Below are 229,580 nucleotides of genomic sequence, written 5' to 3' on the forward strand. Positions count from 1 at the left end.
TCCGCCGTTCCATGCAGGGCGCTCGGCGCTCTTGCACAAGCAGCCCGACGACATCTGGCGCATCGATCTGCAGCTCAACCCGGATGCCGATCCGGTCGCCGAGAAGCGGCCGGAGAATGTCCGGCCGCGGATCGAGCGTATGCTCGGGCATGACAAGTTCGATTTCGAGTGGATCTCGCTCTACAAGTTCCAGTGCCGGCGGATGGCCAAGTTCATCCATGGCCGGGTGATCTTCGCAGGCGATTCCGCGCACCAGGTCTCGCCGTTCGGCGCGCGCGGTGCCAATTCCGGGCTGGAGGACGCCGAAAACCTGGCGTGGAAGCTTGATCGCGTGCTGCGCGGGCGCTCGCCGGAAGGATTGCTGGAGAGCTATCACATCGAGCGCAGCGCGGCGGCGGACGAGAATATCCGCGAATCGACGCGCTCGACCGACTTCATGGCGCCGGCGACCCGGCAGGAGGCGCGGCTGCGCCAGGCGGTGCTGTCGCTCGCCAAGGAAACCGAATTCGGCAAGCGCATGGTCAATGGCGGCCGGCTGTCGGTGCCCTCGGTCTACGACACGCCGCTGTCGACGGAGGATCGCGACGAATGGCGCGGCGGGCCGCGGCCAGGGGCCTCCATGCCGGATGCGCCCGTTGTCGACCACGACGGCAAGTCCAGCTTCCTGACCGAAGCCTTCATCAAGCAAGGAACACGGTTCACGCTGCTGGCGTTTGGCAATGGAGCGGTCGCCGACGTCCCCGAGGGAATCGGCAGGATCCAGGTCGGCGGCGAGGGCGGCCTGGTCGATGCCCAGGGTCTTGCCGCCAAGCGCTACGACGCCGCGCCCGAGACCGCCTATCTGTTGCGGCCCGACGGCTATGTCGCGGCGCGTTTCCGCAAGGCACATCGGCCGGCGCTTGATGCGGCGCTGGCGCGCGCATCCGGCCTGAACTGAGGTATCGCCGATGACGCTGTTGACCAGCTCGAACTTCGCAAGGCCAGATGATGCCTTTCGCGCCATCGTCGAGGCGCATCGCGGCCTCACCGAGGCCCAGAGCGCCGATTTCGATGCCGCGCTGGTTCTGGTGCTCGCCAATCACGTCGGCGACATCGATGTGCTGCGCGAGGCGATCGCGCTTGCGAAGCGACGGACACTGGATGCGAGCCAGCAGCAGCAACAGCAACAACAATAGTCTCGACGTAAACGAACAGGATTGAACCGATGGCCAAAGGTTTTGCCTCGACCACCGACCTCGCGGAGAAGAAGGTCACCTTCTCCGAGATCGGAACCGATCTCTATGCCTTCACCGCCGAAGGCGATCCCAACACCGCCGTGATCGTCGGCGAAGACGGCTGCTTGGTGTTCGACGCGCAGGCGACGCCGGCGATGGCCAACAAGGTGATCGAGCGGGTCAAGACCGTCACCGACAAGCCGATCAAGTATGTCGTGCTGTCGCACTATCACGCCGTGCGTGTGCTCGGTGCGTCCGCCTATCACGCTCAGGGCATCGTCGCCTCGCAGGAGACCTATCGCCTGATCCAGGAGCGCGGCCAGCAGGACTGGGATTCCGAATATGGCCGCTTCCCGCGGCTGTTCCAGGATGCCGCGAGCATTCCCGGGCTGACCTGGCCGACGCTCACCTTCGAAGGCGAGATGTCGATCTATCTGGGAAAACGCGAGGTGCGGCTGATGCAACTCGGCGCCGGCCACACCTCCGGCGACATCGTCGCCTGGGTGCCCGATGCCGAGGTGATGTTCTCCGGCGATCTGATCGAGTACCACTCGGCCTGCTATTGCGGCGACGCGCATTTGCGCGAATGGCCGATGACGCTGAACGAGATCCGCGCCTTCAATCCGAAAGCGATCGCGCCCGGCCGCGGCGATGCGCTGACCGGCCTGTCCACCACGCGCGATGCGATCGCGATGACCCGCGACTTCGTCACTACGCTCTACGGAGCCGCCGAAAGCTCCGTCGCCAAAGGCCGCACGCTGAAGGAATCAATGGCCGCGACGCGCGAGGTGATGGATCCGAAATTCGCAAGCTTCGCGATTTACGAGCATTGCCTGCCGTTCAACGTCTCCCGCGCCTATGACGAGGCCTCGGGAATCGACGATCCCGTGATCTGGACCGACAAGCGCGACCAGGAAATGTGGGCCGCCCTGCAAGGAGGAGGATGACCATGAATATCAACACCTCGCCTGATCAGATCGTTCGCAGCACCGCGCAGGTGACGCCGGGCTACATGTCCGGCTTCGGCAACAGCTTTGAGACCGAGGCGCTGCCCGGCGCGCTGCCGATGGGGCGTAACTCGCCGCAGCGCTGCGCCTACGGGCTCTACGCCGAACAGCTCTCGGGCTCGCCGTTCACGGCGCCGCGCGGCACCAACGAGCGCTCCTGGCTCTATCGCATCCGTCCGTCGGTCAAGCATTCCGGCCGCTTTGCCAAGGTCGATGCCGGGCTGTGGCGCACCGCGCCGTGCCACGAATACGACATGCCGATCGCGCAACTCCGCTGGGACCCAGCGCCGATCCCCAAGCAGGACCAGACCTTCCTGCAGGGCGTGCAGACCATGACCACGGCGGGCGATGCCAACACGCAGGCCGGCATGGCCGCGCACGTCTATCTCATCACCCAATCGATGGTGGACCAGCATTTCTACAATGCCGACGGCGAGATGCTGTTCGTGCTCCAGCAGGGCAATCTGCGGCTCGTCACCGAATTCGGCCGCATCGATGCCGAGCCCGGCGAGATCGTGGTGATCCCGCGCGGCGTCAAGTTCCGCGTTGAAATTCCGAACGGGCCGGCACGCGGCTATCTCTGCGAAAACTACGGCGGCGCCTTCACGCTGCCGGAGCGCGGCCCGATCGGCGCCAACTGTCTTGCCAATTCGCGCGATTTCCTGACGCCGGTGGCGGCTTACGAAGACAAGGACACGCCGACCGAGCTCTACGTGAAATGGGGCGGCTCGTTGTTCAAGACCACGCTGCCGCATTCTCCGATCGACGTGGTCGCCTGGCACGGCAATTATGCACCGTACAAATATGACTTGCGCACCTTCTCGCCGGTCGGCGCGATCTCGTTCGATCATCCCGACCCCTCGATCTTCACGGTGCTGACCTCGCCGTCGGAGACCGCGGGCACTGCGAATATCGATTTCGTGATCTTCCCCGAGCGCTGGTTGGTGGCCGACAACACCTTCCGTCCGCCGTGGTATCACATGAACATCATGTCGGAGTTCATGGGCCTGATCTACGGCGTCTACGACGCCAAGCCGCAAGGCTTCGTGCCCGGCGGCATCAGTCTGCACAACTGCATGCTGCCGCACGGTCCCGACCGTGAAGCCTTCGAGCACGCCAGCAACAGTGAGCTGAAGCCGGTGAAGCTGACCGGCACCATGGCCTTCATGTTCGAAACCCGTTTTCCTCAGCGCGTGACCAAACATGCGGCGACGTCGTCGACGTTGCAGGACGATTATTCGGATTGCTGGAAGGGCCTGGAAAAGAAGTTCGATCCGAGCAAAAGGTAAAATTCACGTCGTCGTGGCCGGGCTTGACCCGGCCATCCATCTTTTCAAAGAGCGATGGATCGCCGGGTCAAGCCCGGCGATGACAAGCCAGTCACGGAGACGCATCTTGCCTCACCCCAACGATCCCAAACTCCGCTCCTTCATCGACGTCGCGCAGACCTCCGACTTCCCGATCCAGAATCTGCCTTACGGCGTGTTCTCGGCGAACGGATTGGCCCCGCGCGTCGGCGTCGCGATCGGCGACTATGTGCTCGATCTCTGGGAACTGGAGCAGGACTCGCGGCTCGATGTGGGACCGCTCGGCGTGTTCGCGCAACCGTCGCTCAACGCCTTCATGGCGCTGGGGCCGAAAGTGTGGTCGGCGACGCGGGCGCGGATCAGTGAGTTGTTGCGCTCCGATCATCCGGAGCTGCGCGACAACAGGGACTTGCGGGCGCGGGCGCTGGTGCCGATGGCCAATGTGAAGCTGCACATGCCGTTCACGGTCGCGGGCTACACCGATTTCTATTCGTCGAAGGAGCACGCCACCAATGTCGGCGTCATGTTCCGCGGCAAGGACAACGCGCTGCAGCCGAACTGGCTGCACATGCCGATCGGCTACAATGGCCGCGCCTCGACCGTGGTGGTGAGCGGCACCAAAGTGCGCCGGCCGCGCGGCCAGCTCAAGCCGCCGACCGCTGACGTGCCGAGCTTCGGCCCGTGCAAGCGGCTCGATTTCGAGCTGGAGATGGGCGTGGTCGTGGGGCAGGCGTCGCCGATGGGCCAGATGCTGACCGAGAGGCAGGCCGAGGAGATGATTTTCGGCTTCGTCATCCTCAACGACTGGAGCGCGCGCGACATCCAGCAGTGGGAGTATGTGCCGCTCGGGCCATTCCAGGCCAAGGCATTTGCGACCTCGATCAGCCCGTGGGTGGTGACGCGTGAGGCGCTGGAGCCGTTCCGCATGCAGGGCCCGGCGCAGCAGCCGGAGCCGCTCGCTTATCTGAAGCAGTCTCAGCCGAACAATTACGACATGCTGCTCGATGTCGCGCTGCGTGCCGGGTCGATGAACGAAGCGAAGACGATCTGCAGCACCAATTTCAAGTACATGTACTGGTCGTCGGTGCAGCAGCTCGTGCACCACGCCTCATCAGGCTGCGCCATGAATGTCGGCGATCTCCTAGGGTCCGGCACGATCTCCGGCCCCGAAAAGCATCAGCGCGGCAGCCTGCTCGAGATTAGCTGGAACGGCACCGAGCCGGTCGAGCTTGCCGGCGGCGTCAAGCGCTCGTTCCTCGAAGACGGCGACTCGCTCGTCATGCGCGGCTGGTGCCAGGGTGACGGCTATCGCGTCGGCTTCGGCGAAGTCGAGGGCACGATCATCGCGGCGGAGTAGTTCTTCGCGCATCTCCTTACTTCACCTCCCCTTGAAAAGGGGAGGTCGGTTTGCGCTGCAGCGCAAGCCGGGTGGGGATCTCCTCTCTCCACGAGCGCCGGCGTCCGCGGCTTGACCCCCACCCCGCCCTCCCCATTGCAGCAGGGCTATCGCATATGCCGCCTTGGATGGCTGCGCACGTACTCGGCCTCGTGGTTCGAGACGCGCCGCAAGCGGCGCTCCTCACCATGAGGGTCTACTATTGTGCCGCAAAACGAGACTTCATCCTGAGGAGCCCGCCAAAGGCGGGCGTCTCGAAGGATGGGCCACAGGGAGTTTTTTTCCAAATGCGATTGCCCTACCCCTTGCAGGGGGAGGGAACCAGAGAGCGGAGCCAAGCATCACCTTTCCTCTGGGCGAATATCCCTCAGGCGTTTCGAATGCGCCGCGACGTCGTCGAGGCTGTATTTCAGATGCACCCGCTTGTCTGATGGCGGTTGCTTCGCCGTACACACGCCCGGCCGCCACTCCGTCGCAGGCCGGATCGGCCGCGGCGCAAAGCCGCCGCCGCAGTTTGGGCAGACATTGCCGAGCTTGCTGTCGACACAATCCGCGCAGAAGGTGCATTCATACGAACAGATCCGCGCGTCGGTCGCGCTCGGCGGCAGGTCCTTGTCGCAATATTCGCAGTTCGGTCGCATCTGTAGCGCCATGGTCGCCTCTCTCGCCGGATGGTGAAGGGATGGTCGCAAATCAACGCGCAAAATCGAATGGCGTATTTCCCTCGATTTGCGTCATCCTACCCCTGCAACGCCGTCAGCGGCAGCTTTGAGCTCTCCTTCAGGCGGTCGAGTACGATCGAGGAGCGCACATGGGCGACGCTCTGGTGCGGCATCAGCACGTTGTTGACGATGTCGGACAGGCTCTTGAGGTCGCGCAGCATCACTTTCAGCACGTAGTCGGCATCGCCCGTCAGCGCATAGGCCTCCTGGATGTCGTCGACGCGGTTGACCAGCTCGCGAAACCGCTTGGCGTTGTCAGGCGAATGAGTCGCCAGGGTGATATGGATGAAGGCGATCAGGCCGAAGCCGAGCGCTTCGCTGGCAAGATCGGCGTGATAGCCGGCGATGACCTTCTCCTCCTCCAGCCGCATCCGCCGCCGCGAGCATTGCGAGGCTGATAGCCCGACGAGGTCGGCGAGCTGCTGGTTGGTCAGCCGGCCGTCGTCCTGCAAAGCAGCGAGCATTTTGAGGTCGAAGGCGTCAACTTCAGTCATGCGCAAAAACTCACTTCTGTGCACAGATCGTGCGCAGTCTAGCAAATCGAAGGTCATTTTGCACGCACCTTGCGCGACAAATGGCGGAAATTCGTCTCAGACAAATCAGGGAGATTCCGCTATGGGTCCGTTTCCGCACGACGCGCCGCCGGCCGAGATCAGCGCCGACAACCCGATGGGCACCGACGGATTCGAGTTCGTCGAATATGCTCATCCCAATCCGGACGAACTGCACGCGCTGTTCAGGCTGATGGGCTTCGTCGCCGTCGCCCGCCACAAGTCCAAGAACATCACGGTCTATCGCCAAGGCGATATCAACTACCTCGTCAACGAGCAGCCCGGCACCCACGGCTTCAACTTCGTCGCGGCGCACGGTCCGTGCGCGCCGTCGATGGCGTTCCGCGTGGTCGATGCCAGGCGGGCCTATGAGCACGCGCTCTCGCTCGGCGCCGAGCCGGCGAATGCGTCATCCGCGCAGAAGACGCTGGATGTGCCCGCGATCAAGGGCATCGGCGGCAGCCTGCTCTATTTCGTCGACCGCTACGGCGCCAAGGGTTCGGCCTATGATGCCGAGTTCGAATGGCTCGGCGCGGAGAATCCGCGGCCTGCGGGCTCGGGCCTTTACTACGTCGATCACCTCACCCACAACGTCCACCGCGGCCGCATGGATGTCTGGACCGGCTTCTACGCAAAGTTGTTCAACTTCCGTCAGATCCGCTTCTTCGACATCGAGGGCCGCGCGTCCGGCCTGTTCTCCCGCGCGCTCACCAGCCCGGACGGCAAGATCAGGATTCCGATCAACGAGGATGCCGGCGATTCCGGGCAGATCGAGGAATATCTCAACGTCTATCGCGGCGAGGGTATCCAGCATATCGCCTGCGGCGCGCGCGACATCCATTCGACGGTCGAGACGCTACGCGCAGCCGGCCTGCCCTTCATGCCGTCACCGCCCGACACTTATTTTGAGCGGATCGACAGCCGCCTGCCCAAGCATGGCGAGGATGTCGCGCGGCTGCAAAAGAACGGCATCTTGATCGACGGCGAGGGGGTGGTCGACGGGGGCCAGACCAAGGTGTTGCTGCAGATCTTCTCGGCCAACGCCATCGGGCCGATCTTCTTCGAGTTCATCCAGCGCAAGGGCGACGACGGTTTTGGCGAAGGCAATTTCAAGGCGCTGTTCGAATCGATCGAGGAAGACCAGATCCGCCGCGGTGTACTCAAGGTCGACCACGCGGCGTGAAGACGTTGTAGGGAGCCCCGCTCGCGGACAGCCATAGGTGTCGTCCCTGCGAAAGCAGGGACCCATACCGCGGAATCTATCGGGTGTGTCGCGTAGTAGTCCCGCGGAAAAAGCCCCGCGACACACGACGTCTCGTGGTTATGGGTCCCGGCTCGCGCTTCGCTTGGCCGGGACAACGGCGGGATTTATCTCTCCGCCCTCCACGCGCCCGTCACGTCCCCGATCGTCGCCACCTCCGGCTCTCTGATCGCAGACGGCGTGCGCGAGAAGCGCGGGGCCGGGGCGGGCTGGGTGACGCCGTGGCGCTCGACGAACACCTGGCGCGCCGCCATATGCGGATGCTTCGGCGCCTCCGCCATGGTCAGGACAGGCGCAAAGCAGATGTCGGTGCCTTCCATGATCTTGCACCAGTCGTCGCGCGTCTTGCTCTTGAACACCCTCGTCAGCTTCTCCTTCAGCGTGGGCCACGCCTTGCGATCCATCTGCGCGTCGAAATCGGCGTCGGTCAGGTCGGCATGCTTGCGCAACAGTGCGTAGAACTGCGGTTCGATCGAACCGATCGAGATGAAGTTGCCGCAGGAGCATTCGTAGACGCCGTAGAAGTGCGCGCCGCCGTCGAGGAAGTTCTGGTCGCGGCCGCCGCTCCAGCGACCCTGTGCGCTCATGTCGTAGAACATCGACATCAGCGATGCCGCGCCGTCGCACATCGCGGTATCAACCACCTGGCCCCTGCCGGACTTCTGCGCTTCCAGCAATGCGGCGAGCACGCCGACCACGAGATAGAGCGCGCCGCCGCCGAAATCGCCGACTAGGTTGAGCGGCGGCACCGGCTTCTCCTTAGGTCCGATCGCGGCCAGCGCGCCGGTGATCGAGATGTAGTTGATGTCGTGGCCGGCGGCGTGCGCCAACGGGCCTTCCTGACCCCAGCCGGTCATGCGGCCATAGACCAGCTTCGGATTGCGCGCCAGCACGACGTCGGGGCCGAGACCAAGGCGTTCCATCACGCCCGGACGAAAGCCTTCGATCAGGGCATCGGCATGGCTCAGCAGCTCGAGCACCTCTGCGATCGCAGCCTTGTTCTTCAGATCGAGCTCGATCACCTTGCGGCCACGGGTCGCGACCGCCTTCAGGTTCTTGCCGGCGCCGACGCGGTCGAGGGTGATGACCTCGGCGCCCATGTCGGCGAGCAGCATGCAGGCGAACGGGCCGGGGCCGATGCCGGCGAATTCGACGATGCGGAAGCCGGCGAGCGGGCCGGAGGTGCGGGCGGCAGTTTGGGAGGCGGATTTATCGAGCACGTTGGTGGTCCGTTGTTGCGGGATGTTATGAGCCGGCGGAAGTCTGTTGGTCGTGGCGGTCAGGATCGCTGAGCGTCACCCTGGCCGCGACAACTGGTGCTGGCAGGAAATTCGGAGGGGCATGCGTTCTCCCAGGCCGTCCGTGCGACGGCATTTTTAATTAGCTGATTAGCTAATTTGTCCCGCCGAATGCGCCAGATGGCAAGCGTCTTTTGCCCGAAGGGCGCCGGTAAAACGCAGAACGGCGCGCATCGCTGCGCGCCGTTCTGGACTTGTGTCTAGGCGCTATCAGCTCGCGGCGGTGACCGCGCGCTGTCCCATCACCTTGATCAGGTTGGCGCGATAGTCTGCCGAGCCGTGGATATCGGCGAGCAGCCCGCTCGACGGAATTTTGACGCTGTCGAGCGCACTCGGCGACCAATTCGCCTTCAGTGCGCCCTCGATCGCCGGGACCCGCATCACGCCGCTCTGCGATGCGCCCGTCGCCGCGGCGCGGACGTCGCCGGCCTTGGTCTGCGCGACGAACACGCCGGTCAGGGCAAAGCGCGAGGCCGGGTTCGGAAACTTCGCGTAGCCCGCCTTCGCCGGAATCGGGAACGAGACCGCGGTGATGATCTCGCCATCCTCAAGCGCCGTTGCGAACAGACCCTGGAAGAAGTCTTCCGCTGATATCGACCGCTTGTTGGTCTTGATCGTCGCGCCAAGCGCCAGCACCGCCGCCGGATAGTCCGCCGCCGGGTCGTTGTTGGCAAGCGAGCCGCCGATCGTGCCGCGATAGCGCACGGCGGGATCGCCGATCATCGACGCCAGATTGGCCAGCGCCGGGATCGCCTTCTTGACCGCGTCGCTTTGCGCCACATCGTAATGCGGCGTCGCGGCCTTGATGGTGACGGCGTCGCCCGACACCTCGATGCCGATCATCTCCTGCACCTTGGAGAGATCGATCACGTCGGACGGCGCGGCGAGACGCTGCTTCATCACGGGGAGCAGGGTCTGGCCGCCGGCAAGGAATTTTGGCTCCTTGCCCTTGGCGAAGGTTGCTGCGGCCTCAGCGACCGAGGAAGCGCGGTGATAGTTTGTCTCGTACATGGCTCTGCCTCCCTCAACCGTGAATGGCGCGCCAGACGCGATCGGGCGTCGCCGGCATTTCCAGCTTGTTGTTGCCGATGGCGTCCGTGATCGCGTTGATCACGGCAGCCGAGGCGCCGATCGCGCCGGCCTCGCCGCAGCCCTTGACGCCGAGCGGGTTGCCCGGACACAGCGTCGTGGTGTGGGAGAGCTGGAACGACGGCAGGTCGTCGGCGCGCGGCATGGTGTAGTCCATGAACGACGCGGTCACGAGCTGACCGTTGCCGTCATAGACCACGCCTTCGAGCAGGGCCTGGCCGATGCCTTGCGCCAGGCCGCCATGGACCTGACCTTCGACGATCATCGGGTTGATCAGCCGGCCGAAGTCGTCGGCCGCCACGAAGTTGACGAACGAGGTCTTGCCAGTGGTGGGATCGACCTCGAGCTCGCAGATATAGGCGCCGGCCGGGAAGGTGAAGTTGGTCGGGTCGTAGAACGCCGTCTCCTTCAGGCCGGGCTCCATGCCTTCCGGCAGGTTGTGCGCGGTGTAGGCCGCGAGCGCGACCATCGGCAGCGCGATCGACTTGTCGGTGCCGGCGACCTTGAACTCGCCGTTCTCGATCACGATGTCGCTTTCGGCGGCTTCGAGCGCGTGCGCCGCGATCTTCTTGGCCTTGGCTTCCACCTTCTCCATCGCCTTCACGATCGCGGTGCCGCCGACTGCGAGCGAGCGCGAGCCGTAGGTGCCCATGCCGAACTGCACCTTGTCGGTGTCGCCATGCACGATCGAGACCTGGCTGAGCGGCACGCCGAGACGCTCCGCGATGATCTGGCAGAACGTCGTCTCGTGGCCCTGGCCGTGGCTGTGCGAGCCGGTGAGGACCTCGATAGTGCCGACCGGGTTGACGCGGATCTCCGCGGACTCCCACAGGCCGACGCCGGCGCCGAGGCTACCGACCGCTTTCGATGGCGCGATGCCGCAGGCTTCGATGTAGCAGGAGATACCGATGCCGCGCAGTTTGCCGTCGGCCTTTGCCTTGGCCTTGCGGCCCGGGAAGCCGGCGTAATCGATCGCCTTCATCGCGGCGTCGATCGAAGCGTGGAAGTCGCCGACGTCATACGCCATGATCACGGGCGTCTGATACGGGAACTGGGTGATGAAGTTCTTCTTGCGCAGCTCGGCCGGGTCGACCTTCAACTGCCGCGCCGCCGTCTCCATCATCCGCTCGATCAGGTAGCTGGCCTCCGGGCGGCCAGCGCCGCGATAGGCGTCGACCGGCGTGGTGTTGGTGTAGACGCCCATCACCTCCGCATAGATCGCCGGGATCACGTACTGGCCCGACAGCAGCGTCGCATAGAGATAGGTCGGCACCGCCGAGGAGAACAGCGACATGTAGGCGCCGAAATTGGCGTGGGTCTTCACCCTGAGCCCAAGGATCTTGTTGTCCTTGTCGAACGCCATCTCAGCCTTCGAGACATGGTCGCGGCCGTGCGCGTCGGTGAGGAAGGCCTCGGAGCGGTCGCCGGTCCACTTCACCGGGCGACCCACCTTCTTCGACGCCCACAGTGCCACCATTTCTTCCGGATAGATGTAGATCTTCGAGCCGAAGCCGCCGCCGACGTCGGGTGCGATCACGCGCAGCTTGTTCTCCGGCGCGATGTTGTAGAACGCCGACAGCACCAGGCGGGCGACGTGCGGGTTCTGCGACGTGGTGTAGAGTGTATAGTGCTCGTCGGCCTGGTCGTAATGCGCGATCGCAGCGCGCGGCTCCATCGCGTTCGGCACCAGGCGGTTGTTGGTGAGCTCGAGCGTCACGACGTTGGCGGCCTTGCTGAAGGCCTCCTTCACCGCGGCTTCGTCGCCGAGATGCCAGTCATACACGACGTTGCCGGGAGCTTCGGGATGAAGCTGCGGCGCGCCCGGCTTGATCGCGGCCTTGATGTCGGGCACCGCCGGAAGCTCTTCGTAGTTGACGATAACGGCTTCGGCCGCGTCCCTGGCCTGGTTCTTGGTTTCGGCGATCACGACCGCGACCGCTTGTCCGACGAAGCGCACGGTCTCCGGCGCCATCGCCGGCCACGCGCCCATTTTCATCGGCGAGCCGTCCTTCGAGGTGATCGCCCAGCCGCAGATGAGGTTGCCGACCTTGTCGTCGACGAGCTGCTGACCGGTCAGCACTGCGATCACGCCGGGCATCTTCATGGCCTCGGCCGAATCGATGCCCTTGACCTTGGCATGCGCATGCGGGCTACGAATGAAGTGAGCATAGCTCATGCCCACCATCTTGATATCGTCGACGTAGCGTCCCTGTCCGGTTATGAACCGGCGATCTTCCTTGCGCACGACACGTGCGCCGATTCCTTCAACACCCATGGTCTAATCCTCCCGACCGGAGATTTCGATTTGCCGCCGTTTCCATCGAGACCGGCGGTGATGAGCCTGATCGCGCGTGGTCCGCGCGCTGCTATTCGGCGGCCTGCGCGACCTTCATGCGGCCGGCTGCGTCGAGCACCGCCTTGACGATGTTGTGGTAGCCGGTGCAGCGGCAGATATTGCCTTCGAGCTCGTGGCGGACCGTTTCCTCGTCGAGATTGCCGCCGTGGCGATGCACGATGTCGACCGCGGCCATGATCATGCCGGGGGTGCAGTAGCCGCACTGCAGGCCGTGATTGTCGCGAAAGGCCGCCTGCATCGGGTGCAACTCGTCGCCCTTGGCGAGACCCTCGATCGTGGTGACGTTCGAACCCGCAGCCTGGCCGGCCAGCATGGTGCAGGATTTCACCGCCCGTCCGTCGACATGGACAACGCAAGCACCGCACTGGCTGGTATCGCAGCCGACATGGGTGCCGGTCAGGTTCAGATTTTCGCGCAAGAGATGCACGAGGAGGGTCCGGTCCTCGACGTCGACCGAGACCGCCCTGCCGTTTACCGTCAATTTGACTGTAGACACGCGTTCCTCCCAAGTCTCAATTATTGGCCCAGTAGAGCACGCTTCATGGGGGGCGTAACCGCGATCAAAGTCGTAGTCGCGACCCTGTCATGAAGGGTGCCGGGCCTGTGCTTCGATCCTAGCAGGCCGCCTGTGGATGGGCAATTTACAAGCCCGCTCCGATGGTCCCACGCATATCTGACGCGCCCGCTTCCATGTCGCTTGCGATCGCCAACCTGACGATTGCTATGCGCCGTGAAGCGCCGCCGCGACGGCTACTACCTTCCGCCTATAACGACCAAAAAACGTTGCTGTCATTTTCATCGGCGATGCAGCGACGAAAGATCGCGCGTTCATGAATTGGTCAGAGAGCCGCGCCCGCGACGCACCCGTCGCGGCAACGAAACCATATTGGAGGAAACAGATGAAGCTGAGGAGCGGGACTTTCTTTGCCGGCGTGTCGCTGGCCGCCATGCTGATGGCGAGTGTCGGCGTGTCGAGGGCGAATGATTCCGTCGTGAAAGCGGCATCGGATGCCAACGGGTGGGCGATCGCAGGCCACGACTACGGCAACACGCGCTTCAGCCCCTTGAAGCAAATCAACACCGAGAACGTCGGCAAGCTGCAACTGGCCTATTCGATGTCGCTGGCCTCGCTCCGGTCCAACGAGTCCTCGCCGATCGTGATCGGCAAGACCCTCTACGTCTCGACCTCGTGGGGGCCGAAATATGTCTATGCGATCGATGCCGCGACCGGCGCGCGCAAATGGACCTATCAGCCCGATATCCCCGACGACGTACTTCAATACGCCTGCTGCGACGTCAACAATCGTGGCGTGTCCTACGCCGACGGCAAAATCTTCGTCGGCCGGCTCGACGGCAAGCTGACCGCGCTCGATGCCGAGACCGGCAAGGAACTCTGGACCTCGACGGTCGTCGACTACAAGCAGGGCTCGGTCATCACTTCGCCGCCGCTCGTGGTCCGCGACAAGGTTATCACCGGCTTCGGCGGTGGCGAATACGGCGTCCGCGGTGCGCTGCAGGCGTTCGACCTCAAGAGTGGCAAGCTGCTCTGGCAGACCTACACCGTGCCGGCGCCGGGCGAGCCCGGCAGCGACACCTGGAAGGGCGACACCGGCCTGCATGGCGGCGGCGCGGCCTGGCTGGTCGGCTCCTACGATGCCAAAACCGACACGGTCTATTGGGGCACCAGCAATCCGGGCCCCTGGAACACCGGGGTGCGCTCCACTGGCGACGGCAATTTCGGCAAGCTGACCAACCTGTACACGGCGTCCACGCTCGCGATCGATCCCAACACCGGAAAGATCAAGTGGCATATCCAAGGCACGCCAGCCGATGCCTGGGATTATGACGGTGTCAACGAGCTCGTGCTCGGTAACCTGAAGATCAAGGGCGCCGAAACGCCGGTGCTGATGAAGGCAGACCGCAACGGCTTCTTCTTCGTCGCCAACCGCGAAACCGGCAAGGTGATCTCGGCCGAGAAATACGTCTTCGCGAACTGGGCCAAGAAGTGGGACGTCAATACGATGCGGGCCGAAGAGGACCCGGACAAGCGGCCCGGCCCCGGCCATCCCGCCAAGGACATCTGCCCGAACCTGATCGGCGGCAAGAATTGGCAGCCGATGTCGTTCAACCCGCAGACCGGCCTCGTCTACATCCCGACCAACAATGTCTGCATGGACTGGTCGGTCAGTGACGTGAACTACAAGCGTGGCGTGTTCTACCTCGGCGCCGAATTCCCGACCAAGGCGGGCCCGGGTGGGTTCCTCGGCGAACTCGTGGCCTGGGATCCCGTCGCCAACAAGAAGGTGTGGGGTCTCAAGGAAGACCTGCCGTTCAATGGCGGCACGCTGACGACGGCCGGCAACTTGGTGTTTTCCGGCAATCTGCATGGCGACTTCCGCGCCATCGACGCCAAGAACGGCAAGGTGCTGTGGAGCAAGAACCTCGGCAGCGGCATCGGTGCCGGTCCGGTGACCTACTCGGTCGACGGCAAGCAGTATGTCGCGATCGTGGTCGGGCGCACGGCGTCGATCCCGGCCTTCCTCGGCGACATCGGCAAGAAGATGACAGCCGCGGCGCCCGAGGGCGGCTCGCTGTTCGTGTTCACTGTGCAGTAACGATCGTCGAGAACGGAGGCAGCATGTCCGTGTTCAGCATGACCCGAAACGAAGTGCGCAGACGTTCGCGTGACGCGCGATTGGGACAGGCGATCGGTGCCGTGCTGTTCTCTGCCATATTGATGGCGCCGGCCGTGTCGGCCGGCGCCGAAGAGACCAAGCCGCTGCGGCTCTGCGCCGATCCGACCAACCTGCCGTTCTCGAGCGATGATCCGGGCAAGCCCGGGCTGTATCTCGAGATCGGCCAGGCGGTGGCCGGGAAACTCGGCCGAGCCGTGAGCTACAACTGGTACAAGTCCTATTTCGGCAAGCGCACGGTTCGCGAAACGCTGCTCAGCAAGCAATGCGATGCCATGGTCGGCCTGCCGCTGGTCGACGATTTCATGGGGCCGGCGGTGATCTTCTCCAAGCCGATTGCTCATGAAGGCTACGCGCTGGTCGGCGCCAGGGATCGCAAGCTCGCCGGCATCGACGATCTCAAGGGTTTGCGGGTCGCGGTGCAATACGAATCGGTGCCACAGAACCTGCTCGCGTCGCGCGACGACATCCAGAAGATCACCGTGCTCAGCCCAGACGAGGGCATGGCGGCGCTCGCGGCAGGCAAGGTGGACGTCGCCTTCATCTGGGCGCCGGTGGCGGGCTGGCTCAACAAGACCACCTATGGCGACAAATACCAGGTCGTGTCGACCGAAGGCGACGGCCTGCTCTGGAAGACCGCGATCGGCTTTGCCAAGGCGTCCGACGCTCTGCGCAATGAGGTCGATGCCGTACTGCCGTCCCTACAGTCCGACATCGATGCCCTGTTCGCCAAATATGGCGTGCCGAACGGCACGCCGGTGAAGTTCGGCCAGGCAACAACGTTGTCCAGCGGAGCGAGCGAAGCCATCACCGTCGGGCAGGCGGCCGCTGCCGACAAGCCGGTCCAGACCGCAGCAGTCACCGGGGATATCAAGGCCGGGCGGGAAACCTTCAACGGCACCTGCGCGCATTGCCACGGCCCGGATGCAGTGCAAAGCGAACGGCGCATCGACCTTCGCCTCCTGAAGAAGCGCTACGGTGAAGATATGGAAGCGACCTTCTGGAAGACGGTCCATGAAGGCCGCCCGTCCAAGGGAATGCCGGCGTGGAAGGACGTTTTTAGCGACGACGAGCTCAAAAACGTATATGCCTATTTGCAGACACTGCAGGACTCCGGCTCGTCGAACTAAAGCGTTTTCGAGCGAAGTGGGCACTGGTTCGCGTGAAGAAGATGCGTCAAAGCTGGAACCCAGAGTTTCGGTTCTGATTCACCCAGAACCGAGAATGCTCCAGGGCGCGACGGCGGCGACATCCGTACGAGGCTCCTCATGATGGGTTTCCTGATCATCGACGATCACCCATTGTTCGGCGAAGCGCTTGGCAACGCCATTCGCATCTCGCATCCGGATGCTCGCATCTATGAGGCGACCTCGATCAAGGGCGCGCTTGGTATCCTTGCCAGTGAGCCGAACATCGACCTGGCGTTGCTCGATTTGCTGCTGCCCGACGTCGTCGGCTTTTCCGGGTTCCAGAAGATCCGCGACCGCTATCCGCGGCTTCCGATCGCCATCGTGTCGAGTGAGGAGGACAAGCATACGATCCGCGAGGCGCTGGAGATGGGCGCGGTCGGCTATCTGCCGAAGTCGACCTCGCTCGGCGAGCTGTCACAGGCGATCGCCCGGGTGCTGAGCGGCTCGGTTTCGGCGCCGCGAGATTTCGTCGCGGCCGGCGCGTTGGAGCAGTCAGAGACGGCGCGCACGTTGCAGGAACGGATTCGGAAATTGACGCCGCAACAGATACGGGTGCTGCACCTGATAACCCGCGGCTTGCAGAACCGCGAGATCGCCGCGGAGCTCAAGCTCGCGGAGTCCACGGTGAAGGCGCATGTGACCGAGATCCTGCGCAAGCTGAAGCTGTTCAGCCGTAACAAGGCGATCATTGAGCTCGGCAAGGTCCCGCTTCCGATGCCTGAAGCCTGCGCGGGTTCAAAGCCCGAGAAGACCCCTTAGGGTTGCTGCGCTGCAAGGCGAGGGCATCGAACGTTCTATAGGCTGCACCCCGGCTTTGAGATAACGTCGTGCTCGCAATGCCAGTCATGAGCGACCCGGGAGGAGACGGCGCAGCTTTGACCACAACCGCGCCCCTGGACGAACCGCCCGTCAGCAAGGCGGGTGCCCCTCGACTGCTCATTGTCGAGGATCACCCGCTGTTTCGTGCCGCCCTGGTCGGTGTCATCGGCGCCGAGTTTCCCGGCGCCGAAGTGCTGCAGGCGACGTCGATCGACGGCGCGCTGGATGTCATCGCTGCGCGCGACAGCCTTGATCTGATCCTGCTCGATCTGTCGATGCCTGGGACAACAGGGCTGCTGGGAGCCTATCGGGTACGTGCTGCCGCGCCGCGCAGTGCTCTTGTCATCGTATCGGCGCATGACGATTCCCGGATCATCGGCAGCGCGATCTCGCTCGGCATTTCCGGCTATATTCCGAAATCCACGCCGAAGGCCGAGCTGGCGCGTCTGTTGCGCGGCATCCTCGAAGGCGCGGTGTGCCTGCCGACGCGTTTCCGCGATGCCGCCGCTGCCCGGAAAGGCCAGGCCGACGCGCGGGAGCTGATCCAGCAGCTCAGCCAGTTCACCTCGCAGCAGCTACGGGTGCTCGACATGATCTGCCGCGGCCTGCAGAACAAGCACATCGCCTATCAGCTCGATATCTCGGTGACGACCGTGAAGGTGCACGTCTCGGAGATCCTACGCAAGCTCAACGTGCGCAGCCGCACCGAGGCGATCATCGCGTTGTCGAAGCTCGATTTCGGCAAGCACGATCACGCGCCGATCGCGGCCGCGCCGGCGCGTGACAGTCACTCATAGCCGTGCCGCCGGCTGCTCGGCGGCCAGCAGGAACGACAGCAGTGAGCGCATCTCGGCGGGCTTGATCGGCTTCTTCAACAGCTCGTGGCCGAAGGCCGAGACGTCGGAGGCCGCCTTGGCGGAGTAGTCGGCGGTGACGATGATCGCCGGAACGCCGGACTTGATTTCATTGCGGATCACGTCGACGGCCTCGATTCCGGTCTCGCCGTTGTCGAGGTGAAGATCCGCGATGATGGCGTCCGGAATTCCATCGAGCGCCCGGATGCGTTCGAGCGCTTCGGTCTTGGAGATCGTCACCGCGACGTCGCAACCCCATTTCTCCAGCAGGCTGGCGAGGCCCTCGGCGCTCGACAGGTCGTTTTCGATCAGCAGGATCTTGGCGCCCTCCATGCCGCCATATCGGTAATCGACGCTGGCCTGCTCGCGCGCAGGAATTGCGACGGGGTCGGCGGAGCGTGGGAGCGTGACCGAGAACACCGAGCCCTTGCCCGGGCGCGACGTCAGCCTGATATCATGGCCCAGCACGTCGGCAAAGCGGCGCACGATCGAGAGCCCGAGCCCGATGCCGGCCTTGTCGCCAGCGCTGGTCTCGCCGCGCTGAAACTCGACGAAGATCGCCTCGCGCTGCGTTTCCGGAATTCCAGGGCCGGTGTCGTGCACCTCAATGCAGATCTGGTCGCCGTTGTTACGGCAACCCATCAGCACGCTGCCGCGCTGGGTGTAGCGCAACGCATTGGCCAGCAGGTTCTGCAGGATCCGGCGCAGCATCAACGGGTCCGAGCGGACCGCGCCGGACGACGGCATGATCCGGAGCGCGAGGTTGCGCTTGGCCGCGACCGGGCTGAATTCCTGCTGCAACGGTTCAAACAGTGAGGCGATCGCGACCGGCCCGAACTCCGGCTTGAGCACGCCGGCATCGAGCTTGGAAATGTCGAGCAGCGTGCGCAGCATGTCCTCGAGCGTCGCCAGCGAACGGTCGATCTGGTCGGTCAGGGCGACACCCTTGGGCTCGGTCGCCATTTCGGTGAGTGCCGACAGCGTCAGCCGCGCCGCGTTCAGTGGTTGCAGCAGATCGTGAGTGACGGAGACCAGCACGGACGATTTCAACGAGCTCGCCGCCTCCGCCTGCTGCTTCGCCTGCAGCAGCCGGCCATTGGTCTTTTCCAGCGACTGCAGCACCTGCTTGAGCTGCTGGGTGCGGTCGCGAACCTGCTGGTCGAGCGCAATCGCCGTCTCGAACAGCGAGAACGCGTTGAGCTGCTGGTCGGTCGAACGTTCGACGCGCGACATCAGTGCCGCGTTGATCTTGCGCAGCTTCTCGGCTTCGCGCTCGAGCGCTGCAATGCGATTGGTGCCGGTATCCGTCATGGCGAAGCAACGGCCCGCTTGCCGATGGCGACGCCGGTCAGTGTCTGATTGACATGCATGGAGCGATACTGCTCGCCATAGGTCTGAAAGCCGATCACATTGTTGCGGCGGTAGAGCTCCGACATCTCGCGCGACAGTTGGTGCTGCTCGACGTCGAGCCGGCGCAGCACGCATTCGAAACCGATGAAGACCGAGACCTCGCCGAGGTCGTGGGCGATCTCCTCGAACGCGTCCCTCGTCGCATCGATCGGATCGCGCTCGCGCGCCACCGTCAGCACCATTCCCTCGTCGATGGCGCAGAAGAACTGCAACGACCCGTCCGCATTGGTACGCTGGATCGAGCGTGCGTAGTAGGCGCCGCCGACCCGGACCAGCAAGGGGTGAGCGGCGAAGGAAAACAGTTCGAGCTTGCTGTCGCTGAGGCCGACCGCGCGCGAATATTCCAGCGCCGCCGGCTCGGCATTGATCTCCTTCACGATCCGCCGCTCGATGTCGGCCTCGGTCACGACCATCTTGGTCGCGGTCGGCTCGAAGTGGTCGCATTTGAACAGGCGGAACGGCAGCCGGGTCCTGATCAGGATCACCACGGCAGCATCGGTGTAGGCTTTTCCGTTGTGGAAGACCCAGGACTTCTCGAAGCGCAAGCCGTCGCCGGCGGAGCCGCCGACGATCGGAATGTCCCCTAGCGAGGCGTAGATCGCCGACATGATGGTCTCTTCGCGCTGGCACATTCCGTCGATGAACAGTAGCCCGAACGACTCATCCGCAGGGTCGCATTGCTCGGTGCGTTGCGCGAACTCCTGTTGCAACTCGGTGCAGATCGAGCGGCCGCGATCGACCCGGAAGGTGGAAAGATCGAGCAGCGGGCGGGCCGCGATCACGAAGTCGGCCGCATCGAAGCCCATCGCGACCACGCTGTCCTCGTCCCAGCCGGCCGGTGAGAGCTCGCCGGCGGTCGTGCAGCCGAAGATCGGGATGTCCGGCATCCGGCGCGATAGCTCGGCGATGAAGATCTCGGGATCGTAGAATGGCGAGACGAACACCGTGATCATCGCGAGATTGGCACTTGCCAATTGGCGCGCGATCTCGTCCGCGGCCTCCCGCGGTCCGTCGGTCTTCGCCTGTGCCACGACAATACTGTCGGCGGCACCGTTGTGCTTCTCCGCCAAGGGCTCTCTCCCAGACCAGGTCATTTTATTTTTGTTGGCGCAGGTGCTCCCGCGCATATCGCCGCCGGTTCAGGCCGGACGCGATCGAGGTACCCTGGGGCACCGAAATGAAGGGGGAGACATCATTGGCCGGCTGAGCTGCCGGCACACCCGATTGGCGCAGGCGCTGATAGCGCCATCCGCGGCAATGACATGGGACGCCTCCCGATATGTTTGTCCCGATCGCGGGCAGCGGCCGGGACCTGCTTATAACGAGTCTAAATTAAAGGGACCGGCTTTCCCGTCAATCGCGAATGCGAGGGACCAAGGTCGTAGAGGCGCGCGGCCGGTCTGGAATGCCAGCGGTCTGTGTGCCGGCTGCCGCTATCGGAGGATCAGGTCTGGGGCCCGGCCTTGAGCTCCGCGGCCCCGTCGTCACCGAACACCGGGCCGGGGGTCAAGAAAACAGACCGCCCTCCGCCGATCCCTATATCCCGGGGCGCATTTGCGTTTACGCAGCTTTATTCATTGTGCCCTAGGTTGCGCGTTGGGTTCGGGGGGCGCGGCGCCCCCGGACGTCGCATGGTTTTCAGAATGAAGACGGGGGCTGGGATGCAGGGGCTCAAACGATCGCGTTCGATCAAATTTCCAACCCTCCGATTCCGCGCCAAGATCATGCTCGGCTTTGCCGTGACGCTGGCGATTTCCGCGGCCAGCATGGGCTTTGCCTATATGGGGTTCGAACGGGTCTCGGCCGGCGTCGCCTCCTACCGCCAGAGCGTCGCGGAAGCCGATCTTGCCCGCAACATCGACCGCGAGTTGATCTCCTACGGTTCGCTGGCGCGGTATTTCGTGGTCACTGGCAAGGAGGATGACGCGAAGGCGGCCCTCGCCGCCGAAGCCAGCCTGAAGGATGCCATCCTGGCCGCGATGAAGGGCACCACCAACCCGGCGCGGCTCGATCAGGTCACCAGGCTCGAGCGCGAGTTTCGCGCCTTCTCCAAAATCTTTGCCGACATCGTCAAGTTGAAGGACGAGAACGCGCGGATCGCGCAGAACAATCTCAATCGCAGCGCAAACTCGATGCGCTACAAGCTCGACGACCTCCCGAGCAATGCCGACGATTCCGAGCTGCAATCGATCCAGTTCGGTGCCAAGAAGGTCTCCGACCAGTTCCAGGCAGCGACCTCGCTCGCCAATATGTTCGTCGTCAATGCGGACAAGTCCGTTGCGACCAGCGCGATGGCGCGGCTGAAGTTCGTGGAGAACTCGCTGCACGCGCTTTCCTCGAAGAACGAGCGGATCAATCAGGGGCTGAAGGAGGTCGCCGGGCTGCTCGACGAGTACCGGCAATCGCTCGCCAAGTTGATCGAGAATTCGAAGTCGATCGATGAGCTGACGGTCGAGATGACGGAATCGGCCACCGCCATCAGCCATGGCTCGGCTGCGATGAAGTCCGATCTGCTCACCGACCAGAAGCGACTTGAGAACGAATCCCATGCCACGATCGGCGCGACCGAGCGGCTGATCCTGATGCTCGCCGCCGGCGGCTTCGTGCTGGGCCTCGCCTGGGCGTTCCTGCTCGGCAAGGGCATTTCGCGGCCGATCGCCGCGATGTGCGCCGCGATGCGCGAGCTCGCCGCCGGCAATTTCGATGTCGTGCTGCCCGGCCTTGGTCGCCGCGACGAGCTCGGCGAGATGGCGAGTGCGGTGGAGGAGTTCAAGGTTCAGGCTATCGCCAAGGCCGAGCGCGATGCCGCGAGCCAGGAAGCGCAGAACAAGGCGAGCGCGGCTGCGCGGCGCACCGAGTTGATCCGTTTCGCCGACGAATTCGAAGCCGCCGTCGGCGCGATCGTCTCCAACGTGTCGGCGTCCGCCGTGCAGCTCGAATCGGCAGCCGGCACGCTGACGCGGACCGCGGAGACCACACAGAATTTGTCCAGCCAGGTCGCCGGCGCCTCCGAGGAAGCGTCCAGCAATATGCAGTCGGTGGCCTCCGCCACCGAGGAGCTGTCCGCTTCCGTCGACGAGATCGGCCGCCGCGCCAAGGAGTCGAGCCAGATCGCCGATTCTGCCGTGCGCCAGGCCGAGCAGACCGATGCGCGGATCGGCAAGCTGTCGCGTGCCGCGCAGGAGATCGGTGACGTGGTCAAGCTGATCACGGCGATCGCCGAACAGACCAACCTATTGGCGCTGAACGCCACCATCGAGGCCGCGCGCGCCGGCGATGCCGGCCGCGGCTTCGCCGTGGTCGCATCCGAGGTGAAGTCGCTCGCAAGCCAGACCGCGCGGGCGACCGAGGACATCTCCAATCACATCTCGGGCATGCAGGCGGCAACGCAGGAATCGGTCGCCGCGATCAAGGAGATCGGCGGGACCATCTCCCAGATCTCCGGCATTGCCACCAACATCGCGAGCTCGGTCGAGCAGCAGAGCGCGGCGACGCAGGAGATCGCCCGCAGCGTGCAGAACGTCGCGCAGGGCACGCAGGAGGCCGCCGCCAGCGTCACCCAGGTCAATCGGGGCGCGACCGAGACCGGAGCAGCCTCCGAAGAGGTGTTGAACTCGGCCCGCTCGCTGTCGGTGGAGAGCACGCGGCTGCGCGAGGAGCTCGACCGCTTCATGGCGAACATCCGCGCGGCATGAACGCACCGCACGCGTTGCGGCGAAGGTGAGGCCGGCCGGGCTAATCGCGGCCGAACTGGTGCTTCAACTCGACCTTGGCGCGTTCGAGCCGCGCCCGCTGAGCCTGCGGCAGCCCCTTGCCGGCGCGGTTGATGTAGAAGGTCAGCATCGACAACGCGGACCGATAGGCGCCGCTCTTGCGCCGCTTGCTGTGTTCGGCCGACCGCTTCAGCGATGTCGCAATCTTCTTGGCGCTGGTCAGCTTGAACACGCCGCGCTTGAGGTCGAGCGCATCGCTCTCTCGCGTCACCCGCTGTGACCAGCGGTTGGACGCGGTCGTTCGTGTTGCGGTCTTGCGCCGTGCCGTGCCGGTCTTCCGCGTCGCGGACTTTCGCGGGGATTTTCGCGTAGTTCGCTTGTGTGTCGCCATGGTTGGCTCCTTGATCTTTTGCGGGCAACAATGGCCGCCTTGTTCCGTTCCTGTCGATCCGATCGGGAACCTTTGCGCGACGCGGGCGTTATCGCGCGTGGCGGGCATTCGGTTTGCCGCAATTCCGGGAATGAGAACCTTGGAGCGCTTCGTTCCAGGGTTTTTCCCATTAATCGGGCGCGATGACTCTGCAGCGGACACAGCTCAGCACTGCGACGACGGGCGAGGTGGCAACGCCGGCTGCGGAGAGCGATGACCGCATCATCGAGACCTCGATTCCGCTCCGGCTCGACAATCTGCACTGGAGCGGATTCCATACCCGCGTGGTGCTGGCGCTCGGCATCACCTGGATCCTCGACGGGCTCGAGGTGACGCTCGCTGGCGCCTTGTCTGGCGCGCTCAAGGACAGTCCGGCGATGCGGTTCTCCAACGCCGATGTCGGCTTTGCCAGCAGCGCCTATCTTGCCGGCGCGGTGCTCGGCGCGCTCGGGTTCGGCTGGCTGACCGACCGCATCGGGCGCAAGAAGCTGTTCTTCATCACCCTCGCGCTGTACCTCTCGGCGACCGCCGCGACCGCGCTGTCGTGGAATGTCGCGAGCTACGCGCTGTTTCGTTTTTTGACCGGTGCCGGCATCGGCGGCGAATACACCGCGATCAACTCGACCATTCAGGAACTGGTGCCGGCGCGCTATCGCGGCTGGACCGATCTCGTCATCAATGGCAGCTTCTGGATCGGCGCCGCGATCGGCGCGGCCAGCGCGATATTCCTGCTGGACCCCGCGGTGCTGGCGCCGGATCACGGCTGGCGGATCGCCTATTTCACCGGCGCTGTGCTTGGTCTCGTCGTGCTCTTCATGCGAATGTGGATCCCCGAGAGCCCGCGTTGGCTGATGATCCACGGCCGTCCTGACGAAGCGCACCGGATCGTCGACGGCATCGAGGCCTCTGTCCTCGGCCATACGCAGTCGAGCGGCGATTTCGACAAGATCAGGATCCGGATGCGCGATCACACGCCGTTACGCGAGGTCGCAACCACATTGTTCTCCACCTATCGGCAGCGTTCGCTGGTCGGGTTGGTGCTGATGGCCGCGCAGGCGTTCTTCTACAATGCGATCTTCTTCACCTTCGCCCTTGTTCTGACCGACTTCTTCGGCATCCCCGCCAATGATGTTGGTTGGTACATCCTGCCCTTTGCCGCCGGCAATTTCCTAGGGCCGCTGCTGCTCGGCCGCCTGTTCGATACCCTCGGCCGCCGCACCATGATCACGCTGACCTATGGCGTGTCGGGCGTGCTGCTGGCGCTGTCCGGCTATCTATTCTCGATCGGCGCGCTCAGCGCGCAGAGCCAGACCATCGCCTGGATGGTGATCTTCTTCTTTGCCTCGCCAGCCGCGAGCGCCGCTTACCTCACCGTCAGCGAGAACTTTCCGCTCGAGGTGCGCGCGCTCGCGATCGCCGCGTTCTATGCGATCGGAACCGGCATCGGCGGCGTGGTGGGGCCCGCGTTGTTCGGCGTGCTGATCGACACCGGATCGCGCAACAGTGTCTTTGCCGGCTACCTTTTGGGGGCGGCGCTCATGGTCGTGGCCGCAGCGGTCGCATGGCGTTACGCCGTCGCGGCCGAGCGAAAATCGCTCGAATCTGTTGCGCGACCGCTGGCAGTTGTGGAGTAGAATGACATGAAGCATGACGTAGCGGAAATGCCTTTGGATGACGACATCGCTCCTGACAGCACCGCGCCGGGCAGTTCGCCGGCGCCGGCGTCGTTGATTCCGCCGCTGACCGAGGCCGCGGTGCTGCTCGATATCGACGGCACCTTGCTCGATTTCGCACCGACGCCGCGTGAGGTGTGGGTGCCGCCGGATCTGGCGGAGACCATGAGGGACCTGCACAAGCGCACCGGCGGCGCGCTGGCGCTGGTCAGCGGCCGTTCGCTCAACGACATCGATCTGATCTTCGCGCCGGATCTGTTTCCCGCGATCGGCGGCCACGGTGCCGAGATGCGGCTGCAGCCGGACAGCGACGAAGCGGTCGCCGCGCATTCCCCGCCGCTGGACAAGGAGTTGAAGCGCCGCCTTGCCGCGATCGCCAAGCTCAGCCCCGGAATTCTGCTCGAGGACAAGGGTTACTCGCTGGCGCTGCACTACCGGCTCGCGCCGCATGCGGAGAAGGCGATCTACGAAGCGGTATCGCTGATCCGCGCCGATCTGCCGGATGCACCGATCGAGGTGCTGCCGGGCAAGAGCGTGTGCGAGATCAAGATGGCAGGCTTCACCAAGGCGAGCGGCGTGCGCGAACTGATGACGCACGAGCCGTTCAAGGGACGGCGCCCGTTCTTCATCGGCGACGACGTCACCGACGAGAGCGTGTTCGAGATCATGCCCGACTATCACGGCCTGGCCTTCTCTGTAGGCCGTCGCGCGGCCGGCATCGACGGGCATTTCGGCACACCGACCGACGTGCGCGAATTCCTCGCGCAATTGCTCAACCGGTGACGAAAGGCATGTGAGCCTGTCCTAAAGCGCGATGATCCCTGTTTGCGCATGATCTCCGTGCCAGCGCGGCGCGCTTGTCGCGAGGGAAGACCGTTGCACACTTTCCCGATCGCGCCTTCGAATCGAATGCGGTGCTTTTGCGTCGCGAGCTATGCCTCGCGCGCATTTTTCTTTTCGCGAGTTCCCGCGAGTTCCGTGCGTCTTCGCCAGAATTTGGTTTCATTTGGGAGATTCCTTGATGAGGAACCATCTTGATGAATGGTTGTTAATACGCGAGTTGACCAACAGGAGGGGACCTGGTGAACCTCGTCGTCGTTTCGAACCGCTTGGCGCGCGGAAAACCTAATGAACCCATGACGGGGGGGCTGGCAGCGGCATTATTGCCGGTGGTGGAAAAGACAGGGGCGATATGGGTTGGTTCCAGCGGCCGGGTCCGCGACGGGAGCCTGAAGGAACCATTTGCAGAGGTTGAAGCACTCGGCGCCGGTGCGCTGGCGATGCTCGATCTGCCGGCCGCGCATTACGGCGGCTACTACGAAGGCTTCGCCAATTCGGCGCTGTGGCCGGCCCTGCATTCGCGCGCCGATCTGATTCGCGCCTCGCGAGACGATTACACGAGCTATCGCGAAGTGAACGCGTTCATGGCGCGCGCGCTGTTGCGATTCCGCAAGCCCGATTCCGTGTTCTGGATCCAGGATTATCATTTCCTCGCGCTCGGTGCGGAATTGCGCGCGCTCGGCGTTGCACAGCCGATCGGCTTCTTCCTGCATACGCCGTGGCCGACGCGCGCCGTGATCTCCGGCGTACCGAACCATCGCGAGTTGGTCGAGGCGATGCTCGCCTATGACCTGATCGGTTTCCAGACCGAAGAGGATTGCGAGAACTTCCTCGCCTATGTGCAGGACGATCTCGATCTCGCGGTTCGCGATGGCGTGGTCACGTCGTCGTCCGGCCGCGCGCGCGCTGCGGTGTTCCCGATCGGCATCGATCCCGAGAGGTTCATGCAGCAGGCCGCCAAGGCGATGACGCATCCCGACGTGACGCGGCTGCGGCGCAGCCTCAACGGCGAGAAGCTCGCGATCGGCGTCGACCGGCTCGACTACTCCAAGGGCCTTGGCAATCGCATCAAGGCGTTCGACAAGATGTGGACGCTCTATCCGCACCTCAAGCGCTCGGTGTCGTTGCTGCAGATCGCAACCCCCTCGCGCGGCGCGATCGAAGCCTACGGCAATTTGCAGAGCGAGATCGCCAAGCTCGTCACCGACGTCAACGGCACCCATGGCGAGGTGGACTGGACGCCGATCCGCTATCTCAACAAGGGATTTAGCCAGGGCGTGCTGGCGGGGCTCTATCGCACCGCGCAGGTCGGCGTGGTGACGCCGCTGCAGGACGGCATGAACCTCGTCGCCAAGGAATATGTCGCGGCTCAAAGCCCGGCCGATCCTGGCGTGCTGGTGCTGTCGAAATTCGCCGGTGCCGCCAACGAGCTCGACGCCGCGCTCCTTGTCAATCCGCATGACATCGACGGCATGGCGCGCACGATCGCCTCGGCGCTGACGATGCCGCTGACCGAGCGGCGGGCGCGTTGGGAAGCGATGATGACGAAGCTCAACACGCATACCATCCAGCAATGGTTCGCCGACTTCATCGACGCGTTGCAGGCCACGCACGACACGGGCGACACCGTGCTGCCCGAGCCGCCAACCGTTTGGCCGCGCCGCGCATCAGATGTCGCGGCGCGGTATCACTGAGCGGCCGCCGTCGTCGGCAGGCCGCAATCACACTCGCTCACTCCGACGGAATGGAGCCCCCGTCGTTCCCGCGCAACAGCCTGGCTGTTGCAGCCCATTGGTGCGGAACGCGCGTCGCGAGGCATGCGTGTCGCGGCACGTGGTTGTCGTAATCCGGATAGCCGCGTTGTTACCGTCCTCGCCGGGACGGCGGCCAGCCTGATACAGATGTCAAACAGCCGGTCTTGCGCCGTCGTCACCCGCGAAGGCGGGTGACCCAGTATTCCAGAAACGCGAGTGCTTGAGCCGAGAGGCCGCGGCGTACTGGATGCCCGCATGCGCTGGCATGACCTAACTCGGTGATTGGCGTCAGGACGCATTGGCAAATGGTTCCCGCTCCGCCTGCGGGCGGACCGTGCTGGCAGGCTCGGAGCGATGGGATTACCCGTGAGTCGCGCGGGCCTCGGCGGTAATCTACTCCGGTCTCCCACAATCGAGGCTAAAACCTCGCCCATGGCGCCAGCTAAGGCACGGCCTCGAGACGAAATAATCCAGCAATCCCAGTAACTTGAGGAAATCTCGCAGCCGCGGCCCCACACTCCCTTGCAAAATCCGCCTCGTCCCTTCAAGAGAGGGCCTCCCGGAGAGATGGCCGAGTGGCTTAAGGCGCACGCTTGGAAAGCGTGTGTGCGGGAAACCGTACCGTGGGTTCGAATCCCACTCTCTCCGCCAGGTACTTCAAATAAGTAACTGGAAATATTAAAGAAATAGATTTGTAGTTCTATCCTTCCCCACCCGGTCCCCCACCCGCGATTTTTTTGTCACTGGGCCCCCTATTCGGGAAAGGCGTTCTTACTACGAACTTGCAAAAGGCCAATTTCGAGCCGGCTGGGCACTTCCATCGACCGTTCTCCCGTTCCCTCCACGGCCTGTTTTTGACGGTGCTGAACCGGGAAGGGCAAGCTTAATCCTGAGCTTAGCCTCGAATGATCCAGGAAGAAAAAAATTTTGTTCCTGGTATTGTTAGAATAATGTCCCTGGGATATTTCTGACCTCAGAGAGTTCCGTCTGAGGAGATACCCAATGTATGCCAAAGCCGGCGCGCTGCCCACTCCGTTGCAGACCCAGCAAGAGCTAGACTCGCTCGACACCCTGGTCGAGACCGGGGACGTCAATGAGTTCCCCTACAATGTGTTTATTGGGCACAACTTGGGGCATCGCGTTTTCACGATGTCGGTGCCGTTTCGGAAGTTCAAAGATATTTCGGATGTAGCGAATGATCGTGAAGCGGGGCCTGTTGCGCAACGATCACTGGACCCCACTCATGCTAAGAAGCTGGCGGCCTACATGGTGAAGGGTCTCGTTTCAGCAGCCAAACTGAAGCGCCAAGTGACCGACAAGCCGGCGCTTCCGGCCTTCGACCAGATTCTGCACGCGCTGGGCGAACAGCCCTACTTCTCGATACAGCCGCTGGTTTGTAACATCCGAAACATTCCCCTGGGGGGAACGGGTGCCGGTGGTATCCGCGGTGTTCGGCTTGAGACGATTAGCGGCGAGACGGCGGCATTCAAGGTCTACCTATCGGAACGTCACACCCTCTGGGTTGTGGACGGGCAACACAGGCGCAAGGGGGCTGATCTAGCGATGGAGTTCCTCGAAGCGGTCAGGAGCACCGGCCGTTACCCGGCGAAGTCTGCTGTCTTGTTCCCTGCCAAGGGGGCAGAGGTATCCGAAGACGAAATTGTGGTTTGGAACGAAGCGTACGACGCAGCCAGATCGTATGCGACCCTTTCAGTCGAAGTCCATCTTGGGCTGGACATTATGCAAGAGCGGCAGCTCTTCCACGATCTGAACCGTCTTGGAAAGAAAGTAGATCCCTCTCTTGCTCTGCAATTCGACAGCTCCAACCCGATCACTGCGTTCATCAAGAACCGCTTGGCGGGCGATCTAGCGATTCAGATTTCCGACCGAGAGCCGAAAGATTGGTCGGAAGATACTGGCGGCCTTACATTGAAAGACGTAGTCGCCATTAACGCCATCGCGTTCATGAACAAGGGCAACATTTCCGGTGCAACACCGGCAGTGATCGAGCCGAGAGAGTCGCAGGTGTTGCGCCTCTGGGAGCGGATCATCGAAATCCCGCACTTTGGAAGCGACCGGGCAAAGGAGCACACCGTAGCGGCTCAGCCTGTGGTGTTAAAAGCCTTGGCCAAGATCACGTACGATTTGAACTTCAGCAACCGGAGGCCTGAAGCGGCTGACGAACTGTTCGATCAGTTTCTCGACGGTCTGAATACCATCGATTTTTCGCATAGGAATCCGATGTGGAATTATTACGGAATGAGTGTTGAGGACCGCGAGAAGGCCGGTCTTGCCGATTTAGCGCGGTACTTGCCGCCCGATGATGGCGCCAACAGAGACATCGGAAGTGAGCAAAGTGGCTTCATGCGCTTCGGAGCCAAGCACAACGATATCTTCCCGCTTTTGGCAGACATGATTCGTTGGAAGTTGCAATTGCCCAGTCGGTTTTGAAAGTCGCCGGTTGTGGGGCCCCGGCGTCGCCCGAGGCCCCAATTCCCTCAAAAGTAACAGACGGCTCTCCTGGCTCAGCTAGATATGTATTAATTGAAGGATTTGATAATGACGGCTCAACAGGACGTTTCAGCTATCCGCGTTGATGATCAAGCCTTTCTGGTCAGCAGTACCATCGAGCGTTGCCCAAAGGTGATGATGATCCGAGAACTCACAAAGAACGCGATCGAAGCCGCGGCGCAAGCTCCGTCAGATGACCGCCGAGTTGAGTTTTCAGTTACGACCGTCCAGGGCGCACCCAAGCTGACGATTTGGAACACGGGCCCAGGTATGGATGACGAGGAGTTGTCCAGGATGACGAACCTCGCAGCATCAATTGGCAAACAGAAGGGGCTGGACAAAAACTTTGGTATGGGTGCCAAGGTTGCTTCGCTTCCGTCGAATCGGCATGGGATCCGCTATCGATCTTGCAAGGCCGGAGTCGTCCATGAGGTGATCTTATGCGAACGAAATGGGATCTATGGTCGTCTCCGCAGGCGCGACACGATGGGCGAGGATCTAGGTGATGTGATTGACGTCACCGAACAAGTCCGCGCGGCGGGTGTTCGAGCGCTGACAGCCGACTGGACAGAGGTAGTTCTGCTAGGAAATCGATCGGATCAGGACACCGTAACGGATCCCTATGATGGCGATCCTAAGCAGCCGAAGTTTTGGCTCGCTACTTATTTGTACCACCGATTCTACAGGCTGCCGGATGCACTTGAAGTTCGTCTAGATGAGGGCACTCACGCTCGAGGACCCGGTTCTCGCCGGTTCGAGACCATCCCCGCCAGGGAATCCAAGAAGGCATTTTCCCGGGCGGAGACAGTCAAACTAGCGAACGGCCTGAAAATTCACTACATTTATGACGAGCCGTTCAAGGACACCTCGCACAATAAATCGATCAGCGGATCCATCGCGTCGGCTGTGAGCACCGCTGCTGTCGTTTTCCACGACGAGATGTATTCGGTGTTGACGGGACGCAGCTGGACTATTGAAGCTCCCACATTTGGGATTCCCTTCGGCGCGAAACACATTTCGGTTCATATCGAGCTTCCGGATGATGCCCGCGTGCGTCCCGAAGGCTACCGCCAGTTCCTCAGGTATATCGATGGTGAACAGAATCAGGTTGAAGCCTCGGACTTCGCAGTCGAGGTTTTAGAGAATCGTCCTCAATGGTTGATCGATTTAATACATTCGCTGGCTCCTAATTCCGGGGATTCCAACGACGAAATTCGAAATCGCCTGCAAGAGCTGCTGAACAAACTCAGGGTGAAAACCATAAGCCCTCGGGTCGTTCCCGAGGGGGATATCTTTGTCAATCCCGGGACTGGCGGCGCGATGGCTCCGAGGCACCTCGATGGTGAGTCGGTCGGGCGTGACGGAAGGCAACACAATGCCGATCTGACGATTGTGCAGTCAGGAGCGCATCTCGCACGAATGGCTCAGAACATGGAGCGTGCGCCCGCCCTGATACCCCTTGACGACGAAGAAGAGATAGAGGCGAAAAACATCAAGGGCCGTGCGGCTAGATACTACGCGAAAACAGGTGAGTTGTTCATAAACATGCGCTACCCGGCGGTCGATATCATGCGCGAGCAGTTAGAGCGAGAATACGCCCACGCTGGTGATGTAGACATTATGAAGCGGCTGGCGCTTTCCCACTCTCGAAACTCAATGATTCAGAGGGTGGGTCTCGCGGTGGTATTTGCATTGGCGAAACGATTGAACAAGGAGTGGGACGAAGAAGCGATGGGAAAGGCGCTCGAACCGGAGAGCCTCAGTCTCGCCGCCGACAACCACTTCGATTCTCTTCAGGATGCGCGTCGGGCGATCGGTACAACGCTGAAAATTAAGCGCACCGGATCCGAGCTGGACGCGGCCGTAGCATAAGTCAGGTCATTTTTAGAGATGTAACATGGGATGGGACCCTACAGTTTGGACCGGAGACGCTCGTCGCGTGCTCTACAAGCGCTTGGTGGACCTTTTCGGTCCCTATAGCGAGTGGACAAAGAAGTCCTCGCCTGGACGAGAGAGGGACGACGATTTTTGGGAGTTTTGTGAGAAGTTTGCAGCCGCAGTCGGAGCCAAATCCGGCAAGGCAGTCCAGCACCAGATACGGTTTGCGCTACCTGAGACAGAACGCGGCAGCACCTGGGGCCGCCATGCGCAGACCGCAATTCTGAACAAGGCAGCTGCTCTGGAAGCGGGCTTTATTGAAGACAAACACTTGCCAGATCTGGTTGCAGTAGGGCGGCTCAAGTCCAATTTGTGACTTGAGCGGAGGCAGGAATGACGCCGACCGGGCGGCATTCCGTTTCGCCAGGGCCTCGGATTTTTATTCGAAGGTACCCCCGCCATTTGGGGCCCCGCACCTCCTACTTGCGAGCAGCAAAAGAGGTGGCTTTACCAAGTGTCGATCATCTCGCCGTCGTCTTGCACGCCCCTAGGAGGCCGCTTGCGCAAGATACGGGCGAAGCTGCTTGCTTACCGTTTCAAACTCAGCTTCATTCAGAAGCTGATTTCTGCGTACTCCCACAGTTACGATCTCGGCATCGTTCTCCGACACTCCTATTGCCTCCTCGACTCCGAGGATCAGCTGAGCACCCTCTGGCCGTTTCTTGACGAGGAACGAAATGATGGCAGGCAAGTGCTGCGTGTCCTGGCCTTGCTGGTTCGGCGCATCAATCACGATGGGGCAGAACACCATTGAGCTATATTGCTGGGCTGTACGTAAGAATGCGTAATTGTAAGCAGCGAGTCCCCTCGGACCCTCGCTGCCGCGCGCGTGAGGTGTTGATGACATCGGATTGGATCGTAGCTCTCCAATGCGGACGTCTAGCTGCTGTGCAAAACTCACGAAGTGGCTGGCGAAGTGGTCTCTGATAGTCCGTGACCGCTTACGATCGAGCAGCCCGCGCATTGTTGCAGCGATTTCATCAATTTTTGAGTTGAGTCCGCCAATCTCGGCCTCCACATCCTTAACCCGCTCACGAAGAACGCGGGTCGCAGCGTTTCGCCCTTCCGCCGCGACAACTTCGCCAAACGTGAGATCGTTCTTTCGTGTCGCCAACACGGCTCGAACCCTTGTAGCTGCAATGTCGATTGCTTGGATGTCAAGTCGAGCAGCCTCGATCAGCTTATCAAGCTTCTCCTGCTCTTGTCGTGCGTGGTTCAGCACACCAACCAAGGCTTCGGCGTCGGCGGCGATCTTGAAACGAGTGGCAATGTCATTCGTGTAGTGCTCGCCACACGTCGGACACTCGACGTCAACGGGATGGCCAAAGGCGCTCTTGAACACCTCATCAGTTTCGCTGAGCGCGGCACGAGTAACCTCAGCCTGTGTGACCCAAAGCGCCCGAGCGTCGATCAATTCTGAGAGCTTTGCCCGGTGGGAATTTTGCGCATCGAGCAATCGTGCGCTCTCGGCGAGTAACGCAGCAGTCTCGGCTTGAAAGTCATCAATATTGAAATATACCGAGGCGTCCGGTTCAACGGACCGCAGCTCCTCGACCGCAGCAACGACACCGTCCCTCCGCACCTCGGTTTCTCGCAACACCGTCGCCAAGCGATCCTTTTCAGCTTGAGCTGCATAGTATTCGTTTGGCTTCAGGCCGGAGTGGTAGTCCGCTAGAGTGGCGGCCGACCGAGGCAAGTACATGTTACGGAAAGGCTCCCAAGCAGTGGCCCAACTTCGGTCCTGATCCATGTAGAAGGGCGCGAAGGCATACGCGGGAGGTGGAATGAGAACCTGTTCTCGTTGATCGATCATAAGCAAGCGGAAGTCGAGCAGCTCCGCCCAGAACGGTGCCAAACCCTGAGTGACAGATGACGTTTGAAGGACTTTGCTGCCCGCCTCGTCAAAGACAGTGTAAGTGCCGGCAAATTTCATAATCGTTTGCGGGCGCCCATCAACTTCGAAGTCTACCGCCGAGACGACATTCGCGCTTCTCCAAGCTTGGTCGATCCGGTGCGGCTCAGCGCCGAACGTATCATAGAGGCTCTTCAGCAGAGCCGACTTGCCGAACCCGTTGCCCGCCTTCACGGTCGCCCCGTCGTGAAACTCCATCGTGAACGCCCGCTTCTCCTCTTGCGATAGAAGAGAAATTCTTTTGAACTTCATTGTGCGCACGCCGCTTCCCCCCAAGATTCAGCAGCAATCGCCGCAACCCAAAATCGCGCTGTTCATCCATTGAAGCTCTCGTACAGCTCGACCAATATCGCCGCTTCGATAATTGCCGGCTCGTATTTGGAAACTAGCGAAGGGGGCAAACCAATTCTGACGAGATCGGTAGCGGTGAGCAAATTATCACAACTGCCAACACCCGCCGAGACTTGTTGAAAGGCCTTGTAGACCTCTGCCGCGAGTGCTTCAGCTTGGCGCGTCCGCATCGAGCGGTCGCGGAGATAGGTGACAACAGCCGTTTGGCTTTTAATCCGCTCCATTGGAGTTCTGCCGGCAGCCTTCAATTCATCATCAACCATCGTCCAGGCATCGAGGATTCCTCGCCGCTTCTCAGCGGCCGCCAAGATTTGGTCCAGTTCATCGCAACCTAGTGACTTATGTGTGAAGACGTCGGACAGGTTCAAGCAAACGGTCGTGTCGTTCGCGCGTCCGGTGATGTCCTGTATCAGCGTCCGATAGAGAGCTGCAACGACAACGCCTTGCTTGTTTTCAACTGCATCGACCAACATTCCCTTCAGAACAAGATCGTACCCAGTCACGGGAACGACCGTGCGCTCAAAGCTCAGCACGGCATCCTCTGCCGGAGAACGAGGCGATGGAAAGTCGGCTTCAAGGGCGGCAGTAAATCGCGTCTTATCTTCGGACCCCAGGGTGCCGTAGAGAATTTTAGTGTGATCAAACCCAGTCTTAGTTCCGTCAGCGAGCGTCAGGCCAAACGACGCATTTGTGAGAAACACGCACCCAGCCACGGACGACCCAAATGTCTGGGTGTGATAATACATCTTACCGACGATACTTTTAGGCACCTCATTTTCCAACTTGCAGAGGCTTGCCGCGGTCCAGCTCCCCTGTTGCTTCCCTTTGATCTGGAAGAACTCAATCTGATTGGGGCAATTCGACGGGACGAGGATGGCGAGATCATCGAAGTGGTCGAATACGGCGCGATAATCGACGCCAGACTTGCGAAGTTCGAGCATCTTCGCCAACGAGACGTGTGCCTGAAAGGCGTAGCGAGAACCGGTTCGCGACCCCGCCTTCTCACGCGGCTTCGCTGTGACGAGCGTAGTCACCAGTGCAGTCATAGGTCCCCCCGGCCTTCGGTTCATTAGACGCTAGGCCCGAGACTTGTGCAACCATCACGAGCCGTTGGGACCGGCGTTGCGGCTCCGCTCCCTGTAATTTGGCTGCGGGAGCCGTTGATTGCGATCAGGCCATGGCTGCTCCGAGGATCAGGTCAGAGAACAATTTGCGCTTTCCATGAGCCGGGGTTGAAATTGCCCACCGTTGTAAAAGAGCATTTTCATTTTCAGCGACACCTCGCCAGATCGGTCAAGTCATATAAGTTGTTGTTTTTACTTTGGTATTGGCCCTTTTCCACGACTGGCGTGTCACGGCGAAAATCCCTGTTTTTTCTTGCAAGTTGCTCCTAACTGTCTGCAAGTATTGACATTTCAATCTTTACACTGTAAAGATTGTGCGTCGGCCGCTTCCTTACGGACGATATCACCCCACCCGCGGTCCGCTTCGCCGGCCCCCCGACCCTAGAGACCCAAGTGCAGGAAATTGATCTCGACTTACTAAGAACCGAACGGACGATCACGATCGGAACTGTTTTTCCCGAATCCATGGCCAACGCCATCGAAGAGCATGCCAAAGCTGAGCTGATCTCGCGATCGTCCTGGCTGCGTCGCGTCGTGCTTGCCGAACTCCGGAAGGCTAACGCATGAGCGAAGTCATCCCCGGCCGCACCAACACGGCGACCGCCCTTCGCGACCTCCTTGACCTTCACGGGCTCAAGCTGACCCAGGAGGGCGAAGACGCCCTCGTTGACCACTTTGCTGACCGACTTGTCCTCAACCGCGTTTTGGGCGGAGGCCATGCCTTGAAGTATCTGGATCAGGATGGATCGGAAGCAGACCTGACCGCCTACTTGGCCGGTCTGTATCAACGCCCTGAAACCAGCAGGTTTTTTGGCAGCTCAGGCAGGCCGATCAGGCTGCCACAGGGCGCCTCGCTGCTCACTCAGAACCCTTATTCGAAGCGACACTGGAATGTAACGAAGCAGATGCTGCTTCATCGCGACGATCCGCAGTACGCGGAGCAGCTGGAACGGTATGCGGCCGCTGAACGGGAGGTCCAGCAGGATAGCGGAGATCCGACCAATCCGTTCAGCCGGGCCGGTTACAACCTCACCCAGCAAATGCTGCTGGAAAGGAACGATCCAGAGCGCGCGGCTGCGCTGCGTCGGGAAGCGGAAGGAGTTTGAGATGAACCGGAACACATCCGCCTTCACCGCCAAGGGATGGTCGCATCGGCAAGAGCGGGCGAAGATCGTCCGCGATAGCCAGAAGGCGTCAGACGAGGTGAGGGCGGCTCGCTCCGCCTTGCTTGCTCGAAGAGACCTTGAACGGCAGCAGCAGGAGGCGCTGGTTCGAGTGGAGGAGGCACGCCGGCGAGCCGAGGCATTCGATCCGGCGAGCTATAATACTGCCCTAGCTGAAGCGGTTCGCGAGGCTGAGGAGCTTGCCACTGCGCTGGCCGCACCGCCGATTGCCTCCCCGTCGAAGAAGGCTAAGTAGCCTCGGTTTAGGTAGCCGCTGGAGAGTTGTCGATCGTGATACCAGGATAATTGCCCTGTTCACGATCGACGCCCTGTGCGAACCCTCGGCTCGCTGGAGTATTCTGAGGGGCTTAGCCTAAACCTTGAGGTGGAGGTGCTACAGATACCCATAGAGAAGTGTACCATAGAGGATAGCCTACCAAGCACGGTAGGCGTCTCTCACCTCTGCTTCCTAGCCTCTCCCCAACGGTATTCAACCGCCTTGCCCGGCTTCGGCTTCGTGAGCGGCACGATCCAGCCGGTTCGCACCGCCTTACGACGAACACGCCGGAACTGCTCGCGAGGCCACCCAAATTTCTCTCTCAATCCGTCCGCTACCAAGAACCTGGCATCCGGTCCGTTTTGCGCCTGCAACCAAGCTATCAACGCGGTGAAGTAGGGGTCTTGAACCATCTCATCGAGTGACGCCGCGCTCAGCCAAGCCCCATGGCGTCCGATGCGGTTGGTGCCGTCCATCGTGTACTTCCAGGCCGACCTCGCGACGTTGACCACCTCGTCGTCATCGAGAGGAGGGACGCAGGAGTCTTCGTTGAACGTCCTCGCCACATCGAGCAGGTCATCGAACGTATCGCAACTGTGTGCATCACGCATGCAGTGCCGCCAAAGCACCTTGTTGCGTTCGCCCTCGCGTGCGGGCCTGCGGTGCGCCTGATCTCCAGGCCACCAGGCGTTCTGCATGAACGGCAGGTTGGGCAGATCGTCCAGCGTGCCCTGAACGATCTCATAGGCCATGCGCTTGCCTTCTGAGGGCGGCGCAACGACATACCCGTCACCCAGTTGATCTATCGGAAGCTCGCTTCCCCATGGTCGGACTTGGCGCTTCTCTCCCCCATGGCGGTACCAAGCTTGGAAGTTTCCCGAGCCGGTGCGGACCACGAACGGGGTCTCGCCGTGGCGCGCCAAGGCATCGCCAAGGACATGTTCGTCCTTGCAATCGACGTCCAGGACCGTCAGGCCGGTCATACGGCCGCAGGCCAGCCCGAACGCACTCGCATCGGCGAATTGCTTCACAAGTTTTTCGCTGCTCAAACTTCCGACCTTCATGTATCCACGGATCGCCGGTCGCTTATCGTTGCCGATGACCTTGACCGGGAACGTCGGAAGCCCACGGGCGGCATATTCCGGCTGCCACTTCGCAAAAAGGCCCATCGCCATGGCTTATGGCTCCCGGGTGAAGCCATTGGCGACGAGGGTTTGGATTTCTTCGGCCCTCCAGGCGGTGATGCGCGGCCCTAACTTCACGGGCTGGGGGAAGCGGCCGGACTTCACGCCGGCCCACCAGGTTGACTTACTAACGGGGATGGGACCAGCCGGGGCGAGGACTGCCGAAAGGCGCAGGAGCCGGTCAGTCGAAGAGGGCGAGTTCAAGGGACACCTCAATGCTCTGATGAGAAGGAGGTGCCTTATTGATCAGGCGCGGATCGCCTTGGACGAACTCGGATAACCGCTATCCGATTTCGGAGAACCGCCGCCGCTCCACAAGCCGATTTCGGATTGGCGCTGTCTGAAATCGCACAACGACCCAGGGCGTCGTGAGACAGCTTGGCCTCACCATCGAAAAAGGAGTTGGACTTGACGGAGAACTTTGATTGGACGGCCAACGACGAGCTGGTTTCGGTGCGAAAGCAGAATGCGATCGCTGTTTATCTCTCCACGACCGGGACCGTCGTTGTTCGACAGCAGGGGGATGAACCGGGTTCCGATAGGTGCATCCACCTAGCTGCGCACCTTGTGCCGGACCTCATCGACCGGCTGGAAGACGTTTTCTGTTCGGCTGTTTCGGCTGGCTAAGCCTCTTATTGGCCGCCGCCGTCGTAATCCGGAGGCGGCCAATCTAGTTCTTGCATGGCCGTTCTCAGACGACTCAAGACCGTTTCCTGGGTCACCGTAGGAATTTGGTGGCGCTCTAAGTCGGTGACAATATCTCTCGTGGCCGTGTTTCTCGAATTCCTGGGATTGAAGGTATAACCTGCAACTGCCATTCCCAGCACAAGCTTGAGGAGGGACTGCCGCTCCCGGGCATTCGGAGCGGGATCGGCTTCGAGCCTTTGCTTTTGCGCTTCTAGCTCGGCTATTCGAGCGAGAAGAGCTTCTCGGGTCAACGCTGCTTCGGGCAGAGTTTGTACATTGGAATACGAGCCCCTGATGCACTCTTTCAGCGCAGGGTTGATCCACACGCCCATGTGTTCCGCCCAAGGCAGCAGGTCCGGAGGCGAAATCCTATCCGGAGAGCCAGGAAGCAATTCGGTTCCGCAGTGACGCTCGATTAGCGTGCGCGTCCGGTGAACAAACTTTTGAGCGGAAGGTATGTCGATCGGCTCGCTCGGATCACACTGGTGAATCAAGGCAGATGATTCGAATGCCGTCCAGAACGGCATCTTGCACCAAACTCTGTAAATACCCTCGACGAGGTCGTCCTCTTCTTCTTCGTACCACTCTTGTGACATCTGCTAGGGCGTGCCTTCCATCTTTTTGCACCGGGTCAAGACGCTGGCGGGAAGCCACCCATAGTCGGTGCTACCGTCTTTGCTATGCATCACGAACCACCAGTCCTGATACTTGTCGCGAAACGCAACCTTGTCGCCCTTATCGACTGACATGTAGCGCGGCTCGGTCGGGCCGTCGGGCCGGTTCGCAAGCTCGGTGTCCTTCGAGACTGTGCACTCGGTGTAGAATGCGCTGGCTGGCCCGGTCAACGCCAAGACAGCGACAGTGGCGACAATATGCTTCATCATTCCTTCTGGTCCTCGATGGTGAGTCCTTCGGCGGCTTTGACCCGCTTCTGTTACGTTTCAGCTTTGATGCCGGCCTCGTGCTCGCGTCGGACGCGCCGGGTACCCGCTTTCGAGCGAATGGGCCGCTCAAGGACACCGTGTTTCCGTGTAGCAGTCACATTGTCCCGTTGCGGTTTAGGATCGCAGAACGTCTGCCAAGCTTCCATGAGCTTGCGACGCTTCTCCAGGGCATCGCCACGTCTGTATGCACGTTCCGCCTTGTCTCCGACTATGTGCGCAAGCGCCGCTTCCGCCACCTCTCGTGGGAACGCGGTAGCATCGCCGGCCCAGTCCCGAAACGAACTGCGGAACCCATGGGGTGTTGCGTCCACTTCCATGCGCTCTAGCACCGCTTCCAATGAGGTCTCAGACAGCCGCTTACCTCGCTTCCCACCTGGAAAGACGAACGGGCTCTCGTCAGTCTGGAGCCGTTTCATCTGCTTCAGGATTTGAAGTGCCCGGCTGGTGAGCGGAACACGGTGTTCGCGACCGCCCTTCATTCGGGGACCCGGGACGACCCAGAGTCGGTCGTGGAGCGATAGTTCGGGCCAGACGAGACCAAACACTTCGCCGGAGCGTGCCGCGCTCAGAATTGCAAACTCCAGTGCTCTCGGCGCTACGCCCTCCATCTCCCGTAGCCGCTGCATGAAGGCGGGGACCTTCTGGAACGGGAGCGCCTTGTGGTGCCCTCGCGTTAACATCGGTCGCCTTGGTAGGATGGCGTCGAGATGTCCGCGCCACTGTGCTGGGTTCTCTCCAGAACGCATGCCCCGCGCCTTTGCGAAGCTCAGGACGCGCTCAATCCTTCCCCGCAGTCTGGAGGCCGTCTCCGGTTTCGAACGCCAGAGCGGCTCCAGAACGGCGAGGACGTCGTCCGTCGTTATCTCTGCTACCGGCTTCGACCTGATCTGTTGGCAATAGGTCGTCAAGGTCATCGTCCATTGCGCTCGGTGCTTGTCGTTCCGCCACGACGGAGACATGCTTTCGATCAGAGCATCAGCCGCCTCGCCGAACGTCGCTTGTGATTGTTGAGCCTCGCGGGCCGCCAGGGGATCGCGTCCTTCAAGGACGAGCTGGCGAGCATTGGCAGCCTTCTCTCGGGCCTTGAGCAACGGCACATCTCGCAGCGGCCCCAAGCCCATCTCGCGGCGTCGGCCTGCTGTCTTCCACATGAACACCCAGGACGCCGCACCGCTGGGGCTGATGCTGAGATACAACCCGCCGCCATCCGAATGACGACCCGGCTTTGTGAGAGTAGCGACCTTGCGGGCGCTCAGCTTGTTGACGAGTTTGGCCATTCGTTCCCCACCTTGTTCCCCACCCGAGAGCCTTGATTTCACGCGATTCGGTTGGACGACAATGGATGAAGAATGTCGTAAAGTGCTTGAAATACAGTGTCTAGCGAAACCTAGCTGGACTAGGTTGGACCTTAGTATGGCGGACACTCTCTCCGCCAGCGGCCTTCGCGCATATGCGCTTCCCGATCTCATGATCTCGCTCGCAGGGCCTGATTGGCTCGTTCGGCAGCATGCTGCAATACAGGCAAGAACCGCTTCTGCAGGTCTTCGATCGACGCGCGATTTGTCGGAGCGACGACCTTCATGGCGGCAACGATCGCCCCGTGCCGGTCAAAAAGGGGAACCGCGACGGACCGCACTCCTTCTTCGAACTCCTGATCGCCTAAGGCCCAGCCGCGCTGCCGCGCGAGCAAAATGGCCTTCTTGAGTCGCGCCGGGTCGATAATGGTGTTTGCGGTGCGTTTGGCCAGCTTCGCTTTCCGTAACAATCCGTCGAGGGCAATCGGATCCAATCCTCCCAACACGATATGCCCGAGAGACGACGCGTGAGCCGGGATTCTCGATCCGACGCTCAATGCGGCATTCACCACACGTCGTGCCTGGACGCGTGCCACATAGATCACGTCCGGCCACTCCAGCACGCCAACAGTGCACGACTCGTTCAGCTCGTTCACGACTTCTTCCACGAACGGCTCAACCGTTTCCCACATATTTTGGGAGGCGAGATAAGCGAAGCCAAGATCCAAGACCTTGGGACGCAGGGTGAATGATTTTCCGTCAAAGCTCGCGTAGCCGAGATCGCTTAACGTCAGGAGAAAGCGCTGAGCGACTCCTCGACTCAAGCCGGTGCGGCGAGCCGCATCGCTGATCGTCAACGAAGAATGGTCACGATCGAAGGCTCGTATGATCTCGAGCCCTCTTTCGAGGCTCTGGATGAAGTATCCCGGCTGTTTGCCAGCCTTTTCGGGTCTGTGCTTCGTGGAGGGCTTTGCCATTTTGTCCGGATACCGGACGGATGAACGCGAGTCAACGTCGTCCGATAATCGGACGAGCGTCCGTTATCGTTGACATGCGCCGCCGTGCGTGTCATTGGTCAGGCCATGATCAGCAAGTTGATTGCAGCTACCGAACGCGCGGCGGCAGATGAGCCCATCAAATTTGATCGATCATCGTGCGATGAACTGGGAAATCTAGTCGCCAAGCACTGGTTGGCGCGAAAACCGCTCCCGCTAATCGATCCGAGTCTCTCGATGGATACGGCAGTATGCGCGAGAGACCGGTTTTTGAGTATCATCCGACCGCTCGTGGGAGCTCCCGTCGGATACAAGATTGCGGCGATAACGCCGCCGGCCCAAAGAGACCTTGGAATTAGGGACCCATTGGAAGGTATCTATCTCGCTGGAATGCTCAGCTCCGCAACCGGTTCGCCAGTATCCGTTCACTACGGATGCCGACCAATTGTGGAAGCGAAGCTGCTGGTTGCCGTTAGGGATGAGGGGATCAACGAAGCGGTTACCGTTGAGGATGCCGCTAGGCACATTGCATGCATAATTCCAGGCATTGAACTGGGAGACTCTCTCGCAGACCCTCGGCAGAAGCTCACCGCACCAATACTGATTCTCTACAATGTAGGCGCCCGGGCTGTGCTGACCGGGCTGCCCATTGCTTTCGATGGTTCGCCGAGGGCCGTGGAAGCTTTGAACTCGATCGTCGTTACAACCACAGACGGTAGTACGGGCAAGCTCATCGACCGGCAGTCCGGCAGGGACATGATGGAAGGTCCGCTGAACGCTGTTCTCTGGATCGTCAGGGATCAGAACAGCCGCGGAGTCAGGCTCCGTCCTGGTGATCGGCTCGGACTGGGAGCCCTGTCGAGAGTGCGTCCCTATGCTGGTCTGAGGCTGGCGACGCGCTGGGAAGGCATCGCGGCGGAACCAGTCGTTGTCGTCGCGTCGTTTGAGTGACTTCGCTTGTCGAAACCGGCAACCTCCGAATACATCCGCGGCTCGCTTTACGGCCTTGCGGCCGTCAGCATCTGGGCATCATGGGTCGTGGCTGTGCGGTTTGGGATCAGGACGAATCTCACACCCTGGGACATCACGGCAATTCGCTTCGGTGTTGCTGGATTGATCTTGCTGCCGTATCTGCTGAAGAAGGGTCTTGCCGTCGATCGCCTCGGGTGGCTGGGATTGGCAGCGATTCTGCTCGGTGGTGGGGCGCCGATGGTACTGCTTTCCTATGGCGGTTTGGTATTCGCGCCGGCCGCACATGCGGCATCGCTGTATACCGCCCTCATACCCCTCTATGTTGCGATCCTGGCCGCTGTCGTACTTGGGGAGGCCTTCACCGTTGCGAAGCGGATTGGGCTCGTCCTGATCGTGGCGGGTGTCCTCGGCATCGTCTGGGGCGCAGGCGCCACGATCGGATCGCGGCAGAACATCGGACACACCATGTTCGTCTGTGCAGGCATGTTGTGGGCCTGCTACACCGTGGCCATGCGGAAAGCGGGTTTGGAAGGTCTCCGCGCCGCCGCTGTTGCCGCGGTCGGATCATTGATCACTTATGTGCCGGTGTATGCCATCATTTTCGGGACGGGTCTGTTCGACGCACCTTGGCTTGACCTTTCTCTGCAGGCGTTTGTCCATGGTGTTCTGGTCGCCGTGATTTCGCTTTTGCTTTACGGACGCGCAATCAACCTTCTCGGTGCATCGAGCGGCTCAGCGTTCGCGGCACTCGCGCCCGCGATAACCGCGATCTTGGCTATTCCGGTTCTCGGCGAATGGCCCGCAACGGGCGACTGGATCGCGATGCTTCTGATTTCGGGCGGAGTTTCCATTGCAAGTGGAGGCGTGCTCGCGGCCCGCCGGCGCATGCAAAGCAACGTGACGGCCACCGCTCCATACCCGATTGAATGAAAGCTTTGGACACGAACCTCCCTGAGGTCGGACCGGAGCGCCGCCCGAATGGACTTTCCTCGGAAGCGAAACTCCATTTCGGCCCGTAGCTCAGACAGTGGTTTTTGGTCTAGGAAGGTCGAAAATTCCTTATCTTTCAACCGGGATTGACTGATACTCTCTCCGCCATATCATTGATTCTAATAACAGTTCTCGGTTTTGCCGCCTCCGGATCGAATCCGATGCGCGTCGCAAAACGCAATATCGGGGCGAGCAAACAGACCCTCTGAGAGGGGGGCCGATATCATTTGTCCGATGAGGAGCGCCCAGGCCAGCAACCTATTGCGGGTCGATTGCGGAGAGGGCGCTCACCACGCCGACATGGTGCCTCGAGCAGCGGCCGAAACTCTCGCTCCGTCGGAGATCAACAATTAGCTCCGCCTTCTGGCGACCCGAAGCATCGGACGGCCAATCGTCGCGAGTGGCCTGACCCGCACGAAGCCGCCAAGACTTTGCCGTCGCAAGCCTAATCAGGGACGCCAACTGCGCAGCGTTCGAATCCATCTTCGCCATGCGACTGCCCTGGGCACTGTCCGGGTGAAACTGGGCCGATTCCTGAAACCTGATCCTTGCGGGAACGTTTAGTTGCCATGACCTCTCGGAACGCCTTCCTTGATGCACTCGCATGCTCGCGGCGGTCATCCGAACTGGACCACGTCGATGACCTCTTCGGCTTTCTGATCGGAAGCTGGGACATCGACGCGATGCTTCACGGTGCGGATGGGCAAGTGCGCCGCACGCACGGTGAGGTCCACGCATCATGGGTGCTGGAAGGACGCGCCATCCAGGACCTCTTCATATTTCCTCGACCGGCCGACCGGACATCGGGCGGGGCAGGACCAGGAGACCGATACGCCACGACGATACGAACGTACGATCGCGAACGCGCCGCCTGGCGCGTCCTATTCATCAATCCGGCAGCGGTCGCGACAAATGCAGAGCTCATCGCGCGTCGAGATGGCAAAGCCATCGCGATGGAAGGACATCTCGCGGATCGCACTCCGATTCGGTGGCGCTACGACGACGTGACCGAGAAATCGTTCCACTACTCGGCTCACCGGCTCAGTGGTGATGGCCGAACCTGGCAAATGTATTTGGAGATCCTCGGAAGGCGCGTCGGTTAGTGCGAGAGAAAGCAGCGCGGCTGGACAAGGACCGGCCGTGTTCAATGCGGCTGAGCGGGGACCGTAGTGGAGAAAAGTGATGACGCCATTGCAGTCATGCGGCGAAGACACTCGACGGCACGTGGGACGCCAAAATCTCAGTCGCCGTAACCTTTTCAAGGCTGGCGCTGTCGCGGTGGCCGGGCCGGCGATCGCCGCCGAGGCAATCGCGGCGCCGCAGTCCGCCAGCCCATCAGATCTGCCGTCGAAATCGATCAAGGCCGCAGCGTTCAATCAGAACGTCGTGGACGTCGGCTCCGGCCCCGCGGTGCTGATGCTTCACGGCTTTCCCAATGACTCGACCGATTGGCGCCATCAGATTCCCGAGTTGGTCAAGGCGGGCTACCGGGTGATCGCGCCTGACCTTCTCGGCCTCGGACAATCCGACAAACCACTCGCGCCGGAGAATTACACCACCGCCAAAGATGCCGAACGGGCGCTGGCCCTGCTGGCGTCGCTGGGCATCGAACGAGCGCGGATCGTGGGGCACGATCGCGGCGGCGGAGCTGCATGGTACATCACGGCGCATCATCCCGATCGCGTCGAGCAGCTCGTCGCGCTCACCGTCGGCCACCCGAACGGCGGGCGAAATCCGACAATCGAGCAAATGGAAAAGAGCTGGTACATGCTTCTGTTCCAGTTTCCTGAAGCCGAGGAGATGCTGAAGAAGGACAACTGGCGGCTATTCCGCAACTGGATGCGAAATCATCCCGACACTGACAGATGGATCGCGGGCTTGGCGCCCGACGGTGCGCTGACTGCGGGCCTTGGATGGTATCGCGCGAACCGCCGGCCCGGCGCGCCACCTGCGCCGCCCCTGCCTGACGTCACCGTTCCGGCTCTGGGGCTTTGGACCGTGGAGGATCACTATCTTCTGCCCGACTACATGCTGGAGACGTATCGTTATATGCGAGCCCCTTGGCGGACCGAGCGCATCGATGGCGCGTCGCATTTCATGATGCTCGATCAACCGCAACGCGTCACGAAGCTTATCCTGGAGTTTTTCGGGGAAGCGAACACCAAATAAGAGAGGGGAACATCACGATGGCTGTCCCGGACCTGAGAGGATGTGTGGGATCAGCGCTTTGCGGTCGCAAGCTCAAACAGGCTCGGCAACCTGCGGAGTGTTTGTGAGCTCCCCTCGATCTTGGCCGCTCCGCTTGCGACGGCCTCGTCGAGTGGCAGATGTCGTCCCAAGATCTGGAGCAGAATGTCGAACTGCGCCTCGATTGCGGCGATGCCTGAGCTTTGGCCTTTGGCAATGCGGGTTCCTTCGGAGCCGCCCTCGATGATGAATCCGGCGCTTCCACCCGGATACGGAATACGCAAGCCGATCCGGCATTGCGGCACAGCCGTGCGGCGCGCGATGGCTTCGAGGGCGAGCAACACCCAGTCGGGCTCGAAGGCTTCGCCCTTGCGCATGGGAAAGAGAAAGCGCCCGCCCCAGCGGATCAACTCGCGAATCGCGGGCTGGATCGCGCGGCCGGTTTCGGTGAGCTCATAGACCTGGGCGTTGAAAGGGGCCGGCAGGACCGCACGCTGCACAACACCCGCCTCGATCAAGGCGTTGAGCCGATCCGTCAATAGCGCTGGACTGACGTCGCCGAGCCGCTCGCGAAGATCGCCGAAGCGCATCGGCGCGAGCAACAGCTCACGGATGATCAGCAGCGTCCAGCGCTCACCGACGATCTCGGCTGCGCGCGCTAGCGCACAAAACTGATTGTAGCGGGTTCCGCTCATTCAGATGACATGACCGCTCCATTCGGACGGGTCAACCGGTTGATCGCGGCGTTCCACTGGTCTTCAGTGCATTTCGATCGCTTCGGCGACTTCGATCGTGCCGATCTCGAGGAAGGGACAGGCTTGCGCGATCTCGAGTGCCGCGTCCATGTCGTCGGCGAGCACGATGGAAAATCCGGTCAGATGGTTCGGCCCGCGTTCTGACACGCCGTCCATGGTTACGAGCTTTCCCTGCCCCAGCGGCGTGCCAGGGTTGGCCATGCGGTGGCCCAGCCCATCGACCCAGGCCTTCCATTTGGCCATCTGCGCAGCCCGCGTTTCCGCGGTCGCCGCTTGCTTGCCGCCGAGATAGGCGATGACATATTTCGGCATCTCGCTCTTCCTCTTACCTTCGGTGGGCAAGCGCGATCAGCGGCCCGACGATTGCGAACTGCAGCACTGTAAATCCTGTCTCCAGCAGCATGTAGGTCGGGACAGAGCTCATCATGTTCTTCGCGGCGACGGCGAGTGTCGTGAAGGACCACGACAACGCCGCAAGCGCGAATCCGTACGAAAGCCCGGGTTTGAAGATGGCGCTACCGCGCCCGGGAAGCAGCCGCGGATAGGCCCAGGAGAAAATGACGCCCTGAATGACCATCGAGGCGAAGCCGAACGGAATGATGGGATCGGGGCGATAGATGTCCAGCGCGTCGTAGGCCGGCGCGAACAACACCAAGTGCCAGACATAGGCAATCGGGAATGTCGGAACGAGGTAGGCTGCAACGCCCAGCCAGAAGTTGCTCCTGGACACGACACCGCCGCCGGCTTCAGTTATCGCCATCATCTCCTCCTTCGATTAGAGCGCGTTCAGACCTTTCCGGACTTCGCTCTAGTTGCCGATTGGTGCCTCGACAAAGGCGGGCAGATGCGAAGGCACGACATCCCAGGCCGGGGCACGGGCGGCCCACACCGCAAGCTGAGGCGTGTACAACGAGGTGTCGTCGAGCGCGGATGCGCGCAGGAAGATCAAATTTGGCATGCCGGCGGTCAGCGAATAAATGCCCGAGCCGCAGGTCGGGCAGAACGCGCGGACGATGTCGTTGCCGCTGTCGGCCTTGGACGTAAATTCTCGCGCACCCGGCGTGATCCGGATCGCGCCGACGGCAAATCCCATCATCGCGGCGTGACCGGCTCCGCTGGTTCGCCGGCAATCCGTGCAGTAACACGCCACCTGAAACCGCGGCTCGGAGTCCCCTTCGAACCGAATCGCGCCGTACAGGCACCCGCCCGTGACGCGCATGGCGCTTCTCCGTCGATTACTATAAATACGATAGTATCAACTTCATATTTTGAAGTAAAGCGCATTTGCGATGGGCTGACGGTTTCTCGTCGTCATGGACCGAGCCCGGCGTAACCTGGAGCAGATCCGGAACAGTGTGCAGCGGCTTTCCCTCGCGACAAATGCAGAACGTGTTTGCGCTGAGATCTGCTCAAGCAAGGAGCTAAAGCGCGATGACGATTCTGCTCAATCCGATCGCGCTCTAGCCACGAGGCTTGGCTCGCCGGTGCAATTGCCGCAGCGACAGCGCGTGCAGCAGGACGGAGCTTGGCACCACGAAAGCAGGGGTCAGCACATCCGGGTAGACGCCGGCGCCGATGCTCGGCACATCCGGAACGAAGAGCTGGAAGGGACCGGGCGAGGTGATCGCGCCCATGGCAATCGCGACCGCGAAATCAGCGAGGCCGAAGATATTCCAAGTGATCGCAGCTCTGCGGCCTCGAGCCGTACCGGTCGCTACCGCGATGGCAACCGGTAGGGCGAACAGACCGGTCAGGATGTCGCCGGTGCCCGCCGGCCACGCGAGCAAGCCGGGCAGGGCTCCCCGCAGTCCGGCAACGAGCGCCCAGCTCCCGAAGACGCGGTAGAGCTGAACGGCGACGAGCCACGTCGCCGGCATGGCATCGAGCACCTGTCCCATACGCTTCGACAACAAGAGCAGCGGGACGCCGATGACCATCGGCAGCCACACCGCCAACAGAAATATTGGCGGTGTGGCGCCCGCGCGGAGGGCGCCATTGATCGCGCCACTCCAGGCGACGGCGAACCAGAGCGTGTAGGGGATCATGACCGTCAGCCAGGTCGTGCGACGCTGGTCCGGCGTCAGCTCGGTGCCTTCGAGGCCAAGCCACAGGCCGACCGCGATAAGCCCGTGCGCTGCCAACTGGTGCACCGTGGTCGGAACACCGCTGGTCTGGATGATCGGCTGCCAGTAGATCAATGCGATCCACAGTGCCGTCGCCGGCGCAAGCCACAGCAGACTGCGCCATTCCTGGGGTGCGGAGCCGGTGTCGGCGTGAACGACCGAGACTGTCATGTTGTCGTCTCCTCGTGCATTGGCGAGCGCGGCCTCTACGAGCCGCTACGTGCAACCGACGATACAGCAGCTTCAGCGGGCGACTATTCGTGCTAATGTTGATGGGGTATGAAGCGGAACTTCACAGTCAGGCACGGGCTGCCCGGCCCGATCGAGGCCCTTCTAAGCGTGGTCCAATGCCGAAGCTTTCGCAAAGCACTCGCAGACCTTCGACTCCTCAGCGATTAGCCTAGCGGTCGCGCCGCTCCATAGAGCGCGCCGACGGCACATCCGGAGCAGCCCGGGTTTGGGTTTGAGAGCTGACGTCTCGCGCGACGAGGCCCTTCCGGCCTCGGAGACTCGGAACCAGCCGGCTGGCACGAGCTTATTACGGTTCGCCACGAGATCAGACGCGGCGACCCAGGCGGACCGGCGTTGCCAACGATGGACGCGAGCCTGACCTGCGGCAACCGTCCTTCTCGAGCATCCAATGGTTGGATTCACACGGCCGCCCTGCGATGCGGGGCTGATCCAGGCGACAGTCTACTTTGACGCGGACCCGTCGCAACTCCGCAAGCGGCTGACGCTGGCGGCGACCATAGTCGGGTCGAGCATGGCGTTTCTCGACAGCTCGGTCGTGAACATCGCGCTGCCCGCAATCCAGCACAAGCTCCATTCGGATGCGGCAGCAACACAGTGGATCGTCAACGCCTATATGCTGCTGCTGAGCGCGCTCGTGCTGATCGGGGGCTCCGCGGCCGATCTCTATGGTCGACGCCGGATTTTTGTTCTGGGCATCGCTGTCTTCGCGGCGGCGTCCATCGCTTGCGGGCTCTCGCCAAATATTGAAACGCTTATCGTCAGCCGCGCCGTCCAAGGTGTTGGCGCCGCGTTGTTGACGCCGTCCAGTCTCGCCATGTTAGGCGCGACTTTCGACGAGCACGAGCGCAGCCAGGCCATCGGAATCTGGGCAGGCGCAGGTGCACTCATGTTGGCGGCAGGTCCGCCGCTGGGCGGCTGGCTGGTCGATCAAGTCTCATGGCGGGCGATCTTCCTGTTGAACGTTCCACTCGCGCTTGCGGCGACTGGGCTTGCGCTTCGCTTCGCTTGCGAGAGCAGCGATCCCCACGCAAAGCAACTCGACTGGAGCGGCGCCGTCACCGTCGCGATTGGCCTCGCAGCGATCACGTGGGGTCTCAGTGCCATTCCGGCGGCGGGCGTTCGCGACAAGACGGTGCTCGCCGCCCTCGGAGCGGGAACCGGGTTCGTTGCCTTGTTCGTCGCGATCGAGGCCCGGCTCCACGAATGGGCGATGATGCCGCTGGGGCTCTACCGATCGCGGAATTTTTCCACAACCAATGCGCTGACGCTGTTGCTCTACTTCGCACTCGGCGGCGCGCTCTACTATCTGCCGTTCGGGTTGATCCGACTCGGGGGCTACTCCGCGACACAGGCTGGATCGGCATTGCTGCCGTTTGCGCTGATCATGGGGTTCGGCGCATCGTTCGCGGGCTCGCTCACCGACCGTTTAGGCCCGCGACTATTGCTCACGATCGGTCCCATCATTGCGGGCTGCGGTTTGGCTTTGCTTGCTGTTGTCGATCTCAGGCAACCGTTTTGGGTCGGCGTGCTTCCGTCGATCGTCCTGCTGGGCGTCGGCATGTCGATCACCGTTCCGCCGCTAACATCGACGGTGATGGCTGCTGCCGGCAAAGTCCACGCCGGCATTGCTTCGGGCGTCAACAATGCAGTCGCGCGGATTGCTGGTCTGCTCGCGGTCGCAGCGCTCGGGGCGGTATTGTTTGCAAGCTTTTCGCATGATCTTGTTGGGACAACGCCCTCGCAGGCCAACGAAGCCATGAATGCCGTGATGTCAGGGCAGTCCGGCGTTCAGGAACAGGCGGCTGCCGCATTCGAGCGCGCGCTGCGTACGGTCATGCTCGTCACCGCGGCTTGCGCCGCACTTGCCGGCCTGATCGGTTGGCTGGGAATCGAGCCGAACGGCGCGGATGGAAGCTGAGATGCTTCAATGAAGCTTTCGATAGCCCGTCCGCGGAGCAGATGCGCCAACTAGTGCAGGCTCTTCACGTCGATGACAAAGCCGCTCTTCGGCGCGGCTGGAATGCGCGACAGATCGACTGTGAGGTCCTGCTCCGGCAGCTCGTATTCGATCTTGCGCACCAGCGTGCACATCAGCGATGTCATCACGGCAATCGTCAGCCATTCCCCCGCGCAGCGATGGCCGACAAAATCGCCCCCGCCTTGCGGGATCATCGTGAACGCATTGCCACGCCAGCCGATAAAGCGCTCCGGACGAAACGCTTCGGGATCGTCCCATGCCCGGGGGTCGCGATTGGTGCCGTAGAGATCCAGCGCGAAGCGGTCGCCTTTGCCGAACCGGTAGTCGCGCCAGCCGAAGTCTTCGCGGGCGATTCCTGCGACCACCGGAAAGAACGGGGTTAGCCGGCGCACCTCCTGCACGAACGGCTCCAGAAAAGCGTCGTCGCAGCGGAGTTGTGCGTGAGCCGCCGAATGCTGATGTAGCGCGAGTGCGGCGAAGGTCATGAAACGTGAGATCGCGACGATCGGGCGCAGGACGTTGAGCAGTTCAACAGCGCAGATTTCGGGCGCGAGCAACTGGCCATCCGGCTCGCGGTGTGATGCGATGATTTCGAGCCCGCTGCCTCCGCGCGGCGCGAGCGATCCGGCCCGAACCCGTTCGACCTGGTGCCGCAGAAGCTGCTCTGAATGCCAGCGCCTGATCCGCGCGGTCCAGTTTGCCGGGCCGATCGTTCCGGCATTGTCGATCATTGCACCGAGCTCGCCGGTCAGCCTTTGTAGCTCGGAGCGTTCCAGCCGGATGTCGATCCAGCGGCAGGCAGCATCGCACAGCACGCCGCGCAAGGCCTGATCGAGGTTGATGACGCCGCCATTCTGGCTTCGCTGGTCGGCGGCGGCATCGAGCAACACTTCGGAAGCGAGCTGGGCGAAGAGCCGCAGGCGCTCCGGCGTCATCAAGGACAGAAACATCTGCTTGCGCTGAGCGTGTGCCTCCGCGTCCAGCACCGCGACGCTGCCTTCATCCTGCAGCAGTTTCAAGGTCGAGCTTGGAAGGGCGCCCTGCCGCGTAAATCGATCCGGCTCATAGAACATCCGTGCGGCATCCTCGCCAAAAACGCAGTTGTACGTCTTGCCGAGCAGCTTCGCCTGAAAGATGTCGGTGTGAAATTGCCGATGCCGATGGCGGAAAAACTCATACCCCTCTCGGTAGAAGGCCAGGGAGCTATCCAGGGCATTGTCTTGCGCGATTTGCGGCATCCCGCCTCCTCGTCCCGCCTCCTCTTCGCCAATGGAGCAAAACGCGCTTCAGGTCGCGGTGGTTTCTAGCCATTCAGCGACGACTATCAGACGATCGAGAGCGTGCCTGATCTGATCCTGGGTAGCCTGCCGAACGCGCCTTCGAGCGAGGTGGCTGGTTCCATCGCCAAGCGATGATGCAGCGGAGTTGCTTGGCCACCGCCAACGGTTGACGGCATCCCGCGTCGCGATCAGCGCGGCTGCGTCCACGCCAAAGGGTAGCCGGAAAAGGAACTGAAATACCCTATCGGCGTTCGGCTCGATTGGCACCGAACCGGAGAGGGCCTGTCCGATGCGCAAGACACGAGCCGGTCTTCATCTCATGGCGATTGCGGCCGCTTTGATCTCGGCGGGCGGCGTTTTATCCGCGCTCGCGCAACAGTTGCCCGGAGCGGATGAAATCGACTCCGCGGTCACATCGACCGTCCCCACTGGTCTTCCGGTCGGCTTTCAAGGCAAATTTCATGACGGCTTTGCCCAAGCCAATGGTGTGCGACTGCACTACGTAATCGGCGGGCCCGACAATGCTCCGCTTCTGGTGCTGCTGCATGGCTGGCCGCAGACCTGGTACACTTGGCGCAAAGTGATGCCGCCGCTTGCTCAAGCAGGCTTCCGGGTGGTGGCGATCGACTACCGCGGCGCCGGCGAGTCGGACAAGCCCGCCGGAGGGTACGACAAGGCGACGATGGCGGCGGATATTCGCGCGCTCGTCCACGAACTCGGGGCAGGCCCTGTGAACCTCGTCGGCCGCGATATCGGCGTGATGATCGCCTATGCCTACGCGTCCCAATGGCCGGACGAAGTCAAGACGCTCACGATGCTCGACGTCCCGCTCCCCGCGACGAGCGCATGGAACGAAGCAAAGTCAAAGGCTGATCCCGACATATGGCATTTTGGGCTATTCCAGCAGCGCGATATTGCCGAGATGCTCGTCGCAGGACACGAATATCCCTTCATTCGCGACTTCTACAAGAAGCGGGCCTTTCGGCCGATCGCCGACGAGGACATTGCCGTCTATGCAAGAGCCTACGCGGCGCCTGGAGGTTTGCGCGCTGGATTTGAACTTTACCGCGCGTTTCCGGAAGACGAACGCCGCTTCGTACAGTTCGAAAGCCACAAATTGCCGATGCCGGTGCTTGCCCTCGCCGGCGACAAGAGCAATGGCATGGTTGAAGTGACAATGGCGAAACAGGTTGCCAGCGATGTCCGCGGCGGTGTTGCGCCCGACACCGGTCACTGGCTGCCGGACGAGAACCCGGAGTTTTTAACCGCCCGGCTTCTGACGTTTCTGCAGGGATCGAGCCGTACCCAGGGACAATCCAACCGGTAATATCGCGAACGTGCTTCCGCCTCAAAAAGGCCACTGCGCCGATCCAAAAACCGTTACGCTAACAATGCGTCGGGAATGATCAACGGTTGCAACGGCGGGAGCAGAGCTGAGCGGCGCTTCGCTGACCGCAGCGATGCGCCTGTCGTCAAAGATGCGTCTTCCGGCAGGAGTGGAACGTGGCTGCCAGCGATCTGATCTATGATGTCGGCGTGAATGACGGCGCCGACTCCGCCTATTATCTCTCGCGGGGATACCGAGTGCTCGGCATCGAGGCGAGTCCGGTGCTTGCTGAAAAGCTGAGGGAGAAGTTCGAGCCGGAGATACGAGACGGTCGCTACACTCTGTTGGAGGTCGGAGTGGCGGATGACGATGGTACAGCAGAGTTCTGGATGTCTGACGTCACCGAGTGGTCATCATTCAACAAGAGTGTGGCGTCGCGCGGGGGGACGCCGCATCGTGCCGTGCAGATCGCAACCAGAAGATTCTCGTCGATCGTCGCGGAATTCGGAGTTCCGTTTTATTGCAAGGTGGATATCGAAGGTAATGATCGGTGTTGCGTGAGAGGTTTGACCTCGGACACGGCGCCTCCTTACCTGTCGATCGAAATGTCACACAAGGATGGTGGCGTTGATCTCAATCTGCTCGACGCGCTGGGATATCGGCACTTCAAGATCATCAGCCAGGTGACGCGCGCTCAGCCGGTTCCGTCGTTGATGAAGATTGACGGGTTGCTGTCGGGATTTCCCAAGAAGGCCTTAAGAGCAGCGATCAAGCGGACCTTGGGTGTGCGGTCCTTCCAGGGTCGGAAATTTCCTTTGGGCTCATCCGGTCCATTTGCTGAGGGCACTCCCGGCCGCTGGCGCCCGGTTGGCGAAGTGAAGGAGCTTTGGGCATTCCTGAGGGATTTCGACGAACGCGCGGGCAAGAACCGTCTTGGCGAGTGGTTTGATTTTCACGCCAAGCGGTAAACGTCGTCTCTCGCGGTTGAGGACGTGACCGGGGCGGTGCCCGCGCGACATGCCGGCCGCAACGGCGACCTCCATGCTGCCGCCTATCCCTGCCGCCTCGCCGCACGTGCCGTGTCGCGCATGCGCCGATAGTCGCCCGGCATGAACATCGCAAACGTTTCCCTAACGCGCGCGGCGGGCGTCATCGCGGAAGGCGTCGCATGAACTGCATTTGTGGTTAAGCGAAATTCGCCGATGTCCGGCCAGCGGAGCGCGATCACCCCGGCGGGAGACATCAGGTCGTGATCGTGGCCGAAGCAGGCATCGTAAACAAACAACGAAGCAAGCACCAAGGATGCTGGAATAAGCGAATATCGAACGATGAGCATAATGATTTGCGCCTTCCTGGCTGTCTCAATCGACATTGACCAGGCCGCGCTGAACCACGCGTTTAATGCTCGGATCGATCTTTCAACACCGTTCCCGGCGCGTGAATTGGGTTCCAGCTTCTCGACGTGAGCCGTAAACCTCTCGCTCACCAACGCTGTAAAGCTCGCGACAACCAGCTTCTCTCACCTGATGGCAATGAGTCTCTGTCATGTTGAGGCAAAGACGAGAACAAGAGGGAAGCGCATGTTCGTCGCACTCAGGATCATGATGTTGATCGCTATTGCCTATGCCGGCTCTGCCGTCGCCGGAATGCAGTTTGCGCCGCTGCCGAGCTCTGCGGTTGCGTCCCAGCCATAGGGCCGACCCTCGTGCTCGCGCTGGCGGTTTGGCGCGATCCCGCTACTCCGCCGCATCCTTCATCCGACTACGCGTCTCTTCGCGCGGCTTGCCCTGTATCCTGTCCGACAGGAAATTGGAGAGGCGATCGAGATAGAGATAGACGACGGGCGTCGTGAACAGCGTCAGCGCCTGGCTGACCAGAAGGCCGCCAACCATGGCGTAGCCCAGCGGCTGACGAATCTCGGCGCCGGTTCCGGTGCCGAGCATCAGCGGCACGCCACCGAGCAGGGCTGCCATCGTCGTCATCATGATCGGACGAAAGCGGAGCAGCGCGGCTTCGCGGATCGATTGCCGCGGCGTCAGATGCCGTTCACGCTCTGCGGCGATCGCGAAGTCCACCATCATGATGCCGTTCTTCTTGACGATGCCGATCAAGAGGATGATTCCGATCAGCGCGATCAGGCTGAAATCGAAGCCGAACGCCATCAGGATCGCGATCGCGCCGACGCCGGCGGACGGCAGCGTGGAGAGAATGGTCAGCGGATGGATGTAGCTCTCGTAGAGCACGCCGAGGATCAGATACACCACGATCAGCGCCGCGACGATCAGCATCGGCACCGTGCTGAGCGATTGCTGGAACGCCTGCGCGGTGCCCTGGAAGCTCGTCGCCAGCGTGCCCGGCACGCCCATCTCCGCCACGGCACTTTGCACCGCATTGGTGGCTTGTCCCAGCGCCACGTCCGGGGCGAGGTTGAAGCTGATTGTCACAGCCGGAAACTGTCCCTGATGGGCGATCGCGAGCGGCCGCACCGGAACATCGGTCCATTTGCAGAACACGGACAGCGGCACCTGGTCGCCGGTCGACGGTGACTTGACGTAGATCTTGTCGAGCGTGTCGATCTTGCCCTGCAGCTCCGGCGTGATCTCCAGGATCACGTGATAGCTGTTCACCTGCGTGAAATACTGTGCGACCTGGCGCTGTCCGAAGGCGTCATAAAGCGTATCGTCGATCAATTGCGGCTGGATGCCGAAACGCGACGCGATGTCGCGATTGATCGTGAGCTGGAGCGTGGTGCCTTCGGTCTGCTGGTCGGTGGCGACGTCGCGCAGTTGCGGCAGCGTCTTCATCTTTGCCAGGATCTTCGGCGCCCATTCGTTCAGCTCGTCGAGATTGGCGTCCTGCAGGGTATACTCGAACTGCGTTCGCGTCGCCCGGCCGCCCAGCCGCACGTCCTGGGAGGCCTGCATGAACAGCCGCGCGCCGATCACCGTGTCGAGCTTGGGGCGCAGCCGCGCGATGATCTGCTGCGCGTCGACATTGCGCTCCTCGCGCGGCTTCAGGGTGATGTACATGCGGCCCGAGTTCAGCGCCGTGCCGCCGCCGCCGATGAACATCGCAATCGAGGAGACCGCGGGATCGGCCTGGACGATCTGGCTGAGCTCTTCCTGCCGCCGCTTCATCTCGGCAAACGAGATATCCTGCGGCATCTCGGAGACCGCGGTGAGGAAGCCATTGTCCTGCTGCGGAAAGAACCCCTTGGGAATGATGACGAAGAGGTAGACGGAGAGCGCCACCGTCGCGAAGAAGACGCAAAGCGTGATGAAGCTGTGGCGCAGTGCGCGGTCGAGGCCGCGCTCATAGGTGTGGAGCAGGCGGTTGAACATCCGCTCGCTCCACTGATAGAAGCGGCCATGCCTGACCTCGTGATCGGCGCGCAGGAAGCGCGAGGCCATCATCGGCGTCAATGACAGCGAGACCACGAGCGACACGAAGATCGCCATCGACAGCGTGACCGCGAATTCGCGGAACAGTCGTCCGATGATGCCGCCCATCAGCAAGAGCGGGATCAGCACCGCGATCAGCGAGACGCTGATCGAGACGATGGTGAAGCCGATCTCTGCGGCGCCCTTGTAGGCGGCGGCCATCGGCTGCTCGCCTTTCTCGACGTAGCGCGTGATGTTTTCCAGCATCACGATCGCATCGTCCACCACGAAGCCGACCGCGATCGTCAGCGCCATCAGCGAAAGGTTGTCCAGAGAGTAGCCGAACACCCACATCAGCGAACAGGCGCCGAGCAGCGCCAGCGGCACGGTGATGCTCGGAATGATGGTCGCCCAGAAGCTGCGCAGGAAAATGAAGATCACCATCACGACCAGCGCAATGGTGATCAGAAGCGTGATCTGCACATCCTCCACCGCGGCCCGGATCGTCAGCGTGCGGTCGCTGATGATCTTGATCTTGATGGTCGGCGGGATCGAGGCGATCAGCCGTGGCAACTGCGCCTTGATGCGGTCGACGGTGTCGATCACGTTGGCGCCGGGCTGCTTGAAGATGACGAGGAACACGCCGCGCTGGCCGTCGGCCCAGGCCGCGGTCTTCATGTCCTCCGGGCCTGCCACCGCCCGGCCGACGTCGCGGACCCGCAACGGCGCGCCGTTGCGATAGGCGATGATGACGTCGTTCCAGTCTTTCGCCTGCATCAACTGGTCGTTGGCGTAGATCGTGAATGCATGGCGCTCGCCGTCGATATTGCCCTTCGGGCTGTCGGTGGTCGCGATCGCGACCTGGGCGCGAACATCCTCCAGCGACAGGCCCTTGGCGACCAGCTTCGCCGGATCCACCTGGATGCGGATCGAAGGCTTCTGCTGGCCGCCGACAAAGACCTGGGCGACGCCGGAGATCTGGCTGATCTGCTGCGCGAGCTGGGCGTCGGTGCGGTCACTCACGGTGGTCAGCGGCAGCGTGTCCGAGGTGGCCGACAGGATCATGATGGGTGAATCCGCCGGGTTGACCTTGCGATAGGTCGGCGGCGACGGCAGGTTCTTGGGCAACTGTCCGCTGGCGGCGTTGATCGCGGCCTGAACGTCGCCGGCCGCCGCGTCGATCTTGCGCTCGAGGTCGAACTGGATGGTGACCGAGGTCGAGCCGAGCGAGCTCGTCGACGTCATCTGCGCGATGCCGGGAATCTGCGCGAACTGGCGCTCCAGCGGCTGGGCGACGGAGGAGGCCATCGTCTCCGGGCTGCCGCCCGGCAGGCTCGCGGAAACCTGAATGGTCGGAAAGTCGACCTGCGGCAGCGGCGCAACCGGCAACAGCGGATACGCGACCAGTCCCACGAACAGGATGCCCGCCATCAGCAGCGAGGTGCCGATCGGATAGCGAATGAACAGAGAAGAGATGCTGTTCTGCATGCCCTGAAACCATCGGGTGGCCAGCGCATCTTCTCCGCCAAACAATGGCAGCCGCGCTCTCGTGCGAGCGCGAATGTGCGTTTCTCTGAGGACCGTGAATGTGTTTTTGCGTCCCCGGGACCTTCGATGGTCCCGAGGACGGCGTTGTTATCTCTGAGCTTAGTCAGTTTGCGGGCCGGTGCGAACGGAAAGCCGGGGACGCGAATTAGACCTTTGTCCAACGTGCATCTTCGCGGGCGCGAAATGATGCGCACGGGGGCGAATGAGTCGCGTCTTAAGGTTCAGGAGCGCGTCGTGGATTGCCGCGATCGAATCCTGCCGGCGTCAGCTATGACGAATTCGCCGAGCTGCTTCGTTTGCTCGATCGGGTGTCCAGGCCAATTCTTGCAGATATCGGAATCCGGCTACTCCCGCCCGCGTCTCAAGCCCGCTCGGCCCTGACCGCGTTGCATCCATAGCAACGAAAAATGCGAATGGCCTCGTGCTTCGCCGTCCTCGGCAGAGCGGCCAGCAAGGTCATGTGATTTCCGCAGGCCTCGCACGAATACGTCGCGGCCTCCGGAGATGGTTTGGCATCCACCGGCACAACGCACTCCAACCCCTTTTGTCCCGAAGCGGAGTGTGCGCCGCGCAATGGGGCGTAAGCATGATCGTGGTTCCCGTAAGAGTACGGAGACGTGCCGAATTGGTGGCGCCAGTGGCGTTTGCGTCGTCGTCGCTGCGGTGCGGGACGGCGCCGGCTGATTCGCAACCAATCGAGACGGCTTCCGTCCAAACCACCGCTCTCGAAGTCCCGGTCGTGCCGGCCTTCACCCGCTCGGGGGACACGCCCGGTGCAAATCCGTGAAAACCCTGACGGTATTAACCTTTGATTAACCATGCCGGCCGATTGTTAACCATTCGAAAAGACAACCGAGTCAGGGGCGATGGACGCTACTCAACAGCCAGCACGTCAGCAGGTTCGCATGCGCGGCCGTTCCTACGTCGCGTTCGTGTTCACCCCTGTCGTGCCGATCGTGTCCTGGCTGGAGGAGATCGACCAGACGCTGGCCCGCTCGCCCGGCTTTTTCACCGGCAAGCCGGTGGTGCTCGATCTCGCGTCCGTGGACCTCAGCGCCGCCGCGATCGCCCACCTTGTCGGTAGCCTCGATCAACGCAACATCCGCGTGCTCGGCATCGAAGGCGTCGACGAATCAAAGCTCGACGCCAATTTGCCGCCACTTCTGACTGGCGGCCGGGCCTGCGCCATCACCCATGTCGACCCGCCGCCGCAGGCGAAAGCCAAGGCCAAGCCCAAGTCGCCGTCGCTGCTGCTCGAAAACCCGGTCCGCTCCGGTCAATCGATATTTGCCGAGGGTGACGTCACGGTGCTCGGCTCGGTCGGCTCCGGCGCCGAGATCGTGGCCGGAGGCTCGATTCATGTCTACGGCACGCTGCGTGGTCGCGCGATGGCCGGGATCAACGGCAACTCGTCGGCGCGGATCTTCTGCCAAAGGATCGAGGCCGAGCTGCTCGCCATCGACGGCTACTACCAGACCGCGGAACAGATCTCTGACAGCTTGCGCAACCGGCCCGCCCAGGCGTGGCTCGAGGGCGAAATGCTGCGAATCACAGCTTTGAACTGATCGACCAGAAGGAGAAGAGAATGGCCAAAGTCTTGGTCGTGACGTCCGGCAAAGGCGGGGTCGGAAAGACCACATCCACCGCCGCACTTGGTGCTGCGCTCGCGCAAATGGGACAGAACGTCGTGGTCATCGACTTCGACGTCGGCTTGCGCAACCTCGACCTAGTGATGGGCGCGGAGCGCCGGGTCGTGTTCGACCTCATCAACGTCGTGCAGGGCGTCGCGAAGCTCCCGCAGGCGCTGATTCGCGACAAGCGGCTCGAGAACCTCTGGCTGCTGCCGGCATCGCAGACCCGCGACAAGGACGCGCTGACGGAGGAGGGGGTCAAGCGGGTGATCGCAGACCTCAGGACCAAGTTCGACTGGATCCTGTGCGACAGCCCGGCCGGCATCGAGCGCGGCGCCACGCTGGCGATGCGCTACGCCGACGAGGCCATCATCGTCACCAATCCGGAAGTGTCCTCGGTGCGCGACTCCGACCGCATCATCGGCATGCTGGATTCCAAAACGGTGCGCGCCGAGCGCGGCGAGCGGGTCGAGAAGCATCTGCTGGTCACCCGCTACGACGCCGCACGCGCCGCGCGCGGCGAGATGCTGTCGATCGACGATATTCTGGAAATCCTGGCGACGCCGCTGCTCGGCATCGTACCGGAAAGCCAGGATGTGCTGAAGGCTTCCAATGTCGGAAGCCCGGTGACGTTGAACAACGCAAACAGCGCGCCGGCGCGGGCGTATATCGATGCCGTGCGCCGCCTGATGGGCGAGACGGTGACGATGACGGTGCCGGTCGAGCGCAAGGGACTGATGGATCGGTTGCTGCGACGGAGGGCTGCATGATGAACCTGATGCGGCTTTTTGGCGGCCGCGCCGGCTCCGCGCCTGTGGCGCGGGAGCGGCTGCAAATCCTGCTCGCGCATGAGCGCGGCCGGACCGGTGGTCCCGACCTTCTCGAAGTTCTCCGCGCCGAAATCCTCGGCGTGGTGTCCAAGCATGTCGATCTCGACCCCGACAAGGTCGTGGTCAAGATGGACAGGGGCAAGTTCGTGTCGATGCTCGAGGTCGATATCGAGGTGCCCAACGGCGTGCAACGATCAATGATGGTGGCGGCCACATGACAGCGGACAGCAACAGTCACATTGCCTGGCAGCGCGCGCAGCTCAGGAAGCATCGCGCGGCCCTGAAAGCGCTCGAAGTCGATCAGCTCAAGGATCCCACCTGCGGCACCGATCGCCGGATGCAAAAGACGATCGCCGAGCTGGAGCGCAAGATCTGGGAGTCGGGCCGCTGCATCGCCGAATATGAGCGCCGGACCCGGCGTCCGCTGGCAACCGATCGCGGCAGCCTCGCCAGCGTGAGCTGGACGCACTGGAGCACCAGCCCGGTGAATGCCCGGCCGCACCGGCATCGGGCGTAAGGCGCGACGAATCTAGAATTCATCATTGCGACCCGTCGGCTCGCAATGACGCGCTGGTACGATGCACGTCACCGTCTGCCGGTGATGCAGCCGGCCACGGTCATCTACAGCAGAAACGACAGCGCGATCTCGCACTGCTCCTCGACCTTGAGCGTGAGCAGCTCGTCGGCGCGGGTGCGGCCGAGATTGACCGCGGCAATCGGCACCCCGCGCTGCTCCGCCATGCGGACGAAGCGGTAGCCGGAGTAAACCATCAGCGAGGAGCCGACGATCAGCATGGCGTCGGCCTGTTCGAGATGCGCTTGCGCTGAAGCAACGACGTCGCGCGGCACGTTTTCGCCGAAGAACACCACGTCGGGCTTGAGCACGCCGCCGCACGCCTCGCATGGCGGCACGTTGAAGGACGAAAAGTCTTCGTGGTCGAGATCGGCATCGCCGTCCGGCGCGTCGGCGGCATCGAACGCAAGCCACGCCGAATTGAGCCGCGCCAGTTCGCCCTGGAATTGCTCACGCGGCATCGTCGCGGCGCAGCCGAGGCAGCGGACCACGTCGAGACGGCCGTGCAGGTCGATCACGCGCTGGCTGCCGGCGGCCTGATGCAGCCGGTCGACATTCTGGGTGAGCAGCAATTCGCATCTACCTTGTTCTTCCAGTCTTGCCAGCGCGCGATGCGCGCCGTTCGGCGCGGCACGGCCGAAGCGCCGCCAGCCGACCATGCTGCGCGCCCAATATCGCTGTCGCGTGCCGGCCTCGCCGAGAAATGCCTGGATCGTGACCGGCCGCGTCCGCTTCCAGTTGCCATTGCTGTCGCGATAGTCGGGAATGCCGGAATTGGTGCTACAGCCGGCCCCGGTGAGGATAAACAGGCGCTGGTGGCGCGCGACGAATTGTTCCAGGACGTGCTGCTGCATGCGCGCACATCTAGTGGCTCCGGCACCGCTGCGCCAGACCGGAAAGGCGAAGCCGGCTCCGGCAGATCGCCGCCGCTCGCAGGCCGCGCGGTTGATCCATGAATGCTCAAAGCCCGAGCAATTTCTCGGCGTTGCCATGCGCGATCAGCGCACGGTCGGCAGCAGAAACCGGAATCTGCTCGAGGAATGCGCGCGCCCTGGCCATCGAGGCGTAGGGATAGTCGGCCGAGAACATGATGCGGCTGACGCCGATCTCGAGCAGCAGATCGAGGAACGTCGGCGGAAAATTAAACCCGGCGAAGGTGTAGTGCAGATTGTCGCGCAGATAGGCGCTGACGGGGCGCTTAAGCTTCGTCAGCTCGACCGGCATCACGTCGACCCGTTGCATGAAGAACGGCAAGCCTTCGCCCATGTGGCCGATCACGATCTGAAGCTTGGGGAAGCGGTCGAACACGCCGCCCAGCACCATGCGCAGCACGTGCACGGCGGTCTCGATGTGCCAGCCGAAGCCGGGGCCGGCGAGCATCTCGGTGACGAGTGGCGCAAAGCCGCCGAATGAGGCGTCGATCACCTGCTTGGGCGGTCTGGTCGGATGCAGATAGATTGGTGCGCCCAGCGATTCGGCAGCCTCCAGCACCGGCCAGAAGAATTTGTCGTCGAGATAGCGTCCGCGCTGATGGCCATTGATGACGGCGCCCGCGAAGCTCTCCTTGCCGAGGCGGCGTTCGAACTCCCTGGCCGCGTCGTCGGGTGCCGCGATCGGCAGCGCGGCGAAGCCGGACAATCTCGCCGGATGCGTTGCGATCGCTTCGGCCAGCGCGTCATTGGTGTCGCGCGCGAGCGCCACCGCATCACTCGTGTCTAGTTGCTCGAGTCCCGGCGCCGTCAGCGAGAGCACCTGCATGTCGATACCGGCAGCGTCCATCTGGGCGATGCGGCCTTCGCCGAGGTCACAAAGGTCGCGCATCAGTTGCTCGGCGCGGCTGCCGATCTGGCGCGCCTGCTCCTTGAGCTCGCGGCCCGGACCATTGAGAAAGTCCGGCGTGGCGAAATGCTCTTCAAGCGTGATGGTGCGCATGATCTTGCTGCTCCGCTGCCGCCGGATGTCATCGTGACCGGGGTCTCGCCGGTTGCCTGAATCCTCGTGACGAATATTGGCGATTTTCCGGGCGCGCTCTTCACGACAGCTCGACGCCATCAGCGCAACCCAAGGGCTGTCGCATATGCCGCCTTGGGCGGCCGCGCACGTACTCGGCCTCGTGGTTCGAGACGCGCCGCAAGCGGCGCTCCTCACCATGAGGGTCTACTGTTGTGCCGCAGAACGAGACCTCATCCTGAGGAGCCCGCCAAAGGCGGGCGTCTCGAAGGATGGCCGCAGGGCCCTTTTCTCCCAAATGCAATTGCCCTACGCGCAACCCGTTGCGGCATCGCAAGCCATGGTGGGGCGTCAGCCGAGAGCGTCTCGCATCACCGCGACGGCATCACAAAAACCTGGCCGGGGTAGATCAAGTTGGGATTGCGGATGTGCATCTTGTTTGCACGGTAGATGCCGACGTAGCGCGGGCCTGCGCCGAGGGCGCGCTGACTGATGCGCCACAGGCTGTCGCCACGGGACACGGTGGTCGTTGTGGTCTTCGGCGCGGCCCCCGATGATGGCGAAGGTTTGTCCCGGGTCAGGGCCGCGTCGACGGCTGCCAGTCGCGGCTGCGGGGCGACGGGCGCTGCCGCCTGGCTCGATGCCGGGAATCGATTCGGCACGGCACTGGTCGCCTCGACGACCGCCTTGGCGGCGGCAGGTTCGGATGTCGGAGATGTGGGCGGAGCCTGGGTCGGCCTATCCGGGCTCATCAGCGCAACGGTCGGCCGCTCGCTCGGTGCGGGCGCGATCGCGACCGGCACGCTGTGCCGGGATACGACCTCCTGGCCGTCGGCTTGCCGGACGCGCAAGGTCAGGTCGTAATTCCCCGGCGGCAGCGCGGGCGGGATCATGGCGAATTGGCCGGCTTGATCGGCGACCACCCGATCGTGCGGCTCGCCATTGCGCAATAACTCCACGGTGGCGCCCGGTGCGGCGCGACCGGCGATCACGGCCTCGCCGTTCGGCTCGACGCGAACGATGTCGAATGCGGGTAACGGGTCGCTGCCCGGCGTTGGAGGCGCAAGCGCGGCCGAAAGCTTGTCTGCCTCCGACTGTGCCGCAGCGGCGTCGGCTGCGCCGTGGTCGCGCGCGCTCGGCGCCGGCGGTGCGGCTGCCGGGCTTTTTGCATCGAGAGCCGCCGTATTGGCCGGCAGCTCCCGGAAGGAGTTGGGGATGGAGAACATCAATGCCGCGCCACCGCCCACTACGAGTGCGATGAACGGCACAATCATTCGGCTGATCGACACGGCGGCCATCGTTCACGTCCGTTGGCGAACTCGCGCGGCTGTCGACGGGCGCAGCGGTTCGAACTCCCGGCAAAGACTGCTCCGATTTGGTCAGTCCATCAAGCTCTACTGAATGGGTAGACCTTCGGTCAGTCCAATTGACGCATTGCGGCACAGGCGCCGCGCCGGCGGTCGCTCAGAACTCCAGCACGGCGTTGTCCACCACCTCCTTCATCACGAAGAAGGTGCGGGTCTGCCGCACGCCGGGCAGTGCGATCAGTTGGTCGCCGTGGATGCGGTTGAAGTCCTCCATGTCGCCGACGCGGATCTTGAGGAAATAATCGAAGTCGCCGGCGACGAGATGGCAGTCGAGCACGCATTTCAGTTTCGCCACCGCCTGCTCGAAGCTCGCAAAGCTCTCCGGCGTCGAGCGGTCGAGCACCACGCCGACCATCACCAGCGTCCCCTTGCCGACCTTGCGCGGGGCGACCATGGCGCGGACGCTGCTGACGAAGCCTTCGTCGAACAGCGCCTGGGTGCGGCGGTGACAGGTGGCGGGGCTGACCCCGACCTGGTCGGCCAGCTCGGCATTGCTGAGCCGGCCGTTCTTCTGCAGCAATCTCAACATCTTGAGGTCGATACGGTCGAGTCGGGCGGGCATGGAAGAATCTTTCAGATAGAGCCGATTTGGCGAGAGGAAAGATAACAGTGACCGACGCAGATGCAACTTCACTGGAAAACTCGGTCCGAGTTAGGGAGCACCTTTCGCATCCGGGGTGATAGGTGTTTCGCCGTTTCGAGACATCAACGGGGATGCCAGCATGCTGGAAAAATTCGCGCGCTATCCGCTCACCTTCGGGCCGACCCATATCGAGAAGCTCGATCGCCTCTCCAAACATCTCGGCGGCAAGGTTGAGCTCTATGCCAAACGCGAGGACTGCAACTCGGGCCTCGCCTTCGGCGGCAACAAGCTGCGCAAGCTCGAATACATCATTCCCGATGCGATCGCCTCCAACGCCGACACGCTGGTCTCGATCGGCGGCGTGCAGTCCAACCACACCCGCATGGTCGCGGCGGTAGCCGCGAAACTCGGCATGAAGTGCCGGCTGGTGCAGGAAAGCTGGGTGCCGCACGAGGACGCCGTCTATGACCGGGTCGGCAACATCCTGCTCTCGCGCGTGATGGGCGCCGACGTCCGCCTGGTCGACGAAGGGTTCGACATCGGGATCCGCAAGAGCTGGGAGCAGGCGATCGAGGAGGTGAAGGCCGCGGGCGGCAAGCCCTATGCAATTCCGGCCGGGGCGTCCGTGCACAAATTCGGCGGGCTCGGCTATGTCGGCTTTGCCGAAGAGGTGCGCGCGCAGGAGGAGGAGCTCGGCTTCAAGTTCGACTACATCGTTGTCTGCACGGTGACCGGCTCGACCCATGCCGGCATGCTGGTCGGCTTTGCCGCGGACGGACGCGCGCGCAACGTGATCGGCATCGACGGCTCGTTCACGCCGGATCAGACCAAGGCGCAGGTGCTGTCGATCGCGCAGAACACCGCGAAGCTGGTCGAGCTCGGTCGCGATATCGTCGAGGACGATGTCGTGCTGATCGAGGATTACGCCTATCCGGCCTATGGCGTGCCGTCGGAGGCGACCAAGGAGGCGATCCGTCTCAGCGCGCGGCTCGAAGGCATGATCACCGATCCTGTCTACGAGGGAAAGTCGATGCAGGGCATGATCGATCTCGTGCAGAAGGGCTTCTTCCCGGCCGGATCGAAGGTGCTCTACGCTCATTTGGGCGGCGCGCCGGCGATCAACGGCTATGCCTACGCATTCAGAAACGGTTGAGGGGACGACCTTCATAGCCTGGACGACGCGAAAGACGGGAGACGGAGGCGCAGGCGGAGACCCGGATTGCGCTGCACTCCCTCCGGACGACACTATGTAAGGTTGGCGTCAGGTTTGCCCGGTAGCTTGGTTCCGCCGGGCGAGTCGGGAGACATCAGGTGTGGTTGATGAATGCGTTCGGCCGGGCCATTGCCGCCCTGGCCGCCGGCATCATCGCGGTCGGGCATTGGTTCTGGGCCTGCAACGGCCATCCGTGCCTGCTGCATGGCAGGGTATGGGAGTTCGAGCTCTATGCCGGCATCTTCCTGATCGGGGTCGGCGTGCATGCGCTGGCCTCCTGGTACTGGTTCGATCATCTCAGGAGTCCAAATTAGGCTGCGTCATCGGCTCGGGAGCCGAACGAGGGCCCCGTATGACCATGTGTCTGGCTTGACATCGATCGAACAAAATAGGAACCTGCCGCTGTAACCAGAGGATGTGGCGATCGCCTTATCCGCGGCGGTGCGGCGCTGAGCGCCGGGCCCAGCAATGGGTTCTCACTACCTGCGGGTGAATCTTCACGCCCCTCCTGTGGTCGGCGCTGGGCTGGGGGAGTGGTGTAGATGAGAGGTGCGATCTGGACGGTCGTCGCGGCCGCGTGGCTGATTGTATTCGCGACACCGTCGCACGCGCGTGGTCCGTATGGATCGATCAGCGTCGGCAACTGGAAGGGCGGCGCCTATACCAACGACCAGAGCGGCGCGTTCACCCATTGCGCTGCGGGCAGCTCCTATCAGAGCGGCATCTATTTCATGGTCTCGATTGGCGCGAACGGGAGCTGGCGGCTGGGCTTTTCGCATGAAAGCTGGCGGCTGACGCCGGGTGAAGCCTTCCCGCTCGCGCTGACCTTCGACGGCCAACCGGCGTTCAACGTCTACGGCATGCCCATAGGGGCTCAGCTCGTGAGTGTCGAGCTGCCGGTGAACTCGGCGCTGGTCAACCAGTTCCGCAAGGCGCGGCAGATGACGGCGTTCGCGCAGGGGCAGTTGTTTCAGTTCAACCTGAATCAAACCGCACAGTTGCTGCCCGCACTGCTCAATTGCGTGATGTCGGTCAAGAAGAACGGCGTCGCCAACGCCGGCGAGTTCGCGGTCACCGCAAAGCCCGCGGCTGCGCCGCCGCAGGCCGCGTCGGCCCCGCCGCCCAAGCAGGGCAAGTCCGGGACGCAGACCGGAACTGGTTTCGTGGTCAGCAGCAACGGTCATGTCGTGACCAATCATCACGTCATCGACGGTTGCGGCGAGATCACCGGCAATCTGAGCGGCGAGGCGCCGGTCAAGCTGCGGCTGGTGTCCAGCGACGAGACCAATGATCTGGCGCTGCTGCAAGCGCCAAGCCCGTTCAAGGACGTCGCGAGCATTCGGCAAAACGCCATCCAGGTCGGCAACGGCGTGGTGGCGATCGGCTTCCCCTATCGCGGATTGCTGACCTCGGATTTCACCGTGACCACGGGCATCGTCAGTTCGCTGAGCGGCATCGTCAACGACACCCGGTTTCTGCAGATCAGCGCCGCGGTGCAGCCGGGCAACAGCGGCGGACCGCTGTTCGATCTCACCGGCGCCGTGGTCGGGGTGGTGGCCGCCAAGCTCGATGCGGTCAAAGTCGCGCGGGCAACCGGGACCATCCCGGAGAACATCAACTTCGCGATCAAGACCGGCGCGCTGCGGGATTTCCTCGACAACAGCGCGGTGGCGTACCGCACCGCCGAGTGGCGCGACGAAATGAAGAAGGAAACGGCCGAGATCGCCAAGAACGCGCGCGGCTATACGCTGTTGATCACCTGCACGGTGAACGAACAAAGCGCGAGCGCGAAGCGGCCGGGTAATTGAAGCCTGTCCCTCTCCCCGCCCCGCAAGCGGGGCGAGGCCAGCGTCGGGACACGCACGGATCAGCCCGGGCGCCTCAGCGTATGCAGCGTGATCTCGGCCGGGCAGTTGAGTCGCACCGGTGCCAGGCTGGTGCCGACGCCCACCGATGTGTATCCGGCGAGTTTGTCGAAGCGCCAGGCGCCGGCGCCCATCCGGCGCGGCAGCCGCGCTTCCAGCTTGATCGCAATGCCGCCGGGCAGGCACAACTGGCCGCCATGGGTGTGGCCGCTCAGCATGAGATCGAAGCCGGCCTTTGCCGCTGCACGATATGATTCCGGCGTATGCGCGAGCAGGAGCGAGAACGCTTCGCGCGGGATCGCCGCCGCGGCCTTTGCAATGTCGTCGGTGCGATAGAAATGGGCATCGTCGATCCCGGCGAGATGGATCGTCTCGCCACCGCGCTCGATCGCCTCGGATTCATTGAACAGCATCCGGATGCCCATCGCTTCCAGCGCCGGGGTCATCCGGATGCTGTCGTGATTGCCGAGGATGCCGTAGAGCGGCTGCTCGATCCGCGCGCAGAGATCCTGCATCGCGGCGAGGCTGGCACCGATCGGACCGAACGTCCTGCCGCGATAGTCGCCGGTCAGCACGCAGATGTCGCAGGCGACGTCGCGCACGATGTCCATCAGGTGCCGCATCGCCCCGAGGCTGATGTCGGCGTGGAGATCGCTGAGTTGAAGGATGGTGAAGCCGTCAAAGGCCGCCGGCAGGCGTGCCGAGATCACGAGGTTACGCCGCACGTCCACCCGGTCGGCATTGCGTCGCGCGCGGCCATAGAGGCCGGTGGCTTTGAGCGCGGCCTCCACCAACCTGGGGGCGCGCTTCCAGTTCTCGACATTGACCAGCAGCGTGCCCTGGCCGAACACCTGTGCCTCGTGCCTGGTCTCGACCGCCAGCCGGCGCGCGACATGGTCGGCGCCGATCCGATCGATCAGTCCCTGCAAGTCGGTGTCGATCATCGCCCTCGGTCTGGACCCACGGGGAAACGCGGCAGGTCGGCGTGATGCTACCACGCCGGCGCAGGCAAATCGTCGGGATCCCTCAAACCACCGGCACGCGCCGTGCGGCCACAGCAGCCGGCGAGATCACCTCGATGTCGAGCGGCACCTGCCAGCGTTCGGTGAAGCGCACCTGGGGCGCGGTGTTGCTACCCTGCGCGCCCCGCAGCACGAAGCCGTCATAGCCCGAATTCATCACCTCGTTGCACTTCTGCACATAGACCGGGAAGCCGCCGATATAGGGCATGAACACGCGCGGACGGCCGGGGATGTTGGCGCCGACATACCAGGAGCTGCAGGTCGAGCGCAGCGAGACCGTCGAGACGTCATTGACATGGGCAACCCAGGCGTCCTCGTTGTCGCGGAGCGGCTCGATCGTCCCGGCGCCGACATCGCGCATATGGCCGAGGCAATCCGCCAGCCAGTCGACATGCTGCTCGATCGCCTGGATCATGCTCGCCAGCACCGACGGACTGCCGGGCCCGGTGATCATGAACAGGTTCGGGAATCCTTCCGAGGCGAGGCCGAGATAGGCGCGCGGACCGGCTCGCCATTTCTCGGCGAGGGTCCGGCCGCCGCGGCCGGTGATGGCGATCTTGTCGAACGAGCCGGTCATTGCGGCAAAGCCGGTCGCCGAGACGATCGCGTCGACCTTGTATTCGGTGCCGTCGACCACGATGGCATCGCGCGTGAAGCGCTCGATCGGCGTCTTCGACACGTCGACCAGCTTTACATGCGGCAGATTGTAGGTCTCGAAATAGTTGGTGTCGACGCAGAGCCGCTTGCAGCCGAACACATTCTGCGGGCACAGCAACTCGGCGGTCGCTGGGTCCTTGACGATCCCGCGGATCTTGTTCCGCGCGAAATCGGCGATGGTGTCGTTGGCGGCCTTCTCGAACAGGAGATCGCCGAACGCGCCCAGGAACGGCAGGCCGCCGCGCTGCCAGGCTTCCTCATATTGCCGTTCACGCTCCGCCGCGCTCGCCTGCAATGCGGGCTGGGCGTTGAACGGGAAATAGAAGCCGGTCGGGCGCGCGCGGGCCTTGGCGCGCAATTCAGGATAATGCGCCTTGGCCTCCTTGAGATACTCCGCCGACAGCGCCTCGTTCCAGGCCGGCACCGACCAGGTCGCGGTGCGCTGGAACACGGTGAGCTGGGAAGCCTGCTGCGCAATGATCGGGATCGACTGGATCGCCGACGAGCCTGTGCCGATGACGCCGACGCGCAAGCCGGTGAAATCGACGCCCTCATGCGGCCATTCGCCGGTGTGGTAGATCGGCCCGCGAAAATCGCTCATTCCGGCGAACGCTGGCCGGTTCGGCGCCGACAGGCAGCCGACCGCCATGATGCAGAATCGTGCCGTGACCCTGTCGCCGCGATCGGTCTCGACCGTCCATGTGCTCGCGGCCTCGTCGAAGGTTGCCGCGGTCACGCGGGTGTCGAACACGATCTGGCTGCGCAGGTCGAAACGGTCGGCAACGTGGTTGGCGTAGGCGAGGATCTCGGGCTGCGGCGAATATTTCTCCGACCAGCTCCATTCCTGGTCGAGTTCCTCGGAGAACGAGAAGGAGTATTGCATGCTCTCGACATCGCAGCGCGCGCCGGGATAGCGATTCCAGTACCAGGTGCCGCCGACGCCGCCCCCGGCCTCATACACGCGCGCGGTGAAGCCGAGCCCGCGCAGCCGATGCAACATGTACATGCCGGCGAAGCCCGCGCCGACGACGATGGCATCGAACGTTCCAGTTTCGGCAGGGCGCGCATTGCCGCGCGCGGCGCTCTCCTGAGCCATGGCCGTCTCTTCCCTGTGCTTCATTTGCCTTGGCTGCGCCTGTTGGACGCGGCGGCCGAAAGATTAGGGCTGATGCGGCGCGGCCCGCAAGCAAGCGTGTTGCCGCGCAGCGAATGGCACCTATGCCGCGACGGCGAGCGCTGCGGTATCGGGGCGCTGCCACGCAGGGCTTGCGTGGCGACCGGAACAACCCTCAGCCCTGGTTGGCCTTCACCAGCCTGATCAGGTCGTTGCCGTAATGCTCGAGCTTCTTGTCGCCGATCCCGGCGATGTTGCGGAGATCGCTCAGCGTATCCGGCCGCATCGCGGCGATGCCGTCGATGGTCGAGTCGTGCAGCACGACATAGGCCGGCACGCCGCGTTGTCGCGCAATCTCCGCGCGCCAGGCGCGGAGTGCCGCATGCAGCTCGGGGTTGGCGGCGGCGCCCTTGCCGTCGGCCGCGGGCCCAAGCTCGCCGCGCCGCGACTTGCCGCGGATCGCGCGGTTGCGCGATCCTTCCGGCTGCTCGCGCAGCATCACCGCGGTCTCGCCCTTCAGCACGCCGCGCGCACTCTCGGTCAGCTTCAACGCGCCATAGGCGTCGCTGTCGGCGCGCAGATGGCCCATCGCCACGAGCTGGCGCAGCACCGCGCGCCATTGCTTCTCGTTGAGCTCGCGGCCGATGCCGAACACCGACAATTGGTCGTGATTGAACTGCTTGACGCGCTCAGTCAGCCGGCCGACCAGCACGTCGATCAGGTGCATGGCGCCGAAACGCTGCCCGGTCCGGTAGACGCAGGACAACAGCTTCTGCGCCAGCACCTTTCCGTCGCGCATGCGCGGCGGCGTCAGGCAGTTGTCGCAATTGTCGCAGCTCTCGCCGGTGCGCGTCTCGCCGAAGTAGCCGAGCAGGCGCTGCCGGCGGCAATGCGCGGTTTCGGCGAGCGCCACCAGCGCATCGAGCTTGCCGATCGAGACGCGCTTGAAGGCGTCGGAGCCGTTGGACTCGTCAATCATGCGACGCTGTTGCACGATGTCGGACAGGCCGTAAGCCATCCATGCAGTCGACGGCTTGCCGTCACGGCCGGCGCGGCCGGTCTCCTGGTAGTAGGCCTCGACGCTCTTGGGCAGGTCGAGATGCGCGACGAAGCGCACGTCCGGCTTGTCGATGCCCATGCCGAACGCAATCGTGGCGACGATCACGACGCCGTCCTCGTTGATGAAGCGATCCTGGTGCCGGGCGCGCATGGCAGCATCCAGCCCGGCATGATAGGGCAGCGCCGGAATGCCGCCGGCGCTCAGCGACGCCGCGACGTCCTCGACCTTGGCGCGCGACAGGCAATAGACCACGCCGGCCTCGCCGGCGTGCCGGTCCTTGATGAAATTCTTCAGTTGCGTGATCGCATTCTGCTTGTCGACGATCTCGTAGCGGATATTGGGGCGATCGAAGCTCGCGACGAATTGCGGCGCATCCGCAAGCGACAGCCGTTCGGCGATCTCCTTGCGCGTCAGCGCATCCGCGGTCGCTGTCAACGCAATGCGCGGGATATCGGGAAAGCGCTCGGCGAGCGCCGAGAGGCCGATATATTCGGGCCGGAAGTCGTGGCCCCATTGCGAGACGCAATGCGCCTCGTCGATCGCGAACAGCGCGATCTGTGCCTGGCCGAGCAGATTGAGGCAGCGCTGTGTCAGCAGCCGTTCGGGTGCGACATAGAGCAGGTCGAGATCGCCCGCGATCAGCCGCCGCTCGACCTCGGAGGCTTCCTCGTAAGTCAGCGTCGAGTTCAGCACCGCGGCATTGACGCCGGCCTCGGTGAGGCCCGCGACCTGGTCGCGCATCAGGGCAATCAGCGGCGACACCACGATGCCGCAGCCGTCGCGCAGCAGCGAGGGTAGCTGGTAGCACAGCGACTTGCCGCCGCCGGTCGGCATCAGCACCAGGCAATTGCCGCCGTCGGTGACGTGGCGGATGATCTTTTCCTGCGCGCCGCGAAAGCCCTGTAGCCCAAACACGGAATTGAGCACGGACAGCGCATCGCGGGGCTCGGCGGGTGCGCGATCGAGGGCTGGCTGGGCTGTCATGGTCCGAGGGTCAAGAGGCGGTGATCGAAGGCGTGGGCGCCGAACGATCCCGGAGGAGATATGTTAATACACGCGCCAACCATAAACTCGATTCAGGCATGGCCGGTCAATCGCGGATCGTCGCAGGCGTCATTGTTGTCGTGCTGGTTGTCGCGGCCGCAGGCTTCGCCGCGGCCTGGCGGCCCTCGATCGCGGCCGTTACGCCGCCGCGCCCGGATACGTTCGATCCTGAAATCGTCAAGCGCGGCCGTGATCTCGCTTTGATCGGCAACTGCAACACCTGCCACACCGTGCACGGGTCGGCGAATTACGCTGGTGGCGTTCCGGTTCCCACATCGTTCGGAACCGTGTTTTCGTCCAACATCACGCCCGACGCCGAGACCGGCATCGGGGGGTGGTCGGAAGAGGCTTTCGTCCGTGCGATGGGATCAGGCGTCAGCCGTGACGGCCACCATCTCTATCCGACTTTCCCCTATGATCATTTCACGCATGTTTCCGATGCGGACGACCGGGCGCTCTACGCGTTCCTGATGACCCGGGAGCCGGTTCGTGCTTCGCCGCCGAAGAACGAGCTGTCCTTTCCTTTCAACTATCGGCCGCTGATCGCCGGATGGAAGCTGCTGTACCTTCGCAACGCCGAGGTTCGCGCCGATGCATCGAAGAGTGCGGAATGGAACCGCGGCGCCTACCTGGTCGAAGGACTCGCGCATTGCGGCGCCTGCCACACGCCGCGCAACGCGCTCGGTGCCGAGCGCGTCAACGCGCAGTTTGCCGGTGGCGAGGTCGACAATTGGCACGCCTATGCGCTGAACGATGCGTCGCATGCGCCGGTGCGCTGGGACGCCGACGCGCTGTACGCCTATTTGCGCCGCGGCTGGCACGCCGACCACGGCACCGCGCGCGGGCCGATGGCCGAAGTCGTCAGCAATCTCTCGTCGGTCGCCGACAGCGACGTGCGCGCCATCGCCGTCTACATGGCCGACATCTCGGGCGCGCCGACACCGGATCGAACGCGTCCTGCCGGCGATGTGGTGGCGCAATCGTCGTCGGCGGAAGCGACGCAGGCCAATGCCAGAGGTGCTGCGATCTATGCCGCGGCCTGCGCCTCATGCCACGAGGGCAGCCGGCCGCTGCCCTATGGCGGCGTCAGTCTCGCGCTCTCAACGGCGATCGCGAGCCCCGATCCGCGCAACTTGATCAACATCGTGTTGTCGGGCGTTCCGGCCGTCGAGGGCGAAGCGAGCCCGATCATGCCGGGCTTTGCCGCCAACATGGATGACGCGCAGATGGTCGCCTTGCTGAGCTATCTGCGCGCCCGCTTCGGCAAGCAGCCGGCGTGGGACGATCTCGACGGGACCGTGCGCGATGCGCGCGCGAGCCAGACCGCGTCGCTTGCGCCACGCGACGCGCCGGCCGACCCCAAACCGGGAGGCAAGCCATGATGACGTTGAAGGTCAATGGCGCGGATCACCAGGTCGATGCCGACCCGGATACGCCGCTGCTTTACGTGTTGCGCGACGATCTCGGGCTCAACGCGGCCAAGTTCGGCTGCGGGCTCGGGCAATGTGGCTCCTGCACCGTGATCGTCGATGGCAAGGCGGTGCTGTCCTGCGTCACGCCGCTGGTTCTGCTCGAGGGCAAGCAGGTGACGACGCTCGAAGGGCTCGGCACGGTGGCCGCGCCGGCGCCGATCCAGCGGGCCTTCATGGAAGAGCAGGCGGCACAATGCGGCTACTGCATCGCCGGGATGATGATGCGCGCACAGGCGCTGCTGCTGCGCAACCCGAAGCCGTCAGATGCACAGATCCGCGCCGAGCTGGAGCCGAATCTCTGCCGCTGCGGCACCCATATGCGCATCCTGCGTGCCGTGCATCGCGCAATCAGCCTGATGGATACGGCTGATGCCACCAGCGACAGGAGCCGGCGATGAGCGCGCCCGTGGTCCTCGATCGTCGCAGCGTGCTGGCCGGCGGTGGCGCGCTGATCATCAGCTTTGCGCTCCGCCCCGCGATGGCGCAGGAACAGAAGGCGGGTGAAGGGCCGAAGCTGCCGGGCAGCCTCGCGACCTCACCCTATCTGGATTCCTGGATTCGCATTGATGCCGACGGCCGTATCACTGTTTTCACCGGCAAGGCCGAGCTTGGTCAGGGCTTCAAGACCGCGTTCCAGCAGATCGCGGCCGAGCAGCTCGACATCCCCTTCGATGCGTTGACGGTCATCACCGCCGACACCAAGCTCACGGCGAACGAGGGCTACACCGCCGGCAGCCACTCGATGCAGGACAGCGGCACGGCGATCCTGAACGCTGCCGCGCAGGCGCGCGCGCTGCTGATCGCAGAGGCCGCAAAACGCTTCGGGCTTTCGGCTGACGGGTTGCGCACGGAGAATGCGGCGGTCGTCGCGCCCGACGGCCGGCGCCTGAGCTATGGCGAGCTTGTTGCCGCTGACATCCTGCACGTCCGGGCCGAGCCGGCGTCGCGTCTGAAGGATCCGGCGAGCTTCAAGGTGATGGGCCAACCGGTGCCGCGGGTCGATATTCCGGCCAAGGTCACCGGCGGCGCGGCCTATGTGCAGGACATGCGGCTTTCCGGCATGGTACATGCGCGCGTGGTGCGACCGCCGAGTTACGGCGCCCAACTGACCGAATGCGACACCTCCGCAATCGAGAAGATGCCCGGCGTGGTCCGGGTGGTGCGCGACGGCAGCTTCCTCGCCGTGGTGGCGGAGAAGGAGTTTTTGGCCGTCAAGGCGATGCAGGCGCTGGCAGGCGCAGCGAAGTGGCAGGAGACGGCAAAGCTCCCGGACCAGAACGATATGGCGAGCGTGCTGACGGCGCTGCCGTCGCAGGATTCCGTGATCCTGCAGCGCCACGATCCCTCGGTCACGGGCACGAAGGCGCTTCAAGCCACCTACACGCGGCCCTATCAGTCGCACGGCTCGATCGGGCCATCCTGCGCGGTCGCGCAGTTCGTCGATGGCGCCATGACGGTGTGGACGCACACGCAGGGCGTCTATCCCGACCGGCAGGCGATCGCCGAGATGCTCGGCCTGCCGCAGGACAGCGTGCGCTTGATCCACACCGAAGGCTCCGGCTGCTACGGCCACAACGGCGCCGACGATGCCGCGGCCGATGCCGCCCTGATCGCCCGGGCGATCCCGGGGCGTCCGGTGCGGCTGCAGTGGATGCGCGAGCAGGAACATGGCTGGGAGCCGTATGGTCCGGCGATGGTGACCAAGCTGAGCGCCTCGCTTGATGCGAGCGGCAAGATCGCCGACTGGAATTTCGCGGTGTGGAGCAACACGCATTCGATGCGGCCGGGCGGCGCCGGCGCGCTGCTCGCGGCCCAGCACATGGCGCGAGCCTTCGCGGTGCCGGCGCCGAAGCCGTTGCCGCTGCCGGAAGGCGGCGGCGATCGCAATGCGATCCCGCTCTACAATTTCCCGAACGCGCATGTGGTCCATCACTTTATCCCGTCGATGCCGCTGCGAATTTCCGCGATGCGCGCGCTCGGCGCCTATCACAATGTGTTCTCGCTGGAGAGCTTCATGGATGAAATGGCCGGCCTCGCCGGAGCGGACCCGGTCGAATTCCGCCTGAAGCATCTCGACGACCCGCGCGGCCGCGAGGTGATCGAGAAGGCGGCCGAGGGGTTCGGCTGGAAACCTGGCCAGACGGCGCCGCCGAATCGCGGCTACGGCTTTGCGTTCGCGCGCTACAAGAATCTCGCAGCCTACTGCGCCATCGCCTCCGAGGTGGAGGTGGATCGCGAGACCGGCCGTGCGCGGCTGGTACGCGCGGTCGCCGCCGTCGATGCCGGGCAGGTGGTCAATCCGGACGGGCTCACCAATCAGATCGAAGGCGCCATCGTGCAGTCCGCGAGCTGGACGCTGTATGAAAGCGTCAGCTTCGACGCGACCAGGATCACCAGTATCGACTGGCAGACCTATCCGATCCTGCGCTTCAGTGCGGTACCGGACCGCATCGACGTCCACATCATCAACCGCCCCGGCCAGCCGTTCCTCGGCAGCGGCGAGACCGGGCAGGGGCCGACGGCCGCGTCGCTTGCCAACGCGATTGCCCATGCGACGGGTAAGCGGCTGCGCGACCTGCCGCTCAGCCGCAAGCGCATCAAGGACGCGATCGACGCGTAGCCGTCAAGCGATCGGAGCGGGTGACGCGGGCGGCGGCGTCAGTGGTTCGACCTGGTAGGTCTTCGGCAGGTTGATCGGCCGATAGGTTGCATCCTTCTCGATGCGCTCCAGCACCGAAGCATGGATGGTCGCCCCTTCCGGAATCGGCCGCGGCTCGCCGCGCGGCAAGTAGAAGCCAAGGAAGGATCTTCGTTCCGGCCATTCCTTCCACTTGTCGCGTTTCGGAATCCATTCAAGAATCTCCCAGGCTGCCGTCAGCGAGTTGTGCAACGGTGCCGTCGCGCTCGGCGACACATAGTCGTGCTTGTGTGGCGGCAGAGGTCGGCCCCAAGCGAGATGATCGATCAGCGCCTGGTCCATGACGAGCCCGGCGCCCTTGGCTTGCTCCAGCATCCATATCAGCGGAAACTTCGACGGTCCGCTCTGATCTTCCGGATAGCCGCCGCCGATGTCGGAGTGGACGCCGGCGAACCAGACCTGATGGATGTCCTGGTCCACTTCCGTTGCCGGATCGAATGGATTCGCGCGGTATTTCTGCGGATCGATCCAGCGGTTGAGGCGAAACATGCGTCGCCGCTCGTCGATTGAGATCGCCTGGCGAAACCGCTTGACGCTCGAATTGGTGCGGGTGAACAGCAGCGTCTGCAGGTCGAACAGGAAGTTGTCCTGCCGCGGCACGATGATCGAGGCCACCGTGTCCCAGACCCCGACGAATTCGATGTCGATGGTGCGCCCGCCGGCGATCTGGCTGAAATGCCAGGCCTCCTTCAAGGGCCCCGGGTCGAAGGTGCCATCGGACTTCTGGCTGTCCGAGCTCGCCTTCTTGTAGGAGCTGAACGCGTAGCCGGCGAGACCGAGCTGATCGACCGGCAGCAGTCCCATCACATGGACGAAGGCCGCCAGCACCCGCACCGTGTAGGCGCCGCGGCTGAAGCCGAACAGCCAGACCCGATCGCCGGGCTCCCAGGTCCTGCACAAAAAGACGTAGGCACCGAGCGTGTCCTCGTCGAGACCGGCACCGGTGGCAAGCCCGAGCACGCCGCGCACCTGCTGCTTGAAGCGGCCCCAGGTGCTCTGCAGGCCGATCGTGCCGAGACCGGGATGATAGTAGACCCGCTGTCGGTCGGTCTTCTCGGTGACGCGAAACAGCTTCAGCACGTTGGAAATATTGGCGCCGATCTCGTTGCCGGTGCCGTCGCAACAAATCACAACATCCTTCGGCATCCGTAGCCCCTGCGGTCGCCGTGAAGTCTCGCGCCTATGTAAGTCAGGATCGGATCGGGGTTCAATCCTTAATTGAAGATCGCCGTGCTACACGGGCGGAACGTTGCTCTGCCGAAGCCCAAAGCTCCGTCACCTGGCCGGCGCTCGGTCTAGAGCATGATGAGATTAGCTTGATCTGAAACAGCGGCGGAGGCCCACCTCTCCCCGACGGGAGAGGTCGACCGAAGCTGCCGCGAGCCGATTCAAACTCATCGCGCTTTGGGCGTTCTCAGGCCTATTGATACGTCGCAACGATGTCGGAAACGGCGCGTTCGAGCTGCTTGGCGGTGGAGCATTGGCGCACCACGCTGCAGAAGGTTGCATAGCGCGGCATCTCCGAGTCGCCGAAGCCCCAGGTCATGCGGCCCTCGGGATTGAGCCACACCAGTCGCTTGGAGCGCTCGCCGATGCGGCGCAGGATGTCGGCGCGTGGGTCGAGATTGTTGCTGCGGGCGTCGCCGAGCACGATCACGGTGGTCTGCGGCGTCACCGTGCTCATCCACTCGTCCTCGAAATCGGCGAATGAATTGCCGTAGTCGGACGACCCGAAGCCGACCTTGGCCATGATCTCCTTCATCGCTTCTTCCGGCGACTTGGTTTCGAGAATGCGGCTGACCTCGATCAGGTGCCCGGAGAAAGCGAACGAACGGACGTCGTCGACCACCTCGTGCAGGCTGTGGATCAACAGCAGAAAGAAGTCCGAGACCCGCGCCACCGAGCCGGAGACGTCGCACAGCGCCACGATCTTGGGCCGGTCGCGGTGCTTGCGTTTCCAGGCGGTGAGGAAGGGAACGCCGCCCCAGGCCGCGTTCCGCCGCAGCGTGCGGCGGACGTCGAGATGGCCGCGACGCTGGCGCTTGCGCGGCTTCGAATAGCGCTCGCGCAGGCGGCGCGCGATCTGGCGGATCAGCGCGCGCATCTGCTCGACCTGACGCGGCTCGATCCGCGCCAGCGGCGCGTTGCGCAGGATCTCGTTGCGCAGGTTCTCCGCCTCCTCGCGGCCGTAGAGCAGGAGTGCCTGCGAGACGGCATCGCGTACGGTGCCGCGCAGGCCGTTGAGCGCCTCCTGCAGCCGCTCGGCGAGTGCGGGATTGCTCGCGGTCAATTCGTCGATGTCGTCGCGCAGGCGCTGGATGCCCATCGCATCGAGGATGCGGGTCTGGAAGATGCCGCGCTGGGTGAAATAGCGGATGTCGGGCAGCGATGCCGCGCCGGAGGCGTTGACAACGGCGGTCGAGATCGCGCTGCGGTCCTGCGACAGCAGCATCTGCGCCAGCGGCCCGATGTTCTCGTTCTCCGTGCCACCGCTGATGTCGCCATGGGCGTCGGCCGACGGATGCGCGCCGGACGTGTCCGCGTCGTCGGACTTCTGTTGCTCAGAGGCGTCCCGCTGCGGTTCGGGCTGGCTGAAGAACAGGTCGAAGCAGTCGCCAAGCGCGCGCTTCTCGTCCTGGGTCTTGGCGAGCGTCAGCAGGAAAGTGTCGCGCAGGACCGCGCGGTCGGCAAAGCCGACCTTGGCCACCGCGCGCATCGCATCGATGCTTTCGGCAGGCGAAACCCGGACCCCGGCTCCTCGCGCCGCACGAAAGAAGCGATGCAGGTTCTCGCGCATCTTGCCTAGCTGAACACGCCTTGCCGCGACGCCTTGGCGATGAAGGTCGAGATCTGGGGCGTCGCGGCCTCGATGTCGGCCTCGTATTTCAGGAGCACGTTGAGGGTGTCCTTGACGATCTCATGATTGAGCTCGTTCGCCTCCAGCAGCACCAGCACGCGCGCCCAGTCGATCGCCTCGCTGACCGAGGGCAGCTTCTTCAGGTCGAGGCTGCGGATCTCATGAATGAAGCCGACCATCTGCTTGCGCAGCGTCTGCGAGATGCCGGGCACGCGGCTCTCGACGATGCGCTCCTCCAGCTTCTGCTCGGGGAAGCCGATATGCAGGTGCAGGCAGCGCCGCTTCAAGGCGTCGCCAAGATCGCGCTCGCTGTTCGAGGTCAGGATCACGGTTGGCGGCGCGACCGCCGACACCGTGCCGAGCTCGGGGATGGTGACCTGGAAGTCCGAGAGGATTTCCAGCAGCAGCGATTCGAACTCCGCGTCGGACTTGTCGATCTCGTCGATCAGCAGCACGCAGCCGGCGGGCTGCTCCAGCGCCTGCAACAGCGGGCGCGGCTCGACGAACTCCTTGGAGAAGAACACGTCGCCGAAGGTGTGGAGCTGGTCGAGGGCTGCGTGCAATGTCTGCGCGCCGCCGAGCACTTCGCCGAGCTTGTCCTTCAGGATCTGGGTGTAGAGCAGTTGCTTGGCGTACTTCCACTCGTACAGCGCCTTGGCCTCGTCGAGGCCCTCATAGCATTGCAGGCGGATCATCTTCATGCCGCGCCAGGCGGCGATCGCTTTGGCCAGCTCGGTCTTGCCGACGCCGGCGGGACCCTCGACCAGGATCGGCTTCTCGATCTGCTGCGACAGATAGACGGCGGTCGCGATCTGCCGGCTTGCAATATAGCCTTGCGCGGCGAGGCCGCTTTCCACGGCCTCGATCGAGGCGGTGGGCCTGGTGTCAGCCACGAGGATCAGCTCCGGATTTGCCTTGAACTCGGAGCTGTTCTGCCCCCGTTACGGGCAAAGCACAAGGCTCGTCTGGCCCGCAACGGTGCCGCGTTGGCGCATGGTTCCGGCGTATTCCGCCGAGCGCAATACGGTCTTGAGCCTTGTCCGAAAGGTCGTGCCAGACCAGGAAGCCGACGATTGGACGCCGCCGGCTGAATGCGCAGTGAATGCGTGCCCTACCTCAGCGTGAGGCCGGTCGCGGCCTCGAGCTCGCCGATCGCCTGCACCGCATTCACCACCTTGATCGTCGTCATGCCCATCTCCCGTGCCGGCTTCAGGTTGACGCCGAGGTCGTCGAGATAGACGCAGTTCTTCGGATTCACCTGCAACGTCTCCACCATCATCCCGTAGATGCGCGGATCGGGCTTGCGCAGGCCGATCTTCGCGGACTCGATCACGTGGTCGAACAGCGCCATCACCTCGGCGACGTAGAGCGTCCGCCCGCTGTGGCTGCCGATCGCGTTCGACGGCAGATTGTTGGTGATGCATCCGGTCTTGAACTTCGCCTTGATGCGCTTCAACGCTTCGACCATCTCGGGGCGCAGGTCGCCGGAGAGCAGCGGCAACACGTCCCTGCCGCGCACCTCGGCGCCGAGTGCCTTTGATTCCACGGCGAACAGCCTATCAAAGGTCTCGACATCGATCTCGGCGCGCTCGAACTTGGCCCAGGCGTTCTCGAGGTGATTGGCAGCGTTGGTGCGGCGGATGATGTCGATCGGCAACCCGCGCTCGGTCTCGTAGCGCGCGAAGGCCTCGAACGGCGAGGTGGTTAAGACGCCGCCGAAATCCCAGATCACTGCTTCAATCATCGCTTTCCTGCCCAATGTTGCATTGCTTGGGGCAGCGGCTAACACGGATCGGGGATCGGGACCAGCCCGACCCGGCTTGGCGATGAGGACGGCTCAGGCTATTGCTGCGGCATGAAAGTCCGTCGCTTGATTCTCGCGGCCGTGGTGTCGCTGGTGTCCGCTCCCGCGTTCGCGATAGTCGGGGGCGGCGCACCGTCGACCGATGGCGTCGCACGCGCCGTCCTCACCATCGTCGGCTCACGGGGCAATTTCTGCACCGGTGCCTTGATCGCGCCGAAGGTCGTGCTCACCGCGGCGCATTGCGTGCAGCCCGGCGCCGACTACAAGATCGTCGAGTATGGCCCGGACCGGCAGCCGAAACTGCAGGATGTCAAGACGGTCGCGATCCATCCGGGATTTCGGATGCAGGCGATGCTCAATCATGTCGCGACCGCCGACGTCGCATTGCTGCAGCTCGCGGCGCCGGTGGCCGGCAAGGCGCCGGCCGCGCTCGGCATGCCCAACATCCCGATCCAAGTCGGCGGCCGCTTCACCATCGCAGGCGTCGGCGTCACTGTGCGCGGCGACGGCAAGAGCGGCGGCATCATCCGTGTCGCCGGGCTGATCGCAAGCGGCAAGCCCGGCACGCTGCAGATCCGCCTGGTCGATCCGGTCGGGCAGGGCATGCGCGACGGGCTCGGGGCCTGCACCGGCGATTCCGGCGCGCCGGTGTTCGAGGACAAGCAAGGCGGGCCCGCGATCGTCGGCGTGGTGAGCTGGTCGACCGGGCCGAACGGCGCCGCCGGCTGTGGCGGCATCACCGGCGTCACGCCGCTGACGATCTATCGCGACTGGGTGATGCAGACCGCGCGGCAGTGGGGGGCGTCGTTTTAAGTTACCTCGCCCCGCCTACGGGGAGAGGTCGGCGCGCAGCGCCGGGTGAGGGGGGACTCTCCGCGAATTGCGCTTGCGGATTGAGCCCCTCACCCCAACCCTCTCCCCGTAAGAACGGGCAGAGGGAGAGAAGACGTCAATGCTCCGCCGCCTTCTTCGCCGCGGCGTTGTTCAGCACGATCAGGCCGTCGACGGCGACGCCGAGCTTGGCATTGATCAGGAAGGGATTGACGTCGATCGAGGCGATCCGGCCGTCGGCGTCCGCCATCAGATTGGAGAGCCCGACCAGCGCCTTCACCGCCGACGCTTCGTGCAGCGCCGGCTTGCCGCGATAGCCCTTCAGCTTGATGCCGGCCTTGGTCTTCGCGATCAGCTCTTTCGCTTCGGCCGCATCGAGCGGTGCGCCGGCGAGCGCGACGTCCTTCATCAGCTCGATATCGACGCCGCCTGTGCCGAACAGCACCACGGGCCCCATTTCGGCATCGAGCGAGGCGCCGACCACGAGCTCGACGTCGGCCTTGACCTGCTGCGCGATCAGGATGCCTTCGAGCTTCGGCTTGCCCTTGAGCTTCTTGACCCGCGCCGTGATGTCGTTGAAGGCCTGCTTCACCTCGGCTGCGCTGTTGAGGTTGAGCACCACGCCGCCGACGTCCGACTTGTGCAGGATGTCGGGGCTGACCACCTTCGCGACCACCGGAAAGCCGATCGTCTTGGCGATCTTCACCGCCTCCGCCGCGGTCTGCGCGACGTCTTCCTTCGAGATCGGAATGCCATAGGCCTTGAGCAGCTTCTTCGAGGCGACCTCGTCGAGCGCGGCGGCGCCGTCGGCGGCCTTCAGCGTCTTCTCCAGCAAAGCGCGCGCCGCAGGCTTCGAGCTCGACACGATGTCCGGCACCTCCTTGCGCAGGCCGGCATAGTCGATCAGCGACTTGATGGCGCCGACGGCGCGGTCGAGGCCCTGCAGCACCGCGATATTGGGCAGGCTCTTTCGCAGCCCCTTGGTGAAGTCGGTGAAGCCGATCGACATCGCGCTGATGTAGATCACGGGCTTGTTGGCCTGGCCCGCCATCTCATTGACGATGCGCAAATTGCGCTCGCGCAATTCGTGCGGCGCCTTCGGCAGCTCGGCATCGATGATGACGATATCGGTGTCGGGATCGTCGATCATGATCTTGATCGACTTCATGTAGACGGACGGATCGACCACCGCGGCGAAGCCGGCATCCAGCGGGTTGCCGACGATGCTGCCGGGGCCGAGCATCCTGGCAAGCTGTTCCGACGCGTGCGGGCTCAGGGCTGCGAAATTCAAGCCGGCGGAATAGAACGCGTCGATCAAGAGGCCGCGCTTGCCGCCAGACAGCGACACCGCCGCCAGGCGATTGCCTTTCGGCGGATCGGCATGGACGAAGCACTCCGTGGTCTCGATCAACTCGTCGAGCCCGCGCACGCGGATCACGCCTTCGCGGGTCGAGATCGCATCGAAGGTCTCGATCGACCCGGCGAGCGCGCCGGTATGCGCCATCGCGGCGGCCCGGCCGCCTTCGGACGCGCCGAGCTTGAGCGCGATCACCGGCTTGCCCGCCGCGCGCGCCGCCTTGCAGGCGTCGCGGAACACCTTCGTATTCCGGACGCCTTCGAGATAGACCACGATGACGCGGATGCTCGGATCGGCGGCGAAATAGGCCATCAGGTCGGGCGTCTCCAGCCCGGATTCGTTGCCCGTCGTGACCATGTAGCCGACGCCGACGCCGCGATCCTCCAGCGCCTGGCGGATCGCCATCACGATCGCGCCGGACTGGCCCGCGACGGCGACGGGTCCTTGCGCCATGGTGACGATGCGGTCGTCGATATTGGTGAACAGGTTCTCGCCGGCGCTTAAGTTGCCGAGGCAATTCGGGCCGGTGACGGCAAGCCCGGTCTCCTTGATCGCCTGCTTCAGCTCGACCGCAAGCCGCTGGCTCTCCTCGTCCTGCAATTCGCTGAAGCCCGATGTGACGATGGTCGCCGATCGCGCGCCGGCGGCGGCCGCGTCGCGGATCACTTGCACGGCAAAGCGCGCCGGCACCAGCACCAGCACGTGGTCGGGCTTTTCGGGCAGGCTCGCAAAGTCTTTGTAGCAGGTGACGCCCCAGATCGTTTCGCGCTTGGCGTTGATCGGGAACAGGCCGCCGGCATACTTGTATTTGATCAGGTTGTTCCAGATCCGCTCGGCGTAGTTGCCGGGCTTGTCGGTGGCGCCGACCAGCACGATGTTGCGCGGGTGCAGCATCGCGTGAATGCTCTTGACGATGTCGCTGGCATCAAAGGGCGGCGTCCATTTGGAGGAGGGATGAGACGCGGTGCTTGCGAGAGCTTCCATGGAGCCTGCCCTTATCCTTGTCTTTGTTGTCTTTGTTTCCTCTGGCCGACGGTCGATCGCCGTTGGTCCCGATTGTCATTGTTTTTATGGCGCAGGAAAGAGGGGCGTGACAACTCACGCCGGCGCACATCAGGGCATCGCATCGCGATATCCCGGCAGGCGCAAAATTCATGGACTGGATCAGGAACCCGGTTCGATCAGGGTGGCGTGCAGCAGATAGCGTTCCGGGCTTGATGTCAGCGCGTCGAACGGCCAGCAGGTCGACAGCACCAGCTCATACTGATCCGTCAGGGGATCAATCCCGGATTGATCGAAGCGGACGACGGCGCTGCGATCGGCCCGATAGCGGAAAGTCCTGCCGTCGCTTCGCGTGACATCGATCTCGTCACCAACAGCGACATCCTTCAGGAAGCGAAAATGGGTGTCGCGATGCGCGGAGTACACTGCGACGCCGCGCTCGCCGGCATCGACTGTCTGCTCGAGGTGGCCGGGACCGAAGGCCAGCGCCTGACCGCTGCTGCCGGCCAGCGCGATCGCGGAGGCATGCAGGCGCTTCACCTCGATCCGGGCGACCGGCCAGGTATCGGCCCAACTCCACGGCTTCACGGGATGTCCGGTGGCGATGGTTGTTTCGAATGCGCGCTCCAGCAGCACCTGCGCGAGCAGCGCCTTGGCATGGATGTAGGCGCCCTGGACAAACAGGATCAGGCCGATGAGAGCGAAGACGAGGGAAGGGATGAAGCGGGGCATCCGTGAAGCTCCTCGTCATTGCTTCGCTCGCAATGACGGCTGGAGAGAACAACTGCGCGCGCGGCCCTTGGGGACGGGTGGGAGGCCGCGCGCGCTCTTGAAAGAGGAGGTCGGGGGCACCTCCTCCTTTCATCCGACATCAGTTGGGCGACATCTGACGCCGGTTGAACACCAGCATGAGCAGGCTGACCGTGAGCAGGATCACGCCCGCGATCATTTTCAGCTCGGCATCGGTTGCGGTCTTCGGGAGCTGGATCGTCGGTGCTGCGGTGACCACCGGCACCGGCCGCTTCAGCGCCGCAACCTGCACCTTGCCATCGCCTGCATCGGCGCGGCGTTCGGTCGGGGCGAGCGGAGCGTGCGGACGCTCGCCGAACACCTTGGCGAAGTCCCAGCCGGCGGGCAGGTTGAGCGGCAGCTCGGCGAGCTTCAGCGGCTCATCCTCGGGACGGCTCGGTGTCTTGTCGACGGCGACGAGGCTGGTGAGCCTTGTCACGAGTTGATGCTCCAGCGCGAGCGCCAGGATCGTCTTGTCGGCGTCCTCGGGACTCACCTGGTGCGTGGTGCGCGCGACCTCGGCATCGGCAATCTTGCGGCGCGCCCACAGTTTCGAGAGGCCCTTGCCTTCGGCGGCGTTCGCGAGCGGCAGCGTGACGCTCCAGGGGCGGTCGCCAATGCGGCCCTTGATCTCGACCGAGCCGGCGAGCCTGTCGAGCCTCGCGGCAAGCACCAGCGGCTCGTCTCGATAGACGTCCGGGATCGCCGAAGGCGTCAGATCGGCTGTCGCGTCGGAGAACTTTGCAGAGAGGTTGGTCACCGCCGGGTTCTCCAGCTTGGCGAACAGGCTGCGCATGCGCTCCTCGACCTGCTCGACCGAACCGATATGGGTGAAGGTGCCGCGGCCGAGCTCGGCGGCGCGCGTCATCAGATAGGTGTTGGGCGCCGAGCCGATCCCGACCATGAACACCCGCGAGCGGCCGCGCAGCGCGCTGATGGTCTCGAACAATTGCTGCTCGTTGCCGACGGCGCCGTCGGTCAGGAACACGACCTGGCGGACGTAGTGGGCATCGTCATGGTTGGTGTCGGATAGCGCCGCGCGCATCGCCGGCAGCATCTCCGTGCCGCCGCGGGCCTGCAACGCGCTGACAAACGACGTCGCGTTGGCGATGTTGCCGCTCGTTGCCGCAACAGGCGTCGGAAACAGCACATCCATGGTGTCGTCGAAGCGGATCACGTTGAAGCGGTCGGTCGGCTGCAAACGGCCGAGCGCATACAGCAGGCTCGCCTTGGCCTGGATGATCGAGGTGCCGCCCATCGAGCCGGAATTGTCGATCACGAAGATCACCTCGCGCGGCAGCGGCTTCTCTCTCGCCTGCTCCACCGAAGGCGGGGTGACGAAGGCGAGCAGGTAATCGGAATTGCCGACATGCTCGCGGAACAGCCCGACCGACGGCGCCGTTTCGGCGGCCGGCTTCCAGGTCAGCTCGAAGTCGCGATCCGCGGGCACCGGGCCTTCGGCAAGCTTGATGATGCGCGTGGCGCTGTCGGGGCTCTCGATGTTGACTTTGTGAAAGGCACTCTTCACCTCGCCGAGCGGAAAGCCCGCCTGCAAATGCACCGTGATGTTGGTCGGATTGATCGGGGCACTCTCGGCGGGATCGAGCACCGGCGGCGAGATGCGGCCGCGATCAGGGACGGGATCGGTCACCGTGCTGCCCCAGCCGCCGCCGTCGGCGCGGAGATCGACGCTCTGCACGACGGGTTGTGGATTGTAGCGCGGCCCGACCACCATCGGCACCCGCAGCGAGAACTCGTTGCCGTTCTGCTGCACCGGCTCCTGATATTCGATCTGCACCAGCACGGTCTCGCCGGGGCCGATATTGGCGACCGAGTTGGTGAAGATGTTCGGCCGCTCCTGTTCGGTGAGCGCGGCTTTCTGGCCGTTCTGTTTGGCCTGCTCGTAGATGGCGCGGGCCTGCTGCCGCTCCTTGATGTCGCCGACCACGACGTGGTTGCCGACCACCATCTTCAGCGTGTCGACGGCACCGCCGGCCGGCAGCGGATAGACATAGGTCGCCTCCATCCAGTGCCGCGTCGGGTTGCGAAAGAGCTGGGTGACGCGGGCGCGCACCGTCGGGCCCGACACCGTGAGATCGACATCGACGCCGAGCCGCATTGCCTCGGCATAGCCGTCGTCGGTCTTGAGCAGCAGCGAGCCGGAGCGTGCATCGGCCGGCCGCAACACGGCCTGCCGCGGCTGTTCCGCCGACCACACCGGATCGAAGCTCAGGAACAGCGCCGCGAAGCCGATCACCAGCGCGGCCACGCCTTCCACCAGGAAGAACAGCAGGATGCGCATCCGGCGCGACAGCCGCATCTGCCGGCTGCTCTCACTTACATCGCAAATCGTCATTTTCATCACTCCCGAGCGAGGTGTTCGCTGCCTCGCAATCATGGAGAGCGGGCGTTTTGGCGCGAGCAGAATGATCGGCAATGATTGGCCGCAGTCCGGCGCGGTCAGCCAGCGGTCGCGACGGGTTTGTGCGGTTTTGTGATGGATTGTCCGGTCTGCTAGACTGGTCCGATCGATGAGGAAATCGAAGGGAATTCGATGCCGACGCCGGACAAGCAGCTTTCCGCCGAGCAGAGCCGGCAGGTGGCGGAGACGATTCGGGAAGAAATCGCGCGCCGCCGCATCTCGCGGCAGACGCTGGCCGAAGAGGCGAAGCTCAGCCTCTCCACGCTGGAAAAGGTGCTCGGCGGCCGCCGCCCGTTCACGCTCGCGACCACCGTGCGGCTGGAACAGGCGCTCGGCGTATCCCTGCGCAAGCTGCCAGCGGCCAGTGCTCCGGCCCCCATCGTCGAAGCGAATGGCGAGATCGCGCCGGATGCGTTGGGAGCCTACGCGCGCCGTGCGGTCACCTGGATCGAGGGCGTCTACGTCACGGTGCGCCCGTCTTTCGGCGAGAAGGATGCCGTCTATGCCTATCGCACCGAGATCGCCTGGGACGCCGCGGTGTCATCGCTGACCTTCCGCGAGGGCGAGCGCCTCGATGCCACCTACACGCAGTTCGGCGAGGTCGCCGTTCCCAACCAGTCGGGCTTCATCTATCTCGTCACCAACCGGCACGGCCAGCATCGACTGATCACGGTGTCGCGTCCGCGCATCACCGGCGAGATGTACGGCATCATCACCACATTGCTTGCCGGCCGCGGTTCGCTGCTGACGCCGATCGCGGCGCCGATCGCGTTCCTGCCGGCGAAGAACGTGCCCCATCCGAGCGTCGGCCGAGTGTCGGCCGGCGATCCGAATTACGACGTCTATCGCGAGCATCTGCGGCGCACGATCGATGAGCCATTTGCGATCTTCATGCCGGGATAAAGTATCGAGCCAGCGACGGCGAGCCTAGAGCATGATGAGTTTGGGTTGAATTGACTCGCGGCGGCTTCGGTTGACCTCTCCTCGTCGGGGAGAGGTCGGATTGCATCGTCAGATGCAATCCGGGTGAGGGCCTTTGCGCTCTCGATAGACCGTAACCCCTCACCCGATTTGCTGCGCAAATCGACCTCTCCCAAGGGAGAGGTGACCTCCGCCGCTGTTTCAGATCAAGCCAATCCCATCATGTGCTAAAGCGCGATGGGAGGTGAAGCACCGCCCCGCTCCAGCTTAACCTAATCTCATCACGCTTTAGCACTACAGTTGTCATTCCCCGCGAATGCGGGGAATCCAGTACGCCGAGGCCCCTCGAATGGGGCCTTGACGTCTCTGGAATACTGGATCGTCCGCTTGCCGCCTTCGCTAAAGCTCCGGCGGGCCCAAAGCTTTCACCCCGGCGAAGCCTTGGCGAAGACGGGTCGCGGACGAAGACACCGAGATGAAATGCGACTGTAGTGTTAGGCCGGCCGCGGGCTCGGCGGTGCGACGATCCCGGCGAGCAGCACGGCCAGGATACCGGTCAGAAAAATGCCGTCGAACGTGCCGGCCCCGCCGATCGAGGCGATCGGCGCGCCAAGGCTGCCGATCTTGCCGAGGTTCAGGAGGTCGGCGCCGAGCAGTGTTCCCATCGAGCCACCAATATAGGCGAGGGGCGCAGCATATTCGCGGGACAGCAGCAAAGCGAGGATTGCGGTCGCGATGACGGGAACGAACACGGGAACGGCGATTCCGATTCCCTGCACGGGCGTCGCGCTGACATGCACGATGAACGCAATGACCGCAACGGCGATCGCGGCCCTGAGCCAGAGCTGGTAGCGAAGCACGAGATAGGTGGACATCACGGTGGGAATCACCGCGCCGCCGACATTCACGGCGAGGATCGTGCTGGGCGAGGCGACGAAAGGCACGACGTAGCGCATGCCGAAGAAGTCGACGATCTCGCCGGATCGCACCGGCGGGCCGGGCAGCACCGTGATCGGAATGTTGAAATAGCTGCCGATCAACGAACCGAACAGCAGCAACAATGCGACCCCTGGACCGACGCCGAGACGCATATAGGCGTATCTGAGGATACGAAGCTGGATCAGGATCACCAGCGCCACGGCCACCAACACCAGGATCGAGAAGAACCCAGGCGTCAGCGGCAAATACTGAACGTTCGAATCCATCGGCCTCGCTGGTTGGTCTTGACTTTCTCTGTGTTCTTAGTTGGGAACTCCAAGAGCGGATCACAAGGACAGGTCAGAGTCCCGTCATCCTGAGGAGGCGCGCCGCGCCGTCTCGAAGGATGGACGGCCCCGATGCGTCGACCGGGAAAGAGCCGGGCCGTCGACCCTTCGAGACGGCCGCTGCGCGGCCTCCTCAGGGTGACGGTGAGAGAGCGTCGCTGCGTGGCCATGGCGGCCTAGCTCCAAGCCGCGGCATTGAGTTCGACAAGAACAACGAAGCCGCCCGGATAGGCGGCTTCGCGACACTCTGACGTTTGGTCGTTGACCGAATGGCCCCTAGCCGCCGGCCTCCGCGCTGATGATGTCGCCGAACAGCTCCCACTGCCCGTTCTTGAACCGCATCATCTTGAGCTGCTCGATCGGGGCGAAGTCGGTGGCGCTGGTGTTGACCCTGATGCCGGGGATCAGCGTGTCCGGCGTGAAGTCCTTCAGGCTCGCGGCCTGCTTCATCACGTTCTCCCGCGTGAGATTGTCGCCGCACTGCTTCAGCACCTGCACCATGGTCTGCGCCGCGGCATAGCCATAGACCAGATTGGCATCGGAGATGTTGGCGCCCGGCATGTACTTCTCGATGAAGGCCATGAACTTCTTCATGCCCGCATCATCCTTCCATTGCGGGTCGGAGGCGTCCTTCAGATAGCCGGCCGACAGCACGCCTTCGGATGCTTCGAGGCCGGCGGGCTTCATCACCGCACCGATCGAGATCGAGACGTCGGTCATCACCTGCATCGGCCTCCACTGCAACTCGGCGATCTTCTTGATCGCCTGCGCGGCGAATTTCGGCGTCGAGATGTTGACGAACACGTCGGCGCCGGTCTCCTTCAGCTTGACGATGTGGGAATCGATCGACGGTTCGGTGGTCTCGTAGCTTTCCTCGGCGACGATCTTGGCGGACGACTTGCCGAGGACCTCCTTGAGGCCGGCGAGGTAGTCCTTGCCGAAATCGTCATTGGCATAGAAGATCGCGATCTTGGCGTCCGGCTTGGCCTGGAGGATGTACTTCCCGAAGATCCGCGCCTCGACGCGATAGCTCGGCTGGAAGCCCATGGTCCACGGGAATTCCTTCGGATCGTTCCACTTGCTGGCGCCGGTGGCGAGGAAGAGCTGCGGCACCTTCTTGGCGTTGTGATACTTCTGCACCGCGGTCTGGGTCGGCGTGCCCAGCGCATTGAACACCAGGAACACCTCGTCGCTTTCGATCAGCTTGCGGATCTGCTCTACCGTCTTCGGCGGCGAGTAGCCGTCGTCATAGGAGATCCAGTTGATCTTGCGGCCGTTGATGCCGCCCTGATCGTTGATCATCTTGAAATAGGCTTCCTCGGTCTTGCCGATGATGCCGTAGGCGGAAGCTGGACCGCTATAGGCCTCGACATTGCCGATCTTGATCTCGGTGTCGGAGGCGCCGGTGTCGTATTTCTTTTGTGCGAAAGCGGCCTGGGTCGAGAGCAGGCAGAGCGTCGTAGCAGCCGCAAGCAGCGACAGTTTCTTGGTTATCATAAAGGCATTTTCCTCGATTTGATTTTGGTTGGGGACTTACGCAACTCGCCCGCAGCCGGTCCCGATCGACGGTTACGGGGCAACTCGTTTGCGGGATCACGCCGCCGTGTCGGTCGGCTTCGGCTGGCTGAAGTGCTGCCGGAGCGTGGGCTTATGAATTTTGCCCGTCGCATTGCGCGGCAGAGCGTCAATGAACTCGATCAGCCGCGGGCATTTGAAGCGCGCCAGATTGGCTTGGCAATGGGCGTGAACCTCGGCCGGTGTCAGCGAATGGCCAGGCTTCACGGCGATGATCGCCATGCCGACTTCGCCCCATTGCTCGTTCGGGATGCCGATCACCGCGGCTTCGGCCACGGCCGACAATTGATGCAGCACGCTCTCGACCTCGGCCGGATAGACGTTCTCGCCGCCGGAGATGTACATGTCCTTCCAGCGATCGACGATGTAGTAGAAGCCATCCTCATCCATCCGCGTGGCGTCGCCGGTATGCAGCCAGCCGTCAGTGAAGGAAGAGGCGTTGGCGTCCGGTCTGTTCCAGTAGCCCGGCGTGATGTTCGGCCCCTTGACCCAGAGTTCACCGAGCTCACCGACTGCTGCGTCGGCGCCGTCGGGCCGCACGATCCTGACCTCGGTATGCAGCACCGGCTTGCCGGACGAGCCGGCCTTGCGCGCGGCATCCTCGCGGTCGAGCACCATCACGGCCGGCGAGGTCTCGGTCATGCCGTAGCCTTGCTGCAACGCGACGCCGCGCGCTTCCCAGGTCTTCAGGAGCGGCACCGGCATCGGCGCGCCGCCGACCCCGCCGACGACCAGGCGGTTGAAGTCCGCGGTCGCGAAGGCCGGATGCTGAGCCATGAACTGGTAGATCGAGGGCACGCCGAAGAACACGTTGATGCCCTGCGCGGGATCGCTGATCAGCCTGAGTGCCTCACCTGGATCGAACACGCGCATGATCAGCACGGTGCCGCCGGCATGCAGCACCGGGTTGGTATAGCAGTTCAGCCCGCCGGTGTGGAACAGCGGCAGCACCGTGAGCAGCACGGACGACGGCGAGATATAGGCCGGGCCGCCGAGATTGACGCAATTCCAGAACGTCATCCCGTGCGTGATGATCGCACCCTTGGGCTGGCCCGTGGTGCCGGAGGTGTACATGATGGTCGAGATGTCATCGAGCATCACCTCCTCGAACCGCGCGAGCGGTGTGGCTTCTGCGATGCCGGCCTCATACGACCCGCTTGGTCCGAGCCGCAGCGTCGACGCCACATTGCAGAGCTTGGCCACCGCAAGCGCGGTCTCGGCGAGATCGTCGTCGTGGATCATCACCTTCGGCGAGGCGTCGCCAACGATATAGTGCAACTCGGGAACGGTGAGGCGGGTGTTGAGCGGAAGGAAGATCGCGCCGATCCGGAAGCAGGCGAACTGCACCTCCAGCGTATCGGTGGTGTTCAGCGCGAGCACCGCGACACGGTCGCCGCGGCCGACCTTGAGTTCGTCGCGCAAATGGCCGGCCAGGCGCGAGATGCGCATGTCGAGCTCGGCATAGCCAAAGCGGCGTCCGCTGGCGAGATCGACGATCGCGACCTTGTCCGGCGTCCGCCGGCAATGATACGCGATCCAGTCGTAGTAACGAACCGGCACGTTTCCCTCCTCCCGGAACGGCAGTCTTGCGCCGCCTGTTCCTGGCCCGATTGATGGCATGGATCGGCAGTGGAGGGGGCTTGGCCGGATACTGTCTTGCGTTTAGTGGCTGGGGATGGCCAGGCTGGCCTCGGCCGTGCCGGGACAGCCACTCGACGCAAGTTAGCGATAAGAAATCCGGACATCGTCGGCTGCGAGAATCAACGGAGCGCGCGGATGGCAAACCCGTTCTACACCAGCGAGCACGAGGCCTTTCGCGAGGTGATGCGCCGCTTCGTGGCGAAGGAGATCGAGCCTTTCGCCCATCAATGGGACGAGGCGGGTGAGTTTCCCCGTGAGCTCTATGCCAAGGCGTCCGAGATCGGGCTGCTCGGCCTCGGCTTTCCGGAGGAATATGGCGGGATCGCCGCCGATCAGTTCATGAAGATCGTGGCCTCGCAGGAGCTGGCGCGGGCCGGCGCCGGCGGCGTCAGCGCGAGCCTGATGAGCCACACCATCGGCTCGCCGCCGATCGCGCGTGCCGCGCGGCCCGAGGTGAAGGCGCGGGTGCTGCCCGAGGTGCTGGCGGGCCGGAAGATCTCCGCACTCGCAATCACCGAGCCGAGCGGCGGCTCCGATGTCGCCAATTTGCGCACCAGGGCGCGGCGCGAGGGCGATCATTACATCGTCAGCGGCGAGAAAACGTTCATCACCTCGGGGATGCGTGCCGACTATCTGACGGTCGCGGTGCGCACCGGCGGCGAGGGCGCCGGCGGCGTCAGCCTGCTCTTGATCGAGGGCGATACGCCGGGTCTCTCCCGCACCAAGCTGAAGAAGATGGGGTGGTGGGCCTCCGACACCGCGACCTTGCATTTCGACGCATGCCGCGTGCCGGTGGAGAACCTGATCGGCGAGGAGGGCCAGGGCTTCAAGATCATCATGCAGAACTTCAACAGCGAGCGCATGGGCATGGCGGCGAGCTGCACGGCCTTTGCCCGCGTCTGCCTCGACGAGGCGATCGCCTACGCCAAGGAACGCAAGACCTTCGGCAAGCCGATCGCCCAGCACCAGGTGATCCGTCACAAGATCGTCGACATGGCGCAGAGGGTCGCGGCCTCGCAGGCGATGCTGGAGATGCTGGCATGGCGGCTCGGCCAGGGCGAAAGCCCGGTCGCGGAGATCTGCATGATGAAGAACCAGGCGACGCAGACCATGGCTTACTGCGCCTCCGAGGCGGTGCAGATCTTCGGCGGCGCCGGCTTCATGCGCGGCGCCAAGGTCGAGCGCATCTACCGCGAGGTCAAGGTCAATGCCGTCGGCGGCGGCACCGAGGAGATCATGAAGGATCTGGCCTCGAGGCAGATGGGATTGTGATCCTTGCGGCCGTGGAACTGCGAGCGAGCGGCTTCCTCCCTGAAAGGCAGCTCTTTCGGCCGCCACCGGCTACTTTGCATGGGGTTGTTTTCGATATTTTTCAGCGCGCCCTGCGCTTTCGGGGGAGCGCGCCTAGGAATGACGCAGGAGAGAGCGTATCACCTCCGGCCATGGACATCCTGAAACGCCAGCCGCCGCGCGCTGTGCACAGCCACTCAGCGCAAGTCCGCCGCGGCGATGCCGGCTTGCGGGGATGAAGCAAAGGGGAAATGCCTGATGATCACGCTGTACCACTGCGACGCCGCGCGCTCGTTCCGTCCGCTGTGGATGCTGGAGGAACTCGGGCTGCCCTATGAGTTGAAGATGCTGCCGTTCCCGCCGCGTGTGTTCGCCAAGGACTATCTCGGCATCAATCCGCTCGGCACCATACCGTTCATGATCGACGGTGAGACCAGGATGACGGAATCCTCCGGCATCTGCCATTACCTCGGCACCAAATATGGACCCTCGCCGCTGATCGTCGGCATCGACGAGCCGGCCTATGGCGCCTTTCTGAACTGGATGTATTTCTCCGACGCCACGCTCACCTTCCCGCAGACGCTGGTGCTGCGCTACAGCCAGCTTGAGCCGGAGGAGCGGCGCAGTCCGCAGGTCTCAGGCGACTATGCAAAATGGTTCCTCGGGCGCCTGCGTGCGGTCGAGGCTGCTGTGGCGAATTCCGAATTCCTCTGCGCGGGACGCTTCACCGCCGCCGATATCGCCAACGGCTATGCACTCAGGCTCGCCAGCAATATCGGGCTATCAAAGGATTTCGGGCCGAATGTCGCGGCCTACTGGGCCCGGCTGCAGCAGCGCGACGGCTACAAAAGGGCGGTGGCTGCGGAGCAAAAAGCCGGGCTGGAACAGAACGTTGCACCAAGGGTGCGGCCGTGATCCTCACCCCGTCATTGCGAGGAGCCAACGGGTCGCGCGAATGCGCGCCCGATGACAGGCTCCGCGACGAAGCAATCCATACCTCTTCTGCCGCGAGATGGATTGCTTCGCATCGACAGCAATGACGACAGCTTTTATTGGCTCCGTTTCCGGAATTATCTCCTCCAGTGACAGCCCTCGAATTTGCGCTATGGTAGCCGCCATCGCAGTGGCCAAAAGAGCCGCGCGAGGAGGAACCCACCATGGACGCCACCGTGCACGCAAAACACCAAGACTCCGGTCACCGGATGCTGATTACGCCGGAGCGGGTGTTCTACGCCGGGCTGCTCGGCCGTCCGCGCGAGCGCTGCCCGGGCGCATTCTATGTTTATGTCGCGATCCGCGACGGCCTGCATTTGTCGACCAGTGATGGCCGCCAGTTCCATGGCGAGCTCGCCGTGACCATGCCGAACCTGCGCCACACCATCACCAGCGAATACCGCTCCGCGATCGCCGTGGTGATCGAGCCGGAAAGCGTACCCGACGGGACCCTCGAAGCCGTCGCCCGTCGGCTGCAAGGGCCGGACTCCGGCCTGTTCGCGAGTCGTATCCGCGCTGCCTATGCGACTCTCGCCGAGATGCAACATCGCGATGCGATCTCGAACGCCGAGTTCGATACCATGTGCTTCGGCGACGCGCTGCCGCAGCGCGTGCTCGACCCGCGCGTCGTGCGGGCGATCACCCGCATCGGGCAGTTTTCCGGTGAGCCGGTGACCGCGGCGGGCTGTGCGACTGAGGCCGGATTGTCGCCGTCGCGTTTCCTGCATCTCTTCAAGGAGGAGACCGGAATCTCATTCCGCTCCTTCCGCGCCTGGAAGCGCGCGCGGCACCTGCTGCACTTCGCCAACCAGGACATCAACCTCGCGCATCTCGCACAGGACATCGGCTACCCCGATAGCACCCATTTCAGCCACTCGATCCGCCGCTTCTACGGCCTGAAGCCGCGCGCGATCTTCTCCGGCTCGCGCGATCTCGCGATCTATCGGACCGGACAGGCGGTGAACGAACCGGTGTTGACTTAGAATGTCGTCCCGGCCTTCGCCGGGACGACGCTAGAGATTCGCCCCCTCGATCACCTCGCCGAACCGCAGCCATCCGTCGCCCTCGATCCGCTGCAACTGGAGCTGCCGCAGCGGGTGGTGGTTGGTCGGGCTGGTGTTGACGCGGATGCCGGGCAGCAGCGTCGGCACCTCGATATCCTTCAGGCTGTTCGCCTGCGCCATGATGTTGTCGCGGCTGAAGTTGCCCCTGCATTGCTCGAGCACGATCTTGAGCACCTGCGCCACCGTGTAGGCATAGAGGTTATAGCCTTCCTTCGGATTGCCGTCGGGAAAGCACTTCGCCATGAACGCGAGGAAATCCTTCACGCCGGGGTCATTGGCCCAGGCCGGATCGGCGACGTCCTTCACATAGGCCGACGAAATCGTGCCCTGCGCCTTGTCGAGGCCGACCGGTGCGATGGTCGACGAGATCGAGGCGGCGCCGCTGGCGATGAAGTGCATCGGCTTCCAGCCGAGCTCGTGGATCTTGCGGATCGACTGCGCGGCGAATTTCGCTGTCGTGCCCGAGATCAGCACATCGGGATTGGTGCCGCGTAAGCTGACGATCTGGGAATCGATCGTGGGATCGGTGACCTCGTGCGAGGCCACGATGGTCGAGCTTGCGAAACGCTCACCCAGCACGTCCTTGGCACCGGCGACGAAATCCTTGCCAAGATCGTCGTTCTGATAGAGCACCGCGAATTTCGCGTCCTTGTTGCGGCTCAGTGCATATTTGACGAACACCTGTGCCTCGGTGCGAGCGCTCGGCGCAAAGCCCATGGTCCAGGGATAGGTCTTGTAGTCGCCCCACTTGTCGCCGTTCACCGACAGGAACAGATGCGGGACCTTGGCGGCGTTGATGTATTTGACGACAGCCGAATTCGGCGCGGTGCCGAGCATGTTGAACAGGAAGGCGACATTGTCGCTTTCGATCAGGCGGCGCACCTGCTCGACCGTCTTGGCCGGATTGAACGCGTCGTCGTAATAGATGTACTTGATCTGGCGGCCGGCGATGCCGCCCTGCTCGTTCAGCATCCTGAAATAGGCTTCCTGACAGCGCGCCTGCACGCCGAGCGCCGACACAGGTCCGCTGAGTGACGTCGTGCTGCCGATCCTGATCTCCGTCGCGGTGACGCCCGGCGTGTCGTCGGCGAAGGAGGGGCGGAGGCCGGTGAATGCGGTGAGGCCGGCGCCTGCCGCGCCTGCGAGCCATGTGCGCCGGTTGATCGAGACCATGACGTCCTCCCCGCGATGCCGGCTTGTCGTGCCGGGCTTTTGCTCGCCGCAAAGCTAACGCGCTGCGCTGCTGTCCGTCTTGTGTTGACCGGCTGGTGACGTGTCGCCGCGCGAGAGCATCGGATTAGCCAGTCAACGCAAGAAGGCGCGGAGACAAATTTCTCATCATGAGGAAATCAGCAGCGCGCGTGCGCTGCAACCTGGACAAGCGACATCATGAGCGACAAGGCCGTCATCACCTGCGCCCTGAACGGCGTGCTGACCGATCCGAAGCAGCATAACGTTCCGGTGACACCGGAACAGATGGCGCGCGAGGCGAAGGCCGCGTTCAACGCCGGCGCCAGCATCATGCACATCCATCTGCGCCAGCAAGAGCCGAACAAGGGCCACCTGCCGTCGTGGGAGGTTGGTGTCAGCAAGGAGATCCAGCAGGCGATTCGCGAGGCCTGCCCCGGCGTGATTATCAATCACACCACCGGCACCTCGGGTCCCAACTATCAAGGCGCGCTCAACTGCGTGCGCGAGACCCGGCCCGAGATCGCGGCCTGCAACGCGGGCTCGTTGAACTATCTGAAGGTGAAGGCCGACAACACCTGGGCCTGGCCGCCGATGATGTTCGACAACGCGGTCGAGAAGGTGCAGGATTATCTCGATGTGATGAAGGAGGTCGGCACGATCCCCGAATTCGAGTGCTTCGATGTCGGCATCGTGCGCTGTGTCGGCATGTATCGGCAGACCGGCATGTATTCCGGTCCGCTCGAATACAATTTCGTGATGGGCGTCGCCTCGGGCATGCCGGCCGATCCGGAGTTGCTGCCGATCCTTCTCAAGCTGAAGGCGCCGGAGGCGCATTGGCAGGTCACCGCGATCGGCCGCGGCGAGATCTGGCCGCTGCACCAGCGCGCCGCCGATCTCGGCGGCCACCTGCGTAGCGGGCTGGAGGACACGTTCTATCTCGGCGACGGCACCAAGGTGACGTCGAACGGACAACTCGTCGAGGCGCTCGCGGCCTGCGCCCGGCGCGCCGGCCGCGAGATCGCAAGTCCGGCCGAAGCGCGGCAGATTTTTGGGGTCAGGCACTAGCTCCAGGCTATCGCCATTGCCAGCGCAGCGAAGCAATCCGTCTTGCCGTCGGAAGAAAAGAGTGGATTGCTTAGTCGCGTCGCAATGGCCGGAGCAAGAGGCACCACGGAGCAAGCCGAATGGCCATCATTGAGAACACCATCGCGCCCGGCAGTGCCGCCTTCCAGGCCAACCGCGACGGCATGCTGGCGTTGATCGCGCGGATGCGTTCGCTGGAGGAGCGGACGCGCACCGCCTCTGCCGCAGCAAAGGAGCGCTTCCACAAGCGCGGCCAACTCCTGCCGCGCGAGCGCGTTGCGCTGGTGCTCGATCCCGGCTCAGCCTTCCTCGAACTGTCGACACTCGCCGGCTACATGTTCGACGTATCAGATGCCGACAAGAGCGTGCCGGGTGGCGGGCTGATCGCCGGCATCGGCTTCGTCTCCGGCATCCGCTGCATGGTCAGCGCCAATGATGCCGGCATCGATGCCGGTGCGTTGCAGCCCTATGGCCTCGACAAGACGCTGCGGGTGCAGGAGCTCGCGCTGGAGAACAAGTTGCCCTATGTGCAGCTCGTCGAGAGCGCGGGCGCCAATCTGCTGCGCTACCGGGTCGAGGATTTCGTCCGCGGCGGCAACATCTTCCGCAATCTGGCGCGGCTGTCGGCGGCGGGGCTTCCGGTCATCACCGTCACGCATGGCTCGTCGACGGCCGGCGGCGCCTATCAGACCGGTCTGTCCGACTACATCGTGATGGTGCGCGGCCGTACCCGCGCGTTCCTCGCCGGGCCGCCCTTGCTCAAGGCCGCTACCGGGGAGATCGCGACTGAGGAAGAGCTCGGCGGCGCCGAGATGCACACCTCGATCTCGGGCCTCGGCGACTACCTCGCCGAAGACGACCGCGATGCACTTCGCATCGCGCGCGACATCATGGCCAAGCTGCCATGGGACCGTCCGAAGCCGGAACCAGCCGCGGTCAAGCCGCCGCGCTATGAGGCGGAAGAGCTGCTCGGCATCATGCCGATGGATCACAAGCGTCCCGTCGACATGCGCCAGGCGATCGCCCGCTTCATCGACGATTCCGACTTCACCGAGTTCGGTGCCAATTATGGCCCTGCGACAGTCTGCGGCCACGCCCGAATCGAGGGCCACGCCATCGGGATCATCACCAACAACGGTCCGCTCGATGTGCCCGGCGCCAACAAGGCGACGCATTTTATCCAGGCCTGCTGCCAGTCGCGCACGCCGATCCTCTATATGAACAACACGACCGGCTACATGGTCGGCAAGGCCTATGAAGAGGCCGGCATGATCAAGCACGGCTCGAAGATGATCCAGGCCGTGACCTCGGCGACGGTGCCGCAGATCACGCTCTATTGCGGTGCCTCCTTCGGCGCCGGCAACTACGGCATGTGTGGCCGCGGCTTCCATCCGCGCTTCTGCTTCTCCTGGCCGAATGCCAAGACGGCAGTGATGGGCGGCGAGCAGGCCGCCGAGACCATGGCGATCGTCACCGAAGCGGCCGCCGCGCGGCGCGGCAAGCCGATCGAGAAGGAGAAGCTCGACGCGATGAAGGCGCAGATCACGGGTGTTTTCGATAGCCAGATGGACGTGTTCTCGACCAGCGCCCGCGTGCTCGACGACGGTGTGATCGATCCCCGCGATACAAGGGGCGTGCTCGCCGAGGTGCTTTCGATCTGCCGCGAGGCGGAGGCGCGCAACCCGCAGCGCATGCAGTTCTCGGTGGCGCGGCCATGAGCGGTGCAGCAGTGAAGCGGACGCCGTTCTTCAAGATTCTGATCGCCAATCGTGGCGAGATCGCGCTGCGCATCATGCGCACCGCGCGACGGCTCGGCTACGGCGTGGTTGCGGTCTATTCGGATGCCGATCGCGACGCGCTGCATGTGCGCGAGGCCGATCAGGCGGTGCGAATCGGCGAGGCGCTGCCAGCGCAGTCCTATCTGAAGGTCGATGCGATCATCGCCGCGGCGAAGGCGAGTGGCGCCAGTGCCGTGCATCCAGGTTACGGCTTCCTTGCCGAAAACGAAGAGTTCGCGCGGGCCTGCCGCGACGCCGGGCTCGTCTTCATCGGCCCGTCGCCCGAGGCGATCCGCGCCATGGGCAACAAGGCCGGCGCCAAGGCGATCATGCGAGAGGCCGGCGTGCCCTGCGTGCCGGGCTATCAGGGTGCCGACCAGAGCGACGGCGTCATGCTGGCGGAAGCCAAGGCGATCGGCTTCCCTGTCATGATCAAGGCGGTCGCCGGCGGCGGCGGTCGCGGCATGCGGCTGGTTGCGGATGCCGCGGCATTCGCGGATGCGCTGCGCAGCGCGCGCTCGGAGGCGCAGGGTGCGTTCGGCGATCCGACCGTCATCCTGGAACGTGCGATCGTCGGCCCGCGTCACATCGAAATCCAGGTGTTCGGCGACCGCCATGGCAACGCGATCCATCTCGGCGAGCGTGATTGCTCGGTGCAGCGGCGGCACCAGAAGCTGATCGAGGAGGCGCCGTCGCCGGCGGTGACGCCGGAGCTGCGCGCGCGAATGGGCGCGGTCGCCGTGCAGGCGGTGAAGGCGATCGGCTATGAAGGCGCGGGCACGCTGGAGTTCCTGCTCGATCGCGATGGCAATTTCTACTTCATGGAGATGAACACGCGGCTGCAGGTCGAGCACCCCGTGACCGAGGCGATCACAGGGCTCGATCTAGTCGAGCTGCAGCTTCGCATCGCGCGTGGCGAGCCGCTCGGCCTGAAGCAGGAGGACATCACCTTTTCCGGCCATGCCATCGAGGTGCGGCTCTGCTCGGAGGACGCCGGGCACGATTTCATGCCGCAATCCGGCACGATGGCGCTGTGGCAGGTGCCGGGCGATGCCCGCGTCGAGCACGCGCTGCAGTCGGGCGCCGAGATCCCGCCGTTCTATGATTCGATGATTGCGAAGATCGTAAGCCACGGCGAGACTCGCGACGAGGCGCGGAGCAAGCTGATCTGTGCGCTGGAGCAGGTCGCGGCGTTCGGCGTCACCACCAATCAGGGCTTCCTGATCGATTGCCTGCGCCATCCGGTCTTTGCCAGGGGCGAGGCGACCACGGCCTTCATCAGCCAGAACCGCGACACGCTGCTGGCGCCGCGCGCCGACCAGGGCAGCGATATCGCGCTTGCGGCGTTGCTGCTCTACGTCACCAACCCGCACGCGCCGCCCTGGCAGCGCGGCCGGTCGCTCGCCGCGACCTTTCCGCTCGGCTTGCGGATTGATCTCGGCCACGGCGTGCAGGAGGTCGAGATCGTGCGCGAGCGTGACGGCAGCTACATCGCGATTCGCAATGGTGATCGCTTCGGTTTCGAGATCGATGAGCTCGGACCGGACAGCATCCGGTACCGCCGCAACGGATTGATGGAGCAGGCCAGGTTCCTGCGCGATGGCGATCGGCTCTTTATCCTGCATCGCGGCGTTACATTGTCGGTCCGCGACCTCACGCTGGCGCCGCCGGAGAGCGCGGCGGCCGCCGGCGGTGACGGCAAGGTCCGCGCCGCCATGAACGGCCGTGTCGTGTCGGTGCTGGTGAAAGCCGGCGACAAGGTCGCCGCCGGCCAGCCGGTGATGACGCTGGAGGCGATGAAGATGGAGCACGTGCACACCGCCGGCGTTGCGGGCACGGTGTCGTCGATCGACGTCGCCGAGGGCGAGCAGGTGACGACAGGGAAGATTGTGGTGGAGATAGAGGCGGCGGAGGCGGCGGCATAAAGACCGTCGTCCCGGCGAAGGCCGGGACCCATACTCTGCGGCTGGCGTTGTGAACGGGACTCGTCGTTCCAGCCGTATGTCGCAGTTAACATCGGTGAATATGGGTCCCTGCTTTCGCAGGGACGACACCGAGTTTATGAATCAATCCGTCCCGTCCCGTCATTGAGCCAGCACGCCACCTGGTGGCCGGTGCCGGCCTCCTTCAACGCCGGACGCTCGGTCTTGCAGCGGTCGATGGCGAAGCGGCAGCGGGTGTGGAAGGCGCAGCCGGAGGGCGGGTTGATCGGGCTCGGCACGTCGCCTTCGATCATGGGCGCCAGCCGCTTGGACTTGGGATCGGCGATCGGCACCGAGGCAAGCAATGCCTGGGTGTAGGGATGGCGCGGGTTGGCGAACAATTCGTGCTTGTCCGATATCTCGACGATGCGGCCGAGATACATCACCGCGACGCGATGGCTGATATGGGCGACCACCGCAAGATCGTGGGCGATGAAGAGGTAGGAGAAGTTCTGCTTGCGTTGCAGGTCGGTCAGAAGATTGATCACCTGTGCCTGGATCGAGACGTCAAGGGCGGAGACCGGCTCGTCGCAAACGATCAGGCGCGGACCGAGCGAGAGCGCCCGCGCGATGCAGATGCGCTGGCGCTGGCCGCCGGAGAACTGATGCGGGAAGTTCTTCATCTGGTCGGGGCGCAAGCCCACCTGCTGGAACAATTCCGCGACGCGTTCCTGCTTTTTCTTTCCTGTCGCGATGCCATGCACGGTCAGGGGCTCGCCGACGATGTCGCCTGCCGTCATGCGCGGGTTGAGGGACGCAAACGGATCCTGGAACACGATCTGCATCGAGCGGCGATACGGCCGCAGCGCGGTCTTGCTGAGCGGCGCGATATCCTCGCCATCGAGCTTGATCGCACCGCCGGTCGGCTCGATCAGCCGCAGCACGGTGCGCGCTACGGTGGACTTGCCGCAGCCGGATTCGCCGACCAGGCCGAGCGTCTCGCCCGCGCCAAGCGAGAAGCTGACGCCGTCGACCGCATGCACGGTGCCGATTTGCCGGCGCAGCACGCCGCCGCGCACCGCGTAGTGCTTGACGAGATCGGTGACCTCCAGGAGCGGACGCTGCTCGGTCATGATGCCTCCGCCATCTCGCCGGCGCGCCAGCATGCCGCCCAGTGATTGGGCCTCGTCTCCTCGAGCGGCGGATAGGCCTGGCGGCAGCGATCGATCGCGAGCTTGCAGCGCGGCGCGAAGGCGCAGCCGGGCGGTAGCTTGGTCAGCGACGGCACCATGCCGGGGATTTCGGTCAGCCGCGCCTCGGTCTTTGCGCCGAGCCCGATCACCGCCGGCATCGAGGCCATCAGTCCTCGCGTATAGGGATGCAGCGGTGTCTCGAACAGCGCCTCGACGGTCGCTTCCTCGACCTTCTTGCCGGCATACATCACGATCACGCGCTGCGCGGTCTGCGCGACGACGCCGAGATCATGCGTGATCAGGATCAAGCCTGTGCCGAGCCGCTTCTGCAGATCGACGATCAGGGCCAGGATCTGGGCCTGGATGGTGACGTCGAGCGCGGTGGTCGGCTCGTCCGCGATCAGCAGCGCCGGCCGGCAGGCCAGCGCCATCGCGATCATCGCGCGCTGGCGCATGCCGCCGGAGAGCTGGTGTGGATATTCCTGCGCGCGGCGCTCCGGCTCGGGAATACGCACCAGCCGCAGCATGTCGACGGCCTGCTTCCAGGCCTCCTTGTGGCTCGCTTTCTGATGCAGGCGCACCGCCTCGATGATCTGGTCGCCGATCCGCATCACCGGGTTGAGCGAGGTCATCGGCTCCTGGAAGATCATGGAGATGCGATTGCCCCTGATGTCGCGCATCGCGGCCTCATCGAGGGTCAAGAGGTCGGTGCCTTCCAGCGTCACCGAGCCGCCGATGATGCGGCCGGGCGGATCCGGCACCAGGCGCATGATCGACAGCGCGCTGACGCTCTTGCCGCAACCGGATTCGCCGACGATCGCCAAGGTCTCGCCGCGGCCGACCGAGAACGAGACGTCGTCGACCGCGCGGAACAGCCCGGAATTGGTGAAGAACACCGTCTGCAGGTTCTTTACTTCGAGAACCGTCTCTGTCGCCATTGGCTCGCTCATCAGCCGCGCTGCCTCGGATCGAGAATGTCGCGCAACGCATCGCCGAACAGATTGGTGCCGAACACCGCAAGGCTGATCGCAATGCCCGGGAAGATCACGAGCCATGGCGCGGTGCGGACATATTCGGCGGCGGATTCCGACAGCATGCGGCCCCAGGATGGATAGGGCTCGGGAATCCCGAGCCCGAGGAATGACAGCGATGCCTCGGTGAGGATGGTCGAGCCGAGCTGGGCGGTGGCGAGCACGATCAGCGGGGCGATGGTGTTCGGCAGCACGTGCCGCAGCGCGATCCGCATCTCGCTCATGCCGATCGACTTGGCGGCTTCGACGAAGGGCTGCTCGCGCAGCGCCAGCGTGTTGGCGCGGATCACGCGGGCGACGGTCGGGATCAGCGGAATCGCGATCGCCAGGATCACGTTCGGCAGTGACGGGCCGAGCGCCGCGGTCATGACCAGCGCAAGCACCAGGAGCGGCAGCGATTGCAGGATGTCGGTGACGCGCTGGAACACCAGATCGACCCAGCCGGAGAGGTAGCCGGAGGCAAGGCCAACCATTACACCGAGCGAAGCGCCCAGCGCCGTCGATCCGATGCCGACCGCAAGCGAGATCCGCGCGCCGTGGATGATGCGGCTCCAGACGTCGCGGCCGAAGGAGTCGGTGCCGAACCAGTGCAGCGCGGAGGGCGCGGCGAGGCGATGGGCGGAATCGACGCTGAGCGGGTCGTAGCGGGAGATTACGTCGGCGAAGAGCGCCATCCACACGAACATCAGCATGATGGCGAGACCGATCGTGCCGAGCATATAACGTTGCGCGAGGAAGACCAGCCGGCGCCAGCCGCCGGTGGCGTTGGCGCCGGCGCGTCGCAATTCGGCTTCAAAGTTGATCGTCGCCACGTTGTCTCTCTAGTTGAGCATGATCTTTTCGGAAAACCGGTTCCCACTTTTCCGGATCATGCTAGTCCCCGAACCGGATGCGCGGGTCGATCGCGGCATAGAGCATATCGACGATGAAATTCACCATCACGACGACGACGGCGATCAGCATCACCAGGTTCTGCACGATCGGATAATCTCGCCAGCGCAGCGCCTCGACCAGGAAGCGGGCGATGCCGGGGATGTTGAATACGGTCTCGGTGACGATCAGGCCGCCGATCAGGAACGCGGCCTCGATGCCGATCACGGTGATGACCGGCAGCACCGCGTTCTTCAGCGCGTGATGGTAGTTGACGGAGGCTTCCGAGGCGCCCTTGGCACGGGCGGTGCGGATGTAATCCTGGCGCAGGATCTCCAGCATCGAGGAGCGGGTGATGCGCATGGTCAGCGCCGCGCTGCGGAAGCCGACCGCCATCGCCGGTACGGCGTAGATGGTGAACGCCTCGACCCAGGTCCTCGGGTTCGGATTGAAGATCGGCATGGTGCCGAACATCGAGACCGAGGCCATCAGGATCAACAGACCGAGCCAGAACGCCGGCAGCGACAGGCCGCTCAGGCTGACGACGCGCAGGGTGTAGTCGAGCCGAGAACCCTGATGTACGGCGCTGATCACGCCGAGCGGAATGCCGATCGCGGCGGAGAACAGCAGCGCCAGCCCTGCGAGCCGCGCCGTGATCGGAATCCGGGGCAGGATCTCCTCAAGCGCCGGCTTCTCCGAGACATAGGAATAGCCGAGGTCGCCATGCAGCAGGCCGCCGATCCAGTGCAGATATTGGATCACGATCGGCTGGCTCAGCCCGAGCTCGTGCTCGATATTGGCCTTGTCGGCGGGATCAACGAAGCCCGCGGCGTCGAACAGGATGTCGACGATATTGCCGGGCACCACCCGCAGCAGCACGAAGATGATCACCGAGATCCCGAACAGGGTCACGAGCATCAGGAACAGGCGCCGGACGATATAGGCAAACACCCTTGGATCTCTCCTTTAGTTGCCGACGCGTTACAAGATGACGTTTGCTTGAATTGACACGGACGAGGTCTCCACGTCTCCCCAGCGGCGGCAGGGCAACCGCATATGGCGTCTGCGGAGGTTGTCCGCGGGCTCCCTTCGCCTCTCCCGCTTGCGGGGGAGGCCGACGCGTGGGCAGCGCGCGGCGGGTGGGGGCTCTTTCCACGAGATGATTCGGGGAGAGAACCCCCACCCCAACCCTCCCCCGCAAGCGAGAGAGGGAGCCGACTGCCGATGCCGTTGCGACTCGAATCTCATATGCGATTGCCGCTGCGAGCGGGGAGAGCTCGGCGCGACACTTCCCAATGGGAGAGGTGCAATGCATCGCACGCTAGGCCGACAAATTCTCATCTCGCCTGTGCTTTGCCTCACTTGTCGAGCCAGACGTCTTCGTAACGATAGCCGTTGTAGGAGCTGTTGGACATGACCGTGATATTCTTCACATAAGGCTGCCAGCAGGTGCCGGTGCGCGCGTGGAAGATGATCGGACGCGCGACGTCCTCCTGCAGCTTCTTGTCGATTTCCCAGACCAGCTTCTTGCGCTTGTTGATGTCGGTCTCGGCCGACTGCTGGTCGAACAGCTTCTCGATGTCCTTGTTGCAGTAGTTGGTGTAGTTCCGCTCCGAGCCGCAGGCGTAGTTCTCGTAGAAGGATTGATCGGGATCGTCGACGGCATTGCCGGTCAGGTTGAGTCCGAGCGTGTAATCCTTGCGCGCGACTTTCGGGAACCACTGCGCGGTGTCGACGACGTCGAGCTCGGCATCGATATAGATGCTCTTGAGCTGGTCGATCAGAATGATGGCCGGATCGCGATAGACCGCGATGTTGCGCGTCGACACCTTGATCTGCAGGTGCTTGTCCGGGCCATAGCCCGCCTTCTGCATCAGCTTGCGCGCTTCCTCGCGATTCTTCTCGATGTCGGGGCCGTAGCCTGGGATCGATTCCAGCATCTCCTTCGGCATCGCCCACAGCCCGGCCGGGGCCGGCTCCATGGTGCCGCCGATGTCGCCCTGGCCCTCGAACATGATCTGGATGAAGGCCTTGCGGTCGAGCGCCAGCGCCAGCGCGCGGCGGACGTCGATATTGTCGAACGGCGGCGCGCTGGAATTGACGATGATGTTGGTGGAGACGTTGTTCGGTTCCACCACGCAGACCGCATTCGGCGCCTGCGACTTGACGTCCTTGAGCAGCGGAATCGACACCTCGGTCGGGAACGTCATGTCGAACTTGCCGGAGACGAAGCCGAGGATCGCGGTCGAGCGGTTCGGGATGATGGTGAACTCGATGCCGTCGAGATAGGGCAGGCCCTTCTTGAAGTAATCGGGGTTCTTGACGAGCTTGATCGACTCGTTGGCCTTGAACTCGACGAACTTGAACGGCCCGGTTCCGATCGGCTTGGTGCGCATCTCCGCCGGCGACACGTGGCAGGGATAGATCGGCGTGTAGCCGGAGGCGAGCAGCGACAGCAGCGCCGGCTGCGGCCGCTTCAGGTTGAACGAGGCCTCATAGTCGCTGTTGGTGGTGACGTCGTTGACCTGCTCGTACCAGGCCTTGCGCGGGTTCTGCCGGAACTTGTGCGGCGATTTGCCCATCAGCATGTCGAAGGTGCATTTGACGTCGGCCGAGGTGAACGGCTTGCCGTCGTGCCACTTCACGTCCTTGCGCAGCTTGAAGGTCAGCGTCTTGTTGTCGCTGCTCCAGGCCCAGCTTTCCGCGAGCTCGGGCCGGATGGTGTCGACGCTGTTCTGGGCGATGTGCTGATCGAAGATGACGAGATTGCTGAAGATCGGCATGAACGGCACGTTGACCGAATAGGTCGCGCCCTCGTGGATCGAGGCGCTGCCGGGGCTGTCGCGGTGATAGATCCTGAGAGTGCCGCCCGATTTCGGCTCGCCGGCATGTGACACGCCGCTGATCGCCAGAACAGACAACACCGCGACGGCCAGCGCTTGCACGCTCCGCATGGTCCCCTCCACAAATTTCGGTCTCAATGGCCGATTGGCATTGACGATACCATGGTGAGGCTATCGGGCAACCGGCGAGGGACGTGTGGGAATTGGCAATTCGGATGACGCCCTGACATTAAAATTTCCATGGACCGGGAATACTGGCGCCGACGCACCGCGTTTGCGGCTTGTTTGGCCATGCAGCGGCGAATTTCCTTTCGGTTCCTGCGCCGGGCATCGCTGTGCATTGAATGATGTCGCATGCGATCAGCGACAGTTTGTCGCCGATCCGAATCATCAACACCGGTCACGGTACCGTCACCAATCTCATTCTTGTCCTCACTCCGCCGCCTGCGACGTCGGCAGGCGCATACCGGGCACGCCGTCGGCATCGGTTGCCGAGATCGTGGTGCGGATCATCAGGCGGCCCTCATGAGCCGGCCATGGACGGCCGCGATGCATGGTGGCGCGGTTGTCCCACATCACGACGTCGCCTTGCTTCCATTGATGCAGATAGCTGACGCCGGGCGCAGTCGCGGCTTCGGTCAATTGCTCGATCAGCGCCTTGCCGGCTTCGGCATCCATGCCCTCGACGCCATAGGCATGGGAGGCGATATAGAGCGCGCCGCGGCCGTTGACAGGATTGCGCCAGACCATGCGCCAGCACACCGGCGGCAGCGCATCGACCTCCTCGGATGTTGCGAGGCCCGCGGCCACCTTGCCGCGCGAATGCGCATAGGAGTGCCAGGCGAACGAGTTTTCCAGCCGCTTGGCGAGATCCTTGTCGAGCCGCTCGAAGGCGAGGCGGGTGGAGACGAATTCGGTCTCGCCGCCATGCTCGGGAATGATGCGCGCCGAGAGGATCGACGTCAGCGCCGGCACGCGCTTGAAGGAAGAATCGGTGTGCCAGAGCTGGTTGGCTTTGGCACGGAGCTGTTGCCGGTGATCCGCCGGCACCACCTTGCCGTCAGGGCCGAAGGTCGAGAGGATCACGAAATGCGAGCCGGTGCCCATCGAGCCGACCTTGGTCACCTCGGGCGGGCCGAAGCGGCGCGAGAACGCGAGCTGGATGTCGTCATCGACCTCCTGGCCGCGGAACACCAGCACCGAATGTTCCTCGAACGCCGCGCGCACCGCCGCATAGGCGGCATCGCTGGTTGCGACATCGGCAAGCGTGACGCCGCGCAGTTCGGCGCCGAAGCCGGCCTCCAGAGGGATCACATCCATCGGCACATCCTCCTTTTTGTTGTTATGGCGAGCCTAGGGGAAAGGCCGGGGCCCGACAATGCGCGCGCCGGTCGGGTCTGGTTTGCAGCGAGCTTGGTGGGTTGCGGCCTGCAATGCCTCCGGCGAAACGGAGCCCGGCGTCTCACCCCAGCGCGATCAATCCGTGCCGCGTGCGACGGTCGGCGATCTCGATGCGATGGGTGATGAATGCGAACAACGCCCAGCTCGAATGGAACGCAACGCCGGCCAGCACCACGACGGGGCCGGGAATCGGGCCGATCGCGGCGCGATCCCAGATCTCGCTCATCGCGGTCAGCGGCGAGGGGTGGATCGCCAGCTTGCCGTAATAGGCGATGGCCTGGATCGCGAAGATCCAGCCGTAGGTCCGTCGCAGCCGCCGTCCGATCGCACGGGCATAGCTGATGTGGTAGCTGGGATTGCGGTAATCGTTGGCCAGCAACTCGGTCCAGCCCGAGTTCGGCGAGGGACCTTCGCCCCGGATCATCGGCGCATAGAAATCGGTTTCGAGCAGCCGCGCGCGGGCGCGCCAGACGTTGAAGTAGCGGTAGCGGCGCGCCTCGAACAGCAGGAAGACGGTGACGAGCAGGCCGACCAGCACCATCGGCAGCGGCGATGCCTCCGTGCTGCTGTAGGTCGCCGACAGCGCGATGCCGGTGGTGACCACGGCCCAGTTGGTCGAGCTGTCAAGGCGGGTGCGCCAGACCGTGCTGCGGTAGACCTCGCCGCGATAGAGGTGGGCGAGCGCGCCGATCTCGGCGGCGGTGAATTCGAGCCTTCCGGCCTGTAACGGCTCCGGCTCGCGCGGTTGGGGCGACGTCATGGCGGCCTCCGGCGAAGCTGGCTTGTGATCACAGAGCATAGCGCGAAATCCGCGCGACGGGCGAGTCCGTTGCGCGCCGCCGCGTGCCCAATCGCACGGCGCGCATCAGCCGCCTCGCTTCGGTCACACGATCCGCGAGGTCTTGTTGCCCCAATAGCGGTCGCGCAGCAGGCGCTTGTACAGCTTGCCGGTCGGCAGCCGCGGCAGCTCGGCCTCGAAATCGACTGAGCGCGGCACCTTCTGCCGCGACAGCGATTGGGCGCAGAACGCGATCAGCTCCTCCGCCAAGTCTGGTCCGGGCGCGACGCCCTCGATCGGCTGCACCACCGCCTTCACCTCCTCGCCGAGGTCGACATTGGGCACCCCGAACACGGCGGCGTCGGCGACCTTGGGATGGGTGATCAAGAGGTTCTCGCATTCCTGCGGATAGATATTCACGCCTCCGGAGATGATCATGAAGGTGGCGCGGTCGGTGAGATAAAGGAAGTTGTCGTCGTCGACATAGCCGACGTCGCCGACCGTGCTCATGCTGCCGTCCGCCGACCGTGCTTCGCTGGTCTTGGCGGGGTCGTTGAAATATTCGAACGGCGTCGCGGTCTTGAACCACACCGTGCCGGCGGTGCCCTTCGGGCAGGACTTCATGTTCTCGTCGAGGATGTGCAGGTCGCCGAGCAGCACCTTGCCCACGGTGCCGCGATGCGCCAGCCACTCTTCGCTGTTGCAGGCGGTGAAGCCGAGCCCCTCGGTCGCGCCGTAATATTCGTGGATGATCGGGCCCCACCATTTGATCATGTCGTCCTTGACCAGCGCCGGGCAGGGCGCGGCGGCATGGATCGCGACCTCCAGCGATGACAGATCGTAACGGTTGCGGACCTCCTCGGGCAGTTTCAGCATCCGCGAGAACATGGTCGGCACGAGCTGGCTGTGGGTGATGCCCCATTTTTCGACCAGCGCGAGGTAGCGCTCGGGATCGAAGCTCTCCATGATGACGGCGGTGCCGCCCATGCGGATGGTGAGATTGACCGCCGCCTGCGGCGCCGAATGATAGAGCGGCGCCGGCGACAGGTAGACCATGCCTTCGCGGTAGTGCCAGAGCTTGATCAGGAAATCGAACAGCGGCAGGTTCTCGGACGGCGGCTGCTCCGGCAGCGGCCGCAGGATGCCCTTCGGCCGGCCGGTGGTGCCGGAGGAATAGAGCATCGCGGTTCCCGCATATTCGTCCGCGATCGGTGTGATCGGCAGGCCGGCCGTGGCCTTCTGCAAGCCGACGATGCGCTCGCTTTCGCTCTCGCCATCGACGACGATGCAGAGCTCGACCTGCGGACATTCCCTCAGCGCCTCTCGCGCGACCTCGAGCTTCAGCTTCGAGGTGATCAGGATGCGCGACTGGCTGTTGGTGAGGATGTAGGCGAGCTCACCCGCGGTGAGGAAGGAATTGACGCAGGTGAAGTAGAGGCCGGAGCGTTCGCCCGCGCCGCAGGCCTCGAGGTAGCGGTTGTTGTTCTCCATGAAGATCGAGTAGTGGTCGAGCCGCCTCAAGCCGCGGTTGCGGAACAGGTGCGCGAGCCGGTTGCTGCGCGCCTCCAGCTCGCGATAGGTGACGGTCTCGCCAGTCCCGGCCATGATGAAGGCGGGTTGCAGCGGGCGCAGGTAAGCATGCTTGCCGGTGTACATCGAACTCCCAATCCCCCGTCGTGCTCTACATTCTGACGCGTTCTCGTCACTCCAGCTTTCGCGAAAACGCGCTAGCGCTAGGCGGCCATCACCAGGATCTCGCGGACCTGGGACGCATCGTCGATCTTGCGGGGATTGCGCGGTACCCAGGGTGTTCGCATCGCCTGTGCGGCGATGTTGTCGAAATGCTCCGGACCGACGTGAACCTCGCGTAGGCTGCGCGGCATGCCAAGGTCGCGGATGAAGCGGTCGAGCACGTCGCCGGCGTCCTCGCCGGGATGGCCCATGGTGGCCGCGACCAGCGCCTGGCGGTCGGCGTTGTCGCGCTTGTTCCAGCGCATGACGGCCGGCAGCATCACGCAGGACGTGTAGCCGTGCGGCACGTCGTGCACGGCGCCGAGCACGTAGCCGATGCCGTGGCTCGCGCCCATCGGCACGCCGGAGGCGAGCGGGCCGGTCGACAGCCAGGTGCCGATCTGGCAATCCATCCGCGCCTCGATGTCCCGCGGATTAGCCTTCACCCGCGGCAGACCGCGGGCCAGCATCTCGAGGCCCTTGATCGCCTGCGCATCGCCGTAGGGATGGGCCTCGCGCGAGCAGATGCCTTCGACGCAATGGTCGACCGCGCGGACGCCGGTCGAGAGGAACAGCCAGTCCGGCGTGTGCACCGATAGTTCCGGATCGAGGATGGTGGCGCGCGGCATCACCAGCGGATGGCTCAGCATCTCCTTTTGCCGCTTGGCCTCATTCGTGACGCCGGCGATCGAGGAGTACTCGCCGCCGGCGATCGTGGTCGGCACGCTGATCTGGCGCACGGCCGGGGCCTTCATCTCCGGCGAAACGCCGCGGCGGGTGCGGATCCCGTCGATGCCGTCCGACGTGGTGACATCGTTGGCAAGGCAAAGCTGCACCGCCTTGGCGCCGTCGGTGATCGAGCCGCCGCCGACGGTAACGATCAGGTCGGCCTTCGCGGCGCGCGCCTGTTCGGTTGCTGCGATCACGGCGGAGCGCGGCGTGTGCGCCGGCATCTTGTCGAAGACGCCGACGCAGCGCGGTCCCAGCGCGTTCCGGATCCTCTCGATCTCGTCGGTTTCGCGGTGCAGCGTGCCGGATACCATCAGAAAGGCGCGCCGCGCGCCAAGCCGGTCCAACTGCTCGACGATGGCCTCGCGGGCCGGGCGCCCGAACACCACCTCGTCCATGGCGCCGAATACGACACGGCCTCGATGCACGCGCCTCTCCTCCCTGGAAGGGCCGCCTCTGATGGCGGCTGTTGGCGGCAGGTTAGCGGACGAAATTGAGATCGTCATCAGGGACGGCAGGTGGTGTCATCCGGTCTGACGGGGCGATCTCCGTCGTCGTCCCTGCGAAAGCAGCGACCCATAACCACGAGATTGTGTTGGCGAGGGAGCTGTGGCCCGGCGCCGCACTACAGCGAACATGTGTGGCTATCGGTCCCGGCTTAAAGGCCGGGACGACAGCGAGCATGCGGAGCCGTCTCTGCGTCACATGCCCTGCCCATTCGGCTAGTGTCGCAAAGCGTTCAGAATACGCCACTATTTTGCTTGATCCGGCCGCCATCTTGAACAGACTGGGGAGCAGTCACATCTGAGGCGTCCGCCGCGACGACGTAGCGGCAATCTACTTTCGTCGAATCACAGCAATTTCATTTGCGACGTTCGAGTCCTTGGGGAGACGGAATTGAGTGCGACTGACAGAGCGGAGCGTCGAGCTCCGACGACCGGCCGTGAGCGCCGTTTGTTTCAACGCGCGGCACGGCGCAACCTTGCGCCGATCGGCTTGCTGCTCGCGCTGACGCTCGGCGGCTGCGATGACAAGGCGCAATCGAAGGCGGCCGCGCCGCCGCCGCCACCGGTGACGGTCGCACAGCCGGTCAAGCGCACCGTCACCGACTGGGACGAGTTCACCGGCCGCTTCGAGGCGATGGAGGAAGTTCAGGTCCGCGCCCGCGTCGGCGGCTTCGTCAACAGCGTCGAGTTCAAGGACGGCGCGATCGTCCATGCCGGCGATCTGCTCTACACCATCGACCCGCGTCCGTTCGAGGCGGTGGCGCTGCAGGCAGAGGGGCAGCTTGCGGATGCGCGCGCCAAGGCGGAGCTTGCCAAGCGCGAACTCGACCGTGGACTGAACCTGGTCCAGACCAACGCAGTTTCCGAACAGGTCGTCGATCAGCGCCGTCAAGCCTTGCAGGCGGCGCACGCCGCCGAGACGCAGGCCGAAGGCGCGCTGAAGGCCGCGCAGCTCAACATCGAATTCACTCACGTGCTGGCGCCGATCACCGGCCGCGTCAGCCGCCATCTGGTGACACCCGGCAACCTCGTGCAGGGCAGCGAGGGCGGCGCGACGCTGCTCACCTCGATCGTGTCGCTCGATCCGATCTACATCTATTTCGACGTCGACGAGGCGACCTATCAGCGCAACAGCAAGCTTTGGTTCGAAGGCAGGCGGCCGAGCTCGCGCGATACGCCGAACCCGGTGCAGGTGGCGCTGACCGGCGAGACCAAGCCCTCGCACGAGGGCAAGATGGACTTCCTCGACAACCGCCTCGACGTCTCGACCGCGACGCTGCGCAGCCGCGCCATCATCCCGAACAAGGATCTCTCGATCCTGCCCGGCCAGTTCGGCCGTGTCCGGATCATCGGTTCGTCGCCCTACGAGGCGTTGCTGATTCCCGATGCTGCGGTCGTCACCGACCAGTCACGCAAGATCGTGTTCGTGGTCAAGGACGACGACACGGTGGAGGCAAGGCCGGTCGTGCTCGGGCCGCTCGATGAAGGCCTGCGGGTGATCCGCGAGGGCCTCAAGGCGGAAGATCGCGTCATCGTCGACGGCATCCAGCGCGCCCGCGTCGGCGCCAAGGTGACCCCGCAGATCGCAAAAGCGGCTGATGGTGCCAAGCTCCCGGCAGGGACCAAGCCCCCGGCAGGTGCGAAGCCATGAATCTCGGCAGGCTTTCTATCAATCAGCCCATCCTCGCGATGGTGCTGTCGATCGTGCTCCTGATCGTGGGCGCGATCGCCTATACCACCCTGCCGGTCTCGGAATATCCGCAGGTGGTGCCGCCGACCGTCACGGTGACCACGCAGTATCCCGGCGCTTCCGCGCAGACCGTCTCTGACACCGTCGCTGCCCCGATCGAGCAGGAGATCAACGGCGTCGAGGACATGCTGTACATGTACAGCCAGGCGACCTCGAACGGCCAGCTTACCATCACCGTCACCTTCAAGCTCGGTACCGATCTCGACAAGGCCCAGGTGCTGGTGCAGAACCGCGTCGCGATCGCGCAACCGCGCCTGCCCGAGGAAGTGCAGCGCAACGGTGTCGTCACCCGCAAGAACTCGCCGGATATCTTGCTCGTCGTGTTCATGCTGTCGCCGGACGACACGTTCGACCAGCTCTACATCTCGAACTATGCGCTGTTGCAGGTGCGCGACCAACTGTTGCGGCTCGACGGTGTCGGCGACATCCAGATGTTCGGCGCTCGCGACTATTCGATGCGGCTGTGGCTGGACCCCGACAAGATTGCCAATCTCGGCATGACCGCGAGCGACGTCATCGCGGCGGTCCGGGCCCAGAACCTGCAGATCGCCGGCGGACAGATTGCGGAGCCGCCGATCGCGGACCGCGCCTTCTCGCCCAACCTCGCCTTCACCGGCCGCCTTAAGGACATCTCGCAATTCGAGAACATCGTGGTCAAGGCCGGCAATGACGGCCGCACGGTGCGGCTGCGCGACGTCGCCCGCGTCGAACTCGGCGCGCTGGCCTATACGACCAACAGCTTCCTCCTGAAGAAATCCGCGGTGGCGCTGCTGGTGACGCAGCGGCCGGGCTCCAATGCGCTGGCGACCGCCAAGCACATCTACGACACCATGGCGCAGCTCAAGACGAGCTTCCCCAAGGGCCTCGACTACAACATCGGCTACAACCCGACCGAGTTCATCGCCCAGTCGGTGCACGAGCTGATCAAGACCATCTACGAGGCGATGATCCTGGTGGTCGTTGTGGTGCTGGTGTTCCTGCAGGGCTGGCGGCCCTCGGTCATCCCGATCATCGCGATCCCGGTGTCGCTGGTCGGCACCTTCGCGGCGATGGCCGCGCTCGGCTTTGGCATCAACAACCTGACGCTGTTTGGCCTCGTGCTCGCGGTCGGCATCGTGGTCGACGACGCGATCGTGGTGGTCGAGAATGTCGAGAGGCATCTCGAGCACGGCTTGAGCCGGCGCGATGCGGCGCTCAAGACCATGGAGGAGGTCGGCGGCGCGCTGGTCTCGATCGCGCTCGTGCTGTGCGCGGTGTTCGTGCCGACCGCCTTCCTCGGCGGCATCTCGGGACAGTTCTTCCAGCAGTTCGCGGTGACGATCGCGGTCGCGACCGCGATCTCCTGCTTCTGTTCGCTGACGCTGTCACCGGCGCTGGCCTCGCAGATCCTGGTTCCGCACGAGGAGAAGCGGCCGGCGGCGCGCTGGAACGTGATCGCACGCGGCTGGTCGGCCTTCACCGGCGTCTTCAATCGCGTGTTCGACCGGCTGTCGCATGGCTATGCGGCGGCGGCGGCCTTCGTGATCCGGCACTCGGTGGTGATGCTGCTGGTCTATCTGGCGCTGATCGGCAGCGCCGGATGGCTGCTCGCGACCACGCCGCAAGGCTTCATCCCGGCGCAGGACCGCGGCTACGTCATCGTCTCCGTGCAACTGCCAGGCGCGGCATCGCTCCAGCGCACCACGGAGATCGTGCGCGAGATCGAGCGCATTGCGCTCGAGGTGCCCGGCATCGTCCGCGTGCCGTCCTTCGCCGGCTTCTCCGGCGCGACGCGAACCCAGGCGAGCAACGCCGCGGCGCTGTTCCCGGTGTTTGACGAACCGGAAGAGCGGGCCAAGAAGGGAGAAACCGCGACCAAGATCACCAATGAGCTGCGCAAGCGCCTCGCCTCGATCCAGGGCGCGTTCATCATCGTGATCCCGCCGCCCGCGGTGCCCGGCATCGGCACCGGCGGCGGCTTCACGATGCGCATCCAGGACCGCCAGGGCAGGGGCGCGCAACTGCTCGCCTCGGCCACCGATGAGCTCGTCGGCGCCGCGCGCAAGGCGCCGGGGCTGACATCGGTGTTCTCGCCCTTCACCGCCAACACGCCCCAGGTGTTCGTCGATATCGACCGCGTCAAGGCGCAGAAGCTCGGCGTTCCCATCGCCAACGTCACCGACACGATCGAGACCTATTTCGGCTCGACCTATGTCAACGACTTCAACCTGTTCGGGCGCACCTATCACGTCACCGCGCAGGCCGATCTGCCGTTCCGCAAGGAGACCGCCGATCTTTCAAGGCTGCGCACCCGCAATGCCAATGGCGACATGGTGATGCTCGGCAGCGTGGTGGACTTCAAGGACATCTCGGGTCCCGACCGTGTCGCACGCTACAACCTCTATCCGTCCTCCGAATTGCAGGGCGACACCTTGCCCGGCACCAGCTCGGCGACCGCGATCGACATCATGAAGAAGCTCGCGGCCGAGACGCTGCCGTCGGGCTTCTCATACGAGTGGACCGACCTGTCCTACCAGCAGGTCAACGGCGCCAGTGCCGGGCTCTACGTGTTCCCGATCTGCGTGCTGTTCGTCTACCTGGTGCTGGCCGCGCAATATGGCAGTTGGACGCTGCCCTTTGCCGTGATCCTGATCGTGCCGATGTGCCTGTTCGCGGCCACCATCGGTGTGCGGATCATGGGCCAGGACGTCAACATCCTGACCCAGATCGGCTTCGTGGTGCTGGTGGGATTGGCGGCCAAGAACGCGATCCTGATCGTCGAGTTCGCGCGCGACATCGAGCTCGAAGGCCGGCCGCGGCTGGAGGCGGTGATCGAGGCGTGCCGCCTGCGTCTGCGGCCGATCCTGATGACGTCGTTCGCCTTCATCCTCGGCGTGCTGCCGCTGGTGGTCTCGACCGGCTCGGGCTCGGAGATGCGCCAGGCGGTCGGTGTCGCCGTGTTCTTCGGCATGCTCGGCGTCACGCTGTTCGGCCTGATCTTCACCCCGATCTTCTACATGGTGGTGCGAAACCTCGCGGAAGGGAAGAACGAGGGCAAGCCGGTGGCGAAGGCCGCATCCGCGGCGGGCTAGGTACGATCACCCCGTCGTCATTCCGGGGCGCCGCGAAGCGGCGAACCCGGAATCCATTCTTCCGCAGCAACATGTGGCCCTTGTCATTCCGGGTTCGCGCCGCGCGTCCTCAGGCGTGCAATTGCGCACCGGGGAATGACAAGGGGCCATACTATTGGCTGAACCGAAAGAGATGGGCAGCCGCCGGGTTATAAAATAAGGTTGCGCCGATTTTTCCTGATAGAAGCTGCTGGGAGACCATAAAAATGAAATCGGGATTTCTGGCCGCGGTCGCGGTATGCGGTCTGATGATTGCGGCGCCGGCATCGGCGCAGGGCGTCAAGATCGGCATCCTGAACGATCAGTCCGGCGTCTATGCCGACTATGGCGGCAAATATTCGCTCGAGGCGGCACGGATGGCGGTCGAGGATTTCGGCGGCGAGGTGCTGGGCCAGAAGATCGAGATCGTCACCGCCGACCATCAAAACAAGCCCGACCTCGCGACCGCGATCGCCCGGCGCTGGTACGAGGTCGAGAACGTCGACATGATCACGGAGCTCACCACCTCGTCTGTGGCGCTCGCGGTGCAGGAGCTGTCGAAGGAAAAGAAGAAGATCGACATCGTGGTCGGCGCGGCGACCTCGCGCATCACCGGCGATGCCTGCACGCCGTACGGCTTCCATTGGGCTTATGACACCCGCGCACTCGCCGTCGGCACCGGCGGCGCATTGACGGAAGCGGGCGGCGACACCTGGTTCTTCCTGACCGCCGACTACGCTTTCGGCTATGCGCTGGAAAAGGACACCAGCGACATCGTCACCTCAAAGGGCGGCAAGGTGGTCGGCTCGGTTCGCGTGCCGCTCAACTCGTCGGACTTCTCGTCCTTCCTGCTGCAGGCGCAGAGCTCGAAGGCCAAGATCATCGGGCTCGCCAATGCCGGCCTCGACACCACCAACTCGATCAAGCAGGCCGCCGAATTCGGCATCGTCAGGGGCGGCCAAAAGCTGGCCGGCCTACTGATGACGCTGTCGGAGGTGCACGGCCTCGGGCTCGAGGCAGCCCAGGGCCTAGTCCTCACCGAAGGGTTCTACTGGGATCACGACGACGCCTCGCGCGTCTTCAGCGAGCGCTTCTTCAAGCGCACCGGTCACATGCCGAGCATGATCCATGCCGGCACCTATTCGGCGACGCTGAGCTATTTGAAGGCCGTGAAGGCGGCCGGCACCAAGGACTCCGACGCGGTTGCCCAAAAGCTGAAGGAGTTGCCGGTCGACGACGCCTTCGCCAAGGGCAAGGTCCTGGCGAACGGCCGCATGGTCCACGACATGTATCTGTTCGAGGTCAAGAAGCCCTCGGAATCGAAGAAGCCGTGGGACTACTACAAGCAGATCGCCGTGGTGCCCGGCGACAAGGCATTCTTCACCGCCAAGGACAGCGGCTGTCCGCTGACGAAGTGACGCGTCGCTGACGTGACACGCAGCTTGTGAAACGACGTGGCTGTCGTCCCGGCGTTCGCCGGGACGACAGCGGAATGTGTGGCGTCAGCCGTGAATCACACGCCACACCGCGCCGCCGAACGCGCCGACCCATAGAATGATCGCTGAGAGCGCCTGGATGGCGAATCCGGGGGTGCGCTTGGCCACCGCCTCGCGATAGCCGATGAAGTACACGATGCGGCCGATCACCCAGATCGCGCCGATCGCCGCGGCGGCGGCATCGCCGACATAGATTGCAAACAGCCAGAGCGACGGCAGGAAGATCGGCAGCCATTCCAGCGTGTTCATCTGGATGCGGTAGATGCGCTCGAAATCCGGATTGCCCGTGATCGCCGGCAGCTTGACGCCATAGCGAACGCGGGCGCGTGCGACCTGGGTGGCAAAGAAGAAGTGCAGCGCAACGGCAAGGCAGGTGACGATGGCTGTGTAGTGGTACATGTCGGGCATTTCCTCTCATTCCGTCGGCCCCATAGCATGACGCGGCAGCGGGGGACTGTGTGACAGCGGAATCCATTTTTCGCTTCGACGGTCGCGAGAGCGTCATTTTCGGAAAGCCGCGCCGCAACCGCCGACCCTAGTAGCCGGTCATCTCGAGATAGCCTAGCCCGGCGTGACTGCCTGCAAAGCGGATCGGTCCCTCCCAATAGGGAAAGCTGGTTCCCATCCAGCTCGTCGGATTGAGCGGCGTGGTGTCGATGGCAAGGCCGTGCGCGGGAAGGCTGACGCGCCACGAGGTCGGCAGCGTGCGGCCGCCGATCTCGGTCGTCGCGGTTGGTGTGATGCTGTTGCCGGCGGCGGCGATTTCCGCGGAGCGTCCGTCAGACGTGATCCAGTTGCCGAACAGGTTTTCGCGGCCGTCCTTGTGCCGCAGCCGGTACAGCATCAGCTTTTCGTTGCCGGGCAAATGCAGCGAGAACCAGTCCCAGCCAGTCTGGTCGGAGGCCAATGGCTGGCTGCTCCATTCGCGGTCCATCCAGGCCTGCCCGGTGACGTCGATCGGCTTGCCGTCGATGGTAATGGAGCCTGATACGGTGAAGAACGGCTGGCTGTAATAGTAGGAAGCTTGCCCGCGATCCGATTTCCGGCTGTAGCCGTGGTCGCCCTGCAGCACCAGCGGCCGGTCGGCCTGGAGCCGCAGCGCGTAGCTGAAATCGGTGGCCGCAGCCTTCACTTCGAGCGGCGCCACGGTCTGCGCGTCGAAGCTATCGATGCCGCGCATCTGCCAGGCGTCGATCCAGGCCTGAAACGGCATCGCCTCGACACCGGCCTGCCCGACACCGCCGCGCGCAAAGCTCTCACCGAAGCGATGCGTCGTGGCGCTGGTCACCGCCACGTGGCCCATCCAGAGCTGCTGGTTGGCCCAGCCCTCGACCGGTCCGCCCGGCTTCATGGCCTGGCGAAACAGGGTCCACTGCACGCCATAGGCCGCGCCGCTCGTATCCAACAGGTTCGCGGTCACGTACCACCACTCGATCCGGAACTCCGGATGCGGTCCGTGGTCGGCGGGGAATCTGAACTGCTTGCCCGGCGTGACCGCGGCAAATCCATCAGCGCTCTCGCCGAGTCCGGCAAATCCCTGCGCCAGGCTCTTGCCGCCAAGGCCGAGCGCCAGCGCGCCGCCGGCAAAGGCGCGGCGCGTGACGGCGCGGTTAGCGATGACTCTATGTCGAATGAATCGGCGCATCCGCAATCTCGCTTCGCCTCTCCCGCTTGCGGGGGAGGCCGTATCGCATCGAAGATGCGATACGGGTGGGGGCTCTCTCCACAATATCACTCGTGGTGAGACCCCCACCCTGACCCTCCCCCGCAAGCGGGAGAGGGAACATAGCCTCCTCGCGGCCGCAACCTGCTCTCATCCGATCTCAGCGCTCATTGACGAAGATCCTGATCAGGCTCGCCGGCTGCATGCGCGCCAGTCTAGCGACGGGGAGCGCCGCGGCACAGAGCGCTGCAGCCAGCGCCACCGCGAGCAGTTCGACGAGTTGCAGCGGGAACACGTGGAACGGCAGCCGCCAGCCGAACGCCTTGACGTTGACGATCGCGAGCAGGCACCAGGCCACCAACAGACCGAGCGGCAGCGCGAATAGCGCGGTGATCAGCGCCACCGCCATGGTCTTCAACAGTTCGAGCGCCGCGAGCCGTCGCCGCGTCAGGCCGATCGCCCACAGCGGGGCGAGCTGCGGCAGCCGCGAATTGGCAAGCGTGAGCAGGCTGGTCAACAGCGCGACGCCGGCAACGCCGAGCGTGAAGGCGTTGAGTGCCGCGGTGACCGAGAAGGTGCGATCGAAGATCCGTTTTGATTCCGCCTTCATCGTCGCCTGGTCGGCGACGTTGCGGTCGTCGAGGCCGAACGTCTGCTGTAGTGCTGCGATCAGCGGCGCGATCTTGCCCGGCGCGACGCGCAGGCCGATGCGGGTCATCGGTATCTGCGGGAAGTGCCGGGTCAGCGCGGCGAAGTTGACTGCGATCTGACCCTTGGGATTGCCGTAGTCGGCATAGATGCCGACGATCTCGAGCGGCCAGTCGCCGCCGGGGGTGGGCACCGAGATCCGCTGGCCGATCGCCAGCCTCATCCGCCGCGATAGCTGCTCGCTGACGAGGCAGGCGTCGCCGGGACGCAATCGGATCCAGGCATTCGCCGTGCTCTCGAGCAGCGGCCAGTTGTCGCGATAGATCGCGTGGTCGGGCAGGCCGAGCACCTCGATCGGGGCGCCGCCGAACTGGGTGTCGGCGCGGCCGCCGGGCAGGATCGCCTCGACCTCGGGGCGGTCGCGGAGCCAGGCCTTGATCTTGGTCGCCTGCGCATCGCTCGCGGCATTGATGTAGACGTCCGCCGCGAGCCGGCCGTCGAGCCACATCAGGAAGGTGCGGCTGAAGCTCTCCACCATGGTGCCGACGCCGACATTGACCGCGAGCGCGAGCAGCAGCGCCATCAAGGCCAGCGACAGTCCCGACAATTGCTGGCGGCTGTCGGCCCAGAACCAGATGCCGACCGGGCGCCGCGCGCTGCGCTCGCCAAGCGAGAGCGCGATCTCGAGGATCATCGGCAGGATCAGCGCCGCGCCGAGCATCAGCGCTGCGAGCACGGCAAAGCCCGCGAGCAGGGAATCGCCGAACCAGATCAGGCCGCCGGCCACCGCGAACACCGCGATCGCCGCCGCGCTCTGGATCATGAGCCATCGTCGCTGCGCCTGCCGCCAGGCCTGCGGCTGCGCCGACGCAAGCACCGGCATCCGGATCGCCTTGGTCAGGCTCGCGGCCGCCGCGGCCAGCGCGCCGAGAATGCTGATCGCGATGCCGGCGAGCCACCAAACCGGCTTCAGCGAAAGCTGCCCCGGGATCTGCGCGCCATAGAGCCCGCGCAAGGAGGCGGCGACGTCGGGCAGCAGCGCGGCTGCGATGAAATAGCCGCAGACCAGACCGATCAGGCCGGCAACCAGCGCCAGCGACACCAGCTCGACGACCAGCACGGTGTTGAGCAGCCGCGCGGACACGCCGCAGGCGCGCAGCGTGCGCAGCATCGGCAGCCGCTGCTCGAAGGCGAGCCCGATCGCGGAGTTGACGATGAACAGGCCGACGAAGAACGACAGCAGACCGAAGGCGGTGAGATTGAGGTGGAAGCTGTCGGTCAGCCGTTCGAGATCGGTCTCCGCGTTTGGCTCGATCAGCTTGAGCTTGTCGCCGGTGATGCTCTCCAGCGCCGCGTGTGGCATCGTGAACTTGCCGACCAACAGCCGCGAGACCTGATCCGGCATTTTCAGGATCTCTTGCGCGATTCCGATATCGACGACCAGCACGCCGGGCGCGAGCTCCGGCTGCACGCGTAACGGCGGCAAGCTCACGCCGTTCGCCTGCGGCCGCACGCCCTCGGTGAGGCCGAGGTCGCGCAACGTCTCCGGCGCGACCAGCATCTCGCCGGGCGGGGTGACGAACGATTGCAGGCTGGCCTTGCCGACGGCCGGCGCATTGCCGACCTCGGCAGGCAGGGTCACCGGCTCGACGCCGAGCAGGCGATAGCTGCGCCCATCGATCTGGACGCGGCCCTCCAGCATCGGCGATACCGGCCAGCCAGCGCGGCGCAGGTCGACGAACAGCTTTTGCGGGAATGTCGGAGTGTCCTTGCCGATCAGGGTTGCAGTGCGCGAGCCGCCGAAGGTCGCTGCGGCGCGGTCATAGGCGTTGCGCGCCTGCTGGTTCAGCGCCTGCACGCCACTCCATAGTGCGGTCGCTGCAATTAGCCCGATCAGCAAGGTCGCGAGCTGCATCGGATGCCGTCGCCAGTGGCTGAGCAGCACGGCGAGGATCCACAGCGCGCGGGAGCCTTTTCCATTCCGATTGTATCGGAACGGGGCTCCAGATTCTTGCCTTGACGCGTTTTCTTCACGCGAACCGGTACCCGCTTCGCTTGAAAACGCTCTGATCATGCGATCACCCCGGCGTGCAGGGTGACCTGGCGGTCCAGCGTCGCGGCGAGCCGCGCGCTGTGGGTGACCATCAGGAAGCCGCAGCCGGTGCGACCAACGAGATCGCGCGCCAGCGCGAGCACTTCGTCGGCCGTGTCCTCGTCGAGATTGCCGGTCGGCTCGTCGGCGAGCAGCAACAGCGGCTTGGGTGCCAGCGCCCGGCCAATCGCGACGCGCTGCTGCTGACCGCCGGACAATTGTTCCGGATAACGCCTGAGCAGGGATTTCAGGCCGAGGCGCTCGACCAGCTCCTCCTGCCATGCCGCGTCGTGGCGCCCGGCGATGCGCGACTGGAACACGAGATTGTCGGCAACCGTCAGGCTCGGGATCAGGTTGAATTGCTGGAACACGAGTCCGAGCCGGTCACGGCGCAGCTCGGCGCGGCCGGCATCGCTGAGCTCGGAGACCAGCGTGTCGGCAAGCCTGATCTCGCCGCTGTCAGCGGCATCGAGTCCCGCGATCAGATGCAGCAGCGTGCTCTTGCCGCTGCCGGATTCTCCCGTCAACGCGACGCTCTCGCCGGTGGCCACGGCGAGATCGACCCCGCGCAGCACGGCGACGTTCTCGCTGGTCGTGCGATAGCTCTTGGTCAGTCCGGTGACGCGGAGCAGCCCGGTGGTCTTTTGGGGCGGAGCGATGGCCGTGCCTCATTGCGGCTTCTGGTACTTCAGGACGAACTCGTCGATCGGCACCGAGGCCTTGAAGACGGGCATGTTCCTGGGGTCTTCGGCATGATGCAGGAAATCGCCCTCGGCGACCAGCTTGAAGCCGGCGGCTTCGATCTCTTGCTTCAACGTACCCTCCTCGATCCGGTGCAGCGTCTTGCCGACGCTGGCACCGTCGCCCGGCTTGGCCGAATGATCCGCGATCACGAGGAAGCCGCCGGGCTTGAGCGCGGCGAACATCTTCTTGTTCATCACGGCGCGATCGACCGGCATGTAGGTCATGTCGTGATAGGAAAAGAAGAAGGTGATCATGTCGAGGTTCGACACCTCGGGCGGGATCGGGTCGTCATAGTTGCGCACGACATGCACGACGTTTTTCATCGCCGGCTTCTGGGCGCGGGTGTCAAATTTGTCCTTCACATGCTGCGCGATGACGTCGGCTGAGTCCTGCGCGTAGATCTTGCCGGTCGGGCCGACGGTGCGCGCCAGCAATTCGGTGCTGTAGCCCGCGCTCGCCTCCATGTCGAGGATCGTCATGCCGGACTTGACCCCGGCGAAGGCGAGCATCTTGGCGGGCTGCCGGCGCTGATCGGTCAGGCGGTCCGTATCCGTGCGATCGGGCGCGGCGACAATCGCAGCGTAATCCGGGCTTGCGGCATTTTCCGCGTGGACAGCTTGCGCAATGAGCAGTGCGACAGCCGCGAGCGCGGTGTTGGCGGCGGTGCGGCGGAGGATCGATCTGTTCATGGCATGACCTCGGGTTGGTTGTGGCGAGCATAGCAGCCGCCCCATGACAGATCACCGGCGCAATCGGGCGACGACGCGATCGTGATCGATGTCCGGACGTGAGACACCTGGTCCGTTGGTCGTCGTGTCGCGCAGGCCGCGGCTCCGAGGAAATGCGGTGTTGCGTTGTCCGGCGAGGCGTGGCTAGCATCTCCGGCAGAGGCCGATCTTACGAAGCCGACAAACGAAATCACGGGGAGCCAGACATGACGACGCAACCGACGCCCAAGGGGATATCAAAGGATACGCCCAAGGGCGCCTGGAGAATCACCTTCCTTCTGTTCCTGTTCATGGTGGTGAACTTTGCGGACAAGATCGTAGTCGGGCTTGCCGGCGTGCCGATCAAGACCGACATGGGCCTCACCCAGGAGCAGTTCGGCACCCTCGGGTCATCCTTCTTTCTGCTGTTCTCGATCTCGGCGATCGTGGTCGGCTTCATCGTCAACCGTGCTCCGACGCGCTGGGTGCTGCTCATCCTGGCCGTGATCTGGGCCCTGGCGCAGTTTCCGATGATCGGGACCGTCAGCTTCGCGACGCTGGTGATCTGCCGCATCATCCTCGGCGCCGGCGAGGGGCCGGCCTTCTCGGTCGCCGCTCACGCCATCTACAAATGGTTTCCGGATGAGAAGCGCACACTGCCGACTGCGATCCTGTCGCAAGGCTCGGCGTTCGGCGTGATCCTCGCGGTGCCGGCGCTGAACTGGATCATCGTCAATCACAGTTGGCATCACGCCTTCGGCGCGCTCGGCATCGTCGGCCTGCTGTGGGCTGTTGCCTGGTTCGCGCTCGGCAAGGAGGGGCCGTTGGTGTCGACCGCCGCGGTGGCCGCCAACGAGCCGCGGATTTCCTACTGGAAGCTGCTGACGTCGCGCACCTTCGTCGGCTGCGTCATCGCCACCTTCGGCGCCTATTGGGCACTGTCGCTCGGGCTCACCTGGTTCACCTCCTTCATCATCGAGGGGCTCGGCTTCTCGCAGCAGCAGGCCGGCTTCATCTCGATCCTGCCCTGGATCTTCGGCGCGACGATCGTGATCCTCACCGGGTGGATCTCGCAGTTAATGCTGGCGCGCGGCTTCACCACCCGCGGGGCGCGCGGCGTGCTGGGTTCGGTGCCGTTGGTCGTCGGCGGCTGCATCCTCGCCTTGCTGCCCCATGTCGCGCCCGGCGCGCTGATGATCGCGCTTCTGGTTGTCGGCTCCGGTCTGTGCGGGTCGATCTACGTGGTTTGCCCGCCGATGCTCGGCGAGTTCACGCCGGTGTCACAGCGCGGCGCGATCATCGCGATCTACGGCGCGCTGTACACGATCTCGGGTATCCTGGCGCCGATGGTGATGGGCAACGTGATCCAGCACTCCGGCGCGGCGCTGGCCGGCTACATGACGGGCTTCACCATCAATGCCGCGATCATGGCCGGCTCCGGCGTGCTCGGGCTGCTTCTGTTGTGGCCGAACACCGAGCGCGCCCGGCTCACGGGCTCGTCTCAGCCGGCCGGCGCGATCAAGGGCGCGGTGTCGCCGACGTGAAGGGGCGCGTGCGTCCTTCGCAAACGTGCCAGGAATTCGTCTTCTCCTTCCCCCTGAAAGGGGGAAGGTCGGGATGGGGGGCAGCCGCAGGCGACGCTTGCATGTGGAGAGAGCAGATCCCCACCCGCTTTGCTCTGGCGAGCAAAGCGACCTCCCCTTTTTAAGGGGAGGTCAGGGCTACGCGCTGATCTCCGCTGCGATCAATTCAAACCCTGCGCGCCGCGCACGAGCTTGCCGGGGCGGACGCCGGTGGCCTTGCCGTCGCGGCGCGTGATGACGCCGGAGACGATGGTGGCGTCGTAGCCGTCGACCTGCTGCATCAGGCGGCGGCCGCCGACCGGCAGGTCGTAATGCACCTTCGGCGGGTGCAGATGCAGCCGGTCGTAGTCGATCACGTTGACGTCGGCCTTGAAGCCGGGCGCGATCACGCCGCGGTCGGTGAGGCCGACCGACAGCGCGGTCTTGCGCGACTGCGCCGCGACCACGAATGGGATCGAGAGCTTCTCGCCGCGGCTGCGGTCTCTCGTCCAGTGCGTCAGGAGATAGGTCGGGAAGCTGGCGTCGCAGATGATGCCGCAATGCGCACCGCCATCGGAGAGGCCGGGCACAGCGCTGGGTTCGCGAAGCATCTCATGCACGGCATCGAGATTGCCGTCGGCATAGTTCAGGAACGGCACATACAGCATGCCACGGCCTTCGTCCGTCAGCATCGCGTCATAGGCGAGCTCTTCCGGCTGCCGGCCCTGGCGGCGCGCCTGCGGGCCGAGCGCGTTTTCCGGTGGCTGCTCATAGTCCGGGGGATTACCCAACAGATACATCTTGTCGTAGTTCGGCCGGAAGAACAGCGGATCGTCGGTCGCCGTCGCGCTTTCGCTCAGGATCGCCGCGCGCACCTCGGGCCGGCGCAGATGCGTGAGCCGCTCGGCCAGCGGCAGCTTGGCGATCTCGCGGTAGCTTGGATGGGTCTGGAACGGGTTGCGCGACAATTCCAGCCCGAGCAGCAGGCCGACAGGCCGCGCGGCGATCTGGGTGGTGATCGACAGGCCGCGGGCGGCGGCTTCATTGATGGTGTCCATCGTCTGCCGCCAGCGTCGCGGCGCCTTGTCGGCCTGGGCGACAGAGAACGAGATCGGGCATCTGGTCTTTTCAGCGACCCGCAGCATCATCGGCAGGTCTTCGTGAACCGTGCTCTGGTCGAGCACGAATTGCAGCACGCTGCGGCCGACGCCGTGCATCGCGCCGGCGATCGCGGTCAATTCATCCTCGCCCGCCTTCAGCGTCGGCGTGTAGTCACCGGTCGAGGTGCGGTGGTTGAGCGTGCGCGAGGTCGAGAAGCCGAGCGCGCCTGCGCGCACCGCATCGCCGGCAAGCGCCGCCATCGCCTTGTTGTCCTCAGCCGTTGCGGGATCACGGCGCGCGCCGCGCTCGCCCATCACGTAGACGCGCAGCGCCGCATGCGGAAGCTGCGCGCCGATGTCCATGTCGAAATTGCGCTTCGACAGCCAGTTCATGTAGTCGGGGAAGCTCTCCCATTCCCAGGGAATGCCGGCGCTCAGCACCGGCTCGGGAATATCCTCGACACCTTCCATCAACTGGATCAGCCTGGTGTGATCGCTCGGCCGGCACGGCGCGAAGCCGACGCCGCAATTGCCCATGATCGCGGTGGTGACGCCGTTCTGCGACGACGGCGTGATGTCCTGGCTCCAGGTCACCTGACCATCGTAATGGGTGTGGACATCGACGAAACCGGGCGTCACCAGCTTGCCCTTGGCGTCGATCTCCTCCTTGCCCTTGGCCTGCACCTTGCCGACTTCGGCGATGCGGCCGCCGGTGATGGCGACATCGGCCTCGTAGAGATCGCCGCCCTTGCCGTCGGCGATGGTCCCGCCGCGGATCACGAGGTCAGGGGTCGAGGTCATGGCATTTCATCCCGTGGCTGTTTTTGATTAGCCGGCATCATGGGTGACCCCCCGATGCTGTCAACCGCTGCCGATGAAGCTCTGGGATGCGCTGGCGGGGTTTTGCCAGCGAAGATCGCGCGAGACCGTGCGACGGAAATTTGTTCCGCGGCGGCAGCGGACGCCCTCCGCCGCGGACGCTGGTGCAGACCTATCGTGCGCCGAAGAAGGCCGTCTTCTGGGTCTCTTCCGCCTGCAGCCTGGCGCGCACCCGCATCAAATCCTTCCAGCCGATGTAGCCGACAAGGCGTTGATCCTCGCGCGAGATCACCGGCAGGTGCGAGACGTTGACCTGCATCAGGCGGTCGGCGAGCCGATCAAGATATTCATCGGGATAGGCGACGCTGATCTTGCTTCCCGCCAGGAGCTGCTTGAGCGTCGCGGTGCGATGCTTGCCGGCGCGGCGCCAGCGCAGCACGGATGGCGGGTCGATCACCCCGAGCACGTGATGGTTGGCATCGACGACGGGAAAGCTCGGGTGTCCGGTCTTCGGATTGGTCAGGAAGGCAGCGGCGCCGTGCAGGGTCATCGTGTCCGAGACGGTCTCGACTGCGCTGGTCATCACGTCGCGAACACGTGTCAGCGCGAAGGGATCGACGCGATACTCGCGCACCAGATGATGGCCGCGCCGCGCCACCTTCTCGGTCAGGATCGACCGCCGCATCAGCAGCACCGTCACGCCATGGGCGGTGCCGCAGGCCGCGATCAGCGGCAGCAGCACATGAGTGTTGCCGGTGAGCTCGACGGCGAAGAAGGTCGCGGTCAGGGGCGAGCGCATCGTGCCGCCCATCGTCGCCGCCATCGCCAGCAGCGCCCAGAAGCCGGGGCTCGCGGCAGGCAGATAGCCGCTCAGCACGGTGCCCATCGCGCCGCCCATGATGAGCAGCGGCGCCAGCACGCCGCCCGACGTGCCCGAGCCGAGCGCGACCGACCAGATGATGGCCTTCACCACGAGCAGCAGCAACGCGCCCTTCAGCACCACGTCGCCGTGCAGCATGGCGGCGAGGTTGTCGTAGCCGACACCGAGCGCCTGCGGCTCGATCAGGCCGCCGAGGCCGACGACCAGGCCGCCGATCATCGGCCACCACATCCAGTGGATCGGCAGCTTCAGGAAGAAATCCTCGCAGCCGTAGACGAGCTGGGTGAGCACGCCCGACAAGAGCCCGGCGAGAATACCAATGAGTATCCAGGCGCCGAGCTGGATCACCGAAATGTCGACGCTGCCGGTGAACGGGAACAGCGGTGCGGGCATGTGGAGGAACGTGCGTCCGACCGCTGCCACCACGGCGGCGACGGTGACCGGAATGAAGCTGCGCGGCGTCCATTCGAACAGCAGGAGTTCGACCGCGAGCATGATGGCGGCGATCGGCGTGCCGAACACGGTGGTCATGCCGGCGGCGGCGCCTGCCACCAGCAGGGTCTTGCGCTCGTTGTCGCTCACGGGAAGCATCTGCGCGATCAGCGAGCCGATCGCGCCGCCGGTCATGATGATCGGGCCCTCGGCGCCGAACGGGCCGCCGGTGCCGATCGACACCGCCGAGGACAACGGTTTCAGGACCGCCACCTTGGGGTCGAGCCGGGAACGACCGAGCAGAATGGCCTCGATCGCCTCGGGAATGCCGTGTCCGCGGATCTTCTCGCTGCCGTAACGCGCCATCAGGCCGATGATGAGCGCGCCCGCGACCGGCACCAGCACAGCCCAAAGGCCTAGCGGCGAGTCCTGTAGCTTCAGGTCGGCGAAGCTGAACTGGCCAAAATAGGCGATATTGGTGGCAAGCCTGATCAGTTGCAGCAGCCCGACGCCGGCGATCACGCCGGCACAGGCAACAACGACGGCGATGGCCGAGATCACCACGACGCGCGGGTCGGTGGTGAAGTCACCGAGACGGTGAGCGGTCTTGGCGGGGACGGTCGACTTGGCGGAAAGAACGCTCATGGACGGCGGAAGGCTCGGATCAGTTTGACAATGGGCGGCCTCATATCGCATTGCGATATAATTACAAGCGGGAGAAATGGAATGGCAGCGTCGAAAAATCCGCCGAAATCGGCTGCCCGGACCCGAAGGCGGGTTCCGAGCCAGGCCGATTACGAGGCGCTGTCGCAATTCCGCTACCTGATCCGGTGCTTTCTGGAATTCAGCCAGGAGGCGGCGAAGGCCGAGGGGCTGACGCCGCGGCAGCATCAGGCCTTGCTGGCGATCAGGGGCTATCCGGGCGGCGGACCGGTCGCGATCGGTGATCTGGCCGAACGGCTGCGGCTCCGTCACCACACCACGGTCGAGCTTGTCGACCGGCTTTCCGAGGCGGGGCTGGTCGAGCGCGTGCTCGATCCGGCCGATCAGCGGCGGGTGCTATTGAAGCTCACCGGCCTGGCGGCCGAGCACCTCGCCAAGCTGTCCGCGGCTCACCTGGACGAGCTGTCGCGGATCGAGCCGCTCTTGAAGCAGGTGCTGTCGCGGCAATCGGAGTGAATGCGTTTCGCGCGCGAGTAGCCCGACGCGGCGCGATCAGGTCGCGTCCTAGCACTACAGTTGCATTTCATCTCGGTGTCATCGTCCGCGAAAGCGGACGATCCAGTATTCCAGAGATGTCAACGCTCCGTCCGAGGGGGCTCGGCGTACTGGATTCCCCGCATTCGCGGGGAATGACGACTGTAGTGCTAGACTCCTCGTCTTAGTTGCCTCGCGCCTCAGGCGCGCGGGCTCGTCGCCTCGGCGGGATATTCCGCAGCTTGCGGCTTGCGCTCGGTGACCAGCGCCAGCAGCACCGTCAGCACCATGAACACCACGGAGGCGCCGAACACCCAGTGCGGCAGGTGCTGGTCCATGATCCAGCCGAACAGCAGCGGGCTCACGATGCCGCCGAAGTTGAAGCCGGTGGAGACGATGCCGAAGGCGCGACCCGCGGCGCCTGATGGTGCGGCGTTGCGCACCATCATGTCGCGGGACGGCGCAATCACGCCGCCGAGGAATCCGGCAAGGCCCATCGCCAGCGTCAGCAGCGCCGAGGGCATGTTCACCAGCGCGATCAGCAGCACCAGCGCGGCATTGACCGCGAAGCAGGCCGCGGCGACCTGGCTGTGGCGGTGGGTCCAGTCGGCGAGGTAGCCACCCGCAAGCACGCCCGCGGCGCTGGCGCCGAGGAATGCGGTCAGCGCGACATTGGCGGTCGAGAACGATGCGCCATAGCCGCCCATCAGCGCGACCACGCCGAAATTGTTGATGCCTGATGTCGACAGGCTGAGCAGCGTGAAGAAGACGGTGAGCACGATCAGCGCCGGCGTGATCACGCTGACTTGCGGCGCGGCGTCGTCCTTGGTCTTGTTCGCGCCTGCGTCGGGGATGCCGAGCACGATCAGAAACAGCGCCACCAGCGGACCGACCGCGCCGGCGACGATCAAGGCGCCGAGCCCGCCGATCGATGCGACCAGCGCAGCCATGATCGCCGGCGCCACCGCGCCGCCGAGGAAGCCGGCAAACGTATGGATCGAGAACGCCCGGCCCATCCGCGCCTCGTCCATATGTGCCGAGAGGATGGCGTAGTCGGCGGGATGATAGACGCTGTTGGCGAGGCCGAGCAGCACGGCGCAGACGATCAGCGCGGCATAGCTGAGGTGCAGGCCGAGCCCGATCAGCGCGCAGCCGCCGACGGTCAGCCCGATCAGCAGGATCTTGCGCGCCCCGATATGGTCGGCGAGATAGCCGATCGGCGCCTGGGTCAGACCGGACACCACCGCGAACACGGTCAGCGCGAAGCCGAGCTCGACATAGCCGACGCCAAGTTGTTCCTTCAGGAACGGAAACAGCATCGGCAGCACGAAGATATGGAAATGGCTGACCCAGTGAGCGACCGAGATGCCCGTCAGCGTGCGGAGCGCGCTGTCGGCCTTCGCTTGCTGCGGTGCGGCCAGAACGTCGACCATCTCAAACAAAATCCCATTGTGTGCCTGCTCGGCAGGGCCGGGTGAAAATAGACATTGACCGATAATTGTCCATGAACGCTGCTGCATGGCTGCCCCCGGGGAGCAGGCGCCGCATCGACACATGCGGCATTAAAAGGCGGCGACAAAGTGCGGCGGTACGGCGATGATCGGACATGATCGACGCCAGAAAGCCGCTCCGGGTGCTCGTGTCAGAGGGGTCCAGCACCTCTGGCCGCGAGGCGGTCACGATCCTGGGCGCGGCCGGCCATCACGTCGAGGTCTGCGACCCCTCGCGCTGGTGCCTGGCGCGCTACTCCCGCTTTGTCCGCAAATTCCATCACTGTCCCGGCCTGCGCACCGATCCGGCCGGTTTCCTGCGCTTCGTCGAGCATTTGTTGGCATCGCAGCATTTCGACGTGCTGCTGCCGACCCATGAGCAGGGCTTCCTGTTCGCGCGGGCCGAGGCCCGACTAAAGCCGCGCGTGGGGTTCGCGCTGCCGGACTTCGCCAGCTACCGCGCGGTGCACAGCAAGGCGGGTTTCAGCCGGCTGCTCGATCGGCTCGGCCTGCCGCAGCCGCCGACCCGGATCGTGACCTCGCTCGACGAATTGCGCGAGGCGACGCGGTTTCCGTCCGTGGTCAAGACCTCGATCGGCACCGCGAGCCGCGGCGTCTGGATCGTGCGTGATGCGGGCGATCTCAATCTTGCGCTCTACGATCTCCAAGCGAGCGGGGACATTGGCGGCGAACTATTGGTGCAGGACCTCGTCACCGGTACCACCGAGAAGGCGCAGTCGGTGTTTTGCCGCGGCGAGCTGCTCGGCTTCCATGCCTATCGGCAGGTCACCGCCGGCGTCGGCGGTGGCGAGGCGGTCAAGGAGAGCGTCAGCCGGCCGGCGATCCGCGGCTATCTTGAGGCGATCGGGGCGCATCTGAATTGGCACGGCGCGCTCTCGGTCGATGTCATCATGCCGCTCGATAGCCCCACTCCGCTTCTGATCGACTGCAATCCGCGGCTGGTCGAGCCGATGAATGCGTATCGCGCCGGCACCGATCTGGTCGATCTGCTGCTGCGCCTGTCGCTCGGCGAGACGCCGGCGCCGCTTGCCGAGAGCCGGGCCGGCGTGCGGACGCATCTTGCGCTGCAGGCGCTGCTCGGCAGTGCCTCACGCGACGGCACGCGGCGCGACGTCATCAGGGAATGCGGCCGCATCGCCGCGGGCAAGGACCCGTATCAGGGCAGCACCGAAGAGCTGACGCCGATGCGACTCGATTGGCCCGGCGCCGTACCGCTGGCGATGACAGTTGCGTTGTTACTGGTCTCGCCGCAGCTCGCGTCGTCGCTGGCGCGGGGCGGCTTCGGCGCGCATCTGCTCGACGCGGCGAGCATCCGAACGATCGAGAGTGAGGGATTTTGCTAGGTCTATCCTCGTCGTCCCGGCCTTCGCCGGGACAACGTCTGGATGGATGTGGACCGGCCTACAACGGCTCATCATCATTGCCGTGGCGGTCGAGCTTCGGCGTGGCGATGTCGCCGTCCTCGTAATATTCGTCGTCGTGCGGCGATGGGGACGGCGGAGGCTTTTTGGGCGGCTCGCTGGCCTTGGTCGGTGCCTTGCTCTTCTTTCCCGCTTTGCCCATGCATGTCCTCTGCGCAATCGATGGTCGCTGGAAATTCTACCCCAGTTGGCAGACGCTTGAAATGCGAGGAGAGGGCGCGACGGGACCGAGGGCCAGCCGCGCCGGAGCAGGTCAGAACGTCGCTCCGGCCCGCACCACGTAGGTCCGGCCCGGCAGCGGATAGGCCGAGAAGCGGCCCGCGGTGAACGAACTCGTAATGGCGTAGTCGTAGTAAAGCGCGTTGAACAGGTTGTTCACGCTGACCGACCAGAAGAAGCGGTCGTATTGTCCGCTGAGCTTGATGTCGGCGGTCGCATTGCCGGGAATACGGCTCTGGGCGTTGGCCTGGTCGTTGTCCATGATGCGCGAGCTCCAGGCGCGCAACGTAGCGTCGAACACGAGGTAGTTCTGCCAGATGTTCCAGGTGACGCCGACATTGCCGGTATAGCGGGAGACCAGCGGCACGTCGTTGCCGGCCCACATGCCTTCGCGGAAGACGGCGCGGGTGTAGGCCATGCCGCCGCGCAGCGTCACGGTGTCGCTGACGCGCAGCGAGGCGTTGGTCTCGCTGCCGTAGCGGCGGGTCGGATCGAGGTTGACGTTGTAGAACAGCACCGGGTTGAAGTGGATCTCGTTGTCGAGATCCATCAGGTAGACGCTGGTCTGCACCTGGAAGCGGTTGGTCCTGACGCGGACGCCGCTCTCGACGTCTTGCGAGGTCTGGGTCTTGAGCTGGAAGTTCTGCGGGATCGGCGCGAACGTCACCGGGTCGAACGACGGGCCCGAGGCGACGCGTTCGTCGACATCGGGCGTGCGGAACGCGCGCGCAGCGCGTCCAAATACCGAGAAGACGTCGGTGAAGCGATGCTCGACGCCGGCATGTAGCGCATATTGCGTTTCATTGCTGTTGAGCGGAGAAGCCTGGATGTCAGAGCCGGGGAACGTGCCCGGCGCCGTGGGATCGTAACGGTCTGCTGCATTCACGGCGGTGCTCTGCACGCGCGCGCCATAGGAGAAATCAGTCGTCGGCAACAGGCCGATGATATGCTGCCAGTAGCCGGCAAGCGTCCGCTGCGAGATGTCGTAGGTGTGGATCGGCGCGTATCCTTGGAATTGGCTGCGCGCTTCCCGGAACGTCGAATCATAATAGTCGATGCCGGTCAGGATCGTGGACGGCAGCCCGAGCACCGCGTTCTTGATGCTGAGGCGTGGCGTGATCGACCACGTTTGCAGCGCGGCGTCATTGTAGGTCGAGGCAAAGCTCGGAGTCGGCACCGTGCCGAAGAAGCCGCTCTGCGTGTCCCGCTGCCGCCAGCCGCCGTCGACGATCAGGTCGACGCCGTTCAACAGGGTCTTGGTGAAGCCGGTGGTAACGCTGGCGGTCTGCTGATTGGCGTAGTCGTAGGGCGTGGCGGCGCCCCTGCGGTCGGTCAGCAGCTCATTGACGCCGATCGACGGATCCACGATCCGGCCGCCGGGAAGGCCGAGCTTCTGGTCGCTGCCGGTGACGGTCAGGAACGCGGTGAGGTCCGGCGTGGTGTAGCTGATGTTGCCGATACCGTTGCGCTGGTCGAGCGCATTGTTGACGCGATACCCGTCGGACTTGATGCCATTGCCGTAGAACGATGTCGACCACGGACCGGAATTCACCGCGGCCGAGACCGCGGCCATGCGCTGGTTGAACGAGCCGAAGCCGGTTTCAGCCTTGATGGAGACCGGCGGCCCGCCGACGGCGGTCTTGGTGACGATATTGACGACGCCGCCGACTGCGTTGTCGCCATAGAGCACGGCGCCGCTGTTGCCTCGCGTGATCTCGATGCGCTCGATCGAATCGATCGGGATCGTGGTGAGATCGAACCCGGCCTTGTCGATGTCGTTGAGACGGCGGCCGTTCAGCAGGAACAATGTATTGTCGGAGGCGAAGGCGCCGAAGCCGCGCAGGTCGACCGAGGTCTTGGCGCCGTTCGGGCCGCCATAGAGCGATTGCAACTGCACGCCCGGCACCTGCGCGAGGATCTCGGGCAGTGTCTGCACCGGCGAATGGGCGATGTCGTCGGCCGTGATCACGGTCGACGATGCGCCGACGATGCCCGCGGACCCGACACTGGCGGTCCCGGATCCCGTGCCCGTTGGCGGAGCGTTCGATCCGCTTCCGCTTCCCGTGTTGTCGGTCGGCGCATTGCCCGGGGCCGGGCGGTGCGGCGTCTGGGTCGTATCAGAGTTGGTCGGCCTGGCGCGCGTCACGTTCTGGTCGCCGGGCTTGGTGACCTCGATCGGGGGAAGCACGTCCGCGGCCGGCGCCTGCTGCGCCAGTGCGGCTGTGGCGCTGAGCGCCGGCGCTGATATTGTCGAGGCGAGCAAGAGCGCGCGGCGCAGTCGCGTTGAAGGGAAGGGCAACATCGGCGAGACCTGGGCAACGTCAGTGGCACGTCACCGCGAACCCGGTCTCACCCCTTGCACGACGGCACGTCAGGTGAAGCCAATGCCTGTACTCCCCGACCGGCATCGTCGCGTGTGACCACGGCTGACGGCAGGTCTCCTGGCTCGCGGGTCGTTACCCTTCGTCGCCTTCCCAGGACCGAGATTCCCAGTGGCCTGTGACGAAGGATTCACCGCCTACAGTTGCGGGGGCAGCCGCGGCCTTGGGGCAGTTTCCCCGTACCGCATTCCCTTTTCATCCCATGAAAGAACCGTCATGGTCACTAGGGTTCGGTCGGCGGCCAAAGTCAATCCCGGCGGAACCAGGGCAGCAGCCGGACGGCTATGGTTTTCATCGAGTGTCGCTTGTCTGCCACGGCGATCGCTGTAAGAGCATGATCCGATGAGTGTGCAGGATTTTGCCTTGGCGGCCGAGGTCGCAGCGCGGCGCCGTCTGGGCGCGACCGTAGCGCTCACGGCGCTCGTGGTCTTGCTCATGCTGATCTCGCTCGGCATCGGGCCGGTGCGGTTGTCACCACTCACCGTGATCGCGGCGCTGTTCGGCGGCGGCAGCGATGTGGCGCAGGTGATCGTGCGCGAGATCCGCCTGCCGCGAACCATCCTGGCGTTTGCGATCGGCGGCATTCTGGGATTGTCCGGCGCGGCGCTGCAGGGGCTGCTGCGCAATCCGCTGGCCTCGCCGTCGCTGTTCGGCGCGCCGCAGGCGGCCGCCTTCGGCGCGGTGCTGGTGATTGCGCTCGGGTTGGCCGACGTGCGCTCGTTCGCGCTGCCGATTGCTGCGATCATCGCGGCGTTCGGCTCGGTGTTCGCCCTGCTTGCGATCGCCGGCCGCAATGCCGGGCTGTTGATCCTGATCCTGTCGGGGCTCGCGATCTCCAGCTTCGCAGGCGCCGCGACGGCGCTGGTGATGAATCTGTCGAGCAATCCGTTCGTGGCGCTGGAGATCGCGTTCTGGCTGCTCGGCTCGCTGGAGGACCGCAGCTTCCAGCATGTCATGATTGCATTGCCCTTCATCGTGGCCGGCGCCGTCATCCTGCTCAGCCAGGCAAGCAGCTTCCGCGCGCTGACGCTGGGCGAGGAGGCCGCGCAGAGCCTCGGGGTCGATGTCGCGCGGTTGCGGCTGTTCGTCATCTCGGGCGTCGCGCTCGGCGTCGGCGGCGCGGTCGCGGTGACAGGGACCATCGGTTTCATCGGCCTGGTCGCGCCGCATCTGATGCGGCCGGTGATCGGCCACGACCCGGCGCGGCTCCTGGTGCCGAGCGCGCTCGCGGGCTCGGCGCTGCTGCTGGCGGCCGATATCGCGGTGCGCATCATCCCGTCGACTTCCGACATCAAGGTCGGCGTGCTGACCTCGATCATCGGCGTGCCGTTCTTCCTCTATCTGATCATGCGCGAACGCCGCGTGCTCGGTGGAGGCGTGGCATGACCCTGCTGTCCGCAACCCATCTCAACGCTTCGCTGGGCAGCCGCCATGTGCTGCACGATATCTCGCTGTCGTTGTCGTCTGGGCATCTGGTGGCGCTGGTTGGTCCGAACGGCGCCGGCAAGACCACGCTGCTTCGTGCGCTGGCCGGGCTGATCCCTTCCCGCGGCGACATCAGGATCGGCGGCGATGCGCTGTCGTCGCTGTCGTTGCGCGAACGCTCCAGGCGGTTTGCCTATCTGCCGCAGGGGCACATGGTGCACTGGCCGCTGCCGGCCCGCGACATCGTCGCGCTCGGCCGTTATCCGCACGGCGCGACCGATCCCGCCCGGCTGTCGCCCGACGATATGGCGGCGGTGCTGCGGGCGATGCAGGCGGTCGATGTCACTGCGTTCGGCGACCGCCGCGTCACCGAGCTCTCCGGCGGTGAGCGCAGCCGCGTTGCGCTGGCCCGTGTGCTCGCGGTGGAGGCGCCCGTGATCCTGGCCGACGAGCCGACCGCGTCGCTCGATCCGCGCCATCAGATCGACGTGATGCAGCGGCTGCGCGGCGTCGCTGATGCGGGCGTGCTGGTCGTCGTGGTGACGCATGACCTCGGCCTGGCCGCGCGCTTTGCGGATCACGTGCTGGTGCTCTCGGAGGGACGATTGGCGTCGCAGGGCGCGCCTGTCGAAGCACTGTCGGAAGCGGTGATGGCGGAGGTGTTCCGGATCAGCGCCTATCGCGCCGAGTATCAGCGCGAGGCGGTGATCGTGCCTTGGGCGGACGTGTGATGTGCGGGTCCGTCTACAGGCAGCGCCGAAGTATCCGCGAGCTCGCTTCACCTCTCCCGCTTGCGGGGGAGGTCGCATCGTATCGCCAGATACGATGCGGGTGGGGGCTTTCTCCACGATATGATTTGCAGCGATACCCCCACCCCAACCCTCCCCCGCAAGCGGGAGAGGGGGCGCAGTTTTCTCGCGGCGGCCACCTCACTTCCAGATATCTCATCGCGATACTCTCGATGCTGTTGTGGGCAATCTCACCCAGCGCCTCGCTCGCCACCGGGCCACGCGTCGTCTCCATGAACGTCTGTAGCGACCAGCTCGTGCTGTCGCTGGCCGATCCGGATCAGATCCTCGGTCTCAGCCCGTTTGCGCGCGATGCCTGGCAATCATGGGCGGCCGACGCGGCGCGGCGCTATCCTGTGCTGTCTGGCGGGGCCGAGGATGTGCTGGTGCTGAAGCCGGATGTTGTCGTCGTCAGCCGGTTCGACAAGCGCGAGACGCGCGATCTGCTGAAGGCCAATGGCCTTCATCTCGTCGAGTTCACCGTGCCGCGCACGCTCGACGAGGTGAAGGCGCAAATCCGACAGATGGGCGATGTCGTGCAGCATGCGGATCGCGCCAGCGCCGAAATCGCACGGCTCGATGCCGCGATCGCTCGCGCGCGGGCCGCGGTGACCGCGCATCATTATCGCGTGCTGCCGCTGGAGCGACGCGGCTGGGTATCGGGAGAGAACAGCCTGGTCAGTGCATTGTTGACTGAGGTCGGACTGGTCAACGTTGCCGGCGAGCTCGGTTTTGAGGCCGGCGGATTTGCCTCGCTGGAGGCGATCGTGAAGCTGCGGCCGGACTTTATCCTGGTGTCGGAAGCCGGCGATCGCGCCGAGGACGAGGGCCGTGCCTTCCTGCTGCATCCCGCGCTTGAGCGCTTCTATCCGCCGGGCAAGCGCATCGTGTTGCCCGAGCGGCTTACCGTATGCGGCGGCGTGATGCTCGCCGACGCGCTGGATCGGTTGACTGCGGAATTGAAGCGGGTGACGCGTTGATTCTGTAGCCCGGATGGAGCGAAGCGAAATCCGGGGCCGCACTGGTGGCCACAGATCAACCTGTCCCGGATTTCGCTGCGCTCCATCCGGGCTACGGGATCACCCGTGCATCACCGGGCCGCCGGCTTTCTTCCAGGCGTCGATGCCGCCTTCGATGTGGGCGGTGTTCGCAAGTCCCGCTTTCTTCGCGGCGGCCACCGCCATCGCCGAGCGTTCGCCGAAGGCGCAGAAGAACACGACACGGCGGCCGGTGGCGGCCGCGACCTCGCGCAGCATCCCGCCGGGCCGCAGGTTCTCGCAGATCCCGGGGTAGGGCGCGTGCATCGCGCCGGGAAGGGTGCCATGCTTGGCTCGCTCGCCATTCTCGCGCAGATCGACCAGCAAAATGTCGGTCCGGCCGAGGCTCGCGATGGCGTCGCGCGCGGTCAGTGCAAGCCCCTGTTTGGCGAGCTCGTCCTGGTGCAGGCCGACATGCATGTTGGCGGGCACCGCGACGTCCATCATCTTCGGATTCGGCAGATGGAGGTTGTTCATCAGCTCGACATAGTCGTCGACCGACTTCACCTGCAGGCGGGGATTGTAGCGCTTCTCCTCGCCGATAGTGGACACGGTGTCGCCCTTGTAGTCGTGCGCGGGGAACACCATCGTCTCGTCGGGCAGCTTCAAGAGGCGATTGAAGATCGAGTCGTATTGCTCCCGCGCGCTGCCGTTCTGGAAATCGGTGCGGCCGGTGCCGCGGATCAGCAGCGTGTCGCCGGTGAAGACGCGGTCGCCCATCAGGTAGCTATAGGAATCGTCGGTGTGGCCAGGCGTGTACATCGCCTCGAGGCAGAGGCCCTCGATCGTGACCTTGTCGCCGTCGGAGACGCGCATCGACACCACGTCGGCCTTGCTCTGCTCGCCCATGATGGTGATGCACTGGGTGCGGTCCCGCAGCTCGGCGAGACCGGTGACGTGGTCGGCGTGCAGGTGGGTGTCGACGGCCTTGACCAGCCGCAGGTCGAGTTCCTGCAGCAGCTTGCAGTAGCGGTCGGCTTTTTCCAGCACCGGATCCAGGATCAGCGCCTCGCCGCCGGCGCGGCTGGCGAGCAGATAGCTATAGGTGCCGGACACGCTGTCGAACAACTGGCGAAAGATCATAACGGCTTACCCATTCTCCAGGTCGAGTCTCAGAGAGGAGATTATTCCAAAGATAGGGTGCGTTCAAAGCAAATCCATCCCCATCCGGAAACCTGCGGCAAAGCGTATGGAGCCTGTCAGCGCGCGTTCGCGCGACCTGTCGGCTCGCAATGACGGCTTCAGGGACGAACCAGCGTGTATCCGTTCTCGGTCAGCCGCAGGATCTGCGCGACGCCGACCTGCACCGGCGTCGCGACGGGGAGGTAGTCCGGCCGCTTGCCGGTCTCGCGCTCGATCGTATCGACGGTGTTGAGGCAGATATCGACCCGCACGCCCTGCGCGACCAGGCTCTCGACCAGCTTGCGGTTCGGATTGTCGGGCCTCAGCAGGTCGATGCCGGGGCCGAAGGCGACGATCTCGATCGCGATCTTGTCGGGATCGTAGCGTTTCATCAGGTTGTTGGCGACGCTGATCACGAGGCCCTGCTTCTTCGGATCGTTGTCGGAGAGCTGCAGCACGATCTTGTGCTCGGCAAACGGCTTGTCCTGCAGCGGCGGCTCCTGCTGAGCGTGCACAACCGGTGCCGCAAGGGCGATCAGCGCGAGGCAAAGCATCGTGGTGATCGCCCGCCGCATCATTGTCCCTTCCTGGCAAGACCCGGATTGTCGTCGACCCCCTTCAGCGTCACGCCCGGCGCGTCGCGGTTCGGCGGCCGGCCGGCGCGCAGGTGTTTTGCGACGACATCCCAGATCGGTGGGCCCTTCTGCTCGTTGACCGAGGCCCAGCCCGCCACCTTGTAGCTCTTGCGGGCTTCGAGATGCTTGCCGTTGGCGAGCTTCAGCTCGGAGATGCGCTTGCCGACGGCTTCCGTCGGCGCGCAGGTGTAGGCGAGGCCGCCGACGCGGACCATGTCGCCGCCTTGCTGATGATAGGGATCGGCGTTGAACAAATTGTCGCAGATGTCTTCCAGCACGTCCTTGATCTGGCTGCCGGTCATGGTCGAGACGTAGGTCTCCGGATAGGTGATCGCGGTTTCCGACAGCACGTCTTCCATGGTCAGCGGCTGGCCGGCGAGCATGGTGAGGCCCCAGCGGAAGCCCGGCGACAGCGCGATCTCGGCATTGAGCTCGTTCAACATCGCATCGCAGATCAATTGATCGACGGTGCCGGAGAAATTGCCGCGGCGGTACAGCAGGCGGTCGGCGGCGGCGAGCTTGTCGCCCCATTCGCCGACATACGGCTCGCGCACCCGGTCGATCAACCCCTGCATCGCAGGGTCCGGCTTCAACAGCTCCGAGAACACCGGCAGCAGCCGGTAGCGCACATTGGCGACCTTGCCCTTGGCGAGGTCGAGATCGAGCACGCCGAGGAACTTGCCGTTCGAGCCGGCATTGGTGACCAGCGTGATGCCGCCGGCATTGGTCACCGTGATCGGCAACGGGATCGCGTCATGGGTGTGGCCGCCGAGAATGACGTCAATGCCGGTGACGCGGCTCGCAAGCTTGAGGTCGACATCCATGCCGTTGTGCGACAGCAGGATCACCGCCTCGACCTTGTCGTTGCTGCGATGAAAGTCGACGAGTTTCTGCAATTCCTCTTCGCGGATGCCGAAGGTCCAGTCCGGCGTGAAGCGCCTGGGATGGGCGATCGGTACATAGGGAAATGCTTGGCCGATGATCGCGACGCGGTGGCCGCCGATCTCCCTGACCACAGACGGTTTGAAGACGCGCCCCGAGGCCGGGTCGAATGCCTTGGCGTCGTTGAAGGCGGCGTCCTCGGTCAGGAACACGTTCTGCGCCAGGAACTCGCCCTTGAAGCGGGAGAGATTGTCGCGCAGCGTCTGCTCGCCATAGGTGAATTCCCAATGGCCGGTCATCGCCTCGATGCCGAGCAGGTTGGCAGCCTCGACCATGTCGGCGCCCTTCACGGCGTTGGCGAGCCCGGTGCCCTGCCAGAGGTCGCCGCCGTCGAGCAGGATCGAACGGCCATGGCCGACATCGGCACGCAGCTTGTCGATCAGCGTCTTCAGATGCGCAAAACCGCCGAGCCTGCCGAAGCGGCCAGCCGCCTTCTCGAACTCGACGCAGGTGAAGGCATAGGCATCGGCGCTGTCGGGCCGGATGCCGAAGCGGTCGAGAAAAGCCTTGCCGACCAGATGCGGCGGCTGGCCGGCCATCGCGCCGACGCCGATGTTGACGCTGGGCTCGCGTAAGAACACCGGCCTGAGCTGGGCGTGCGTATCCGTCATGTGCAGGATGCGCGCATTGCCGAAGCGCTCGAGATCGTAGACGCTGGCCGTGTCGGCACTGCGCGCAAGGCGCGGCGCCAGGCCGGCCGTCAGCGTGGCGGCGGCCGAAGCTTTCAGGAAATCCCGGCGGCGGATGATCATGATTGTCTCCGCCCGACCTTCTTTACCTCTCCCCGTCGGGGAGAGGTCGGCACGCAGCGCCGGGTGAGGGGGCGCGGACCCCACGGGAGAGTGTAACCCCTCACCCGCGCCTTTGGCGCGACCTCTCCCAATGGGAGAGGTGCGGCACCGTCGATGCGGAATGAGTTTGTTGTCATCTCAACATACGTCAGCGAATTTCTAAGTCCTTCCAGCGTTCCTTCTCGCTGGTGGCCTGGAAGATCGAGGCCTTTGCCAGTGCTTCCGCTTCCTTGGCCTGCGTGACCGCGGTGTCGAAGTCGCCGGCATCGGCGGCCTTTTTTGCCGCTGCCAGCGTCGCGGCGGTGGTGGTCCACTGGTTGCGCAGGCTGCCTGCTTCCGTGTTGGCGGCTTCGGCTGCGGCATAGGCTGCCTTGTAGTCGGCCTCGGATGCAGCGAAGGCGCTCGCGCCGTTTGCAATCAGCAGCAGGACTGCGAGGATCGTCGTCGTTCTCATGGCCGCGCTCCCGGTCCCGAGATCGGCAGGCCGTTGCTGACATAGGACAGATAGTATTCGAGGTTGCGATACTCGTCGTCCTGCGGGTTGAGCGGCACCGCGCGGGTCTGGCTGTTGCAGGTGGTGAAGCGGCGGCTGGTCGTGCCCATGCCGCTCCATTCCGAGCGGTAGATCGGCATCGCGTTCAGGATGCCAAGCGCCGGCGCCAGCACCTCGGCGCGGATCCGCTCGCCCGGGCTCTGCACATGGCAGGTCGCGCAGGAGAAATTGAGCTGGCCGCGGCGGGTGTAGAAATATTCCTTGCCCTTCTGATAGGCCTCGAGCGCGCGCGGATCGTTCGGGATCTTGATGTCCATCGGCTTGCCGCGCGAGGTGAAGGCCATGTAGGCGGTAAGCGCCGCCATGTCGTCCTTCACATAGGACAGCGGCGCCTCGCCATTGGCCTCGCGGCACCGGTTGAGCGCGAGCTCAAGCGTGACGACCTTGCCTTCCTGCTCGTCGAAATAGGGATAGTTCTGACGGATGCCGATGCCCTTGTTCGGGAAGCAGTCGGCGTAGCTCTTGCCGTTCTTGAACGGCTTCGAAAACATCTCCTTGCCGGCTTCGAGCGAGAACTCGTAGGGCGGAAACTGTTCCTTCTCTTCCCACTGCTTGTGCAGGTCCTCATTCATCGAATAGGGACCGTTGACGAAATCCTCGAGCTTCAGCTTGGGGAATTTGGTGGTGAAGTATTTCTGGAAGGCGGCCTTGTCGGCCGCGGGATCGACCGTGTCCGCCGCGTGCGCCGACGCCGCCAGCACGCCCAGCGTCAGCGCCGCGGATGCGACAAGAAGGGCAAGGCGCCGCGTCATTGAATCTTCGCCGTGATGCTGTCGGTCGCGCCCTTGTTGTCGACCCAGCCGATCTTCAGATCGTCGCCCTTGTTGCCGCCCTTGAAGGAGAACTTGACATAGGGATCCTTGGAGACGCCGCCGCCCCAGTCGGCGATGAACACCGGCTTGCCGTCATGCTCGAAGGTGAGCTGCTGGATGAAATGCGGCGGAATGATCTCGCCCTTGGCGTCCTTGACGAAGCCGGAATCCATCGGATGCTGGATCAGCGCCTGCACTTCGGTGGTCTCACCGTTTGACGTGGCGCGCACGCGAATGCTCGATGCCATCGGATTATTCCTTTATGGTTTGCGCATGATCTTGTCGGAAAACCGGTTCGCACTTTGCACTAACGTGGCCCTCCGGGTCCGGATCATGCGTGATCAGCCGCCGCAGCCGCCGACGGTGACCTTGACCTCCTTGGTGGCGCTGTAGAGCTTGCCGCCGGCCTCGACGATCACGGTCACATTGCTGGTCTTCGCCATCTTGATGCGGTTGGCGACGCTCGGCAGCGTGCCTGCCGGAATCCGGTAGGAGGCGATCAGCGCGATCGGGTTCTCGCTGACCAGGAACGAGATCGAGCTGACGTCGGCGAGCGTCGTGGTGGCCGAGATCGGCACCACCGCGCCGTTCTCGGCGATCTCAGGCGCGTCCATCTTCACCTTGTCGGACGGTTCGGCGGTCTTGCCATAGAGCGCCTTGATCGCGTCGGCCTCGTTCTTCTGCTTGAACGCCTCCGTGGGATAGGGGTCGTTGGCGGCTGCGAGCGCCTGCCGTCCGCCGAACGGGATGACGCCGAGCCCGATCAGCGCGGCGACACCAGCGCCCTTCAGCACCAGGCGCCGCGTCCCGGAAAATTCGTTGGTCGTGATGCTCATCCCAAAAATACTCCTCAAACGATCGTCGTAGCGTCACAACGTCTGCAGGAAATCCACCACCGCGCTGATCTCCTTCTCGCTCAAGATCCGGTTTCGTCCGAACGGAGGCATCACGGTCAGCGGGTTGCGCTTGGTCTCGTCTGATACGATCGCTATCAGCTCGTCGCGGCTGTATTTCTTGTTGAGCCCGGTCAGCTCGGGGCCGATCGTGCCGGGCAGATCGCCGCCCTTGATCACATGGCAGGTCAAACAGTTACCCTTGCCGCGATCGAAGGCGAGCTTCTGGCCCTCGGCGGCGGACTGGGCCTGTGCGGGAGCAGCGACTGCCGCGCCCGCCAGCAGTGCCAGCACGAGGGCAGGCTTGGAGAAGTTGGCGATCAAGGGTGTTTCCCGGGCTTCAATCTCGATAATCCGATCGCAATATAGAGAGTGGAAAGCACAAAGGCGATCGGCTGGCAACTCGGAGAATGGGCGCGTTGCGGCGGGGTTAATATCTTGCGGAGGAGATCAGCTCCGTCACCCCCTGAGGTGCGAGCGGAGCGAGCCTCGAGGGGCGGACGGGCCGACCGTGGCCGTGCATTCTTCCAGGCTCGCTCCGCTCGCATCTCAGAATGACGGTCAGAGCGCATGCTCAGCGGGTTCCGCTTTTTGCGGGTGTTACGTGCACGGTTTACGGTTGGGTGACTTGAGGGAGAAGCGCGGTGGCAGGCTATGTCGCGGAGTTCGGCAAGAATGGCCGGCCGGTGGAGGCGGACGGGCGGCTCGATGCGGCGGCGTTCCATCGCAACCATCAGCCGATCTGGGCCGTCCTGAAGGATTATCTCGCCGGCCAATCCGGCGACGTGCTGGAAGCCGGCAGCGGTACCGGCCAGCATGTCGTCTATTTCGCGGGCCAGGCGCCCGACATCACCTGGTGGCCGAGCGATCTTCATGCCGCGCATCTGCGTAGCATCGAGGCTTGGCGCGCGGATGCCGGCCTTGCCAACATCCAGCCGCCGCAGCCGATCGACCTGTCCGATCCGGCCTGGTCGCCGGCGCCATCGGCAGCCAAAGGCCCGGACAAGCTGCTCGCGATCTTCTGTGCCAACGTGATCCACATTGCGCCCTGGCGCGTCGCCGAGGGGCTGTTCGCCGGCGCCGCCAGGCATCTGCGCACTGGCGGAAAACTGTTCCTCTATGGTCCGTTCAAGCGCGGCGGCAAGCACACCGCGCTCAGCAATGCGGTGTTCGACACCTCCTTGCGTGAGCGCGACGCGGAATGGGGCGTGCGCGATATCGTTGATCTCGAGAAGCTGGCCGAGAGCGTCGGGCTGAAGCTGGCCGGCTCGTTCGACATGCCGGCCAACAACATGATTCTGGTGTTCGCGCGAGACTAGAGCATGGTCCGGAAAGGCGCAGAGCGCGGTGACGATTCAGCCCAATCTCATGGCGCTTCAGCGCGCGGCGCTCATCGGTCACCGTCGATTCAGCCGGTCCCTGCACGTCAGGAGCACGCAGCCGCAGGCCGCGCGCGCGGATGATGCGAGCTCGGATCGCGGTCGGTCCCTTGCTCGATAATGTGTCATTTGACACACTGGTGTGTGTCAAGTAGCATACCTCCACCACGGAGGCCAGAATGAAGAGGCGGCTTTATCCGGCCGTGCTGGAGCGCGGCCCGCGAGGCGCGTTCGGCGCCTGGTTTCCCGATTTTCCGGGTTGCGTGGCCGGAGGCAGATCGCAGGAAGAGGCGATCGAACGCGCCGAGCACGCGCTGGCTCAGGCGGTGGACGGCTGGGTCGAGCAGGGGCGCGCGCTGCCGGAGCCGACGCCGATCGAGCGCATCGTCCCGCCCAAGGGCTCCGACGTCGCCGCGTTCTTCATGGTCGGCGTCGATCCGCCCGATCCATCCGAGCGCGTCAACGTCTATCTGCCGAAGAGCCTGATCGCGCGGATCGACAAGCGCGCCGCCGAGCTCGGCATGAGCCGTTCCAGCTATTTCGGCTTCGCGAGCTCGCTGGCACTCGAATGGCCCGGCGGATTTCCGCGTGGCGCCCCCATCACACCGCGCTCCAAGGTGCACAAGACCGGTGCACTGCGCGCGGAGAGGCGACCGAGCAAGAAGCGGACGTGATAGGTGATTGATCACCGAACGACAAGCTTTCTCGCCGTCACCCTGAGGAGGCCGCGTAGCGGCCGTCTCGAAGGGCGACGGCCCGGCTTTCTCCGCGAGGGGTTCGTCACTCGCTGAATAGCGGGGCCGTGCATCCTTCGAGCCGCGGCTCCTCAGGATGACGGGACTGATGGACCTGTCGGCCTGTAATCGCGCGACATGAGAGTGGGGCCAACCTTCGTGCGTCTCCCGCATGGCCTACGTCTGTTTGCGTCGGTTGATCGTCGTCGACGTGCTCTCCATAGTGCCCGCGATTGGAGGCTCCCGCCGGGGCTTCAGCGCGGGAATGCCGATGATCGATGTGACAGTTTTGGAGGAGGCGGCCGACGACGCGCGGGCGCGCGGCAACGTTTTGCGGCTCGCCGCAGCGCAGGCGCTGACCGGCGCTAATTCGGCCGTGATCTTCGCCACCGGCTCGATCGTCGGCGCCACGCTGGCACCGAGCGTCTCGCTCGCGACCGTGCCGCTCTCGATGTATGTGCTCGGGCTTGCCGCCGGCACGCTGCCGACCGGCGCGATCTCGCGCGCTTATGGCCGCCGTATCGCCTTCATCATCGGCACCGGCTGCGGCACGCTCACCGGCTTGCTCGGTGCCTGGGCCATCTTGCATTCGTCGTTCTGGCTGTTCTGCGCCGCGACCTTCCTCGGCGGTCTCTACGGCGCGGTGGCGCAGTCCTATCGCTTCGCCGCGGCCGACGGCGCGAGCGCCGCGTTCCGGCCCAAAGCGGTGTCGTGGGTGATGGCCGGCGGCGTGTTCGCCGGCGTGCTCGGGCCGCAGCTCGTGCAATGGACCATGGACGTGTGGCCGCCCTATCTGTTCGCCTTCTCCTTCGTGATGCAGGCGCTGGTCGCGCTGGTTGCAATGGCAGTGCTGTCCGGCGTCGACGCGCCGAAGCCCGCGGTGGCGGATTTGCATGGCGGCCGTCCGCTGCTTGAGATCGCCAAGCAGCCGCGTTTCATCGCCGCCGCGCTGTGCGGCGCGATTGCCTATCCGATGATGAACCTCGTGATGACCTCGGCGCCGCTCGCCATGAAGATGTGCGGGCTCACGGTGAGCGATTCCAATTTCGGCATTCAATGGCACATCGTGGCGATGTACGGACCGAGCTTCTTCACCGGCTCTCTGATCGCGCGATTCGGTGCGCCCGTGATCGTGGCGCTCGGCCTCGTTCTCGAAGCGGTGGCCGCGATGATCGGGCTGTCCGGCATCACCGCGCCGCACTTCTGGGCCACGCTGATCGTGCTCGGGCTCGGCTGGAATTTCGCTTTCGTCGGCGCTTCCGCGCTGGTGCTGGAAACGCACTGGCCGCAGGAACGCAACAAGGTCCAGGCCTTCAACGATTTCCTCGTCTTCGGCATGATGGCGATCGGCTCGTTCTCGTCCGGCCAGTTGCTCGCGCATTACGGCTGGAATGCCGTCAACATGGTGGTCTTCCCGCCGGTGATGCTCGGGCTCGCCGTACTGTTGCTCGCCTCGGTTGCGAAGCGCCGGGCGCGATTGCGGGCGGGAGACGAGATACTGGACCCCGGCGTTTCGGCATGAGCGGAAATGTGCGTCGTGGCTTCCCGTGGGAAGTTCCCTGCTGCCAATTGCTGACACTTCGATCCGAATCGAAGTGATTGCCTCGCATGGCTATTTACATCGTCACAACCGGCGATTCCCTGTCATGACGATGTGAGAAGCAAGAGCAACAAGATGGACGCATCCTCATACGCCCCGCCCGATGAAACTTCGCTGCGCTACGAGGGCTGGCGCATCGTCGTCGTCTGCTTTCTGCTTGCGACCTTCGGCTGGGGTCTCGGCTTCTACGGTCAGAGCGTCTATGTCGCCGAGCTACAACGGCTGCACGGCTGGCCGGCGTCACTGATCTCCTCGGGCACCACGTTCTTCTATTTGTTCGGCGCGGCGCTCGTTGCCTTCGTCAGCGAGGCGATCAAGGCGTTCGGTCCACGCAAATGCCTGATCGCGGGCACGCTTGCGATGGCCGCCGCGTCAGTTGCGATTGGCGAGGTGCGCGAGCCCTGGCAGCTCTATCTCGCGGACGCCTTGCTCGCCTTCGGTTGGGCCGGCACCAGCCTCGCCATCATCACCAATACGCTCGGCCTGTGGTTCGACAAGAAACGCGGCATGGCGATCAGCCTCGCGCTCAACGGCGCGAGCTTCGGCGGCATCGTCGGCGTACCGCTGCTGGTGGCGGGAATCGGCGCGTTCGGCTTTTCCGGCGCAATGATCGCAGCCAGCGCGCTGCTCATCGTCGTGATGGTGCCGGTGACCTTGATCTTCGTCGGCCAGCCCCCGGCGCACCTCCACGCGGCCACCTTGGCCGCCGCAGACGCGCCGTCGGCCACGCAACTCCGTGCCCGGGCGCTGCGCGATATCAACTTCCTGTCGATCTCGGTCGCATTCGCGCTGGTGTTGTTTGCCCAGGTCGGCTTCATCGTCCACCTGATCGCGTTCCTGGATCAGACGATCGGGCGCGAGCGCGCCACGATCGCGATCGCGCTGTTGACCGCGATGGCGGTGGTCGGCCGCGTCTCATTCTCCTTCGTGATCGACCGGCTGAACCAGCGGCTGGCATCGGCGCTGTCCTTCGCCAGCCAGGCCGTCGCACTGCTCGTCATCATCAATCTGCACAACGATGTCGCACAGATCGCGGCCTGCGGGCTGTTCGGTTTCTCCGTCGGCAACCTGATCACGCTGCCGTCGCTGATCATTCAGCGCGAGTTCGATCCGCGCGCGTTCGGTGTGCTGGTCAGCCTGCTCACGGCCATCAACCAGGTGACTTATTCCTTCGGCCCGGGCGTGATCGGATTGCTGCACGACCTTTCCGGCAGCTACACATTGCCGTTCTATGGCTGCATCGCTGTCGAGCTGATCGCGGCTGTTGTGATCATGATGAAGAGGACTTAGCTCCGGATGGAGCGAAGCGAATTTCCACCTCCCCTTGAAAAGGGGAGGTCGCTTTGCTCGCCAGAGCAACGCGGGTGGGGATCTGCTCCCTCCGCATGCAGCGTCGCTCGCGGCTGACCCCCATCCCGACCTTCCCCCTTTTTTGGGGTAGGGCAATCGCATTTGGGAGAAAAGCGCCCTGCGGCCATCCTTCGAGACGCCGCTCCGCGGCTCCTCAGGATGAGGTCTTGTTTTGCGGCACAATAGTAGATCCTCATGGTGAGGAGCGCCGCTTGCGGCGCGTCTCGAACCACGAGGCCGAGTATGTACGAAGCCGCCCAAGGCGGCATATGCGATAGACCTGCCTTTGAGGGGGCTACGATCGCTGTCGTGATTTCCGGACCTTCTTCTCGCCGATCTTGCCGGCCGCCGCGACACGCAGCAGGCGCCGGAAGGTCGGGCATTCCATGTGGCTCGGCGCGGGGCAGGCGGCGGCGTGGCGCAGGCCGTCGCGCATGGCGTTCAGCTTGCGAATGGTCCGGTCGAGCTCCTCCGCCTTGGCTGCCAGCTTGCGGCGATCGATCCGTGGCCGGCCATCCGGCGCAAACATTGTCCTGATGTCGTCGAGCGAGAAGCCGGCGGCGCGGCCGAGCGCGATCAGCGCCAGCCGATCCAGCACGGCCGGGTCGAACAGGCGGCGAAGTCCCCGCCGTCCATGCGAGGCGATCAGCCCCTTCTCCTCATAGAAGCGCAGGGTCGAGGCGCGCACCCCCGACATTTGCGCGAGTTCTGCGATATCGATGTCCCTCACGGCCTTGACCTCAAGTTAACTTGAACTGGCAGAGTGCAGCCATCCGCTTGCTCCAGGCAAGCATCACGACAGGCAATAGTGCAAGCAGAGGAAGAAAATCATGAGTGACGCGCCGCAGGCGGACGATGAGCAGGCGAGATTGTGGAACGGTCCCTCCGGACGCGGCTGGGTCGAGACCCGCGACGTGCTGGAGCGGATGTTCAAGCCGTTCGAGGATCTGCTCGTCGCCGCGGTGGCCGATGCCTCGGCCGGGGATGTGCTCGACGTAGGCTGCGGCACCGGCGCGACGACGTTCGCCGTCGCGCAGGCGCTCGGTTCGGAGGGGCGCTGCACCGGCATCGACATTTCGGAACCGATGGTCGCAGCGGCGCGCGCCCGCGCGGCGCAGGAGGGACGACCTGCGAACTTCATCTGCGCCGACGCGCAAACCCATGCCTTTGCGCCCGCAAGCTTCGACATGATCATCTCGCGCCTCGGCGTGATGTTTTTTGCGGATCCGGTGAGGGCCTTCGCGAATCTGCGCAGCGCGGGGCGGCCTGGCGCCGCACTTCGCTTCATCGCCTGGCGAGGGATGGCAGACAATCCGTTCATGACGACGGTCGAGCGGGCGGCGAAGCCGTTGCTGCCGAACCTTCCTGCGCGTCGGTTGGATGCGCCGGGCCAGTTCGCTTTCGCGGACCGGTATCGGATCGAAGCCATTCTGATGGCGAGCGGCTGGCAGGAGCTCGCGATCCGGCCCCTCGACATCGTCTGCGGTTTCCCGGCATCGGAGCTTGGACGTTATGTCAGTTGGCTCGGCCCGGTCGGTCTGATGCTGCAGGGAATGGCCGATCCGGTCCGCGCGCAGGTGATCGACACCGTGCGCGGCGCCTTCGATCGCTACATCGATGGAACCCAGGTTCGTTTCACCGCGGCCTGCTGGATGGTCGCCGCGCGGGCGCCGATGGACGTGGCGTATGGCTGACGCGGTGGAGTATTTGACCAGCGCGGTGTTGATCGGAACCGGCGCCACCGCGGTAATGGATATCTGGGCGGTGATTCGCGCGCGGCTGCTCGGTATCCGATCTCTGGACTATGCGCTGGTCGGCCGCTGGTTCGGTCATCTCGCGCACGGGCGCGTCTGTCACCACCGGATCGCCGCCTCAGCCGCGATCGCCGGCGAGCGATCAATTGGATGGATCGCGCATTATCTGATCGGGATCGGCTTTGCGGGCCTGCTGCTCGCGATCGTCGGTCTCGATTGGGTGCGTGTTCCGACGCTTGCCCCGGCGCTGATCGTCGGAATTGCCAGTGTGGCCGCGCCGTTCCTGGTGATGCAGCCGGCCATGGGCGCCGGCATCGCCGCGAGCCGGACGCCTGATCCGACCGCCGCGCGGCTGCACAGCCTCGTGACGCACGCGGTGTTCGGCGCCGGACTCTACATCGCGGCCTGGCTGGCGCGTCCGTTGTTGCCGCCGTAGCCCCGGATGGAGCGAAAGCGTAATCCGAACCCCCTTTCACCTCCCCTTGAAAAGGGGAGGTCGCTTTGCTCGCCAGGGCAAAGCGGGTGGGGATCTGCTCTCTCCTCAAACAGCATCGTTCGCGGCTGACCCCCATCCCGACCTTCCCCCTTTCAGGGGGAAGGGGAAGCCGGCCACGAAGCTAGATCGCGCGCTGCTTCAGGAGATCCTCGAGGTCGAGCCGCCTGGTGAACATCGCGAGCTTGCCGTCGGCCGTGCGCGGCCATTCGGCCTCGGGCCGGTCCCAGTAGAGCTCGACGCCGTTCTCGTCGGGATCGCGCAGGTACAGTGCCTGGCTGACGCCGTGATCGCTGGCGCCGTCGAGTGCAATGCCGGCGGTGAGCACGCGATGTAGCGCGTCGGCGAGCGCCGCGCGGGTCGGATAGAGGATGGCGGTGTGGAACAGGCCGGTGGTTCCGGGTGGCGGCGGATGGCCGCCCTTGCTCTCCCAGGTGTTGAGGCCGATGTGGTGGTGATAGCCGCCGGCCGAGATGAAGGCGGCGCCGGAGCCCATGCGCTGCTGCAGCTCGAAGCCGAGCACGCCGCAATAGAAGCCGAGCGCGCGATCGAGATCGGCGACTTTGAGGTGGACATGCCCGATCCGGGTGCCCGCGATGATGGGAGGGGTCTGCGACACGTTCTGGCTCCGCTGGCGTGCGGCTTCCCGGCCGCGGGAAGCCTGTCAGTTTGATATAATCAGAATCTGCGGATCGAAGAGCGGTCGATCCGGAAACCCAAGGTTTCCGGAAGCGTCTCAGTTGCGGGCGGAAGACTTACGCCAGCTCCGACAGTTCGCCGCCGGGCACCTCGAACTCGAACGTGTTCAGCGTCATCGACACCATGGTGTAGTAGCCGCACAACCCGATGATCTCGACCACGCCGCGCAGGGTCAGCAGTTCGACCGCCTCGTCGTACAGCGGCTTGGCCACGCCGTGGCCCTCGTGCAGCGACTTGGCGAGCTCGTAGATCATCTTGGCCTTGGGATCATCGAAGGTCGGGACGCGCCGCACCCGGATGTCTTCGATGATCTTCGGATCGAGGCCGCCCTTCAGCGCCAGGCGCTTGTGCGCATACCACTCGTAATGCGCGGTCCAGTGCCGGGCGGTGACCAGGATCGCGATCTCCGACAGCTTTGCCGGAAACACCGTGTCGAAACGCAGCACCTCGCCCAGGCGCGTGGCATGCCGCGCCATCTCCGGGCTGTTGAGCCACGCCATCATCGGCGCCGGCGGGGCCCCGCGCTTGCCGGCGATCGACTCGTCATAGGTTTCCTTTTGGGCGGCGTTCATTTCGCCAGGCGAAAGGAGCTTGAGCCGCATGTCCGTTTCCTCTTGTTTTTCAATCGTTACCCCATCTCGCGCATACACCCGATCGGGCGGAGTGACCAGCGACAGCAGAGCATGGCGCGCTCGCAAGACATATTGAATTCCATGGGGCGCTGGCTAAGGTCGATTTCAATTCGTCGATTTTGACCGGAAACGCACAATGGCTGACCTCGAGAAATTCCGCAGTGAGACCCGCGCCTGGCTGGAGCAGAATTGTCCGCCGGAGATGCGCAAGCCGATGACGTCGGATGGCGATACGTTCTGGGGCGGCCGTAACGCCAAGTTCTCCTCCGAAGCGCAGCGCGTCTGGTTCGAGCGCATGCGCGACAAGGGCTGGACCGTGCCGCACTGGCCGAAGGAGTATGGCGGCGGCGGCCTCGACGGCGAGGAAGCCAAGATCGTCCGCCAGGAGATGGCGGCAATCGGCGCGCGACAGCCGCTCACCTCATTCGGCATCTCCATGCTCGGGCCGGCGCTGCTGAAATACGGCACCGAGGAACAGAAGAAGGAGCATCTGCCTGACATCACCGCGGGCCTGATCCGCTGGTGCCAGGGCTATTCCGAACCGAACGCCGGTTCCGATCTCGCCTCGCTGCAGACCCGCGCCGAGAGCGACGGCGACGACTACATCATCAACGGCCAGAAGATCTGGACCTCCTACGCCAACCATGCCGACTGGATCTTCTGCCTGGTCCGCACCGATCCGGCGGCGAAGAAGCATGACGGCATCAGCTTCATCCTGTTCGACATGACGTCGAAGGGGGTTTCGACCAAGCCGATCCTCTTGATCTCGGGCTATTCGCCGTTCTGCGAAACCTTCTTCGACAATGTGCGGGTGCCGAAGTCGCACGTCGTGGGGCAGGTCAATCGCGGCTGGGACGTCGCCAAGTATCTGCTGCAGCACGAGCGCGCGATGATCTCGGGCATGGGCGAGCGCGGCGTCGGCCGGCCGCTCGGCCAGATCGCGGCGGACTCCGTCGGTGCGGACGCGCAAGGCAAGCTCGACGATGCGCAGTTGCGCAGCCAGATCGCGACCTTCGAGGTCGACGAGGCTGCGCTCGCCGCGGCCGCCGAACGCGCGGTCGATCTCGCCAAGGCCGGGCAGTCGCATCCGGCGTTCTCGTCGGCGATGAAATATTATGGCACCGAGCTCAACAAGCGCCGCTACGAGATCCTGATGTCGGCGGGCGGCATCGACGCGCTGGAATGGGAGAGCGAGCGCTCCAGGGGCGGCGCCCGGCCGCGCGCCTGGCTGCGCACCAAGGCCAACTCGATCGAGGGCGGCACCAGCGAGGTGATGCTTGGCATCGTCGCCAAGCGCATCCTCGATTTGCCGGGCGCGTGATTGCAAATTCCTCATCCTGAGGAGCGCGGAACGCGCGTCTCGAAGGATGAGGCCCCGATATCGGCCTCATGGTTCGAGACGGCGCCAGAGCGCCTCCTCACCATGAGGGGCAACAGTGAAAATCAATCGAAGATATCCAGAGCGGAATCCACCAATGGCCCTCGTCCTCACCGAAGAACAATCCATGCTGCGCGACAGCGCGCGCGGTCTCATCAGCGACAAGGCGCCGGTGTCGCATCTGCGCAGCTTGCGCGACTCCAAGGATGCTACCGGCTTCTCGCGCGAGCTCTGGAAGACCTTTGCCGAGATGGGCTTCTCCGGCCTCTTGGTGCCGGAAAAATTCGGCGGCAGCGGGCTCGGCTGCGTCGAGGCCGGCATCGTGATGGAGGAGATCGGCCGCAGCTTGATGCCCTCGCCGTTCCTGGCGACGTCAGTGGTGGCGGCATCGGCGCTGTCGCGCGGCGGCAGCGAGGCGCAGAAGGCGCAGCACCTGCCGAAGATTTCCGCCGGCTCATTGCTCGCTGCGCTTGCCGTCGATGAGGGCGCCAAGCATCGCCCGCTGCACACCAAGCTGCAGGCGGCGCGGTCCGGCAACGGCTTCAAGCTCTCGGGCGACAAGGCGTTCGTGGTCGACGGCCACACCGCTGATCTGCTGATCGTCGCGGCGCGCACGGCGGGCAGCGCCGGTGACAAGAACGGGCTGACGCTGTTCCTGGTCGATCCGAAGGCGAAGGGCCTCGCGGTCGAACGGACCGCGATGGTCGACTCGCACAATGCGGCGCGCCTCGTGTTCGACAATGTCGAGGTCAATGCCGACAGCGTGCTCGGCGAGGTCGACCAAGGGTTTGGGCTGCTCGAGGGCGTGCTCAATGTCGGCCGCGGCGCGGTCGCGTCCGAAATGGTCGGCCTGAGCGAAGAGGTGTTCGGCCGCACCGTGGCCTATCTCAAGGAGCGCAAGCAGTTCGGCAAGGCGATCGGTGAATTCCAGGCGCTGCAGCACCGGGCTGCTCAACTTTATATCGAGATCGAGATCACCCGCGCCGCTGTCCTGAAGGCGCTGCAGGCGCTCGATGCCGACATCGACAAGGCCGGCACCGCGGTCGCGGTTGCCAAGGCGCGCGCCGGCACCACGGCGACGCAGGCCGTACAGGAGGGCGTGCAGATGCATGGCGGCATGGGCATGACCGACCAGTTCGACATCGGCTTCTTCATGAAGCGCGCCCGGGTCTGCCAGGAGCTGTTCGGCGACAGCAACTTCCACACCGACCAACTCGCACGGGCGAAGGGGTATTGAGGGCAGGTAGTGTCTCGCCGCACACTACACTGTCATCGCCCGGCTTGACCGGGCGACCCAGTATTCCAGAGGCGATGGTCTTTGAACGGATAGGCCGCGGCGTACTGGATCACCCGCCTTCGCGGGTGATGACAATTGAGGCTGTGGGAGAGCTCGTCCGCTAAACTGCCGTCACCGGATCGGCGGCGCGTACTGGACGCCGCCGGCGTTCCAGAGCTGGTTCATGCCACGCGGGATCTTCAGCTTGGATCCGGCGCAAAGCGTGGCCACGCATCACGCTGTCGTCGCCCGGCTTGACCGGGCGACCCAGTATTCCAGAGGCAGTCGTGTTTGAACGGATAGGCCGCGGCGTACTGGATCACCCGCTTTCGCGGGTGATGACAGTTGAGGCTGTGGGAGAGCTCGTCCGCTAAACTGCCGTCACCGAATCGGCGGCGCGTACTGGACGCCGCCGGCGTTCCAGAGCTGGTTCATGCCACGCGGAATCTTCAGCTTGGAGCCGCTGCCGACGTTGCGGTCGTAGACCTCGCCGTAGTTGCCGACGTGGCGGATGATGCGTACGGCCCAGTCCTTGGTCAGGCCGAGATCCTCGCCATAGCTGCCCTCGGTCCCGACCAGCCGCATCACCTCGGGCTTCTTCGACTTCAACGCCTCGTCGATGTTCTTGGAGGTGACGCCGAGCTCCTCGGCGTTGATCATGGCGTACAGCGTCCACTTCACGATCATCATCCAGTCGTCGTCGCGCAACCGCACCACCGGCGCCAGCGGCTCCTTCGAGATGATGTCGGCCAGGATGACCTGATCGTTCGGCTTGGAAAGGTTAAGCCGGAGCGCGTAGAGTTGCGAGGCGTCCGACGTCAGGGTGTCGCACTGGCCGGAGTCATAGGCCTTCACGACGTCGTCCAGCTTGTCGAACTTCATCTCCGTGTACTTCATGTTGTTGGCACGGAAGTAGTCGGCAAGATTGAGCTGCGTCGTGGTGTTGGACTGCACGCAGACCTTGCTGCCGTCCAGGTTAAGCGCGGAATCGATGTTGCGTGCGCGCGGGATCATGAAGCCCTGGCCGTCATAGTAGGCGACGGCGGGGAAATAGAGGTCGTAATTGGTCTCGCGCGACATGCTCCAGGTCGAATTGCGCGAGAGGATGTCGACCTTGCGGTCCTGCAACTCCTTGAAGCGTTCGCTGGCGTCGAGCGGAACGAACTTCGCCTTCGACGGGTCGTCGAAGATGGCCGACGCCACCGCACGGCAGAAGTCGACATCGAAGCCGGTCCAGTTGCCCTTGTCGTCGGGAATCGAGAAGCCCGGCAGGCCCTTGTTGACGCCGCACAGCACCTCGCCGCGGCGCTGCGTACGCTTCAGCGTGCGCGTGTCGTAGCGCTCATAGGTGATGGCGGCGGCTGCGACCAGCACAGCAACCGCGAGCCCGATCGTCAGGCCGCCTCGAAATGTACGCATGGATGTCTCTCGCCAATGGAGGGATAACGGGTGAGCTGATGAAGGCGGGCTGGAGGCTAGAGTTGGGGCTTCTGCCGGACGATCACCTTGGTGCCGACCGGGACGCGGCCGTACAAATCCATGACGTCGGCGTTGACGAGCCGGAAGCAGCCCGAGGAGATCGCGGTGCCGATCGTGTCAGGCTGATTGGTACCGTGGATGCGATAGACCGTGGTGCCCAGATACATCGCGCGCGCGCCGAGCGGGTTGCCGGGGCCGCCTGCCATGAAACGCGGCAGATAGGGCTGACGTGCGATCATCTCCGGCGGGGGCGTCCAGTCGGGCCATTCCGCCTTGCGGGTGATGCTCAGAAGGCCTTGCCACTGGAAGCCTTCGCGGCCGACGCCGATGCCGTAGCGCAATGCGCGGCCATTGCCTTGCACGAGGTAAAGATGGCGCTCGGCCGTGGAGATGATGATGGTGCCCGGCGCCTCATTGGTGCGGTAGTAGACGACCTGCTTCTGCCATTCCGGATCGAGCTGGTAATTTTCGTCGGGGACCAGGCCAGGCTCGTCGACGTCGGGCCGGCTCTGCGCAAAGCCTTGCGACGTCGACAGCACCAGACCGACCACGGCGGTCACCATCCAGATCAGGTGACGAAGTTTCATCATGCAAAGCTCTCCTTCTCGGCGCAGGCCAACCGCCTGCTCCACTCAAATCGCGCGAACATCAAATCTCAGTGACAGCTTGATGGCAAGCTTGGGGCACGCACAGGTGGTATCCCGCTGTAATGCTTCCCGTTTTTTGATCGTCGCGTCACCGCTCGACCAATCTCATCTCGGCGCGATCCAGAGTCGCAGGGCGAAGGAGACCAGAGCGACCGTGCCAACACCGCCGAGCCAGAGCGCAGCGAACCACAGGAGGCGCCGGCCGAGCGGGCGCGGGGCGGGATCCGGCGGCATCAGTGATACCCGTGCCCGGGCCGCACCTTGCCGCGGAACACCCAGTAGGCCCAGCCGGTGTAGCCGAGGATCAGCGGGATCAGCACCGCGACGCCGACCAGCATGAAGATCTGGCTGTTCTCCGGCGCGGCCGCCTGCCAGATCGTGATGCTCTGCGGCACGATATACGGATACATGCTGATGCCGAGCCCGGCATAGGACAGCGCGAACAGCGCCAGCGACAGGAAGAACGGCTGGTAGTCGTACTTGTTGGTCAGCGCGCGCAGCAGCAACATGGCAACGGCGGCGACCGCGATCGGTACCGGCGCGGTCAGGATGATGTTCGGCCAGGCGAACCAGCGATGGGTGTACTGCACGTGCAGGAACGGCGTCGCGATGCTGACGGCGCCGATCGCGCAAAGCATCGCGATCAGAAGCCCCCAGCTCAGGTGGTAGGCGCGGTCGCGCAAATCGCCTTCGGTCTTCATCACAAGCCAGGTAGCGCCAAGCAGCGCGTAGCCGACCACGAGCGCCACGCCGGTCAGGATGCTGAACGGCGTCAGCCAGTCCCACCAGCCGCCGGCATATTGCCGTCCCTCGACATGCACCCCTTGTAGAATGGCGCCGAGCGCAATCCCCTGCGCCAGCGCCGCCAGCAGCGAGCCGCCGGCGAAGGCGATATCCCACTTGTTGCGCGCCTTCTGCGTCCGCCAGCGGAATTCGAACGCGACGCCGCGGAACACAAGGCCAAGCAACATCGCGATGACAGGCGTGTAGAGCGCCGGCATCAGCACCGCATAGGCCAGCGGAAACGCCGCCATCATGCCGCCGCCGCCGAGCACCAGCCAGGTCTCGTTGCCGTCCCACACCGGCGCCACGCTGTTCATGATGATGTCGCGGTCCGTCTTCTGCGGAAACAGCGGAAACAGGATGCCGAGGCCGAGGTCGAAGCCGTCCATCACGACATAGACGAACACGGCAAAGGCAATGATGAAGGCCCAGATCGTGGCGAGGTCGGCGGCGAAGCTCATCGTGCGCCCTCCACGGCAGCGCCTGCGGCCGGCGTGATGCCGGCGGCGCGCGCCGGCAGGTCATGCGACGGGCCTTGCTCGCCATGATGCGGCGGCTGCGCCATCAGCCGCAGGATGTAGACCACGCCGGCGACGAACACGGCGAAATAGACGATGATGAAGGCGATCAGCGAGGAGCCGACCGCGGGCGCTGCGAGCGGGGAGACCGCATCGGCCGTTCGCAACAGTCCGTAGACGGTGAACGGCTGCCGGCCGGTCTCGGTGGTGATCCAGCCGGCGAGCACGGCAATGAAGCCGGCCGGTCCCATCGCGATCGCGAACAGGTGCAGCAGCCGCGTCTCGTACATCTTTCCGCGCCAGCGCATCACGAGGCTGAACAGGCCGAGGCCCAGGATCAGGAAGCCGAGCCCGACCATGACGCGGAATGCCCAGAAGGTGATCGGCACCGGTGGCCAGTTCTCGCGCGGCACGGTGTCGAGGCCGGCCAGCGGAGCGTCGAGCGAGTGCTTCAGGATCAGCGACGACAGCTTCGGCACCTCGATCGCGTATTTCACCCTGGCATCGGCCATGTCGGGCCAGCCGAACAGCACCAGCGGCGCGCCGTCCTTGTGGCTCTGGAAGTGGCCTTCCATCGCCATCACCTTGGCGGGCTGATGCTCCAGCGTGTTGAGGCCGTGCTGGTCACCGGCGAAGATCTGGATCGGCGCCACCAGCGTCGCCATCCACATCGCCATCGAGAACATCACGCGCGGGCCGGCGAGATGCTGGTCGCGCAGCAGATGAAAGGCGCCGACCGCACCGACCACGAGCGAGGTGGTGAGATACGCCGCCAGCACCATGTGCACGAGCCGGTAGGGGAATGACGGATTGAAGATCACCTTCAGCCAGTCGGCGGCGACGAACTGCCCGTCGGCATTGACGGTATAACCGGCCGGCGTCTGCATCCAGGAGTTGGCCGACAGGATCCAGAACGCAGAGATCAGCGTGCCGATCGCGACCATCAGCGTCGCGATAAAATGCAGCCTATGGCCGACGCGTTCGAGCCCGAACAGCATCACGCCGAGGAAGCCCGCCTCGAGGAAGAACGCGGTCAGCACTTCATAGGCCATCATCGGGCCGATCACCGGGCCGGTCTTGTCCGCGAACGCCGACCAGTTGGTGCCGAACTGGTAGGACATCACGATGCCCGACACCACGCCCATGCCGAAAGCGACCGCGAAGATCTTCAGCCAGTAATTGAACAGGTTGATGTAGACATCGCGCCCGGTGGCAAGCCACAGCGCTTCCAGCACCGCGAGGTAGCTCGCAAGCCCGATCGAGAAAGCGGGGAACACGATGTGGAACGACATCGTGAAAGCAAACTGTGCGCGCGCGAGTACAACCACATCCCAGCCTTCGAACATGATGCACCGTCCGTCCATTCGGAGCGCAATCTGGTCCGAAGACCGTCTTCCAGGCTTCGGGAGCGCGCCCACCCTGGAAGAACCCTAGCACGGCGGGGATGACCGACAATACGGGGCGGATTGTCCGAGGCGGCGATGCGATGGATACGATCGCATCGACGCCTCATCTCATTGTTCGGGCTTGAAACCATTGCGGTTTGCGCTGATTCAGCCCTCCTAGGCGCCCGCGTTGAGCAGCCGCGCGATGATGCGGTCGATCTGCTCATACTGCCCTTCGCCGTCATGCTGGAAAACGATCTTGCCGTTCTGGTCGATGATGTACTGCGCCGGCCAATACTGATTGCGATAGGCGTTCCAGGTCTGCGAATTGTTGTCCTGCGCCACTGGATAGAGGATGCCGTGCCGCTTCAACGCCGCTTGCACGTTCGACGCGGAGCGCTCGAACGGGAATTCCGGCGTGTGGACCCCGATCACGACGAGGCCGCGATCCCGATACTTTGAATAAAGTTCGGTGACGTGCGGCAGGGTGTTGACGCAGTTGACGCAGCCATAGGTCCAGAAATCCACCAGCACGACCTTGCCGCGCAGATCGGCGAGCTTGAGCGGCTGTGAATTGAACCAGTTGCTGATGCCGACGAACTCGGGCGCGGTCCGGCTCTGCTCGGCCGCCATGGCTGCAGTCATCGCAATGGGCCGCGCCGGCGCATCGGCCTCCGTGCACAGGCCGGGAATGACGGCGCCGCCAAGGCCAAGGCCGGCCACCAGCGCGGACACGGCAATCAAGCGCAGGGACATCGAGATCTCCTTTCGAGACTTACAGGCCAATCTGGCCGTTGGGATAAAAGCGGGTCAGCCACGCCACGATCAGCGTGTCGTATTGCAGGTATGAGAGTGCAGCGAATGCGACGATCACGACGCCGAAGCCCTGCTGCAGGCGCGGCGAAATCCGCGCGATGCTGCGCACGCGGCTGGTAACGGCCTGCCCGCCATAGGCGATCGCAAGCATTGGGATCGCCGCGCCGATCGCATAGATAACGAGCTGCAGGCTCGCCCATGCGGTGTCCTTTGCGGTCGCGATGATGGTGAGGATCGAGCCGAGCACAGGCCCGGCGCAGGGCGTCCACACCAGGCCAAGCGTGCCGCCGAGCAGAAAGCCGCCCAACAGCCCCTGTGACGGGACAGTGCCGGCGAGGTTGCCGCCGGTAAGGCCGGCCAGCCGGATCGACAGCCATTCGAACGGCGCCGGCCAGATCATGAGCAGACCGAAGCCGGCAAGCAGGATCGCAGCTCCCGTCCGCAGCACGTTCGGATCGAAATCGAAGGCGCGCGTGATCGCGCTCAGCAGCAACGCCACGATAGAGAATGACATCACGAAGCCGAGCGCGATCATCGCCGGCCGCGCCTTGCGGGTCTGGCCTATCGATACCCCGAGCAGGATTGGCAGCATCGGCAGGGTGCAAGGCGCGGCGACGGTCGCGACACCGGCGAGCAGCGCGAGAGCGAGACTGAGCATTGTGGTCCATCCGTCAGCAGTCCCGGCCTACCGAACAGTGCCAGGGACGCATGATGCTGTTCGCGGCAATGACTCACGGCGTTACGCGCTTCGCTCGCGCGCGCCGTCACGTCCATGTGAGGCCAGCCGCGCTCGGCTTCACGAAGCGGCGCCGGGAGCTTCGTCGGATCCTGTCCTGAGAGATCGACCCGCCAGACATAGAGCGACCCGGCAGGGGGGCATCCCGGCCGGGTCGTTGGAAGTCACTTGGGAGGCTAACTTGGAAAGTCTCGAACCTGATTCACTAGATTGTGGCGTCGCGTCGTTGTTTAAGAGCGTAGCGATCGAATTTTTCGGGCCGATGTCGTGGTGTGTTTCAATTGTTTCGTCGCTGAACTTTTTCGGTTTCCCGGGCCGTCGGTCCGGCCCGCGTGATATTCATCTAATGTATTGAACTTGCTTTATTTACGCAGCGACGCTGTCAACGCCGGCACCCCTGAGGAGATCGGCGAGCTGCTTGCGGGCATAGAACATCCGGGTCTTCACCGTGCTCTGCGGGATCCCGATGATCAGCCCGGCCTCTTCGACCGACTTCTCGTGATAGTAGACGAGGTTGATGATCTCGCGGTGAGCCGGCGACAGCTTGGCGACGCAGGCCCGCAGGATCTCGCTGGTGGTGGTGCGATCGAGCGAGGTTTCCGGCGTGTCGGCGCCATCGGCGATTTCAAGCACGTCTTCCTGATCGATGTCTTCGTGCTTGCGCTGGCGCAGTGCGGTCAGCGCCTTGAAACGGGCGATCGACAGCAGCCAGGTCGAAACCTGCGAACGGCCCTCGAACTGCGAGGCGGTCCGCCAGACATCCAGGAACACCTGGCTGACCAGGTCTTCGGCGATCGTGCTGTCCCGCACCATGCGCAGCACGAAGCGGTAAACCCGAACGTTGTGACGGGAATAGAGGACGTGCATCGCGGTGCGGTCACCGTTGGCGATGCTGGCGAGCAGCATTTCATCCGAGGTCGTGCGGGCAGCGGCAATATGCTTCTTGGCTGCGGCGTTGATGGCGATGACGTTCGGCATGACAGGCTCCCAATTCGCCGTTTGGCGGCGGTTCGTTGGGAGAATTGTTAGTGACTGCCCGTTTCCGGATGTCTGCGCGAAAAGGGGAAAATGGTTTCGTGAGCGGGAGAATTGTTTCGTCGGGCGCTCTGCGACGAAACATTCGGGACCAAAAGGCCAATCATTTCAATATGCGGAAAATTCGATCGGCCGGATACCGCCCGGTTGGAACGAATCCGGTCGTGACTTTCGGCACTACCGGGACTTATTCGGCCGCTTGCAGCGCGGGCGCGGCCTTTTTGGGCGCAATCCAGAACGCATCGGGCCGCTCGAACAGGAAATTGGCCCGGGCCGCCAGCGCCAGACGCCAGATCAGGAGCGAGCCGGCCACGCCGACTGCGGTCACGATCAGCGAGATCAGGCCGATGTCGTGAATCACGTCGATCCGCAGCAGAAGCGTCCGCGTCGCGGCCATCGGCAGGAAGAAGGCGAGATAAATGACGATCGAGTGCTCGCCACAGAAGCGTAGAAAGTCGAGCCAGCGTGCACGCGCCAGGAGCGTACCGATCACGATGATCGCGCAGGCGCCGGAGAGCCCGAGCGCCAGTGAGAGAAGCGGCCATTCGCTCACGTCGAGCGCGACCAGCCCGCCATTGACGAGCGCCCAGAGCCCCAGCCCGAGAAGCGCAAGCAAAGGCCGCGCCCGGGCGCGGTCCGACAACGCGAACACGTAATCGGCGAGGATGTAGCCGGTGAAGAAATAGATGAAGCGCGCGCAGAACTCGTCGATCGCCGTCCAGCCTGTCGTCAGATGCGTCATCTCGAGCGCCGCGGCGATCAGCCAGATGACAAGCGGATGAATGTTGCGTGTCAGTTTGGTGACGACGAAGAAGATCGGCAGCAGATAGATGAACCACAGCGTGCCGAACGGCTCGATGAAGGATTCGAGATACAGTAGCCCGACCTGGCCCCAGCCCGTTTCGGCAGCGAGTGACGGTGCCTTGAAGCCGAACTGGATCGTCACCCACAGCACGTAGAAATAGGTGAAGTGCATCACCTTGCGGTCGAGATAGGTGCGCCAATCGCGATCGATCACGACCGACAGGAACAGCCCGGAAATCAGGAAGAAGTCGGGCATCCGGAACGGCTTCGCGAACATCACGACATAATGCATGAAGCCGGTCTGATCGGCGGCTTTCTCCACACCCAGCACCGAGTGCATCATCACGACCATGACGATGCAGATGCCCTTGGCATAGTCGACCCAGTCGACGCGCCCGCCGGCGCCCCTCGTGGAACGGTCTGTCGCAGCGGCTGTGCCGTTTATGGTCATCTTTGTCCTGTTTCGGCGTGATCGGGTGCATCATCGGCCCGATCGGTTGCTTTCTCCTTTATTCATACAAATGACATGCCGCGGGGCCGGTGCTTTTCCACGTTTCCCTTGGCCGGTAAATGTTCTAAGAGGCGCACGAATCCCAGGGGTCGTTAACCATAGAAAGCGGGTTGTTTCATGCGCATTGCCATGATTGGCACGGGGTATGTGGGGCTGGTGTCGGGCGCCTGTTTTGCGGATTTCGGCCACCAGGTGACGTGCGTGGACAAGGATGCGAGCAAGATCGCGGCGCTCCATCGGGGCGAGATCCCGATCTTCGAACCCGGTCTCGACGCGCTGGTCGCGGCCAATGTGAAGGCCAAGCGGCTCGAATTCACCACTGATCTGGCGACGCCTGTCGCGGAGGCCGATGCGGTGTTCATCGCGGTCGGCACGCCGTCGCGGCGCGGCGATGGCCACGCCGACCTCACCTATGTCTATGGCGCGGCGCGCGAGATCGCTGCGGCGCTGAAGGGTTTCACCGTAGTCGTCACCAAGTCGACCGTGCCGGTCGGCACCGGTGATGAGGTGGAGCGACTGATCCACGAGGCCAACCCCGCGGCCGACGTCGTCGTCGCCTCCAATCCCGAATTCCTGCGCGAGGGCGCCGCGATCCGCGACTTCAAGTTCCCCGATCGTATCGTGGTCGGCACATCAGATGAACGCGGCCGCAAGGTGCTCGGCGACATCTACCGGCCGCTGTCGCTCAATCAGGCGCCGCTGATGTTCACGGCACGGCGCACGGCCGAGCTGATCAAATACGCCGCCAACGCGTTCCTCGCGACCAAGATCACCTTCATCAACGAGATCGCCGATCTCTCCGAGAAGGTCGGCGCCGACGTGCAGGAGGTCGCGCGCGGCATCGGTCTCGACAACCGCATCGGCTCGAAGTTCCTGCATGCGGGGCCGGGCTTCGGCGGCTCCTGCTTCCCGAAGGACACCCGCGCGCTGATCAAGATCGCGCAGGACCACGACGTGCAGTTGCGCATCGTCGAGGCGGTGCTCGGCGTCAACGACAACCGCAAGCGCGCCATGGCACGCAAGGTCGCGAGCCTCTCCGGCGGCAGCCTGCGCGGCAAGACCGTCGCGGTGCTCGGTCTCACCTTCAAGCCCGACACCGACGACATGCGCGAGGCGCCGTCGATCCCGCTCGTCACCGGCCTGCTCGACATGGGCGCCAAGGTGCGGGCGCATGATCCGGTCGGCATGGAGCAGGCACGCAAGGAGCTGCCTGATATCGAGTATTGCGACGATCCCTATGCGTGCGCGAAGGGCGCCGACGCCATGGTCGTCGTCACCGAATGGGTGCAGTACCGCACGCTCGACCTCGATCGGCTCAAGGCGGAGCTGAGGCAGCCGGTCGTCATAGATCTGCGTAACATCTATCGCCCCGAGGATATGGCTGCCCACGGCTTTGCCTACGACAGTGTCGGCCGCGCGCCGTTGCCGCGGGCTTAACCTCAATACCACTGTCATCCCCGCCTTAGGCGGGGTATCCAGTAGGCCCGGTCTTTGCGGCCGGGCCTGACGGTGGTTACTGGATCACCCGCTTGCGCGGGTGATGACGGATGATTGGTTTTGCCGCGCAAGTTTGATACGCCGCTTCCCATCGATGCCGCGCTCGATGAGCTCGATCGCACGCTCGCCGGCCACAACGCCGCGGTGCTGGTCGCTCCGCCCGGCGCCGGCAAGACCACGCGCGTGCCGCTCGCGCTGCTGGATGCGTCCTGGGCGAAGGGCAAGAAGATCATCGTGCTGGAGCCGCGCCGCATCGCCGCGCGCGCCAGTGCCGAGCGGATGGCGAAGACGCTCGGCGAACGCGCAGGCGAAACGGTCGGTTATCGCGTCCGCTTCGGCTCGAAGGTGTCGCGCACAACGCGGATCGAGGTCGTGACCGAAGGCATCTTCTCGCGGCAGATCCTCGACGATCCCGAGCTCGACGGTGTGGCCGCCGTGCTGTTCGACGAATTCCATGAGCGCTCGCTGGACGCCGATCTCGGGCTCGCGCTGGCGCGCGATGCGCAGACCGGGCTGCGCGAAGACCTGCGCATCCTTGTGATGTCGGCAACCCTCGATGGCGCGCGCGTCGCGAAGCTGCTCGGCGATGCACCGGTGGTCGAAAGCGAGGGCCGCGCCTTTCCGGTCGAGACCCGCTATCTCGGTCGCAAGGTCGATGTGCCGCTGGAGCGCCAGATGGCAGACGCGATCGCCGCGGCGCTGCGCGCCGATGCCGGTTCGGTGCTCGCCTTCCTGCCGGGTGCGGCCGAAATCCGCCGCACCCAGGCCTTGCTCGCCGAGCGCGTGCAGGATCCTTCGGTCGAGATCGTGCCGCTGTTCGGCGCGCTCGAGGCCGGCGTGCAGGACCGCGCCATCGCGCCGGCGCCCAAGGGCACCCGCAAGGTGGTGCTGGCGACCTCGATCGCCGAGACGTCGCTGACCATCGAGGGCGTCCGCATCGTGGTCGACTCCGGGATGGCGCGGGTGCCGCGCTACGAGCCTGATATTGCGCTGACGCGGCTGGAAACCGTTCGCGCCTCGCGCGCGGCGGTCGACCAGCGACGCGGCCGTGCCGGCCGCATCGAGCCCGGCGTGTGCTACCGGCTGTGGGACGAGCCGCAAACCGCGTCGCTCCCGGCCTATACCGCGCCCGAAATCCTGTCCGCCGACCTGTCGTCGCTGGTGCTCGACCTCGCGCAATGGGGCGTCAGCGATCCCGCCGGCCTTGCCTTCCTCGATCCGCCGCCGGCGCCGGCGCTGAAGGAGGCGAAGTCGCTGCTGACCGAGCTCGGCGCGCTCGATCGCGACGGCCGCATCACCGCGGAAGGCAACAGCCTGCGTGCGCTGGCGCTGCCGCCACGGCTGGCGCGCATGATCGTGGATTCAGCGCGGTTCGGCGCAGCCGAAGAGGCGGCGATGATCGCGGCCGTCCTGACCGAGCGCGGGCTCGGCGGCGACAGCGTCGATCTCGATGTCAGGCTGGATCAGTTTCGCCGCGACCGTTCGCAGCGTGCAACGAGCGCGCGCAGCATGGCGGGGCGCTGGGCCGCGCAGGTCGAACGATCCGAAACACGTCCCTCTTCTCCCTCCCTTGCGGGAGAGGGCCGGGGAGGGGGGCCCACAAAGGCGGCAGTGAACGATGAAGGAGATCTCTCCACAGGCGTCATGCTGGCCTTCGCTTTCCCGGATCGCGTCGCGAAGAATCGCGGCAATGGCAGCTTCGTGCTGGCGAATGGCCGCGGTGCCGCCGTCGAGCAGACCGCGGCGCTGGCACGGGCACCTTACATTGCCGTCGCCGAGCTGACCGGCACGGCCGCGAGCGGTCGCATCCTGCTGGCGGCGCCGATCACCCAAGAGGAGATCGAGCGGCGCTTTGCCGACCAGATCGAAAACGCGGAAGAGGTGACCTTCGATCGCAACGCGATGGCCTTGCGCGCGCGCCGCCGGCGTTCGCTGCACGCGATCACGCTGTCGGAGGCGCCGATCTCGCTGTCGCCATCGGCTGAGACTGCGCGCATCTTCGCCGATGGGCTGATTGCCGCGGGGCTCGACCGGCTGCCCTGGTCGAAGCAGGCCAAGCAATGGCGCGACCGCGTCATGTTCTTGCGCAAGGCCGAGGGTGAAAGCTGGCCCGATCTGTCCGATGCCGCGCTTGCTGCCCGCGCCGACGACTGGCTGGTGCCTGCGCTGTACGACAAGACCGCGCTGAAGGATCTCTCCGCCGGCGACCTGTCGGATGCGCTGATGGCGCTGCTGCCGTGGGAGCTGCGGGCCAGGCTCGATCGCGAGGCGCCGACGCATTTCGAGGCGCCGACCGGCACGCAGCTTGCGATCGACTACGAGGCCGAGCAGGGGCCGACCATCGCGGTGCGGTTGCAGGAGCTGTTCGGGCTCAACACCCATCCCTCGATCGCGAAGGGCGCGGTGCCGCTGGTGCTGGAATTGCTATCGCCGGCGCAGCGGCCGGTGCAGGTGACGCGCGACCTGCCGGGTTTTTGGCGCGGCAGTTACGCCGCCGTGCGCTCCGATCTGCGCGGCCGCTATCCGCGCCACCCCTGGCCGGAGGATCCCGCCAACGCGACGCCGACCCGGCGGGTGAAACCGCGCGGCACCTAAACTAGGCGTTACAAGCCTGGGTGAAGCAAGGCGCTGTTATGAGCCCATACTTGGTGAGTTATTGACTCGCAAAAAGGAATCTCATGGCCAAACAGGTACGCCGTCCAGCCCCGCGGTCTCTGGCAGGCCGCAGATTAGGTTCGCGTTCTGCATCGCCTGACCGGCCGCTCCCTTGCCGAGATTGTCGACCACGCCCATCGCGATCACCAAGTTGCGCTCTGGATCGGCTGCATAGCTGACGAACGAGAGGTTCGAGCCGGTAGCCCATTTGGTCTGCGGCGGCTTGTCGGTGACGCGGACGAATGCCCGCCCGGCGTAGAAGCGCCGGGCCGCGTCCAAGCACTGGCCCGTGGTGGCGCGGCCGCGGCAGTAAATGGTGGCGAGTACGCCGCGGGTCATCGGCACCAAGTGTGGTGTGAACACCAGCCCGGCCGCGCTGCCGCCACTCAGCCGCTCGATCGTCTTGGCCATCTCGGGCATGTGGACGTGCTTGAGCAGACCGTAGGGCAGCAAGTTCTCGTTGCTCTCGGCGTAGCCGAACTTGCTGTCGGCGCCGCCCCGGCCGGCGCCGGAGATGCCGGTCTTCGCGTCAATCACGATGTTGCCAGGCTCGATCAGCTTGTTGATCAGCAGCGGCGCCAGCGCGTTCAGTGTCGCCGCGGGGAAGCACCCAGGGTTGGCAACACGGATCTGACCCTCGATCTGGTCTGGCCAGACGTCGGCTAAGCCGTACGTCCAACCCTCGACGTAGCGGTGGTCACCGCCGATGTCGACAATCTTCACGTCCTTGGGGACGCGCGCCAGCGCCTCGGCCGAAGCGCCCGTGGGCAGCGACGCGAACAGCACGTCGAGCTTCGGCAGGGTCACAGGGTCCCACTTCTCGATCACCAGCTCGGCCAGCTTGGCCGGCACACCGGGGAAGCGGTCCACCAACCGGCTTCCGGCGCTGCCCTCGCCCGCGGCGTAGACTAGCTCGAAAGACGGATGGCTCGCGACCAGGCGCATCGCCTCGCCACCGCCAAAACCGCTGACCCCGACAATGCCGACGCGAATGCTCATGGTGGTGTCCTACTGCCGGAGTGAGCGCACTAGTTTAACGAACTCGCGCTGCCGGCGCGGCGGCTCAGCCCGTAAGCGGATGTTCCATTAACACCATGCAAATTGCGTAGGTCGTCGAGCATGTCAAGCGACCGGTTGCAATGCCCGAGCGGCCGACACGCGCATAGAGCTGGTCGAATTCTGGTGAAAGAACGTCCAGCGCCTCATCAACCACTGCCCTCCCTCAGCCGCGGCGGATGCCCGGCGGTGCGTGAGCCGCGCAGCTCCCATAGCTGAACAAGCGGTCTGCTAGATCGTGAACAGAACCGCGGGAGCCACTTTTCCTGATCATTCCCGGTTGTGGCGCTGGCGGGCGTCGGCAAACGGTGGTTAGATTTGCGCGTCGGGATCACAGGCTTGCACTTTTTGGGGAGGCTGCCTTGGAGATCAGGAACGCATCGCCGTCACTTTACAATGAGGATCTGGCGCCCGCCCGGGAGCGCAACTGGGGCGCCTTCAGCATCTTCAACGTCTGGACCTCTGACGTCCACAGCCTCTGGGGCTACTATCTCGCGGCCAGCCTGTTCCTGCTCTGCGGCAGCTTCGTCAACTTCATCCTGGCGATCGGCGTCGGCTCGCTGGTGATCTTTTTCCTGATGAGCCTGATCGGCAATGCCGGCGTAAAGACCGGCGTGCCCTATCCGGTGTTGGCGCGCGCCTCGTTCGGCGTGTGGGGCGCCAATATCCCCGCGCTGGTGCGCGCCATCGTCGCCTGCTTCTGGTACGGCGCGCAGACGGCGGCAGCATCGGGCGCGATCGTCGCGCTGCTCACCCGCATCGATGGCTTCAAGTCGTTCCATCAGTCCACCCATGTGCTCGGCCATTCCGGCTTGGAGGTCATCTGCTTCGTCGTGATCTGGGCGTTGCAGCTCCTGATCATCCAGCGCGGCATGGAGACGGTGCGTCGCTTCCAGGACTGGGCGGGCCCGGCCGTGTGGCTCATGATGCTGATCCTCGCGATCTATCTCTGCATCGCGGCCGGCGGCATCTCGCTCACCGCGCCGATTCCGCAGGACGTGCTGTTGGAGAAGACCAAGGACGCCGGCGTGCCCGGTGAGCCCGGCACGCTGGCTGCGCTATGCGCGGTCGCGGCGACCTGGATCACCTATTTCGCCGCGCTGTATCTCAACTTCTGCGACTTCTCGCGCTACGCGCCCGACGCGGCCGCGCTGCGCAAGGGCAATATCTGGGGCCTGCCGGTCAACCTGGTCCTGTTCTCGCTGGTTGCCGGCGTCACCACCATCGCGGCGTTCAATGTCTATCACGAGGTGCTGCTGCATCCGGACCAGATTTCGGCGAAGTTCGATAGTTGGTTCCTGGCGCTGCTGGCCGCGATCACTTTTGCGGTGGCGACGCTCGGCATCAACGTCGTCGCCAATTTCGTCTCGCCTGCATTCGATTTCTCCAATGTGTTCCCGCGGCAGATCGACTTCAAGAAGGGCGGCTACATCGCAGCATTGATTGCGCTCGTGCTGTATCCCTTTGCGCCCTGGGAAGGCAGCGCAGCCTCGTTCGTCGGGCTGATCGGCGCGACGATGGGGCCGATCTTCGGGATCATGATGGTCGACTATTATCTGATCGCGAAAGGCCGGGTGAACGTGCCGGCGCTGTACCAGGAGGACGGCGAATACCGTTTCCAGAACGGCTGGAACGTCAGTGCACTCATCGCGGCTGCGGTCGGCGCACTGTTCTCGTCGATCCTGCCGAACTTCACCTCGCTGTTGCCGTCCTGGTGGGCGGTCTATGGCTGGTTCTTCGGTGTCGGGATCGCGGGCGCGGTGTATTACGCACTGCGATCGGCGATGCCGAGCCCGGTCGCAAGGCCCGCCTGAGACGATGACAGCGGACGCCGGATCAGGCGGTCGATCCCAGTCGGCCGCCTTGAGCGAGCTTTCCACTGGTTCGCATTAACCCTTCGCTCATCCTTTTCATCAAAATGACAGGCTCGGTCCCATGGCGTCGCTCGCGGCGGGATGTCCGGCGTGGTCAAATTGCATTTTCGGTTTTCCGAGTTGGTGTCATGCGTAACCTGATGATTTTCGCGGCCATCATGATCGGGCTGGGCACGTTCATGGCACAGATGGCCAGCAAGATGACACCAGCCGCGGCGACCACAGCACAAGCGAAGGCTGCAGCCCCCACCCTTACCGTGGCGCAAGCCAGCGCCCGCACGCTGACGATCCCGCCGGACGCTCGCGGCCACTTCGCGACCGACGGCCGGATCGATGGCCAGCGCATCGGCTTCATGGTCGACACCGGCGCATCGGTGGTTGCGCTGAACGAGACCTCCGCGGCACGCTTCGGCCTGCGTCCCGTGCCGGGCGATTACACCGCGCGCGTCACCACCGCCAACGGCACCATCAAGGCGGCGCGCACCCGGATCGCCATGATCGAGCTCGGCGGCCTCATCGTGCGCGACGTCGATGCCATGGTGCTGCCGGACGAGGCGCTGTCGGAAAACCTGCTCGGCCTGTCCTTCCTGTCGAAGCTGAAGCGTTTCGAATACGCCAATGGCAGGCTCGTGCTGGAGCAGTAAGGCCGATTGGCATCAAAGCCCTATCCAAGTCTTCCGCTGGATGTCTTCCTCCGCTATGCGGATGGTCTCCTCAGAACGGCAGAAAATTCCGCCGAAACAGAGGAGGGTTGACATCCAAGTCGCCTCGCGGGAGTTCAGGGCGCTGCTTGTTCACATTTTGGGAATGAGAGGGTAACCGAGTCGATCGTCGCGACGGCGCGGCATTTGCGCCAGACGTTCGCGGGCAACATCAGACCTGAAGCGCTTGCGCAGAGTGTCGAGCCGGTCTCCCGGCGCACTCACCGTAAATCCCTACTGCACTCTCTAATATAGTCGGGCGGATCGTCGAGATTCGGGCAGCGCACGGCCTGAGAGCAAAAGATTTCGTCACCGTGCTTGAATATCGAGACTTTTAAACTCTTGGCTCCCTCCGTCGGTTTCCCAATAATAGCTATGCCTAGACCGCGATCGTCACCTGATAGCGACACCTCATCTACGCCAAAAGCAAAAACGGATAGACACTCTTTCGGCACATCGGTCCATTGCCCATTGTGTTCAATGCGCATCGACCGTTCCAGGCCTACCCCAAATCCTTTTTCTTCCGGGTTTCGGTCGCAAACTGCTTTGAGGGTGCGAAGTTCGATCTTCGCAAGATCCCCGCCTTGTTGATTTTTGAAAGTCAAAGTCACGACATCCGGCTTACACCAGGGGACGGAGTTTGCCTTGCATACCGTTGAACTGGACAGCAGAAGACATAAAGCTCCAGCGAGCGCGATCGCCTTCATCGACATGACTCAATATTTGTATCGATTCCAATCCGGCATCCGCCCTGCCGTTGGCTTGCCGTTATGCCAACACAAATAGCTCCCATCCCAAGATCCAACCCACGCTCGATAATCTGGAGTTTTCTGGGAATAAGCCTTCGCATTGTTTATATCTCCATCACTTTCGTGCTGATCGTGCCAGTGCATATGCCCACGTGCGACTGCACCGTTATCGCCAAGCCCCACACCACCGCCTAGCGCTCCGTCTTGGAATCCGCGCACTATTTGATCGTAGTAATATAGTCCGCCGCGCTTATAGATTTCCACGCCCAGTTCCGGGATAAAACCCCTGCTCTTGGTCTTCCGGGTAATGTTGGGCAGCAAGGTCTATCATTTCCTTACGGGCAGCATCCCATGCGCGCTCCGCGCTCCGCGCTCTCGAACCCGATCCCAGCATTGCGGCTAGGATAGTCGCCACCTTCGGCGCCGCCAAAGCGCTTGATGTTAGCGCCGACACCCGATCCGCTGGGGCTGTTGCCAGTCGCCGGCCCCTTGACGCCGGGCTGACCAGCTTCTGTCGCAGCCTGCTGCGGCTGGGTTTGCGGCTGTGGCTGCGCTGGTTGAGTTGGAGTCTGCGGCTGTTGAATCTGCGCCTGTTGATTTACGCCGTCCGTGGCGAACGGATCGTGGTCACGGGAACGAGCGAGTAGTCATCGAAATCCGGCTGATGGTCCACCGGCACCAGAGAGTAATCGGGCATTGATCATCACCTCCAGATATTGCGGACAGCTTCGGGTGAGCCCGTGCGTGGCCGCACCTCGCGGAGAGGGCTGGGTTGGCTTTAGGTGTTTGAAGGCAAGTGCTTGAAGGATGGCTTGCGCGATGGCGCGGAAGTGTCGCGTCCGGTTCGGCTTGCCCACCGTCTTCGCCGGGCGCCCGTCTATCGGCGGGTCGGCCCTGGCTGTCGTCACCGGTTCGGTTCGCTGCGGTGGCCAATTTCGGCGCGCTCGGCAGTGCATTGGCCGACAGCGTCTTGTCCGATTCAAAAAAGCCCGCAGCGGACTTTCCGGTGCGGGCTTAATTGTTGCGACGATGAAAATGTACCGGTGAGTTGCCCGACGTGTCAACTATTCGACGCGCAGATTGCAGAGCGCCGGCAATACCCGTCCTTGCCTGGCGCCACCCTTGCAGAAACCATGCTGGGTCGGAGCGATTAGCGGTCAAGCAGCTCGTAGGGCGCAACAGCGCGGCGTATTGCGCTGGCGGGCAAGTATTTCGCCGACGCCAAATCTGCCGCAATTATTGGCCAAAAGCCGTCAATCCTGCCTTCCGCTGCGGCGATGCATTCGCTAAAGCCAGCGGCACTGTTCCTCCGCATTCCCACGAGGCCATTCCTGATGTTCCCCAAGCCGAAAGCCGCGCTGGTTCCGAATACCTATGCCTTCGAATCCGAGCCGATGGTGAAGTCGACCGGGTTTCGCGAATACGATGCGCGCTGGCTGTTCAACAAGGAAATCAACCTGATGGGCGTGCAGGCGCTGGGCATGGGGCTCGGCGCGCTGATCGCGGAGCTCGGCGTCCGCCAGGAGATCGTCACCGGCCACGATTTCCGCGGCTATTCCGCCTCGATCAAATATGCGCTGATCTCGGGCCTGATGGCGGCGGGCTGCAAGGTGCATGACATCGGGCTGGCGGTCACGCCGATGTCATACTTTGCGCAGTTCGATCTCGATGTGCCCTGCGTCGCGATGGTCACCGCCTCGCATAACGACAATGGCTGGACCGGGGTGAAGATGGGTGCCAACCGGCCGCTCACCTTCGGCCCGGACGAGATGACGCGGCTCAAGGAGATCGTGCTCAACGCCGAGTTCAGGAACAAGGCCGGCGGCTCCTACCAATTCCACGAGAACTATCCGGCGCGTTACATCGCCGACCTCACCAACCGGCCGAAGCTGAAGCGGAAGCTGAAGGTCGTGGCGGCCTGCGGCAACGGCACCGCGGGCGCATTCGCGCCGCAGGTGCTGGAGGCGATCGGCTGCGAGGTGATCCCGCTCGACACCGAGCTCGACCACACCTTCCCGAAATACAATCCGAATCCCGAAGACATGGAGATGCTGCACGCGATCCGCGATGCGGTGCTGGCGCACAAGGCGGATGTGGGCCTGGGCTTCGACGGCGACGGTGACCGCTGCGGCGTGGTCGACAACACCGGCGAGGAGATCTTCGCCGACAAGGTCGGTGTGATGCTGGCGCGCGACATGTCGGCGATCAACAAGAATGCGCTGTTCGTCGTCGACGTGAAGTCGACGGGATTGTTCGTCACCGACCCCGTGCTGCAAAAGCAGGGCGCGACGACGGTCTATTGGAAGACCGGCCATTCCTACATGAAGCGCCGCACCAACGAATTGGGCGCGCTCGCCGGCTTCGAGAAGTCCGGCCACTTCTTCTTCAACAAGCCGTTCGGCCGCGGCTATGACGACGGCCTCGTCTCGGCGATCGCGATCTGCGAGATGCTCGACCGCGCACCCGGCAAGTCGATGGCCGACCTCAAGAACGCGCTGCCCAAGACGTGGTCGTCGCCGACCATGTCACCGCATTGCGCCGATGAGGCGAAGTATGGCGTCGTCGATGCGGTGGTGAAGCACTTCGAGGCGTTGCAGCAGAAGGGCGGCGAGGTCGCAGGCCAGCCGATCCGCGATCTCGTCACCGTCAACGGCGTCCGCGTCACGGTCGCGGACGGCAGTTGGGGCCTGGTGCGCGCGTCCTCGAACAAGCCGGAGCTGGTGGTCGTCGTCGAAAGCCCCGTCAGCGAGCAGCGCATGCGCGACATGTTCGAGGCCATGGATTCCGTGCTGCGCACGCATCCCGAGGTCGGCGAATACAATCAAAAGATCTAGCGACAGCAATCGCCGCGACCAAAGGTCGTCATCACCCGCGAAAGCGGGTGATCCAGTACGCAGCGGCCCCCGGTCGAAGAACGACCGTCTCTGGAATACTGGGTCGCCCGCTTTCGCGGGCGACGACAGTTGAAGCGATTGGCGACAGGCTCGTTACGCCGCCCGCAGCGAGCCGAGGAAGCCGTCGAGCTCGGTCTTCAGCCACACCGATTGCGACGACAGGCCGTTGGCCGCGTCGAGCAGTTGCGCGGTCGCTTGGCCGGCCTGTTCGGACGCCTGGTTGACGCTCAGGATGCCTTTGTTCACCTCCCTGGTGCGGTCGGCGGCCTGCTGCAGGTTTCCGGAGATCTCCCGAGTCGCGACGCCTTGCTGGTCGACGGCCGCGGCGATCTCGCCGGAAATCTGGTCGATTTCGGCGATGGTGCCGCCGATCGCCTCGATGGCATTGACGGCCTCCGCAGTCGCCGTCTGGATATCCTGAATCTGCGCGGCGATTTCCTCGGTCGCCTTGGCGGTCTGGTTGGCGAGCGCCTTGACCTCACTCGCGACCACTGCAAATCCCCGTCCGTGCTCGCCGGCACGAGCTGCCTCAATCGTCGCGTTCAGCGCGAGCAGGTTGGTTTGGCTGGCGATGCTCTGGATCAGCGTCACCACCTCGCCGATTTTCTGCGTGCCGGCGGCGAGGCCGTCGACCACGGTATTGGTGCGGCGCGCGTCCGCGGCGGCTTTGGCGGCGATCCGGGTGGAGCGGGTCACCTGCTCGGCGATGTTGTTGATCGAAGCGGTCAGCTCTTCAGTCGCCGACGCCACCGTTTCCACATTGGTCGATGCCAACGCGGATGCGGAGGCGGCTGCCGTGGCTTGGCGCATGGTTTCCGCGTTGCTGCCGTTCATGGATGCCGACAGGGCCTGCATTACGCTCGCCGCCGCCTCGACCGCCGCGACCACACCAGCGATCTTGTGCTCGAAGCCGGCTGCGAGTTCGCGTCTTGCTGCATCCCGCTTCTGCTTGGCGTGCTCGGCCTCGAGACGAGTTTCATTGGCGCGCGCTTCCGCAGCACTGGCTGCTTCGGCCTCGGCCGCTTTCTCGGCCGCCGTCGCGAACAGGCGGGCGAGCGTGTGCGCGAGCCAGATCAGAACCCCGGCCTCGATCAGGAGAATGGCGGCATGGAGAACGACACGGCCGAGATCGGCGCCGCCGGGATAGACGGCGGCCGGCAGAATGAAGTTCAGGGTCAGATGATGCAGCGCGACTGCCACCGTGCCCGCGACGATGGGCCGATAGTCGCAATAGGCGACCAGGCACGCCAGGGCGGCGAAGAAGTACATGTGCATATCGACCTGCCAGGCGTGGCCGGCGAACTGGAACACGAACATCGACACGCCGGCCATCAAGGCGACGGCAACGATCATCTGGGTCGCGGCGCCGTTTCCTGATAGGCGCCACGATATCGTCGCCGACAGCGCCATCGCCACCATGAAGACGGTCGGCGTGAGCCATTCGGCATGAAGCGAGACGCCGATGAGGGCCGCGATCGGAACATGCAGCCACAGCACTGCGAGCAGTATCCTGCTGGCGGTCTCGCGCAAGACCGCCATGTCATCGCCTTCGAAGGTCATCCCCAACCCCCACACCGTCATCGGCCTTGATGCAGGCAGCGACTGCCTGCGGATCAATGGTCAGCCAGGCTCCGGCCTCGTACAGTCGGTTCAGCCCGCCGTCGCGGTCGGGCCGCACCACCAGCAGGGTCGGAACGGCCGTCATCCGGACGATCGACGCATGGGCGGATGCGGCGGCCAGAAGTGTCCGCTCCGCCCCCCACCACGGTGGAAAGGCCACGGCGATCACTTCGGCACCTGCACGGACTTGCAACGACAGTGCTGCGATCGCGAGCCAGCTCGCGATCAGCAACGCAACCGCCCCCAGCCACGCAGGCCATCGCGTCGTCGGGATGATGTCCCCCGGCTCCATGGCGCGATGATACCGCCGGCGGAACTAACTTCAGGTAAATGTCGCGTCGGCAGGACTACTTGGGAGCGTGTCGATTGTGGCCTGGTGCGGAGTCTCGCGGCGCTTACGCCGCCGGCACCGGCAGCGCCGTCACCGACTTGATCTTCTCCATCGCGAAGCGCGAGGTGACGTTCTTCAGCGGCACCGCGCTGATCAGCTTCTTGTAGAAGATGTCATAGCTCTGCATGTCGGCGACCACGACGCGCAGCATGTAGTCGACATCGCCGGCCATCCGGTAGAACTCCATCACCTCGGGCATCGCGCTCACAGCGTCGGCGAATTTGCGCAGCCAGGCATCCGAATGGTCGGCGCTTTCGACCGACACGAACACGGAGATGCCGAGCCCGATCTTGTTCTGGTCGACGAGCGCCACCCGGCGCAGGATCACGCCGTCGGCTTCCAGCCGCTGGATGCGCTTCCAGCACGGCGTCGACGACAGCCCGACCCGGTCGCCGATCTCAGCGACGGAGAGCGAGGCGTCTTCCTGCAGGACGGTCAGGATCTTGCGATCGATCGCGTCGAGGCGGCGGCTGTCCTGGTGAACCGGAATGGCGACGTCGGTCATAGAAGAAAGTTCCATATGATGGGCCAATATCCCTCATATATAGAAAAATCTTCTCAAGCAAGTGGTTCCTGTCCTCTTAAGGCAGCCGTGCCTCCTGGTGCCCCTCCAAAAACCCTTCAACTTCAGCACGTTGCGGTGCGGCATAAGCACCCCCGAAGCGGGTGCATTTCAGCGCTGCGGCGGCGGAGGCGAATCGCAGCGCCTGCCGCAGTTCCTGCTGCTCGGTGATGGCGAGCGTAAACGCACCATGGAAGATGTCGCCGGCGCCGAGTGTGTCGACGGCGTGGACCGGGAAGGCGCAGGTCTCTTCCAGCTCCCCCTTCTCGTTCAGCCAGATCGTGCCCCGCGGTCCGCGCGTGGCGGCGAGAAAGGATGCGCTGAGCCTGGCTATTTTGCGGAGCGCCGCGCCGTCATCGGTGACGCCGGCTGTCTCTTGCAGCGGTCCGCTGGAGAAGATCAGATGGGACGAGGCGGACAACAGCCCGTCTTCCAGCGACATCACGCGGTCGACGTCGACGATCACGGGGATCCCGCGCCTGATCGCCTCGGCGCAAAACTCCGTGCAGAACGGCGCGCATCGGCTCTCGGTCAGGATCGCCGCGCAATCCTCCAGCAATAGCTCGGTCGGCGGCAGTTTCACGGTCCACAGCCCGGGATCGCGGAAGGTGACGTTGGTGCGCTCGCCGCCCGAATCGATCATGACGGTCGTGATCGGAGTGGCCAGATCGGGCACGTGCACGATGTGCGTGGTCTCGACGCCCTCCTGGGCGAGCTTGTCGAAGATGAAGCGGCTCGAGGTCTCCCGCGAATCGCCCATCGGCCCGCACAGCGAGGCGCGGCCCCCGAGCCGCACGATGCCGATCGCGGCGTTGAGCCCGTTGCCGCCGCAGATCTCTTCGAAATGCGTGGCGCGCGCCTTCGACCCGCGCGCAGGTATGCCGCTGACGCGAAAGGTGAGGTCTCGCACCGGCATGCCGATGCAGAGAATGCGCGGCGGAATTTTCGGCGCGCCGGTCTGAAAGTTCATGCGGGGTACGTCATGATGGCTCTGCCAGACTCCTGGCCAGATGATGTCCCGTTCCCGTTATTTGCCGGAAGCATCTCCGTGATGCACCCATCGTCCGAGCAGGTGATGGGCAATCGCAAACGGATGCGGGCCGGCGAGACCCTCGGGATGCTGTCGCTTGATCATCAGCGTCGCTTCGTCGCGGTTGAACCAGCGGGCGTCCTCCAGCTCCGTGCGGTCGACCACGATGTCCTCGTTGGTGGCGCGCGCGGTGCAGCCGATCATCAGGGATGACGGATAGGGCCAGGGCTGCGTCATGTAGTAATTGACGTCGGTGCAGCGGATGCCAGATTCTTCGAAAATCTCGCGGCGCACCGCGTCCTCGATGGTCTCGGCCGCTTCGACAAAGCCGGCGAGGCAGGAATACATGCCGGGCATGAACTGCTTCTGCCGGCCCAGCAGCACCCGCTCTCCGTAGGTGACCAGCATGATCACGACCGGATCGGTGCGCGGAAAATGCTCGGTCTTGCAGCTCGGGCATTCGCGCTTCCAGCCGCCGTCTCGCATCGCGGTGCGGGTGCCGCAGTTCGGGCAGAAGCCGTGGCGCTGATGCCAGGTCACCATCGACTTCGCCATGGCGATCGCCGAAAGCTGCTCGGCCGGGACAGCGCCCTGCATCGCCATGCCGCGCAGCTCGGTCACGGTGACGTCGCTGCGGCCGACCAGCTTCTCGGCCGCCTGGGGCGCGATGCCCATGCCGAAGATCGGCGCGCCGTCGCGCAGCCCCAAAAAGATCGTGCCGGGGTTGGCGCCGAAGGTTCGCGCCTCCTCGAACGACAGCAGCGCACGGGGGCCGTCGGCGTCCTGCTTCACGACAAGGGAGTCGCGATAGATCACATAGGCGCGGGCTTCACGATGGCCTTCGAGCGCGAACAGCTTCTCGTCACTGGTGCGCAGATGCGCTGCGCGATCCAGGACGTGGGTGACGAAGGCCGGTTGCCCGAGTGGAAACTTGTCGAATGCTGACATCTCAACCCAACCAGATCTTGCGGCGAAGCGCGTTGATGAAATTTTGCACTTCCTCGGCGTCATGCGCCAGCGGCGGCATCACGCCCCAAACGGGACGCGGCCATGCAGCATCGCTCGTACGGCGGGCGATGACATGGACGTGAAGCTGCGGCACCATGTTGCCGAGGGCCGCGATATTCAGCTTGTCGCACTTGGTGATCTCTTTCAGGGCTCGCGCGACCCGGGAGGTCTCCGTCATCAGTTGCCCCTGCTCGACCTCGTCGAGGTCGATGATCTCGACCGCGCCTTCGCGTCGCGGCACCAGCAGGAGCCAGGGATAATGCGCGTCCTTGATGACGAGCACCTTGCACAGCGGCAGATCGCCGATGTCGATGGTGTCTTTCTTGAGCTGCGAATGCAGCGTCCAGTTGGCGGCGGGCATGAGGGCGAAATAATGCCTTTCCGTGTTCCCTTACAAGTCCCACAAAGCCAGCCTTACAAAGCCGGGTCAGGCCGCTTGCTTTCCGGCTCTTTTGGCCCCAAATAGGGACCGGGAGATTGGCGGTGGACGAGCCACTCGCCAACCGGGTCAGGTCCGGAAGGAAGCAGCCCTAACGAGGTCCGGATCGGGTCGCTCGTCAGTCTCCTACCTGTTTTTCCGAGCGAATCGCGCTGGAATGGCGGTCTCCGCGCCCGGCGCTCGATTTCGGCTCCTATCCGCACGCCGGCTGCAAGAGAAATCCAAGTTGCGGATCGACGCATGAACGACGCTGGCGCCCCCTCCGATCTGCCCGACGGCGCAGGCCAAGCGAGCCTCGACGGTGGCTTTGACCTCGGCGGTGCGCCCGACGCCGCCAAGCCCTACCGTGTTCTCGCCCGCAAATACCGCCCCTCCAGTTTCGAGGACCTGATCGGCCAGGAGGCGATGGTGCGCACCGTCTCGAATGCGTTCGAGACCGGGCGGATTCCGCAAGCCTGGATCCTGACCGGCGTGCGCGGGGTCGGCAAGACCACCACCGCCCGCATCCTTGCCCGTGCGTTGAACTATGAGAAGCCGGACGGTTCGGTGAAGGGGCCGACCATCCACATGCCCGACCTCGGCATCCACTGCCAGGCGATCATGGAAAGCCGGCACATGGACGTGCTGGAGATGGACGCTGCGTCCCATACCGGCGTCGACGATGTGCGGCAGATCAACGACAGCGTGCGTTATGCACCGGCGAGCGCGCGCTACAAGGTCTACATCATCGACGAAGTCCACATGCTGTCGACCGCGGCCTTCAACGCCTTCCTGAAGACGCTGGAGGAGCCGCCGGAGCACGCCAAGTTCGTGTTCGCGACCACCGAAATCCGCAAGGTTCCGATCACGGTGCTGTCGCGCTGCCAGCGCTTCGACCTGCGCCGCGTCGAAGCCGACGTGCTGATGAAGCACCTCGGCAACATCGCGGCCAAGGAAGGCGTCGAGGTCGAGCCGGAGGCGCTCGGTATCATCGCCCGCGCCGCCGAAGGCTCGGTGCGCGATTCGCTCTCGCTGTTCGACCAGGCCATCGCGCATGCCGCAGGCCAGGTGCAGGCCGATGCGGTCAGGCAGATGCTCGGGCTCGCCGACCGCACCCGCGTCATCGATCTCTTCGAGTCGCTGGCGCGCGGCGATATCGCCAGCGCCTTCGCCGAGTTCCGGGCGCAATACGACGTCGGCGCCGATCCGGTCGTGGTGCTGTCCGACCTTGCCGAATTCGTCAATTTCGTCACCCGCGTGAAGGTCGTGCCGGCAACCGCCGACAACGTCGCATTCGGCGAGACCGAGCGCGTGCGCGCGCGTGACTTTGCCGCGAAACTCTCGATGCGCGTGCTGTCGCGGATGTGGCAGATGCTGCTCAAGGGCATCGCCGAGGTGCAGGCCGCGACGCGTCCGGCCGCCGCCGCCGAGATGGTGCTGGTGCGGATCGCCTATGTCGCCGACCTGCCGACTCCGGATGAAGCGATCCGGATGATCGAGCAGAACGGCGGCGGCGCTGCGCCCGCGACGTCGGGCGCTTCGGCACCGTCCCGTGGCGCGCCGACATCGGCAATGTCCGCCATGCCCTCTGCGCCGGTCCGCGCACCCCAGGCCGGTCCGCGCGCCGATCTTGCCGCGCGTCCGCAGATGGCCGCGCCGGCTGCTGACGCCGCGCCCGTGCTGCGGATCGCGAGCTTCCCGCAACTGATCGCGCTCGCCGGCGAGAAGCGCGACCTCATGACCAAGAGCGCGCTGGAGGCCGATGTGCGGCTGGTCCGCATCGAGGACGGACAGCTCGAGATCGCGCTCGAGCCGAAGGCCTCGCGCGGCCTCGTCACCGATCTGTCGCGCAAGCTCGAACTATGGACCGGGCGGCGCTGGACCGTGATCATCTCCAACGAGGCCGGCCAGCCCACCGTGCGCTCGCAGAACGAGCTGGCGCGGAACGAGCACCAGCGCGTCGCCGAGGCTGATCCGCGCGTGCAAGAGGTGCTGGCGCGTTTCCCCGGCACCCGGGTGGTCGAGGTGCGTCGCCTCGCCGCCGAGCCGCCGGCGTCGGATATGGTCGAGGATCCGATTGAAACTTCCGACAGTGACGACGATTGATCTGATGACAGGATGCTCGCATGGCTGATTTCCTTGGTATAATGAAACAGGCAGCAGAGCTGCAATCCAAGATGCAGGCGATGCAGGACGAGCTCGGCAATGTCGAAGTCGAAGGCATTTCCGGCGGCGGTCTGGTCGCGGTGCGCATGACCGCGAAGATGGAAGTGAAGGGCGTCAGGATCGATCCCTCGCTGATGAAGCCGGAGGAGCGCGAGGTGCTAGAGGACCTGCTCGTCACCGCGCATGGCGATGCCCGCCGCAAGGCCGAGGCCGCGATGCAGGAGAAGATGGCAGCGCTGACCGGCGGGCTCGGCCTGCCGCCGGGACTTGGTCTGACTTAAAGCGCGGCGAGATCAAGATGAAGCATCATCGTGCTCCAGGTCCTTGTTTGAGCATGATCTCCGCGCAAACGCCTTTGGCGTTTGTCGCGAGGGAAAACCGCTTCACACTTTTCCGGATCATGCTCTAATGGCTGCAAGCGTCGCCGGCCCCGAGATTGAGCGCCTGATCCAGTTGCTGGCGCGGCTGCCCGGGCTTGGACCGCGCTCCGCGCGCCGCGCCGCGCTGCATCTGATCAAGAAGCGCGAAGCGCTGATGACGCCGCTCACCGCGGCCTTGCAGGTCGCGATCGACAAGATCCAGGTCTGCAAGACCTGCGGAAACATCGATACGCAAAATCCCTGCACGGTGTGCACCGATCCGCGCCGCGATCCCTCGATCATCGTGGTGGTTGCCGATGTCGCCGATCTCTGGGCGCTGGAACGGGCGAATGCGACCAACGGCCGCTATCACGTGCTCGGCGCGACGCTGTCGCCGCTCGACGGTGTCGGCCCGCAGGACCTCACGATCGATCAACTGGTGGCGCGCGCGCATGCGCCCGAAGTGAGCGAGATCATCCTGGCGCTCAACGCCACCGTCGATGGTCAGACCACCGCGCATTACATCACCGACCTTCTGACAGACGCCAATGTGCGGGTGACGCGGCTGGCGCATGGCGTGCCGGTTGGTGGCGAGCTTGATTACCTCGATGAAGGTACGCTATCGGCTGCCATGCGGCAGCGGACGCTGTTCTAGACACGATTCAAAACTAGCGTCGCGGCATCGCGATGCGATCAGCGCGTTTGAGAAAGATCGCGCTGAAACAACATGATAGGGTTGGATGACGATTCGGGGACGGTCATTCACGCTCTGACGAATCAGATACGGAACCACTGGACATGACGACACACCGATTCGGCGTAGGCCTGGGCTTTGCGCTTCTGGCTGCAGTCTTGCTCGCGCCCTGTGCCGGGGCGCAGCCGAGCGACGCGCCGCAGAAGCCCGGCAAGCTGATCAGGGCGGGTGACGTGCTGTCGGGGGAACTCAACGCCATGCGGGTGCGCGACGCCAAGAACGGCGGCAAGCGCGTCGCGACCTACCAGATCACCAGCGAGCCGCGCCGCCTGCCGCCGCCGAACGGTCTGTGCAACCTCGAGACCGGGCCGGAGACGTTCCAACTGGTCACGACCAGCGAAGCCCAGGCCGCCCAGCTCAGGAGCCTCACCGGCAAGGAAATCTCGGTGAAGGTCGATGAGATCGCCTGCGCAGAGGATGCCGGCCAGATGAGCGAAGCCATCGTCACGAAATGGAGCGTGGTGACGAAGTAGATGCCTCATTTCGGTGTCATCGCCCGGCTTGTCCGGGCGATCCAGTACGCCGCGGCCTCTCGATTCAAGTACCACCGCCTCTGGAATACTGGATCACCCGCATGCGCGGGTGATGACAGGGGAGCTAAACCCTCACCGGCCCCAGCTCCTCAAAATGCTTGCGCCGCTGCAGCCAGGCGAGCAGCAGCAGGCTCGGGATCGCGACCAGCACGCAGATCACGAAGAACACCGGCCAGCCCACGGCCTTGGCCACATAACCCGCGCCTGACGACAGATAGGTGCGGCCGACCGCGGCCAGCGCGGTCAGCAGGGCATACTGGGTCGCGGTGTGTAGCGGGTTGCGGCACAGCGCCGAGAGATAGGCGACGAAGATCACGGTGCCGATGGCGCTGGTGAAGTTCTCCGCCGTGATCGCCAGCGCCAGCGCCCATTGATTGACGCCGACATGCGCGAGCCAGGAGAACGCGAGATTGGCGATCGCTTGCAGCACGCCGCCGATCCAGAGGCTGGTCGCGAGCGAATAGCGCCGCGCCACGAAGCCGCCGGCAAAGCCGCCGATCAGCGTTGCGGCAAGCCCGACGCCCTTCACGATCGCCGCGTAATCGACCTTGGAAAAGCCGATATCGATCACGAACGGCGCGGTCATGGTGCCGGAAAATGCGTCGGTGAACTTGAACAGAACCACGAAGGCCAGCGCCGCGAAGGCATCCTTGCGGCCGAGGAATTCGGAGAATGCGCCAAGCGCTGCGCGCAGCACGCGCTGGAGCGCAGTCTGCGCATGCGTCGCGGCTTCGGCGTTCCTGGATTGCGTGGGCTCGGTTGCGGCCAGCGCGGTGATGGTGCCGATCAGCACCAGCGCGGCCATCACCACATAGCCCCACATCCAGGCGGATGTGCGTGCGAGCCCGCCCGATTCAAAGCCGCTGACGATGAACAGCGCGCCGGCGGTCGAAACCAGCATGCCGACGCGGTAGGCCGCGACGTAGGATGCCATGCCGGCGGCTTGCTCGGGCTCAGGCAGGCTCTCGACCCGGAACGCGTCGACCACGATGTCCTGTGTCGATGACGCCGTCGCGACCAGAAGTGCGGCGAACGCCGCAAACCACGGCGATCGCGCCGGATCGGCCATCGCCAGCACCAGGATCGCGGCGATCAACAGCAATTGCGAGAACACTAGCCAGCCGCGGCGGCGCCCGAAGACCTGCGTGAACAGCGGAACATGCAGCGCGTCGACCAGGGGCGCCCAGAGGAACTTCAGCGTGTAGGGCGTGCCGATCAGCGCGAGCAGCCCGATGGTGCCGAGATCGACCCCGGCCTCCTTCATCCACACCTGCAAGGTCGAGCCCGACAGCGCCAATGGCAGGCCCGAGGAGAAGCCGAGCAGCATCACGATCAGCACGCGCGGCTGCAAATACACGGCGAGGCTGTCGCGCCAGGAGACGGCGGTGGAGGCAGCCTTTTCTGGCGAGGTGGCGGTCGCTTTGGGTGCGGTCATCTATTCCGTGAACAAGGTCATCGTCCGCGAAGGCGGACGATCCAGTACTCCGTGACGATTCCGTCCAGCCACCCACGTCCCGGCGTACTGGATGCCCCGCCTTCGCGGGGCATGACCACAGTTAGACACCGGCAATGCCTGGATACAAGTCTTCCCAGTTCGGATTGTGTTCTTCAATCAAGCGAATTTTCCAGGCTCGATTCCACTTCTTCAATCGTTTCTCGCGCCGAATCGCGTTCTCTGGATCATCGAACTGCTCGAAGTAAACAAGCTTCACCACATCATATTTCTCAGTGAAACCCTCGACGAGCTTCAGTTTGTGCTCGTCCACGCGGCGTATGAGGTCATTTGTCACACCGATGTAGAGCGTGCCGCCGATGCGGCTCGCAAGGATGTAGACGTAGTAGGTGCGTGATCCCAACTGCAGCCTCTGGGATACTGGATCGCCCGGTCAAGCCGGGCGATGACAGCGATTATGTGGCGGAATCAGCGCCTCATACTACTCCCCCGCCTGCAGCTTACGCGGGGCGGGGAACAGCTCGGGCGGCGCGCCTTTGACGAAGCGGGGGACTTCGATCGGGGCCTCGGACTTGCTGAAGTCCAGTTCCTCGATGCGGCCGGCGCGCTTCTCGATCTTGTCGGCGGAGATCAGGATCTGCCTGACGTCCTCGTTCACTTGGCCGAAGTGGTTTTGCAGCTTCACCACACGCTCGCGCAGGCGGGCCAGATCGTCGCCGAGATGCATCACCTCGTTGCGGATCTGGTCGGCGGCGTCGCGGATCCGCGCGTCCTTCAGGATCTGCTGCATCACCTGGATCGCCAGCATCAACAGCGAGGGCGACACCAGCACGACACGGGCGCGATAGGCCTTCTGGATCACGTCGTCGAAGCCGTCATGGATCTCGGCATAGACCGACTCCGACGGCACGAACATCAGCGCGGTGTCCTGGGTCTCGCCGGGGATCAGGTATTTTTCCGCGATATCGCTGACATGCTTGAGCACGTCGCTGCGCAGCCGCTGGCTGGCGAATTTGCGTTCCTCGTCGCTGCGCGCGTCGTGCAGCGCGGTCATCGCTTCAAGCGGAAACTTCGCGTCGATGCAGAGCGGCCGCTGGTCGGGCAGGTACACCACGCAATCCGGCCGCTTGCCTGATGTCAGCGTGTGCTGGAACTCGTAGGAGCCCTTCGGCAGGCCGTCCTGGACGATCGCTTCCATCCGCGCCTGGCCGAACGCGCCGCGCGACTGCTTGTTGGCGAGCACGTCGCGCAGTGTCGTCACCTGGGTGGTGAGCTCGTTGAGGTTCTTGTGGGCATGGTCGATGATGCCGAGCCGCTCGTGCAGCACGCGCAGTGAATCCATCGTGTTGCGCGTCGATTGTTCCATCGACTGGCCGACCCGGTGGGTGACCGAATCCAGCCGCTCGTTGACCGCCCGCGCCATCTCGGCCTGCCTGCCGGCGAGCGCCTGGGCCATGGCGTCGACCCGGCCCGAAGCCTCGCTCTGGGCGCGCAGCATGTCGGCGAGCCGCTCCTCCAACTCGTCGGCGCGGATGGTCTGGGCCATCGCGAGTTCCGCGCCGCGCCGGCTCGCCCGCGCGATCACCAGGGCGATGGTCAGCAGCAGGGCCAGCGCCAGCACGCCAAGACCGAGCAGCGCGTCGGAGACGCGGACGGGCAGGTCGCCGACGGTCAGGAGGATCTCGTTCATATCGGCCGTTGTAGCCGATTCGCCGGCGAGCGCGAACGAAGAGGGAACGCTTATGGTTAATCCTTCGCTGATTTTCTTGGTTAACCCGAGCTGAAGAAACGTAGTTAAGGCCGTCTTAACCGGTTCCGGAGCGCATTGACCCCCGCAGGGCAGCGGCTTAAATCGCGCGCATGGCTATCAGAGAAATCATCATCCTGCCGGACAAGCAGTTGCGGCTGGTGTCGAAACCTGTCGAGAAGGTGACGCCGGAGATTCGCAAGCTGGCCGACGACATGTTCGAGACCATGTATGACGCGCCCGGCATCGGGCTTGCGGCGATCCAGGTCGCGCAGCCGCTGCGGCTGATCACCATGGACCTCGCCAAGCGCGACGAGAACGGCGAGACGACGCCGAAGCCGCGCGTCTTCATCAATCCGGAGATCATCGCGCGCTCGGAGGAGCTCTCGGTCTACGAGGAGGGCTGCCTGTCGATCCCCGAATATTACGAGGAGGTCGAGCGTCCCGCGCGCGTCCGCGTCCGCTTCCTGGATCTCGACGGCAAGCTGCACGAGGAGGACGCGGAAGGCCTCTACGCCACCTGTATCCAGCACGAGATCGACCATCTCAACGGCGTGCTGTTCGTCGATTATCTGTCAAAGCTCAAGCGCGACCGCGTCCTGAAGAAGTTCACCAAGGCCGCCAAGCGCGTGGCGGAGTAGATCTGGCGTGAAGGGCGTTTCCGCTTGCGCGATATGCCCTCTCCCCCCTTGTGGGGGAGAGCTGGAGAGGGGGGTAGCCGCAAGCACCGCCGTTGCGGCTACCCCCCTCCCTAACCCTCCCCCGCAAGGCAGGGCTATCGCATATGCCGCCTTGGATGGCTGCGCACCTACTCGGCCTCGTGGTTCGAGACGCGCCGCAAGCGGCGCTCCTCACCATGAGGGTCTACTATTGTGCCGCAAAACGAGACTTCATCCTGAGGAGCCCGCCAAAGGCGGGCGTCTCGAAGGATGGGCCACAGGGCGTTTTTTTCCCAAATGCGATTGCCCTACCCCGCAAGGGGCGAGGGAACGCAGCGAGTGCTGGTGATGCCTCTCCGCCTGATCTTCATGGGCACGCCCGATTTCGCGGTGCCGACGCTGCTGGAGCTGGTGGCGCACGGCCATGAGGTCGCGGCGGTCTACACCCGCGCGCCGAAGCCGGGCGGACGTCGCGGCCTGCAATTGCAGCCGACGCCGGTCGAGCGCGAGGCGCGGCGGCTCGGCATTCCCGTGTTGACGCCAAAGACGCTGAAGACGCCGGAGGCGCTCGCGGAATTCCGCGCGCATGATGCGGATGCGGCGGTCGTGGTGGCCTATGGCATGATCCTGCCGCAGGCCATTCTCGATGCGCCGAAACTCGGCTGCTTCAACCTGCATGCCTCGCTGCTGCCGCGCTGGCGCGGCGCCGCTCCGATCAATCGCGCCATCATGGCCGGCGATGCCGAGAGCGGCGTGATGGTGATGAAGATGGATGTCGGGCTCGACACCGGCGACGTCGCGATGGCCGAGCGGCTCGCCATCTCGGACGGCATGACGGCATCCGACCTCCACGATGCGCTGGCGCCGCTCGGCGCCGATCTGATGGTGCGTGCGATGGGCGGGCTGGAGCGCGGCGGTCTGCAGCTCACGAAGCAGAGCGAGGACGGCGTCACCTATGCCGCCAAGATCGAGAAGGCCGAGGCCAAGATCGACTGGAGCAAGCCGGCGCACGCGGTGCTGCGGCACATTCATGGACTCTCGCCGTTCCCGGGTGCGTGGACGGAACTGGATGATGGCGGCACGCCGGTGCGCCTGAAGATTCTGCGCTGCGAACTGGCCAGCGGCTCGGGCGTCCCCGGCGACGTGCTCGACGACAATCTCGCGATCGCCTGCGGCGATGGCGCGATCCGGCTGCTCGAGCTGCAGCGTGAAGGCAAGGCCCGGATGAAAGCGGCGGACTTCCTGCGCGGCACCCCGCTGAAATCCGGTGCGAAGGTCATTTGAGATTGCCATGCGCGGGCTTGACCCGCGCATCCATCTCGAAAAGAAGCTTATCGCCGAAGGCGATGGATTGCCGGGTCAAGCCCGGCAATGACGGCCAACCAGATTGAACAATGCCCCGCTACAAGCTCACCATCGAATATGACGGCACGCCGTTTTCCGGCTGGCAGATCCAGGAGACCGCGCCGACGGTGCAGGGTGCGCTGGAGACGGCGGTCAAGGCGATCTGCGGCGAGGACGTCCGCGTCCACGGTGCCGGCCGCACCGATGCCGGCGTGCATGCGCGCGGCCAGGTCGCGCATTGCGACATCGCCAAGAGCTTTCCGCCGGGCCGTTTGCGCGACGGACTGAACGCGCATCTGCGTCCGCATCCGATTGCGATCCTCGCGGCCGACATCGTGCCAGACGATTTCGAGGCGCGGTTCTCGGCAACGAGGCGGCACTATCTCTATCGCATCGTCAACACCCGCGCGAACCTCGCGCTCGACATCAAGCGCGTCTGGCGCGTGCCGCGCGCACTCGACGCTGTGGCCATGCACACGGCCGCGCAGCGGCTGCTCGGCAAGCATGATTTCACGACCTTCCGTGACACCGAATGCCAGGCCAGATCGCCGGAGAAGACGCTCGATCAGCTCGACGTCACGCGCGACGGCGATGCTGTGAACATCGTGACCTCGGCGCGCTCGTTCCTGCACAGCCAGGTGCGCTCGATGGTGGGATCGCTGGTCTGGGTCGGCGAGGGCCGCTGGAGCGCGGATGATCTTGCCGCAGCGCTCGCCGCCCGCGATCGCGCCGCCTGCGGCCCGGTCGCGCCGCCGGAAGGCCTCTATCTGATGCGGGTGGATTACTGATGCGGGATGGAGTCAGGTTGAGATCGACTCGCGGCGGCTTCGGTTGACCTCTCCCAAGGGAGAGGTGACCTCCGCGGCCGGTTCAGTCGTAGGATGGGTAGAGCGAAGCGAAACCCATCACTTTCGAATCCGCGGCGCACATGATGGGTTTCGCTGCGCTCTACCCATCCTACGGATTGATGCGGGTGGAATACGAGCCCCCAATCCCTACTGTGCATGGGGTTGTTTTCGATGTTTTGTCCAGCCGGGCGGCTGGACTACGCAAAATATCTGTCCAACACGCCCCGATATATCCGCGTCAGCTTCTCCAGGTCGGCCACCGGCGTGCGCTCGTCGATCTGGTGCATGGTCTGGCCGACCAGGCCGAATTCGATCACCGGGCAGTAGCTGGAGATGAAGCGCGCATCCGACGTGCCGCCCGAGGTAGAGAGCTCAGGCCTCCGGCCGGTGACTTCCTCGATCGCGGCGACGGCGAGGTCGGTGAACGGCCCGGGCTTGGTGACGAACACGCTGGAGTTCGACGGCAGCCATTCGATGTGGGCGCGGATGCGGTTGCCGCAGGCTTTTGCCAGGCGCTCGTCGACCAGCCGGCGCAGGCTCTCCTGGGTGTGATTGTCGTTGTAGCGGATGTTGAACCTGGCGCGGGCCTGGCCGGGGATCACGTTGGTCGCGCTGTTGCCGACGTCGACGGAGGTGAATTCGAGGTTCGAGGCCTGGAATTGCGCGCTGCCGTGATCGAGCGGCTCGTCGCTCAGCGCCACGATCAGCCGCGAAATGTCCGGCACCGGGTTCGAGGCGCGGTGCGGATAGGCGACATGGCCCTGCACGCCATCGACGACAAGCGTGCCGGATTGCGAGCCGCGGCGGCCGATCTTGATCATGTCGCCGAGCACCTCGACGTTCGAGGGCTCGCCCAGCACGCAATGATCGAACTTTTCGCCGCGCTCGGCGCACCATTTCAGGAGCTTGACGGTGCCGTTGATCGAGACGTCTTCCTCGTCGCCGGTGATCAGGAACGAGATCGAGCCGTTGCCGCTTTCGTGCGGCTTGCCGCCATGGTCCTTCAGATATTGCAGCACCGCGGCGACGCTGGAGGCGATGCCGCCCTTCATGTCGACCGCGCCGCGGCCGTAGAGGTAGCCGTCCTTCACCTCGCCGGAGAACGCGCCGACGGTCCATGCGGACTCATCACCCGGCGGCACCACGTCGGTGTGGCCGGCGAAGGTGAGATGCGGCGCCGCGCGGCCGATGCGGGCATACAGATTGTCGATGTCGGCGGTGCCGGGCTCGGAGAAGGTCACGCGATGGACCTCGAAGCCTGCGGCCTTCAGCAGATTTTCCAGAACACCGAGCGCGCCGGCGTCGGCCGGCGTTACCGAAGGGCAGCGAACGAGATCGCGCGTGATCGAGATGGCGTCAGTCATGCCATCCGCTTAACACGCATGCCCGGCGCCGGGCTAGAGCTTCGGTTCCGATCGAATCAGAACCGAAGCTTTAGATTCAAGTTTGAAGTCTTTGCCCGATGCGGCTCAGTCCCGCAGCAGCTCGTTGATGCTGGTCTTGGCGCGGGTGCGCTCGTCGACGCGCTTGACGATCACGGCGCAGGCGGTGGCCGGGCCGGGCTGGCCGTTCTTGAGCGGCTTGGCCGGCAGTGTGCCGGGCACCACGACCGCATATTCCGGCACCTCGCCGAGGAAGACGTCGCCGGTCTCGCGGTCGACGATCTTGGTGGAGGCGCCGAGGAAGACGCCCATCGCCAGCACCGCGCCCTTGCGCACGATCACGCCTTCGGCGACCTCGCTGCGCGCACCGATGAAGCAATCGTCCTCGACGATCACCGGCTCGGCCTGCAGCGGCTCGAGCACGCCGCCGATGCCGACGCCGCCGGAGATGTGCACGCGCTTGCCGATCTGGGCGCAGGAGCCGACGGTCGACCAAGTGTCGATCATGGTGGCTTCGTCGACATAGGCGCCGAGATTGACGAAGGAGGGCATCAGCACGACGTTGCGCGCGATGAAGGCCGAGCGGCGGACGATCGCGCCCGGCACCGCGCGGAAGCCGGCGTCGCGGAAGCGGTTCTCGCCCCAGCCCTCGAACTTCGAGGGCACCTTGTCCCACCACGAGGCCTTGCCCGGGCCGCCAGCGATCTGGCCCATGTCGTTGAGGCGGAACGAGAGCAGCACCGCCTTCTTCAGCCACTGATTGACCTTCCACTTGCCGCTCGCCTCCCGCTCGGCGACACGAGCTTCGCCCTTGTCGAGCAGCTCCAGTGCGTGATCCACGGCGTCGCGGACCTCGCCCTTGGTCGAGGTCGAAATGCCTTCGCGGGCGTCGAACGCGGCGTTGACGGTGGATTCGAGGGCAGACAGGGACATCGGGCAATCCTTGGGCGGTGCGGGGATTATGACGGGAATTTGCCGGGCTTTTTCGGAATTTGGGGCGCCGGAGTCAAGGCTAGCTCGGCCTTCGCCGGGACGACGTAGGGAGAGATCAGGGCTTTCCGCCCAGCCGCAGCAAGAAACTAGTCAGATCGTCGGTAACATGATCGACATGGGCGGCGTCGCGGCCCTCCAGCTCCCAGGTCTCGCGCACCACCTCCCGGCTGCCGTCGGGCACCACCAGCACGGTGGTCATGCCGAGCGCGTGCGGCACCACCAGGTTGCGAGCGAGATCTTCGAACATCGCAGCCTTGGTGGGATCGACGTCATGAAGCTTCAGGAACTTCTGGTAAGTCTGCGGTGCGGGCTTCGGCTCGAGTTCGGCGGCGATGATGTCGAAGACGCCTTGGAAGTGGTGACCGATGCCGAGCCGGCCAAGCACCGCGTCGACATGGTCGGTCGAGCCGTTGGTCAGGATCAGCTTGCGCCCGGGCAGCCTTGCGATCGCTGCCCCCATCGCCGGATTGGGTTCGAGCGGCGAGTGGTCGATCTTGTGCACATAGGCGAGAAAATCGTCTGCGCGCACGCCGTGCTCGGTCATCATGCCACGCATGGTGGTGCCGTAGCGCAGGTAATAGTCCTTCTGGATCCGCCGCGCTTCTTGCGGCGTGACGCTCAGCCAGTTGCTGACGAACTCGCCGATCCGCGCGTCGACCTGCTGCCACAGATTGACGTGATGCGGGTACAGCGTGTTGTCGAGGTCGAACACCCAGGTGTCGATATGGCCGAAATCGCGGGGAGTTTTAGTCATGGCTTTCTCCGCGGGCCGTCCCTGCGAAAGCAGGGACCCATACGCCGTGTCCGCTATTGTTGAGCAAGGTGGGAGTAACCTTCCCTTCGGGATATAGACAACTGCAAAACATCGGCCTGTGGTTATGGGTCCCTGCTTTCGCAGGGACGACGGAGGAAATGATCACGGCATCGCAAAGCGCAGCGTCTTGCCGCCGCTGGTCATGTCGACCGGCGCAAAGCCGATCGCGGTGAGGCCGCGGTTGGCGCAGTCGCCCTGATCGTTGACCTCGAACTTGCTGTCGCGGGTGCAGAGCTCCTTGGTGCCGCCCCAGTTCAGCGGCTTGTCCTTGATGCGGATGGTGCGGTTGTCGCCGTCGACCGCCTCGGCGAAGGAGTAGATCTGCTTCGGCGTGCCCGACACGTCGGGATGCAGGCACTTGCCGGGATCGATCCGATACCAGCCGCGGCTGGTCACCGCCTTGCCGTCATCGGTCGCGACCGCCGCCATCACCTTGTGCGGCGTGTCGTTGCACCAGGTCAGCCCCGATGGCGACGGCTTCTGCACGGCGTCGATCATGGTGGCGAAGAAGTTCGGTGACTGCACGATGTCGCTTGCGAGTCCGCGGCTCTTGAGGAATGCGGAGAGCGCGGCCTGTGTCTTCGGGCCGTCGACGCCATCGATCGGCGCGGCGTCGTAGCCCGCGATCACCAGCAGGCGCTGGATGCCGGCGAGCCGCGCCTGCTCGTCGTCGTACTCGCTGTCCTCGGCGAGGTAGGCGACGAGGTTGCCGTCGTCGGTCTGCGTCGGCCTGATCTGGGTGAACTGTGCGGGCGTCTGGCCGGAGCGGCACTGGCGCGCGGCCGCGATCACGAAATTGTCCTGCGCGACGCAGAGCGTATCGGTGCCGTTTTGCGGGATCGGCGAGGCGCCGTAGACGCCGAGCGCGCGGGCGTTGAGCAACACGCGGTCGGCGGTCAGCGCGCCCTGCACCACGACGCGGCAGGTCGCGGGATCGATGCGGAACCAGCCCCGGGTCGCGGTCGCGGCCTTCTCGTCGATGCCGATCGCGGCCTCGATCACATAGCTCATGCGGTTGCAGAGCTTCAGGTCGGCGTGTGCCGGCGCCGACGAGAACAGCAGCGAAACGATCGCGGTCGGGAGCGACATCATCAGCCGCGCGAGCCGCGATCGCCGTTGCGACCGCGTCAGCGCCGCGACGATCCGGGCGTGAGGAGGCGTCTGGCGCTCGCTGCGCAGGCCTGTCATGGCCGGGACAAACCCGGCCGTGATGGCCCTCGATCGCTTGGCCGCGCCTGCCATTACTTATGGATCAGCGTGCCGGTCCCCTGGTTGGTGAAGAGTTCGAGCAGCACGGCATGTTGCATCTTGCCGTCGATGATCACGACGCCCTGCACGCCCTGTTCGAGCGCGTAGATGCAGGTTTCGACCTTCGGGATCATGCCGCCGGAAATGGTGCCGTCGGCGATCAGCTTGCGGGCATCCTTGACGGAGAGGTCGGGGATCAGCTTCTTGGACTTGTCGAGCACGCCGGGCACGTCGGTCAGCAGCAGGAGGCGCTTGGCCTTCAGCGCGCCCGCGATCGCGCCGGCAAAGGTGTCGGCGTTGATGTTCAGCGTCTGGCCGTCCTTCGAGGTCGCCAGCGGCGCCAGCACCGGAATCAGCTCATAGCCGATCAGTTGGTTGAGCAGCGTGAGGTCGACTTTCTCGGGGTCGCCGACGAATCCGAGATCGATCGCCTTCTCGATATTGGAGCCCGGATCGATCATGGTGCGGGTCGTCTTCGACGCCTTCACCATGTTGCCGTCCTTGCCGGAGAGGCCCACCGCCTTGCCGCCGGCCTCGTTGATGTAGCCGACGATCTGCTTGTTGACCGAGCCGGCCAGCACCATCTCGACGATCTCGATGGTTGCGGCGTCAGTGATGCGCAGGCCGGCAGCGAACTCGGACTGGATGCCGAGGCGTTGCAGCATGGTCGCGATCTGCGGGCCGCCGCCATGCACGACCACCGGATTGATCGCGGTCTGCTCGAGCAGCACGATGTCGCGCGCGAAGGCCTTCGCGGTGTCCTCGGCACCCATGGCGTGGCCGCCATATTTGATGACGATGGTCTCTTCGTCATACTGCTGCATGTGCGGCAGCGCTTCGGACAGGATGCGGGCCTGATCGAACGGGCTGATGGGCTGGTCGGTCATGGAGCTGGTCTCGTCGTCAGCGGAGGGGTGGGCGCGGTTCTATCTGATTGCCGGGCAGGGCGTAAAGCGGTGGAGCTATTCGTAGCCCGGATGGAGCGAAGCGCAATCCGGGATTGCCGGCCGCGACAGGCTTCCCGGATTTCGTGGAGCCTGTCATCGGGCGCGCATTCGCGCGACCCGTTGGCTCCATCCGGGCTACGGATCAACGTCGTGGCCAGACAACCGCGAGCGTCAGCACCAGCCAGCTTACGATCAGCAACGTCCCGCCGGTCGGCGCGGCCATCGGAAATAGGCCATGGCCGGCATACTGGCGCGCCGTCAGGTCGCCTCCGAACAACGATGCCGCGATGACGAAGCCGCAGGCTGCGGCTGTGCCGATCCGGGCATGAACGATGGCGCGGTCCGCCAGTGCAACGGTTGCGAGCGCGGCGGTAGCATGAAACAGCAGCATCGAGGACGCTGCGCCCAGCCGCGAGGCATCCGGCAGATGGGCTGCGGCCGCGGCCAGCATGACGCCGCAGGCGCCCATGATGGCGGCAAGGCCGATCAGGAGACGGTGCAGGCCGCTCATCAACGCCGTTCCTCGATCAGGCGCACCATCGCGGCGCGCAGTTCGGGCATGCCGCCGCCGGTGCGCGACGACGTCACCAGCACCTCGGGGAACGCTGCGGGGCGCTTTGCCAGCGCTGCCGTGGTGTCGGCGATGACCGTCTTCAGTTCGCCGGCCTTGACCTGGTCGGCCTTGGTCAACACGACCTGATAGCTGACTGCGGACTTGTCGAGCGTCTTCAGCACGTCGAGATCGACGTCCTTGATGCCGTGGCGGGCATCGATCAGCACATAGACCCGCGCCAGCGTCGCTCGTCCGAGCAGGAATTTGTGGATCAGCTCGGTCCACGACGCGACTTTGGTTTTGGAGGCCGAGGCGTAACCATAGCCGGGCATGTCGACCAGTCTAAAGTCAGCCTTTTCAGGACCCTCGAAGAAGATCAACTCCTGGGTCCGCCCCGGCGTATGCGAGGTGCGCGCCAGATTGCTGCGGCCGGTCAGCGCGTTGATCAGGCTCGACTTGCCGACATTGGAGCGGCCGGCAAAGGCGACCTCGAGCCCCGCCATCGGCGGTAGCGTTGCGATCGAGGGCGACGCCCAGATGAAACGCCAGTCGCCGGCGAACAGCTTCCGGCCCTGCTCGATCAGCTTTGCATCGATGTCATCAGTCATGGATGCCAAGCCCGCTTGCAATCCTCATGGTGAGGAGGCGCAGAGCGCCGTCTCGAACCGTGAGGCCCGGCCGGTGGCCTCATCCCTCGAGACGCGCTTTGCGCTCCTCGGGATGAGGAGAGGATGAGCTACGTCGCCTTCCTGACGAACGTGGCCTTGAGATTGTCGAACAATTCCACCTTCACGCCGTTGCGGCGCATGATGAAGCTCTGCTGCAGCACCGACAGCGTGTTGTTCCAGGCCCAGTAGATTACCAGGCCGGCCGGGAAGCCCGCCAGCATGAAGGTGAAGATCAGCGGCATCCAGTCGAAGATGATCTTCTGCGTCGGATCCGGCGGCGTCGGATTCAGCTTCATCTGGAACCACATCGTGATGCCCATGATGATCGGCCAGATGCCGAGCGCCAGATAATGACCGAAGATCGGAAGCTGCGTCGGATCATAGTGCAGCAGGCCGAACAGCGTGAACAGGTTGGTCGGATCGGGGGCCGAGAGGTCCTTGATCCAGCCGAAGAACGGCGCATGCCGCATTTCGATGGTGACGAACAGCACCTTGTAGAGCGAGAAGAACACCGGGATCTGCAGCGCGACGGGAAGACAACCGGCGATCGGGTTGATCTTCTCCTTCTTGTAGATCTCCATCATCTCCTGCTGCTGCTTCACGCGGTCGTCGGGATAGCGCTCCTTCAGCGCCTGCAGCTGCGGCTGCACCGACTTCATCTTCGCCATCGAGGCGTAGGACTTGTTGGCGAGCGGGAAGAACAACAGCTTCACGATCACGGTGACGAGCAGAATCGAGACGCCGAAATTGCCGAACAGGTGGTAGAACCAGTCAAGCGCCAGGAACATCGGCTTGGTGATGAAATAGAACCAGCCCCAGTCGATCAGCAGATCGAAATGGTTCAGCCCGAGCTCCTTGTTGTAGCCGCCGAAGCCGACCAGCGGGAAGTTGATGCCGACCACGCTGGCTTCCTTGGCGCCGGCGAACAGCCGCGCATTGGCGCTGATGGTCCCGCCAGCCGGCAGTGTCTGCGCTGCCAGCAGATAGTCGGTCTGATAGTTGTGGGAGTTGCCCACCGGTTCCGACGAGAAGCGCACATGCAGCTTGGCCGTGGTGTCGGGCAGCAGCGCCGACGCCCAGTACTTGTCGGTCATGCCGAGCCAGCCATTGGTGGCGTCGAAGGTGAGCGACTTGGCTTCGTCGATCTTCTTGTAGGCGAACTCCTGCAGGCCGTGCTCGCCGAGATAGCCGATCAGGCCCTCATGCAGGATGTAGTAGCCGGAGACCTGCGGCGTGCCGTGGCGGGAGATCAGCGCGAACGGATAGAGCGTGACCGGCGCGTTGCCGGCATTGCTGACCTCGTCCTTGACGCTGAAGAGATAGCGGTCGTCGATCGAGATGGTGCGGCGGAAGGTCAGGCCCTCGCCGTTGTCGTATTTCAGCGTCACCGGCGTCGTCGGGGTCAGGCTGCCCGAGCCCTCCTGCTGCCACACCGTGTTCTGGTCGGGAAGGCGTGTGGTCGATCCGGTCGCGGGCACCCAGCCGAACTCCGCGTAATAGGGCGCCGCCGTCTGCGACGGCGAGAACAGCACGATCGGCGGCGAATGCGGATCGACCGTCTCGCGAAACTTGACCAGCGCGATGTCGTCGATGCGGGCGCCCTTCAGCGAGATGCTACCGGTGACGAGCGGGGTGTCGATCTTGACGCGCGGGCCCGCGGCCAGCGCCGCCTCGCGGCTGATGACAGGCCCGGCTGCGGCTGTCGACGGTGTTGTCGTGGGCGTAGAGCTGGCGGATGGTGACGGAGTCGCGGTGGGCTGGCCCGGGGTCGCATTGGGTGCAGGTTTCTGCAACTCGGCCTGCCGTTGCTGCTCCGCGCGCTGCTTCTCCATCTGCGGCACGTTGTAGAAATATTGCCAGGCGATCAGGACGAGACCGGACAGAATGACGGCAAGGATCGTGTTGCGGTTATCGGACATCTCTTAAGGTCTCGTCATTCCGTTCGGATTACGCGCTTTCGGCGCAGGCCGGTCGAGGCGGCGCAGCGCCGACCGCAGATCGTCAAGCATGGTCGCAAAGTCACGGGTCAGCGCGTCACGGCGGCCGACTAGCACATAATCATGGTGCGGTCGCATCGATATGACGTCGACACGCTTCACCAGTTCGCGAAGCCGGCGGCGGATGCGGTTGCGCTCGGTCGCGGTGCCGTTTTTCTTGGTGACGGTGAAGCCGACGCGGATCGGGCCATCATCGTCGCGGCGGCGTCCCTGCAGCACAAAGCCTGCGCTGTTCGCCCGCGCGCCATTGGCAACGGCGAGGAAGTCCGCCCGCTGCCTTAGCCGATCCATAAAGAATCTCCGGAGAGGAGATGTCCGGGCTCAGGCGCTCAGGCGCTTGCGGCCACGCGCGCGGCGCGCAGCGAGAACCTTGCGGCCGCCGGCCGTGGCGAGACGGGCGCGGAAGCCGTGACGGCGCTTGCGCACCAGTTTGCTGGGTTGATAAGTCCGCTTCACGGGTAATTCTCCGCTGACCGGGCAATTTGCCGTTGAATTGAGATGAAGTCCGGTGATGCCGGCGGGCCCAAAACGGGCCGCTTACGGCCCAAATGAGCCGCCCCCGGTCAAGAACCGGGCCATCGCGGACAGTTGGCGCGGCTTATAAGGGAGTGCCCCGTTTTCGTCAATGTCACAGGGTGACGCAAAAGGCCTTCTTCGAAACGTCGCATTTGCGGCGAATATATCTGTTTTCGCGGGGTTTTTCATGGGGGAGCGGTTGCGGTATCCTGCGGGAACCGGCCGACATTAGCGATCCGTAATTTGACCGGCTTGGGGGCCGGGCCGCATCTTCCGACCCCTGAGCCAAGCAAGGCTTTATCTTGTGGCTGTAACTGACGATCAGGCAACCCCGCTGAAGCAGCGGCCGACGCCGCCCCTGCGGCTCGGGCTGTCCGGCAAGCTCCTGCTGCTGACGATTCCCCTGGTGATGATCGCCGGGCTCCTGATCTATGTGCCGGCGATCGCCAACTTCCGCATGAACCGGCTCAACGACCGCCTCGCAGCCGCCAATACCGCCGCGCTGGTGCTGGATGCGGCGCCCTCCGGCATGGTGCCGGATTCGCTGGCGCGGCAGATCCTGACCAGCATCGGTGCCCGCGCGGTTGCCATCAAGATGGGACAGCAGCGTCGTCTGCTCGCCAGTGCCGACCTGCCGGCCGCGATCGACCACGACGTCGACATGCGCACCATGACGGTGTGGTCGGCGATCGTCGATGCCTTCGAACTCATGCTGGAGCACGGCGACCAGACCATCCGCGTGGTCGGGCCGGCGCCCGGCCAGGCGCAGTTCATCGAGGTCGTGATCGACGAGAAGCCGCTGCGGCAGGCGATGTACCGCTTCTCGCGCAACGTGCTGGTCGTCGCGCTGCTGATCGCCGGCCTGACCGCCGGCCTGGTCTATCTCGCGCTCCACTACCTGTTCGTCCGCCCGATGCGGCGGCTGACCGCGAGCCTGGTCGGCTTCCACGAAAATCCGGAAAGCTCAGCGCGAATCATCGTGCCGAGCCAGCGCGGCGACGAGATCGGGGTTGCCGAGCGTGAGTTGTCGGACATGCAGCGGGACCTCGTCTCGATGCTGCACCAGAAGAGCCGGCTCGCCGCGCTCGGACTTGCCGTCTCCAAGATCAACCACGACCTGCGCAACCTGCTGGCGTCCTCGCAGCTCTTGTCGGACCAGCTCGCCAGTGTGCCCGATCCGCGGGTGCAGCGCTTCGCGCCGAAGCTGTTGCGTTCGCTCGAGCGCGCCATCGCGTTCTGCCAGTCGACGCTGTCCTATGGCCGCGCGCAGGAGGCGGCGCCCGACCGCCGCGTGATGCTGGTCGAGCCGGCCGTCGCCGAAGTCCGGGAATCCGCAGGGCTTGCGACGGAGGCCTCGATCACCTGGATCAGTGCGATCGAGCGCGGGCTCACCATCGACGCCGATCCGGACCAACTGTTCCGGGTGCTGCTCAACCTGGTGCGCAATGCCGTGCAGGCGCTGGAGAGCCATCCCGATGCCTCAACCATGCAGATCCGCATTACCGGCCGCCGCGAGGGGACAGTGGCGATCATCGAAGTCTCCGACACCGGCCCCGGTGTGCCGGCGAAGGCGCGCGAGCATCTGTTCGAGGCGTTCCAGACCTCCGGCCGCCCTGGCGGCAGCGGGCTGGGCCTCGCCATTTCCGCCGAGTTGATCCGCGCCCATGGTGGCGCCATCCACCTGGTCGAGGGCACCATCGGCGCCACGTTCCGGATCTCGATCCCGGACCGCCCGGTGGAACTGCTGTCGGTGCGCAACGAGCGTGCCCGGGCGTAGAGCCGGGACCTCTCATCGCCATTCCTGATCTCGTTGGCAAAAATCAGTGCGGGAATCCATGATCGCTGCGTTTCCGGACGCCATCGCGAGCCCGGAATGACGGAAAAGGCCGCTTCGGGCAGTCACTCTCGCCATTTCCCGTCAAATCGGTGATCCGAACATGCCTGCCAGACCTTGCCAACCGGGCCGGGAGCCTGTAGCTAGAGCGCTCTTTCGCGACGGTCCAGGCCTTCTTGGACCTGCGCGGGCCCTAAGCCCTGCCGCGAAAATGCGCCCGTAGCTCAGCTGGATAGAGCATCAGACTACGAATCTGAGGGTCGGACGTTCGAATCGTTCCGGGCGCGCCATTTCGTCAGAGCACCATTCATAGCCGCAAGCCACCAATAATACGACACAATACGACAGACGCCGCCGTGCACAGGGCGACCCGAGTATGCGTCGGGTCTCAAGCGGCGCGTTCGATCCTGTAGGGCCGGACCGGCAGGTGGCCGGAATTTTCCACGCCTCGCCGATCTCGTGAATCAGATCTACCGTAAGCGCGCGCCGACGCGAAAGAATCTCCGAAGCGCGAGAGCGCGAACCTAAGAGTTCGGCCAGCTCGGCCTGAGTATGTCCGAGCTCCTCGATTGCATAGCTGAGCACGTCGATCGGATCAAAACGCTTGCCGCTCTCGATCGGCCATCGCTTCGCCTCGTATATTTCGACAAGCGCGAGGAGGTCATCGAGCCGGTCACCCTTCTCGGTGCCTTCAGCAGCCCCCCAACATGCATCGATCTCGGCGAGCGCCGCATGATGATCTTTATCGCTCTTGATCGGTCGGATTTCCATGGATCGTTCGCTTTAAAACTGCGAGACGGTCAGCGCATCGATGCTGTCGTATTCGGCATGGGTTCCGACGACCTTTACAAAGGCCACTTGTCGGCGGAAATCGAAAGCCACCTTCCCGCAACTTCGAACCTGACGCGCTCGCGGTTCAGAACCTTCGATTTCGGAGCTGCCCTCTGGACCTCATCCGTCGAAGCCCAGTGTGCCGCCTTAATCGGCGTGGCGCCGGATGTCGTGTCTACCACGAGTAGCGCGCGCCGAAGTCGCCCCTGACGCCGTCACGCCTGCTGCCATCGGTGCCGCTCACTGCGAACTGATAGCCTGCCTGGGCATAGAGGGTGAGGCCGGGCAGCAGCTTCGCGCTCAGGCCGCCGGCAAACTCCAGCCGCGTCGCCTGCTCGGCCAAGAGCACCGACTCGGGGCCGAACATCGTGTGCACGTCGGTACCCCAATCGTGCCAGACGTTGGCGAGCACGTAAGGCTGCCACACTCGTCCGGCCGGGTCGTCGATAGTCCACTTGCCACGCAGGCCAAGCCGCCCGCTGGCGCCGGACGTGGTGCCGAGAGCGACCGGGCCCAAGCCGTCGTCGGCGTCGCCGAAGGAAACCCGCTGCCAGATGATCTGGCCCTCCGGCTCCAGCACGAAACCGGGCCCGAACCATGGTAGCGGAATCGGATAGCCCGCCTCCAACGACGAGGTGAAGCCCGTGCCATTGGTTGGCAGGTTGGCGAACTGGGTCGCCGCATTGCCGTTGTAGAATGAGCCCTGCAGCACCGCGTCGATGTACCAGCCGGCGGGACCATAGTGGGTCCAGTAGCCGCCGAACGAATAAGCATTGAGGTTCAACGAGCCGGTGTGTTGCAGGATATAGGCGGTCGCGGCCGCGTTGGTGACGAGGCCATCCACGCTCACATTGCCATTGCCATAGGCGAAGTAGACGCCGACGGTGTCGCGGTGGCCCGGAATCAAACTGCCGCGCCAGACATCGATGCCGGTCTGGATGCCGGCCACCTGGCCGGTCGCGCGCGGGTCGGCGAAGGCCTGGTAGTGATTGTTGATCTGCTGACCGAACAGGCGGCCCCATACGGCCGGCCGACAGTTGGTTTCCGGAGCGGCTGGGGTCTTGGTGATGGCTACGCTGTCGTACGTGGCGTTCAAGCACGCGGCATCCGCCGCTGCATCGCCGACGCGCTCATGCAACGTGCCGAGTGTGGTGAGCCCCATCTGCCGGGCAATCGGCTGCACAACACCATAGGTCGCGATCTCCGGCCCGATGATCGGCCAGATGCCCGGAGGCGGCGGCTGTCCGTTGTCGGGTGCAGGCACATCGGGCAGCTCGCCCGGCGGCGTGACCGGGCCGTTGCCGCCGTTCCCACCATTGCCGAGGAAGTCCGAACGCAGGAACCAGTTATCGGGGCTGCTACCGTCGGGGGCGCCACGGAAAAGACGGTAATCAAAGAAGCCGGCACGCACCTCGCCCGCGAGCGTGAACGCACCCAGGTCCGTCGTGCCGCCGGGTGTTGTCACGACCACCGGGATGCCAATCGTCGTATAGTCGCCTGGGCCCGTCGTGTTGTGAATTGTGAGCGTGGTCGAGCCGATCGCACTGCCATTGATGATGAGCCGGTCGGATGGGGAATTATCGCCACCGAGAAAGGTGTTAAGCGTGATCCCGCCACCCAAGCCAGTGTAGTTCGCAACGGTCAGCGTTTTATAACTGCTCAGTAGCGTTGGATCGCCGGAGGGCGACGTGAAAGTGATTTGGCTGGCATCGTTAACGAGCGTCGTCAGATTCGAATTGCCAGTCATCCTCCAGATTGTGCCGTTCTGCAGCGTCACACTGGACGTGGCGCCGGCTTCCGTGATCGCCGCGCCGGTGAGCTTGGAAAAGTCGGCAGTCAAATTGAGGAGGCCCGAATTGGTTGGAGCCGGCCCCCTGACGTCGAGCCAGACACCGCTCTCAGATGACACGGCAGTGTTTTGGCGCAGCATGACATCGGCCGTGCCGCTGAGAACGGAGATCGCCGGCGCTGCTGTGCTAGTCAGCGTACTTCCGGACACGTTGGCCGTCTGCAATGTGCCCGCAGCACCTGCCATAAACAGGGCGCTCGCGCCAGCTCCGGTCGCAGTCACGGAGACACTCGTGGCCATAACCGTGCCCCCGTTTTCGACGTCCACGCCATGCGCCCCGATACCGGCGGTCGTGATGAAAACGTCCGTGGCCGCAAAATTGGTGGCCGCTCCGGATGCGAACAGGCCGCGCGAAGAATTGCCGGACGTCGTGATACTGCCTCCGGTCATTGTCAGGAGGCCATCTCCGTGAACGCCATCCGCGTTGCTTCCGGTCGTCGTTATGCGGACATCACTGGCAACGAGAGGAGCCGTCGGCGAGTCCGCGTCCAGGCCGGTTGTACCCGCCGCGAAGACCTGAACGCGCTTGAGGGTCATCGGATTTACGGCACTGGCGGTGAGCCGTATTGCCGCGTCGCCTGAAACGCCTGCTGCCCGGACTACGGTATCCGTCGCCGTGAGCAGCCCTAGGCCCTGCTGCTGGAGGGCGGCAGTACCACCGCTGCCGCTCGTGGCAACAACCGTTCCGCCGTTCACGACGATCGTGCCGGGTAGCGTTGCGGCGCCCGCTATCACGGTGTTCGTGGTCGCGGTGAACGTAATGCCGGTAGCCGTAACGCTGGCACCAGCGCCTCGCGCCACCAGGGCTTGGGTGCCAGCGGTATAGGACAGCGACGGGTTCGCCGCACTCGGCAAGGCCAGCACTTCGCCCGGTCCGGCGGTACAACTGACACCAGGGTTACAGCCCGCTTCGGCGTAATTTGTACCCAGGGTTACCGTAGTGAGCAACGCGGCGAGCGCGATCGCCGATCGCGCCCCAATCCTCGAAAATGCGTCTGACAAGAGCGTCCGCAATCGGCCGACCGCCCGCAGTTTGCCGCACCAACGTTGGACTACCGGCTGCCCGAGCTGAGCGTCTCGGGCCAGCTTCTCCGCCTTAGCAACTTTGATCATGAGAACCCGCTCCGCCTCAGCCAATGGATGACACGGTGAAAGATGGGCCAGCAATCTCAGCTTGTATGTAAGAAAAAATACTCGCAGATTGCGCCACAATCATGGCGCGCAGTGGCTCGGATGGCGCGGCCGCCGCGAGAGGGCCCGCCGCCCCAAGTGTCGCGGTCGCGACGTCGCCATCGATGATTCCGCGAGGGTCGATCCTGGCGCGGAGGATGACCGCGGTCTCTCGTCTGAATCTTATTCGATGTAGATGACAATTCACTCGATGTCGTTACCTGCTCGGACACCAAAGCATTGAAAGTCCGCGAACTGGGTTGTTGAGAACTCTCCTCCCTGAAAACCGTGCTCGCTTTCACATATATATTGTGCGCAGAGTTCAACCCCAGCGAGATATCGATCGGGAGGAAACTATGCGGCGGATCAGACGGAATCTTCGCGCGGCCGGTCTCGAGCCAATCCCCACCGGGCTAGAGGCGGGGTTGAGCGACAAGATCACCACCACGCCGCTGCTTGTTCAGGACGGCTTCGGCTACGGCGGCGCAGAGCTCCCTGCCGATGGCCTCAGTTATTGCGGGCCGACCGCCGCTGCGATGTCGCTGCTTTGGTTGGGCAAGAACGGCTGGCGCCAGATCGGCCCCGCCGCCCCGACGCAGACGGATGCGCTCGACCTCGACCTTCTGCTCGCTGGCCTGGCCGATACCTCTGCCTTAGGCGGCACCTATACCGACAACCTGCAGAATGCGGTTGCGACTTACCTTAACGCTGGTGGAATTGCGTCGAGCGCATTCACCTATCCGACCGGGACCAATCAGCCCTCCGTCGATCTCATCGCCGAGCTCAACCAAAGCCAGACCGTCGTGACTCTGCTGCTTGGCTGGTACACACCGGTCAGCGCCGGCAGCAGCACATATCAGCGCGTCGGCGGCCATTTCGTCGCCATCCTGGGGCAGCAACAACCCAATCCCGAGGATCTCATCATCGGCAACCCGTGCCCGAGCTCTCTCAAATCGGTTCCGGACCTGCCGAAATTCGCCCGCCAGACGCTGCCGACCTCGAATTTCACCGGCACGAGCGCGGACCTTCCCGCTCCACCCGCCCCGGGCACCTATTATCTCCAGTTTCCCGACGTGACCTGGTCCGGCTCGACGCAGGCCGTCACGCCTGTGCTGGAGACCGTCGTTGCGCTGACCGTCGCGATGTCCGAGCAGTCGCGCAACCGGCCCACTCCGGCGTCGTGGAGCCCGGCGGCCGCGCAGACCATCGACACCAATGGCGCACCGTTCAGAGTCCTCGCCCCGCTTGCCGGCGCGGGCGGCCTCATCAAGCAGGGGGACGGCGCCCTCACGCTGTGCGCGTCCAACGCCACCACTGGTTCGAACCAGATCGCCGGAGGCTCGCTTGCTTCGGCCGAGACCTCAAGCGCGTTCGGCGCTGGCGGCATCGCGATGAGCGGCGGGGCGCTCGTGGCCGATCCTGGCGGGTCGGGCGCCGAGGTCGCACTGGCCGTGGCGGGCGGCCAGAATGCTCAGTTCTCATTCAGCGGCTCGACCGCACTCCAGCTTGTGATCGGCGAGAATGCGAGCCTCGCCGTGACGCTCGGTGGCCCGGCGTCGGGAGACGGTCCCGGGCTCGTGCAGGCCGGTCCCGGCGCACTCGTGATTTCCGTCGATGCCGGCGCCGCCGCGCTCGGCGCCGCCTGCACGTTGTCGGCCCCTGCCGGAATCGGAAACCTCGCGTCGTCCCCGATCGTCGCGCCGTCGATCGTCGCTCAAAGTCCGCAGTCGGCCGGCGTCGTCGATTTCCTCAGCTATGGCGAGAGCGGCTTTGTCCTTCCGAAGTACACGTCATCGACCGAGACAAACATCAACTCCGCTTCCGCGTCGGACGTCTATTCCGTCGATGATGCACAGACCCTCGAAGGCAACGCGACAGCTTCCGTCTTCGCGCTTAAGGCGGGGCCATACGACGTCGGCGCGGCGGGCGCGAATGCTGTCTTGAAGGTCGGCCCGCAGCAGGCCGGCCAGACAGCCGGCGTGATCCTCAACGGAGCCACCCTTACAGGTTTCGAGTTCGATTTCGGTGCATCGGACGCAGCCGTCTATGCGAGCGGGAGCGCCCTCGTGGGAGCTGTGATCTCGGGCTCGGGTCAACTCAACTTCTTCGGTCCGGGCACGATCAATCTGACCGGCGCGAATGCAGGCACCGGCGACGTCCTCGTGCTGTCCGGCACCCTCGGGGTGAATAACCTCGAGGGGTCGGGGACCGGCACCGGGCCGGTGACGGTGCAGGGCACCGGAGTTCTGAGCCTCGAGGGGACCGTCTCCGGAGCAATCTCCGCCGAGAACGGCGCGTCCGTCATCCTGCAATCCGGGACGGCGGCGAGCAGCCTCGATGTCGACGATCAATCAACCCTTGCAGGCGTAGGTTATGTCGCCGGCTCCGCGACCATCGACGGCCAGATCCTCGCCGGATCGTCGCCGGGATCGATCGAGTTTCAAGGCGACGTCACCATGACCGGGACGACGATGTTTGCCTGGACGCTGTTCGATCTCGAGGACGACTCGACCGTCGGGGAGGATCCTCAATGGAATTCTCTCGCCTTCACCGGCAATACGCTGAACCTTGGCCAAAAAAACAACGGGGTCGCCGTCATCCTCGACATGACCAAGCTCGGCCCCCGAGATCCCAACTCGGATCACGAGTTCTGGACGTCGTCTCACACCTGGACACTGTTCCACTCAGAAAACACCGCGTTCGACAGTCTGTGGTACGAGCTTCTCCAGCCCCAATTCAGGGCGGGCTACTTCTCCCTCACGAACGACCCCAATTTCCAATTCATGTATCTGACTTTCACGCCCTCCGTCGTCGGTTGATCGGGAATTGCGAGGACCACAGGCGTGCGTTCGGCGGTCGCGGCGCGAAGAACTGACGCGCTGCGATCGTGCGTTACGGCGCCAAGCTCGCGCCATCGCAACCACGATGGAGTCCATCAGCGGCAACAGAATGATGGAGATGGCATAGGTGACCGTATAGCCGATCACCGGCATCGAATTTCCCGCCTGTGAGACCAGCGCGCTGATTGTCGGCGTGCTCGTTCAGCATGACGATTTCGTCGCGTTGTCCCATAGTCGCAACGCCTGATAGCGACGGGTGATCGACGACAGGGCGATCCAGGAGTTGAAATGATGTCGGACAAAGCCATTCTCGCCTGCATCGTCTGCAGTGCCATGATCCTGAGTTCGCTGGGCGCCTCCGTGCGCGCGCAGACGCCGTCGAATTGCAAGGAGCCGCATGCGGGCGCCAAGACTGCGCCCATGTTGTCGCCGCCGCTCGCCAGCGTGGTGACGGGGACGAGACGGCTGCAACTCTATTCGGCGCCGAACCTGCACTGCCCGGTCAGCGGTGTCTTCGTCGTTCCGAACGATGAACTCGTCACCTACGCGCAAACCCGCGATGGCTGGTCGTCCGTGATGTACGCAAATCCCAGGACCGGCGACAACGTCTCGGGCTGGGTGAGGTCGGCGCGGTTGAAGCAAACCGGGACGGTCGGCCCGAAGCAATAGCCTGGCCGCACGATCATGTCCCGCCGCGGGACTGACCAGCCGTTCGAACAGCGCCGATTCCTGGCACGCTATCGGCCCTCAATGGATCGCGGCGTACATGATCTTCTCTTCCGTCGCTTCGATGGCGGAGAATTCCTCGACCACCTTGCCCTGGCGCGACACCAGGATGCGGTCGGAGAGCGCCATGATCTCGGGCAGGTAGGATGAGATCACGACCACCGCCTTGCCCTCGTCGGCGAGATGGTTGATCAGCTCGTGGATTTCGACGATGGCGCCGACGTCGACGCCGCGCGTCGGCTCGTCGAAGATGATCAGATCGGGCTCCTGCACGAGCGACTTGGCGATCACGACCTTCTGCTGGTTGCCGCCTGACAGCTCGACCACCTTGGCCTCGTCTCCGATGGCGCGAACCTTCAGCCGCTCGGTCCAGGTCTTGCCGGCCGCGTTGGTCTCGCGCCGCGACAGGATCATGCGGCCTTTCGGAAACTTGGAGAGCAGGCCGAGATAGATGTTGCGGGCGATCGAGGCGGTTTCGAAGAACCCCTCGACCTTGCGGTCCTCGGTCACGTAGGCGATGCCGGCTTTCACGGCCGGCGCCGGCACCCGGTAACGCACCGGCTTGTCGTGCAGCAGGATCTCGCCGCCGTGGAAGAAGTCGCGCTTCAGCACGCCGGAGACGATCTTGAACGTCTCGGTGCGGCCCGCGCCGACCAGGCCGAACACGCCGGTGATCTGCCCGGCGAACACCGACAGCGAATTGTTCTTCACCATCGGCGCCATCTTGAGATTCTGCACCGTGAGGACGCGGGCTCCGGCCGGCCGCACGGTTTTCTTCTTCGCGCCGTAGAGTGTGTTGGAAAGATCGCGTCCGACCATCGCCTGCACGATCGCCGCGCGGTCGAACTTCGCGGCATCGTCGGTGACGACGTGCTTGCCGTCGCGCAGCACGGTGATGCGATCGGCAAGCAGCAGCGCCTCCTCCAGTGCATGCGAGATGAAGATGATCGAGACACCGCGCTTCTTCAGGTCGCGGACGAGGTCGAAGAAATATTTCTTCTCCTCCGGTGTCAGGGTGGCGGTCGGCTCGTCGAAGATGATGACCTTGGCCTTGTGCAGGACGGCGCGGGCGATTTCCACCATCTGCTTCTTGGCGGCACCGAGCCCGCTCACTGTCGCGGTCGGCGTCACGTCAAAATTGAGCGATTGCAGGAACTGCTGCGCGGCGATGTAGATGCCGCGCAGCCGATTGTAGAACTTCTCCTGCCCGAGAAAGAGGTTCTGCGCGACGGTCATGGTCGGCACCAGGCTGTTCTCCTGGAACACCATGGCGATGCCGAGGTTACGGGCCTCGAGCGGCGTGCGCGGCGCGACGTCGGCGCCGTCGACCATCATGGTGCCCGAGGTCAGCGTCACGACGCCGGCCATCACCTTCGTCAGCGTCGATTTGCCGGCGCCGTTCTCGCCGACCAGCGCGTGGATTTCGCCGCGGCGGAGATCGAAGTCGACGTCCTCGATGGCGGGCACGCCGGCATAGAGCTTGGTCGCCTTGCGCAGTGAAAGCACGGTATCGGTCATGCGCCGAACTCCTCCGCAAGGCTGGCCAGCGGCAGTTTCAGGACGCGGCCCGGCCCCTTGGCGATCAGCAGGAGATCGCCGCCCATCTCCACCGCCGCGACCACGCCGTGGTTGATGCCGTCGACCCGGCTGTGCAGCGAATAGAGCGGATTGCCGTCCGCGCTCAGGCGGATCACGAGCCCGTAGGAGCGCGGCGGCGCCCATGGCTTGATCACGCCCATCGTCTTGATGTGCGCGCCCTGCATCGGCTCCTTGAACGAGAAGCCGGAGCGCAGGCGCGGCGCGACCCAGTAGGCCGGATCGATCTCGGCCATCATGCGCCGCCGGTAGGCCGGCTCGCGGAGCACGAACTCGATGAGCTGGGTGCGTGCGGTGAAGGCCGTGAGCCAATAGCCGCCCCCGGCAGCCTTCGACAGCCGCGACGGGTAGACGGGCAGGCGGCCGAGCACGACCCGCGGCGCTTGTCCATTCCTGATCAGGATCAGGCGATGGCGCCAGCTCTCGCTGACCAAAACGCCGTCGCTGTGTGCGCAGGCGCCGAAGGCGTAGCCGAGCTTCGAGGCCAATGGCGTCACCGATCGGGCCTTGGGGTCGAGCCGGAAGGCGCGGCCGCTGCGATTGAGCTGCATCAGGTCGCGCGCCCAGTCGTCGACACCGCAGGTCGTCGAGCCGTCGGTTGCGATCAGGCTCCCGTCGTCGGCCTGCGCCAGGGCGTTGACCGCGTTGAAGGCGGCGTCGTTGAAGGTGACGCTCGGCTCGCTCGAGGAGAGGGCTGGATAAAGGCGTACCTCGCGCCCGCCGAGCGCAACCGCGATGCCGCCTCCCGCGAGCGCGCAGAGAGCCGAGATTGGCAGCTCGAAGCTGCGCAGCTCGGTGGCGATGCTGCCCTCAAGTCGCAACAGGCGACGGCCGTCCGCGACATAGAGGTTGCGGCCGTCGGTCGCGAGGTCCTCTGGCGCCTCGCATTGCAGCACCGTCGTTGCGGCCTCCAGCTTCTGGTTCGGCTTGAGCGCGCCGTCGAACGACGGCACAGTGATGGTGGCTTCGCCGCGCCCAAGGAAGCGGTTGGTGAATTCCCTGACAGCCGCAATCACGACAGCTTCCCCCAGCGCTTGTCATACTGCACGAAGTTCGGATCGGCGTTCTCGAGCTTGTAGCGGCCGATCCGGTTGTTGGCGATGCCGCCGAGATAGAGATAGCCGCGATGCTCGCGCATCGAGGTGATCATCGGATGGTTCTCGCCGCGAAGGTCCCAGAACGATTCGAGGATCTTGCCCTGCTCGTTGAACTTGACGACGCAGCCGGTGTTGATGTTCGGGAACAGCCATTCGTCGACCGGCACCCGCTTGGCCATGCGGCGGCGGAAGCCGGGCATCTTCCAGGCGAGGTCGAGCGAGGGGCTGCGCATGCCGACCAGCGCCAGCCAGTAGTTGCCGTCGGAGGCGAGGTTGATGTTGTCAGGGTAGCCCGGCAAATTGTCCATCACGACCTCGACCCTGCCCTTGTTCGGTCCCGCGAACCAATAGCGCTTGATCGAGCAGCCGAAGGTCTCGGCGAACAGGATCGACTGGCCGTCGCTGGCGACGCAGATGCCGTTGGGGAATTTCAGCCCGCGCAGCGCCGTATGCGTGGCGCCGGTCTTGGTGTCGTAGCAGATGATGCGGCCGTTGCCGCGCGCCTCCAGGCCGTCGATCGGCCATTCGTCCATCTCGTAGCGCACGGTCGCTTCGGAGAAGAAGATCAAGCCGTCGTCGGTGATATCGAGGTCGTCGGCGAGCCGCAGGCGGCTGTCGTCGTTGACCGAATGCATGCTGCGGTTGGTTTCGTCGGTGGCCTTCTCGACCGTGCTGTCCGGCTTGATGCGGTAGAGCCCCATGCCGCCGATGCAGACATAGAGATTGTCCTGCCGGTCGAACGCCATGCCGAGCGGCTGGCCGCCAATATGGGCGAACACCTCCATCCTCTCATAGTCGGGGGCGAGGAAGCGGATGATGTCGCCGTGGCGCGAGCCGGCATAGAGATTGTCGTTGCGATCGAGGATGACGTCCTCGGGCGCCTCGATGCGGCCGAGGCCGATCAACTGGACGTCGCGCAGCTTGTCGTTCTGCTCGAACGGCCCGCCCTGGCCGATCTCGGTCGGCGGAGGCGGCGGCAGTGCGTGATAGGTCGGCGCGACATAGACCTTGCTGATGATCCGCGTGCGGTTCTTCTGCCAGCGAATGTCGACCATCGCGGCGACCAGCAGGATCCCGGCGAGCGCCATGCGATTGATGCCGCCGCGCGCGTTCAACGTGGTCAGGCCGTTGGTGATCAGGAGCACGATCAGCACGCCGACCAGCGATTTGGCGACCGAGCCCTTGCCGCCGCCGAGCGTGATGCCGCCGAGCACGGTCGCGGTCAGCACGATCACCTCGAGGCCGACGCCGATGTCGCCGCCGACGGTGCCGAGGCGGGCGGCGAAGAACAGCGCGCCGATGCTGGTGAGCACGCCGCTTGCGACATAGCAGAGCGCGATGGTGCGGCGAACCGGGATGCCGGAGTTGTAGGCCGAGCGGCGCGAGCCGCCGATCGCCGTGATGTGCCAGCCCGGGCGCAACCGCGTCATGAAGATATGGCCGAAGATCGCGATCGCGATATAGACCAGCGCGACGCTCGGAATGCCGAACACGTCGCCGCCGCCGATGAAATTCCAGGACGGGATGTCGGGGAAGGCGGCGGCAATGTCGTTGGAATAGCGCTGGATCAACAGATCGAAGGTCGAACGGTAGATGATCAGGGTGATCAGCGTGGTGATGAAGGCGCGCAGCCGCAGATAGCCGATCAGGACGCCGTTGACGGCGCCGAGCAGCGCGCCGCAGAGCAGGGTGGCGGCCACCACCGCCGGCACCGGCCATCCCAGCACGTCGAGCAGGTAGAGCGCGCAGAAATCGGTCAGCGCGAAGATCGATCCGACCGAAAGGTCGATGCCGCCGACGATGACGACGAGCGCCATGCCGAGCGCGATGAAGCCGATCTCGCCGGCCTGGCGCGCGGTGTCGGCGAGGCTCGACGGCGACAGGAAGTGATCGATGGAGCGGCTGAGCGCGAAGCCGACGATCAGCAGCAGGATCACCGGGATTGCGGTCTCGGTCCACCGCTTGGACAGGATCTCGCCGAGGAGATGGTCCGGCCAATAGCGATAACGCAGGCTCGTCAGGGTGTCGCGCATCGGCATTCCAGCAGGTGTTGGAGTCTGGAGGACGACGTCCCGGGTGCGTCACCCGGGACGTGGCCAATCGGGCTATTTCTTGAGGTCGCTGAGATTCCAGCATGCGGTCTGGCTGTCCGCATTCTCCTTGGTGATCGGGATCAGCGTCGTGTATTCGGAGCCCTTGACCGAGCCGGGCTTGGCGCCGGACGACAGCAGCCACTTGATCGTGCCGGCCATCTGCGCCGCCTGCGTCGGTACGTCGTAGCTGAGGTTGAGGTCGAAGGCGCCGGACTTCACCAGCTCGCAGGCACCCTTGCGCTCGCCGCCGCCGGAGGTCGCAACGAACACCTTTCCGGTGAGGCCGGCTTCCTTCACCGCCGCCGCGGTGCCGATGTCCATGCCGTCCCAGAAGCCGACGATGCCGCAGAGATCGGGATTCTGCTTCAGCACGGTCTGCGTGATCGCCTTGGCTTTCGCGGCATCCCAATCGGCGGCCTGGCTCGACACCACCTTGATCTCCGGATGCTTGGCCAGAACGTTCTCGACGCCCTTGAGCGTGTAGGCGCTGGCGGCCGCGGAGAGCGCGCCTTGCACGATGGCGATCTTGTTCGACTTGCCCTGGCAGCCCTTGACCACCGCCTCGGTGTCCTTTTCGCCGATCTCGATCCAGTTGGCGCCGACGAAGGCCGAGCTGCGATAGGCCGAGCCCATGTTGATCTGGATGACGTAGATGCCTTCGTTCTCGGCGCGCTGCAGCAGCTTGGCGTAGGTCTGCACGTCCGGATTGTGGATCACCATCACGGCGGGCTTCTCAGAGATAAGCGAGGTCACCGCTTGCGCGCCTGCATTGGTGTTCCAGTTGGGATCGCGGATCTCGAACTTCACGCCGAAGGGCTCGAGCTCCTTCTTCAGGCCGGCGTACCAGCCTTCCGTGAGGTCGAAGTTCATGGCGACCGGAACGTAGGCCACCGTCTTGCCGGTCAGGGCCTCCTTGAACGGCTTCTGAAACGGCTCGTCGAGACCCTTTTGAGCCAGCGCCGGTTCGGCGATGGCCGCAAGCCCGAGCGTGGCAACGAGTATCTTTGCAGTATGGATCACGCGCTTCACTGCTTCCTCCTTGGTTGGTGTCGTTGTCGTTTCACTCATATGTCGCCCTGTTGCGCCGTTTCTTCGTTGCGCGGATTCAGGAAGGAATCCGTGATGACGGCGAGCAGCAGGACCACGCCCTTGATGAGGTTCTGCCCGGCATAGGAAATGTCCATGATGGTCATGCCGTTGAGCATCGTGCCGATCAGCAGCGTCCCGATGATCACGTTCAGCACGCCGCCGCGGCCGCCGGAGAGCCCGATGCCGCCGAGCACCACGACCAGGATGACGTCGTAGATCAGGGTTGAGTTGAAGATGCGGGTCGGCATTGAATTGACGGAGGCGGCCATCACGAGACCGGCAAAGCAGCCGATCAGTGCCGCAACGACATATTGCAGCACGATGATCGGGCGGGAGGGAATGCCGGTGACGCGCGCGGCGTATGGATTGTCGCCGATCGCATAGATGTACGCGCCCCAGCGCGTCCGGCGCAGCAGGAACGCCACCACGATGCAGGCGATCGCGAACATCACGATCGAACTGGGAATACCGAGGATGTTGCCTTGCCCGAGCCGCTCGAATCCGGCCATACCGTCGCTCCACTGCACGACGTCGAGCTGAAACAGCGCGGCCTGGCCGAGCCCGGCGAGCAACAGGCCGGTTGCCAGCGTCGCAAACAGCGATGGGACTTCGGCGTAGGCGATCAGCCAACCATTGATCAGGCCGAAGACGATCGTGAGCAGCACGGCGGTCAGCAGCGACGCCGTCAGCGAGTGGCCGTCCTGCACCATCTGCAGCACGAGCCCGGGCGGCACCGCCAGCGCTGCGATCAGCGAGATGTCGATGCCGCGTCCGATCACGACAATCGCCATGGCGAGCCCGAGGATGCCGAGCACGGCGACGTTCTGCAGCAGCGTCAGCATGTTCTCGGGCGTGAGAAAGCCGCGTAGGAAAACCGAGAACGCGAGGAAGAGCACGGTGAAGACGGCGAAGACGATCTCCTGCTGATTGAATCGGAATCGCTTCATTGCCGGATCCTTCCTCGAGACCTATGAGTGCGCCATCTGTTTCGGTTTGGAGCGGGAACTGGCCGCCATGCGGCCGGGTCGGCTTCGTGCCGACAACGCGGCGTCGATGAACGTCGTGACGCCGTTGATGTAGGCCTCGATCGAGGTACCGCGGGTGCGGTACTTGGCGCGTTTGACGTACCAGTCTTGCAGCAGCGGCTTGATCAGCGACGCCGAGAGCGTGACCTGGTCGATCGTGAAGACTCCGCTCGCGACGCCCTGCCTGAGCACGTTGGCGATGATCTTCTCGGTCATGACCTCCATGTCTTTGGCGCGCTGACGCTCCGCCGGGGGAAACGATTTCGCCTCCATGAAAGCGAACACGAACCAGGGCTGCATCGTCTCGCTCATCCGGACATGGGTCGCGACGATCCAGTGCAGATGCTTGCGCGCATCCTCCTTCACGTCGTCGGGGGGCGCGGTGAGAACCTCGGAGACGGTCTCGGCGACCTCGCTGAGGATCATCGAGAGCAGCGTCGGCTTGCTGTCGAAGTAGGTATAGAGCCCGCCCATGCTGAGGCCGGAGGCTTCCGCGAGCTGGCGCAGCGTGGTGGCGTGAAAACCGTGCTTGTTGGACAGCGTCAGCGTGGCGCCGATGATGCGCGTGAGGTTGGGAACGGCGAGATGCGGCTTCTGGACCTTGATGGAATCGCGGTGGCGCTCGAGGATGCGTGCGCACAGCACGTCGATCGAGAACGCATTCGTCCCCGGCCGCTGGCGCGCGAGACGCAACGTTGCCTCCTCCCAATGTAGCCCCGACCCTCTTGTGTCGTTGTCGGTCAGGGGCGGGCTCTCGGCCCTTGCATCATTCCTAGCGCAGAGACCGGTCGTCGGAAAAGGGGGGCGATCAAATTTTCTGAGAGAGCGCTCGCTCGTTTTTTCGGGCCCAAGGTCGGGGTTGACGAACGCGTCTCGGTGATGACGTCGCGCCGGTGCAGGATCGCCGCGGCATGGCTTCGACGACGAGCCTCAGCATCTTCCGGTCAGCATGAGGCCATCCACTTGGCGAGCCGCCGTGACGGATCACTCCGCCGCGTGAGGCACGCTGGCCCGCGTGGCATCCACCTTGCCTTGCGACAGTGCGGCGATGGCGACGATCGCAGCGGCAAAGCCGGCAGCCGCGCCGACGCCGAGCGCCCAACGTGGGCCGAGATGATCGGCGACCCATCCGACGATCGGCGCGCCGATCGGCGTGCCGCCCAGCGCGACGCCGAGCCGGAGCGCCATCACCCGTCCGCGCATCGCCGGTTCGGTCGAGAGCTGCATCAGCGCGTTCGAGGTGTTGGTGACGGTCAGAGCGGCAACGCCGATCACGACGAGTGCGGCAGCGAATAGCCAGTAGTTCGGCGCCAGCGCCGCCAGCGTGCAGCCCAGTCCGAAGATGGCCGCGCCGAGCAACAGCGCGCCGAAGCGCGGCCGGTCGCGGCCCGCGGCGAGCAGCGCGCCGGACATCGTGCCGACAGCCATCATCGACGACAACAGGCCAAAGCCGCGCGCATCGGTGTGAAAGACGCCGACCGCCATGGTCGAGATGAAGATCGGGAAGTTCAGTCCGAAGGTGCCGATCAGGAACAGCATCACCAGGGTCGTCCTGAGGTCGGGGCGCGACCAGACATAGTGGAACCCCTGCATGACGCTGCCCTTGGTGCGGTGGGCGCGCGCATTCGGGCGAAGCTCCGACTTGCGGAGCAGCGACAGCGACGCCAGCACCGCCAGGAAGGACGCGCCGTTGAACAGGAATGCCCAGCCGGTGCCGACGCCGGCGATGATGAGGCCGGCGACCGCGGGTCCGATCATTCGTGCGGCGTTGAACGAGGTCGAGTTCAGCGCAATCGCGTTCGACAGGTCACGGTCACCGACCAGCTCAGCGACGAATGTCTGGCGCACCGGGGCATCCAGCGCCGCGCTGCAGCCGAACAGGAACGCGAATGTGTAGACATGCCAGAGCTGCACCAGGCCGGTAACGGTGAGAACACCGAGCACGAGCGCAAGCACGCCCATCGTCGCCTGGGTGGCCATCAACAGCCGGCGCTGGTTGAAATGATCGGCGGCAAAGCCGGACCATGGCATCAGTAGAAGCTGCGGCCCGAACTGAAGCGCCATGACGATGCCGACGGCGGACGCGCTGTGGTTCGTGAGCTGGGTCAGAACCAACCAGTCCTGGGCGGCGCGCTGCATCCAGGTGCCGACATTGGATACCAGCGCGCCCGCGGCCCAGACCCTGTAGTTGAAGCTCCGCAGCGATCGAAACACACGCCTCATGATTGCTCTGGTGCATTGCCGCCGTGAAACTGTCCGAGCCGCCGCGCCAGGAAAAGGCCGAGCACGCCGTTTTGCAGATCGACAACGATGAGGGCCGTGATCGGATCGAGCGTCGTGAAGACCATGATCATTTCCTTCCAGCCGGAGGTTGATGCGGCGAAGCCCGCATCAGTCGTCGATGAGCCGCTTCAGGAGCCTGACGGCGACGGCGAGCTCGTCCTGCTCTTGTGGTGACAGTCGCGCGGTGATGGTGCGCGACAACCAGTCCTGGCGCGCGGCACGCCCGGCCTGGATCCAGTCGCGGCAGGCGTCCGTGAGAGACATGAGGGTTTGCCGGCCATCGCCCGGATCAGGCCTGCCCATGACGAGGCCGGCCGCCTCGAGCGCGGCGACCGCCGAGCTCATTGATTGCGGACGCATTCCCTCGGATCGCGCCAGGCTCGAGACCGTCGCGGGACCATCCTTCTCGAGCCGAAGCAGGACCGCCACCTGGGAGGGCGGCAGGTCTCCGCGATCGCTCTGCTCGCGCAGCCTGCGCTTCAGTCTTCCGATCAGCAGGCGCAGATCCTCGGCCAGCGCCGAGATACGCGCTTGCGCGAGGGACTCCGATGAATTGTTCATGTCAGAATTAGTAGGCATGTGCAGGTAAACTGTAAAGATTATCTGCGCAGTTTATCTGCAGAGCTGGTCTGCTCACGGCGATGGGCGCGTTTGCGACCGCCATCGGAATGAGACCAAGTTGCTGGCGGATACGACGAGAAAGCTGAAGGTTCGGCAGTCCGGTGCGATCGGGTGGGCGCTGTCGAACCACAATGGAGCAGTGCGCAGTCCAGAACCGTGACCTGCGGCGTGCGGGCGCTCAGGCCGAACGTTGGCCGGCGGATGCGTCCTCGTCGTCTTCGGGAAGGGCGGCGAGACGGGCGCGCAACTCATCGATCGATGCGAACTCCAGCGTTCGCCCCGGAAGCATTGCGACAATGGTCCCGTCGGCGCGTAATTGGTAGTTCATGTTGTTGACCGTCCCGGAGTGAACGACCGTGGACGCCTGCCGGGCTTCCCTTGCGGGCGTCCGGCGCGCAGGCGATGCGGGCCGGTCGGGTCGCGACCAGCGGCCCACGCGGCGAGGCGTGGTCTCCTGTAGTGTGGCGGTGTCGTCCGGCTCGGGGACGTCCTGCTCCGCCGGTCGTTTCGCGTCCTTCGGCCGAAGCGGAGACGGACGTTCCATCGTCGCGGTCGCAATGGCTGGAACGGGTTCAGTCGGTTCGGCAAGCGGCAGCTCTGCACGGGTCTCGATCGCCATCCGCAGGCGGTCGAGGTGGCGGACCACGAAGCCGAGAGCCGCGATCATGACCCCGGAGGCAACGAAGATCAGCCCGCTGCCGAACAGCGCGCTGCCGAACGGCGTTTCGAGCGCGCTGACACCGAACAGGAGCGCGGCGAGGCCGCTGCCGACGAACGCCAACCCAATGATCCAGAGCGCGAGCAAGCATCCTCGTATCTGTTGCAGCCATTGTCGCGCAACTTAACGGCGATGGCTGCCATCGCGTTCCGGGTCATTCTACCACTCGTCGCCCGCAAGGGACATACGGTGCCCTTACCCGCGCTTTATTCGCCGGTGGCTCCGCTGCCGGACGTGGTATCCCCTCTCAGAAATGGTCGCCGACGGGCTGTCTCGCAACCTGCGGGCCGGCCTGCTCACCGCCTCCGCCAGCCATTGCGCCCGACAACATCTCGCGCGCACGCCTGGTTGCCGAGGCATAACGCATGGTGGCGCTGATGTTGATCAGGCCGGCGCGCGCAAGCCCGAGGACGGCGCGGCGCGAGTGGAATGGGCCCGTCTTGCTTGTGGCATATCCGCGCGGGAAGAGCTGCAAACGACCGGCGAGCGCCGCGTGCAGCGCTGCCTTCTGTGTCGCGCTGAGGCGGCGGCGTTTGGCGGGCTTGGCCGTGTCGCCCAAACTGCGCGGCTCCGTGCGCGACGATTTTCGTGGCGCGACCCTCATCCGTCAGCTCACTCCGGTCGAATGGCGCGGCCTGCCTGAGGCGCGGCCTTTCTGGCATCGCCACGTGCACCCGCATGTGGCACACCGCGGCTTGCACGATTTCACCAACCAGAAACCGTATTTCGGGCAGCGGCGGCATCTGACGAAAGTCAGGATCGATCGTGACGAAAGTCATATTCGTTTGCGGCCGCCGCGGGCTTACGCCAAAGTGGGCGGCTCGCTGAGCTGATTTGGGCAACGAATGATCGACCTGAGCGCGGACCTGCTTCCAGCCGCAGAAGCCGACGTCATCGGCCTCGCCGTCATCGGCGCCGACAGAAAAATGGTGCGGAAGATCGGACGCCTCGTCGAATGGCTTCCCGCGGTAGGCGTTGATTGCTGCGAATGCATGTTGCTGGTCGGGATGGAATCCGAATTGGCGGCGCTCGCGGCGGGAGAGCGCGACACGATCGCGCTTGCCGGCGTTCGCGGCGCGTCGCCGGGGATGGCGCAGCCGGTCACCGCCGTGGTGCTGTGGAATGGCGAGCAGTCGCACTACTTCGTCATCGCGATGCCCGACTTCGCGGCGCGCCAGGTCGAAACGCTGCTCGGCAGCGAGCGTCGGGCGCGCCGGCTGATGGAGCAGCAACTCGAGGCGGCGAGCGCCGAGGTGCGCTTCGCCTCGCTGGCGCGCACCCGCCTTCGCCTAGCGCGCGACCTGCACGATACGCTGGTGCACTCGATCGTGGCGCTGCTGACCCAGATCAGGTTGATCCGGCACTACCTGTCGACCGATCCGGCGCGCGTGGCGGACGGACTTGCGACCGCGGAAGACGCCGCGGCGAGCGGACTTTCGCGCGCCCGCGAGGCGATCGCGCGCCTGCGCATGCCCGACGATCTTGAGCTCGATCTCGACGTTGAAGGATTGCTCGCCGATTTCGCGGACCGCAGCGGGATCGCGGTCTCGATCGACATCGATGACCGCGCGCGTGGCGGATTGCGCGATTGCGCCTTGACCGTGCAACGCATCCTCAGCGAGGCGCTGCGCAACATCCAGGCGCATGCCAAGGCGCGCACTGTCCGGTTTCGTGCGTTCGAGAGGCCCGCCGCGGTCGGCCGCAAGCTGATCGTGGAGATCCGCGACGACGGCCGTGGCTTTGATCCGGCGGTGCCGAAGCCCGGACATTTCGGATTGATCGGAATGGCCGAATTTGCTGAACTTGTCGGCGGAGATTGCGCGGTGGAAAGCGCGCCGGGGCAGGGTACACTGGTCCGGATATCGCTGCCCGTGGGGGTGCCGCCGGCGGCATCGGCGGGCGTGCTGGCCGAATGAGCCGCCGGTCGCGGCATTGATGATCGTGAGGCTTTCGAGAGAACGATGGAATCGCCCGTGAGTAAGGTCGAGAAAGTGCGGGTGCTGATCGCCGAGGACCAGGCGCTGATCCGCGAAGGCATCGCCACGCTTCTTGCGCAGCAGAACGATGATTTCGATTTGCTTCCCGGCGCGGCCGACGGCGAGCAGGCCATCGAGTTCGCACGGCGATACCGGCCCGACGTCATCCTGATGGATCTGCAGATGCCGCGCGTCGGCGGCATTGCAGCGACCCAGCGAATCCTGCGCGAGCTTCCGCATACTCACATCGTCGTCCTGACGACATTCGAGACCAACGATCTGATCTTCGAGGCCGTGAGCGTGGGCGCGAAGGCCTATCTGTTGAAGGATGCCAGGATGGAGGAGATCGCAGACACGATCCGCGCCGTGATGAACGGGCAGTCCGGACTGTCACCGGGCGTGGCCGCGCGCATCCTCGATGAATTCAAGCGGCTGCGCGGCCCGCGCGTTTCTGCGAAGCTGCCGGTTCGCGACGGGCTGACGGCGCGAGAGAATGAAATCCTCACGCTGATCGTCGAGGGCAAGAGCAACACCGAGATCGGCGAGCGGCTGCATCTGGCCGAGGGAACCGTGAAAAACTATGTCAGCACCATCCTGGAAAAATGCCAGGTCAAGAACCGTACAGAACTCGCAATAAAGGCAATAACTTATTAGAAATAATTGCGCGCGATCGCACGCCGTGCGGCTCCATCCCCTTCTGATTGCCCGCCTTGCTCTGTGCCGGGCCAACGAAATTGGCTATAGGATTGTTCTGGATTTGCTTTTTACGGCAAAGCCGGATTTTGCGTAGCTTCGGATGAGCGGGATTACGACGATGAAGGGCAGCGAGCGCCAGATCAAGGACACGGAGGGAGCCGCCAACGCCGCGGCCGCGGGAAACGGTGCGGATGCGGCGGCGCATGCCGCGGCGACGATCGATCAGGTCCGCGACCTCCTGTTTGGCGGCGCGCAGCGCTCGATCGAAAGCAATCTGGCCGGCCTGCGCGAGGAGATGCAGGCGTCGCTGAAGCAGATGCAGGCGGACTTCGCCAACGAGATCGCCGCCGTTCAGGCGCGGGTCTCCGACCTCGAGCGCGACACCGAACAGAAGCGGCTCGATTCGCTGAAGGATATCGGTACGGCCATCTCGCAGCTCGGTGCGGCGATCAGCGGATTGGGATCCGGCCGCACGGGAAAATAGCATGGCAGCCGCTGCCGGCCAGAACCGCGAGATCGAGCAGCTCAAGACATTGCTGTTTCAGCCCGAGGCGACGCGCCTGCAGTCGCTGGAAGCCGACCTCACCTCGCTGCAGCAATATGTCGGCTCCGCCGATCGTCTCGAGGCCGCAACCGCCGACATTCTGGTCGCGGCCCTCGAGCGTGCCGAGGTCAATCGGCCGCGCGAGCTCGCCAACGCGATTGCGCCCACCGTGGTCTCCGCGATCAGGAGCGAGATCAGGAATTCGCGCGAGCTGATGGTCGAGGCGCTGTATCCGATCGTCGGTCGGCTGGTCAGCGCCGCGGTGGCGAATTCGTTCCGGGAATTGGTCGCCTCGCTCGAGCATCGCATCAATGCGCTGACCTCCACCCAGCTCTGGCTGGGGCGGATCAAGTCGCTGGTGACGGGACGTCCGATCAGCGAGTTCGTGCTGGCCGACAATCCGCCGCGGGTGAACCGCCTGCTGATCATCGAGCGCGGCAATGGGCGCCTGGTCGCGGACTGGAAGCGCGACGAAACGCCCGACGAGCGCGCCGACCTGCTCAGCGCGATGGTCGCGGCGATCCTGGAGTTTTCGGTTCAGGCGCTCGCCGGCGAAGGCAATCTGCAGACGCTCGATTTCGGCGGACGGCAGATCGCGCTGCGCGCCTCGCCGCGCTTCATCCTCGCGGCGGAGTGTCTCGGTCCGCTGCGCCCTGCCGACAATGCCCGGATCAATTCGCTGTTCTTCGATTCGATCGAGCGCATCGACCGCGGTGCGAAATGCGATGCCCCGACGCTTGCGTCGCTTGCGGCATCGATCGAAACCGATGACACCCCGCGCAAGGCAACGGGCCGGCGCGGCAAGATCATTCTGTTCGGCCTGCTCGCGGCTGCGGCCGCCGTGCTGGTCTGGTTTGCAGCGGTATCGGTGACCCGGAGCCTACTGGAGCGGCGCACCCATGCGGCGTTGGAGCAGCTCGCGGCGAAGCAGCCGTCGCTCGCCACGTTTCCGCTCCGGCTCGACTTTGATCATCAGACCCGAACCGTCGCGGTCTCGGGCATCGAGCCGAGCCACGTGGAGATCGCGCCCTTGATCGACGCGCTCGCCGCGGCCGCATCGCCGTACCGGGTCGTCGATCGGATCGGCCTGGTATCCTCGCCGGAGCAGCTCGCGGCATCGCAGGCCGGGATCAGCAGCCTGCAGCAGAGCCTGGCGCGCTTGCAGGCAAGTGTCGACCAGATGCGCGAGGCGCTGGCCGAGCAGTCGAAGGCGGGCGAGCAGAGATCCGTGGCGCTATCCGCGCAATATGGCAAGCTCGCCGAGCAGTCCGCCAAATTGGGCGAGCAATATGCCGCGCTGCAGTCGATCGTCGATGGTCCGGCCGCGCGGCTCGACCGCTTCATCGCCTCGGCGGCGGTGTTCTTCGCCAACAATTCCGACGAATTCCTTGACGGCGATCAGGCCGAGCAGCAGATCCACCAGCTCGCTGGATTGCTGACGAACAACGACCTCAGGGTCCGCATCGTCGGCTATGCCGACCAGAGCGGCACCGAAGGCACCAACAGGACGCTCGCGCGCAAGCGGGCGGAGCATGTGGCGCGGAGACTGACCGTGCTCGGGATCGATCCGTCGCGGCTGATCCTGGTGTCGCGCGCCGCGACCATGCCGATCACCGACCGGCTCGACACGACGATCGGCGGCAATCGCCGGGTGTCGTTCGAGAACGTCTACCGATCCGAAGTGGCGCACTGATGCTTACCGCGAAGGTCATGCTGCTCGGCGATATGGGTGTCGGCAAGACGTCGATCCTGTACCGGCTGGTCTACGACCGGTTCGAGGGGCAGTACAAGTCGACGCTCGGCGTCGAGATTTTGAGCCACGACGTCGCGCCCGCCGACGGCGGCGAGCCGATGCGGCTGGTGTTGTGGGACACCGACGGCGATTTCGGCACGCAGATCTTCGACACCGTCTACGTCACCGGCGCGTCCGCCGCGATCATCGTGTCCGATGTGACACGGCCGCAGACGGTGACCCGCATGGTCGAACTGGTCCGTGGTTTCGAGACCAGGTTTCCGGGCCGGCCCTATCGCGCGCTGCTCAACAAGATCGACCTTCCGGAAGCCGCAGGCAGCGCAGGCGCGATCAGCGAGCTCGCAAGATCGAGCGTCAAGTCGGTGAGCGCAAAGACCGGTGCAGGTATCGCGGAAAGCTTCGCCGAACTCGCCCAGACCATTCGCCGCCGCCAGCTTTAGTCTCTGCATCAAGTCATTTGGCAGTCGCAACCGGCTTCACGCGAAGCGCGCGACCGTGTCAGCCGCCCCGACTTCTCGGGGCTGGCGAATCGGGCCGGGACGGCTGACTTCATCGCACGTGGGGCGTGCGATGAATGGCGTCGCGACGTGCGGCTTGCTTCGTCGCCGCACGCTTGACCGTCCACTTGCACCACGTGGCCCGTCCTTTCGAAAGTGACGAAGGTCATCTTCCGCCGCCCTGGCGGGCTGCCTATCGTTCGCCCCGTCATGCGATCCAGGCACGAGACAAAGCTGTCTCGGGCGAGCGGAGTGAAAGATCATGAGCATTTTTGGAAGCATCATGGGCGCAATCTTCGGCCACGGTTCGGCCCAGGCCCAGACCCCGCCGACCGCAACGGCTGGGACGCCCGCGGCGGCGCCGTCGGCTTCGGCTGCGCCCGTAACCGGCGGCGCGTCGACGCCGCCGACGGTCGACGTCGCTGCGATTGTTGACAAGGCCGCGGCCGCCAAGGGCGAGCGGCTCGATTGGCGGACCTCGATCGTCGACCTGATGAAGGCGCTCGGCCTCGATAGCAGCCTGGCCGCGCGCAAGGAGCTGGCGAAGGAATTGAATTACACCGGCGACACCAACAACTCCGCCGCCATGAACATCTGGCTGCACCAGCAGGTGATGGCCAAGCTCGCCGCCAACGGCGGCAAGCTTCCAAGTGACATGAAGGTCTGACGCCGTTCCGGACAAGCACATAGCGGCTTTCCGGAACGTTCACGCGTTGCAATGACACGGGAGAGCGGGAAATGGCAAAGGCACGCACGAAGACACGCAAGAGTCTCGATGGCCGTCATCGCGACAAGAACGGCAGGATTGAGAAGAAGCACGGCAACACGACAATCGGCGCGCTGCGCAAGAAATACGGCGAGAGCTTTGCCGAAGGGCGCCGGAAGGACATGATGCTCAAGACCCTTCTCAAGGAGACGGATTCGGGCTCGCTGCACGAATACCTGCGGCATCATCACCGATAGCGCTGCGCGAAGGCTCGAGGCGTAGCAGCTTGCCGCGAACCGTTGCATGCGCGTCTCGCCCGAGTCCACCTTTCATTGCGTGAGGAACAGTTGCCATGACTCAACGTCGTGTCGCCACGATAGACAACCCGTGGCGTGCCGGCGCGATCGGAATCCTATTGCTCGCTCTGGCATTCGCTGCCTATGCGACGATCGCGCATGCTGACAACGCGCACAGCGGTCCACCGCAGCCGGACGCGAATGTCCAGCGCACCGCGCAGATTTCCCCGCCCGCGCGCGTCATCCTGCCTGCGCCATGGGAGCCCGCGGCGCCCGCCCGGTCCGCGGCCGCGCCGGCCGGGTCGACAGACCACAAATAGTCCAGCCATCCCGCCACGACACCATCAGCGTCCAGTTCGGAGGAGATCACATGCTGAAGGAATTCAGGGAATTCGCCATGAAGGGCAACGTCGTCGATCTCGCCATTGGCGTGATCATCGGCGCGGCCTTCGGTGCCATCGTCAGCTCGATGGTTGCCGACATCATCAT

Annotated in this window: 205 protein-coding genes, 2 tRNA genes, 1 other RNA gene and 1 riboswitch (2 of these 209 running past the window's edge); of the genes, 91 read left to right on the forward strand and 117 right to left on the reverse strand. The window is 64.2% G+C overall.

Annotation, left to right across the window (positions count from 1 at the left end; all coding sequences use genetic code 11):
- The 5 genes from P6U25_RS02340 to fahA all read left to right on the forward strand — a co-directional run.
- A protein-coding gene (locus P6U25_RS02340; RefSeq protein WP_407149837.1) for an FAD-dependent oxidoreductase crosses the window boundary here: on the forward strand, positions 1-937 show its 3' portion. It extends 692 nt beyond the left edge of the window; the window shows 937 of its 1,629 coding nt (coding positions 693-1,629); its start codon lies off the left edge, out of view; its stop codon occupies positions 935-937.
- 10 nt (positions 938-947) lie between these two features.
- The gene (locus P6U25_RS02345; protein WP_407149838.1) at positions 948-1,175 is read left to right on the forward strand and encodes a DUF2783 domain-containing protein; all 228 of its coding nucleotides are present in this window, start codon (positions 948-950) and stop codon (positions 1,173-1,175) included.
- Positions 1,176-1,204: 29 nt separating this feature from the next.
- The gene (locus P6U25_RS02350; RefSeq protein WP_407149839.1) at positions 1,205-2,161 is read left to right on the forward strand and encodes an MBL fold metallo-hydrolase; all 957 of its coding nucleotides are present in this window, start codon (positions 1,205-1,207) and stop codon (positions 2,159-2,161) included.
- 2 nt (positions 2,162-2,163) lie between these two features.
- The gene (gene hmgA, locus P6U25_RS02355; protein ID WP_407149840.1) at positions 2,164-3,510 is read left to right on the forward strand and encodes a homogentisate 1,2-dioxygenase; all 1,347 of its coding nucleotides are present in this window, start codon (positions 2,164-2,166) and stop codon (positions 3,508-3,510) included.
- Positions 3,511-3,616: 106 nt separating this feature from the next.
- Positions 3,617-4,885, forward strand: a complete 1,269-nt coding sequence (fahA, locus tag P6U25_RS02360) for a fumarylacetoacetase (RefSeq protein ID WP_407149841.1) — start codon at positions 3,617-3,619, stop codon at positions 4,883-4,885.
- A 380-nt stretch (positions 4,886-5,265) separates the two neighbouring features.
- On the opposite strand, the gene P6U25_RS02365 is transcribed toward fahA, so the two are convergent.
- Together P6U25_RS02365 and P6U25_RS02370 are read right to left on the reverse strand one after the other, a co-directional pair.
- Positions 5,266-5,577, reverse strand: coding sequence for a DUF1272 domain-containing protein (locus P6U25_RS02365; RefSeq protein WP_407149842.1), 312 nt, complete (start codon positions 5,575-5,577; stop codon positions 5,266-5,268).
- A gap of 86 nt (positions 5,578-5,663) precedes the next feature.
- Positions 5,664-6,140, reverse strand: a complete 477-nt coding sequence (locus P6U25_RS02370) for an Lrp/AsnC family transcriptional regulator (RefSeq protein ID WP_407149843.1) — start codon at positions 6,138-6,140, stop codon at positions 5,664-5,666.
- 121 nt (positions 6,141-6,261) lie between these two features.
- Here P6U25_RS02370 and hppD point away from each other — a divergent pair, with 121 nt between their 5' ends.
- A complete protein-coding gene (gene hppD / locus P6U25_RS02375) occupies positions 6,262-7,380 on the forward strand; it encodes a 4-hydroxyphenylpyruvate dioxygenase (protein WP_407149845.1) in 1,119 nt (372 codons plus the stop codon).
- 185 nt (positions 7,381-7,565) lie between these two features.
- Here the strand turns inward: hppD and P6U25_RS02380 are convergent, their stop codons facing one another.
- The 4 genes from P6U25_RS02380 to P6U25_RS02395 all read right to left on the reverse strand — a co-directional run bounded on the left by P6U25_RS02380 (position 7,566) and on the right by P6U25_RS02395 (position 12,697).
- Positions 7,566-8,678: a CaiB/BaiF CoA transferase family protein gene (locus P6U25_RS02380; RefSeq protein WP_407149847.1), complete on the reverse strand. Its 1,113-nt coding sequence runs from the start codon at positions 8,676-8,678 to the stop codon at positions 7,566-7,568.
- Between the two features lie 288 nt (positions 8,679-8,966).
- Positions 8,967-9,767, reverse strand: coding sequence for an FAD binding domain-containing protein (locus P6U25_RS02385; protein ID WP_407149848.1), 801 nt, complete (start codon positions 9,765-9,767; stop codon positions 8,967-8,969).
- 13 nt (positions 9,768-9,780) lie between these two features.
- Positions 9,781-12,120, reverse strand: a complete 2,340-nt coding sequence (locus P6U25_RS02390) for a xanthine dehydrogenase family protein molybdopterin-binding subunit (RefSeq protein ID WP_407149850.1) — start codon at positions 12,118-12,120, stop codon at positions 9,781-9,783.
- A 91-nt stretch (positions 12,121-12,211) separates the two neighbouring features.
- Positions 12,212-12,697: a (2Fe-2S)-binding protein gene (locus P6U25_RS02395; protein WP_407149851.1), complete on the reverse strand. Its 486-nt coding sequence runs from the start codon at positions 12,695-12,697 to the stop codon at positions 12,212-12,214.
- A gap of 403 nt (positions 12,698-13,100) precedes the next feature.
- Between P6U25_RS02395 and P6U25_RS02400 the strand changes: the two genes are divergently transcribed.
- From P6U25_RS02400 to P6U25_RS02415, 4 genes are all read left to right on the forward strand, one after another.
- Complete coding sequence (locus P6U25_RS02400; protein ID WP_407149852.1) at positions 13,101-14,816, forward strand: PQQ-dependent methanol/ethanol family dehydrogenase; 1,716 nt, start codon at positions 13,101-13,103, stop codon at positions 14,814-14,816.
- 23 nt (positions 14,817-14,839) lie between these two features.
- Complete coding sequence (locus tag P6U25_RS02405; RefSeq protein ID WP_407149853.1) at positions 14,840-16,024, forward strand: c-type cytochrome; 1,185 nt, start codon at positions 14,840-14,842, stop codon at positions 16,022-16,024.
- Positions 16,025-16,162: 138 nt separating this feature from the next.
- Positions 16,163-16,843 carry a response regulator gene (locus P6U25_RS02410; protein ID WP_407149854.1) on the forward strand — a complete coding sequence of 227 codons (681 nt, stop codon included), beginning with the start codon at positions 16,163-16,165 and terminating at the stop codon, positions 16,841-16,843.
- 116 nt (positions 16,844-16,959) lie between these two features.
- A complete protein-coding gene (locus P6U25_RS02415) occupies positions 16,960-17,700 on the forward strand; it encodes a LuxR C-terminal-related transcriptional regulator (RefSeq protein WP_407149855.1) in 741 nt (246 codons plus the stop codon).
- On the opposite strand, the gene P6U25_RS02420 is transcribed toward P6U25_RS02415, so the two are convergent.
- Together P6U25_RS02420 and P6U25_RS02425 are read right to left on the reverse strand one after the other, a co-directional pair.
- Positions 17,695-19,068 (reverse strand): hybrid sensor histidine kinase/response regulator, encoded by a 1,374-nt coding sequence (locus tag P6U25_RS02420; protein ID WP_407149856.1) that lies wholly within the window; start codon positions 19,066-19,068, stop codon positions 17,695-17,697. The two genes, P6U25_RS02415 and P6U25_RS02420, sit on opposite strands and share 6 nt — an antisense overlap.
- Positions 19,065-20,237, reverse strand: coding sequence for an FIST N-terminal domain-containing protein (locus P6U25_RS02425; protein WP_407149857.1), 1,173 nt, complete (start codon positions 20,235-20,237; stop codon positions 19,065-19,067). Before P6U25_RS02425 ends, P6U25_RS02420 begins: the two co-directional genes overlap by 4 nt.
- Positions 20,238-20,828: 591 nt before the next feature.
- On the opposite strand from P6U25_RS02425, the gene P6U25_RS02430 reads away from it, so the two are divergent.
- Positions 20,829-22,862: a methyl-accepting chemotaxis protein gene (locus P6U25_RS02430; RefSeq protein ID WP_407152734.1), complete on the forward strand. Its 2,034-nt coding sequence runs from the start codon at positions 20,829-20,831 to the stop codon at positions 22,860-22,862.
- 40 nt (positions 22,863-22,902) lie between these two features.
- Here P6U25_RS02430 and P6U25_RS02435 read toward each other — a convergent pair whose 3' ends face one another.
- Positions 22,903-23,271 (reverse strand): DUF3175 domain-containing protein, encoded by a 369-nt coding sequence (locus P6U25_RS02435; protein WP_407149858.1) that lies wholly within the window; start codon positions 23,269-23,271, stop codon positions 22,903-22,905.
- A 182-nt stretch (positions 23,272-23,453) separates the two neighbouring features.
- Here P6U25_RS02435 and P6U25_RS02440 point away from each other — a divergent pair, with 182 nt between their 5' ends.
- The 7 genes from P6U25_RS02440 to P6U25_RS02470 all read left to right on the forward strand — a co-directional run bounded on the left by P6U25_RS02440 (position 23,454) and on the right by P6U25_RS02470 (position 32,342).
- Positions 23,454-24,944: an MFS transporter gene (locus tag P6U25_RS02440; RefSeq protein WP_407149859.1), complete on the forward strand. Its 1,491-nt coding sequence runs from the start codon at positions 23,454-23,456 to the stop codon at positions 24,942-24,944.
- A 6-nt stretch (positions 24,945-24,950) separates the two neighbouring features.
- A complete protein-coding gene (otsB, locus tag P6U25_RS02445; protein ID WP_407149860.1) occupies positions 24,951-25,766 on the forward strand; it encodes a trehalose-phosphatase in 816 nt (271 codons plus the stop codon).
- Positions 25,767-26,065: 299 nt separating this feature from the next.
- The gene (locus P6U25_RS02450; RefSeq protein ID WP_407149861.1) at positions 26,066-27,517 is read left to right on the forward strand and encodes a trehalose-6-phosphate synthase; all 1,452 of its coding nucleotides are present in this window, start codon (positions 26,066-26,068) and stop codon (positions 27,515-27,517) included.
- Positions 27,518-28,138: 621 nt separating this feature from the next.
- A tRNA-Ser gene (locus P6U25_RS02455) sits at positions 28,139-28,228 on the forward strand.
- A 351-nt stretch (positions 28,229-28,579) separates the two neighbouring features.
- Positions 28,580-30,028: a DNA sulfur modification protein DndB gene (locus P6U25_RS02460; RefSeq protein ID WP_407149862.1), complete on the forward strand. Its 1,449-nt coding sequence runs from the start codon at positions 28,580-28,582 to the stop codon at positions 30,026-30,028.
- Positions 30,029-30,136: 108 nt separating this feature from the next.
- Entirely contained in the window at positions 30,137-31,960 is a 1,824-nt protein-coding gene (locus tag P6U25_RS02465) for an ATP-binding protein (RefSeq protein ID WP_407149863.1), read from the forward strand.
- Positions 31,961-32,027: 67 nt separating this feature from the next.
- The gene (locus tag P6U25_RS02470; RefSeq protein WP_407149864.1) at positions 32,028-32,342 is read left to right on the forward strand and encodes a hypothetical protein; all 315 of its coding nucleotides are present in this window, start codon (positions 32,028-32,030) and stop codon (positions 32,340-32,342) included.
- Positions 32,343-32,513: 171 nt separating this feature from the next.
- On the opposite strand, the gene P6U25_RS02475 is transcribed toward P6U25_RS02470, so the two are convergent.
- Entirely contained in the window at positions 32,514-34,190 is a 1,677-nt protein-coding gene (locus P6U25_RS02475) for a hypothetical protein (protein ID WP_407149865.1), read from the reverse strand.
- Positions 34,191-34,252: 62 nt separating this feature from the next.
- The gene (locus P6U25_RS02480; protein WP_407149866.1) at positions 34,253-35,335 is read right to left on the reverse strand and encodes a dsDNA nuclease domain-containing protein; all 1,083 of its coding nucleotides are present in this window, start codon (positions 35,333-35,335) and stop codon (positions 34,253-34,255) included.
- A gap of 471 nt (positions 35,336-35,806) precedes the next feature.
- Between P6U25_RS02480 and P6U25_RS02485 the strand changes: the two genes are divergently transcribed.
- From P6U25_RS02485 to P6U25_RS02495, 3 genes are read left to right on the forward strand one after another with little or no spacing between them, the layout of a single operon-like run.
- On the forward strand, positions 35,807-35,980 hold the full coding sequence (locus tag P6U25_RS02485; RefSeq protein WP_407149867.1) for a hypothetical protein: 174 nt from the start codon (positions 35,807-35,809) through the stop codon (positions 35,978-35,980).
- Positions 35,977-36,519 (forward strand): hypothetical protein, encoded by a 543-nt coding sequence (locus tag P6U25_RS02490; protein WP_407149868.1) that lies wholly within the window; start codon positions 35,977-35,979, stop codon positions 36,517-36,519. Before P6U25_RS02485 ends, P6U25_RS02490 begins: the two co-directional genes overlap by 4 nt.
- Position 36,520: 1 nt before the next feature.
- Positions 36,521-36,832, forward strand: coding sequence for a hypothetical protein (locus P6U25_RS02495; RefSeq protein WP_407149869.1), 312 nt, complete (start codon positions 36,521-36,523; stop codon positions 36,830-36,832).
- Positions 36,833-37,032: 200 nt separating this feature from the next.
- Here the strand turns inward: P6U25_RS02495 and P6U25_RS02500 are convergent, their stop codons facing one another.
- Complete coding sequence (locus P6U25_RS02500) at positions 37,033-38,028, reverse strand: bifunctional DNA primase/polymerase (RefSeq protein ID WP_407149870.1); 996 nt, start codon at positions 38,026-38,028, stop codon at positions 37,033-37,035.
- 3 nt (positions 38,029-38,031) lie between these two features.
- Complete coding sequence (locus P6U25_RS02505) at positions 38,032-38,253, reverse strand: AlpA family phage regulatory protein (RefSeq protein WP_349631518.1); 222 nt, start codon at positions 38,251-38,253, stop codon at positions 38,032-38,034.
- Positions 38,254-38,445: 192 nt separating this feature from the next.
- On the opposite strand from P6U25_RS02505, the gene P6U25_RS02510 reads away from it, so the two are divergent.
- The gene (locus tag P6U25_RS02510) at positions 38,446-38,664 is read left to right on the forward strand and encodes a hypothetical protein (RefSeq protein ID WP_407149871.1); all 219 of its coding nucleotides are present in this window, start codon (positions 38,446-38,448) and stop codon (positions 38,662-38,664) included.
- 5 nt (positions 38,665-38,669) lie between these two features.
- Here P6U25_RS02510 and P6U25_RS02515 read toward each other — a convergent pair whose 3' ends face one another.
- The 4 genes from P6U25_RS02515 to P6U25_RS02530 form a co-directional block, all read right to left on the reverse strand.
- Positions 38,670-39,320 (reverse strand): hypothetical protein, encoded by a 651-nt coding sequence (locus P6U25_RS02515; protein WP_407149872.1) that lies wholly within the window; start codon positions 39,318-39,320, stop codon positions 38,670-38,672.
- A 3-nt stretch (positions 39,321-39,323) separates the two neighbouring features.
- Entirely contained in the window at positions 39,324-39,608 is a 285-nt protein-coding gene (locus P6U25_RS02520; protein ID WP_407149874.1) for a hypothetical protein, read from the reverse strand.
- A 50-nt stretch (positions 39,609-39,658) separates the two neighbouring features.
- On the reverse strand, positions 39,659-40,945 hold the full coding sequence (locus tag P6U25_RS02525) for a tyrosine-type recombinase/integrase (RefSeq protein ID WP_407149875.1): 1,287 nt from the start codon (positions 40,943-40,945) through the stop codon (positions 39,659-39,661).
- A gap of 188 nt (positions 40,946-41,133) precedes the next feature.
- On the reverse strand, positions 41,134-41,940 hold the full coding sequence (locus tag P6U25_RS02530; RefSeq protein ID WP_407149876.1) for an IclR family transcriptional regulator C-terminal domain-containing protein: 807 nt from the start codon (positions 41,938-41,940) through the stop codon (positions 41,134-41,136).
- Between the two features lie 105 nt (positions 41,941-42,045).
- Between P6U25_RS02530 and P6U25_RS02535 the strand changes: the two genes are divergently transcribed.
- The 4 genes from P6U25_RS02535 (at position 42,046) to P6U25_RS02550 (ending at position 46,089) form a co-directional block, all read left to right on the forward strand.
- Positions 42,046-42,909 carry a hypothetical protein gene (locus P6U25_RS02535; protein ID WP_407149877.1) on the forward strand — a complete coding sequence of 288 codons (864 nt, stop codon included), beginning with the start codon at positions 42,046-42,048 and terminating at the stop codon, positions 42,907-42,909.
- Positions 42,910-42,915: 6 nt separating this feature from the next.
- Positions 42,916-43,860: a DMT family transporter gene (locus P6U25_RS02540; protein WP_407149878.1), complete on the forward strand. Its 945-nt coding sequence runs from the start codon at positions 42,916-42,918 to the stop codon at positions 43,858-43,860.
- A gap of 629 nt (positions 43,861-44,489) precedes the next feature.
- Positions 44,490-45,023, forward strand: a complete 534-nt coding sequence (locus tag P6U25_RS02545; RefSeq protein ID WP_407149879.1) for a hypothetical protein — start codon at positions 44,490-44,492, stop codon at positions 45,021-45,023.
- 121 nt (positions 45,024-45,144) lie between these two features.
- On the forward strand, positions 45,145-46,089 hold the full coding sequence (locus tag P6U25_RS02550) for an alpha/beta fold hydrolase (protein WP_407149880.1): 945 nt from the start codon (positions 45,145-45,147) through the stop codon (positions 46,087-46,089).
- Positions 46,090-46,139: 50 nt separating this feature from the next.
- On the opposite strand, the gene P6U25_RS02555 is transcribed toward P6U25_RS02550, so the two are convergent.
- The 5 genes from P6U25_RS02555 to P6U25_RS02575 all read right to left on the reverse strand — a co-directional run bounded on the left by P6U25_RS02555 (position 46,140) and on the right by P6U25_RS02575 (position 49,156).
- Entirely contained in the window at positions 46,140-46,697 is a 558-nt protein-coding gene (locus P6U25_RS02555) for a winged helix-turn-helix transcriptional regulator (RefSeq protein WP_407149881.1), read from the reverse strand.
- A 168-nt stretch (positions 46,698-46,865) separates the two neighbouring features.
- Positions 46,866-47,174, reverse strand: coding sequence for a YciI family protein (locus tag P6U25_RS02560; RefSeq protein ID WP_407149882.1), 309 nt, complete (start codon positions 47,172-47,174; stop codon positions 46,866-46,868).
- Between the two features lie 13 nt (positions 47,175-47,187).
- The gene (locus tag P6U25_RS02565) at positions 47,188-47,622 is read right to left on the reverse strand and encodes a hypothetical protein (RefSeq protein ID WP_407149883.1); all 435 of its coding nucleotides are present in this window, start codon (positions 47,620-47,622) and stop codon (positions 47,188-47,190) included.
- A gap of 48 nt (positions 47,623-47,670) precedes the next feature.
- The gene (locus P6U25_RS02570; RefSeq protein WP_407149884.1) at positions 47,671-48,081 is read right to left on the reverse strand and encodes a GFA family protein; all 411 of its coding nucleotides are present in this window, start codon (positions 48,079-48,081) and stop codon (positions 47,671-47,673) included.
- A 241-nt stretch (positions 48,082-48,322) separates the two neighbouring features.
- On the reverse strand, positions 48,323-49,156 hold the full coding sequence (locus tag P6U25_RS02575) for an MFS transporter (protein WP_407149885.1): 834 nt from the start codon (positions 49,154-49,156) through the stop codon (positions 48,323-48,325).
- A 592-nt stretch (positions 49,157-49,748) separates the two neighbouring features.
- Here P6U25_RS02575 and P6U25_RS02580 point away from each other — a divergent pair.
- A complete protein-coding gene (locus P6U25_RS02580) occupies positions 49,749-51,155 on the forward strand; it encodes an MFS transporter (RefSeq protein ID WP_407149886.1) in 1,407 nt (468 codons plus the stop codon).
- 50 nt (positions 51,156-51,205) lie between these two features.
- Here the strand turns inward: P6U25_RS02580 and P6U25_RS02585 are convergent, their stop codons facing one another.
- Positions 51,206-52,453 carry a cytochrome P450 gene (locus P6U25_RS02585; RefSeq protein ID WP_407149888.1) on the reverse strand — a complete coding sequence of 416 codons (1,248 nt, stop codon included), beginning with the start codon at positions 52,451-52,453 and terminating at the stop codon, positions 51,206-51,208.
- A 331-nt stretch (positions 52,454-52,784) separates the two neighbouring features.
- Here P6U25_RS02585 and P6U25_RS02590 point away from each other — a divergent pair, with 331 nt between their 5' ends.
- Complete coding sequence (locus tag P6U25_RS02590; protein ID WP_407149889.1) at positions 52,785-53,822, forward strand: alpha/beta fold hydrolase; 1,038 nt, start codon at positions 52,785-52,787, stop codon at positions 53,820-53,822.
- 176 nt (positions 53,823-53,998) lie between these two features.
- Positions 53,999-54,790 carry an FkbM family methyltransferase gene (locus tag P6U25_RS02595; protein ID WP_407149890.1) on the forward strand — a complete coding sequence of 264 codons (792 nt, stop codon included), beginning with the start codon at positions 53,999-54,001 and terminating at the stop codon, positions 54,788-54,790.
- Positions 54,791-54,873: 83 nt separating this feature from the next.
- On the opposite strand, the gene P6U25_RS02600 is transcribed toward P6U25_RS02595, so the two are convergent.
- On the reverse strand, positions 54,874-55,308 hold the full coding sequence (locus tag P6U25_RS02600) for a hypothetical protein (protein WP_407149891.1): 435 nt from the start codon (positions 55,306-55,308) through the stop codon (positions 54,874-54,876).
- 250 nt (positions 55,309-55,558) lie between these two features.
- The gene (locus P6U25_RS02605; protein ID WP_407149892.1) at positions 55,559-58,690 is read right to left on the reverse strand and encodes a multidrug efflux RND transporter permease subunit; all 3,132 of its coding nucleotides are present in this window, start codon (positions 58,688-58,690) and stop codon (positions 55,559-55,561) included.
- 926 nt (positions 58,691-59,616) lie between these two features.
- Here P6U25_RS02605 and minC point away from each other — a divergent pair.
- Genes minC through P6U25_RS02625 form a run of 4 tightly spaced genes read left to right on the forward strand, consistent with a single transcriptional unit; the run spans position 59,617 to position 61,728 of the window.
- Positions 59,617-60,315: a septum site-determining protein MinC gene (gene minC / locus P6U25_RS02610; protein ID WP_407149893.1), complete on the forward strand. Its 699-nt coding sequence runs from the start codon at positions 59,617-59,619 to the stop codon at positions 60,313-60,315.
- A gap of 20 nt (positions 60,316-60,335) precedes the next feature.
- Positions 60,336-61,151 carry a septum site-determining protein MinD gene (gene minD, locus P6U25_RS02615; protein WP_280975113.1) on the forward strand — a complete coding sequence of 272 codons (816 nt, stop codon included), beginning with the start codon at positions 60,336-60,338 and terminating at the stop codon, positions 61,149-61,151.
- The gene (minE, locus tag P6U25_RS02620) at positions 61,151-61,429 is read left to right on the forward strand and encodes a cell division topological specificity factor MinE (RefSeq protein WP_280978347.1); all 279 of its coding nucleotides are present in this window, start codon (positions 61,151-61,153) and stop codon (positions 61,427-61,429) included. The genes minD and minE overlap by 1 nt, the downstream gene beginning before the upstream one ends.
- Positions 61,426-61,728: a hypothetical protein gene (locus P6U25_RS02625; protein WP_407149894.1), complete on the forward strand. Its 303-nt coding sequence runs from the start codon at positions 61,426-61,428 to the stop codon at positions 61,726-61,728. The genes minE and P6U25_RS02625 overlap by 4 nt, the downstream gene beginning before the upstream one ends.
- Before the next feature lie 104 nt (positions 61,729-61,832).
- Here P6U25_RS02625 and P6U25_RS02630 read toward each other — a convergent pair whose 3' ends face one another.
- The 4 genes from P6U25_RS02630 to P6U25_RS02645 all read right to left on the reverse strand — a co-directional run bounded on the left by P6U25_RS02630 (position 61,833) and on the right by P6U25_RS02645 (position 65,664).
- Positions 61,833-62,639 carry an NAD-dependent protein deacetylase gene (locus P6U25_RS02630; RefSeq protein ID WP_407152735.1) on the reverse strand — a complete coding sequence of 269 codons (807 nt, stop codon included), beginning with the start codon at positions 62,637-62,639 and terminating at the stop codon, positions 61,833-61,835.
- Positions 62,640-62,745: 106 nt separating this feature from the next.
- On the reverse strand, positions 62,746-63,717 hold the full coding sequence (locus tag P6U25_RS02635; RefSeq protein ID WP_407149895.1) for an amidohydrolase family protein: 972 nt from the start codon (positions 63,715-63,717) through the stop codon (positions 62,746-62,748).
- Between the two features lie 389 nt (positions 63,718-64,106).
- Positions 64,107-65,033: a LysM peptidoglycan-binding domain-containing protein gene (locus tag P6U25_RS02640; protein WP_407149896.1), complete on the reverse strand. Its 927-nt coding sequence runs from the start codon at positions 65,031-65,033 to the stop codon at positions 64,107-64,109.
- Positions 65,034-65,199: 166 nt separating this feature from the next.
- Positions 65,200-65,664 (reverse strand): Lrp/AsnC family transcriptional regulator, encoded by a 465-nt coding sequence (locus tag P6U25_RS02645; protein ID WP_407149897.1) that lies wholly within the window; start codon positions 65,662-65,664, stop codon positions 65,200-65,202.
- Between the two features lie 160 nt (positions 65,665-65,824).
- Between P6U25_RS02645 and P6U25_RS02650 the strand changes: the two genes are divergently transcribed.
- The 3 genes from P6U25_RS02650 (at position 65,825) to P6U25_RS02660 (ending at position 68,706) form a co-directional block, all read left to right on the forward strand.
- On the forward strand, positions 65,825-66,838 hold the full coding sequence (locus P6U25_RS02650; protein WP_407149898.1) for a 1-aminocyclopropane-1-carboxylate deaminase: 1,014 nt from the start codon (positions 65,825-65,827) through the stop codon (positions 66,836-66,838).
- A 167-nt stretch (positions 66,839-67,005) separates the two neighbouring features.
- Positions 67,006-67,212, forward strand: coding sequence for a hypothetical protein (locus P6U25_RS02655; RefSeq protein WP_407152736.1), 207 nt, complete (start codon positions 67,006-67,008; stop codon positions 67,210-67,212).
- A gap of 228 nt (positions 67,213-67,440) precedes the next feature.
- Positions 67,441-68,706 (forward strand): S1C family serine protease, encoded by a 1,266-nt coding sequence (locus P6U25_RS02660; RefSeq protein WP_407149899.1) that lies wholly within the window; start codon positions 67,441-67,443, stop codon positions 68,704-68,706.
- 59 nt (positions 68,707-68,765) lie between these two features.
- Here P6U25_RS02660 and P6U25_RS02665 read toward each other — a convergent pair whose 3' ends face one another.
- The 3 genes from P6U25_RS02665 to recQ all read right to left on the reverse strand — a co-directional run bounded on the left by P6U25_RS02665 (position 68,766) and on the right by recQ (position 73,600).
- On the reverse strand, positions 68,766-69,707 hold the full coding sequence (locus P6U25_RS02665; protein WP_407149900.1) for a metallophosphoesterase: 942 nt from the start codon (positions 69,705-69,707) through the stop codon (positions 68,766-68,768).
- An 82-nt stretch (positions 69,708-69,789) separates the two neighbouring features.
- Complete coding sequence (locus P6U25_RS02670; RefSeq protein WP_407149901.1) at positions 69,790-71,538, reverse strand: flavin-containing monooxygenase; 1,749 nt, start codon at positions 71,536-71,538, stop codon at positions 69,790-69,792.
- A 193-nt stretch (positions 71,539-71,731) separates the two neighbouring features.
- Positions 71,732-73,600 (reverse strand): DNA helicase RecQ, encoded by a 1,869-nt coding sequence (gene recQ / locus P6U25_RS02675; protein ID WP_407149902.1) that lies wholly within the window; start codon positions 73,598-73,600, stop codon positions 71,732-71,734.
- 98 nt (positions 73,601-73,698) lie between these two features.
- On the opposite strand from recQ, the gene P6U25_RS02680 reads away from it, so the two are divergent.
- Genes P6U25_RS02680 through P6U25_RS02690 form a run of 3 tightly spaced genes read left to right on the forward strand, consistent with a single transcriptional unit; the run spans position 73,699 to position 77,752 of the window.
- The gene (locus tag P6U25_RS02680; protein ID WP_407149903.1) at positions 73,699-75,042 is read left to right on the forward strand and encodes a c-type cytochrome; all 1,344 of its coding nucleotides are present in this window, start codon (positions 73,699-73,701) and stop codon (positions 75,040-75,042) included.
- Entirely contained in the window at positions 75,039-75,530 is a 492-nt protein-coding gene (locus P6U25_RS02685; protein ID WP_407149904.1) for a (2Fe-2S)-binding protein, read from the forward strand. The genes P6U25_RS02680 and P6U25_RS02685 overlap by 4 nt, the downstream gene beginning before the upstream one ends.
- Entirely contained in the window at positions 75,527-77,752 is a 2,226-nt protein-coding gene (locus P6U25_RS02690; RefSeq protein ID WP_407149905.1) for a molybdopterin cofactor-binding domain-containing protein, read from the forward strand. The genes P6U25_RS02685 and P6U25_RS02690 overlap by 4 nt, the downstream gene beginning before the upstream one ends.
- A gap of 3 nt (positions 77,753-77,755) precedes the next feature.
- Here P6U25_RS02690 and P6U25_RS02695 read toward each other — a convergent pair whose 3' ends face one another.
- From P6U25_RS02695 to P6U25_RS02710, 4 genes are all read right to left on the reverse strand, one after another.
- A complete protein-coding gene (locus P6U25_RS02695) occupies positions 77,756-78,976 on the reverse strand; it encodes a DUF2235 domain-containing protein (protein ID WP_407149906.1) in 1,221 nt (406 codons plus the stop codon).
- 274 nt (positions 78,977-79,250) lie between these two features.
- Entirely contained in the window at positions 79,251-80,627 is a 1,377-nt protein-coding gene (locus P6U25_RS02700; protein WP_407149907.1) for a vWA domain-containing protein, read from the reverse strand.
- Positions 80,628-80,632: 5 nt separating this feature from the next.
- On the reverse strand, positions 80,633-81,580 hold the full coding sequence (locus P6U25_RS02705) for an AAA family ATPase (RefSeq protein ID WP_407149908.1): 948 nt from the start codon (positions 81,578-81,580) through the stop codon (positions 80,633-80,635).
- A gap of 218 nt (positions 81,581-81,798) precedes the next feature.
- Positions 81,799-82,431 (reverse strand): HAD-IA family hydrolase, encoded by a 633-nt coding sequence (locus P6U25_RS02710; RefSeq protein WP_407149909.1) that lies wholly within the window; start codon positions 82,429-82,431, stop codon positions 81,799-81,801.
- A 111-nt stretch (positions 82,432-82,542) separates the two neighbouring features.
- Here P6U25_RS02710 and P6U25_RS02715 point away from each other — a divergent pair, with 111 nt between their 5' ends.
- Positions 82,543-83,304 (forward strand): S1 family peptidase, encoded by a 762-nt coding sequence (locus P6U25_RS02715; RefSeq protein WP_407149910.1) that lies wholly within the window; start codon positions 82,543-82,545, stop codon positions 83,302-83,304.
- A 136-nt stretch (positions 83,305-83,440) separates the two neighbouring features.
- On the opposite strand, the gene P6U25_RS02720 is transcribed toward P6U25_RS02715, so the two are convergent.
- From P6U25_RS02720 to P6U25_RS02730, 3 genes are all read right to left on the reverse strand, one after another.
- Positions 83,441-85,663, reverse strand: a complete 2,223-nt coding sequence (locus tag P6U25_RS02720) for an acetate--CoA ligase family protein (protein ID WP_407149912.1) — start codon at positions 85,661-85,663, stop codon at positions 83,441-83,443.
- A gap of 180 nt (positions 85,664-85,843) precedes the next feature.
- On the reverse strand, positions 85,844-86,413 hold the full coding sequence (locus P6U25_RS02725) for a class GN sortase (protein ID WP_407149913.1): 570 nt from the start codon (positions 86,411-86,413) through the stop codon (positions 85,844-85,846).
- Positions 86,414-86,552: 139 nt separating this feature from the next.
- Entirely contained in the window at positions 86,553-88,772 is a 2,220-nt protein-coding gene (locus tag P6U25_RS02730) for a marine proteobacterial sortase target protein (protein WP_407152737.1), read from the reverse strand.
- A gap of 252 nt (positions 88,773-89,024) precedes the next feature.
- Here P6U25_RS02730 and P6U25_RS02735 point away from each other — a divergent pair, with 252 nt between their 5' ends.
- Entirely contained in the window at positions 89,025-89,795 is a 771-nt protein-coding gene (locus tag P6U25_RS02735) for a multiprotein-bridging factor 1 family protein (protein WP_407149914.1), read from the forward strand.
- A 512-nt stretch (positions 89,796-90,307) separates the two neighbouring features.
- Here the strand turns inward: P6U25_RS02735 and P6U25_RS02740 are convergent.
- The 3 genes from P6U25_RS02740 to P6U25_RS02750 form a co-directional block, all read right to left on the reverse strand.
- A complete protein-coding gene (locus P6U25_RS02740; protein WP_407149915.1) occupies positions 90,308-91,018 on the reverse strand; it encodes a DUF1614 domain-containing protein in 711 nt (236 codons plus the stop codon).
- 336 nt (positions 91,019-91,354) lie between these two features.
- A complete protein-coding gene (locus P6U25_RS02745) occupies positions 91,355-92,575 on the reverse strand; it encodes an ABC transporter substrate-binding protein (protein ID WP_407149916.1) in 1,221 nt (406 codons plus the stop codon).
- A gap of 96 nt (positions 92,576-92,671) precedes the next feature.
- Positions 92,672-94,213 carry an acyl-CoA synthetase gene (locus P6U25_RS02750; RefSeq protein ID WP_407149917.1) on the reverse strand — a complete coding sequence of 514 codons (1,542 nt, stop codon included), beginning with the start codon at positions 94,211-94,213 and terminating at the stop codon, positions 92,672-92,674.
- Between the two features lie 216 nt (positions 94,214-94,429).
- On the opposite strand from P6U25_RS02750, the gene P6U25_RS02755 reads away from it, so the two are divergent.
- The 3 genes from P6U25_RS02755 (at position 94,430) to P6U25_RS02765 (ending at position 97,560) form a co-directional block, all read left to right on the forward strand.
- A complete protein-coding gene (locus P6U25_RS02755; RefSeq protein WP_407149918.1) occupies positions 94,430-95,566 on the forward strand; it encodes an acyl-CoA dehydrogenase family protein in 1,137 nt (378 codons plus the stop codon).
- Positions 95,567-95,842: 276 nt separating this feature from the next.
- Entirely contained in the window at positions 95,843-96,499 is a 657-nt protein-coding gene (locus P6U25_RS02760; RefSeq protein ID WP_407149919.1) for a glutathione S-transferase family protein, read from the forward strand.
- A gap of 242 nt (positions 96,500-96,741) precedes the next feature.
- Complete coding sequence (locus P6U25_RS02765) at positions 96,742-97,560, forward strand: helix-turn-helix domain-containing protein (protein ID WP_407149921.1); 819 nt, start codon at positions 96,742-96,744, stop codon at positions 97,558-97,560.
- 30 nt (positions 97,561-97,590) lie between these two features.
- Here P6U25_RS02765 and P6U25_RS02770 read toward each other — a convergent pair whose 3' ends face one another.
- Entirely contained in the window at positions 97,591-98,814 is a 1,224-nt protein-coding gene (locus P6U25_RS02770) for an ABC transporter substrate-binding protein (RefSeq protein WP_407149922.1), read from the reverse strand.
- Between the two features lie 216 nt (positions 98,815-99,030).
- Between P6U25_RS02770 and P6U25_RS02775 the strand changes: the two genes are divergently transcribed.
- From P6U25_RS02775 to P6U25_RS02785, 3 genes are all read left to right on the forward strand, one after another.
- Complete coding sequence (locus P6U25_RS02775; RefSeq protein ID WP_407149923.1) at positions 99,031-99,897, forward strand: 3-keto-5-aminohexanoate cleavage protein; 867 nt, start codon at positions 99,031-99,033, stop codon at positions 99,895-99,897.
- 119 nt (positions 99,898-100,016) lie between these two features.
- On the forward strand, positions 100,017-101,633 hold the full coding sequence (locus P6U25_RS02780) for an acyl-CoA carboxylase subunit beta (protein WP_407149924.1): 1,617 nt from the start codon (positions 100,017-100,019) through the stop codon (positions 101,631-101,633).
- Positions 101,630-103,618 carry an acetyl/propionyl/methylcrotonyl-CoA carboxylase subunit alpha gene (locus P6U25_RS02785; RefSeq protein WP_407149925.1) on the forward strand — a complete coding sequence of 663 codons (1,989 nt, stop codon included), beginning with the start codon at positions 101,630-101,632 and terminating at the stop codon, positions 103,616-103,618. The genes P6U25_RS02780 and P6U25_RS02785 overlap by 4 nt, the downstream gene beginning before the upstream one ends.
- Positions 103,619-103,752: 134 nt before the next feature.
- Here P6U25_RS02785 and P6U25_RS02790 read toward each other — a convergent pair whose 3' ends face one another.
- The 9 genes from P6U25_RS02790 to P6U25_RS02830 form a co-directional block, all read right to left on the reverse strand.
- A complete protein-coding gene (locus P6U25_RS02790) occupies positions 103,753-104,748 on the reverse strand; it encodes an ABC transporter ATP-binding protein (protein ID WP_407149926.1) in 996 nt (331 codons plus the stop codon).
- Positions 104,745-105,746, reverse strand: coding sequence for an ABC transporter ATP-binding protein (locus P6U25_RS02795; protein ID WP_407149927.1), 1,002 nt, complete (start codon positions 105,744-105,746; stop codon positions 104,745-104,747). Before P6U25_RS02795 ends, P6U25_RS02790 begins: the two co-directional genes overlap by 4 nt.
- An 11-nt stretch (positions 105,747-105,757) precedes the next feature.
- The gene (locus P6U25_RS02800) at positions 105,758-106,651 is read right to left on the reverse strand and encodes an ABC transporter permease (RefSeq protein ID WP_407149928.1); all 894 of its coding nucleotides are present in this window, start codon (positions 106,649-106,651) and stop codon (positions 105,758-105,760) included.
- Between the two features lie 61 nt (positions 106,652-106,712).
- The gene (locus tag P6U25_RS02805; RefSeq protein WP_407149929.1) at positions 106,713-107,660 is read right to left on the reverse strand and encodes an ABC transporter permease; all 948 of its coding nucleotides are present in this window, start codon (positions 107,658-107,660) and stop codon (positions 106,713-106,715) included.
- A 407-nt stretch (positions 107,661-108,067) separates the two neighbouring features.
- A complete protein-coding gene (locus P6U25_RS02810) occupies positions 108,068-109,663 on the reverse strand; it encodes an ABC transporter substrate-binding protein (protein ID WP_407149930.1) in 1,596 nt (531 codons plus the stop codon).
- Between the two features lie 321 nt (positions 109,664-109,984).
- Positions 109,985-110,872 (reverse strand): TauD/TfdA dioxygenase family protein, encoded by an 888-nt coding sequence (locus P6U25_RS02815; protein ID WP_407149931.1) that lies wholly within the window; start codon positions 110,870-110,872, stop codon positions 109,985-109,987.
- 142 nt (positions 110,873-111,014) lie between these two features.
- A complete protein-coding gene (locus P6U25_RS02820) occupies positions 111,015-111,713 on the reverse strand; it encodes a DUF2270 domain-containing protein (protein WP_407149932.1) in 699 nt (232 codons plus the stop codon).
- Between the two features lie 123 nt (positions 111,714-111,836).
- Entirely contained in the window at positions 111,837-113,387 is a 1,551-nt protein-coding gene (locus P6U25_RS02825; protein ID WP_407149933.1) for an AMP-binding protein, read from the reverse strand.
- 77 nt (positions 113,388-113,464) lie between these two features.
- Complete coding sequence (locus P6U25_RS02830; protein ID WP_407149934.1) at positions 113,465-114,619, reverse strand: iron-containing alcohol dehydrogenase; 1,155 nt, start codon at positions 114,617-114,619, stop codon at positions 113,465-113,467.
- Between the two features lie 526 nt (positions 114,620-115,145).
- On the opposite strand from P6U25_RS02830, the gene P6U25_RS02835 reads away from it, so the two are divergent.
- The 3 genes from P6U25_RS02835 (at position 115,146) to P6U25_RS02845 (ending at position 120,954) form a co-directional block, all read left to right on the forward strand.
- Positions 115,146-116,348 carry an efflux RND transporter periplasmic adaptor subunit gene (locus P6U25_RS02835; RefSeq protein WP_407149935.1) on the forward strand — a complete coding sequence of 401 codons (1,203 nt, stop codon included), beginning with the start codon at positions 115,146-115,148 and terminating at the stop codon, positions 116,346-116,348.
- Positions 116,345-119,518 carry an efflux RND transporter permease subunit gene (locus P6U25_RS02840; RefSeq protein ID WP_407149936.1) on the forward strand — a complete coding sequence of 1,058 codons (3,174 nt, stop codon included), beginning with the start codon at positions 116,345-116,347 and terminating at the stop codon, positions 119,516-119,518. Before P6U25_RS02835 ends, P6U25_RS02840 begins: the two co-directional genes overlap by 4 nt.
- A 245-nt stretch (positions 119,519-119,763) precedes the next feature.
- The gene (locus P6U25_RS02845) at positions 119,764-120,954 is read left to right on the forward strand and encodes an ABC transporter substrate-binding protein (RefSeq protein ID WP_407149937.1); all 1,191 of its coding nucleotides are present in this window, start codon (positions 119,764-119,766) and stop codon (positions 120,952-120,954) included.
- An 84-nt stretch (positions 120,955-121,038) separates the two neighbouring features.
- On the opposite strand, the gene P6U25_RS02850 is transcribed toward P6U25_RS02845, so the two are convergent.
- The 5 genes from P6U25_RS02850 to P6U25_RS02870 all read right to left on the reverse strand — a co-directional run bounded on the left by P6U25_RS02850 (position 121,039) and on the right by P6U25_RS02870 (position 126,868).
- Positions 121,039-121,431, reverse strand: coding sequence for an MAPEG family protein (locus P6U25_RS02850; protein WP_407149938.1), 393 nt, complete (start codon positions 121,429-121,431; stop codon positions 121,039-121,041).
- Positions 121,432-121,567: 136 nt separating this feature from the next.
- Entirely contained in the window at positions 121,568-122,677 is a 1,110-nt protein-coding gene (locus P6U25_RS02855) for a lipocalin-like domain-containing protein (protein WP_407149939.1), read from the reverse strand.
- 178 nt (positions 122,678-122,855) lie between these two features.
- Positions 122,856-125,258 carry an FtsX-like permease family protein gene (locus P6U25_RS02860; protein WP_407152738.1) on the reverse strand — a complete coding sequence of 801 codons (2,403 nt, stop codon included), beginning with the start codon at positions 125,256-125,258 and terminating at the stop codon, positions 122,856-122,858.
- A 155-nt stretch (positions 125,259-125,413) separates the two neighbouring features.
- Positions 125,414-126,067: an ABC transporter ATP-binding protein gene (locus P6U25_RS02865; protein ID WP_407152739.1), complete on the reverse strand. Its 654-nt coding sequence runs from the start codon at positions 126,065-126,067 to the stop codon at positions 125,414-125,416.
- A 36-nt stretch (positions 126,068-126,103) separates the two neighbouring features.
- Positions 126,104-126,868 (reverse strand): class I SAM-dependent methyltransferase, encoded by a 765-nt coding sequence (locus tag P6U25_RS02870; protein ID WP_407149940.1) that lies wholly within the window; start codon positions 126,866-126,868, stop codon positions 126,104-126,106.
- Positions 126,869-127,113: 245 nt separating this feature from the next.
- Here P6U25_RS02870 and P6U25_RS02875 point away from each other — a divergent pair, with 245 nt between their 5' ends.
- Positions 127,114-128,430: an MFS transporter gene (locus tag P6U25_RS02875; protein WP_407149941.1), complete on the forward strand. Its 1,317-nt coding sequence runs from the start codon at positions 127,114-127,116 to the stop codon at positions 128,428-128,430.
- A gap of 200 nt (positions 128,431-128,630) precedes the next feature.
- On the opposite strand, the gene P6U25_RS02880 is transcribed toward P6U25_RS02875, so the two are convergent.
- Entirely contained in the window at positions 128,631-130,349 is a 1,719-nt protein-coding gene (locus P6U25_RS02880) for an amidohydrolase family protein (RefSeq protein ID WP_407149942.1), read from the reverse strand.
- 190 nt (positions 130,350-130,539) lie between these two features.
- Positions 130,540-132,324, reverse strand: a complete 1,785-nt coding sequence (locus tag P6U25_RS02885) for a chloride channel protein (RefSeq protein WP_407149943.1) — start codon at positions 132,322-132,324, stop codon at positions 130,540-130,542.
- A gap of 81 nt (positions 132,325-132,405) precedes the next feature.
- On the opposite strand from P6U25_RS02885, the gene P6U25_RS02890 reads away from it, so the two are divergent.
- Complete coding sequence (locus P6U25_RS02890; RefSeq protein WP_407149944.1) at positions 132,406-132,858, forward strand: MarR family winged helix-turn-helix transcriptional regulator; 453 nt, start codon at positions 132,406-132,408, stop codon at positions 132,856-132,858.
- Between the two features lie 218 nt (positions 132,859-133,076).
- Here P6U25_RS02890 and P6U25_RS02895 read toward each other — a convergent pair whose 3' ends face one another.
- The gene (locus tag P6U25_RS02895; protein ID WP_407149945.1) at positions 133,077-134,309 is read right to left on the reverse strand and encodes an MFS transporter; all 1,233 of its coding nucleotides are present in this window, start codon (positions 134,307-134,309) and stop codon (positions 133,077-133,079) included.
- A 173-nt stretch (positions 134,310-134,482) separates the two neighbouring features.
- Here P6U25_RS02895 and P6U25_RS02900 point away from each other — a divergent pair, with 173 nt between their 5' ends.
- Entirely contained in the window at positions 134,483-135,730 is a 1,248-nt protein-coding gene (locus P6U25_RS02900; protein ID WP_407149946.1) for a hypothetical protein, read from the forward strand.
- Between the two features lie 58 nt (positions 135,731-135,788).
- Here P6U25_RS02900 and P6U25_RS02905 read toward each other — a convergent pair whose 3' ends face one another.
- Both P6U25_RS02905 and P6U25_RS02910 read right to left on the reverse strand, forming a co-directional pair.
- Complete coding sequence (locus P6U25_RS02905) at positions 135,789-135,950, reverse strand: hypothetical protein (RefSeq protein ID WP_407149947.1); 162 nt, start codon at positions 135,948-135,950, stop codon at positions 135,789-135,791.
- Between the two features lie 111 nt (positions 135,951-136,061).
- On the reverse strand, positions 136,062-138,329 hold the full coding sequence (locus tag P6U25_RS02910; RefSeq protein WP_407149948.1) for a TonB-dependent receptor: 2,268 nt from the start codon (positions 138,327-138,329) through the stop codon (positions 136,062-136,064).
- A gap of 111 nt (positions 138,330-138,440) precedes the next feature.
- Positions 138,441-138,639, reverse strand: a riboswitch (cobalamin riboswitch).
- A gap of 111 nt (positions 138,640-138,750) precedes the next feature.
- Here P6U25_RS02910 and P6U25_RS02915 point away from each other — a divergent pair.
- The 3 genes from P6U25_RS02915 (at position 138,751) to P6U25_RS02925 (ending at position 141,601) form a co-directional block, all read left to right on the forward strand.
- On the forward strand, positions 138,751-139,794 hold the full coding sequence (locus tag P6U25_RS02915; RefSeq protein WP_407149949.1) for a FecCD family ABC transporter permease: 1,044 nt from the start codon (positions 138,751-138,753) through the stop codon (positions 139,792-139,794).
- Positions 139,791-140,564, forward strand: coding sequence for an ABC transporter ATP-binding protein (locus tag P6U25_RS02920; protein ID WP_407149950.1), 774 nt, complete (start codon positions 139,791-139,793; stop codon positions 140,562-140,564). Before P6U25_RS02915 ends, P6U25_RS02920 begins: the two co-directional genes overlap by 4 nt.
- 230 nt (positions 140,565-140,794) lie before the next feature.
- Entirely contained in the window at positions 140,795-141,601 is an 807-nt protein-coding gene (locus P6U25_RS02925) for an ABC transporter substrate-binding protein (RefSeq protein ID WP_407149951.1), read from the forward strand.
- 99 nt (positions 141,602-141,700) lie between these two features.
- Here P6U25_RS02925 and P6U25_RS02930 read toward each other — a convergent pair whose 3' ends face one another.
- The 8 genes from P6U25_RS02930 to soxX all read right to left on the reverse strand — a co-directional run bounded on the left by P6U25_RS02930 (position 141,701) and on the right by soxX (position 147,730).
- Entirely contained in the window at positions 141,701-142,741 is a 1,041-nt protein-coding gene (locus tag P6U25_RS02930; protein ID WP_407149952.1) for an MBL fold metallo-hydrolase, read from the reverse strand.
- Positions 142,742-142,899: 158 nt separating this feature from the next.
- Entirely contained in the window at positions 142,900-143,358 is a 459-nt protein-coding gene (locus tag P6U25_RS02935; RefSeq protein ID WP_407149953.1) for a hypothetical protein, read from the reverse strand.
- The gene (gene soxB / locus P6U25_RS02940) at positions 143,355-145,109 is read right to left on the reverse strand and encodes a thiosulfohydrolase SoxB (RefSeq protein WP_407149954.1); all 1,755 of its coding nucleotides are present in this window, start codon (positions 145,107-145,109) and stop codon (positions 143,355-143,357) included. The genes P6U25_RS02935 and soxB overlap by 4 nt, the downstream gene beginning before the upstream one ends.
- A 187-nt stretch (positions 145,110-145,296) precedes the next feature.
- Positions 145,297-145,602 (reverse strand): hypothetical protein, encoded by a 306-nt coding sequence (locus P6U25_RS02945; protein ID WP_407149955.1) that lies wholly within the window; start codon positions 145,600-145,602, stop codon positions 145,297-145,299.
- A complete protein-coding gene (gene soxA, locus P6U25_RS02950) occupies positions 145,599-146,453 on the reverse strand; it encodes a sulfur oxidation c-type cytochrome SoxA (RefSeq protein WP_407149956.1) in 855 nt (284 codons plus the stop codon). The genes P6U25_RS02945 and soxA overlap by 4 nt, the downstream gene beginning before the upstream one ends.
- Positions 146,450-146,761, reverse strand: coding sequence for a thiosulfate oxidation carrier complex protein SoxZ (soxZ, locus tag P6U25_RS02955; RefSeq protein ID WP_407149957.1), 312 nt, complete (start codon positions 146,759-146,761; stop codon positions 146,450-146,452). The genes soxA and soxZ overlap by 4 nt, the downstream gene beginning before the upstream one ends.
- A gap of 93 nt (positions 146,762-146,854) precedes the next feature.
- Entirely contained in the window at positions 146,855-147,349 is a 495-nt protein-coding gene (gene soxY / locus P6U25_RS02960) for a thiosulfate oxidation carrier protein SoxY (protein ID WP_407149958.1), read from the reverse strand.
- Positions 147,350-147,382: 33 nt separating this feature from the next.
- Positions 147,383-147,730 (reverse strand): sulfur oxidation c-type cytochrome SoxX, encoded by a 348-nt coding sequence (soxX, locus tag P6U25_RS02965; RefSeq protein WP_407149959.1) that lies wholly within the window; start codon positions 147,728-147,730, stop codon positions 147,383-147,385.
- Positions 147,731-148,050: 320 nt separating this feature from the next.
- Between soxX and P6U25_RS02970 the strand changes: the two genes are divergently transcribed.
- The 4 genes from P6U25_RS02970 to P6U25_RS02985 all read left to right on the forward strand — a co-directional run bounded on the left by P6U25_RS02970 (position 148,051) and on the right by P6U25_RS02985 (position 152,409).
- On the forward strand, positions 148,051-148,725 hold the full coding sequence (locus tag P6U25_RS02970; protein WP_407149960.1) for a DUF938 domain-containing protein: 675 nt from the start codon (positions 148,051-148,053) through the stop codon (positions 148,723-148,725).
- 239 nt (positions 148,726-148,964) lie between these two features.
- Entirely contained in the window at positions 148,965-149,459 is a 495-nt protein-coding gene (locus P6U25_RS02975) for a type II toxin-antitoxin system HicB family antitoxin (protein WP_407149961.1), read from the forward strand.
- A gap of 331 nt (positions 149,460-149,790) precedes the next feature.
- Positions 149,791-151,041 carry an MFS transporter gene (locus P6U25_RS02980; RefSeq protein ID WP_407149962.1) on the forward strand — a complete coding sequence of 417 codons (1,251 nt, stop codon included), beginning with the start codon at positions 149,791-149,793 and terminating at the stop codon, positions 151,039-151,041.
- A gap of 153 nt (positions 151,042-151,194) precedes the next feature.
- Positions 151,195-152,409, forward strand: a complete 1,215-nt coding sequence (locus P6U25_RS02985) for an MFS transporter (protein ID WP_407149963.1) — start codon at positions 151,195-151,197, stop codon at positions 152,407-152,409.
- A 355-nt stretch (positions 152,410-152,764) separates the two neighbouring features.
- Here P6U25_RS02985 and P6U25_RS02990 read toward each other — a convergent pair whose 3' ends face one another.
- A complete protein-coding gene (locus P6U25_RS02990; RefSeq protein ID WP_407149964.1) occupies positions 152,765-153,199 on the reverse strand; it encodes a helix-turn-helix domain-containing protein in 435 nt (144 codons plus the stop codon).
- A 184-nt stretch (positions 153,200-153,383) separates the two neighbouring features.
- Between P6U25_RS02990 and P6U25_RS02995 the strand changes: the two genes are divergently transcribed.
- Positions 153,384-154,163: a class I SAM-dependent methyltransferase gene (locus P6U25_RS02995; protein ID WP_407149965.1), complete on the forward strand. Its 780-nt coding sequence runs from the start codon at positions 153,384-153,386 to the stop codon at positions 154,161-154,163.
- On the forward strand, positions 154,156-154,659 hold the full coding sequence (locus P6U25_RS03000; RefSeq protein WP_407149966.1) for a DUF2938 domain-containing protein: 504 nt from the start codon (positions 154,156-154,158) through the stop codon (positions 154,657-154,659). The genes P6U25_RS02995 and P6U25_RS03000 overlap by 8 nt, the downstream gene beginning before the upstream one ends.
- A gap of 181 nt (positions 154,660-154,840) precedes the next feature.
- Here the strand turns inward: P6U25_RS03000 and P6U25_RS03005 are convergent, their stop codons facing one another.
- Both P6U25_RS03005 and P6U25_RS03010 read right to left on the reverse strand, forming a co-directional pair.
- Positions 154,841-155,335, reverse strand: coding sequence for a VOC family protein (locus P6U25_RS03005; protein WP_407149967.1), 495 nt, complete (start codon positions 155,333-155,335; stop codon positions 154,841-154,843).
- 136 nt (positions 155,336-155,471) lie between these two features.
- Entirely contained in the window at positions 155,472-156,017 is a 546-nt protein-coding gene (locus P6U25_RS03010; RefSeq protein WP_407149968.1) for a carboxymuconolactone decarboxylase family protein, read from the reverse strand.
- Between the two features lie 166 nt (positions 156,018-156,183).
- Here P6U25_RS03010 and P6U25_RS03015 point away from each other — a divergent pair, with 166 nt between their 5' ends.
- Positions 156,184-157,368, forward strand: coding sequence for an acyl-CoA dehydrogenase family protein (locus P6U25_RS03015; protein ID WP_407149969.1), 1,185 nt, complete (start codon positions 156,184-156,186; stop codon positions 157,366-157,368).
- 154 nt (positions 157,369-157,522) lie between these two features.
- Entirely contained in the window at positions 157,523-158,662 is a 1,140-nt protein-coding gene (locus tag P6U25_RS03020) for an acyl-CoA dehydrogenase family protein (RefSeq protein WP_407149970.1), read from the forward strand.
- A 420-nt stretch (positions 158,663-159,082) separates the two neighbouring features.
- On the opposite strand, the gene P6U25_RS03025 is transcribed toward P6U25_RS03020, so the two are convergent.
- From P6U25_RS03025 to P6U25_RS03065, 9 genes are all read right to left on the reverse strand, one after another.
- Entirely contained in the window at positions 159,083-160,120 is a 1,038-nt protein-coding gene (locus tag P6U25_RS03025) for an amino acid ABC transporter substrate-binding protein (protein WP_407149971.1), read from the reverse strand.
- 56 nt (positions 160,121-160,176) lie between these two features.
- Positions 160,177-160,770: a L,D-transpeptidase gene (locus P6U25_RS03030; RefSeq protein WP_407149972.1), complete on the reverse strand. Its 594-nt coding sequence runs from the start codon at positions 160,768-160,770 to the stop codon at positions 160,177-160,179.
- 162 nt (positions 160,771-160,932) lie between these two features.
- On the reverse strand, positions 160,933-161,061 hold the full coding sequence (locus P6U25_RS03035) for a DUF2474 domain-containing protein (protein WP_407149973.1): 129 nt from the start codon (positions 161,059-161,061) through the stop codon (positions 160,933-160,935).
- Positions 161,061-162,071, reverse strand: a complete 1,011-nt coding sequence (gene cydB, locus P6U25_RS03040) for a cytochrome d ubiquinol oxidase subunit II (protein WP_407149974.1) — start codon at positions 162,069-162,071, stop codon at positions 161,061-161,063. Before cydB ends, P6U25_RS03035 begins: the two co-directional genes overlap by 1 nt.
- Positions 162,068-163,474 carry a cytochrome ubiquinol oxidase subunit I gene (locus P6U25_RS03045; RefSeq protein ID WP_407149975.1) on the reverse strand — a complete coding sequence of 469 codons (1,407 nt, stop codon included), beginning with the start codon at positions 163,472-163,474 and terminating at the stop codon, positions 162,068-162,070. The genes cydB and P6U25_RS03045 overlap by 4 nt, the downstream gene beginning before the upstream one ends.
- Before the next feature lie 216 nt (positions 163,475-163,690).
- Complete coding sequence (locus tag P6U25_RS03050) at positions 163,691-164,269, reverse strand: redoxin domain-containing protein (protein WP_407149976.1); 579 nt, start codon at positions 164,267-164,269, stop codon at positions 163,691-163,693.
- A gap of 19 nt (positions 164,270-164,288) precedes the next feature.
- Positions 164,289-164,987, reverse strand: coding sequence for a cytochrome c biogenesis CcdA family protein (locus tag P6U25_RS03055; RefSeq protein WP_407149977.1), 699 nt, complete (start codon positions 164,985-164,987; stop codon positions 164,289-164,291).
- Positions 164,988-165,431: 444 nt separating this feature from the next.
- Positions 165,432-166,043, reverse strand: a complete 612-nt coding sequence (locus P6U25_RS03060) for a sigma-70 family RNA polymerase sigma factor (protein ID WP_407149978.1) — start codon at positions 166,041-166,043, stop codon at positions 165,432-165,434.
- A gap of 244 nt (positions 166,044-166,287) precedes the next feature.
- Positions 166,288-167,355 carry an acyltransferase family protein gene (locus P6U25_RS03065; RefSeq protein ID WP_407149979.1) on the reverse strand — a complete coding sequence of 356 codons (1,068 nt, stop codon included), beginning with the start codon at positions 167,353-167,355 and terminating at the stop codon, positions 166,288-166,290.
- Between the two features lie 177 nt (positions 167,356-167,532).
- On the opposite strand from P6U25_RS03065, the gene P6U25_RS03070 reads away from it, so the two are divergent.
- Positions 167,533-168,852 (forward strand): UDP-glucose dehydrogenase family protein, encoded by a 1,320-nt coding sequence (locus tag P6U25_RS03070; RefSeq protein ID WP_407149980.1) that lies wholly within the window; start codon positions 167,533-167,535, stop codon positions 168,850-168,852.
- 120 nt (positions 168,853-168,972) lie between these two features.
- Positions 168,973-171,507, forward strand: a complete 2,535-nt coding sequence (hrpB, locus tag P6U25_RS03075) for an ATP-dependent helicase HrpB (RefSeq protein ID WP_407149982.1) — start codon at positions 168,973-168,975, stop codon at positions 171,505-171,507.
- A gap of 81 nt (positions 171,508-171,588) precedes the next feature.
- Here hrpB and argC read toward each other — a convergent pair whose 3' ends face one another.
- Positions 171,589-172,566, reverse strand: coding sequence for an N-acetyl-gamma-glutamyl-phosphate reductase (gene argC / locus P6U25_RS03080; protein ID WP_407149983.1), 978 nt, complete (start codon positions 172,564-172,566; stop codon positions 171,589-171,591).
- 419 nt (positions 172,567-172,985) lie between these two features.
- Between argC and P6U25_RS03085 the strand changes: the two genes are divergently transcribed.
- A complete protein-coding gene (locus tag P6U25_RS03085; protein WP_407149984.1) occupies positions 172,986-174,437 on the forward strand; it encodes an NCS1 family nucleobase:cation symporter-1 in 1,452 nt (483 codons plus the stop codon).
- 188 nt (positions 174,438-174,625) lie between these two features.
- A complete protein-coding gene (locus P6U25_RS03090) occupies positions 174,626-175,141 on the forward strand; it encodes a TIGR02281 family clan AA aspartic protease (protein WP_407149985.1) in 516 nt (171 codons plus the stop codon).
- A gap of 278 nt (positions 175,142-175,419) precedes the next feature.
- Here P6U25_RS03090 and P6U25_RS03095 read toward each other — a convergent pair whose 3' ends face one another.
- Positions 175,420-175,905, reverse strand: coding sequence for a hypothetical protein (locus P6U25_RS03095; protein ID WP_407149986.1), 486 nt, complete (start codon positions 175,903-175,905; stop codon positions 175,420-175,422).
- Positions 175,906-175,914: 9 nt separating this feature from the next.
- Complete coding sequence (locus P6U25_RS03100; protein WP_407149987.1) at positions 175,915-176,268, reverse strand: hypothetical protein; 354 nt, start codon at positions 176,266-176,268, stop codon at positions 175,915-175,917.
- Positions 176,269-177,281: 1,013 nt separating this feature from the next.
- On the opposite strand from P6U25_RS03100, the gene P6U25_RS03105 reads away from it, so the two are divergent.
- Positions 177,282-178,781: a phosphomannomutase/phosphoglucomutase gene (locus tag P6U25_RS03105; protein ID WP_407149988.1), complete on the forward strand. Its 1,500-nt coding sequence runs from the start codon at positions 177,282-177,284 to the stop codon at positions 178,779-178,781.
- A 153-nt stretch (positions 178,782-178,934) separates the two neighbouring features.
- Here the strand turns inward: P6U25_RS03105 and P6U25_RS03110 are convergent, their stop codons facing one another.
- The 6 genes from P6U25_RS03110 to P6U25_RS03135 form a co-directional block, all read right to left on the reverse strand.
- Positions 178,935-180,401, reverse strand: coding sequence for a methyl-accepting chemotaxis protein (locus P6U25_RS03110; protein WP_407149990.1), 1,467 nt, complete (start codon positions 180,399-180,401; stop codon positions 178,935-178,937).
- Positions 180,382-180,693: a hypothetical protein gene (locus P6U25_RS03115; RefSeq protein ID WP_407149991.1), complete on the reverse strand. Its 312-nt coding sequence runs from the start codon at positions 180,691-180,693 to the stop codon at positions 180,382-180,384. Before P6U25_RS03115 ends, P6U25_RS03110 begins: the two co-directional genes overlap by 20 nt.
- Before the next feature lie 163 nt (positions 180,694-180,856).
- Complete coding sequence (locus P6U25_RS03120) at positions 180,857-181,357, reverse strand: Lrp/AsnC family transcriptional regulator (RefSeq protein WP_407149992.1); 501 nt, start codon at positions 181,355-181,357, stop codon at positions 180,857-180,859.
- 76 nt (positions 181,358-181,433) lie between these two features.
- The gene (locus tag P6U25_RS03125; protein WP_407149993.1) at positions 181,434-182,384 is read right to left on the reverse strand and encodes a sugar kinase; all 951 of its coding nucleotides are present in this window, start codon (positions 182,382-182,384) and stop codon (positions 181,434-181,436) included.
- A gap of 57 nt (positions 182,385-182,441) precedes the next feature.
- Positions 182,442-183,392, reverse strand: coding sequence for an NAD(+) diphosphatase (gene nudC / locus P6U25_RS03130; protein WP_407149994.1), 951 nt, complete (start codon positions 183,390-183,392; stop codon positions 182,442-182,444).
- A 1-nt stretch (position 183,393) separates the two neighbouring features.
- Positions 183,394-183,813 carry an HIT domain-containing protein gene (locus tag P6U25_RS03135; RefSeq protein WP_407149995.1) on the reverse strand — a complete coding sequence of 140 codons (420 nt, stop codon included), beginning with the start codon at positions 183,811-183,813 and terminating at the stop codon, positions 183,394-183,396.
- 111 nt (positions 183,814-183,924) lie between these two features.
- Here P6U25_RS03135 and ffs point away from each other — a divergent pair.
- From ffs to P6U25_RS03160, 5 genes are all read left to right on the forward strand, one after another.
- Positions 183,925-184,021: signal recognition particle sRNA small type (ffs, locus tag P6U25_RS03140), an RNA gene on the forward strand.
- A 110-nt stretch (positions 184,022-184,131) separates the two neighbouring features.
- Positions 184,132-185,976 carry a DNA polymerase III subunit gamma/tau gene (locus tag P6U25_RS03145; protein WP_407149996.1) on the forward strand — a complete coding sequence of 615 codons (1,845 nt, stop codon included), beginning with the start codon at positions 184,132-184,134 and terminating at the stop codon, positions 185,974-185,976.
- 20 nt (positions 185,977-185,996) lie between these two features.
- A complete protein-coding gene (locus P6U25_RS03150) occupies positions 185,997-186,317 on the forward strand; it encodes a YbaB/EbfC family nucleoid-associated protein (protein ID WP_407149997.1) in 321 nt (106 codons plus the stop codon).
- Between the two features lie 127 nt (positions 186,318-186,444).
- Complete coding sequence (gene recR / locus P6U25_RS03155) at positions 186,445-187,050, forward strand: recombination mediator RecR (protein WP_407149998.1); 606 nt, start codon at positions 186,445-186,447, stop codon at positions 187,048-187,050.
- Positions 187,051-187,193: 143 nt separating this feature from the next.
- On the forward strand, positions 187,194-187,622 hold the full coding sequence (locus P6U25_RS03160; RefSeq protein WP_407149999.1) for a hypothetical protein: 429 nt from the start codon (positions 187,194-187,196) through the stop codon (positions 187,620-187,622).
- 124 nt (positions 187,623-187,746) lie between these two features.
- Here the strand turns inward: P6U25_RS03160 and P6U25_RS03165 are convergent, their stop codons facing one another.
- From P6U25_RS03165 to P6U25_RS03175, 3 genes are all read right to left on the reverse strand, one after another.
- Entirely contained in the window at positions 187,747-189,117 is a 1,371-nt protein-coding gene (locus P6U25_RS03165; RefSeq protein ID WP_407150000.1) for an AmpG family muropeptide MFS transporter, read from the reverse strand.
- Positions 189,118-189,238: 121 nt separating this feature from the next.
- On the reverse strand, positions 189,239-189,538 hold the full coding sequence (locus P6U25_RS03170) for a GIY-YIG nuclease family protein (RefSeq protein WP_407150001.1): 300 nt from the start codon (positions 189,536-189,538) through the stop codon (positions 189,239-189,241).
- Positions 189,539-189,616: 78 nt separating this feature from the next.
- Positions 189,617-190,825, reverse strand: coding sequence for a DNA recombination protein RmuC (locus tag P6U25_RS03175; protein WP_407150002.1), 1,209 nt, complete (start codon positions 190,823-190,825; stop codon positions 189,617-189,619).
- Between the two features lie 170 nt (positions 190,826-190,995).
- Between P6U25_RS03175 and def the strand changes: the two genes are divergently transcribed.
- From def to truA, 3 genes are all read left to right on the forward strand, one after another.
- Positions 190,996-191,523, forward strand: coding sequence for a peptide deformylase (gene def / locus P6U25_RS03180; protein ID WP_407150003.1), 528 nt, complete (start codon positions 190,996-190,998; stop codon positions 191,521-191,523).
- A 366-nt stretch (positions 191,524-191,889) separates the two neighbouring features.
- On the forward strand, positions 191,890-192,825 hold the full coding sequence (gene fmt / locus P6U25_RS03185) for a methionyl-tRNA formyltransferase (RefSeq protein WP_407152405.1): 936 nt from the start codon (positions 191,890-191,892) through the stop codon (positions 192,823-192,825).
- A gap of 110 nt (positions 192,826-192,935) precedes the next feature.
- The gene (gene truA / locus P6U25_RS03190; protein WP_407150004.1) at positions 192,936-193,673 is read left to right on the forward strand and encodes a tRNA pseudouridine(38-40) synthase TruA; all 738 of its coding nucleotides are present in this window, start codon (positions 192,936-192,938) and stop codon (positions 193,671-193,673) included.
- A gap of 257 nt (positions 193,674-193,930) precedes the next feature.
- On the opposite strand, the gene dapE is transcribed toward truA, so the two are convergent.
- The 10 genes from dapE to rpmH form a co-directional block, all read right to left on the reverse strand.
- Complete coding sequence (gene dapE / locus P6U25_RS03195) at positions 193,931-195,097, reverse strand: succinyl-diaminopimelate desuccinylase (RefSeq protein WP_407150005.1); 1,167 nt, start codon at positions 195,095-195,097, stop codon at positions 193,931-193,933.
- 105 nt (positions 195,098-195,202) lie between these two features.
- Complete coding sequence (dapD, locus tag P6U25_RS03200; RefSeq protein WP_407150006.1) at positions 195,203-196,048, reverse strand: 2,3,4,5-tetrahydropyridine-2,6-dicarboxylate N-succinyltransferase; 846 nt, start codon at positions 196,046-196,048, stop codon at positions 195,203-195,205.
- A 115-nt stretch (positions 196,049-196,163) separates the two neighbouring features.
- Complete coding sequence (locus tag P6U25_RS03205; RefSeq protein WP_407150008.1) at positions 196,164-196,862, reverse strand: pyrimidine 5'-nucleotidase; 699 nt, start codon at positions 196,860-196,862, stop codon at positions 196,164-196,166.
- 162 nt (positions 196,863-197,024) lie between these two features.
- On the reverse strand, positions 197,025-198,011 hold the full coding sequence (locus tag P6U25_RS03210; protein WP_407152406.1) for a DUF1036 domain-containing protein: 987 nt from the start codon (positions 198,009-198,011) through the stop codon (positions 197,025-197,027).
- 152 nt (positions 198,012-198,163) lie between these two features.
- Positions 198,164-199,057: an acetylglutamate kinase gene (argB, locus tag P6U25_RS03215; RefSeq protein ID WP_407150009.1), complete on the reverse strand. Its 894-nt coding sequence runs from the start codon at positions 199,055-199,057 to the stop codon at positions 198,164-198,166.
- Positions 199,058-199,259: 202 nt separating this feature from the next.
- On the reverse strand, positions 199,260-199,628 hold the full coding sequence (locus P6U25_RS03220; protein ID WP_407150010.1) for a DUF423 domain-containing protein: 369 nt from the start codon (positions 199,626-199,628) through the stop codon (positions 199,260-199,262).
- Positions 199,628-200,278 (reverse strand): ribosome biogenesis GTP-binding protein YihA/YsxC, encoded by a 651-nt coding sequence (gene yihA, locus P6U25_RS03225; protein WP_407150011.1) that lies wholly within the window; start codon positions 200,276-200,278, stop codon positions 199,628-199,630. The genes P6U25_RS03220 and yihA overlap by 1 nt, the downstream gene beginning before the upstream one ends.
- Positions 200,279-200,406: 128 nt before the next feature.
- Entirely contained in the window at positions 200,407-202,257 is a 1,851-nt protein-coding gene (yidC, locus tag P6U25_RS03230; protein WP_407150012.1) for a membrane protein insertase YidC, read from the reverse strand.
- A 3-nt stretch (positions 202,258-202,260) separates the two neighbouring features.
- Positions 202,261-202,626 (reverse strand): ribonuclease P protein component, encoded by a 366-nt coding sequence (rnpA, locus tag P6U25_RS03235; protein ID WP_407150013.1) that lies wholly within the window; start codon positions 202,624-202,626, stop codon positions 202,261-202,263.
- 30 nt (positions 202,627-202,656) lie between these two features.
- Entirely contained in the window at positions 202,657-202,791 is a 135-nt protein-coding gene (rpmH, locus tag P6U25_RS03240) for a 50S ribosomal protein L34 (RefSeq protein WP_008542748.1), read from the reverse strand.
- 364 nt (positions 202,792-203,155) lie between these two features.
- Here rpmH and P6U25_RS03245 point away from each other — a divergent pair, with 364 nt between their 5' ends.
- Both P6U25_RS03245 and P6U25_RS03250 read left to right on the forward strand, forming a co-directional pair.
- Positions 203,156-204,628 (forward strand): sensor histidine kinase, encoded by a 1,473-nt coding sequence (locus P6U25_RS03245; RefSeq protein WP_407150014.1) that lies wholly within the window; start codon positions 203,156-203,158, stop codon positions 204,626-204,628.
- Positions 204,629-204,898: 270 nt separating this feature from the next.
- A tRNA-Arg gene (locus tag P6U25_RS03250) sits at positions 204,899-204,975 on the forward strand.
- 493 nt (positions 204,976-205,468) lie between these two features.
- Here P6U25_RS03250 and P6U25_RS03255 read toward each other — a convergent pair.
- Positions 205,469-205,567, reverse strand: a complete 99-nt coding sequence (locus P6U25_RS03255; RefSeq protein ID WP_407150015.1) for a type II toxin-antitoxin system HigB family toxin — start codon at positions 205,565-205,567, stop codon at positions 205,469-205,471.
- A gap of 124 nt (positions 205,568-205,691) precedes the next feature.
- On the reverse strand, positions 205,692-208,478 hold the full coding sequence (locus P6U25_RS03260) for an autotransporter outer membrane beta-barrel domain-containing protein (RefSeq protein ID WP_407150016.1): 2,787 nt from the start codon (positions 208,476-208,478) through the stop codon (positions 205,692-205,694).
- A gap of 482 nt (positions 208,479-208,960) precedes the next feature.
- On the opposite strand from P6U25_RS03260, the gene P6U25_RS03265 reads away from it, so the two are divergent.
- Together P6U25_RS03265 and P6U25_RS03270 are read left to right on the forward strand one after the other, a co-directional pair.
- Entirely contained in the window at positions 208,961-211,354 is a 2,394-nt protein-coding gene (locus tag P6U25_RS03265) for an autotransporter-associated beta strand repeat-containing protein (RefSeq protein ID WP_407150017.1), read from the forward strand.
- A gap of 312 nt (positions 211,355-211,666) precedes the next feature.
- Complete coding sequence (locus P6U25_RS03270; protein WP_407150018.1) at positions 211,667-212,044, forward strand: hypothetical protein; 378 nt, start codon at positions 211,667-211,669, stop codon at positions 212,042-212,044.
- A 78-nt stretch (positions 212,045-212,122) separates the two neighbouring features.
- On the opposite strand, the gene P6U25_RS03275 is transcribed toward P6U25_RS03270, so the two are convergent.
- The 11 genes from P6U25_RS03275 to P6U25_RS03325 form a co-directional block, all read right to left on the reverse strand.
- The gene (locus P6U25_RS03275; RefSeq protein ID WP_407150019.1) at positions 212,123-213,619 is read right to left on the reverse strand and encodes a sugar ABC transporter ATP-binding protein; all 1,497 of its coding nucleotides are present in this window, start codon (positions 213,617-213,619) and stop codon (positions 212,123-212,125) included.
- Entirely contained in the window at positions 213,616-214,713 is a 1,098-nt protein-coding gene (locus tag P6U25_RS03280) for a hypothetical protein (protein WP_407150020.1), read from the reverse strand. The genes P6U25_RS03275 and P6U25_RS03280 overlap by 4 nt, the downstream gene beginning before the upstream one ends.
- Positions 214,710-216,833 carry an ABC transporter permease gene (locus P6U25_RS03285; protein ID WP_407150021.1) on the reverse strand — a complete coding sequence of 708 codons (2,124 nt, stop codon included), beginning with the start codon at positions 216,831-216,833 and terminating at the stop codon, positions 214,710-214,712. Before P6U25_RS03285 ends, P6U25_RS03280 begins: the two co-directional genes overlap by 4 nt.
- A 66-nt stretch (positions 216,834-216,899) precedes the next feature.
- A complete protein-coding gene (locus tag P6U25_RS03290; RefSeq protein WP_407150022.1) occupies positions 216,900-217,916 on the reverse strand; it encodes a sugar ABC transporter substrate-binding protein in 1,017 nt (338 codons plus the stop codon).
- 35 nt (positions 217,917-217,951) lie between these two features.
- Complete coding sequence (locus tag P6U25_RS03295; protein ID WP_407150023.1) at positions 217,952-218,923, reverse strand: ABC transporter permease; 972 nt, start codon at positions 218,921-218,923, stop codon at positions 217,952-217,954.
- A gap of 21 nt (positions 218,924-218,944) precedes the next feature.
- Positions 218,945-219,694, reverse strand: a complete 750-nt coding sequence (locus tag P6U25_RS03300) for a TetR/AcrR family transcriptional regulator (RefSeq protein WP_407150024.1) — start codon at positions 219,692-219,694, stop codon at positions 218,945-218,947.
- Positions 219,695-219,985: 291 nt separating this feature from the next.
- Positions 219,986-221,224: an MFS transporter gene (locus P6U25_RS03305; RefSeq protein WP_407150025.1), complete on the reverse strand. Its 1,239-nt coding sequence runs from the start codon at positions 221,222-221,224 to the stop codon at positions 219,986-219,988.
- The gene (locus P6U25_RS03310) at positions 221,221-221,349 is read right to left on the reverse strand and encodes a hypothetical protein (protein ID WP_407150026.1); all 129 of its coding nucleotides are present in this window, start codon (positions 221,347-221,349) and stop codon (positions 221,221-221,223) included. Before P6U25_RS03310 ends, P6U25_RS03305 begins: the two co-directional genes overlap by 4 nt.
- Positions 221,350-221,392: 43 nt before the next feature.
- Positions 221,393-221,845, reverse strand: a complete 453-nt coding sequence (locus P6U25_RS03315; protein ID WP_407150027.1) for a MarR family winged helix-turn-helix transcriptional regulator — start codon at positions 221,843-221,845, stop codon at positions 221,393-221,395.
- A 238-nt stretch (positions 221,846-222,083) separates the two neighbouring features.
- Positions 222,084-222,710 carry a hypothetical protein gene (locus P6U25_RS03320; protein ID WP_407150028.1) on the reverse strand — a complete coding sequence of 209 codons (627 nt, stop codon included), beginning with the start codon at positions 222,708-222,710 and terminating at the stop codon, positions 222,084-222,086.
- Positions 222,711-222,870: 160 nt separating this feature from the next.
- Positions 222,871-223,182 (reverse strand): hypothetical protein, encoded by a 312-nt coding sequence (locus P6U25_RS03325; RefSeq protein WP_407150029.1) that lies wholly within the window; start codon positions 223,180-223,182, stop codon positions 222,871-222,873.
- Between P6U25_RS03325 and P6U25_RS03330 the strand changes: the two genes are divergently transcribed.
- The 10 genes from P6U25_RS03330 to mscL form a co-directional block, all read left to right on the forward strand.
- Positions 223,172-223,456, forward strand: a complete 285-nt coding sequence (locus P6U25_RS03330; RefSeq protein WP_407150030.1) for a hypothetical protein — start codon at positions 223,172-223,174, stop codon at positions 223,454-223,456. The genes P6U25_RS03325 and P6U25_RS03330 overlap by 11 nt on opposite strands.
- 12 nt (positions 223,457-223,468) lie before the next feature.
- Positions 223,469-224,539 (forward strand): sensor histidine kinase, encoded by a 1,071-nt coding sequence (locus P6U25_RS03335; protein ID WP_407150032.1) that lies wholly within the window; start codon positions 223,469-223,471, stop codon positions 224,537-224,539.
- Positions 224,540-224,596: 57 nt separating this feature from the next.
- Positions 224,597-225,253, forward strand: a complete 657-nt coding sequence (locus P6U25_RS03340; RefSeq protein ID WP_407150033.1) for a response regulator — start codon at positions 224,597-224,599, stop codon at positions 225,251-225,253.
- A gap of 160 nt (positions 225,254-225,413) precedes the next feature.
- On the forward strand, positions 225,414-225,779 hold the full coding sequence (locus P6U25_RS03345) for a hypothetical protein (RefSeq protein WP_407150034.1): 366 nt from the start codon (positions 225,414-225,416) through the stop codon (positions 225,777-225,779).
- 1 nt (position 225,780) lies between these two features.
- The gene (locus tag P6U25_RS03350) at positions 225,781-227,532 is read left to right on the forward strand and encodes an OmpA family protein (protein WP_407150035.1); all 1,752 of its coding nucleotides are present in this window, start codon (positions 225,781-225,783) and stop codon (positions 227,530-227,532) included.
- Positions 227,532-228,032 carry a Rab family GTPase gene (locus P6U25_RS03355; RefSeq protein WP_407150036.1) on the forward strand — a complete coding sequence of 167 codons (501 nt, stop codon included), beginning with the start codon at positions 227,532-227,534 and terminating at the stop codon, positions 228,030-228,032. Before P6U25_RS03350 ends, P6U25_RS03355 begins: the two co-directional genes overlap by 1 nt.
- Before the next feature lie 319 nt (positions 228,033-228,351).
- On the forward strand, positions 228,352-228,756 hold the full coding sequence (locus P6U25_RS03360) for a DUF3597 domain-containing protein (RefSeq protein ID WP_407150037.1): 405 nt from the start codon (positions 228,352-228,354) through the stop codon (positions 228,754-228,756).
- A gap of 71 nt (positions 228,757-228,827) precedes the next feature.
- Positions 228,828-229,052, forward strand: coding sequence for a hypothetical protein (locus tag P6U25_RS03365; RefSeq protein ID WP_407150038.1), 225 nt, complete (start codon positions 228,828-228,830; stop codon positions 229,050-229,052).
- Positions 229,053-229,147: 95 nt separating this feature from the next.
- Entirely contained in the window at positions 229,148-229,411 is a 264-nt protein-coding gene (locus P6U25_RS03370; protein ID WP_407150039.1) for a hypothetical protein, read from the forward strand.
- A 50-nt stretch (positions 229,412-229,461) separates the two neighbouring features.
- Positions 229,462-229,580, forward strand: partial view of a large conductance mechanosensitive channel protein MscL gene (gene mscL / locus P6U25_RS03375; RefSeq protein WP_407150040.1) — the start only. It continues 301 nt past the right edge of the window; 119 of the gene's 420 nt are visible here — the first part of the coding sequence; its start codon is at positions 229,462-229,464; its stop codon lies beyond the right edge, outside the window.

It is taken from the genome of Bradyrhizobium sp. ORS 86, assembly GCF_045571475.1.
In the GTDB taxonomy this organism is placed as follows: domain Bacteria; phylum Pseudomonadota; class Alphaproteobacteria; order Rhizobiales; family Xanthobacteraceae; genus Bradyrhizobium.

Excerpts from the sequence above, each read along its gene's own strand:
- recQ (WP_407149902.1), bottom strand. The coding sequence starts at position 73,600 with ATGACAGCCCAGCCAGCCCTCGATCGCGCACCCGCCGAGCCCCGCGAT.
- P6U25_RS02945 (WP_407149955.1), bottom strand. The coding sequence starts at position 145,602 with ATGAGAACGACGACGATCCTCGCAGTCCTGCTGCTGATTGCAAACGGC.
- soxB (WP_407149954.1), bottom strand. The coding sequence starts at position 145,109 with ATGATCATCCGCCGCCGGGATTTCCTGAAAGCTTCGGCCGCCGCCACG.
- P6U25_RS03335 (WP_407150032.1), top strand. The coding sequence starts at position 223,469 with ATGATCGACCTGAGCGCGGACCTGCTTCCAGCCGCAGAAGCCGACGTC.
- P6U25_RS02730 (WP_407152737.1), bottom strand. The coding sequence starts at position 88,772 with ATGCGCATCCTGCTGTTCTTCCTGGTGGAAGGCGTGGCCGCGCTGGTG.
- P6U25_RS03145 (WP_407149996.1), top strand. The coding sequence starts at position 184,132 with ATGAACGACGCTGGCGCCCCCTCCGATCTGCCCGACGGCGCAGGCCAA.
- P6U25_RS03025 (WP_407149971.1), bottom strand. The coding sequence starts at position 160,120 with ATGCGTACATTTCGAGGCGGCCTGACGATCGGGCTCGCGGTTGCTGTG.
- minC (WP_407149893.1), top strand. The coding sequence starts at position 59,617 with ATGGACGCTACTCAACAGCCAGCACGTCAGCAGGTTCGCATGCGCGGC.
- P6U25_RS02435 (WP_407149858.1), bottom strand. The coding sequence starts at position 23,271 with ATGGCGACACACAAGCGAACTACGCGAAAATCCCCGCGAAAGTCCGCG.
- P6U25_RS02410 (WP_407149854.1), top strand. The coding sequence starts at position 16,163 with ATGATGGGTTTCCTGATCATCGACGATCACCCATTGTTCGGCGAAGCG.
- P6U25_RS03275 (WP_407150019.1), bottom strand. The coding sequence starts at position 213,619 with ATGACCGATACCGTGCTTTCACTGCGCAAGGCGACCAAGCTCTATGCC.
- P6U25_RS03010 (WP_407149968.1), bottom strand. The coding sequence starts at position 156,017 with ATGCGGCTCAAGCTCCTTTCGCCTGGCGAAATGAACGCCGCCCAAAAG.
- P6U25_RS03000 (WP_407149966.1), top strand. The coding sequence starts at position 154,156 with ATGGCTGACGCGGTGGAGTATTTGACCAGCGCGGTGTTGATCGGAACC.
- P6U25_RS02390 (WP_407149850.1), bottom strand. The coding sequence starts at position 12,120 with ATGGGTGTTGAAGGAATCGGCGCACGTGTCGTGCGCAAGGAAGATCGC.
- P6U25_RS03285 (WP_407150021.1), bottom strand. The coding sequence starts at position 216,833 with ATGCCGATGCGCGACACCCTGACGAGCCTGCGTTATCGCTATTGGCCG.
- P6U25_RS02910 (WP_407149948.1), bottom strand. The coding sequence starts at position 138,329 with ATGTTGCCCTTCCCTTCAACGCGACTGCGCCGCGCGCTCTTGCTCGCC.
- P6U25_RS03205 (WP_407150008.1), bottom strand. The coding sequence starts at position 196,862 with ATGACTAAAACTCCCCGCGATTTCGGCCATATCGACACCTGGGTGTTC.
- P6U25_RS02495 (WP_407149869.1), top strand. The coding sequence starts at position 36,521 with ATGAACCGGAACACATCCGCCTTCACCGCCAAGGGATGGTCGCATCGG.
- P6U25_RS02725 (WP_407149913.1), bottom strand. The coding sequence starts at position 86,413 with ATGCCCCGCTTCATCCCTTCCCTCGTCTTCGCTCTCATCGGCCTGATC.
- P6U25_RS02840 (WP_407149936.1), top strand. The coding sequence starts at position 116,345 with ATGAATCTCGGCAGGCTTTCTATCAATCAGCCCATCCTCGCGATGGTG.
- minD (WP_280975113.1), top strand. The coding sequence starts at position 60,336 with ATGGCCAAAGTCTTGGTCGTGACGTCCGGCAAAGGCGGGGTCGGAAAG.
- P6U25_RS02710 (WP_407149909.1), bottom strand. The coding sequence starts at position 82,431 with ATGATTGAAGCAGTGATCTGGGATTTCGGCGGCGTCTTAACCACCTCG.
- P6U25_RS02930 (WP_407149952.1), bottom strand. The coding sequence starts at position 142,741 with ATGATCTTTCGCCAGTTGTTCGACAGCGTGTCCGGCACCTATAGCTAT.
- minE (WP_280978347.1), top strand. The coding sequence starts at position 61,151 with ATGAACCTGATGCGGCTTTTTGGCGGCCGCGCCGGCTCCGCGCCTGTG.
- P6U25_RS02815 (WP_407149931.1), bottom strand. The coding sequence starts at position 110,872 with ATGGATGTGATCCCTCTGGAGGCCGGCTTCGGCGCCGAACTGCGCGGC.
- P6U25_RS02575 (WP_407149885.1), bottom strand. The coding sequence starts at position 49,156 with ATGACAGTCTCGGTCGTTCACGCCGACACCGGCTCCGCACCCCAGGAA.
- soxZ (WP_407149957.1), bottom strand. The coding sequence starts at position 146,761 with ATGGCATCGAGCATTCGCGTGCGCGCCACGTCAAACGGTGAGACCACC.
- recR (WP_407149998.1), top strand. The coding sequence starts at position 186,445 with ATGGCTGCAAGCGTCGCCGGCCCCGAGATTGAGCGCCTGATCCAGTTG.
- P6U25_RS02715 (WP_407149910.1), top strand. The coding sequence starts at position 82,543 with ATGAAAGTCCGTCGCTTGATTCTCGCGGCCGTGGTGTCGCTGGTGTCC.
- P6U25_RS02645 (WP_407149897.1), bottom strand. The coding sequence starts at position 65,664 with ATGCCCGCCCGACTCGACCGTATCGACCTCAAGATGTTGAGATTGCTG.
- P6U25_RS02785 (WP_407149925.1), top strand. The coding sequence starts at position 101,630 with ATGAGCGGTGCAGCAGTGAAGCGGACGCCGTTCTTCAAGATTCTGATC.
- P6U25_RS03110 (WP_407149990.1), bottom strand. The coding sequence starts at position 180,401 with ATGACCTTCGAAGGCGATGACATGGCGGTCTTGCGCGAGACCGCCAGC.
- P6U25_RS03120 (WP_407149992.1), bottom strand. The coding sequence starts at position 181,357 with ATGACCGACGTCGCCATTCCGGTTCACCAGGACAGCCGCCGCCTCGAC.
- P6U25_RS03070 (WP_407149980.1), top strand. The coding sequence starts at position 167,533 with ATGCGCATTGCCATGATTGGCACGGGGTATGTGGGGCTGGTGTCGGGC.
- def (WP_407150003.1), top strand. The coding sequence starts at position 190,996 with ATGGCTATCAGAGAAATCATCATCCTGCCGGACAAGCAGTTGCGGCTG.
- fmt (WP_407152405.1), top strand. The coding sequence starts at position 191,890 with ATGCCTCTCCGCCTGATCTTCATGGGCACGCCCGATTTCGCGGTGCCG.
- P6U25_RS02690 (WP_407149905.1), top strand. The coding sequence starts at position 75,527 with ATGAGCGCGCCCGTGGTCCTCGATCGTCGCAGCGTGCTGGCCGGCGGT.
- P6U25_RS02935 (WP_407149953.1), bottom strand. The coding sequence starts at position 143,358 with ATGATGCGGCGGGCGATCACCACGATGCTTTGCCTCGCGCTGATCGCC.
- P6U25_RS02665 (WP_407149900.1), bottom strand. The coding sequence starts at position 69,707 with ATGATCGACACCGACTTGCAGGGACTGATCGATCGGATCGGCGCCGAC.
- P6U25_RS03175 (WP_407150002.1), bottom strand. The coding sequence starts at position 190,825 with ATGAACGAGATCCTCCTGACCGTCGGCGACCTGCCCGTCCGCGTCTCC.
- yidC (WP_407150012.1), bottom strand. The coding sequence starts at position 202,257 with ATGTCCGATAACCGCAACACGATCCTTGCCGTCATTCTGTCCGGTCTC.
- yihA (WP_407150011.1), bottom strand. The coding sequence starts at position 200,278 with ATGACTGATGACATCGATGCAAAGCTGATCGAGCAGGGCCGGAAGCTG.
- P6U25_RS02760 (WP_407149919.1), top strand. The coding sequence starts at position 95,843 with ATGATCACGCTGTACCACTGCGACGCCGCGCGCTCGTTCCGTCCGCTG.
- P6U25_RS03095 (WP_407149986.1), bottom strand. The coding sequence starts at position 175,905 with ATGAAGGCGATCGCGCTCGCTGGAGCTTTATGTCTTCTGCTGTCCAGT.
- P6U25_RS03050 (WP_407149976.1), bottom strand. The coding sequence starts at position 164,269 with ATGTCCCTGCGCTTGATTGCCGTGTCCGCGCTGGTGGCCGGCCTTGGC.
- P6U25_RS02635 (WP_407149895.1), bottom strand. The coding sequence starts at position 63,717 with ATGCGCACCATCACGCTTGAAGAGCATTTCGCCACGCCGGACTTTCTC.
- otsB (WP_407149860.1), top strand. The coding sequence starts at position 24,951 with ATGAAGCATGACGTAGCGGAAATGCCTTTGGATGACGACATCGCTCCT.
- P6U25_RS03090 (WP_407149985.1), top strand. The coding sequence starts at position 174,626 with ATGCGTAACCTGATGATTTTCGCGGCCATCATGATCGGGCTGGGCACG.
- P6U25_RS02925 (WP_407149951.1), top strand. The coding sequence starts at position 140,795 with ATGCTGTTGTGGGCAATCTCACCCAGCGCCTCGCTCGCCACCGGGCCA.
- P6U25_RS02480 (WP_407149866.1), bottom strand. The coding sequence starts at position 35,335 with ATGACTGCACTGGTGACTACGCTCGTCACAGCGAAGCCGCGTGAGAAG.
- P6U25_RS02555 (WP_407149881.1), bottom strand. The coding sequence starts at position 46,697 with ATGCGCTTCGGCGATCTTCGCGAGCGGCTCGGCGACGTCAGTCCAGCG.
- P6U25_RS03365 (WP_407150038.1), top strand. The coding sequence starts at position 228,828 with ATGGCAAAGGCACGCACGAAGACACGCAAGAGTCTCGATGGCCGTCAT.
- P6U25_RS03310 (WP_407150026.1), bottom strand. The coding sequence starts at position 221,349 with ATGGTCTTCACGACGCTCGATCCGATCACGGCCCTCATCGTTGTCGAT.
- P6U25_RS02420 (WP_407149856.1), bottom strand. The coding sequence starts at position 19,068 with ATGACGGATACCGGCACCAATCGCATTGCAGCGCTCGAGCGCGAAGCC.
- P6U25_RS02755 (WP_407149918.1), top strand. The coding sequence starts at position 94,430 with ATGGCAAACCCGTTCTACACCAGCGAGCACGAGGCCTTTCGCGAGGTG.
- P6U25_RS03125 (WP_407149993.1), bottom strand. The coding sequence starts at position 182,384 with ATGAACTTTCAGACCGGCGCGCCGAAAATTCCGCCGCGCATTCTCTGC.
- P6U25_RS02475 (WP_407149865.1), bottom strand. The coding sequence starts at position 34,190 with ATGAAGTTCAAAAGAATTTCTCTTCTATCGCAAGAGGAGAAGCGGGCG.
- P6U25_RS02490 (WP_407149868.1), top strand. The coding sequence starts at position 35,977 with ATGAGCGAAGTCATCCCCGGCCGCACCAACACGGCGACCGCCCTTCGC.
- P6U25_RS02670 (WP_407149901.1), bottom strand. The coding sequence starts at position 71,538 with ATGGCTCAGGAGAGCGCCGCGCGCGGCAATGCGCGCCCTGCCGAAACT.
- P6U25_RS03165 (WP_407150000.1), bottom strand. The coding sequence starts at position 189,117 with ATGACCGCACCCAAAGCGACCGCCACCTCGCCAGAAAAGGCTGCCTCC.
- P6U25_RS02890 (WP_407149944.1), top strand. The coding sequence starts at position 132,406 with ATGGCAGCGTCGAAAAATCCGCCGAAATCGGCTGCCCGGACCCGAAGG.
- P6U25_RS02680 (WP_407149903.1), top strand. The coding sequence starts at position 73,699 with ATGGCCGGTCAATCGCGGATCGTCGCAGGCGTCATTGTTGTCGTGCTG.
- P6U25_RS02850 (WP_407149938.1), bottom strand. The coding sequence starts at position 121,431 with ATGTACCACTACACAGCCATCGTCACCTGCCTTGCCGTTGCGCTGCAC.
- P6U25_RS02345 (WP_407149838.1), top strand. The coding sequence starts at position 948 with ATGACGCTGTTGACCAGCTCGAACTTCGCAAGGCCAGATGATGCCTTT.
- P6U25_RS02565 (WP_407149883.1), bottom strand. The coding sequence starts at position 47,622 with ATGGCGATAACTGAAGCCGGCGGCGGTGTCGTGTCCAGGAGCAACTTC.
- P6U25_RS03030 (WP_407149972.1), bottom strand. The coding sequence starts at position 160,770 with ATGATGAAACTTCGTCACCTGATCTGGATGGTGACCGCCGTGGTCGGT.
- P6U25_RS02530 (WP_407149876.1), bottom strand. The coding sequence starts at position 41,940 with ATGGCAAAGCCCTCCACGAAGCACAGACCCGAAAAGGCTGGCAAACAG.
- P6U25_RS02440 (WP_407149859.1), top strand. The coding sequence starts at position 23,454 with ATGACTCTGCAGCGGACACAGCTCAGCACTGCGACGACGGGCGAGGTG.
- P6U25_RS03060 (WP_407149978.1), bottom strand. The coding sequence starts at position 166,043 with ATGCCGAACGTCATCGCCATCAACGCCGCAGCCAAGAAGCATATTGCC.
- P6U25_RS02735 (WP_407149914.1), top strand. The coding sequence starts at position 89,025 with ATGCCGACGCCGGACAAGCAGCTTTCCGCCGAGCAGAGCCGGCAGGTG.
- P6U25_RS02385 (WP_407149848.1), bottom strand. The coding sequence starts at position 9,767 with ATGTACGAGACAAACTATCACCGCGCTTCCTCGGTCGCTGAGGCCGCA.
- P6U25_RS02605 (WP_407149892.1), bottom strand. The coding sequence starts at position 58,690 with ATGCAGAACAGCATCTCTTCTCTGTTCATTCGCTATCCGATCGGCACC.
- P6U25_RS02655 (WP_407152736.1), top strand. The coding sequence starts at position 67,006 with ATGAATGCGTTCGGCCGGGCCATTGCCGCCCTGGCCGCCGGCATCATC.
- P6U25_RS03065 (WP_407149979.1), bottom strand. The coding sequence starts at position 167,355 with ATGACCATAAACGGCACAGCCGCTGCGACAGACCGTTCCACGAGGGGC.
- dapE (WP_407150005.1), bottom strand. The coding sequence starts at position 195,097 with ATGACTGACGCCATCTCGATCACGCGCGATCTCGTTCGCTGCCCTTCG.
- P6U25_RS02465 (WP_407149863.1), top strand. The coding sequence starts at position 30,137 with ATGACGGCTCAACAGGACGTTTCAGCTATCCGCGTTGATGATCAAGCC.
- P6U25_RS02695 (WP_407149906.1), bottom strand. The coding sequence starts at position 78,976 with ATGCCGAAGGATGTTGTGATTTGTTGCGACGGCACCGGCAACGAGATC.
- P6U25_RS03045 (WP_407149975.1), bottom strand. The coding sequence starts at position 163,474 with ATGTTCGAAGGCTGGGATGTGGTTGTACTCGCGCGCGCACAGTTTGCT.
- P6U25_RS02740 (WP_407149915.1), bottom strand. The coding sequence starts at position 91,018 with ATGGATTCGAACGTTCAGTATTTGCCGCTGACGCCTGGGTTCTTCTCG.
- P6U25_RS02780 (WP_407149924.1), top strand. The coding sequence starts at position 100,017 with ATGGCCATCATTGAGAACACCATCGCGCCCGGCAGTGCCGCCTTCCAG.
- P6U25_RS02860 (WP_407152738.1), bottom strand. The coding sequence starts at position 125,258 with ATGCAGCTCGCGACCTTGCTGATCGGGCTAATTGCAGCGACCGCACTA.
- truA (WP_407150004.1), top strand. The coding sequence starts at position 192,936 with ATGCCCCGCTACAAGCTCACCATCGAATATGACGGCACGCCGTTTTCC.
- P6U25_RS02905 (WP_407149947.1), bottom strand. The coding sequence starts at position 135,950 with ATGGGCAAAGCGGGAAAGAAGAGCAAGGCACCGACCAAGGCCAGCGAG.
- P6U25_RS03105 (WP_407149988.1), top strand. The coding sequence starts at position 177,282 with ATGTTCCCCAAGCCGAAAGCCGCGCTGGTTCCGAATACCTATGCCTTC.
- P6U25_RS02920 (WP_407149950.1), top strand. The coding sequence starts at position 139,791 with ATGACCCTGCTGTCCGCAACCCATCTCAACGCTTCGCTGGGCAGCCGC.
- P6U25_RS02845 (WP_407149937.1), top strand. The coding sequence starts at position 119,764 with ATGAAATCGGGATTTCTGGCCGCGGTCGCGGTATGCGGTCTGATGATT.
- P6U25_RS03345 (WP_407150034.1), top strand. The coding sequence starts at position 225,414 with ATGAAGGGCAGCGAGCGCCAGATCAAGGACACGGAGGGAGCCGCCAAC.
- P6U25_RS02520 (WP_407149874.1), bottom strand. The coding sequence starts at position 39,608 with ATGATGAAGCATATTGTCGCCACTGTCGCTGTCTTGGCGTTGACCGGG.
- P6U25_RS02915 (WP_407149949.1), top strand. The coding sequence starts at position 138,751 with ATGAGTGTGCAGGATTTTGCCTTGGCGGCCGAGGTCGCAGCGCGGCGC.
- P6U25_RS02650 (WP_407149898.1), top strand. The coding sequence starts at position 65,825 with ATGCTGGAAAAATTCGCGCGCTATCCGCTCACCTTCGGGCCGACCCAT.
- P6U25_RS02370 (WP_407149843.1), bottom strand. The coding sequence starts at position 6,140 with ATGACTGAAGTTGACGCCTTCGACCTCAAAATGCTCGCTGCTTTGCAG.
- P6U25_RS02525 (WP_407149875.1), bottom strand. The coding sequence starts at position 40,945 with ATGGCCAAACTCGTCAACAAGCTGAGCGCCCGCAAGGTCGCTACTCTC.
- P6U25_RS02870 (WP_407149940.1), bottom strand. The coding sequence starts at position 126,868 with ATGAACAGATCGATCCTCCGCCGCACCGCCGCCAACACCGCGCTCGCG.
- P6U25_RS02790 (WP_407149926.1), bottom strand. The coding sequence starts at position 104,748 with ATGACCGAGCAGCGTCCGCTCCTGGAGGTCACCGATCTCGTCAAGCAC.
- P6U25_RS02560 (WP_407149882.1), bottom strand. The coding sequence starts at position 47,174 with ATGCCGAAATATGTCATCGCCTATCTCGGCGGCAAGCAAGCGGCGACC.
- P6U25_RS03370 (WP_407150039.1), top strand. The coding sequence starts at position 229,148 with ATGACTCAACGTCGTGTCGCCACGATAGACAACCCGTGGCGTGCCGGC.
- P6U25_RS03015 (WP_407149969.1), top strand. The coding sequence starts at position 156,184 with ATGGCTGACCTCGAGAAATTCCGCAGTGAGACCCGCGCCTGGCTGGAG.
- P6U25_RS02365 (WP_407149842.1), bottom strand. The coding sequence starts at position 5,577 with ATGGCGCTACAGATGCGACCGAACTGCGAATATTGCGACAAGGACCTG.
- P6U25_RS02700 (WP_407149907.1), bottom strand. The coding sequence starts at position 80,627 with ATGCGCGAGAACCTGCATCGCTTCTTTCGTGCGGCGCGAGGAGCCGGG.
- P6U25_RS03220 (WP_407150010.1), bottom strand. The coding sequence starts at position 199,628 with ATGAGCGGCCTGCACCGTCTCCTGATCGGCCTTGCCGCCATCATGGGC.
- soxY (WP_407149958.1), bottom strand. The coding sequence starts at position 147,349 with ATGAGCATCACGACCAACGAATTTTCCGGGACGCGGCGCCTGGTGCTG.
- P6U25_RS02400 (WP_407149852.1), top strand. The coding sequence starts at position 13,101 with ATGAAGCTGAGGAGCGGGACTTTCTTTGCCGGCGTGTCGCTGGCCGCC.
- argC (WP_407149983.1), bottom strand. The coding sequence starts at position 172,566 with ATGAGCATTCGCGTCGGCATTGTCGGGGTCAGCGGTTTTGGCGGTGGC.
- P6U25_RS02980 (WP_407149962.1), top strand. The coding sequence starts at position 149,791 with ATGATCGATGTGACAGTTTTGGAGGAGGCGGCCGACGACGCGCGGGCG.
- P6U25_RS02500 (WP_407149870.1), bottom strand. The coding sequence starts at position 38,028 with ATGGCGATGGGCCTTTTTGCGAAGTGGCAGCCGGAATATGCCGCCCGT.
- argB (WP_407150009.1), bottom strand. The coding sequence starts at position 199,057 with ATGACCGACCAGCCCATCAGCCCGTTCGATCAGGCCCGCATCCTGTCC.
- P6U25_RS03355 (WP_407150036.1), top strand. The coding sequence starts at position 227,532 with ATGCTTACCGCGAAGGTCATGCTGCTCGGCGATATGGGTGTCGGCAAG.
- P6U25_RS02810 (WP_407149930.1), bottom strand. The coding sequence starts at position 109,663 with ATGCGGAGCGTGCAAGCGCTGGCCGTCGCGGTGTTGTCTGTTCTGGCG.
- P6U25_RS03020 (WP_407149970.1), top strand. The coding sequence starts at position 157,523 with ATGGCCCTCGTCCTCACCGAAGAACAATCCATGCTGCGCGACAGCGCG.
- P6U25_RS02885 (WP_407149943.1), bottom strand. The coding sequence starts at position 132,324 with ATGAGCGTTCTTTCCGCCAAGTCGACCGTCCCCGCCAAGACCGCTCAC.
- P6U25_RS02895 (WP_407149945.1), bottom strand. The coding sequence starts at position 134,309 with ATGGTCGACGTTCTGGCCGCACCGCAGCAAGCGAAGGCCGACAGCGCG.
- P6U25_RS03135 (WP_407149995.1), bottom strand. The coding sequence starts at position 183,813 with ATGCCCGCCGCCAACTGGACGCTGCATTCGCAGCTCAAGAAAGACACC.
- P6U25_RS02855 (WP_407149939.1), bottom strand. The coding sequence starts at position 122,677 with ATGCGCCGATTCATTCGACATAGAGTCATCGCTAACCGCGCCGTCACG.
- P6U25_RS03305 (WP_407150025.1), bottom strand. The coding sequence starts at position 221,224 with ATGAGGCGTGTGTTTCGATCGCTGCGGAGCTTCAACTACAGGGTCTGG.
- P6U25_RS03360 (WP_407150037.1), top strand. The coding sequence starts at position 228,352 with ATGAGCATTTTTGGAAGCATCATGGGCGCAATCTTCGGCCACGGTTCG.
- hmgA (WP_407149840.1), top strand. The coding sequence starts at position 2,164 with ATGAATATCAACACCTCGCCTGATCAGATCGTTCGCAGCACCGCGCAG.
- P6U25_RS02625 (WP_407149894.1), top strand. The coding sequence starts at position 61,426 with ATGACAGCGGACAGCAACAGTCACATTGCCTGGCAGCGCGCGCAGCTC.
- P6U25_RS02350 (WP_407149839.1), top strand. The coding sequence starts at position 1,205 with ATGGCCAAAGGTTTTGCCTCGACCACCGACCTCGCGGAGAAGAAGGTC.
- P6U25_RS02570 (WP_407149884.1), bottom strand. The coding sequence starts at position 48,081 with ATGCGCGTCACGGGCGGGTGCCTGTACGGCGCGATTCGGTTCGAAGGG.
- P6U25_RS02900 (WP_407149946.1), top strand. The coding sequence starts at position 134,483 with ATGATCGACGCCAGAAAGCCGCTCCGGGTGCTCGTGTCAGAGGGGTCC.
- P6U25_RS02630 (WP_407152735.1), bottom strand. The coding sequence starts at position 62,639 with ATGCAGCAGCACGTCCTGGAACAATTCGTCGCGCGCCACCAGCGCCTG.
- P6U25_RS03035 (WP_407149973.1), bottom strand. The coding sequence starts at position 161,061 with ATGCCGCCGGATCCCGCCCCGCGCCCGCTCGGCCGGCGCCTCCTGTGG.
- nudC (WP_407149994.1), bottom strand. The coding sequence starts at position 183,392 with ATGTCAGCATTCGACAAGTTTCCACTCGGGCAACCGGCCTTCGTCACC.
- P6U25_RS03160 (WP_407149999.1), top strand. The coding sequence starts at position 187,194 with ATGACGACACACCGATTCGGCGTAGGCCTGGGCTTTGCGCTTCTGGCT.
- P6U25_RS03150 (WP_407149997.1), top strand. The coding sequence starts at position 185,997 with ATGGCTGATTTCCTTGGTATAATGAAACAGGCAGCAGAGCTGCAATCC.
- P6U25_RS02795 (WP_407149927.1), bottom strand. The coding sequence starts at position 105,746 with ATGGCGACAGAGACGGTTCTCGAAGTAAAGAACCTGCAGACGGTGTTC.
- P6U25_RS02770 (WP_407149922.1), bottom strand. The coding sequence starts at position 98,814 with ATGGTCTCGATCAACCGGCGCACATGGCTCGCAGGCGCGGCAGGCGCC.
- P6U25_RS03210 (WP_407152406.1), bottom strand. The coding sequence starts at position 198,011 with ATGTCGCTCCCGACCGCGATCGTTTCGCTGCTGTTCTCGTCGGCGCCG.
- P6U25_RS02765 (WP_407149921.1), top strand. The coding sequence starts at position 96,742 with ATGGACGCCACCGTGCACGCAAAACACCAAGACTCCGGTCACCGGATG.
- P6U25_RS02430 (WP_407152734.1), top strand. The coding sequence starts at position 20,829 with ATGCAGGGGCTCAAACGATCGCGTTCGATCAAATTTCCAACCCTCCGA.
- P6U25_RS03350 (WP_407150035.1), top strand. The coding sequence starts at position 225,781 with ATGGCAGCCGCTGCCGGCCAGAACCGCGAGATCGAGCAGCTCAAGACA.
- P6U25_RS02825 (WP_407149933.1), bottom strand. The coding sequence starts at position 113,387 with ATGTACACCGGCAAGCATGCTTACCTGCGCCCGCTGCAACCCGCCTTC.
- P6U25_RS02775 (WP_407149923.1), top strand. The coding sequence starts at position 99,031 with ATGAGCGACAAGGCCGTCATCACCTGCGCCCTGAACGGCGTGCTGACC.
- P6U25_RS02720 (WP_407149912.1), bottom strand. The coding sequence starts at position 85,663 with ATGGAAGCTCTCGCAAGCACCGCGTCTCATCCCTCCTCCAAATGGACG.
- P6U25_RS02660 (WP_407149899.1), top strand. The coding sequence starts at position 67,441 with ATGAGAGGTGCGATCTGGACGGTCGTCGCGGCCGCGTGGCTGATTGTA.
- P6U25_RS02875 (WP_407149941.1), top strand. The coding sequence starts at position 127,114 with ATGACGACGCAACCGACGCCCAAGGGGATATCAAAGGATACGCCCAAG.
- P6U25_RS02545 (WP_407149879.1), top strand. The coding sequence starts at position 44,490 with ATGACCTCTCGGAACGCCTTCCTTGATGCACTCGCATGCTCGCGGCGG.
- soxA (WP_407149956.1), bottom strand. The coding sequence starts at position 146,453 with ATGACGCGGCGCCTTGCCCTTCTTGTCGCATCCGCGGCGCTGACGCTG.
- dapD (WP_407150006.1), bottom strand. The coding sequence starts at position 196,048 with ATGTCCCTGTCTGCCCTCGAATCCACCGTCAACGCCGCGTTCGACGCC.
- P6U25_RS02585 (WP_407149888.1), bottom strand. The coding sequence starts at position 52,453 with ATGCCGCAAATCGCGCAAGACAATGCCCTGGATAGCTCCCTGGCCTTC.
- P6U25_RS02685 (WP_407149904.1), top strand. The coding sequence starts at position 75,039 with ATGATGACGTTGAAGGTCAATGGCGCGGATCACCAGGTCGATGCCGAC.
- P6U25_RS02880 (WP_407149942.1), bottom strand. The coding sequence starts at position 130,349 with ATGACCTCGACCCCTGACCTCGTGATCCGCGGCGGGACCATCGCCGAC.
- P6U25_RS02985 (WP_407149963.1), top strand. The coding sequence starts at position 151,195 with ATGGACGCATCCTCATACGCCCCGCCCGATGAAACTTCGCTGCGCTAC.
- P6U25_RS03055 (WP_407149977.1), bottom strand. The coding sequence starts at position 164,987 with ATGCTCAGTCTCGCTCTCGCGCTGCTCGCCGGTGTCGCGACCGTCGCC.
- P6U25_RS02460 (WP_407149862.1), top strand. The coding sequence starts at position 28,580 with ATGTATGCCAAAGCCGGCGCGCTGCCCACTCCGTTGCAGACCCAGCAA.
- P6U25_RS02590 (WP_407149889.1), top strand. The coding sequence starts at position 52,785 with ATGCGCAAGACACGAGCCGGTCTTCATCTCATGGCGATTGCGGCCGCT.
- P6U25_RS02405 (WP_407149853.1), top strand. The coding sequence starts at position 14,840 with ATGTCCGTGTTCAGCATGACCCGAAACGAAGTGCGCAGACGTTCGCGT.
- cydB (WP_407149974.1), bottom strand. The coding sequence starts at position 162,071 with ATGAGCTTCGCCGCCGACCTCGCCACGATCTGGGCCTTCATCATTGCC.
- P6U25_RS02975 (WP_407149961.1), top strand. The coding sequence starts at position 148,965 with ATGAAGAGGCGGCTTTATCCGGCCGTGCTGGAGCGCGGCCCGCGAGGC.
- P6U25_RS03270 (WP_407150018.1), top strand. The coding sequence starts at position 211,667 with ATGTCGGACAAAGCCATTCTCGCCTGCATCGTCTGCAGTGCCATGATC.
- P6U25_RS02515 (WP_407149872.1), bottom strand. The coding sequence starts at position 39,320 with ATGTCACAAGAGTGGTACGAAGAAGAAGAGGACGACCTCGTCGAGGGT.
- P6U25_RS02640 (WP_407149896.1), bottom strand. The coding sequence starts at position 65,033 with ATGGCCGCCGTGTCGATCAGCCGAATGATTGTGCCGTTCATCGCACTC.
- rnpA (WP_407150013.1), bottom strand. The coding sequence starts at position 202,626 with ATGGATCGGCTAAGGCAGCGGGCGGACTTCCTCGCCGTTGCCAATGGC.
- P6U25_RS02820 (WP_407149932.1), bottom strand. The coding sequence starts at position 111,713 with ATGACGTCGCCCCAACCGCGCGAGCCGGAGCCGTTACAGGCCGGAAGG.
- P6U25_RS03295 (WP_407150023.1), bottom strand. The coding sequence starts at position 218,923 with ATGAAGCGATTCCGATTCAATCAGCAGGAGATCGTCTTCGCCGTCTTC.
- P6U25_RS02535 (WP_407149877.1), top strand. The coding sequence starts at position 42,046 with ATGATCAGCAAGTTGATTGCAGCTACCGAACGCGCGGCGGCAGATGAG.
- P6U25_RS02580 (WP_407149886.1), top strand. The coding sequence starts at position 49,749 with ATGGCGTTTCTCGACAGCTCGGTCGTGAACATCGCGCTGCCCGCAATC.
- P6U25_RS02745 (WP_407149916.1), bottom strand. The coding sequence starts at position 92,575 with ATGATAACCAAGAAACTGTCGCTGCTTGCGGCTGCTACGACGCTCTGC.
- hppD (WP_407149845.1), top strand. The coding sequence starts at position 6,262 with ATGGGTCCGTTTCCGCACGACGCGCCGCCGGCCGAGATCAGCGCCGAC.
- P6U25_RS03260 (WP_407150016.1), bottom strand. The coding sequence starts at position 208,478 with ATGATCAAAGTTGCTAAGGCGGAGAAGCTGGCCCGAGACGCTCAGCTC.
- P6U25_RS03315 (WP_407150027.1), bottom strand. The coding sequence starts at position 221,845 with ATGAACAATTCATCGGAGTCCCTCGCGCAAGCGCGTATCTCGGCGCTG.